The following is a 178,503-nucleotide window of genomic DNA, read 5'->3' on the forward strand; positions in this document are numbered from 1 at the left end:
CTCGACGAAGGACCGCGCGGGCTGTATTCGGGTGCGGTCGTGATGATTTCGGCCGACGGCGGCCTGGATGCAGCGCTGACGCTGCGCGCGGCCTACGAGCGCGACGGTCGGACGTGGTTGCGGGCCGGCGCCGGCATCATCGAAGAGTCCACTCCCGAGCGCGAATTCGAAGAGACATGCGAGAAGCTGTCCACGCTCGCGCCGTATCTCATCGCGCGTCAATAGCCGGCTGATCGCTGGCCGGCGCCCATAGCCGGCCGCGTTTTGTTCGTCACATCACGATTCGGCCGTAGGGACTTTCGGCCCTATTTGCCCACGTCTGCTGAGTGTCATCTTTATGTAACCGCATGACACAGATACATTGCGCGGTACTGACCGCAACAGATAACTGGGAGGGTTTCGTGTCCAACGACCTGACTAACCTGCAGCTACTCCACGAACTCGAGCCGGTGGTCGAGCGCCTGCTCAACCGGCACCTCTCGATGTTCAAGGAATGGCATCCGCACGACTACGTTCCCTGGTCGGACGGCAAGAATTTCTACGCATTGGACGGTCAGGATTGGGAGCCGGGCCAGACCCAGCTGCCCGATGTGGCGCAGGTGGCAATGGTCCAAAATCTGTTGACCGAGGACAATTTGCCGTCCTATCACCGCGAGATCGCGATGAATTTCAGCATGGATGGCCCATGGGGCCAGTGGGTGAATCGGTGGACAGCCGAGGAGGCCAGACACAGCATCGCGCTGCGCGATTACCTGGTCGTCACCCGCACCGTCGACCCGGTGGAGTTGGAGAAGTTGCGGCTCGAGCAAATGACCAGAGGCTTCAGCCCGGGCCAGAATAACCAGGGCGATATGTTCGCTGAGGGCCTGTTCGACTCGGTCATGTACGTCTCGTTCCAGGAATTGGCCACCCGCGTCTCGCATCGCAACACCGGCAGAGTCAGTAACGACGCCATCGCCGAGCAGTTGATGGCCAGGGTGTCTCATGACGAGAACCTGCACATGATCTTTTACCGGGATGTCAGTGCCGCGGGCCTGGACATTGCACCCAATCAGGCCATGAAGTCGGTGCACCGGATCCTGCGCAATTTCAGGATGCCCGGATTCACGGTGCCCGAGTTTCGGCGTAAGGCGGTCGTCATCGCCGTTGGCGGTGTTTATGACCCGCGCATTCATCTCGACGAAGTCGTCATGCCCGTGCTGAGGAAGTGGCGCATCTTTGAACGCGGAGACATCACCGGCGAGGCCGCCCGGATGCGCGACGACCTCGCCCTCCTGGTCAAGGAGCTGCAGGATGCCTCCGAAAAGTTCGACGAGTCCAAGCAGCGCTACCTCGAGCGCGAGGCGCGCAGGACCGAGAAGATCACCGCCAGCAAAGTGCTACAAACAAAAGGGACGCTGACACTGAGCGGCCACTGAGAATAGTTATGCACAGCTCAGGGCGGTGACGAGCGCATATGGCGAGCAAATTCTCAATGGCCAGTAAAGGGTTGACAGCGAATATCCATCATTCTCATGTTTTTTCGCGGTGCGGCGCTTACATTTGTCCCAACTTCAACGGGATGGAGTATTCATGTCTGCTCTCAAGCCGAAAGTCATTCTTGCCGTGGTCCTAACCTTCGCCGCTTTCACTATGTCGGGATGCTTGGCGACGGTTGAATGCACGACTCCGATCACCTGCGTGCCGTCGTAGCATTCCCCTGCTCTAGCTTGCGCACTGACGGCACGGGGCGGCCGAGGACAATCCCGAAAGCCACAGCCGCTCAGGCCGATGAGCTCGATTCGACGAGATAGTCCGCCAAAATACGGCCCACCAGCGACTCGATATTGGATTCGATCGATGACGCGAGCGTGGCGGTGACCGTCGCCACCGCTTGAGTGCGGAAGCGCACCAGCATGGTGATCAGCTCGGCGATTTCGGCGTCGGCCGGAAGCGGTGCACCGGGCTTGATGCGGTCGAGTACGTGTTCGGCTCCCGCGCGCACCAGCATGTCGCTGATCTTGTCGATCTCGGGGACGATCTGCTCGTGCAGGTCGATGAGCTTGTCCAATTCGACGCCGTAGCCGCGGATCTCGTTGAACGCTTCGATCAGCTTCGGGCGGGTGATGGTGGCGCCGGGCCCGTCAATCCGGATCACCGCAAGCGCCACCAGGCGCTCGAACGCTTGCGGGTCGCCGACGAGTCGCTGGGCGTCGGCCAGCGGCATGGTTTCCGGCTTTTCGGTGGTCCACGGGCCAGCGATGGCGGTTTCGAGGCCCAGGACGTCGCCGAGGTTTTTGCCCTCCTCCCACGCGCTGAGCATTTCTCGTACGTGCGCAATCGTGTAGCCGCGGTCGAGCATCGAGGTGATCAGCCGCAATCGGGTCAGGTGGGTGTCGTTGAACAGCGCGATCCGCCCGACGCGCAGGGGCGGAGGCAGCAGCCCGCGGTCGCGGTAGACGCGGATGTTGCGGGTGGTGGTGCCCGCCAGCCGGGCCAGGTCGTCAATCCGGTACTCACCGGAGTTCGTGGCGCCGTGCGGGTGACGGACCGCCGCGTCGAAAAGCTGTGACACCGCGCCCTCGATGAGTTGGCGATATTCCCGCGATTGGCGCCGGACGCGTTTGGGTGCGCGCCGCACGTTGTACAGCACGCTGGCGATCGTGCCGGGTTCGGGCCGCGACGCACGCTCGGTTGCCATGTCAGTGCGCCATCTCAGGCGGATCGGGTGGCATGCGCCCGGGCGCGCGCCACCGCCTGATAGTCCTCATACCGGAAATCCCTCATCTGGCGAAGATACTGCGTGGCGAAGCCGGGATACATCGACCCGTTGAATCCGTCCTTGGTGAGGTACCAACTGCGGCACCCCGACATCCAGGTCGTCTTGGTCAGCCGGCGCTGCAGGGCCTCGTTGTGGCGACGTTGGACCTGTTCGCGCACATCGAGATAGCGCAGGTCTTGGTCGAGGATGGTTTTGATGCCGCGTACCACGTAGTCCAACTGGCCCTCGATGTAGACCAGTAGCGAGTTATGCCCCGGCCCGGAGTTCGGTCCGGTCATGACGAACAAGTTTGGATAGCCGTGCACGTTGATGCTCTTGTAAGCCTGTGCGCCATCGGCCCATTCGGCGGCCAGCGAGCGCCCACCGAGCCCGGTGACTCCGAAGGGCGGACCGGTCAGATGCACGTCGTAACCGGTCGCGAACACGATGCAATCGACATGGTGCTCGATGCCGTCGCTGGTGCGGATACCCACCGGGCTCAACGTGGCGATCGGCCAGTCGATGAGCTTGCAGTTGTCGCGTTGCAGCGCGGGGTAATATTCGCTGGAGACCAGCATGCGCTTGCACCCCGGCCTGAAGTCGGGCGTCAACTGGCGCCGCAGCCACGCATCCTTCACCTGAGCGCGCAGGTGCGCCCGCCCGAGCCGGGCGACCAACGATGTCAACGGCGTATCCCACACCAGCGCCATGGCGCTGGCCTCGTGGCCCCAGTAGAGGGCCTGACGCGCAAGCTGTTGGGTGGCAGGGATTTTCGCGAACAAGCCCTGCACGGCCGGTGGGGTGGCGGCATCCAAGCGCGGCAGCACCCAGCACGGCGTGCGCTGGAAAACCTTGACGAACTCGGCCCGCTTGACCAACTCGGGGATGATCTGGATGGCGCTGGCCCCGGTACCGATGACCGCGACGCGCTTGCCCGCGAAGTCGTAGTCGTGATCCCAGCGGGCGCTGTGGATCTTGTGCCCGCGGTAGCTGTCCAGGCCTCGGATATCGGGGAAGCTGACGTCGGAGAGCGGACCGGATGCCAGCACCACGCTGCGGGCGCGGAATTTCTTGCGGTTCTTGGTGGTCGCGGTCCAGACACCGGCGTCCTCGTCGAAGGCCAAGTCCTTGACCTCGTGGCCGAACTTGATGCGGCCGCGGATGCCGAACCGGTCGGCCATGTCCTCGAGGTGGCGATAGATCTCCGGGGCGGGGGAGTAGGTTCGCGACCAGGTCGGGTTCTTCACGAACGAGTACGAGTACAGCAGCGACGGGACGTCACAGCTGGCACCGGGATACGTTGTGTCGCGCCAGGTTCCGCCGACCCGGTCGGCGCGCTCCAGCATCACGATGTCGTCGACTCCGGCTTCGGCCAATCGGGTCGCCGCACCCAATCCGGTGAAGCCGGCTCCGACGATGAGCGCCGCGTGGACGCGGTTGTTGTTCGCCATTTTCACGCCGCAGGCTCGTGGGTGAGTTCCCCAACCCATGTCGGTACCGACGGAAGCAGGGGCCGCGGATATCGGTCGGAAAGCCACACCATCGAATTCGCCAGCAGGTGGTACGGATGGCGTGGATTCGTGACCACTCCGGCGTAGCGCCTCAGGAAACGATACGTCGGTACCCGCCTGGTACGTTCGCCGCGATCACCAAGCTCTTTGAATCGTTTCACCGCCCGGTAAAGCCGCTCGGGCTCCATGCCCATGGCGGTGATCTCGTTGCGGATCCTGTTGATCAGCGGTGCACCCATGATCGCACCGATGATGAGACCCGGAGTGGCATTGTGGCCGACGAAGTCGATTAGCAACCGGCGGATCTTCGCATGTCCGATCATGTCGAGAACTTCGAAATCGACGACCAGATGGCGTGATTCGTCATTGTTGATCTTCTCGAAAACCTGGTGGCAAACGGGGTCGTGCACCTCGTCGAGGAGAAATTTCAACAGCGCACCGTCCAGCGCGACTTCGAGCATCGGAATGACGGTGCCGAGCAGAGACAGCGGCATGTCGTCGGCCCAGCGGTCCAGCCAGTCGATCGCCAATCGGATGTTCACGTTCGGCTCGGGAATCTCACCGTCTTCGAGCATGCCCCAGCGCTTCATCAGCGCCAGTTCGGCATTGGCGTGGCGCTGCTCCTCGGCGTGGAAGTAGCGGTAGATCTCGGCGATGGTCGGTGTGGGTGCCTTCTTCGCCAGCGCCGCGAAGCCCCTGGCACCGATGTTCTCGATCCAGCACAGGTCGGCCATGAACGCCTTGAGCTGTGGCCGCTGTTCATCACTGATTGTTTCGGCACCGGGTGCGTCCCAGTCGATATCGGCGAGTGCCCACTGCCGGTCTTTGATCTTGGCGAGCATGGCTTCCATGTCGATGGCCACCGGGAGCTCCTTTGCGTTGGGTTTGTTCAGGGCAGGTTGATGCGGGAGATCAGGCCGGCCGCGCGCGTATAGGTTTGCGGGGCCAGGCGTTTGACGTTCCAGCCGATCTTGGCGTCGAACTGCGGCATGCAGTACAGTTCGCCGCGGTCGTGTGTGTCCAAACAGATTCGCGCGACTTTGTCGGGCGAGAGTCCGGTCCAGCGCATCAATTTGGCGGCAAGCTCGTTGGATTGCTCGCTGATGCGGCCGGACTCGAGAATGTTGGTCTTGACGAAGGTCGGACACAGCACGGTGACCCGCACCGCCGTGCCGGCGAGTTCGGCGGCCAGGGTCTCCGACAGCGACAGCACACCGGCCTTGCTGACGTTGTAGGCGGCCATTCCCGGAGCGGCACCGAATGCCGCCGCGGAGGCCACGTTGATGATGCCCCGGGGCGTGCGGGGCGGCTCGGCGTCGCGCAGGATCGGGGTGAACACGTGGCAGCCGTGGATGGGACCCCACAGGTTGATGCCCAGGGTCCAGGACCAATCGTCCAGGGGCGCATCGCCGATGGCGGCACCGCCGGCACCGACGCCGGCGTTGTTGATCACCAAGGTGGGTGCCGTGGCGAACCAGGACTGTGACTGTTCGGCCAGTGCCTGCACCTCGTCGAATCGTGATACGTCGCAACGCATTGCCACCGCCTTGGCGCCGTGCTCCGCGATCGTGTCGGCCGTCCGCTGCGCTGCCGCCTCGTCGATGTCGCTGCACACCACCGCGCCGCCGCGACGGCCGAGTTCGACGGCAAAGGCGGCGCCGATACCGCTTCCGGCGCCGGTGACCACCGCCGAGGCGCCCCGGCTGATTTTGGGCTTGTTGAGTCCGAACATTGTCAGCGGGCCTCCTCGGCCGGGATGCGGGCGTCCTGCAGGGCGTGGGCGATGAAGCGCGCGACGTAGGCCATGGCCTTGGCGGCCTCGGGTGTCATGCGTGGCAACGCCTGGAAGACGTGCACCTGGTGGGGCCAGATTTGGAGTTCGCATCGGCCCCCGGCGGTTTGGATGTCGTCGGCGAGTTGGCGCGCGTCCCCTTGCAGCATCTCGGCGCCGCCGGCCTGGATCAGGGTGGGCGGAAGCGCGGGGCCACCGGCGACGTCGAGCGTCAGCCGCTGGTGGGTGAGGTCGACGCCGCTGTGGTAGAGGCCGACCAACCGGACCGCGTTGGCCGTCCGGGTGGCCGGGTCGGGGCGTATCCGTTCACGCGCGAGCGACAGCGCGAAGGTGAGGTCGTACAGGGGAGAGAACAACACTTGTGCGGCAGGGTGATTGGCGGCGATTTCGGGTTGCAGCAGCAGGTCGACGGACAAATGACCGCCCGCCGAATCGCCGGCGATCACGATCTGGTTCGGCGGTACGCCGCAGGTGTTCACCAGCCAGTCCCAACCCGCGCGAACATCGTCGGCCGCGGTGGGGAAGCGGTGACGCGGGGCCAGTCGGTAGTCCACGGAGAACACCGGCAGGCCGGTCAAGGACGACAGCCAGGATGTCAACCGCCGGTGCGTCTTTGGCGAACACACGGCGTAGCCGCTGCCGTGCACGTAATAGATGGCTCCCACGGTGGTCGACGAGCGCTCGGCTTCGCTGGTGGGCGTTCGCGGCCCGTAGACCCATTCGCCCTTGACTCGGCGGCCGTCGGGCAACTTGGCGTCCACCGGATCGACGCGGGCGCCCGCGAGCGAGGGGCCGAACGTCCCCATGATCCTGGCGATGATCTGGCGCGACAGCCACAGCCCCCAGGCCCGTTCTGGCGGAATCACGCTGGTGATCGGCCGCAGGGTGTACGCACTTACCGCCGCCGCGCCGCGGGATCGCAATGACCCGCGAGCCGGAACGCCGTCCGTCATGCAATGCAGTCAATCGCAAATGGTGACATTAGTCAATGGCAGCTTTGGGGCGGGTGTTGGGGGCTCACGGCCACTAGCAGCTCTGCGCCTGTCATCTCGCCGGTAAGTTCACTCCGCTTTCGAAGGGGCGATCGGCGCGACAATGCATGGCAGTGAACCAGAACAGATTCCGGCGCGCGCAACTCAGGCGTTGGGTCGGTGTGCCGAGGCCTCCGAGGGGACGGAGGTGGCCCGGTACGCTCGCGGCGGGGTGCCGGTCCAGCGCCGGAAGGCGCGTCGGAACGCGCTCGTTTCTGAGAAGCCAAGGCGGGCGGCAAGGTCGGTAATCGTCTCTTCGCCGTGCACCAAGGCTTCGATCGCCCGGTCCCGGAGCACCTCGTCGCGGATCCGCCGCTGCGAGGTGTTGTCCGCGCGGAGGAGCCCGCGCAGGTGGGGGTGCACTCATCGACAACCGGTCGGCCAGCTCGTCGGCGGTCATCCACGGCCCGTTCGGGCTCCTCTCCATGATGATCCGGACCTGTCCGGCGGTCGTGGTGGTGTGCTCATGCGAATAGAACAGGATCCCGGGTGCCTCGCGGAGGAAGTCTTTGAGATCGGCTTCGGCCCGGACCACGGGTCTCGTGAGCGCCTCAGCGTCAAACGACATGCGTATTTCGTGCCGCCCACGCCGTCGCCGAATGAATGTACACAGTCGGGTACGGGTCGACTCTGCGGACTGTGCAGGTGAGCCGGTTGCGCACGATTTGTATCCCGGCAGCGGCAGCTACGTGCTCACTTCTGTGAGTACGGCCCGTATTTTGCAACGCCGCCCCTGGACCAGCGACCGCCGGTTGCCTAACTTGGCCAGACTTGATGCGTGGGTCCAGCCTTGATCGGCAGGCAACGACAGCTCACGGCACAGCTGAAGTTTTGCCATCGACAGATCGCGGTGAGGACGCCGCCTGCGGACTGGAATTTAATATATTCGGACATGTGTCGATAGACGATGTGACGCAGCCGGATTGGGACATTCCCCGACCGGTGGCAACCTGCCGGCATCTGCTGGAGGCTGCGCGGTTGCATCGGATTGATGCGTCGCAGTGCCTTGCCGGTACCGGTGTCACGCCGGCCGATATCGAAGACACAACGACCGAGGTCCAAGCAGGCCAGGAACTGGCGATTCTGCGTAACATCCTGGCCCGCGTGACAGATCCCCACGAGTTCGCGCGCGACGTCGGTTTGCAATACAACTTCGCCAACACCGGTGTGTTCGGCTATGCGCTGCTGGCGAGTCCGACCCTGGGCGACGCGGTCAACATCGCCTGCCGGTACGCAACACTGTCGTCGACGTTTCTGCGGCTGACCCGCCACGACGCTCTCGACGGCGTCGTACTTGAGTTCGATGACAGTGCCGTGCCGGCCGACGTTCGGAGCTTCATGTTGGAGCGGGACCTGTTCGCGATCACCAGCATGGTGCCGCTGCTGATCGGCCAGCTTCACTCCGATGCGCCGATCAAGGTCGAGCTGCCCGGTCTCGAATTCCCTATCGAACGGCTCGAGTTCCCCGGGGTGACAATCGAACTCGACCCATTCGCGGCACGCAGCGCTGTCACCATCCCGTTCGTGTTGCTCGCACTTCCCATGCCGGCGGCCGATCCCGTCGCGGCCCAGGCATGTGCCCAACAGTGCGAAGAGCTCTTGCAGACGCGTCGTCGGCGTCGCGGAATCGCCGCGCAGGTGCGATCTCGGCTGATCCGTGATCCTGGCGTGCTGCCGTCGATGGCGGTGACCGCCGAGGAACTGTGCATCACCGAGCGCACGCTGCGCCGCCGTCTCGCGACCGAACACACCAGCTACCGTGCATTGGTCGACGAGGTGCGGGTGACCCTTGCCTTGGCCATGCTCGAATCAGGCCTCACCGTGGAGGAGACAGCACGCCAACTCGGCTATTCGGAGACGGCCGCATTCAGTCGCGCGTTCACCCGGTGGGTGGGTACGCCGCCCAGCAAACACCGGGTCCGCGGACCCTGACAGGGTGTCCGAAAATATCAAATCCTTGTCCGATCCGCACATTCCGCTCGCCCGGGCGGCGGACCTAGCATCGTCGACATGACGAACGTGACGACATTCCCGGCCGTCCGACGACTAAACTTCGGGTTCGATGCGCAGGACGCGCAGACCAGAACCGACAAGTACTTCGCCGACGGCAACATGGTGTTCAGCCACCTGGTCGCGATACTGTCGGCGATCTTCCCGCCCGGGGAGGACATCTTCGTCCGGTCCGTGCGCCGCTACAAGGATCAGCTCGCTGACCCAGACCTGCGCAATCGTGTGGCCGGCTTCATCGGGCAGGAGAAGACTCACGGCCTGCACCACCGCGAGCTCAATGAGCAACTCACGGCGATGGGGTACCCGACCGCATGGTTCGAGTACCTGCTGCAGAGCACCGAGCGGATGGAGAAGTTCCTGGACAAGCAGTACCCCAGCCCGGACCGGCTGCCCCGACTTCGCCACTTCTTCCTCGGATTCACCGTGGCCGCAGAACATTTCACGGCGGTTTGGGCGGAGAACATACTCAAACGCCCGGAGGTGCAGGTGATGATGCATAGCTCAGAGATCCGCAATCTACTGAACTGGCACGCGCTGGAAGAGCTTGAGCACAAGTCGGTCGCCTTCGACGTCTACCGGGCCGTGGGTGTTCCGGAATCGACGCGCATCCGTTGGATGCGCTTCGCGCAGAACTGGGGAATCGTGCTCCTGGTGCTGGCCTCCTGGATCTCGATCGCCACCACCGACGTGGAGGGCCGCCGTCAGCCGTTGCGGATCCTCAAGGAGACGGTGCAGATGCTCCGTAACCCGATGTGGCGGGGGTTCTACTCCGCAATGCGACCGTTCAAGAAGCGGGATTTTCACCCCGCTCAGATCGACACGACCGAACTCGTCGCATACTGGCAGCGAGAACTCTTCGGATCCGAAGGTCAGCTCGCCGGCCACCTGAGGTGAGGAAGCTGCCCAGGCCGCCCAGATAGACCGGGCGGCAGGGCTTCCCGGATCGATAGTCGGCCCCTCGCCATCGGTAGGTCGACGCCGCTGTCCAGCCATGACACGGGGTGAGCCGATTATTCATGATCATCATGGATGAAGGCGATTATCCATTGGCTAGGGCGCCAAATCGTTTCTCGAGCAGGGTGATTCAGTTACCTTGCCTGAAGAAATGACTCGAAGTTGAGACAAGAAGCGGATGACATGACGTGAGACAAATTCGCATCGGCGCAAGTCAAGTGGGTGTCATAGGACATCAGAAATGAGAACCTACAACTACTACTAGCAGTCCTAGTAGCTGGAGCGCGGTCCACGTTGGGAGACGACGATCACCGAGACGCTTTGCGGCTCACCGAGATGTCTTCTCGGTGCGACCGATTTCGCCGCTGACCGTCAAGTCGTCTTGTCGAGTCCCAGGGATGGCTGGATGGCGGTAGGCGCATTGCGCTGGACGGTGAGTTGCCGCCGAACACGCATGGCGGCCCAGTTGTCGGAGGGACGCCTGCACGGATTCGGGTTCCTCTACGAGGCGGTGCTCCAATTGCGCCATCAGGCGATAGCCGTCAGGGCAACGGTGCGCGGAGCGCCGTCGTCAGTACGGGTGGAGGGGTCCCGCCCGGGGTCATGCTGTTGGACGTGCGACGTAGCGTCGCGGCGCTATTCGAAGGCGATGACGCCGCGGATGTTCTTGCCGGCGCGAAGGTCTTTCATGGCCTCGTTGATGTCATCGAGCTTGTATTTCTGCGTGACCAGCTCGTCGAGCTTGATCTGGCCCGCCTCGTACATCGCCAGGAGTTTCGGCATTGCCTCGCGCGGGTTCATCTCTCCGTAGAGCACACCCTTGAACGTCTTGCACGAGCTGACCATGTCAGTGAGGACGATCGGCACCATCAGGTCGGTGATCTTCGGCATCCCGGTCAGCACACAGGTTCCGCCCTTGCGCAACAACATCATCGCCATCATTATCATGTCCGCGGGCACGATCCCCGGTGTGAGCACGACCCGGTCGGCCATCACGCCCCAGGTGATCTCCCTGACCAGTTCCAGCGCCGCACCGACGTCGGTCGCAGTATGGGTGGCGCCGAACGTCGGTGCGATCTCACGTTTGAACTCGTTGGGGTCGACGGCGATGATCTGCTTGGCGCCAGCGACTTTCGCGCCCTGCACGGCATTCATGCCGATTCCCCCGACGCCGACCACGACGACGGTATCGCCCGCTTGGGTACCTGCAGCCACCGATCCTGACCCGAACCCCGTCGTCACGCCGCAAGACACCAGTGAGGCGGCCTCTAGGGAGATCCAGTCGTGGACTTTGATGAGCGAGCGCTCAGAGGCCACCACGTACTCGGAGAAGGTGCCGACCTGCATCATGGCCATGAGGTCTTCGTCGCCGAGGTGGCGACGGCGTGTGCCGTCGGTAGTCATGGCTTTGCTGTAGATGTCGGCGCCCACGTCGCACAGGTAGGTATAACCGCTGGCACACCATCGGCAGTTGCCGCAGGCGGGTAGGAACGAGACGGCCACGTGGTCACCGGGCTTGAGTGTCTTCACTTCGGGGCCAACCGCTTCGACGACCCCGGAGCCCTCGTGCCCGCCGAGCATCGGAAACCATTCAGGCACCGCAAGGCCGGATGCCCGCATCATCTCTTCCATCTCCGCGGTCGGCACACTGTCGCCGGTATAGAAGTGCTCGTCGGAGTGACAGATCCCCGCATAGGCCATCTTGACCAGCACTTCGCCCGCGTGCGGCGGATCGAGCTCAACTTCGGCGACTTCCCAGTCTTCACCGACACCGCGCAGGACTGCTGCCTTGGATTTCATCGCGCATCTTTCGCTAGAGGGCCGGTCAGGAAGCCGGCCAGCCGACAGTTTTTGTCTCGGTGAAGATCTCGAGTCCCTCGATGCCGCATTGCCGGCCGACGCCCGACTTCTTGTAGCCCAGGCCGAACGCGTCCTTGTCGGGAAGCGTTCGCTTCCAACCGAATTCGCCGATCATATCGGCGGGCCAGGTCAATGCCTCGTTGAGGGGCACGTCGAGCTGCGGCCCGTAGGTGGACAACACGGGACAGCCCACTTCGGCGACGAGTTCGCTGCGCAGCTCCTCACGTTCCTCCTCGAGCGCCGCATGGAGTTGCCGCAGTGCGGCGGCGCGCGCATCGCCGCTGTGTGACCACTCGGTGGTGTCGAACGCATGCCGCGCCGCGGCGATGGCGCGTTCCATGTCGGCGCGGGTTCCGTCGCTGGTGGCGCCGAGGATCTCTTCCGTCGCCGGGTTGATGTTGTCGAACTGCCGTCCGGTTTCGGGCTCGACGAGCTTGCCGTCGATGAGCATTCGGGATTCGTGGTTCACCATTGCCGAAGTTCCTTCACTGCGTCGGAGGCGCGCGGGGCCAGTGTGAGAGAGGGAATGAAACTGCTGCTGCCGCAACGGATGACGGAATGGACGACTTCGGTCAGATGCTCGACGTCGACGAGACCGCCCAGCATGTACTTGTTCTCCATCCAGTACTTGATGGCCGATTCCAGTGCGTCGGGGTCCCAGCTCTTGTTGAACTCGGTCTGCGCGTCGCCGGTGCCGCCGAGGCTGTCGCCCACGGCGAGACGGGTGAAGCCGATCTCCGGGTGTTCGATGCGCCACGCCTCGACGAGCTTGTCCAGCGCGCCCTTGGTGACCGCGTAGGCCCCGAGCAACGGCCACGGGGTGGTGTAGGAGGCACTGAGCGACGACAGGTACACGGCCGATCCCGCGGCCGCGGCCAGATATGGCGCCGCCGCCGCGGTGACCAGCGAGGCGCCGGTGACATTGGTCGCGAACAGCTGCGCCCATTGTTCCGCGGTCACCTCACGCAGTGGAGCCAGCACGCCCATGCCGGTCGTGTACACCAGGGCGTCGAGGCCGCCGAGCGCGCCGGCCACCTCGGACATGGCCTTGTGGCAATCGTCGGTCACGGTGACGTCACAAGCAACGGCCACCGCGCCGTTGCCGGCGTCCTTGGCGGCGTCGACCAGCCTGTCGTATCGGCGCGCCAGCAGCGCAACGCGCGCGCCCCGGTGAGCCAGTCCGGTGCCGATGCATCGCCCAAGGCCGGCGGAGGCGCCGACAACGGCGACCCGTAACGGTGGCTGTCCCTGCTCAGACATTGTCAGACATCGAGTTTGGCGCTGACGGAGCTGAGGGTCGCGCCCGCGGTGTGTTCGAACGGTGCGAACGAATACCATCCGCAGGCATCCTCATAGCTGATCTTGTTGACCTCGTCGTCGTACTTGCCGGCAATCCTGCCCTCGAACTGGTCCGGGCGTTCCACCCGATGATCGTCGGCGCTGACCAGGATCATGTCTTCGGGCTGCATGGGTCTCCTTGTGCAGAGGTTGAGAGCGAGGTTATCAGTTATGCGGAAGAACTATAGTTAGAATGTGGAAATACACATTTCCACAACCGCAGCGCTGGTTCATGTGCATTGACTAGAATGATCACCGCCGCAATGTTTTTCGGGGTTCGACGGCAAACGAGAGCAATAGTCGGTCGAGGATCTTGGCGGCCCGCCGGCGCGCCTTGGTGGGGTTTGGCGCATGCGCAACCAACAGTGCGGCTTCCTCGAGCGCTGCGACCAACATGTGGGTCAGCTCCCCGACGGGTTGGTCGTCGATGATGCCCGCCGCGATCGCCTCGCGGACAACGTCGTTGATGAGGGCGATGCTGTTGCCCTCCTGGATCTCGCGCAGAGTCTGCCAGCCCAACACCACCGGGCCGTCGATCAGCATGACCCGCTGCACTGCGGGTTCGGTCGCCGCCTCGAGAAATCCGTGCAGACCGCTCGTGAGCCGCTCCCATGGGTCCGCGCCGGGCGGGGGAGCGGCGATGGACCGCAGTGTGAGGTCGTTCTCGACATCTTCGAAGACGGCGCGAAACAGCTCAGCCTTGTCCTTGAAGTGGTGATAGAAGGCGCCGCGCGTGCCGACGCCCGACTTCGTCACCAGGTCGCCGATGCTCGTATTGAAGAAGCCGTGTTCCACGAACAGTTCCCGGCCCGCCTCGATCAGGTCGCGACGCGTCTGCTCGCCACGCGCACGCCGATCGTCGTCCGCCCCACCGCGCTGCGCCATGCCGATGATCGTAGCAACATTCAAGCTGTATGTTGAGTGCCGGGCCGGGACCGCTTCAACGCACGATCCCACGGACGGTCATGAGTCCGAGGTCGGCGTGGGACTTGAAACCCGGCGGCGCGTCGCAGATCGCTGGAATGGAGTTCACGGGTTCCATCGCGGTCCAGGCGTAGCCGATGTGGCCGGGCTTCGCGTGATCTCGTGCAGCCTCGCTACCTCGCAGGATCAGCTCGGTCCCCGGCTCGCCGTCGATCACCACCCGGTAGTGGTAATACGGCTCCCATTCAGGCTTCGGGTCGATGGCGTCGTGTTCGATGAAGGAGTAGAGCTCGTGCAAGGTGATGAATGGCCTACCGTCCACCCACGCCGTCCAGAGGTGATGCTGCGATGCGACGGTGCCCTGCTTGATCACACCTTTCAGGCCCGGCATGTCCATATCCGGAGTTCCTTCATAGGGAATGTCGCGGGTAGCCGTGCCCAACTCCACGTCCGTCGTGAACTTCTCCACCGTTTTGCCCAGCCCTTCGACAACCATCGTCAGCGACTGCGCGAACAACGACCACGCATCTTGGAAGAGATTGCCCTTCGCGAACTCAGTTGGGGTTTTTCCGAATCCCATCTCGTCCAAATACTTCAACGTGTCCTTGTTGAAGTTCACCGCCTCGTAGATGTGGATGTGGTCGGTCTTGCCGACGATCCGGGCCAGCGTCAGAACGAGCAGATCCGCCGCATAGCCCGGGTGGATGCCGCCTCCGTGGAACGAAGTGCCGCCGGCTTGGCACGCCGCTTCGATCTTGTCGATGTCCGCGCTGTTGGTTTCGGTCCGATGCCACCACGCGCCACCCGAGGCGACGACGCTCTTCCCCCCGCGGAGCAGGCGGCAGATCTCGTCGATGTCCGACCATAGCGGCGCGTAGAACACGCAATCGGCGTCGAGCGCCTCCAGGGCGGACTTATCGGTGGTTGCCAGCACGCCGATCGGCGCCAGCCCGACGAGTTCGCCTGCGTCTTTGCCTACCTTCTCCGGGCGATTGCACAGCACCCCGACCACGTCGTAGAGGGGGTTGTGCGCAAAGTGGCGTAGCGCCAGCGTGCCGACATTGCCCATGCCCCACTGAATCACGCGATATCTTTTGTCGACAGGCGGCACGCGCGATTCCAGCGGCGATGCGAGCGTCATTGCGTCTCCTTAGCACGGCGACCCCCTGCTCAGAAAAGCTAACACGGCCGAAACTACGATATTCGATTTTCGTAAACGCATGTTTCCGACACGTAGGAGCGCGGCATGCCCGTCGATCTTGACAACCTTCATCCGGTATGTTCCCGCTATGGCAGACGATGAGGTTCGCGCGTACGGGTCGGTCGCTCCTCTGAAAGTCGGCTTGCTCAACGACTATCCGACCACAGGCGACACCGACAACGACAGCCTCGACGCGCTGCGGCTGGTGATGGACGAAGCCCTTTCCTCCGGGCTGCTCGACCGGCCGATCGAACTCGTCACCCGCAACGCGGTGGGCTTGCCCAACGGTACCTATCTTGCGGTCGAACGGGCCTTTGACGAGCTCGTGGCGGAGGGGTGTCTGGCCATTTTCGGCCCCTGGGTGTCGGACAACGTGGTGCCGCTTCGATCCCACGTCGAGGCCACCGCACGGGTTCCGATCGTCACCCTGTCGGGTTCGGAGGGGGCTCTCGGCGACTGGTGTTTCGCACTGAACAACGGCTCGATGCCCGAGGAGCCGGTGATGTTGGCCGCTGTGATGATCGGCGATGCTCGGTCGCGCGTCGCCATTGCCTACGAGTCGTCGCTCATCGGCAAGGAGTATCTCGCCTTCGCCCAAAAAGCTTATGATGCAGCGGGGTTGAAGGTGGTTGCGACCGTGGCGATTCCCCAGGTCGAGGCTGACAAGTCTGAAACGGTGACGGCGTTGCGCGAGTCGAAACCCGACGCCCTGGTGCACGTCGGATTCGGGCATGGCCTGTGGGGTTTCACAGATGCGCTGCTGGCCGCGGGCTGGGATCCGCCGCGATACACGACAACGGCGTTCGAAATGGCGCATATCAACGCCGAGTGGATGCGGCACCTGGCCGGCTGGATCGGCCTGGACAGCTACGACGAGCGCAATACTGTCGGACAGGCCTTCCTCGACCGCTTCGAGGCGCGGTACGGTCGCCGGCCGGGGCACTCGATGCCTTGCCTGTCGCACGACGCGGCCACCGTGATCGTGCGTGGGCTCGCCGCGGCGCGCCCGCTGACCGGCGAAGGTGTGAAAAACGGAATGGAGCAGGTGAAGCTCGTCCCGTCGGCCAGCGGCGCACCGGGAACGTTTTTGCGGTTTGGCCGGTACATCCGACAGGGCTGGATGGGGTCGGACTATCTCGTGGCCCGGCGGGTGTTGCCCGACGGCAGCGCGCACGCTTTCCACGCGGCGCCCAGCGACCACATCGCACGCGCGGTCGCCTGCGGTTCAGCCTAGTTGGATCGCGCCGAACACCGGTGCTGTCACGATGCCGGGTGGTTGGGCCAGTACGTAGGGAATGGCGCGGACCGCGCCCATGGCGATCATCAGGTGACCGGGCATGGCGTGCTGGCCCGATGGTGCCGCGCCGTCGAACGCCACGTCGAGTTGGAGTTCAAAGCTCGGCACACCTTTGATGACCGCGCGGATCAGCGGCGCCTTTTCGCCGGGTGTCAGTGGCGTCATGCCCCACTGGGGAAGGTCGCGGGTAAGAACCCACTCCTCGTGAATGGCCAGCAACGGACGTCCCGACCAGTGACCGACCCACGAGAAACGCTGCCCGACAACCGTTCCCGCCTCGATCGTGCCGGCCAGGACGTCGATGTCGTGGGGCAGTGTTGTGGCGTCGACCTCCACATCGATGTGGGACAGGGTGATCCCGAGGACGTCAGCCGTGGCATTGAGGGCCTGGCGGTAGGCCATGTCGAGCTTCTTGATGATCGGGGAGTCAATGCTGACATCTTCTGGTGGCCTGCCCATGCCCATGAGGTCCACGAGCATCGGCCGACTGTCCACGGCTGATACGTCGGTGGCCTCGTAGAGGTCGATGCGGTCGATGGTCTTACTCAACCCCGTCACGGTTGCGACGAGCCGCTCAAACATAAAGCCGGGGTTCTCGCCCGCCGCGTGGAAGCGTGAGCCGCCCTGTCGGCACGCCCTCGCGAACGCCGATTCGGTCTCCGCGCCGTAGGTGGGTAGGTGGTTGTACGACGTCGTGGTGATGACGGTGCTGCCCGCCGCGAGGAGGCGGCAGATGTCCTCGGCGTTCGTCTCGATGGCGTGGGCCTTGCTGGCCGCGTGCATAACGACATCGGCGCCCAGGGCGATGATCTCGTCCTTGTCCGCGGTCGCGATCACACCCGTCGTCGGCGGCAGCCCGCAGAGCGCGCCCGCGTCGAGACCGGCCTTCGCCGGGTCGTACACCAGCACGCCCGTCAACTGATAATGCGGATTCTCAATGATCTCCTGCAGTGCGGCCCGACCGACGGCGCCGGTCGCCCATTGCACGACTCGAATGACCAATCGAATGCTCCGTGTTGCGCTTTCGGATTTCCCCGAGGTTCTGGTTCGTTCAACCTACATCATGTAGGTTTGCAACCGACAAGATGTATGTTGAACCGCCGTACGGGAGGTGGCACGTGGCGGAGCCTACGGTGACCGACGACATCGAGCAACGCATCCGCGAGGCGCAGGAGAAGTTCAACGCCGGAATGGGCGCCGACGGCGACGCGACGACCCCATACCCGCTGCTGCGCGAACTGCGCCAGAAGGCGGCCGTTCACCCGGGCTGGCCGGAGATGGGCGTTCCCGCCGACGGATCCGACGGCACGAAGACATTCACGGCGTACTCGTTCGACGCGGTCAAAGCCGTCTTCACCGACAACATCACGTTCAGCACCCGAATCTACGAGGACATGGTGCGACCGCTGCAAGGCCCAACAATCCTGGAAATGCAGGAACCCGAGCACGCGACGTACCGCAGGCTGCACGAATTCGCTTTCGCCAGGTCCTCGATGAAACGCTGGGATACCGAACTCGTTGGGCCCCTCGTGGATCGCACGATCGCGAAGTTCCGTGACGACAAGCGCGCCGACTTGGTCAGTGCGGTGTTCATGCCGATCCCGGTCCGGATCATCGCCGCCCTTCTCGGGTTGCCCGAATCCGAGATCGGTGAGTTCCACCGGCTGGCCATCGACCTGCTGGGCTTTCGTGCCGACATGGAAACGGCGATGAAAGCTTCGGCGGAGATGAAGGAGTACTTCACCGGGGTTCTTGCCGACCGCCGCAAGTCGCCCAAGGACGACATGGTGACGATTCTGTCGCAGGCCGAGATCGACGGCATCAAAATGTCGGATGAGCAAATCTATGGATTCATGCGCAATCTTCTGCCCGCAGGGGCAGAGACCACGTCGCGATCGACGGCTAGCCTTGCGTTGGGTCTGTTGACCCACACCGACCAGCTCGATGCGGTGCGCGCCGACCGCAGCCTATTGCCGCAGGCGATCGAGGAGGGCATCCGGTGGGAGACACCGCTGCTCAACTTCATCCGGGAGGTCACGGTCGACACCGAGTTCTTCGGGCTGCGTATCCCCAAGGGCTCGACGATGATGGTCAACCTCGGCAGCGCCAACCACGACGAGACGCGCTGGGAGGACGCCGAGTCCTTCGACATCTTCCGCGAGCGCAAGCCGCACATCGGTTTTGGCCACGGTGCGCACGTGTGCCTGGGAATGCACCTGGCGCGGTTGGAGAGCACCAAGATCTTCAACGCCCTGCTCGACGAACTCCCAGGGGTGCGACTCGACCCCGACGCCCCGGCGCCCTACGTGACCGGCACGATGTTTCGTTCCCCACCGCGCCTCGACGTCGTGTGGGATTAGAGGAGATCGCCTGACATGACTCGCGTAATCCAATGGGCTACCGGGGTGACCGGAACGATGTCGTTGCGGCACGTCTTGAGCCGGCCGGACCTGGAACTCGTCGGCGTGCGGGTCTACGACGCGGGAAAAACCGGGATCGATGCGGGCACCCTGTGCGGGGTGCCCAAAGCAGGAGTGCTGACCTGTGCCGATCGCGATACCATCATCGGTACCGATGCGGACGTGGTGCTCTACATGGGCAAAGTGGAGATCGACACGCCGGGCTGCTTCGCCGATGTCTGTGATTTGTTGGCCTCGGGTAAGAACGTGGTGGCCACCGGCAGTCGGTTTATTCATCCCCGCTCACTGCACGAGTCGCTGGCAGACGCAATCGAAAAAGCTTGCCGCGCCGGCAGTTCGTCGTTTCTCGGGCTAGGCCTATACCCGGGCTTCGTCGGTGAGTCGCTCGCGCCGATCCTGTCCCGACTGACGGAGCGTACCAACCGGATCAGTGTGCGGGAGGTGCTGAACTATTCGACCTATGCAAGCCACGACCTGATCTTCAATGCGATGGGCTTCGGTCATGCGCCCGATGATCCCACCCCGTTGCTGGCCAACACCGACTACGCCGCGAGCGCATGGATCGGCAGCGCCACAGTCCTTGCGCAGGAGCTCGGACTCAGTATCCAGTCCGTCGAGGGGTTCCGCGAGGTCGTGACGACACCGAAGGCGCTGACGGTGGCCGCCGGGGAGATTCCGGCAGGAACCGTGGGCGCCATGCGCTTCGGCGTCGTGGCCGACTGCGGCGAAACCACGCTCGCCGTCGAACACCTCACCAGGATGGCCGACGATCTGGCTCCCGACTGGCCGGCGGAGGTCGGTTATGCGGTGACCTTCGAGGGCAAGCCCAACATGACCTTTCAGCTCGTGATCGGGTCCCACGACCAGGATCACGCCGAGCAGGGCTGTCTGGCCACCGCCATGCACGCCATCAACGCCATTCCCGCCGTGATTGCGGCCGAACCGGGACTTTACGACCTGTCGACGATTGCCCCGTTCGTCGCGCACTGGACTGAGCGCGGCGTCGTGCCCACGACGTAGGCGCCTATCGCTACATCCACCGCGCCGCTGCGAGGAGAGTTGAGTGCTCAAATCAGTTGATTTCCAAGTCCTTCGCGACATGCCGACCCGGGCCCATTACCGGCGCGGATGGGTCCCGAGTCCCGGGATGGGATTGTCGGGCATCTGGTTCGGCGCAGTCGTCGCCGACGCATCCGGTCAGAACTATTGGGGGGTGCGGGGATGTGACGACTTTCTCACCGGAATGACCCATGTGGTGTCTCCGGTGTGCGGATTTCGGTCACTGCCAAAAGACCTCGGCGCCGACGCGCCACACCTTTATCTCGAGTACTCGACGATCGACTGGTTTGAACCGCTGCAATACGTTGATGATGGCGATACGGTGCAGCTGTCGTTTCCGAGTGGGCGAATCGAACGCGATGCCAACGGGTTCCACTGGTATGACGCCAGCAACCGATGGGAGATACACGGACGGACGGTCAGCGACATCGTCCTCACGCACGTACCCGCGCAGGACGGCATCGACGACGACGTTTACTACCGCCATGAGCTGATGTACGCCACCGGCAGGGTTGACGGTATCGAGGTATCGGGCTACGCGCACCAGGATTTCGCGTACGGACCACCGACAAAGGTGTACACCGAACTTCCCATTGCCCGGCACCTGCAAGGTATGTGGGTGTCCTGGCTGCATGAGTTCGACGATGGGCAGTTGGGCGGCGGCAGCTTCTGGCAGGGCCGCGAAGGTGTGGATTTCGGTCCGGGCTATCAGCTCAAAGACGGTGTCACCACGGTGCACGACGATGTCACCGCGGAGCCGACGTTCAACAAAGCCGGACGGATGACGGCGCTGGACGCGACCATCGGCACCGATTCGTACAGCTTCGCGTTCGAATCCAGCGGCAGCCCGCTGCACGTCTTCGGTTCCGTGACAAGCACATCGTCGGGCGTGCGGCCGGCGCGAAGCTGGTGCTGGGTCGAGTACACCGGAAATATGCTGACACCGGAGCTGCTCGATGCGGCTACCGCGGTGTTCGCGCTGGCGCGTGGGCTCGACCGATGACGTTGGCCGGCAACGCGACCTCTGGTGCGCTGACGAGTTCGCCCGCATTCGAGACGGGCTGATCCGACGGTCAGACGAAGTCGGAGCCACCGTCGACGTTGACCGTGGCGCCTGTCACGTAGCCGTTTTGCCGTGACGCCAGATAGGCGGTGGCGGATGCGATCTCTTCGGGCAACCCGGCGCGGCCGACATCGCAGGGATGGCCGTAGGTCGTCTCGACCCAGGTCATCACGTGCTTCGGATCCGATGAGTCGAGCCCATCGGCGGCAAGCACATCCCGCAAGATTTCGGTGAAGCTCGCCGTCACGATGGTACCGGGACAGACGCAATTGACCAGGATACCCTCGGCGCCAAGGCTTTTAGACAGATTCTTGGTGAAGCTCGACAGAGCCGATTTAGCGGCCGTGTAGGCGACCAGGCGTGAGCTCTGGCGCTGGATCGAGTGCGCCGAGAGTGTGACGATGCGAGCCCAATGCGCCGATCGCAACAGTGGCAGCGCGGCCCGCACCGAGCGCACAGCGGAGAGCGTGCCGAGATCGAATGCGGCGTACCAGTCGTCGTCGTCGAGGTCTTCAAACGCACCTGCGTTCGGACCGACGGTGTGCACCAGGACATTCAGGCTATTCCAGGCATGACCAACGGACGCGAACGCCGATGTGATGGACTCGGGATCGGACATATCCACGCTGATCGTCAGCACTTCGGGAGCACCGGCGCTGCGGATCTTTCTAGCAGCCGAGTCCAATGCAGTCTGGCCGCGTGCCATGATTGCCACCGAAGCGCCCTCGGCGCCAAGACTCTCAGCTATCGCCAGCCCCATCCCCTTGCTGCCTCCGGTGACGACCGCCGTTGCGCCGTCGAAACCCATGTCAATCGGATAGTCCTTCCCTTACCGGCCGCCGCTGAATGTGGGCTGGCCCTTGATGATCCGGGGAGCCAGGTGAACGATCTCGCTGACCACGGTGGGGTTGGCGTGCGACATGGCGATGAGGGAAAGCATTGCGTTGGCCACGTCCTCGACGGTGGACATATCGTCCGGAATCTGACCACCGCGCGCCCAGGCACGGTATAGATCGGCCAACAAGTCGCGATCGGCCCCACGCAGAATTTCGGTGTCACAAGTGGGGCCGACGCTGACGCGGATCACGGCGAGCTCGGGATGTTCGGCCCGCCAGGAGCGCAGGATCTCGTCGAGCGCGGCCTTGCTCGCATGGTAGGCGGCCACACCCGCGCGGGGGTGGCCTACATCGTGGCTCGACGCAATGACGACCGTTGCGTTGTCGGCCAGGTAGGGGAGGGCCGTTCGCAATACGTGGGAGGCGCCCACGGCGTTGACGGCGTACGCGTGCAGCCAGGTCTCCACGTCGGTCTCTTCGATCAGCGCGAACGGCACCACGGCACTGGTGAATACGACGGCGTCGAGCTTCCCGAAATTGGCAACAACGCCACTGATGACCGATTCGATGGCGCGCGGATCGGACACGTCGAGCTCGTGTGCCGATCCTCCGAGCCGATCGGCCAGTTCTGACAGGCGGTCTATCCGTCGTGCGGCGAGTGCCACCGCAGCGCCCCTGGAGTGAGCGGCGAGGGCCAACGCCTGTCCAATGCCGGAAGATGCCCCGACGATCAACATCCGCGTCCCCGCGATGCTGGAGTGCCGGTCGCTCATAATGTGCTTCCTTCGGGTGATTTCATGGTGGATGACTGCGCCGACGTTACCCCGATTCTCGCATGAGAGAATAAGCATTCTCATCCGGGGTATTGGCTGAAGCTCGACTCAGGGACGACAGTCGATTTAACGGCAAGGTGCCGCCGGTCGCCAATTGGCTCTCCAGGCAAGGGCCATGCGACAGTCAGCGCCAACATGACGCCCTCAACGGCATCGCCGACATGCCCGCGAAACACCGGACCAAATTCGGCTGAGCTCAGCAGAAAGCTTGTTTGCGATCATTGGAAACACATATTCTCAACGGGTTGAGGCTCTGAGAGGCTGACTATTGACAACGCGAAGCGCTCGCACTACGAGTGTTCGAGGCTGGACGCTGCCGGCGAGGCCGTCATGACGAACACCGTTGACGCGGGCAGTGAATCAGGTGCCGTCAAACCCATGGATGCAGGCATCAGCGGCTTGTCATGGCCGTCTAGGGCCGGGTGGGGGTTGTTCGTTGTCGCCTACCTGGCCTTTGCGGTCGTAACCGTCGCGACTGTGCAATCGGGCACTCACGGGGATGCCCGCACGACCAACCCCACTCCTGGCCCGGCGCCCAATCCGCCGTTCCTCGGCTTCGATAACTGGCCGCTGGTAGTCGCGCTGAGTTCCATCCCGCTGGCGATCGGTCTGATCGGAACGTTGGTGTGGCTCTCGGTACGACAACGCAAGGTGCATTGGGCAGTGGTGATCGCGTTCGCCGGCCTGATCACCGGCGCGCTGGATCCATTGGCCAACTGGGCCACATTCGCCATCTTCGACCCGCGCATGCTGCACTTCCCGTCGTCATGGCCGTATATGAACATTGCGCCGAATCTCGAGCCCGCGTTGTCGTTCCTCGGGGGCTATGCGGCCTATTACCTGCTCAATGGGCTGGGAATCCTCTACCTGCACGATCACTTCTTGGATCCGATGGTTCGCCGCATCGGTTGGCTTGCGCGCCACCGGCTTGCCGCGGTCTTCCTCGGTACATTCCTCATCGCGATACCGGTAAACACGCTCGTTCAGTTGACGTGGTTGAGGTTCGGCATCTTTTACTACTCCGAGGCGGTCGGCCCCACCCTGCACATCCGCCACATCCATTTCCCGCTCATCATGGCGGTGTATGACTCGTTCATCTTTGCGATGGTCGCCGTCATGTGCGTCCGCGACGATGGCGGCGAACTGGTGCTGATCAACCGGATCGTGCGCCGGCTTCCGGCGCGACCGGGCCGCAAAAAGGCCACACTGACGCGCCAGCTCCTCGTTTCGGTTTCGGTAGGTCTCGTATCGTTCGCGATACCACTGGCGATACTGTCCGCGCTACGTGCCGTGGGATTGTCGTCACCTGCGTATGAGCAGAACCCGTATCCGAATGTCAAGGAATACGACCCTTACGGGCATCTCGAGGAATCGGGCAAGCCGGGGCCATTCTACAAATGAGTCGGATCCGATGTGGCCTCCACCGGTTTGTTCGAACCATTCTGGGACAGCACATATTCGGCGTGTTGACGCCCGCCCGACCGAGAATTGCGGATTTGCCGACCGAAGGGAATGGTGATGACTGACGAGGACCTCGCCCGCTATCGTGTCGTCCACATCGGGACGGGGCTCACCGGAAGAGAAGCGTTGCGGGCAACGATTCTCGACCCGGCACTGGATCTCGTCGGCGTAAAGGTTTCGACACCGAGCAAGGTCGGAACTGATGCGGGCCTGCTGTGTGGCGTCGAGGGCGTCGGAGTGACGGCAACAGCAGACATGGCGGAAATCATTGCGCTAAAGCCTGATTGCGTGTCCTACTGCGCAACCGCCGTGCGCCGGGAGGAAGACGCGATTGCTGATATTGCCGCGCTGCTGGAGTCGGGGATCAATGTCGTTACGATCTCCACGATCCCGATGGTGTACCCAGACGCCGCGCCGCATCACTGGCGTGCAGTGCTCGATTCGGCCACCAAAAAGGGCCATTCGACGTTCTACGCGACCGGTAGCGAGCCCGGCTTCATCAGCCTCAATCTTCCGACCGCCCTTCTCTCCGGCGCGGGTAGGGTCACCTCGTACCGGATGGATGAATACGCGGTCGACTTGGACATGGCTTATCCCATTTGGGATGTGCTGCATGAGTCGATGGGTTTCGGCAAGCCGGACGGCCACGTCCCGGTCCGCATAGCCTCGGGCAAGGTAAATCATGACTGGGAGACGGTCGTGCGCTATATCGCGGACCTGCTCGGCATCGAACTCGACAGCGTAGAACTCGACTGGGAGACACTGCTGTCCCCGGTCGATCTACCAACGGCCCTCGGCGTAGTGCCGGCGGGGACGATTTGTGGGCACCGCTGGCAGTTGGCCGGAGTGGTCGACGACCGAAAAGTGGTGGCCGTGCAATACTTCGCGACCGTGAGTTCCACCCCGTGGCCCGAACATTGGCCCAAGCCTTCGCGCGACGGACAGGGCGGCATGGTTTTTCGTGTTGAAGGCGATCCCAGTATGAGCCTGGAACTGTACTTGGAACAGTCGAGTGATCCCCGGATCAATCCGGGGATCACGGCCACCGCGATGGCCGCGGTGAACGCCATTCCTTGCGTGGTGGCCGCGCCGCCTGGCCTCATCGGATCACCGCTGGCCGGAGCTGGAATCGTTAGTCGACTTTCCCGCACCCGACGGTGACCGTATTCGCGCTGCTGCACGGCGGGCTGCATTACGGCTCCTGCTGGGATGCGGTGCGTACGGAGTTGTGGCGGCGAGACCATCGCGCGGTCGCACCGGATCTCCCGGTCGATGATGACTCGGCGGGAGCGCTGGAGTGGGCGCAGGTGGCGATCGATGCGATCGAGCGAGAAGCTGACGGCGCTTCCGAGGATGTCGTCGTCGTCGCACACTCGATCTCGGGGCTGTGCGCACCCGTCATTGCCACCTTGTACCCGGTGCGCCACATGGTGTTCGTCGGTGGGCTCCTGCCCGTCCCGGGCCAGTCGTTCGTCGAACACCTGGGCGCCAACCCCGACGCGATCACGTTTCCCGAGCCGCAAGAGCATGGTGACGGCCCGTTCGGCCTCGGCTGGGAGTCGGTGCGGGAAGGCTTCTACCACGACTGCCCGGAGGCGTTGGCGCGTCATGCATTCGACGAACTGAGGTACCAATCGTTCACCGTATTCACCCAGCGGTGTCCGATCAACCGCTGGCCCGATACGGCGTCGACTTACGTGCTGATGCGGGACGACCGCGCGGTGGGGGAGTCGTGGGCCCGGCGCAATGCGGTCGCCAGGATCGGGGCGCAGGTCGTCGAATTGGACGGCGGGCACTCACCCTTCTTTTCCCGCCCGGCCGAACTGAGTGGGGTGCTGCTAAGCCTGGGCGACTCCGACATCGACGGAAATTGCGGCCGCGGTGACGAATTTTGACTCATCCGAGGCCAGCCATGCGATGGCTTCGAAAGCCGGTCACCCGTCACAGGAGCGCGCCATGAGTCCGCTGAGCCGCTGCGCCAGTTCCGACTTCTTGACCTTTCCCGTCGCGGTGAACGGCAGGTCCTGTTTTGCGGTGACCCAGATGAACTTCGGCACCTTGTACGCCGACAGCCGCGCACGCAACTGCGCGCGTAAGGATTCGCCGTCGAGCGTCGATTCGCCGCGCGGCACCACCGCCGCGGCGACCACCGTTCCGCCATCGGTCTCGGCGCCGACCACGTACGCCTCGAGAACGCCGTCGCAATCGGCCAGCGCCGATTCCACTTCGCTGGGTGTGACGTTGGTGCCGCCTCCCGTCTTGATCAGGTCGCCCAACCGCCCGGTGAATTTGATCCAACCGTCGTCGTACTCGACGCCGCAGTCGCCCGTGCGGAAGTAGCCGTCAGCCGTGAACACCTCCTCACGCTCACGCTTGTGCAGGCGTTGCATCAACGAATACCCGCGAACCCAGATTTCGCCGGGCGTGCCCACGGGTACCGGCTGTCCTGTACCGGGGTCGACCAGCAGGTGGTGTAGCCCTTCGATTGGCAGACCGCCGGTTTCGGACCGATCGGGCGGCTGCGGCAGATACGGGTCGACCCCGATGTGATTGCCACACAGCTCCGTCATTCCCAGTCCACTAGAGCCCTTGGGCTGACGCTGGGGTGGCACCATCGCGGGCATGCTGGTGCGTTGCACCGAGCTCAGGTCGCGTGCGGGAAAATCGGGATGCTCGGCCAGCGTCTTGCCCTGCTGCGGCCAGCCCAGCGTGATCGTCGCGCGGTGGCGCTCCATGAGTTCTAGTGCCTCGGCAGCGTCGAAAGCGGGCTGGGTGACCAGTGTCGCGCCGTGGTGGATCACCGCGAGTAGCCCTGTGATCAGTCCTCCCACCCAGAAGAAGGGCATGGCGGTGAACATCACGTCATCGTGGGTGACGCCGTACATGAACGTGAGATTGTAGGTGTGCCGTACGAGTGTGCCCTGGCTGTGCACGGGCCCCTTTGGGTCGCCGGTACTGCCCGAGGTGTAAATGATGGTCACGTCATCGGCTGGTGTCACACACAATTCCACGTCGACCAGGAATTCGGCGTCGGCGGCCGACATCTCGCGATCACCGTCGATCGCTGTCATCCACGGCTGATCGGATGCTCCCCACACCGCAACGGTCCGCAGGAACGGCGCTTTTCGTACCGCGATGCGGCCGGGCTCGCGCTGATCGGCCAGCCCTGGCAGCGCTTCCTGCAGTCGGTCCACAAATTCGTGGTTGCGAAACCGCGACAACGCCAGGATCGCGCGCAGGTCAGCATGGCGTGCGGTCCAGGCGAGTTCGGACGCCTTGTAGAACGTGTTGAGCGGCACCGCGACTGCGCCGATGCGTGTGGCGGCAAACCAGGTCAAGGCCCAGTCGACGCTATTGGGCATCAAGATTCCGACGTGGTCCCCCTTGCCTATCCCCTCGGACAACAGGGCGACCGCCAGCGCAGCTGAACGGCGGTCAAGGTCGCGATAGGTCAATTCCTGCCCGCCCACGATGAGGAACGGCTTGTCCCCGAAGCGTGCCGCGCAGGACCTCACCAGAGCAGGGATCGTGGGCAAGATGTTCGGGAAGGGCATGACCGCAGGATAGTAGGGTTTGCGCTAAACGAGAACATAGGTTCTCATTTGCTATCAGCTTACAATTCCGCCATGGCTACCGAATCGCAGCGTTGGGCCGGTCACGATCGGTTGGACCGGCTGGAGTCGAGCCTCGCAATCGGTCAGCTGCCCAGCCGGTACGCCATGGCCCTCGACGCGCGCGATCTCGGCGAACTGGTGGCGCTGTTCGTCGACGATGTCGATGCGGGCGCCGAGGGCCGCGGCAGGGATGCGTTAAGGCGTTGGTACGACCGGGTGCTGCGGCGCTTTTACCGCAGCATCCACCTGATCTGCGGCCATCAATTCGACTTCGTCGACGCTGACCACGCCATCGGCTCTGTGTATTGCCGAGCCGAACACGAGGACGGCGACGGGTGGTTCGTGATCACGATGCGCTATGACGACGTGTACGAGCGTCGCGACGGCCAGTGGTGTTTCGTCAGACGGCGGGAGCATCCTTGGTACTCAGTCGATGTGACCGAGCGCCCCGGTCCGGAGTTCATGCGTTGGCCGACCGACATCACGTTGCGTGCGGCCATGCCCCATCGCATGCCGACCTGGCGGTCCTTCTGGGCCGATGGAGACCCTGCGCTTCCGGGGCGTCTGTCAGCGCGCCCTTAGCATCGGGCAGGGGCTGCCGCGCACGTCGACGCGGTTTACAAATCTCGTCGAAACTGACATTCTCACTCGATGTAAGCAGGCGTTTCCGCCGTTGCTAGTTTGTCGGTGCGCTCGCACCCGTACCACTGCGATCAATGGAGGCCACCATTTCCGTCGACAAAGTGCTCAATGGTGTCCGCGTGCTGGAGGTCGCCGCATGGACCTTCGTACCGTCGGCCGGCGCCGTGCTGGCGGAGTGGGGTGCCGAGGTAATCAAGGTCGAGCCGCGCGAGGGCGGTGACCCTCAGCGCGGCCTCGTCACGATGGGCATCGTGGACGAGGGCGGTGGCACGGTCAACTACATGATCGAGATTCCGAATCGGGGGAAGAAGTCGATTGGCGTCGATCTGAGCACTCCAGACGGCCAGGATGTCATCCGTAAGCTCGCGGCTACGTGCGACGTCTTCCTCACCAGTTATTTGCCGAGTCGCCGCAAGAAGATGGGCATCGACGTCGACGACATCAGAGCCGCGAATCCCGGCATCGTGTACGTGCGCGGGTCAGGCCACGGCCCGAAGGGTCCCGACTCGGACAAACCGGGCTATGACGGCGTCTCCTATTGGGCACGCGGCGGCATCGCCACCATGCTCACCGAAGGCGCCGAGGAGTTGGTGCGGTCGCGGCCGGCATTCGGAGATCTGCTCGGGGGCATGGCAATCGCGGGCGGGATCGCGGCCGCGCTGTACAAGAAGGCGACCACCGGTCAAGGGTCGGTCGTCGATGTCTCCTTGCTCGGGCTCGCGGCGTGGAACCTCAGTCCCGATGTCGCAGTGAGCCAGATACACGGAGGTAGCTCGATCCCGAAATACAGCCACGCCGACTCGCCCAATCCATTGGTGGGGACCTACCGCACCAAGGACAACCGCTACGTCCAGCTGATGATGTTGCAACTCGACAAGTTCTACGCGGAAGCGATGCGCGCCATCGGCCTCCCCGAATTGATCGGTGACGAGCGATTCGCCGATCCGGCATCGCGATTCGCCAATCGGACGGAACTCATCGCACTCATGGACGAGGTCTTTGCGAGACGCACACTCGCCGAATGGCGCGAACAGCTTGCCGGCATTTCCGGCGCCTGGGGGGTGGTGCAGACACCGGACGAGCTCTGCCATGACCCAGCGGTAACCGCCAACGGCTATGTCGCGAGCACCACGACGATGAACGGTTCGCCGTACTCGCTGCCCACCAACCCCGTCCAGTTCGACGAACAGGCCGTTGTCCCGCCGGGCGCACCCGAACACGGCCAGCACACCGAAGAAGTTCTGATGGAAGCAGGCTTGGACTGGGACACCATCGCGAGTTACAAGGAATCCGGAGCGATCCTATGAGCGCAACGCCGGCACAGATTGCGTCGGATAGCCCTGTTGAATTTGACCCGTTTTCGGACGACTTCTTCAATGGAGCGTTCGACACCTACCGGCGCCTGCGCGACTCGGCCCCCGTCTATTACAACGCGGAGTGGGACTTCTGGGCCCTGACCCGCTATGACGACGTGGCGTCCGCCAGCAAGGATCACGAAACCTACTCGTCTGCCAAAGGTGCCACCCTGGACATGGTCAAGGCGCACGACGACGCGCTGCCGGTGCCCAAAGTGATCATCTCGATGGACCCCCCCGAACACCAGAAGATGCGCAGGCTGGTGAGCAACGTCTTCACCCCGCGTGCCATCGCAGCGCTGGAAGACATGGTGCGAGAGAAGGTTTACGAGCGGATCCATGTGCTCGACTCGACATCCTTCGACGTGGTGGCCGCCTTCTCGGCCTTGTTCCCGAACGAGGTCATCACCACCATGTTGGGAGTGCCGAAGCAGGACCGCGACCAGATTCGGCTCTGGCTTGATCTGCTACTCGAACGTCGTCCGGGTGAGATCGCTACCACCGCAGAAGGTTTCGAAGCATCGACGAAGACCGGCATCTATTACTACAACCTGGTGCAGCAGCGCCGAGCAGAACCCCGTGACGACATGATCAGCCGGCTCATCGAAACCGAGATCGAGCGAGACGGCCAGGTGGAGAAGCTCACCGATGTCGATATCACCGGATTTGCGACGATGCTCGGGGGAGCGGGCGCAGAGACCGTCACCAAGCTCATCGGCAATGCCATGGTCGCCTTCGCCGACTTCCCGGACCAGTGGCGAAAGTTGAGGGAGGATCGCCGCAAGATTCCCGCGGCGATCGAGGAATTGTTGCGCTATGAGGCACCGTCGCAGTACCAGGTCCGCACCGCTACCCGCGATGTGATGTTGCACGGCACAGTAATTCCCGAAGGAAGCGCAGTCTTGCTGGTCACTGGCTCGGCAACGCGTGATGAGCGGATGTTCCCCGATCCCGACCGGCTGGATATCGACAGGGACCGCAAGATGGGCTTCAATCTCGCGTTCGGGTACGGCGTGCACAGCTGCTTGGGGGCGGCGCTCGCAAGGATGGAGAGCCGTATCGCGCTGGAGGCGCTGCTCGATCTCCTCCCCGAATACGACGTCGATCGCAGCGGGTTGCGGCGGGTAGCGATGTCCAACGTGTGTGGATGGTCCAATGTGCCGGTGCGCAAAACGGGCTGAATTTTTGTTCGGCGCGGTGAAGCACCTCGCGCGGCAACCCTTCAGAAGGGAAAGAGAATGACGTCTGACCGAACGGCTCGGCACCGCAGAATCGCCCACGCAAAATGGGAGACCTATGCGAAGGCACCGGAGATCGGAAAGATCACCTACGGCGACGAGTGGATCTACTCACCAGACGCCGTGATGATGTGCCCCCTGTTCAACAACGGTGCCGCAATGCCCATGGCCGACCTCGCGTCCGAGAAAGTGCTGGCGGCCATCCGGAAATTTGCGCCAGACGGCGACATGCTCACGTGCGAATTTCGCATGTGGTGGAAGCACATGTCCGACTTTCGGATCGTCACGCCGTTCGACTGTACGGCGGCCGACTGGGGGTTCGCAGTCCGCGACACCTATGCGGGAACGCTGCCTGACGGGACGGTGCTCAGGCTCCACGAATGGGACTACGTGTGGACCAACGAAGAGGGCCATATAACGCGGTGGGACTGGTTCGTCGATTCGCGGGAGTGGTACCCATTCCTCGACCTGATAGGCCTCGAGCCCCACGGCCTGACGTACGAGGACTACACCGTCAACTTCCTGCGCGAAGGTAGCATCAGCCGGTTGACGCCCGCTGACACTAAGTCGAGTCTCCCGCGGCGGTCAGGTTGACCCGCACTGTGCTCCGGCGCCCGGCATTCAGGAAACCCCGCACTACGTAGGCCCGGACAAAGTCCGCGACCACGCTGTCGTCGCCCATGTCGAGGTAGGGCGACGGAGTGGTGAACAGCGAGAACAACATCCGCGCAAACCACTCCGTAGCAGAGCGGACATCGAGGTCACTGCGGACCTCGCCCGTCAGTCGTGCGGCCGACACATACGGTGCGAGGAACTCGCTGCATTCCCGTAGCAGGGTCGACGCATTCTTGGTCAACATCAGGCTGACTTCGTCTTGGTCGAAATATGACTCGGGCTCCACCACCCGGCGGGCTTGGGTGACGAAAACGCCTGCCCGGACCAGCTTCTCCTCCAAGGTGCTACCGCCGTGGCGGTCGATCGCCTTGGCCAGCCTGCGATAGAAGCCCTGGGACGCCGCCTCCGCACAGGCCTCGACGATCGTCTCTTTGTCCCGGAAGTACTCGTAGAAGGTGCTCCTGGACACATCTGCGACACGCGCGATGTCGACGATCGTCGTCTTGCGCAACCCTTGCGTTCGGAAGCAGGCGAATGCGGCCGAGATGAGCACCTCGCGTGTGTCGATCGCCGTCGCGTGTGTCATCTGGAATCCTGGCCTTCTGCGCTCAGTGGTCGGGCGCGAGGATCAGCCCGCTCGTTGGAACGCCGGTACCCGACGTGACAAGCACGTGTTCGACGTTGTCCACCTGATTATGGGACGTGCCCCGTACCTGGCGGACACCCTCGGTGATGCCGTTCATGCCGTGGATGTAGGCCTCGCCCAGCAGTCCGCCGTTGGTGTTGATCGGCATCCTGCCGCCCAGCGACAACTCCTCGACCGAGACGAAATCCTTGGCTTCCCCGCGACCACAGAATCCGAGCTCCTCGAGTTGAGTGAAGACGAAAGGCGTGAAATGGTCGTAGAGGAACGCCGTCGAAATGTCTTGCGGTTTAAGGCCAGAATCCCGCCACAGCTTGTCGCCGACGACACCCATTTCGGGCAGGCCCGTGATCTCCTCGCGGTAGTAGCTGGTCATCACCTCACCGTCGTGGGCGGCGCCTTGCGCGGCGGCCGCGATGACCGCGGGCGGCTTGGCCAGGTCGCGCGCTCGCTCGACGCTCGTCACCACCATGGCGACGCCCCCGTCGCTTTCTTGACAGCAGTCGAGCAATCTCAGCACGGGTTCGATGATCCACCGCGATTCTTGGTGCTGCTCAATCGTTATGGGCTTCTGGTAGAACCAGGCGTCGGGATTGTTCGCGGCATGCTTGCGGTCGATGACCGAGATCTTGCCGAAATCGGCGTTCGTGACACCGTATGTGGTCATGTAGCGCTGAGCGTGCAACGCGACCCAGGCGGCCGGCGTCATAAATCCGAACGGCGCATAGGGCGCCATCCATAGTGGCGTCACGCCCGCTTGACGGCCGGCGCCGCCGAAACGGAATCCGGATCGCTCGTTGAACGCGCGATAGCACACCACCGCTTCTGCCACGCCCGTCGCGACCGCCATCGCGGCCTGCATCACCGTTCCCGCGGCCGCGCCACCGCCGTGTGGGACCCGGGTGAAGAAGGTCAGATCCCGGATCCCGACATTGCGCGCGACCTCGATCTCCTCGTTGTCATCGACGCTGAAGGTGACCATGCCGTCGATGTCGGCCGGACGAAGGCCGGCGTCGTTGATGGCGGCTTTGACTGCCTCGCAGGCCAGTTGCATCTCACTGCGGCCCGATTCCTTGGAGAATTCGGTTTGGCCGATTCCGGCAACCGCGGCCCTGCCGCCAATACCGCGCGAGCCGTCGCTCATGCACCCACACCTTCGAGCAGGCTCAGCACCGCGGTCCCGGAGACGTGGTCGCCGAGGCTGTTGGTGCCCTTGAAGGTGACCTCGATGAAGCCTTCGCCGTCGGCCGACGACTTGTCCGTGACGGATCCCGTGAATCGCATCGGGTCGTTCGGGTATGCCGGCACACCGAGACGAATGGATAATTTCTTGATCATCGCCTCGGGGCCCGCCCAGTCATGGAGGAACTTCACGCAAAGTCCGTTGGTCGTCAGGATATTCAAGAAAATGTCCTTGGATCCTTGGGAATTCGCAAAATCGCGATCATGGTGTACGGGCATGTAGTCACGGGATGCGATGGCACCGGCGACGATCAGTGTGGTGGTCACTGGAACGTCCATCGGGGTGACTGCGTCGCCCACGTTGATGGATTTCCACCCGAGCGTGGTGGTGCGGTCGACGGTGGAGGTCATTTGTTTCCTTCCGAGTATGCTGCGCCGAGCCGGGCGAGTTGTTGGGGGGCCGATCCCAGTGACAGCTCGATCTGCTTGGCCCACAGGAAATAGCGGTGCACCGGGTAGGTGACGTCGATGCCCATACCGCCGTGGACCTGTTGGGCTGACGCGACGACCCGCGCTCCGGCTTCAGCGGCCCAGAATTTGGCGATGGCGGCCTCGCGGGCCGCGGGTCGGGCCTCCGCGATCAGCCACGCCGCGTGCCAGGTGGTCCACCGTATCGCCTCGACGTCGATGAACGCATCGGCCAGTCGCTGCTGCACGGCCTGAAATGAGCCGATCGGTCTGCCGAACTGCTCGCGCTGACTGGTGTAGGTGGCGGCGATCTTCAACGCCCGCTCGGTCACGCCGACCTGCATGGCGCACAGTCCGACAAGTGCCCGGGTGTACAGCGAGCTGACGGCATCCGGCCCGTCGGTTCCGGTGAGCCGGCGTCCGATAGCGCCGGCGAGTTCGACGTCGGCAAAGGGTTCGCCGTTGGTGGTGCTTGTCGGCGAGACGACGACGCCACTGTGGTCTCCACTTGCCGTCTCGACGACGTAGAGGCCTGGGCCGTCATCCGCCTGTGCCGACACCACGATGGCTTCGGCAAGCTGCGCCGCCGGCACGAGTTCCTTCGTGCCGGTCAACGTCCAGGCGTCGCCATCAGCGCGTGCGATGGTGCGCGGCGCGGTCGGATCGGAATTCCCCGGTTCGGCGAGTGCGGCGGTCAGGATCGCGTCGCCGGCCACCACCTTCGGAAGGTAGCGCTGCTGAATACTCGAGTCACCGTGGCGCGCAATCGTATCCGCACCAAGCACCAGGGTCGCGTAGGCCGGGACAGGCGCGACGCTCCAGCCGACTTCGGCGAGTAGCACGCCGAGGTCGAGGAAGCTACCACCGCTGCCGCCGACAGACTCGGGCAGCGCGATCCCCAGCAGGTCCGAGGACGCCAGCTCACGCCACAGCGCGTGGTCGTAGCGGACGCCACCTGTTTCAACGCCCGATTCCAGGTCGGTCAGGTGTTCGGCGGTGGCACGGTGATCGAAGAGTTGACGGGCCACCTTGCCGACGGTCTCTTGTTCTTCGGTGAAGGAAAAGTCCATGTTCGTCTGATGCCTCGCGTGTCAGCGCGTGGGCCGGAACTGGTGCAGCACCAGATCGTCCCCGCTCGGGATTGCTTCGAACTTCTCGTAGAAGACCTCGACGGGCAGACCGACCTCGATGGCCGCGGGCTCGATGTCGCACAGGTTCGACACGATGCGCACGCCTTCGTCAAGCTCGACCAGCGCCACCACATAGGGGTACTGGAGGAAAGGCAGCGGCGGGTACTGCGGCATCACGAAGCTGTAAACCGTTCCGCACCCGGTCGATTCGATGGAATCCCAGTTGAGGGATTGGCAATTCCCGCACATCGGGCGGGGTGGCACCCGCAACGTCTTGCAGTCGGTGCATCGTTGAATCAGCAGCTTGTGATCCTTGAGACCCGACCAGAAGAATTCGGTGTCCGGACTGATCGACGGGGCAAGTCTGGCGGCCATCAGCTTCCTGTCTTGAATCGCAGCGTGCGGAACCGCTGGCGGCCGATCACCTCACCGTGCTGGTCGCGGTAGGTCGTGATCCAGGTGACGAAGTAGCCATTGCCCATCGCGGTCTTCTTCTCGTCGGAGATCGTCTCGAACACCGTCTCCGCGGTGATCTCGTCGCCGACCCGCGGGTAGCGCTCGAGCTCGAACTCGGAGTTCGTGGCGATGATGCCCGTGTAGCCCGCGTCGGAGAGGAATTGCAGCGGGTTCGTCTTGATTTCGATCGGTACGCCGCCGCGTTCATGGATGCCGGCGAGCTTGGGCGGAGGCATCGTCCAGCTCTGGAGCATCACCGGCGGGGAAACCAGGGCACCGTAGCGGGAGTTCTCCGCGAACTCGGCATCGAGGTAGGCGGGATTCATGTCGTCCAGCGCGTACGCCCAGTGCCGGATCATCGCGGCATTCACCGGATCAGGGGCGCGGGAGGGCCTGCCGACTCCGTCGGTGGGCGTCCCGATGAGCGCATCGAGGCGCTCGCGCAGGTCGTCTTTCGTTGTCTCGGTCACGGCTTGGAGCTTCCTTTCTCCGATGCGGCCCGCATATCCCGGGGCGCGCGCGGCATCCCGAGACCGGCCATGGCAATGATGTCGCGTTGAAGCTCGTTGGCTCCGCCGCCGAACGTGTTGATGACCGCCAGGCGGTATGCGCTCTCCAGCTCGCCTTTGAGCGGGGCCGCCGAACCCTTGCGCACGCCGGCCTGTCCCACCACTTCGAGCAGTTCGCGGGCGACCTGTTGGGTGAGCTCGGTGCCGAATACCTTTGCCGCGGAGGCCTCGCCCATCCCGAGGACACCAGAGCTCATGGTCGCGTTGACGCGCAGGTTCAGCAGTCGGTAGGCCGCGACTTGCGCTTCGACTCGGGCCAGGGCCTGCTGCACCCAGGGCTGGTCGATGACTACGCCGTCGTCGAGCGGTGTCGTCGATGCCCATTTGAGCGTCTTGCTGAACAGTGGTTCCAGCGCACCGAGATTGCCGAGGGCGGCGCGTTCCAGGTTGAGCTGGTTCGTCACGAGCGTCCAGCCCTGGTTTTCGCCGAGCACGATGGCGCTCTCTGGTACGCGGACGTCATCGTAGAACGTGTAGTACGTGGAAACCCCCGGCATGGTGTGCAGCGGCTTCCAGGAGAATCCGGGTGAGTCGGTCGGGACGATGAACAGGGTGATGCCCTTGTGTTTCTTGACGGTTGGATCGGTGCGCGCCGCAAGCCAGATATAGTCGGCGAACTCCGCGCCGCTGGTGAACATCTTGGAACCGTTGATGACGAACTCGTCGCCGTCGCGTACCGCGGTGGTACGCAGCGATGCGAGGTCGCTGCCGGCACCCGGCTCCGAGTAGCCGATCGCGAAATCAACGGCGCCCTTGAGAATCGCTGGGAGGAACTTGGCCTTCTGTTCGTCGGTGCCGTATTGAATGAGGGTGGGTCCGACGGTGTTCAGGGTGACAAACGGCAGCGGTGCGTTGACCCTTCGCGCTTCCTCCGAGAAGATGTACTGCTCCAGCGCGGTCAGCCCGCCGCCACCGTATTCAACCGGCCAGGCAACCCCGAGCAGCCCGGCTTCGCCAAGAGCGCGCCTGCACTCGGTCATCGCGGCGCCGCCCTCGGTGAGGTTGGCAACGGCGGCGCGGCGCTCCGGGGTCATCACCGCCTCGAGGCGGGTCCGGTAGTCCTTTCGGAGCTGCTCCTGTTCAGGCGTGTAGTCGAAGTCCATCAGTTGTCCGCTCCCAGCCGGACCGGCATGCGTTTCACCCCGGGCACCATGGTGGCGCGAAGGCGTGACACGTCGCCGGTGAGCTCGATCGTGGGATAAGCGCCCAGCAGCACCTCGAACATCACCCTGGCTTCCAGGCGGGCGAGTTGCGCACCAAGGCAAGCGTGCTCACCGGCCCCGAATGCTATGTGAGGGTTGGGATTACGGGTGATGTCGAACTCTTCGCAGGTGGGCCCGAAGATCTCCTCGTCGCGATTGGCGGCGCCGTAGAGCATGACCACGGTGTCGCCGGCCTTGATCTGCTGGCCGCGGATCTCGATGTCCTCGGTGGCGCGGCGGGCCATGTGGGTGACCGGGCTGGTGTATCGCAACATTTCCTCAACCGCGCTCGGAAGCAGCAACGGGTTCGATTGCAGCAGTGCGAACTGGTCGGGGTGGTCGATCAGGGCTAACGTGCCCAATGCGATCAGGTTGCGGGTGGTTTCGTTGCCGGCGACCAACAGCAAGAACGAGAAGTTGAGCAGATCCGCATCGGACAGTCGCTCGCCATCGACCTCGGCTGCGGCCAGGATGCTCAGTAGATCATCCTGCCCGCTGACCTCGCCCGAGCGCCGGGCGGCAATGAGCTTGGTGAAGTATTCGTACAGCTCACCGAGCGCGACCATCGAATCGAGTTCGATGTCCGGGTCGGCGGTGCCGACCGCTGCGTCCGACCACGCGCGGAACTGCTCCCAGTCTTCGGGCGGGGCGCCCAGCATCTCTGCGATCATCCGGGTTGGTAGTGGTGCGGCGATTTCCTCGGCGAATTCGTACTCCCGCGATGGGTCGACACTGTCGACGATGTCCTTCACGATCTGGCGCACTTTGGGCTCGAGCAACTGCACCTGGCGCCGGCTGAAGCCGGAGTTGATGAGCTTGCGAAGCTGCCGGTGACGGGGGGGATCGGTGAAAATCAGGTTTCCCTCTTGAACGGGTTCAGGCTGGGTGGGATCCGGGATCGTGATGCCCTTCGTCGACGAGAAGATGTGTGGGTGGCCCGAGACGTAGCGGACGTCCTCGTACTTCAATAACGCCCAGAAGTTGGTGACGTCGTTCCACACAACCGGCGTCGTGTTGCGGAGTTCTCGGTAGATCGGGTATGGGTCGCCGGCGTAAAAGTCCGGTGAGTGCAAGGGGACAGTAGTAGTGGGCACAGCATGCCTTCCTGACACTGAGCTTGTCAGACACATTAATTAAGAATGTCCGTTCTCAACGGTGTCTACAGTAAAGCCGGATCATCTGTCAATCACGGTATATCTAGCCTAAATTAGCGTGCATTAGCCGTTGACGGCGTTGCGACCGGCGTGTACACACAGGTTGAGTATGTAAGTTCTCTTGGTGGCGTCGCTTACGCCGCTCCACGATCATGCGGTCAGGAAGGCAGACAGATGGCTGGGTCGCGTTCCCTTCTCGACAGCTACGCGCACTACATCGGGGGCCAATGGGTCGCCCCGGACAGTGGGCGCTACGACGTCGTCAACCCCGCCACTGAGGCCGTGATTGAAACGGCGCCCGATGCGAGTGTGGCTCAGGTCCAGCAAGCCATCGCAGCCGCCAGGTCCGCGTTCGACACGGGCCCGTGGCCCGCGGCCGAGCCTGCGGAACGGGGCCGATGCCTGCAACAGCTCAGCGATGCGTTGCTGGCCAGGGGCGAGGAGATCTACGCCCTGGCTCAGGCCGAATGGGGTTGTACAGCAAATGAGCGGCTGATTCACGTCGATGGTCCTGCCTTCATGGTTGGTCATGCCGCCGAGCTCGCCACGGAGCCGGCCGAGGCGCCGATGGATGCGTGGGGCGCGGCGGGCACGACGCTGTTGCGCTACGAACCACTCGGTGTGGTGGCGGCGATGACGCCGTGGAACTTTCCGCACACTCTCAACGTCATGAAGCTGGGCGCAGCGCTCGCGGCGGGAAATACGCTCGTACTCAAGCCTTCGCCGCTAACGCCGCTGGCGGGGCTCGCCCTCGCGCGGATCATCGACGAGGACACGGATATTCCGGCCGGCGTCGTCAACGTGGTCACACCGACCGGCGTCGAGGCCAGCAGAAGCCTGACCCTGGATCCCAGGGTCGACATGGTGAGTTTCACCGGCAGCTCTGCCGTCGGCCGCGATGTGATGGCGGGCGCGGCTACCACCATGAAGCGCGTTTTGCTGGAGTGCGGAGGCAAGTCGGCGACCATCCTGCTACCCGACGTCGACGTCAACGACGATCTGTTGGAGCGGCTGCTGTTCGAGGGATGCACGATGCATGCGGGTCAAGCCTGCATTCTCAACAGCAGGTTGCTGCTGCCCGATACGCTCCACGATGAGGTGGTAGGCCGGCTTGCCGAGCTGTCCCGCGCGGTCGTGATCGGGGATCCCGTCGATCCGGCGGTCACCATGGGACCGTTGATCAGCCGCGAGCACCTCGACCGTGTCGAGGGATTCGTCAAACGCGCTGAAGCCGACGGTGCACTCGTGGTGGCCGGAGGGGCCCGCCCAAAGGATTTGAGCAGCGGTTTCTACTTCGAGCCAACGATACTCACCGACTCATCGGCCGATTCGTACATCGCGCAGGAGGAGGTGTTCGGCCCCGTGCTGACCGTGTTGCGGTACCGCGACGACGACGATGCCGTGGCCATCGCCAACAATTCGTCCTACGGGCTCGGCGGTGCCGTGTGGGGAAGCGACGTCGATCGCGCGGTGGCGATCGCCCGCCGGATCAGGACCGGACAGGTTTTGATCAACGGCACGATCCCCGGAGATGCGCCATTCGGCGGTTTCAAGCAGAGCGGAATCGGCCGGGAGGGCGGTGTGATGGGGCTGCGGGCTTACATGGAGCCCAAGGCCATCGGGATACCCACGTGAACCGGCCGCTGACGGGCTTGCGAGTCGTCGAGCTGGCCTCGGAGATCGCGGGTCCGTATTGCACGAAGCTACTCGTCGACCTCGGCGCCGATGTGTGCAAAATCGAGCCCCCGTCAGGCGACCCGCTCCGTCGCTGGGGTCCGTTCCCCTCGGGGCAGCCTCATCCGGACCGAAGCGGTCTGTTTGAGTACCTGAACGCCGGAAAGCGTGGCACCACACTTGATTTCGCAGACCAAGGCGACATCGCAGTGTTGCGCGACACTATCTCCCAGGCCGATGTGCTCGTCGAGGACCTGCCCGCGGGCGCGCCTGAGCGCCTCCAGTGGGGGTTGGACGCGGGCACCCTTGACCACATCAACCCGAACCTTGTCGTGGTACGCGTCTCGAGCTTCGGTCAGGAGGGGCCGCTGCGCGACCGGGTGACGACTCCGCTGACCCTGCAGGCGGCGGCGGGGTGGATCAATGTGCGTGAGCCCGGCAGGGCGCCGGTCCAGGCCGGTGCGCGTATCCCGGAATACATCGCGGGCGGGTACGCCGCCCTCGGCGCACTCACCGCGCTCCGCATCGCGGCGGCCGAAACGAACCGGCCGGTCGAGGTGGACGTGTCGATGTTCGAGTCGCTGTTATCGACACTGCCTTACCCCATGCTGATTGCCGCGCGCCTGAAAAGCCTCGGCCTGCCAACTAATTCCAAAGCTGCGCCGATGCTGGGTATCGTGCACGCCGCCGACGGTTGGATCGGAATCAACTGCCTGACCGGCCAGCACTGGCTGGACGTGTGCGCAATGGTCGGACTGCCCGAGTTCGGCGACCATCAGCTCGCCATCATGCTCGGCGGCCCCGAGCGCGACGAGTTCTTCGCCAAGGCCCAGCCCTTCCTTGAATCGATGTCCGTTGCTGAACTGGTCGAATTGAGTCAGGCCATGCGGATACCCGCGGCGCCGATCACCGAGGGTGACACCATCCCGGACTGTCCGCAGTATGCCGAGCGCGGGTTTTTCATCGAGTCAGCCTCCGATGCATGGCGATTCACCCGGCCGGGCGCACCGTTCCGGCTTTCGAAGACTCCGGTCCCGCCGCCATTGCCCGCTCCCGCCGTCGGGACAGATGCGAAGCCCGCGTGGAGCGAGGGCGGCGAACGCCGCCGGCCGGCCGTCGGCTGCCTCGACGTCTCGCTGCCGTTCGCGGAATTGAAAGTGTTCGACCTGAGCACTTTCTGGGCGGGTGCGTATCTGACGTGCTACCTCGGCGCGTTCGGGGCCGACGTGATCAAGGTCGAGTCCATCCAGCGACCCGATGGACATCGCTACTCGGGCTCGCTGCTGCGTGAGGGCGACGACTGGTACGAGCGGGGCCCGCTGTGGCAGGGAACCAATCTCAACAAGCGCGACATCACGCTTGACCTCACCTCTGCCGCCGGTCGCGAGCTGGCGTTGCGGCTGGCCGCTGAAGCCGATGTGGTGGTGGAGAACTTCTCGCCGCGCGTGGTCGAACAATTCGGGCTGGACTACGACTCCATCGCGCGCCTCAATCCCGGCGTGATCATGGTGCGGATGCCCGGATTCGGGCTGCACGGCCCCTGGCGTGACTACGTGGGGTGGGCGCTGAATATCGAACAGGTATCCGGCATGTCGGCCGCGACCGGTTATGCGGAAGGCCCGCCGTGCAATCTGCAGGGACCCGCCGACCCGATCGCCGGCGTACACGCGTGCGTCGCGCTGCTGGCCGCGCTCGAGCACAGGCGATCCACCGGGGAGGGGCAGCTGATCGAGGCCGCGCAAATCGAGGTCGGCGCGGCGGTGACCGCCGAACCCGTCATCGAATATTCGTTGACGGGTTCGGTGCGGCCGCGCGAGGGAAATCGCCACCGTCGATACGCCCAGGGCGTCTACACGACGAGCAACGCCGACGAGTGGGTCGCGCTCTCGGTGCGTGATGACGCGGACTGGCTTGCGGTGCTGGACGCCATTGACCGCTCTGACTTGTGCGACGATCCGAGATTTGCCACCGCAGCAGCGCGGCGGGACAACCATGACGAATTCGACGAGGTACTGACGAATTGGACGTGCGGGCGAACCGCGGAGGAGATCGTGGCTACCTTCGGCCGGCATGGCGTGCCCGCCGAACGACTCCTGACGGCCGGTCAGATGTATGACGTCGAGCAGCTCGCCGCGCGGGGCTTCTATCAGGATCTGGACCACCCGATCACGGGCCGACATCGGTTTCCCGGCTGGCCGTTTCGCATCTCGCCGGGACCCGCGCACCATCACCGGACCGCGGCGCCGACCCTCGGGCAGCACAACTCCGAGGTGCTTGAAGCGCTTGGCCTTTCCGGGCGGGAAATTGATGCGCTGGCGGAACAACTCGTCATCGGACAGCGCGTGCTGAACGCCTAGTCGACGATCTCGGGGTTTCGTAGTGGCACCGCCCTCGCCATGAAATCAGGCGCCGACCATCGCGGCGATCGTGTCGACAACGCACGCCGGGCGATCGCTGCCCTCGACTTCGACGGTGACGCGAACCGTGGCGCGCCCGCCCTTGTCGTTGCGCTCCACCTTGAGCAGTTCGGCACCCGCCCTGATGCGGGTGTCGACCGGTACCGGCGCGGGGAAGCGCAACTTGTCGCTGCCGTAGTTGACCTGCATCGCCAATCCGGTGACTCGGTAGATCTGTTGCACGAGAATGGGTACCAGCGACAATGTCAAATAGCCGTGCGCGATGGTCTTGCCGTAGGGGCCGGCGGCCGCCCTCTCCGGATCGACATGAATCCATTGATGATCACCGGTCGCCTCGGCGAACAAGTCGATTTCCTTCTGAGTGACCTGCCGCCAGTCGCTGAAACCGAGGTGCTCGCCGACGTGAGCCTCGAAGTCGGCGATTCCGTCGTAGACGGTCGGGGACGGGGGCGCCTGGGTCACGCCGGTACCTTGAGCCCTAATTGCTCAATAGCGTTGCCGCCCATGATCTTCGCCTTTGCGGGCTCCGCGACGCCGTCAAGTCGGTCGACGAAGCTCAGCGGATCACCTATACCCTCGGGGTGCGGGAAATCGGAGCCGAACATCACGTGATCCTCGCCCATGATGTCGATAATCCCCGTGAGGTCGTCCTCGAGGAACGGGTGGATGTAGATGTTTCGCTTGAACACCTCGACGGGGTGCTCGTCGAACTCCTTGGGCATGATCTTGTAAGCGGTGTTCAGCTGTTCGAGCAGATTGCGCACCCATCCGCTGCCGTTCTCGACGCAGAAGATCTTCAGATCGGGGAAGCGGGACAGGGCGCCGTGGCAAATCATCGCGGCCAGGGTGTCCTCGATGGCGCGGTGGCCCATCACGACCTCGCGTAACGCGCTCGGCTTGAAGGACAGGTACTCGTCACCGCCTTCCCAGTCCATGAGGTGTTTCTGGTAGCCGCTGTCCGAAGCATGCATGGTGACAGGCATGCCGGCGTTCACGACTTCTTCCCAGAACGGATCGAACTCGGGGAGGCCCATGGACCGCGAACCGCCGAAGCGGCTGGGCACGGGTGCGGGCCGCACCAGAAATGTCTTCATGCCATGCTCGAGGCCCCAGTGGAATTCCTTGATGGCTTCGTCCACCAGGGGCAGGCAGATGACGGGGGTCGCGAAGATCCGGTCGTGGTAGTTGAATGTCCAGTGCTCGTGCATCCACTCGTTGAGCGCGTGGATGATCGCGTGGGTAAGGATGACGTCGTCGGTGGTGCGTTCCTCGATGAGGCTGGCCAGGGTCGGGTACATCACACATTGGTCGATGCCGAGCTCGTCCATCAGCTCGAGGCGGGGCCCGGGATCCTGATATGCGGGAATGACATCCATTGCCTCGCCGACGAATTCGCGGAAATTGAGGCCTTCGGGGTTGTTGCCGAGGAAGTAATCCTCGGCGCTACCCGGCTTAGCAACGCGCGCGAAAGTCGGGTTGGGAATCATATGGCTGATGTGGTCCTTGACGACGAGTTTGGGACGGCCATTGACCTCGACGTAACCGACCTTCCCGCGATGCTGCTTCGGCAGGTACTTCGTGAGCGCGTCCGTCGTCTCGTACATGTGGTTGTCGATGTCGAAAACCGGGTACGGCAAGGAACGGGAAGACATTGAACTTTCCTCCTGAGCAGCGAATATGACCATTTACGCTATATGAGAACGACGTTATCATCATCGCCCCGCGACATCCAGATCGGGTCAGGGTGTGCGGGATTCTTGCCATGCGTTGACCACGGCGTCGGTGGTGGTGACCGTGGTAAGCAGCGCCAACGTGTTGTCGATGATGGACTCGGCGTACTCGCGCGGATAGCCACTCACCGCGTCGCGAGGCAACACAAACTGGTAGCTGCGATTCACGGCGTCCATCACAAAGTTCTGAATAGCAATGTTCACCGAAACACCGACTCCCACAATTGTCTTGATGTTCATATTCCGCAGTACGGAGTCGAGATCCGTACCGGTCATGGGCCCGACGCCATGGGTTCGAGTGAGCACGAGGTCACTGGGTACCAAACCGAGCTCGGGCAGAACCGACGCACCGGGACCGCCGGGAGTCAAGTCGGCGGCGAACGACTTCCCGGACATGAACAGCCTGGCGTTGGTGTTCGACCCGCGGTTGTCAGGGCGCTTCTCGATGAGGCAGTGCACGACCGCGACCCCGGCCGCCCTAGCGGCGGAGAGCAGCTTGGCGATGTTGGGAACGGCCTCGCGGTGCGCCTCTTCTGCGAGCAACGGGAGTCCGGCCTGCGGGCCTATCACACCGCCCTGACACTCCTGGGTCACGAGTGCGGTGGTTGCGGGATCGAGCAGTTCTCGGAGGCTGGGTTGCGGCATGAGAATAGACGTTATCGTGTGCTGGAACGCAAATTCCACGAGGAGGGTCGATGGAGATGTGGGAGCTCGAGGTGAGGGAGTCGGTACGGCAGACGTTGGCCGACTACACTGCCGCCACCGATCGATTCGATCTCCGGGCCCTGGCGGCATGCTTCTGCGACCAAGGCGTGTTGGAATTCACCGGCGGCGCCGGGCCACTGACCGGGCCCGCACAAATCGAGGCGGGCCTCGGTGCGGCGATGACGCGGCCTGTGCAATCGGGGCCGCCGGCACGGCAGCCACCGACTCACGTCCGCCACCACGTGTCCAGCATCAAATTCGGATCGGTGGCCCACGACAGGGTCGAGGTCAGCAGTTACTTTGCCGTCCACACTGACATCGGGCTCGACCATTGGGGCCGCTACCGTGATGTCCTCATCCCCGCGAACGGCCGGTGGCTGTTCGCTCATCGCAGGATCGGTGTGGACGCGTTCGCGGCGAACAGCCTGATGGCCTGAGGAAGCGTCATCGCCTGATGAACTCTTTGGCGAAGGCGCGCGAACGGTCGATGAGTTCGGTCCGGTCGGGGCCCGATGGCGCGATGGTGAGCCAGGTGACCCCGGCCGTAGCAAGATTTTCGATGGTGGCGTGACGTTCGTCGGCTGATCTGCTGTCGTCCAACAGATTTCCCGCGGAAAAGCAGATGTCCAACGGTGCGGTACGGCCGATTTCGGCCGCGTATCGTTTGGCCCAGTGGATGGCCAGCTGCAACTCGTCGATCGTCGAAATCTCCGCGGTGCGCGACGCCGCAGCGTAGCCGAACGTGTTGAACGGTGCCCATCCCTGCGCCCGCGACACCGCCCGGCGAACGGCGCGCTTGCTGTTGCCCCCGACCCACACCGGCGGGGGGCTCGTCGGCAGCGGGCGCAGTCGAACACCACGCGCGGCGAAGGAGCTTCCTTCGTAGGCGATGTCCTCACCCGTGAGCACCTTGTCCAGCACGTCGAGCGCCTCGTCGAGCAGAGCGCCGCGGTTGTCGAAATCGATTCCGAGGGCTTTGAATTCGGGCTTGAGGTAACCCGCAGCGGTCCCCAGGATGAGCCGCCCCTTCGAGAGCGTCGCGAGGCTTTGAATCGACTTGGCGCCGAGAAACGGGTTGCGGTAGGCGGCGATGTAGACATTGGTCAGCAGCTTGACGTCGGTGGTTGCGGCGGCGGCGAACGCCAACGCGACGAACGGGTCGAGGGCGTGGTGGCCACCGTGGTCGAGCCACTTCGCGTCGGGTGCGGGGTGGTCGGTGACGTGGACAGCCGCGAATCCGCTTGCTTCGGCCACTCGTGCGACGTCGGCGATGGCTTCGGCAGTCACGAACTCGTCGACTGCCTCGACACGATGCGTAGGCAGTTCGAGGGAGAAGGAGACGGTCACAGGGGTCCTTTCGGTTCGGAGACGAGCGCGGCCAAACGCTGGGCGTGGTAGTCGGGTGCGCCGAAAATCAACTGGGTGGCCTTGGCGCGTCGGACGAACAAGTGAGCGTCGTGCTCCCAGGTGAAGCCGATGCCGCCGTGGATGCGCATGTTGTCGAGCGCAACCTGCAGGAAGGCCTCCGAACACACCATTTTCGCGACCGACGCGGCGGTTGGCAGGTCATCGGTTCCCGCCACGTCGGCCGCATGCGACGCGGCCGAACGCCCACCCTCCACCTGAACCAGCATGTCCGCGCACCGGTGTTTGACGGCTTGGAAGCTGCCGATGGGCCGACCGAACTGGATTCGATTCTTGGCGTAGTCGACGGCCATGTCGAGGCAGCGTTGCGCTGCGCCGACCTGTTCGGCGCTGAGCGCGATGAGGGCGAGGTCCGATGTCCGCGCAAGGAAACTCGCGGCGCCCCCGTCCGGTCCGATCAGCTGTGCCTGTGCACCGTCAAACTGCACGCGGGCCACCTTGCGGGTGCGGTCGAGCCCGGCCAACGGTGTGCGACGAAGACCCTCTGTTCCGGCGCGTACCGCGAACAATGAGATGCCTGCGGTCGTTCTCGCTGCTGCCAGGACGATGTCCGCGGTGTGGCCGTCAATCACGAGCGGTGCCGCACCGTGGATCCGATGACCGTTTGGGTCGCGGTCAGCCCTCAACGTCACGGCGCCGGGTTCCCATGCGCCGAGTTGGCCGTTGAGGATCAGCGTCGCGGTGCTGGAGCCGTCGATGAACCCAGGAATCAACTGCTCCGCCGCCGCGTCGTCGTCGCTGGCGAGAATGGCTTGTGTTGCCAGGCCGACCGTGGCGAAAAAGGGGGAACATGACAGCACGCGTCCCATTTCCTCGAAGACCACCGCAAGTTCGACCACACCGGCGCCGGCCCCACCCCAGCGCTCGGGCACGGCGATGCCGTGCAGGCCCAATTCGCCGGCCATCTGGCGCCACGAGACCTCGTCGTAGCCGGTATCCGTCTCCATCAGGCTGCGAACGGTCTCGCTGGGCGAGGTCGCGGCCAGGTAGTCGCGGATGACGCCGCGCAGGTCATCGACCTCACTGGTCGGCACGCACGTACTCCAACTTAGGCCCCAGTACGTTCATGACCGCTGGACAGCCGCCGATGACCCCGGATTTTCCGGTCGCAGATATTGGGCCCAAGCGCATGTCAGCTCGTGCGGGAATTGCTCTGTCCAGCTGGATAATTCGAAGCGCTGTGGATGCCCGGCCGATCGCGTTGTCCGTCAGCGGATTTGATGGGCTCATGTCTTCCTCGGTGCGGTGGCGGCCGGGTCGGCGCCGCTCATGCGGGCGCGCGGTTATCCCGACCGGGATAGCCATTGCCGGACCAGGATAGTATGTTTTGTGAAAATAGAGAATAAGCATTCTCGCCCGAAGGAGCGAAGCGGTGACGACGAAACTCGGCTACGGCATCTTTGACTGCGACACCCACTGCTACGAGACACGGGATGCGTTCACCCGTTATCTGCCGGAGGAGTTTCAGGACCGGGCGATCACCACCGTGCGCGGGGCGGACGGCGTCGAGGTGATCCTGGCGGGGCGGCGGGTCGCCACGTTCAACAGCGAAGGGGGACTGGGTCTCGATGTCGCTTATCGGCCCGGCTCGCTCAAGGAGATGCTCAGGCAAATGGGATCGGGCAACCCCGAGGAGTCCTACGAGCCGCAACCGATGCAACCGGAATTCATCGAGCGTACCGCGCGCCTTGCCGTCATGGCGGAGCAAAACATCGAACGTATGGTCATCTATCCCAGTGGTATGGCCCTGGCGGCCGAACACTACGTCGATGACACGGCGGCGCTGTATGCCAATCTGCGCTCGTTCAACCGATGGTTTGACGAAGAGTGGGGTTTCAACTACGAAGGCAAGATCTTCGCCACGGCGCTGATGTCGTTGCGCGACTTGGATTCTGCGATCGCTGAGACAGAGGCGATCATCGCCCAGGGTGCAAAGTTCGTGCTCCTGCCGACTGGGCCGGCTTACGGTCGATCTCCCGGCGACCCGTACTTCGACCCCATCTACGCGCGCTTGCAGGAGGCCGGCTGCATCCTGGTGTTCCATATCATGCCGTTCTGGTACTTCAATGCGATCTCGCCGGCCTGGGGACAGAACTCCGACCCTGCTTCCTGGCACATGTCGGCGTGGCAGTGGATGAACGTGTACGGTCAGCGGCCCATCGAGGAGACGTTGTCCGCACTTATTTTCGACAACCTCTTCGGTCGCTTCCCGGGTCTGAACGTTCTTGTGGCCGAGCATGGAGCGGAATGGGTGCCGTTCTTCGTCAAGCATATGGACAAGAGCCGCGGTATGGGCCGCAACGGTCCGTGGATCGGTGGGAAGCTGACGGAACGGCCATCGGCGATCTTCCGCCGTCATGTCCGTGTCGTGCCGTACCCCGAGGACGACATTCCGGCGATTGTCGCCGGCCTGGGATACGACGACTGCTTGGTAATGGGCTCGGATTATCCGCACGCCGAAGGCCTGGCTGTGCCGGCCGAGTTTGCCAAGCTGCTCGATCCGCTCGACGACGCCGTCAAGCGGCGGATCATGCGCGACAACGCCGACCAGTTGCTCTCCCGGAGTTAGCAGGGGCATGGCAGACCAGGATTCGGCCGACGTCGACCTCGACCTGCTGAGGGCATCGGCGCGGCAGTTCCTGGCCGAACGCGGCGAGCAGGAATCCGTCAAGGGCCTCGCGGCGATGGACTGGACCGGCCTGCTCGTCGACGAGAAAATGGGTGGTGTCGGCCCGCGTCCGGTCGAAACGTGCGTCGTCGCCGAGGAACTGGGGCGAGCAAACGACAGGTCCGCGTGGCTGGGAACCGCACTGTCGGCTGCGGCGCTCGCCTGCGCGCCCGAGAGCGTGCGGGACGAATTGCTGCCGGGTCTGCTCTCTGGCGCAACCGCCGCGGGCTGCGCCGTCGCCGACCACGGCGCGCGGATTGTTCGCGGCGATGCGATCGACCTCGCCGTTGTACTGGGACACAACGGAATTCACCTGCTGCGCGACGTGGATCCTGTGCGGCTGGCACTGGACGTTGATCTGCTGGACGTCACACGAACTGTATGGCGTATCGACCTCACGGACGCGCCCAGCACACTGATCGGACCGCCCGAACGCGCCAAGGAGCTGATGGCGGTGGCCCGGCTGCTCGTTTCGGCCGACTCCATCGGTGCCGTGTCGATGACTCTGGAGCGCCTGACGGCGTACCTGAGGGAACGGGTGGCGTTCGGGGTGCCGATCGCGAGCTTCCAAGCGATTCAGCACCGCCTCGTCGAGCTGTTGGTCTTCGAGGTCAAAGCACGCGCGGTCGTCATGAGGGCGGCGCGCGCCATTGCCTCTGCCGACGCACGGGCGCCTGTACTGACGGCCGCGGCGCACGCCTTCGTGACGGCGAAAGCCGCGGCCGCCGTGGACGAATGCATGCAGCTATCGGGCGGCATCGGATTCACCTGGGAGTACCCGCTACACCACGAACTGCGCCGTGTCTTCACCAACGGTCAGCTGATGGGCACGGCGCGCGCGAGCCGGCAGCTGCTGGCGGAGGTATCCGGCTGGTGAGCATGTTTCCGGACCGGCCCTCCGAGGCGGAGCTGACCGAATTCAGGGATCGGGTCAGGGCACACATCGCCGAACACGCACCGGCGATCGAAGCTCGCGAAGGCCATCGAGCCCCTGAGACCGCCGAACAGGAAGCGTTGCTGCGCGCCTGGTTCGCCGGCTTGTTCGAAGCGGGATTCGTCGGCGCGGACTGGCCGGTCGAACACGGCGGTCGCGGCGATTATCATCCGCTGCACGATCGCATCGTGAGTGAGGAGATTCTGCGCGCCCGCGCACCACGCCCGGTGGACCAGGTGAACCTGGCTGCCCATGTGCTCCTGCACTTCGGATCTGACGAACAGAAACGCGCACTGCTGCCACCGATTCGGCGCAGCGAACATGTCTGGTGCCAGCTACTCAGCGAGCCCGATGCCGGCAGTGACATCGCCGCAGTGCGCAGCCGCGGCGCGCGGCAAGACGATGGAAGCTGGGTGATCGACGGGCAAAAAACCTGGATCACCGACGGACACTGGGCCGACATGGGCCTCGCGCTGATTCGCACCGACCCGGCCTCGTCGCGCCACCACGGCCTGTCGGTGTTCACCGTCCCGCTCTCGGCAGACGGCGTCGAGGTTCGCCCGATTCGCACGATCGGTGACGCGATCGAGGTCAACGAGGTCTTCCTCACCGAAGTCAGACTTGATGCCGAGAGCCTGATCGGCGAGGTGGGCAACGGCTGGTCGATCATCATGGCGGGCCTGGATTTTGAACGATTCGGCATCGGCGGGAACGTCGTCCTGCTGGAATTGCTGATCGACGATCTCGTCGTGGTGGCCCGGCACGCACATGTCGACGGCGCGCCGGCGTTGGAGAGCGGCGACGTCCGCCAGGCGGTCGCCGAGTTGGCCGTGGAGGTCGAAGTGGCCAAGGCGTTCATCGACGATCACGTGGAGCGCCTGACATCGGGCGACGAACAACCGGGGGACGGCTCCATAGCCAAGTTGAGTTTCGCGGAGACATACCACCGCGTCGCGGCCTATGGCGCCGAGTTGGCAGCGTCTGCGACCGTCGCCGGTGGTGCGGACCAGGAATTGCAGAAGGCCCAACAGAGGTTGCGTGAATGCTGGTTGTGGTCGCGCGCCTACACGATATCGGGTGGCAGTTCGGAGATGATGCGCAATATTCTTGCCAAGCGCCGACTGCGGTTGCCGAGCCGGTGACCACACATCGCGCCGCGCGGACGTACTGGTCCCTGGTGGAGACCGCGGCGCGGGCGCACCCTGACTGGGTAGTCCTCGCGGATGACTATGGGCGTCGCCTATCCTGCGCCCAGCTGCGGGACTCCGCATTGACATGTGCGGCGGCGCTTGCGCAGCGGGGGATCGGCGCGGGCACGGTGGTGTCGTGGCAATTGCCGACCACGCTGGAAGCGATGGTCGTCATGACGGCGTTGACGCGCCTTGGCGCCGTCCAGAACCCGGTGCTGCCCATTTGGCGAGAGAGCGAACTCCGCTTTACGACAACAGAACTCGCGACCGAAGTCATGATCGTGCCGGGTTTGTGGCGCAACTTCGATCACACCGCGCTCGCGCATCAGCTCGCCCGTGAAAGCGTCGGTGCGCGGCCCATGTCCGTCGTCGTCATCGACCACGACGCGCCTGTCACCGACGAGCTCCGGCTGCCTGTCGGCGATCCGGGGACGTTACCTTCGCCGCCACGTGGCGACGAGGATCCGCGCTGGATCTACTACTCGTCGGGCACGACGGCGGCACCGAAAGGCGCGCGCCACTGCGACCGCTCGGTCATCGCCGGCTCGGCCGGGGTTATCGGGATCGTCGGAGCGTCCAGCAGCGACGTCAACCCGATCGCCTTCCCGGTGTCGCACATCGGCGGCGCCGCCATGCTCGCCGCCGGCCTGCTAACCGGCATGAGGTTGGTGCTGTTCGACGCCTTCGACCCGGTCGAGACCCCCTTTGCCATTGCGGCGCACCGCCCGACCCTGTTGGGCAGCGCGACCCCCTTCTTCGTCGCCTTCATGGCGGCACAGGCGAAACATGGTGACGAACCGCTCTACCCGGACCTGCGTGGCTGCGTCGGTGGCGGTGCGCCGATCACCCCTGAGCTTGGTCGCCAAGTGCGGCGGACACTTTCAGTGGACGGCGTGGCCAACGCGTGGGGCCTGACCGAATTCCCGGTCGCCACGTCTCAGGCGCCGAATGGGCCTGCGGAACTGCTGGATCACACCGTTGGAAAACCGGTGCCGGGCGTTGCGGTCCGGGTCGTCGACGGAACGGAACAGCAGGTCCCGCAAGGAGACGAGGGGGAGTTGCGGCTCAAGGGGCCGCAATGCTTCCTCGGCTACGTCGACGCATCTTTGGATGCCCACGCGTTCGATACCCAAGGATGGTTTCGCACAGGGGATCTGGGCCGCATCGACGACGACGGTAACGTCGTCGTCACCGGCCGAATCAAGGATGCGATCATCCGCAATGCGGAGAACATTTCGGCGCTCGAGGTCGAGGGCGTGCTGGCCAGCCACCCGGCAGTGGCCGACGTCGCGGTCATCGGCGTGCCCGATGAGCGGACCGGGGAGCGCGTCTGTGCCGTCGTCGTCCCGCGCCCAGGCGCGGCGGTGACGCTCTCGTCGATGTTCGAACACTGTCAAGCGCGAGGTCTGAGCAAGCACAAGACTCCCGAACGACTCGAAACCGTTGATGCGCTACCTCGTAACCTCACCGGCAAGGTGCTCAAAACCGAATTACGTTCCCGATTCGGGAGTCGGTCCCCCTGATCCATGATCAGTTCAGAAGGGATGTGAGATTTGTGGAACCCCGACGACACGGTGTCGGCCAACATCACGCCCGCCAAGACAGGCGACGAGCTGTCCCGCCCGATATCGCGTGGCGGCACCTGACGCGGTTTGTCGAACTCGGCTAGAGGCCGATGAGCTCCTTGAGGTTGCCGCCCATCACCCGCGCCCTGGTGTCGTCCGGAAGATGCTCGAGCTCCTTGACGAAATCCACGGGGTCGGCCAGCCCCTCGGGGTGCGGGTAGTCCGACCCGAACATCACGCGATCCGCACCCAGGATGTCGATGAGGTGCGACATGTCTTCCTCGTGAAAAGGATTGATCCACACGTGTCTACGGAAGACATCGCAGGGATGCTCGCTGAAGTCGTATGGCCTCTTGCGGTACACGCGGTCGAACACGTCCAACAGGCGGTGTGCCCACGAGCCGCCGTTCTCGACCACGCCGACGCGTACCCCGGGGAAGCGCTCGAAGACCCCGTGCGCGATGAACGCCCCAAGAGTGTCGAAGATGTTTCGGCTCTCCTCGTAGATGAAACCCCGCAGCTTGCTCAGCGCGAATCCGTTGAACTCCGTAGCCTCCTCCCAGTCGTCGACGTAGCGCTCATAGCCGGAGTCCGAGTTGTGCATTTGCACCGAGATACCCGAATTCTCGACCAGTCGCCAGAAGTCGTCGAACTCCGGCAGCGCCGGCGACCGCGACGTGCCGTCTTCGCGCGGAACGGGTGCCGGCCGGATCAGTACCGTCCGGGCGCCATTGTCCAGGCACCATTCGAGTTCCTGAACGCCCAGCGCGGGATCGTTCAGCGAGATCGCGGGAACAGGGAAGATTCGGTCCTTGTAATTGAACGTCCAGTCGTCGAGTAGCCACCGATTGAATGCATGCGTGACCGCGTGGGTGAGCTCGGTGTCGGATTTCGTCCTTTCCTCGAGCATGCCCGCCGTCGTCGGGAACATAACGGCACCGTCGACGCCCTGCCTTTCCATCAACGCCAGGCGTAGGTCGGGCCGCCGGAACTCATCGGGGCAGCGGATCGGTTCGGCGAGTTCCCGCAGTGTCTTGCCCTCTGGATTTATGCCCCGGAAGTAGTCGGACCAAGCGCCCGGTGTGGGGATTACCTCGTATGTCGGGTTGGGGATGCACTCGGTGACGACGCCGAGGATCTGCAGCTTTTTGCGGCCATTGACGTCGATGAACTTCAGCGCTTCGGAGTACTTCTCCGGGAGATACCGCGTGTAGGCGTCGATGGTCTCGTACATGTGGTTGTCGGCGTCCCACACTTCCAAGGGTTTGTCGTCGTCCACCTGCGCCTCCAACACGTGAGAGAATGATGATTCTCAAGATAGCAAACGTTTGTATCTGTCGGTGACCGGGCTTAGAGGTTCATGAAATGGCCACCGTCGACGGCAAGGGTCTGTCCGGTGACGTACCGGGCCGCCGGGCCGACCAGGAACGCCACGGCGGACCCGATATCGCGCTCGGGGTCGCCGATTCGTCCCAGTGGCACCCGCCGTGACAGGCGTTCCTCCATTGCCGGTTCGGCCTCGATCGCCGCGGTCATCGCGGGCGAATAGGCCAGCGGCGAAACCACATTGACGGTGATGCCGTGGGGCGCCCAGTCGCGGGCCAGGCTCTTGGCGAATCCACGAAGAGCGCCTTTCATCGTTGCGTAGAGGGGGAGTGTCGCGCTGCCCTCGATACCCGCAGGCGACGTCATGACCAGGAAGGTGCCGCCGTGCCGTTTCAGTGCGGCGAATGCCGCGGCGGCGCAGTGCCGAGCACCGCGCACCGACACGGAGACGTGCTCCTCCCACAGTGCGCGGTCGACCTCCTCGAGCCGATGCGGCTGACTGGATCTGTTGCTCGTGGCGTTGTGCACGATGGCGTCGAGTCGTCCCGTTGCGGCGACGGCGACAGCGACAGCGTCGACGACCTCGTCCGGCGCCGTGACATCGCAGCGCGCCCAGAGCGCAGCCTGACCTCGCGCGGAGATTTCGTCGGCGACACCGGTGTCGGAGCGGGATGCGACGACGACATGCGCACCGTCTGCGGCCAATGCCATCGCGATGCCGCGGCCCACGCCGGCTCCCGCGCCGGTCACCAGGACCGTATGCCCGTCGAGACTCATGGCAACATTACCGATCCACCGTCGACGACGATTGTTTCGCCGGTCACGTGCTCGATGTCGGGACGAAGCAGAAACATTGCGGTCTCGACGATCGACTGAATCAACCTTTCGTCGCCCTGCACCGCGGCGACGGTCAGATGCGACGCGTCGACCTGGGTCGCGAACAGACGTGCGGGCGCCGCGATGATGTTGACTCCGATCGCTGCTGAGCCCCATTGCCGCGCAGCGGATTTGGCCATCGCTCGGATACCTTCGATAGCGGTCGTGTAGGGCACCGCGCCAGCCGCGCCCGCCATGCCGACCGTGGACAGGACCAGCACGATCCGTCCGCCCCGCAGCCGCATCGACCGCCATGCGGTCTGCAGCGCAACCAGTGCCCGCCACATCGTCTCGTCGGCCTCGACCGCCGTTATGACGACGGCGTCCCCGATCTCATCCAGCGCCATCGAGAGCGCCGGCGCCGGGTCGAGGACGATGATGGTCATGCGCCCGCCAGCGCAGCCAGCTCGCGCTTCACCACCTTGCCGACGTCGTTACGCGGCAGCTGTTCGATGAACACGATGCGCACCGGAACGCGGTAGGGCGTCAGGCGCTCTCGGCACCACGACACGAGACCGTCCTCGGAGACCGAGTCATCGCCTTTGACCACGAACGCCCACGGCACCTCGCCAAGCCGCTCGTCGGGAACACCCACCACAGCGGCTTCGCGCACCCCCTCGGCCGCGACCAGCACATCCTCCACAGTGCCGGGAAACACCTTGAGACCACCCCGATTGATCATGTCCGATACTCGGCCGTCGAGCCAGAGGAAGCCGTCGTCGTCGAGCCAGCCCAGATCGCCCGTGTGGAACCAGCCGTCGTCGGTGAGCCGGTCCAAAAAGGCTGGATCGATTTTGCGCGCGGAAGTCGTCGGCGTGCGGACCATCACCTCGTCGTCGGCAATCGTGACGTCGATGCCGGGCAGCGGCCTGCCGACTGAACCCAGTTTGGTCTCACCCCATTCGCGGGCGTCGGCCGCCGACCAGCCCACCACCTCGCCCCCGAGTTCGGTCTGGCCATAGGAGTTCAGCACGATCACTCCGAACTTCTCCCGGAACCGGCCCGCCTGAACGGGTGAGAGGGGAGCGGTGATCGACCGTACGATCTTCAACGGCGAGAGGTCCGTAACCGAATCGTCGTGCAGGACCATGGTGAGCGCGGCGGGTGGCAGCACAGTGGAGCGAAGCTGGTGGCGCTTGACCAGCGCGGCGAAATCCGACGGCGAGAACCGGTCCATCAGTACGACGCCAGAGCCGGCCCGGAACGCGAACAGCACCTGGTAGATACCGGCCCACAGTGACAACGACAACGGCACAAGGTTGGGCATCGGCGGGCGCTTCGGCTTATCTGTGGCAGCTTTCGTGCCGCGGAGTTTGACCAGCAGCCGGTCGATCAGGTCGAGCACCGTGGTGTGACGAAGCGGCACCGGCTTTGGCGCACCCGTAGTGCCCGACGTGAACTGCAGTAGGGCCACGTCGGCGTCGTACTGGCGCGGGTCGGCGGGTTTGCGCGTGCCGGCGGTTATCGCCCACGTCAGGTCCTTGCCCCGAAGCACGGGCAACCCGAATATCGTGAAGCGTTCGGCCAGTTCGGGAGTCGTGATGATGGCGACGGGACGCAGGGTCTCGAGCTGGCTGACGATTTCGGCATCGGCCGCCCTGGGGTTCAGCGGTGTGTACACGCCACCGGCGCGCCACGTGCCGAACAGTGCGGCGACGGTGGTCGCGTCGTTGGGCAGCATCGCCGCGACCACCTGACCGGTCGCCAGCCCGTTATCGGCGAGCAGCGTGCCGAGTAGCTCGGCACTGGCCGCCAGGTCGTGGCGCGACACTTGGCTGTCCGAGGCTCCGACCACGTTCACCGCGACCTCGGGCAGGCCGTCCAGCAGCTCCACGAGACTCACGAATCAGCCTCGAGCGGTGCCCAATTGGGAGTTCGCTTGTCCGCGAAGGCAAGGGGGCCCTCGTTTTGGTCCGGGTGTCCCCACATCGACGTCAGCTGCTTCGCACCCTCGCGGCACGCATCGGTAAGGCCGTATTCGAGTGCGCCCCATAGCGCCCGCTTGGTGGCGCGCATCGCCGCGGGCGAGTTCTTCGCGATCTTCTCGGCGAGCTCCTGGGCGACCTCACGCAGCCTGTCCGGTGGGTCGACGACCTGACTGATCATGCCGAGCTCGTAGGCACGCTGGGCGCTGATACGTTCGTGGCTGCCCACCAACGCCATCCGCAGCACAGCCTCGGCGGGCATCTTGCGCATCAGCGCGATGGTCTCCAAAGCACTGACCTGGCCGATGGATACGTGGGGATCGACGAAACTTGCATCCGATGACGCGATGACGATATCGGCGTCGGCCACCCAGTGCAATCCGCCGCCGGCACAAATACCATTGACGGCAGTGATGACCGGCTTCTCGACGTTGCAGTGCCAGGCGCTCAACTTCAGATCCAATGTGCGCATGGTCTCCTGGAATTGCAGCACCGCCTCGCCGTCGAGCTCCTCGACATCGGCTCCGACCTGAAACGCCCGACCGTTGCCGGTGTGCACGATGACGCGGACGTCGGGATCGGCGTTCAATTCCGCCCAGGCCCTGGGGAATTCCCCACGCATCACGACGTCGTAGGCGTTGAGACGGTCCGGCCGGTCGTTGATGATCCAACCGACGGGACCGCGCCGTTCGACGATGAGTCTCTGGTATGTCATGACACCTCCGCTGCGCCCGCCAGCGGTTGCCACCGCGGGACGCGCTTCTCGCGCCACGCTCGGGCCCCTTCTGCGTGGTCGGGGTGGTTGCGCAGCCGCCAGATCTCGCCGGCGGCGTCATTGCGCGCCTGCGTCATGCCAACCTCTAACGAATGCCACAACGCCTTCTTGGTGGCTCGCATCGCGGTTGGCGAATTCGTGGTGATCGCGGTTGCGAGCCGCCCCGCAGCTGCGCGCAGCTGGTCGGCGGGTACCACCTCGGACAGAATCCCCAACTCGTAGGCACGCTGCGCCGACAGGCGTTCACCCTTGCCGCTCAGCGTCATTCGAAGGACCGCCTCCATCGGCGACTTGCGCAGCAGCGTGATGGCCTCGTAGGCGACTGCCTGACCGATCGACACGTGGGGATCAACGAACGACGCGCCGTCGGCCGCGATCACGATGTCGGCGTCGGCCACCAGATGCAGACCGCCACCCGCGCACACCCCGTTGACCGCGGCGATCACCGGCTTCCAGACGTCGCAGTGCCAGGACGAGATCTTCAGTTCAGCGTCTCTGGTTCGGCGGGAGTGTCGTCGCATGGCCTCCTTGTCCCGCGCGACTTGGACTACATCCATTCCGGTGCAGAATGCCTTGCCGTTGGCGGCGTTGACGATCACCCGGACGTCGGGATCGGCATCGAGTTCGGCCCATGCGGATTCGAGTTCGTCGAGCATCTTGGCGTCGAAGGCGTTGCCCGCGTCGGGCCTGTTGAGGATCAGCCAGCCGATCCCGCCGGACCTGGACACGTTCAAGCGCTCGTAGACCCTCATGAGCGGGGAATATCCTTCCAGGGCTTGCCTTTCCAGGGGTCAGGCTCCTTGGGCAGACCGAGGACACGCTCGCCGAGGATGTTCTTGTTGATGTCGGTGGTGCCACCCTCGGTCCCGTTGGCGAGGCTGCGCATCATCCCCTGGACATCCCGGGGCAGCACGTCCGGATCGTCGGTGACGGGCCACGCGATCGCTTCCGTTCCCAGTAGATCGACCATGAGGTCCTGGATCTGCTGGTTTAGCGTGGCCTGGTGCACCTTTCCGATCGAGGAGGCCGCTCCCGGCGACTGACCGGCGGACAAAGCCGCGCGTACCCGGGCGTTCGTCCATCCCCGGATCTGCTCCTGTGCCCAAAGATGCATAACCTTGTTCCGGATGACGGGATCGGCCCACCGCCCGGTTTCCTTCGCCAGAGTGATCAGGCGTTCGGAACTGGAGCCTCCCAGGCGACCCATGCCTCCCGAGCCGGATCCCGAAACCATCTGCCGCTCACTGGACAACGTCGATGCGCTGACGCGCCACCCGTCATTGACCTCGCCGACGCGATGGGCGTCGGGCACCCGCGCTCCGTCGAGGAAGACCTCATTGAATTCGGCCTCACCGGTGATCTGGCGCAGCGGGCGCACCTCGACGCCCGGCTGGTGCATGTCAAGGAGGAAGTACGTGATGCCTTTGTGTTTGGGCTGTTGGGGATCCGTTCGCGCCAGCAGGATCGCGAAATCGGCCTCATCGGCCCACGTGGTCCAGACTTTCTGGCCGGAGATCACCCAGTCTGCGTCTTCTCCTGAGCCTTCTCGTACGGCCCTGGTGGCGAGTGATGCGAGATCCGAGCCCGCGCCCGGCTCGCTGAACAACTGGCACCACTTCTCCTCGTTTCGCACGATCGGCGGGAGAAAACGTCGACGTTGCTCCTCTGTCCCGTGACTGAACAGCGCGGCGGCGGCGTTGTTGAGCCCCAATGGGTTGAGCCGCGAAAGGCGCAGCGGCGACAGTACGCCCTCGATGGCGCGCGCAACGTCGTTGCGGACGCCGAGGCCACCGTGGTCGGGGAGCCAGGTAGGCGCCACCAGACCCGTCCGAGCGAACTTCGGGTACCACCGTCGGTAGTCGGCCGGGGTGCGCACCGCCCGTAGCGCCGCGGGCCCCTCGGCCGCGGCGGAGCGCCATGCGGCAGGAACCTCGGCGTCAATCCATTGCCGCACTATCGCGATTGCATCGTCGACCGGCGTGTCCTGGGTGATCGGTAGTTGTGTCATGATCTTGTTCAACGTCTTCAGAAATTTCTCAACGGCCCGTGAATTCTGCGTGGCGTTTGTCGCGGAAGGCCGCCAGGCCCTCCTTGAAATCCTCACTCCGGCTGGATAGTTCGAGCGCCAGCGCCTCGTTCTGAAGATGGCGGTCAAGGTCGAGTCCGTTGCCGCTGTGCAACAGCCACTTGGCGAGACCGAGTGAAACCGTGGGCGCTTCGCCGAGCTGTATGACGAGTTGCTCTGCGACCGAGGTCAATTCATCGGTAACGCAGGCGCCATGGATGATGCCCCAGTCAGCCGCGGTGGCTCCGGTGATCTCGTGACCCAGCATCAGCAGCTGTCTGGTGCGTACCAATCCGATGAGCCTTGGCAGTAACCAGGCCGCGCCGCTGTCGGGGGTGAAGCCGCGCGCCATGAAGGGTTCCCAGAACCGGGCGTCGTCGGCGGCGACGCAGAAGTCTGATGCCAGCGCAATGTGGAAGCCCAGTCCGATCGCCCAACCACGGACCACGGCGACGATGGGCACCTGCGTCTCCAACATCAACGGGATCAGCCGATTGGCCTTGTTCGGCAGGCGTCGCTGTGTGCTGCCCACGCGCGGTTTTCGTTCGGATTTTGCGTTATTAGCGATCAGGTCCGCGCCCGCGCAGAAGTTCGGACCGTTGGCGTCGATCCGGATGACCCGTACCGATTCGTCGATACCGGCGTCGGCCAGATGGCCGATCATCGCGTCGAGCATGACGTCATTGACGGCATTACGGTGGTCGGCGCGGTCGAGAGTCAGCCGCAGGATCGGGCCCTGCTGTTCGGCCAGAAGGCCAGGAACGCTGCGGTAACTCATGTGCTCAGCGCTCGGCGAACTGTTCCGTGACGGCGGTCAGCAGATCGCTCAGGTTGGCCGCACCGCCCGGCGGATCGGGCAGGCGCACGGGTCCTCGGTCGCGGCTGGGCAACAAGATGGTGGCGTGTCCCGGCGCGGTGACCTGGCCGCGGTGGTTGGTCGCCGCGAGCTCGAGATCGACAGCGGGCCGTGCGCCGTCAGCGAGGTACTTGCGGACCACGGTGCCGGTGACGGTATGGACGTCGCCGACGTAGTTGAACAGACGAAACTCGCAATCGAGCTTCCACAGCCAGGCGTCGTCACCCATCCAGTCCGTGCACAAGTGGATCAGCCACGTCTCGCGCATGCGGCCATAGTCGAACGTCGTGGGATTTCCCGCGTTGCGCGCGGCGTCGGGCTCCCAGTGCACCCGCTGCTGGGCATCGGGGACTCCGTATTCGTTTGGTGTATAGAAACGGGGAATGCGCTGCCGGTTGCGCCACGCCAATCTCAGCGGCCGCACGCCGTACATGCCGGTGCCCATGCCGACGTGCCAGCACACCATGTCGGTAACCGTCAGCGGACCCTTCGTCAGCGACCCGATCTGGTCGCCCTCGCTGACGTCCTCCCACCACCGCGGGTCGGCGCCGCGCGGACTTTCGCGCGCATAGCGTTCGTCGAGCGCGGCGATCTCGTCGGCGGTCCAGGTCTTGAGCTCAACTGTGTCGTATTTCTTTCGCCCGCGCGCCTTGCTGCGCTCGGTGCGAATCATGTTGCGGTACTGGCCGCCCAGCATCGTGCCCTCGTCGTCGCGAAATACTTGGGCGGACCACTCGTGGATGGCGCGGTCGGCAAACTCGCTGCTCTTGTCGAGCGCGGCCACCAGGGCGTTGCGTCTGAACACGCGGTGGTTTGCGCGCAGCGGAGCCCACCATTCCCGAGCCGATGAGGCGTAGAAGGCGTGTACCCCGCGCAGGGGGTCGCCCTTGGTCAGCGCGCGGTCCTCGTCCGAGAGGGTTGTGACCTCGTCCTCTCCGATCAGCGTGTCGCCGCCGACGAGGGCGGGTGGGGCTACAGACTCTCCCCATACAGACTTCGCGGCGTATTCCGGGTCCACCCATAACGGGTTGGCGTCACCGTAGCTTTCGGCGACGTGACGAAACGTGTCTTCGTTGGGACGGTAGTAGTGCGGCGGTTGGGCGTGCGGGACGGCGATGCCGATGGTAGCCCGCAACCTGGCCAATCCCTCATCGGTGATCAGGCCGGTCTGCCCCATCGGATTGCCTCCTCGTTGTGGCCCGCGTCGTAGCCCGGACAAGGTGGAAATTAAGATACCCGAAAAACGGAAACGCCGTTAACGCAGGGGTGAACGAGATGTCAGACGAAGCATCCGGAATCGTGTATGCGATCGGCGCTGACGGCGTCGCGCGGGTGACAATAGATCGCCAGGAAGCGGGAAACTCGTTGTCGCCGTTAGCGCGTGACGCGCTCACCGAGGCCTTCGCGCAAGCCAATGACGACGCCGCCGTCCGCTCGGTGCTCTTGAGCGCCAGCGGAAATCGGCACTTCTGCGCCGGGGCCGGACTGGCACCGCAGCCGGCGGACACGAGGGGCGTGGTCGGGCCCGTGCAGAAGCGCCCAGGCGACATCGCGCGGATGCTTCAGCAGGGCTGGCAGCGGCTGGTCGCATCCATTCTCGACTGTGACAAGCCGGTGGTCGCGGCGGTCAAGGGCACCGCCGCCGGGGCCGGCGCGAGTCTGGTTCTGGCGTGCGATCTGGTCGTCATGTCAACGGAGGCAAGGCTTATCGAGGCGTTTGTGCAACGCGGGATCCTGCCGGATTCCGGTGCGATCCACCTTTTGACGAGGATCGTGGGCCTGCGCAAGGCGACCGAACTGTTGATGCTCGGTGAGCCGGTCGATGCGGCCGCGTGTGAAAGGCTCGGCCTGGTCAACCGCGTGACCGCTCCGGACGACACCGACGCGGTCGCCGAGGAACTCGCGGGACGCTTGGCGGCGGGGCCGACGGTGATGCTGACGCTGACCAAGCGGCTGCTCTCGGTGTCGTCGGAATCGGATCGGCACCGCGCGTTCGAGCAGGAGGCCTGGGCGCAGGAGGTGGTGTCGCGCACGGCGGACCTGCAAGAAGGCCTTGCGTCCTTCGCGGAACGGCGAAAGCCCAAGTTTCTTGGTCGTTGACCTCGCGCGTCAGCCTGCGGTCGGTCCGCCGCGAATGGTGAACGTGGCGCTGTCATCGATCTCGTCGATCGACGATGCCACCGACTCCGCGGTCAGCGCCGTGTCCTCGACTCCCTTGGTGACACCGATGAACACCCGTGACACTTTCCCCGCGCCGACAGAGTAGATGTGTGCGGTGCGGTCGCAGGACCGATGAGACAAATAGATCACCACGGGGGTGACGAGTTCGGGATGCATGGCCTTACCGGCATCGCCCATGATGTTCTCAGTCATTCGGGTCCGCGCGATGGGGGCGATGGCATTGACGGCGATGCCGTTGCGGGCGCCTTCGATAGCGAGAACATGCATCATGCCGACCAGGCCCATCTTCGCGGCGCCGTAGTTGGCCTGACCAAAATTTCCGAAAAGTCCCGTGCCCGACGTTGTTTGAACGATTCTGCCGTAATTTCGTTCCCGCATGATCGGCCACACCGCCCGAGTGACGTTGAACGCGCCGGACAGGTGCACGGCAATGACGGCGTCGACCTGCTCGGCGGTCATGTTCTTGAACGCGGCGTCGCGCAGAATCCCCGCGTTGTTCACCAGCACATCGACCTGGCCGAAGGCGTCCATCGCGGCCGCCACGATCGCCGCGCCGCCCTCCTCGGTGGCCACCGAGTCGCCGTTGGCGATCGCGGTGCCTCCGGCCGCGGTGATCTCGTCGACCACGGCTTGGGCCGCCGACGTCGACGCACCGCTGCCGTCCACCGAACTGCCCAGGTCGTTGACCACGACCCGGGCGCCGCGCCGGGCGAGCTCGAGCGCATGGCAGCGACCGAGTCCGCCGCCGGCCCCCGTGACGATGGCTACCTGGTTGTCGAAAGTCATTGCATGCATGGGGAGAGGTTACATTTACCTAATCGAGAACAGTCATTTGCATCGAAGGAGACCCATGACTGGCCCGACCGAGTTGTTACGGCGTGCGCGCCGGCGAGCCGAAAAAATGCGGCCCCGCTACCGCGCGGCCGGTTTCTGGACGGCGGAGCCGATCGACGTCGTGCGATCCACCGCGGAGCGGCATGCGACTCGGCTCGCCGTAGCGGATCGAGGCACCAAACTGACCTACGGAGAACTGGACCGGCGCATCGATTCGGCCGCTCAGGCGATGGTCGACGCCGGTGTTGCTCCGGGCGCGGCGGTCGTCCTGGTAGTCGGTAACGACGCGGACTCGGTGGTGGCGGTCCACGCGGCGCTACGAGTCGATGCGGTGGTGCTGCTCGTGCCCCGCAGTGCCGGGGTCACGCAGCTCGCCGACATCCTCACCCGCACGGGTGCACGATTCGGTGCAGCGCCGAAGTGGGCGAAGGTCACCGAGCCGGAACTGTCCGGGCGTTGCCGTTGGATCGAACTCGGTGAGGACGACCGAGGGGGCGCCGCCATGCCCGCGCGGTCGGTGCGGTCAGCCGATGAGCCGTGCTTTGTGCTCTACACCTCGGGGACGACCTCTCGGCCCAAGGGCGTGATCCACTCGCTGAGCACGTTGACGAAGGCGTCGGCGAATTACATCGCGGCCGCGGGCCTCGATTCGGGCGACCGGATCTTGTTGATCAGTCCGCTCGCGTCGGTCACCGGGGTCCTGCAAGCCCTGTTCATAGGCCCGATGCTGGCAATACCGGTGATTCTCGAAGATCGCTGGGACCCTGGGGCAACGTGCGACCTCCTGGTCACGTCGGGCGCAACCTGGTACGGCGGCCCGGACCGGCTGTTGGACCGGATGCTCGACGAGGCCGTGGCGCGCGACGCCGTGGTCCCGCTACGCGCGGTGTATCTGGGCGGCACGATGCTGGATCGGCGGATCGTCGAACGCATCGAAGACGATTTCGGCATCGTCGTCATGCGCGCCTACGGGTCCTCCGAGATCCCGGTCAGCACGTCCGGGTTGCGGACCGAATCCCGAGACATACGCCATGCCGACGACGGGGTGGCGCTCGGCGAGGTGGACGTGCGGGTCGGGTCCGCGACCGAACCCACCGAATGCTGCATCAAGGGCCCACACGCTTTTCTCGGTTACACCGATGCCGAGGATGACGACCTCGCGTTCGAGGGCGAGTGGTTCCGCACCGGCGATGTGGCAGACGTCGTCGACGGCCGGGTACGGATCATCGGGCGGATCAAGGACATCGTGATTCGCAACGGGCTGAAGATCCCGGCCGCCGAAGTGGAGGACGCCGTCGCGAGGATGGGTGGGATCCGCGAGTGTGCCGCCTACTCCGTCCCCGACGCCACCACCGGTGAGCGACTGGCCATGGCAGTCGTGCTCGAACCCGGCATCCAGATCTCGCTCGCGGACGTCGCCCGGGCTCTGGTCTCGGAAGGACTGCCGAAATACAAGCTGCCCGAAGAGCTTGTGTTCTGGGACGAGCCGCTTCCCGTCAACGCCAACGGCAAGGTCGACCGCACCAAACTCGATGCGCGCTCGGTTGGGCGCCAGCGGATGCTCGCCGACCGTCTCGCCACTACCGGCTAAGAGGTTCTTCCGCCCGGAGCCTAGCCGCTAGCAGGCTGGGAAACCGGCACGACGAATCCGTCCTCGTCGTCGCGAAAGGCGATCACCAACTCCATGTCGGCGCACAAATCTTCGACGCGGCAATTCTCCACGACCGTCATCAGCCGCGGTCCCTCCTCGAGGTCCACCATCGCCAGCACGTACGGCGTGCGCGCGTCAAAAGGGGCGGTATTCTGGTGGACGACGCTCCACGTGTAGAGCCGCGCGCGACCCGCGGCCTGTGTCAGAACGACGTCCTCACCCCAACAATGCGGACAGAACGGCCGGGGGTACAACGACATCTGTCCGCAGGATCGGCAGGCGTTCACCATCAGCCGGCGGTCCTGCGTGGCCGACCACCACGCTTGGCCGTCGGCGTCGATCGTGGGCCGATCAGGAGCCGTCATTACTGCCTCCCGAGAATCATTGTGGCGCTGTGGGTGAAGAAACCACCCATCGCGTGGACGCATGCCAGCCCAGCCTCCCTGACCTGGCGCTGTCCGCATTCGCCGCGCAGCTGCCTCACCGCCTCCACCATGAGGAACATTCCTCGCATACCGGGGTGACACGAGGCCAGGCCGCCCCCATCGGTGTTGGTCGGAAGCGCCCCGCCTGGGCGAAGCGCTCCGGACTCTATGAAGGGCCCCCCTTCGCCCTTGGCGCAGAAACCGAGGTCCTCCACGGTCAGCAGGACGGTGGACGTAAAGGAGTCGTAGAGCTGGCACACGTCGATGTCGGCCGGGCTGACGCCCGCCCGCGCGAACGCCGGTGGCCCCGAGCGTGCCGCCGCCGATGTCGTGAAATCGGGCCATTGGCTCATGCTTACGTGCGATGTTGCGTCCGACGTGCCGAGAATCCAAACCGGTTCCTTCGCGCAACCCCTGGCCACGCGCTCGCTGGCAAGCACGACGGCACCGCCACCATCGGTGCGCAGGCATACGTGCTTGGAGGTGAACGGGTCGGCCAACATCGGCGCGGCCGCGACGTCCGCCACGCTGATGCGTTCTCGCTCAAAGGCGTTGTCGTTCATGGCCGCCCATTCGTGGGCCGCGACGGCGACTTCGGCCAGTTGATCGACGGTGGTGCCGAATTCGATCATGTGGCGCCTCGCCGCCATGGCGTACTTGGCAATCAACGTGGCGCCGTAGGGCGCCTCGTACTGGAGTGCGCCGCCGGTCCCCATCGCGGCAGCTGACGCGCGCGCCCGTCGCTTGACATCGGAGCGTGCGGTCGATGCGTAGGTCAACAGAGCGACCTCGATTTCCCCGGCCGCGATTGCGGCGGCGGCATGCCCGGCCATTACTTCCCACGAGGATCCGCCGACATTGGTTGCATCCACCCAGGTAGGTCGTAGACCGAGGTACTCGCTGACTTCGACGGGGGGAAGCAACGTTCCGTGCCCGCCGAAACCGTCGATGTCCTCCTTCGTGAGCCCGGCATCCGCGACCGCCCGCCGCGACGACTGGGCCATCAACGCCATGGCGGTCTTGTCGGGGACCCGGCCGCAGTCGGACAGGGCTACCCCCACGATGGCGACGCGGTTCGATGGCATAGCTAATGGTTATCACATCGACGTCGCGGCTGATAATGGCCGTTGACGATATTATGGAAACGTGATTCTCGGTCCGCTACCGTGAGCGTATGACGACAGCGCTGCGGGACGCGTTGCGGGGAGAGGCGCTGGTGCTGTGTCTGGCGCTGCTCAACTCCCGCACCCCTGACATTCCCGCGGTTGCGGCCGCATGCGGGTACGACGCCGTGTACGTCGATCTCGAGCACACATCTACGTCTTTGGATACTGCGCAGATGCTTTGCATGAGCGCGCTCGGCGCGGGAATTTCCGGCCTGGTGCGGGTGCCGTCTCACGATCCCAGTGTCATCGCAAGGGTGTTGGATGGTGGTGCAGTGGGAATCATTGTGCCGCACATTAATTCGAAGGAAGAGGCCGAACGGATCGTTCAGGCTGCCCGGTTTCCGCCGATCGGCAATCGGTCCATCTCGGGTCCCAATGCGGTCAGTGGATACGCGCCCCGAGGGGCGGCGGAATTGGTGGGGCTGCTCGAACGCCGCACGGTCGTGGCCGTGATGATCGAGACTCCGGAGGCGGTCGAAGTATCCGACTCCATCGCCTCGGTCGACGGCATCGACATGATCCTCATCGGACCGAGCGATCTGACCGCCGAAATGGGCATCCACGGACAGTATGAGAATGAGCATTTCCACCGTGCAGTAGAATCAGTCGCGGCGGCTTGTCGTAGTCACGGTGTGGCGCTCGGCATCGCCGGAATAAAGTCAGTTGACCTGCTGAATCGATTCGTGGAACTGGGATTGCGATTCATCTCGGCGGGCACTGACATCGGGATGATGACCGAGGCGGCCACAATGCGTGCACAGGCGCTTCGCGGACTGCAGGCCCGCCGCGATGACCAGTGAAGAACACACCGAGTAGCCGAAGCGACGCCAACACAACAGGAGGACCGGATGCCGACAGCCATCTACACCGAACGTGTCACCGACCCAATGGCGTGGACCGGCGCGGACTTCGCGAGTAAGGAAGACTTCGCCTTCGATCTGTCCGCTCGCAATGTGGCTGCGCTGGAATCGATCCTGACCAAGACCGCGAATAAAGGCCGGGACGACATCACGCCAGAGGACGCTCGGCACCCAGACCTCGATGGCGATCTGGCACGGCTCTATCAGGATCTGATGTTCGGTAAGGGACTCGCTTGCGTGCGCGGCTTTCCGGTCGAGCAGCATTCGATTGAGGACCTCGAACGCATCTACTGGGCGTTCTGCACGCATCTCGGCTATCTGGTGTCGAACAACTCCTTTGGCCACCGCATGGTGCGCGTTCAGGAAGAGATCCTGCCCGGCGGAGTGCAACCCGCCCGCGGCACGAAGTCTCGCGCCGAACTGGCGATGCACAATGACGCCGCCGACATTCTGTCCCTGCTGTGCGTCTATCCGGCGGCCCAGGGCGGCGAAAGCCAGTTCGCCAGCGGCCCCGCCGCGCACAACCGAATCCTGGCCGAACGCCCCGACCTACTCGACGTGCTCTATCAAGGCTTTCCGCACCACCGACGCAGCGAACAGCCTGATGACCAGCCCGACGTCACCCCCTACGACGTCCCGGTCTTTTCCCAGATCAACGGGCGAATCTGCATCAATTTCACCTATAGCAGCATCTTGCCGGCCATGAAGACCCTCGGCCGCGAATTCACCCCGAAGCAAGAAGAGGCCATCGAGTTGCTCCGCAACATCCTCGTCGAGCAGCAGGTCGAATTCCGTTTGGAATCCGGGGAAGCGGCCGTGGCCAACAACTTCGCGATGTGCCACTCCCGGTCGGACTTCGTCAGCAGCAATGACCCCAAGAAGGCCCGCTGCTTCCTACGCGCATGGATGGAGGTCCCGCGCCAAGATCGTCGGCTGCCGATCGGTCGTGAGTACTTCCACATGGAAAACAAGGATCTGCGGCTCGGATACGACGTGGTACCCGGCCGCGACGGTACGATCGCGCGCAACGACTACCGCAACGTCGACACCGCGCTGGCCGACATGTTCAAGGCGGCACAGGCCAAACCCAAGGCTCGGCCGTGACGACGGGTGTGAAAGGCGCACAAGGGAGATGACCGATGCGCCACGACCACGGTTGGTCGTCGAGCGGTGGACCGACCCCGCGGCGGGCGCCGTCCTGGAACTGTCCGACATCGACATCGTCAAACTCGATCTGACTGCACCTGCCGAATCAGGTTGGACGGCGCTCGAGTCCGCGCATGGGTATCAGGTCGCCACGCGAACCGATGTTGCTTCCGTCCCCGACGGTGCACAGTGGCTGGCCGGGGAGGCATTGATCGCGCGCTGCCCGTCGCTGCTCGCCGTCTGTTCGGCCGGAGCCGGATATGACGTCATCGATGTCGAAGCGTGCACCCGCGCAGGGGTGGCGGTCTGCAACAACTCCGGGCCAGGAGCCGAGGCGGTGGCCGAGCACGCCCTGGGATTCATGCTCGACCTCGCCAAGAAGATCACCGTCTCCGACCGGGTATTGCGGAGCGGCCCACTCGGCGATCGGCTCGCCTTGCGGGGAAGTCAGCTGCTTGGCAAGACGCTCGGCGTCGTTGGGCTCGGTGCCATCGGAGGTCGCCTCGTTGAGTTGTGCGCGCCGTTCGGCATGGAGGTGCTGGTCTTCGATCCGTATCTCGACGAGGCGACCGCGCAGTCCCGCGGGGTGCGGCTGGTCACGCTCGGCGAGCTGGCTGAGCGTTCAGATTTCGTGCAAGTGACCTGCCCTCTCACCAGGGAGACGCAGGGGCTCATCGGCAGAGCCCAGTTCGCCGCGATGAAACCGACCGCCTTCTTCATCACCACCGCGCGGGGGCCCGTCCATGACGAGGAGGCACTGCTCGACGCGCTGGTCAGCGGTGGAATCGCTGGTGCGGGCCTCGATGTGTTCCACGAGGAGCCGCCCCGGCGGGACAACCCGCTGTTAGAGCTCGACAACGTCGTTGCAACGCCGCACACCGCCGGCATCACGGTGGAGGCCGCGCGGGACATCGCGGTCGCGACCGCCACTCAGTGGCGGACGATCTTCGAAGGCCACATGCCGCCTCGTTTGCTGAACCCGGATGTCTGGCCTCGCTACTGCGACAGATTCCACGACATCCTTGGCATTCACCCGACCGCCGGCGCCACCGCAGCAGCCCAGTGAAAACGACTACTCCACAACGAGTTTAAGAGAAGGGCCCACAATAGGTGACTCAATACCACACCATCGATGTCGAGGTCAGGGGTCATACCGCCTGTGTGACCCTCAACCGTCCCGAGGTGCTCAACGCGATCAACGACGAGATGATCGCCGAGCTGGCCGTCGCCTATGCGGAAATCGAACGCTCACAAGATATCTGGACAGTGATCATCACGGGTGCCGGCCGTGCGCTGTGCGTCGGAGCGGATGTCAACAAGGCTGCCGACCACGACATGGAGAACGCGGCGGGGATCGACAACCAGGGCGAGCCCATCCTCAGCTCGATGCGGCAATGGGATGCACCGCAGGAGGCGACGCCGCCGTGGCTTCAGATGACTAAGCCGATTATCTGCGCGGTGAACGGCATCGCCTGCGGGGCGGGAATGGACCTCGTGACCACCGCGGACATCACCATCGCATCCGAGCGCGCGACGTTGATGGACCCGCACGTCAGCATCGGCGTGACGTCCGGGCGTGAAGGGGTCAGGCTCGCCCGCATACTTCCGCTGCCCGTGGCGATGCGGCTGATCTTGATGGGTAAACACGAAAAGCTTGACGCGCAGCGCGCTTATGACTTGGGCGTCTTCACCGAGGTGGTCGCGCACGATGCGCTCATGGCACGCGCCTGGGAGATCGCCGACGTGGTGAATTCGAATGCGCCGCTGGCGGTACGCGGTTCACGAATGGCCGTGCGCAAGGGGCTGACGATGCCCATCTACGAGGCAGAGTTGCTCGCCGAGAATTACCGGATGAAGGTGGCCCTGACGAAGGACGCCATCGAGGGGCCGCGCGCCTTCCTCGAGAAGCGCAAACCGGACTGGAAAGCCCGGTAGGCACTGTAGCCCTTGGGCCGGCGCGCTACCCCATCCCGAAGAAGTTCTTCGCGTTGGTGGACAGCACCTTTCGCTTGGTTTCCTCGTCCAGACCCTCCGTCGCCTTGTTGGCGACCTCGAGACTCCGCGGCCAGTTTGTGTCGTTGTGTGGGTAGTCGGTCTCGAACATGAGCTGATCCGGCCCGACCAGATCCAGGATGCGGAACGCGACCGGATCGCCGAAGGTGGAGAACCAGACCCGGCCGGGAACCTGGCTGCTCGGCGGCTCGGTCAGCAGCGGGTGAATGCCGCCCCACGCGCGCCGGTCTTCCCAGACCTCGTCGACGCGCTGCAGGTAGTAGGGGATCCAACCCGCTTGCGCCTCGGCGAACGCGAGCTTGAGGTCGGGGAACTGCATGAGCTTGCCGGAGAACAGCCAGTCGACCAGGGCGATAGTGCAATTGACCGCCATCAGCGCGCTCGTCACGACATGCGGAGAGTCGGGCGAGGACTTGGTGAGCGAAGAACTCGACCCGATGTGCAGCATGATCCCCACCTGGTTTCGCTCGCATGCGGCGAAGAACGGGTCCCAATAGCCGCTGTGAATGGACGGCAGATCCAGACGAGCCGGCAGCTCGGAGAAGCACACGGCGTGCATGCCACGGGCGGCCACCCGTTCGACCTCCTTGACGGCGAGTTCGACGTCCCAGAGCGGAATGATGCCCAGCGGGATCAGCCGACCGTTCGAGCTCCCACCCCACTCGTCGATCTGGAAGTCGTTATAGGCCTCGACGCAGAGCTGCGCGAGCTCTTTGTCCTTGCCGTAGAGGAAGCGTTGACCGCAGAAACGGACGAGGGTATTGGGGAAACACGCCGAGGCCTCGATGCCGGCAACGTCCATGTCCGCGAGCCGATCCGCCGGACGGAAGCAGCCGGGGCGCATCTCGTCGTAGGTGATTGGGTCGGTGGTGAGTTCGTCGATTTCGTAGCCGGCGGCCGCGCTGATGAGGGGGATCGGGATGACGGCGTCCTCGTAGTGCCAGATGTCCGCGTCACGGCCGTCGTCGTCCTCGACAAACGCGACGTCGGAGGTGACGGACGGATCCATGCGCCCGCGAGTGCGAACGATCCGCGGTCCGATGTCTCGATAGCGCTCGGGCAGCCGGCTGGTCCACAGATCGGCCGGCTCCACCAGATGGTCGTCCGGCGAGACGATAAGGATATCTGCGCTCAACGCTGCACTCCTTCGGGAACGGCCCGTGGCTTCAATCCGCGGCACACTGATACGGAAATGAGAACGACCGTTTCCACGGTACCGCATGACATCCTATCGACGCGCCACGGGCAAGCGTTAACAAGCGACGACAAGGCGAGGGAATCAGTCCTTACGCGTAGTGATAATCAACATACACGTGTAGGTAGATCGCACATTTTCCGCGCCGAACGCGTATTCTTGCCGCATTATGCCTACGAAGAAGCCCGCCGGTCCCGACTTCGAACCCGGCTTGGAATTGGTCGATACGGACGTCGAACTGCCCGGCACGTGGCAGCAACGCACGATCGAGCGGCGGCTGAGCACCGCCAGAGCGCGTGCCCTCGCGCGTAGTTCGCGGTTTCTGGCCACCGCGCTCGAATTGGTAGAAGAGTCAGGTAAAGCCGACTTCACGATCCAGACGCTCATCGACAGATCGAATCTGAGCCTCCGGGCGTTCTACCAACACTTTGCCGGCAAAGAAGAATTGATGTTGGCGCTCTATGAGAACGTCACGAGTCAGTTCACCGAGAACATCCGTCAGGAGGTCGCTGCGGCCGACGGTCCGATGGAGCAACTCGAGGCCTTCTGCCGGGGCGTGCTGTCGCGCGCGGAGTCGTCGGAAGCCGTCGGCGGCCGGGTCATGACGATCTACAACCTGAGCTTGGAGATCGAGCGACCGGACGACTTCGCCAAGGTGTGGGAGCCTCACTTGAAGCTCTTGACGAAGATCATCACCTCGTGTGCTCGGGCCGGCCTGGTGCGCACCGACCTGACCCCCGCGCAGCTGACCACGTTGCTGAACACGACGCTCACCGCGCTCGCCCAGATCGGTGTTTTTCATCTGGGCGGCAAAAGTTCCAAGCTGACCGAGGACCAACTGTGGGCGTGGTGTAAGCAAGCGGTCACGCCGCTTGCCCCGGATGCCAAGGCCAAGCGTGCGCGCAAGGCGTCTCCGCCTGCGGCATCCGCCAGCCGGGCCGGACGGCCAAAGAAACTAACGGGGTAGGCCGAGCCCGCGCTGGGCAATGATGGTGCGCTGAACCTCGCTGGTACCCGCATAGATCGTGGTGCCCAACGAGAACCGTAGTGAGTGGTCGAACCGACCGCGCTCGGGAGCGGTCGGTTCGAGGTAGCTGCGTAAGCCGTCGGCGCCGACGAGTTCGACCACGTCCTGGCTGGCACGTTCGAGTGCCTCGGTGCTGAATACCTTGGACATCGGTCCCTCGGCCACCGGTATGTCGCCCTGTTCGAGCATCCACACACATCGTCGCTGCAACAGCATCGACACCTCGATCTCCATTGCGACGCGGGCCAACCGGCGCCGGACATCGGTTTTCGCGATGGGTGGCGAGCCGTCGTCGGCTTGACCGGTGGTGGCCCAGTGCTCCGCATGGTCCAGCAACCGGATCAGGTGCGGGCCCCAACCGGATGCGTGCTCGTCCTGCAACGACAGGCCGAGCACCTGCCATCCGCCATCGACTTCGCCAATTCGCCATTCGTCGCCGATGCGGACATCGCTGTAGAAGGTGATGTTGGTGCGTTCTCCCGAAAGGGTCCACACGGCTTGTGCCGCAAAGCCATCGGAGTCACACGGCACCAGAAACATGGTCAGTCCCTGGTGTTTGGGTTTGTCCGGATTGGTGCGCGCGAGTAGGAACACAAAGTCGGCGATGTGACCGTTGGTGGTGAACATCTTGGAGCCGTTGATCACCCAGTCGTCACCGTCGCGCACGGCTTTGGTGGCGGCAGCCGCGACGTCCGACCCACACTCGGGTTCGGTGAAGCCGAGGGCGATGGTGATCTCGCCGTTGATCGCACCGGCCAGGATGCGCTCCTTCAACGCCGGGGTGCCGATTTCGCGGATGATCGACGCCACCATCCTGGTCGTTTCGGAGAGGTACACCGGCGCGTCAAAACGCATCAGTTCCTCTTTGACGACCTGGTCCTCCCATGCGTTGCGGTTTTGTCCGCCTAACTCGACGGGCCAGGCCGGGGCAAAATAGCCCTTGTCAACTAGGCTTTTGGCGAATTCGTCGTCGTGTGCGACGCCGCTACGGTAAATGCGTTCCTCGAATTCGGGAGTCAACACGTCCTGAAGGTGGGCGCGGATCGCGTCCCGGTAGGTCGCCGTATCCGCATCGAGCTGAAAATGCATGTATGCACGCCAATCTGTTCGTCGCACACGGCCCCGGGCGGTGGGGCCGGTAATGCTAATCTCGTTTTTGAGAGTAACCATATCCGCACGTGATAGGGACGATATTTGTGGACCTGAGCCTAACGGGCGAACAGAGACAGTTGGTGGATTCGTTCGCCGCGCTGTTTGCGCGTGAGTCGACCTCCGAGCGAGTCCGGGCAGCTGAGCCTTCGGGCTTCGATCCCAAGCTATGGAACGCACTGCAGGAGACCGGGGCAGTGCAGATGGCGGTCGGTGAGGCGGCCGGCGGATGGGGCGCCGCCGAACTGGAACTCGCGCTGATTGCCGAACAGTTCGGCCGCGCAGTTGCGTCCGCGCCGATCATCGAAGCACAGGTGGCCGCGCGATTGCTGGCCGAGTCCGGCGAGGCGGGCGCCGGGCTGCTAAGCGCGGTCCTCGCGGGTGACCAACTGGTCACCTTCGCGCCGCGCGCCGCACGCGGTAGCCAGCTGGAGTTGGTGCCCGGCGGGGCCGTGGCAGACCATGTTATTGCCCTGGCTGAGGGACGACTGGTGGTGGTGCCGATCGGGAAGAACCGCACGGCGGTGGGAAATCTTGCGTCAATGCCGCTGGCGGACATCACAATTGAAAATGAGCACATTGTGCTCGCCGACGGTGAACAGGCACGCGACCGGTTCAACGGCGCTCTCGATTTATGGCTCGCGCTGACGGCAGTCGCGTTGGCGGGTGCGGCCAAGAAGGCCGTGGAAATCGGCGTCGACTACGCCAAGCAACGTCACGCCTTCGGAAGCGCGATCGGTACCTTCCAAGCGGTCTCTCACCCGCTGGCCGACAGTGCCACCGCCGCCGATGGGGCGCGGCTGCTCGGGCTGGAGGCGGCGTGCGCATTTACCGACGAGCCCGATCGTGTTCGAGAATTGGCTGCGATGGCTTTCGCATTCGCTTACGAGACGGCGCGCGACGCCACGCGGCGAAGCCTGCACATCCACGGCGGATACGGCTTCGGGATGGAAGGCGACATCCAGCTGTACTACCGCCGGGTGCGGGGCTGGGCAATGGTTTTCGGCGATCCCGCGGCCGCATTGGATCGCGTAGCGGATGCCCGCTACGGTGCCGCCGGCTGAGCGGGATCACGTGGCGCAAGGATCGCGAAGCTCAGTGTCGCTCGCGCCGCGAGACGGTCGCGACCGACATCGAACACGTCCACCGCGACAACGATCATCCGCTTTCCCGCGCGCACCAGTGTGGCCTTCGCGCGCGCGGGGCCCTCGACGATCGGTGCCAGGAAATGAATGGACATGTCCGCGGTGCCAGCGCCGGCGCCCTCACCCGCGTACTTGACCGCCAGCCGGCCCCCGGCCACATCGATGAGCGTGGCAACCAACCCACCCTGCAGCGCGCCGCGATTGTTGGTCAGGTCTTCTCTGTTCTGCAGATTCACGACCACGGTGTCATCGGTGTCGACCACGTCGTGAAACGGCAACTGGCCGAACAGGTGGCCGGGGATGGTGACCTGCATGGGTTTGGGAGTGCCAGGAGTGACTGTCACGCGTCGGCTCGCACCTGGTCTTTCACCGACGTGACGATCGGCGGAGCACTCCGCCAATTCGGAACTCCTTGCTCCTCACCGGCGGTCGCACGCTTGTCGTCACGCACCCCGACCCAATGCGAGTGGTTCAGCTGGTGCAACGTGAAGCAGGACTGCAGGGCGTTGTAGAAGCCCATGTTGTCGACGGACTGGTTGACCGATTCCTTGATGAGCAGGGCCGCCATCGTCGGTACGGTGGCGATGCGTCGGGCCAGTTCGAGCGTGCGCTCGGCGAGTTCGTCGCGCTTGAAGACCTTGCTGACCATCCCGATCCGGTAGGCCTCCTCGATCTCGATCGCGTCGCCGGTGAGCATGAGTTCCTTCGTGCGTCGCGGTCCGAACTCCCAGGGATGGCCGAAGTACTCCATGCCGCACATCCCGAGTCGGGTGCCGACCACGTCGGCGAAGCGCACCTCCTCACTGCCCACGATCAGGTCGCACGCCCAGATCAGCATCAGGCCCGCCGAGAACACGTCACCATGTACCTGAGCGATGGTGATCTTGCGAAGGTTGCGCCAGCGCAGGTTGTTCTGGAAGAAGTAGTGCCATTCCTGCAGCATGATCTTCTCGGCTCCCTCGCGGGTCCCGCCGTTGATCGCGGCGGTCGGGTGTTGGCCGGGTCCGGGCGTGAACTCGGCGCGAGCCTGCTTGGAGCCGATGTCATGGCCGGAGGAGAACATCGGGCCCTCGCCGGCGAGGATGACGACGCGGACGGTGTCATCGGCCTCGGCCCTGGCGAACGCATCATCGAGTTCGACCAGCATGCCGCGATTCTGTGCGTTGCGTTGTTCTGGACGGTTCAGGGAGATCCGCACGATCTGGCCGTCGTCAAACGACTCCCATTTCAGGAACTCGTAATCGCTCATCGCTTCCTCCACGGTTCTCTCGTTGCGGCAATGGTGTTATCAATTATCGAGAAGGTATGTTCTCACAATTGGACCGGACGATCTGGGAAAGGGCCACATGACAGTCTGCCAAGGCAAACCCCGTGTCATTCTCTGGGGCCCCGGTCAGGTCGGGGTCGGCGCGCTGCGAGCGCTGATCACGCACCCGGGCCTGGAGCTTGCCGGCGTGGTGGTGCACTCCGAAAGTAAGGACGGCAAGGACGCCGGCGAACTTTGTGGAATGCCGACGACCGGGGTCACCGCCACGCGCGATATCGGTGCCGCGCTGTCGGCGGACGCCGACGTGGTGGCCTATTTCGCGTCGGGTGACTATCGCTACCGCGAAGCTGCACAGGACATCGCGCGCTGCCTGCGCGCCGGCAAGGATGTGGTGTGTACCTCGCTGGTGCCCATGTGTTACCCGCCCGCGGCGGACAGGGAAACCGTCGAACTGCTCGAGGCGGCGTGCGCCGACGGCGGCACCAGCTTCTTCAACAGCGGCGTCGACCCCGGCTGGGCGAACGACGTGATCGCGCTGACGATGACCGGCTTCAGCAGTCGTGTCGACACCATCACCATGCTCGAAATACTCGACTACAGCCCGATCGATCAGCCCGACATCATGTTCGACTTCATGGGCTTTGGACACCCTCCCGACCATCCGATGCCGCTATTCGACCCCGAACGACTGGCCGCGCTGTGGGCACCCACCGTCCACCTGGTTGCCGACGGCGTCGGCCTTTCGCTCGACCGCGTCGAGGTATCCATCGAAAAATGGTTGGCCACCGAGCGATACGAGGTTGCGTCGGGCTGGATCGAGCCGGGGACCATGGGAGGTATGCGCTTCAAGCTAGCTGGCATCGTGGGCGGCGAGGAGCGCGTGGTGCTCGAACACGTCACTCGCATGGGCGCCGGTTCCGCACCGGATTGGCCGCGGCATCCATCACCGCACGGTGGCTACCGGGTCATCGTCGATGGCCTGCCCACCTATACCGTCGATATCGAGATGCATGGCCGCGGAAACAACATGCGCGGCCTGACCTACGCCACCGTCATGCGCGAACTCAACGCCATCCCCGCGGTGATGGCCGCGCGGACTGGCTTGCTCTCGACGCTCGACTTACCACTGGTCACCGGTCCGGTGCGTGGCGGATCCTGGCTAGGCATGCTGCCCGCGGCGGTGAAGGCGTGACCGACCGACCTGTCCCGCAGGCATCGGCGGACCTGTGGGAGGTCATGCGCACCGCGTCAACCGTGCGGCGCTATCGCGATGAACCCGTCTCCGAGGAGGCCATCGACACCTGTCTGCGCGCGGCGAGTTGGGCCCCGTCCGGCGGCAATCAGCAGCCGTGGAAGTTCGTCGTACTCAAATCGAGTAGTTTGCGCGACGTAGTCACCGCCGCGGCCCACCAGACATGGGACGTGATGACCGAGTTTTATCGGATTTCGATGCCCGAGAACGGGGCGGATGACCCCAAATCACGCGTTTTGCGAACGATGGCTGAGCACATGAGCGTTGGTGGCGCGGCGCCTGTGCTGGTGCTGTTCTGCGTGCAACCGCAGCGAGGAACAACCGAACTACAGCAGGGCGGCTCGATCTTTCCTGCGGTGCAGAACTTTCTGCTGGCTGCCCGCGCGCAAGGACTTGGCGCGGCGATCACGCTGTGGCACGGGTCCTGTGAGGACCAGCTGCGTTCCATGGTCGGAATTCCTGGCGACTGGAAGATCGCGACCTTGCTTACGGTGGGCTGGCCCAACGGCGGGCACCATCCGGTGCGGCGCAAACCGCTCAATGAGGTGGCGGCGATCGATAGTTGGGACCGCTCTTGGAATGCGACAGGGAAGTGACAGTGCGCAACCGGGTCAATCACCGGGGGTGCGTTGAAACTCGGGAACGCTTGGGTCCCATTCACGTTCTGCCAGAAGGTGTGCCGGCGATCAACCCGTCCGAATAAAGTCGGCGGTCTCTTCGCGCACGGCCAAAACGATGCGCCTCGGCAAGACAGAAGACCGGGCCGGGATCGCCGCGTTCCTGCTCTCCGACGAGGCCGAGTGGATCAACCAGCAGATGTGGTACATCGGCGGCGCCGCCCAGATGCGCCAGTGAATGACGTCACGTCTTCGCGCGGGGGCGTCCTTTTCGGGGGGATGCCGACCGCGGCTTAGTCGGCGGAATGGCGACCGCCTCGTAGCCCTGGGTGATCCAGAAGATGGCTCGCTCCAGGCTCGGCATCACGGCGGTGATCGGGATCTCGCCCGCGACGAATCGGCCGAGAAGTCCGTAAACGAGGCTGGAGATGATCGCGTCGAGGTCACCGACGAACGGCTCGTCGACGTCGGCGAGTGTCTCCATGGCCGCGGGGACCACGGCATCCAGACCCTGACGAAGCAGCTTCTGGCCGCCGGCCGACGACCGCGCCCTGAAGAAGGCTGCGAGCATCGCCGGATGTTTTTCCCACGGCTCGAACAGCACTCGGTACAGGCGCATCAGCGCGTCGTACAGGGACTCGCCGGGCTGGCGTGCTGGTCGCGTGACGCGTGAGTAGCGGTTCTCGTCCATCCACCGCTGCAAGGCCGCGAGGATCATGTCGTCTCTGTTGGGATAGTGCTTGTAGATCGTCGAGAGCGACATGCGGGCGCGCCGCGCGACCTCGCGCAGTTGCACCGCCTCATAGCCCTCTGCCTCGAGGATCTCGACGACGATGCTCAGGATTCTGTCCTCGCCCTGGCGGAACTCTGCCCGCGAGGCGTCGACGGCAGCCACGCAATCAACCCCCTTGCGATCGTAGGAGAAACCTGGTTACTGTACCGCGATAACCAGGTTACCGAGCCGCGGCCGCGGCCAGTCGAATCGAGGACTGATGAGTTCGTTGGAGGGGAAGGTCGCGTTCATCACTGGCGTGGCCCGTGGGCAGGGCCGAAGCCACGCGGTGCGCCTGGCCCGGGAAGGCGCCAGCATCATCGGTATCGACATCTGCGACGACATCCCTGCTAATCACTATCCAATGGCCTCGCGCGTGGAACTCGACGAGACCATCGCGATGGTCGAAAGCGCGGGCGGCAAGATGCTCGGTACCGTTGCCGACGTGCGTGACTTCTACCAGGTCAAGGGCGCCGTCGATGCGGGTGTGGAACAATTCGGGCGGCTTGACATCGTGTTGGCCAATGCCGGCATATCGCCAGTGGGGTTTCGGCAATTGAGCATCGAAGAAGAACTCGCGCAGTGGCGCGCGGTCACGGACGTCAATCTCGATGGCGCTTATCACGCTGCGTCGGCGGCGATCCCGCACATGATTGCCGGAAAACGAGGGGGAGCAATCGTTTTCACCAGTTCGACGGCGGGTTTGCGGGGCTTCGGTGGTTTGCAGGGCGGCGGTCTCGGTTACGCGGCGTCCAAGCACGCGATCGTCGGGCTCATGCGGACCCTCGCGAACGCGCTTGCGCCGATGAGCATCCGGGTCAACACAGTGCATCCCACCGCCGTCAACACGATGATGGCGGTCAATCCGGAGATGACCGCATTCCTCGAAAACTATCCGGGCGGCGGTCCGCACCTTCAGAATCCGATGCCGGTGGAGATGCTGGAGCCCGAAGACATCAGTAACGCCATCGCCTACCTGGTGTCCGACCAAGCCAAATACGTGACCGGGGTGACGTTCCCGGTCGACGCCGGATTCTGCAACAAGCTATGACGTCAACGACGCGACCCGGCCGCGCCGCCGGAAAACGAGTCCTGATCACCGGTGCCGGGCGCGGGATGGGCCGCAGCCATGCGATGCGCCTCGCGCAGGAGGGCGCCGACCTGGTCCTGGTCGACATCTGCGCGCCCATCGACGGGCTCGACTACGCCTTGTCAAGCGAAACCGACCTGAATGAGACGGCGCGTCTGGTCGGCGAGTACGGCGGCCGCGTCGTCACCAAGGTCGTCGACGTCCGCGACGAAGACACCATGAAATCGGCTGTGGACGAGGCGGTTCGGGAGCTGGGTGGATTAGACGCCGCGGTGGCCAACGCGGGAGTCTTGACGGTCGGGACGTGGGACACCACGACCGCCGACCAGTGGCGCCTGGTGCTCGACGTCAATCTGATCGGCGCATGGAATACCTGTCTCGCGGCGATCCCTCATTTGTTGGAACAAGGCGGGGGCAGCCTCGTCAACATCAGTTCGGCCGCGGGGATCAAGGGCACCCCGATGCACATCCCTTACACCGCCTCCAAGCACGGCATCGTGGGCATGACGTTGGCGCTCGCCAACGAGCTTGCCGCACAGAGCATCCGTGTGAACACGGTTCATCCGACCGGTGTCGCCACGGGGATGGCTCCGAGCAGCTTGCACGAGCACATCGCCAAGCGCGAAGACCTCATACCGCTCTTCCTCAATGCCCTGCCCGTTCCGCTCATCGAGGCGACCGATGTCAGCAACGCGGTCCTGTTCCTCGTCTCCGACGAATCCCGGTACGTCACCGGACTCGAGTTCAAAGTCGACGCCGGCGTAACGATCAGATAGCCGAATGCAGAAAGGTCTCGCATGACCGAATGGACCACTCGCGAAGAACGGCGGACGGTCGCACGAGCCGAATACGAGCACATCATGAGGACCGGAAGTCCTGACTCCGTCAGCGCCTACATCGAGTCCGGGGTCATCGGCTATGTGTTCGCCGAGATGTGGCGCCGCGGCGTTCTCACCCCCCGGGACCGCCGCTGGATCACCCTCACCTGTGTCGCCGAGGCAGGGGCGATCACCCCGATCGAAACCCATGTCTACGCCGCCCTACAGAGCGGGGACATCACCTACTCCGAGTACGACGAGTTCGTATTGCACTACGGCACGCAGGCGGGCTGGCCGAAGGCATCGGTCATGCAGATGTACGGCATGCTGGCGATGTTCAAAATCGCCGAGGGGCGCGGCGACGAACCGCAACCGCACGATTTTGAGCTGTGGACAGAGCCCACCGGAGGCGCAGCGCGTCGGGAACGTGGTCTCGCGGCATACGAAGAAGTGCACGGCACTCCAGCACCGGAACCCGTGACCCCGTTTCAGGGCCGGGCCCGCCTCGACTACCTTTACGGCGAAATCTGGAACAGGCAAAAATATCTCACTCGCCGTGACCGCCGCATCGTCAGCATCTGCAGCGCTGCGTCGTCGACGATCGACGAGGAAGTCACCGAGCACCTCCGCGCCGCACTCACCCTCGGGGACATGACCCGTGACGAACTCGAAGAACTGGTGGTTCACTTCGCCGTCTATCTCGGGTGGAACCTCGGGCGACGCCTAGATGACCTGCTTATCGACGTCGCCGCACATGCGGGCGCTTAGTCGCTCATAGTGATGACCGGAGCTGAGCGCCTGTCACGTCCTAATTGAGCTGTCATGCGGGTGTCAAATATGAGATGGTTTGAGGGCCAAATTGTCGCGCTCTTAGCCGCCCAACACCTGTGGCAAATAACCCGTTGCGTCGGACGGGCCAGCGGACCACCGTCGAAAGCTGTTGGAGGAGCACATTATCCATTTTCGGATCGACGCTGCGGCTGGTCGCCGAACTCAATACACGGCGTGGAGCCGCCGATCACTCACAGTGGGCCAGCGAGCCGGCTGGCGTTACATTTCAGTGTGATAGTGTAACCGCGTTGTCGCAACAGGCCGACGGGAAAATGATGACCGCTGAGGAAGTCGCGCGTGCCGAGATCGCCGCATGGAGCCGCAACGATGTCGAAGAAATCATGAGTCACTTCGCCCCAGACGCCACATTCGACATCGGCCCTTCCTGGCCACGACTATCCGGTCGCGACGCGATCCACGAGATGATGAAGGCGTTCTTCGCCGGTGGGACGTGCGTCGATCTCGAAATCCTGCATCTCGCCGTCGACGGCGACGTGGTGATGATGGAGCGCCGCGATCATTGGATCGTCGAGGGAAAGCAGATGAGCTGGCCGGTCATGGGCGCGTATCAGGTGCAAGACGAAAAGATCAAAGCCTGGCGCGAGTACTTCTACCCTCCGAACGAGTCCTAGATGCGTCACTCGCTCAAGGACACTTCCGTCCTGCCCGTTCAGCCCAACAATTCCGCAGCCCCGATGGAGTTCTGATGACCGCCCCGACCGCCCCCGCCGCATCTGATCTGTACTACGACCCGTACAACGTCGACCTCAATATGAATCCCTATCCGGTGTTCGCCCGGATTCGGGAAGAGGCGCCGCTGTACTACAACGAACAGCACGACTTCTACGCGCTGAGCCGCTACGACGACGTCAATAAGGGCGTCATCGACCACGAGACGTTCATCTCCGGGCGCGGAGCCCTGCTCGAGATCATCAAGTCCGGCATGGAAATACCGCCGGGCACACTGATTTTCGAGGATCCGCCGATCCACAACATTCACCGCAACCTGCTGTCGCGGGTGTTCACACCGCGCAAAGTGCTCGCCCTCGAGCCGCAGATTCGCGAATTCACCGCGCGGTGTCTGGATCCGCTGGTCGGGGCGGATCGGTTCGACTTCGTCAACGATCTCGGCGAGCAGATGCCGATGCGCGTCATCGGCATGCTGCTGGGTCTCCCCGAGGATCGGCAGCGGCAGATCACCGACCACGGCGAGGAGACCCTGCAAGGGAAAACGGTCGACGCAATGGCCACCGGTGAGGTGTTCGCGGAGTTCGTCGACTGGCGCGCCGAACACCCGTCCGACGACATCATGACCGACCTGCTCAACGCCGAGTTCGAGGACGAGAACGGCACCGTGCGCAAGCTGCGCCGCGACGAGCTATTGATGTATCTGACGGTCATCGCCACGGCCGGGTCGGAGACCACCACTCGCCTGATCGGCTGGGCCGGTAAGACACTGGCCGACTATCCGGATCAGCGCCGCGATCTGGTGGAGAACCCGGGATTGATTCCCCAGGCGATCGAGGAGATCCTGCGCTGGGAGCCGCCCGCGCTACAGATGGCCCGCTACGTCACCCGCGATGTCGAGTACTACGGCCAGACCGTGCCAGAGGGCTCGGCGATGTTGATGCTCGTCGGCGCCGCCAATCGCGACCACCGCCGGTTCGCGCCCGACGGCGACGTGTTCGACATCCACCGGGAACAACGCTCGCACATGACATTTGGCGCGGGTACGCATTTCTGCATGGGCAATGCGCTGGCCCGGTTGGAGGGCCGGATCGCGCTCGAGGAGATCCTCAAGCGCTTCCCGGCGTGGGAGGTCGACTGGGCCAACGCGGTGCCGTCGGAGACCGCCGCGGTCCGCGGCTGGGCAGCCATGCCCACGTTTGTTTCCCGTTCCTAGAGACGAGGCGACCACTGCACGACATCGGCGAGCGCGCGCCGCGGCGTCGCCGGCAACGGGGCCGCGCCCTCCGGTGCCCAACCCAGGCGCAGCAGCATCTGCGGATACCCCTGGGCGCGCCACACGTTATCGCGAAGGGCCGCACGCGTTTCCGGGATTTCCAAAGGTTCGGTGACCGGACAGGTGGCCAGTCCCATCGCCGTCGCCGTCAGCAGCAGTGCGCTGGTCGCCTCGCCGGCTCGCAGCTGAGCCAGGCGGTCGTCGGTTCGGCTGCCGAGCATCAGGATAACGGCATTGTCCTCGGTGGGTGAGGTGCCCGGCGGCTGCGCCAGGCCCGGCCCGGCGAAGATGCGGCCGGGTACTGGTGCGCCACAATCGTGTTCGGGGATGTTGCGGGCGGGCACGCCGGCCCGGGACCCGTACCGGCCGCTCCACCTTGCGAGTTCGACCAGGTAGTCGCGGTTGGTCGCGTGGGCCATTGCGGCTCGCTTGACGATCTCATGCAGCTTTTCCGTGGCGTCGACCTTGCGCAGCGCCACCCCCATGCGAGCGGCCGCAGCGGCCATCGAGGCGATGTCCCGCGCCGCGACCGGGCGTGCGCTGTAGTTCCGCCGATCGGTTCGCCGCTGCGGGATTGCCGTCGCCAGGAGGATGTCGGTGCGATCGGGGGTGTATGGGGACACCTCGATGGCGGCGAGGTGGCTGGGGTTGGCCGGATCGGGTAGGCGGCGCACGTGGGCGCGCCAGCCCATTGCCGCCAGAGCGACGACGCAATGATGAAGTGCTGCACCGCAACTCAGGAGCATGTCGCGGCCGTCCGGGTCGGTACTCGGTAACCGCATGCCCGGATCGGTGTAGAGGTGCAGGCTGGTGCGATCCACGCGCCACCGCCACGGCTGCGTGTTGTCGATTGAGGGTGCCCGGGTTGCCAACGTGAGGACGGCGTCGACGACCTGCGCATCGGGGAAGGGCCGGGCGTTCTCGGCAGTGGCCTTCGCTTTCACTGTGTCCAACACGACTGCCTCCGATCTCCGGTGACCGAGCCCCTACTTGCGCAAAAGTCTATATAAATGAATACTATCCTCTAAATAGGCACACCTGCAACCGCGAAAGGCGCTTGGGGCGGATGGCCACCAGGGCGGCAAGACTCGCTGAGACTCGCGGCACTGGGGGTTATCGGCGGCGCCGACACGCCTTTGGGTCGGCGATAGCGCCGCTGCCGTCGTCCATTTGGGTGCATGAGCGCCTGGGCTTGGGGACTTTTGGCCCTGCTGTCGACGGTTCCGCACGACGGATAATGGTGTTACGAACAGTTGCATATAAGTTGGGAGGTGGCGGCCATGGACCAATTGACCACCCTTGATGCCGGTTTTCTCAAGGCGGAAGACGCCGATCGGCACGTGAGTTTGGCGATCGGCGGTCTGGCCGTCATCGAGGGTCCGATCCCGGACCGGGACGAGTTGATGACGACCCTCGCGCTGCGGATCCGCGCATGCCCCCGATTCGGGCAGCGCCTGCGCACGCGCCCGTTCGACCTCGGTGCGCCCGAATGGGTGGACGATCCAAACTTTGATCTCGGTCGTCATGTACGGCACATCGCGCTGCCGCGGCCCGGGGACGACCGAGAGCTGTTCCAGCTTGCGGCCGACGTGATCTCCCGGCGCCTGGACCGGGATCGCCCGCTGTGGGAAATCTGGATCATCGAAGGGCTCAGCGACAACCGGTGGGCGATGCTCACCAAGATCCACCACTGCATGGCCGACGGAATTGCCGCCACCCACATGCTCGCCGGCCTGTGCGATGATGGCATCGGCGAGAGCTTCGCAAGTCATATCCGTGCCACCAAAGAACCTGAAGCGCAAGGAGTCTCACGCAGCCGACCGGGACTCAATCCATTGAACATGCTGGGCGGCCTGTGGACTGCGTCGACGGCCATCACGGCGACCGCTGCCCGCACAGCGCTGGGCGCCGCGGAAATCGCCGTCGGCTTGCTGCGGCCCACGACGACGTCGCTCAACGGGCCGATCACCACGTTGCGCCGGTACGGCGTCGCGCGCGTGCCACTCGCCGACATCGCGCAGGTATGCCAGACCTTCGATGTCACCATCAATGACGTTGCGCTGGCAGCGATCACGGAGAGCTACCGCAACATCCTCGTTCAGCGGGGGGAAGCACCGCTACCGGATGCGCTTCGCGCGCTGGTGCCGGTGTCGATGCGGTCCGTCGACGCGTTGGACAAAACCGACAACCGGGTGTCGGTGATGCTGCCGTACCTACCGGTCGACGAGGAGCACCCGATCGAGCGGCTGCGGACAGTCCACTCCCGCTTGGACCGCACGAAGTCTCACGGTCAGCGCCAGGCGGGCCACGCCTTCGTGTCGTTGGCCAATCGCATTCCATTTCCCCTGACCGCGTGGGCGGTCCGGTTGTTGACCCAGTTGCCGCAGCGCGGCGTCACCACGCTGGCAACGAATGTTCCGGGGCCTCGTCAGCCGTTGCAGCTCATGGGGCAGCGGGTGCTCAGCGTGTTCCCGGTCCCGCCGATTGCGATGCAATTGCGAACCGGAGTGGCCATGTTGAGCTATGCCGAGGACCTGTTCTTCGGCGTCCTCGCCGACTACGAGGCCGTGGCCGACATCGATGCACTGGGCCGCGGAATCGAGCTGGCGGTGGCCCACCTGGTGGCGATCAGCAAGCAGCGCAAACGAATACATGGTCGCCGAGGGCTGACGCTCGTTGCCAACAGTTAACAAGACGCGCGTTGACTGGTTGGTCGCCGCCGGTGCGCTGTGGCCGTGTGCCTATGCTGTGTGACGAGAAAGGAGCCTGACCGATGGACAAGATCTCGCTCACAGCTCTCGCGCGCGAGCAGCTGGCGGCCGCGCACCGGGCCGCCAGCGGCCGCAGCGCGCATACGGTGTACGGCGGTCATCAACACACTTTGCGGCAAACCATGGTCGCCCTGACCGCCGGATCGGCACTTTCCGACCACGACAGCCCCGGCGAAGCCACGTTGCAGGTATTGCACGGGCGCGTCCGCCTGACGTCACCCGAGACCAGCTGGGACGGGGCCCCGGGCGATCACCTGGTGATCCCACCGACCCGCCACGGGCTACAGGCCGTCGAAGACTCCGTCGTCCTGCTCACCGTCGCCAAACACGTTTAGAGGTCGCCGATTACCGCCCGGCGACCTCGATGATGCCGTGAGCGCCGCGTTCGGCGTCGACCATCGCGTGTGACACGAACGGGTATCGGCCCGGCTCGCCGAAGGTCAATTCGACGAATCCGCCTTGTGCCGCAAACAATCCGAGTGTCTGCGCGCCGCCGGTGCCCGGGCCTCGCCTTCCGCCCAGCCGGTAGTCGCCCTCGGACCACGCGGTGTCGAACTGCCCCCCGACGACGTGGAACGACGTGCCTCGGTTCGGTCCCGCGGCGAGCACCCAGATGCGAACACGCTCGCCCACCCGGGCGGTCAGTGGCGCATGGTCGTATTGGCGCGCGTAGCCGTTGAACACCACCAAATCCGGCTTGTCGGTGGCGACCTTGTCGGCGTCGGCCTCGCCGCCGGGTGCGCCGAGGTACATCTCCGACTGCACGATCACGTATTCACGGTCGACGCGCGGCAGGTCCGGCGGGTCGATGATCACCGCGCCGAACATGCCGTTGGCGATGTGCAGTGACATCGGCATTGTCGAGCAGTGGTACAGCCAGATTCCCGCCCGGGTCGCGGTGAACCGATACACCAGGCGCTGGCCGGGTTGGATGGTCCGCATCGGTTCGTCGGGCGCGAGCGCCCCGGCGTGAAAGTCGATCGAATGACCAGAGTTGCCGTCGTTGACGAGGGTGACCTCGAAGACGTCGCCGACCTTGCCGCGCAACGTGGGGCCGGGCGCGCTGCCACCGAATGTCCAGAGCCGCTGGGTGATTCCGGGCGAGACCTCCCGCTGGATCTCGGTCACGGGCAGCGTCACGCGATGCTGAGCCGTGGCCGGGAGCAGCGCGGCGTCGCGCGGGGCAAATCCCGGGCCCGGGTCGGCGCCTAGGCTGCGGGCGATGTCGCCGGGAGGGATCGCCGCGTCGGCCGCCGGCCCGTGGTGACCCGGATGCACCGAATGCGTTGTGGGCATTGGCGCGCCGGTCACCCGGACGGAAAAAGTCATGCCCATTTGCCGGTGTCCGGCAACGGCGCACCAGCCGTCGAGGCTGGAGCCGATCACCCCGGCATCGAGGACCGTCGATTCGCCCGGCGCGATCCGTCCGGTACGGGTGCCGTTGGACAGCACCAGATCGTGTTGGTCGGTACCGGTATTGGCAAGGGTGATCTGCAGCCGGTCCCCGGCGGGAACGTCGATCGTGTCCGGCAAGAAGCGCATGCCCTCGATGCGCACAGACGCCACGGTGGTGTGCCCGGTGGCGGCCACAGCCACCCGAGGCGAGGTGCCCATCCCGAGCGACGCGGGGTCGGCCGCCACGCCGGCCGCGGTCGCCAGCACGACGACCCCGAGCCCGGCGGCGGCGACGCCCAGGCGGTGTCGGGGCGGTGGCCCTTGCGGTTGGACTGGGGCCGTGGACTTTTCGCGATCCCGGTGTGCCCGCCACACCGCCCGAACCAGCAGCGGCAGGAAGGCGGCGTATGACACCAGCACCAGAATCGATGCCGCGACCCGCACCAGGCTCGGAGCCGGAAGAACGCAGAGCAACAACCCGGCGTTGGCGACGGTGAGCCGCCACGGAGCCCCCCGCTCCAGCTCGGCTCCGGCCGCCAGCGTCGCCGCCCGTCCGCCCATCACGACGGGTGCCAGGTAGGTCAGTGACCCGAGCAGCACCTGAACCAGGAAGCCGGCCAGCACCGGCGCGGTGAGTTCGCCGGCCGCCGCGACATCCGCGGGCCACGTCGGCGAGGCTGCCAGCGTGACGGCGGCGAAGGCCAGCGACCCGATCAGCCAGGCCACGCCCGCCAATACCGACAGGGTCGCAAAGTCGTTGGGCCGCTTGCGGCGGATCTCGTCGAGGTGCGGCCGCAGCACGATCCCGGCGGCACCGAGGTACCCGAGCGCGCCCAGCCCGGTGATCGGCGGTGACCCGACCACCGCACCGACGGCGATCACGGCCAGGGCGATTAACAGCGCCGGCAGGCCGCGGCGGGCGGCCACCTCGACCCCGTTGGCCATCCGGGTGCGCAGCATCGTCGGCCACAGCGTGACCAGCGTGCCTAGGACCGTGAGCCCGACCCAGCCGAAGAGATTCACCGCCGCGTGCGCGATGACGAACCGCTCGTGGAGGCGGCCCGGCAGAGCCGAATTCGCCATCGCCACACCAAGTCCCGCGCCAACCGCCAGGCACCCCGTCGCGGCTACGTAGTAGCGCACGGTGACGCCGAAGCGGGCGGGCAGTGCGGTACGCATCTGCTGCAGGAGCGTCGCCCCATGCGCCAGGGCGACGACGGCGACCACGACTCCGCCCGCCAGAACCACCGGCCACCAGCGTCCCAACATGCCGGCGACCACCGCGACGGCACCGGCGTTAAAGCCCGCGATGCGCAACACTTCTGCCGTCCGCGCGGGATCCGGCGGCCGGCGCAGCAACGCGTCGGCGAAATGCCGGCTCCAGATCAGGATCGCGTTGCCGGCCGCGCCGAGCGCCAGCAGATGGACCAACAGCCAATCGGACAGCGGAATGAACCGATGCGCGACCGCCACCACGACGAGCGCGGCCAGCCAGGCGAATACGACCGCCCCGACGCGCAGGTGCCATCCCGAGCGATTCATGCCGGCACCCGTCTGGCTGCGCGCAGGGCCGAACTGAGCGCGACGGCAATGAATCCGAGGACGGCCACGATGTTGAGGACGCCGCCCGCTTGCAACGCCCAGTGGAAACCGCGTGCGTCACCGACTCCCAGCCGCAGCAGCAGCGACACATGCAACACCGCGGCCGGGCCATACATCAGCGGGGTATAGGGCAGCGGGCGACGCAGCACGGCCGGCAGAATCACGGGCGCGTGCGCCATGATCATCGACAGCACAAAGCCCAGCATCACCGCGTGCACTACCGCGTCATAGCCTGCGCCGGAAGGGATCTGGCCGACCAGCAACCATGTCGAGGCCGGCACCAGCAGCCATCCGTAGCCGGCGAGCAGGCATACCGCCATGTATCTGGGCAGCCCCGTCGCCCGCACCGTGCTGCGGGCGACGTCGAACCGGCTCAGCCACGCCACCGCCGCCAGCAGCGCCGCGCCGAGCAGCGGATAGCCGAACGCCGGCCATAACAGCGCGGCGACGGTGGCCGCGACGATCGCCGCCGCGATCGCGGTGAGCAGCACCTCTGCCCGGGTGCCGAGCATCGGGTCGACGCGGGCGAGTTCGAGGCGTTCCCCGACGATCGTGAGGATCAAAAATCCCGACAGCCAGGGCAAAAGATCGGGAACCGGTACGCCGCCCAGCCACAACAGTGCCGCGCCGGTCGCCAGAACCGCGCCGCCGACCTGCACCAGAACCGACACGTCGGCGGCCCGCCGCCAAAGCGGCACGTACACCGCAATCAAGAGCGCCGATCCGGCGAGCAACAACACGCCGCCGAGGTTTCGGGGCGCCCGGGTGACCAGCAGCACCGCGCCGGCGCCGAGGAACATCGGGCTCAGGTAGGCCCACCAGTGCTGCGCTGCCACGGCCCGCTCCAGCGCGATCACCGTTCCGACGAACCCGAGCACCAGCAGGATGCCGTGCACCTCGGTCAGCCGGGTGGTTTCGATCGGTGCGGGCAGGCCGAGCAGCATCAGCGCCGCGTCAAGTCCGGCCAACAGCGCGAACCCGCCGGGCACCAACAGCAGCGCCCGGGGCGGGATGGCCCGGTCAGTCATCATGCCGCACAACGGGATCGGGCAGAAATAGCCGACAGGCGCCGGGTTCGGCGAACGGGATCAGACCGAGGCCCGGTACGCCGGCGGCACCGAGCCGCTCGAGCATTCCCTCGACGATGCCGAGGTGGACCTGACACACGATGGTCGGATAGCGACGGGCCGCATTCAGCAGGGGGCAGCGGCGCAGCGCGATGCCGCCGGTACCTCCGTGCGCGCCCGGCGCATTGGGGTCCTCATCCGGCGCAAAGCCGAGGCGGGCCAGCGCGTCGAGCACGGACTGTCGCGGATCATCGCCGGACTGGCTGCACTCGTCGATGAGTTCGCGTCCCCACTCGACGCCTGCGGCGCGCGCGTCGCGCTCCGGGTGGGCGCTGGTGCGAGCCAGCTGTCCGGCCAGCGCGGTCGCCAAACCCGCGTAGTCACGCATCGCTACCGCGGGGTCGGCGGCTGAGGCCCGATACGACGTGGCGGGACGCCCGCGTCCGGGTGTCCGGGCGAGGGAACGCTCGACGAGCCCAAGCTCGACGACCGCGTCGAGATGTTCGCGAACGGTGTTCGCGTGCAAGTCAAGAGCCGCGGCGGCGTCCGCGACCCGGACGGGGGAGTGCGCGCGCACGTACTCGAGCACCCGCAGTCGCTGCCCGGACAGCGCCACCGGCGCCTCCAGCACTGGCGTCGGTCGGGGGCCGAGAACTATTGACTCTTTTTTCACGGAATTTACTGTAGTAAATTATTGGGCGATGCACATAGGGCAGTGAGTCACATTCGCTCAGCGGAGCGATCGGGCTCAACGGAAAGGAACCAAACATGCCAGCCAACGATGTGATCGTGGCGTCCACAGCGGCCGATGCCGCGGCGGTCGAAGCCATCACCAGCCACAACGCGCAGCTCGCGGGGCAGCTCGCGGTGCTGACCGATGCGATGGTGTCGGCGCTCGAGCGCGGTGCGGACTTCGAGCCGGCGCGATCCACGGCCCTGGCATTCCTGGCCGGTCAGGTGCTGCCCATCGCCGCCGCCAAAGAGGAGCGACTGTACTCGGCCGCCACCCGCACCCAACGCGCGCGGCCCCTGATCGAATCGATGATCGCGGCGCACCGCATCATCGGCTCCCTCGTCGACGGCATCCGTACGGAACCGCCGGTGCGCGCGGCCGGTTCCGCCCACGCCCTGCGGGTGCTGTTCGACGGACACCTGGTCGACGAGAACGAGCGGATCCTGCCGATCGTCGCCGCCGACCCGGATGTCTCCCTGATGGAGGTGACCGAGGGCATCAACGAACTCCTCGGTCATGCCCCCTCCGCCAACGGCGACGAGCATTCACACAGCTGCGGTTGCGGCGAGACCGATGTCGACGATCCAGTGCTCGACGTCCGCGAGGTGCCGCACTCGATCCGGCACGCCACCGTGTTCGGTGCGTTCGATGCCGTTCCGCCCGGCGGCGCCCTGGTGCTGGTGGCGCCCCACGACCCGATCCCATTGCTGCACCAACTCAACGACCGCGCCTCGGGGCGGCTTGAGGTCTACTACGAGCAGCGCGGGCCGGAGGCGTGGCGGTTACGGCTGATCAAGGGGTGAGTGGCGACACGTTCGAAGGGCAGCCCGAATCCCTGTGGCTACCAAGGTAATTCGTAAGACTGCAGGCTTGACGAGTCAGGCCACGCCTCGTGGCTTCTAGTCTTCGCGCGATAGCGCTGCGCGAGGGCACGCGGCGATGGCCTGCTCGGCGAGTGCTTCCTGGTCGGCGGGGATAGGGTCGGTTTTGACCACGGCGTACTCGTCGTCGTCGAGCTCGAACACCTCGGGTGCGATGTTCACACAGAAGGCATTGCCCTCACAGCGATCACGGTCCACTACCACGCGCATTGAGAATCCTCCTTCGGTACTTCAGCGGGCTGAAAGCCTCACGCATTGGCCTGCTGGCACACCCATCCCTCGGGAGTGCGTCCGGTCTCGATGAACCGGTTCAGCTCCGCGCTCGTGTGCGGCGGCAGGTCGGTGTCGGCGTTCGGATAGATGACCGGCTCTTCTTTGGAGTTGTGCTGGTGAAGCTGGTCGAGCAGCTGCGTGCACGTATCCCTCAGCCGCTGACTGTCGTTCCCGTCAGCGAGCAGCTCGGCCAACTCGCCCATGGTGTGCCACAGCTGGCCGTGCTCACGCATCATCACGAAGATCGGCATCACGATCCCGGCCTCGCGCAGCGGCGGGAACAGGAAGACCTCTTCGAGGTAGATGTGCCGGCGCAGCGCCTCCAGCGTGTCGGTCATTAGTTCGCGCTGCACGCTGCCACAGTCGAGCTTTTCGATGAAAGCCTCTATCGCATCATCGATTTCGCGGTGTTCTCGCGTCAGCTCGGCAGATAATGTCAAGCTGGTCATTCGTGCCTCCTCTGCGTCAGCCCGCGGGACTGGCGGGTTAGGTCTCGTCGAGCTTGGCGTCGACACTGATCGTGGCGCCGGCGAACAATCGCGATACCGGGCACAGCGCGGCGGCCTGATCGACCACGGCGGCAAAGGATTCGGCGTCCAGCCCCGCAACGCTTGCCGTGACTTTCAACTGCGATGTGGTGATGGTCGGCACGCCATCGACCGCGTCCAGGGTCACGGCGGCCGTGACGTCGAGTCGCTGTGGCGGCGTGTTGTTCTCACCCAGCTTCAAGGCCAACGCCATCGAGAAGCACGACGAGTGCGCCGCCGCGGCCAGTTCTTCCGGGCTGGTCTTGCCGCCGGGCTGCTCGGTGCGCGAGACCCAGGTCAGCGGCAGGCCATCCAGGGCTCCACTGCTGCCCTGCGACAGCGTGCCTTCGCCGGATGCCAGCGGGCCTTCCCATGTGGTCCGCGCGGCCCGTTCTGCGATGCTCATATTGTCGACCTCTTTCTCCTGTTGCCTGGTATTTATACAAGTCCAACTTGTGTAAACTCTAGACCGTTCCCTCGTGTGTTGGCCAGAGCGTCGTCATGGCGTTGTGTGCCGACGGTAAGCGCTGATGACGTCGGGATCCGGGTCCATTCCCAGGCCCGGTCCCTGCGGAACCGAAATCCAGCCGACTTTCGGGCTCAGGGCATCGCCGTAGACGGACGCTTCCAGCTCGAACCAGCGGCACTCGATCATGGAGTCGACGTTGCCCAGCGCAGCGGTCGCATGCAGCGCCGCGAGCAACCCGGGACCGTCGTAGAAGGAGTGCGTCATCACCGGGATGTTGTGGACGGCCGCAAGGGGAAAGACTTTGCACAACTCGGTGATCCCGCCCATCTTGGCGGGGCTTGGCTGAACAAAGTCCACCGCGCCCGCGGCGAGCATTCGCTCGAATTCCAGCAGGGTGGAAGCGTTCTCGCCGGATGAGATCGGGATGCCGGTGGTCCGTCGCAGTTCGGCGAGTCCGTCGAAATTCTCCGGCGGCCACAGTGGCTCCTCGAGAAATTTGAGCCGAAGCGCCCCGAGTTCTTCAGCGACTGCGCCGGCTTCGGTCAAGGTCCAGGGACAGCCGGCGTCCACGATGAGCTCGACGTCGGGGCCGGCTTCCTCGCGGGCCGCGCGTATTGCCGACATGCCCGCCTCGTGCAGCTTGATCACGTGAAAGCCGGCGTCGATTGCGTTGCGAACCGCGATGCGGACCAGCGTGGGATCGGAATAGCAGGCCAGGCTCGCGTAGCACGGCATGGTGGCCACGCCGCCACCGAGGAGCTGACAGACGGGAGCGTCGGCGAGCTTGCCGGCGATGTCCCACAGGGCGATGTCGACCGCCGAGAGCCCGTAGGTCAACGGACCGCCGCGCCCGAATACGTGCAGCTTCTTTTGCACCTCCAGCATCAGGGGACCGATCCGGGTGGCGTCCTGGCCGATGCACAGCGGGGTGATCAGTTGGTCGACAGCGAGTTTGGCCGAATCGACGGCGCGAAAACCGAAGGCCTCCCCCCAGCCGTCCACTCCGTCGCGGGTCGTCACTTTGACGAGCAGCGAGTCTGCCGCGGTCAGCGGGTCGCCCCACAGGGAGGCCCCGGGCGTGCTGTCCCCCTTGAGCGGGATACGCAGTGGAATCGTCTCGACCTTGGCGACGACTGCGGGGCGGTCAGGCATATGGCTATTTGGCGAGTGCCTCGAGGGCCAGGGTGGAGTGGGCGTAGGCGCCGCCGGCGCGCATTTCGGCGGCCACCCAGATGGCCTCCATGATCTCCTCGTCACTGGCGCCTTTGCGGTGGGCGAGCTTGGTGTGGCCCTGAATGCAGTAGGGGCACTGGGTGGTGTGTGCCACCGCGACGGCAATGAGTTGCTTGGTCTTCTCCGGGAGCGCGCCCTCGGCGAACACCGCGCGGGAAAACGCCTCGAACGCCTCGTGGGTGTGCGGAGCGAGTTCTTTGCGACGGTTGTAGATGTCCTGGGTGGCCTGCGGGTACATGGCGTCTGCCATGAGCGTCTCCTTATCGAATTATGTTGTCCGGCACGCGGTTTGGGTTACGTTTTGCCGAGCAGGTTTCGCAGCACATACTGCATGATGCCGCCGTGCCGGTAGTAGTCGGCTTCGCCGGGGGTGTCGATGCGTACCTTGGCGTCGAACTCGATGTCGCCGGCCTTGACGTGAACGCTGTCGGGTAGTTCGTCGTTGAATGCGCTCACCCCGGTGATGTCGAAGGCTTCCTCACCGGTGAGGCCCAATGAGTCGGCATCTTGTCCGTCCGGGAACTGCAGCGGCAACACGCCCATACCGATCAGGTTGGAGCGGTGGATGCGCTCATAGGACACCGCCAGCACCGCGCGCACCCCCAGCAGCAGGGTGCCCTTGGCCGCCCAGTCCCGCGAGGAGCCCGAGCCGTATTCCTTGCCGGCCAGGATGACCAGGGGAGTGCCGGCGGCGATGTAGTTCACCGAGGCGTCGTAGATGGTGGCCACCGGGCCGTCGGATTGGGTGAAGTCGCGGGTGAAACCACCTTCGGTGCCCGGTGCGAGCTCGTTGCGCAACCTGATGTTGGCGAAAGTGCCCCGGATCATCACCTCGTGATTGCCGCGCCGTGATCCGTAGGAGTTGAAGTCCTTGCGCTCAATTCCGTGCTCGGACAGGTATTTTCCGGCCGGTGAGTCGAACCGGATCGATCCGGCTGGACTGATGTGGTCGGTCGTGACCGAGTCGCCCAGCTTGGCCAGTACCCGCGCTCCGGTGATGTCGCCGACCGGCTGGGGGTCCGGGGTCATACCGTCGAAATAGGGTGGCTGACGCACGTAGGTGGAGTCGGCGTCCCATTGGAAGGTGTCGCTGTCGGGGACCGGCAGGGATCGCCAGTTCTCGTCGCCGGTGAACACATCCGCGTAGCTCTCCGCGAACATCTCGGCCTGCACGTTGTCGTTGACGACGGCGTCGACCTCTTCGGCCGAGGGCCAGAGGTCACGCAGATACACCGGTTCGCCGTCGCTGCCGTTGCCGATCGGATCGAGCAGCAGGTTGGTGTGCAGGGTGCCGGCCAGTGCGTAGGCCACCACCAGGGGCGGGGACGCCAGGAAGTTCATCCGGGTCTCCGGGTGGATGCGGCCCTCGAAGTTGCGGTTGCCCGACAGCACCGAGCAGACCGTCAGGTCGTTGTCGACGACGGCCGTGCTCACTTCGGGGATCAGCGGCCCGGAGTTGCCGATGCAGGTGGTGCAGCCATAGCCGACCAGGTTGAAACCGAGCTTGTCCAGATACGGTGTCAGGCCGGCCCGGTCGTAGTAGTCGGTGACCACCCGCGAGCCCGGCGCCAGCGAGGTCTTCACCCACGGTTTGCGGGTGAGCCCCTTTTCCACCGCCTTCTTGGCCAGCAGCGCCGCGCCCACCATCACCGAGGGGTTGGAGGTGTTGGTGCACGACGTGATCGCCGCGATCACCACGTGCCCGTTGTCGACTTCGGTGCGGGTACCGTCCGCGAGCTCGACGTCCACATGTGTCGACGGCCATTCGCCAACGACGCAGTCGTCGTTCGGCGTGCGCGGTTTGCCTTCAGGGCTGCTGGTGCTGCCGAACGCGATCGGGTCACTGGCGGGGAACGAGTCCGCCGACGCCTCATCGAGAGCCGACAGCGCCTCTTCGGTCGTCTCCGCGCCCCCCAGCAGCGCACAGACGGCGTGGGGCGCCAGCCGCAGCGGGATGCGGTCCTGCGGGCGTTTCGGCCCGGCGATTGACGGCTCGACGCTGCCCAGGGCCAGCTCGAGGGTCTGGGAGTACGTCGGCTCGTGGTCGGGGTCGTGCCACATGCCCTGTTCTTTGGTGTAGGCCTCCACCAGCTTGATCTGATGTTCGGAGCGGCCGGTGAGCCGCAGGTAGTCCAGCGTGACGTCGTCGACGGGGAAGATCGCGCAGGTCGCGCCGTACTCCGGGCTCATGTTGCCGATCGTCGCCCGATTGGCCAGCGGCACGTTGGCCACCCCGGGACCGAAGAACTCGACGAACTTGCCCACCACACCGGTGCGGCGCAGCAGCTCGGCCACGGTCAACACCAGGTCGGTGGCCGTGGTACCGGCCGGCAGTTCGCCGCTGAGCTTGAGGCCGACGACCGGCGGAACCAGCATGCTCATCGGCTGGCCGAGCATGGCCGCCTCAGCCTCGATACCGCCCACGCCCCAGCCCAATACCCCCAGCCCATTGACCATCGGGGTGTGCGAGTCGGTGCCGACCAGCGTGTCGGGGTAGGCCAGCGGCCCGTCCGGACTGTCGCGGGTGAACACCACGCGGGCGAGATACTCCAGGTTGACCTGGTGACAGATGCCGGTATCCGGGGGCACCACGGAGAAATCATCGAACGCCTGCTGCGCCCAGCGCAGCAACTGGTAGCGCTCGGCGTTGCGCTCGAACTCCAGCTCCGCGTTGATCTTGAACGCGTCCGCGCGCCCGAAGACATCGGCGATCACCGAGTGGTCGATCACCAACTCGGTCGGGCACAGCGGGTTGATCCTCTTGGTGTCACCGCCCAACGCGGTGATGGCGTCGCGCATCGCGACCAGGTCGACCACACACGGCACCCCGGTGAAGTCCTGCATCAAGACACGGGCGGGGGTGTAGGCGATCTCCCGGCCGTGTTCGGCGGCCGGGTCCCAGTCCGCCATCGCCTGGACCTGCTCGGCGGTCACCAGGTGGCCGTCTTCGTTGCGCAGCAGATCTTCCAGCAGAACCTTTAGGCTGTACGGCAGCCGGGCCGAACCGTCGATTCGATCAAGGCGGTGGATGAGGTACGTCTGCTCGTCGACCGTGAGCCGGTCCAGGGTTCCAAAGCTGTTCGATGCCATCGCATTCACCTCACCGGTTGTAGGCGACCCTTCCACCACCGTAGTCATAGAAGCGGATCGAAGGGCAGTGGTCGCTGGGGCGAGACTCAGCCCGTCAGTCGCAGCACTTCGGCGAGCGCGCGCCGCGGCGTGGGCGGCGGCGCCGCGTCGAGCGCCGGCGCGACGCCCACCCGGATCAGGACCTGGGGCAGGTCGGTGTGATCCGTGAGCGCCGCGAGCAGTTCACGGCTGACCGACAGTTCGGTCAGTTGCGACACCGGGCAGGTGGCCAAGCCGGCCATCGTGCATTCCAGGAGGACGGCCGACAGCGCCTCGCCGCACGCGACCGCGTTGGCGTGGCTGTCATCTTCGGTGGACAGCATCAGGATCTTCGAGAAATCCCGGGTAATCCCGGCGCGCCTGTCCGGGTTGCGGGTGAAGGGGAAGTGGCGATTGACGCCCACCCGATCCGACTCGGCGGCCGACACCAGGGAGCTGTAAGGGATACCTTCTGACACTTCGAACGGCGCAGTCCACCAATCGAGTTCGACATGATACGAGGAGTCATACAGGCGCAGCGATTCGGTGAATTCGGCCGCTTGGGCCAGGCGCGGACGCATCTCCTCCGGTAAGACGTCCAATCGCACCGCGTCAGCATCGATCCTGCCGCGCAGCAAGGCTTCGAACGATTCCCAGTCGACCGGCGCGAGGAACGGGAGCCGATCGGTGCGGCGTTTCAGGATCGCGTCGGCGCGGCGACGCTGGTCGTCGGTCACGCCGTCCGCGGGGGCGAACGTCACCCTGGCCAGGTGCGCCGGATTGTCCGGATGGGGAAATCGTTCGACCTCGGCGATCCAGCCCGCGGCGGCCATCGCCACCCGAAGGTGTTCGAGCGCACCGCCGCAGCCGATGTGGGCCTCGCGCATCGATCGATCCGCGAGTACGACACGGGTCACATCCAAAAACAGGTCCAGCCCAGCGCCGTCCGCCACCCACCGCCACGGTTGGGTGTTGTACAGCGACGGGGCGCGGCAGGCCAACTTGACCGCATTCTTGATGACCTTGGCATCGACCTTGGTATCCACCATGGTGTCCAACATGGCGCGCCTCCGGTTCTCTGCTGCCCCAACGTCATTCGCTACCGGAGACATCTCGGGCTTGCAGTGCTATTATTAATGAATAATATCCTCTAAATAGCTAAAAGGCAACCGGACGAGAGGACGGATGGGGTGGGCGAGCAGGACAAGGACGAGGCCGGACGACCGCACCGCGCGGGGCACAACCGGCAGCGCCAACGGGTACTTGAGCTGGTGCGTGAGCACCACGAACCGGTCGACGCGGCCGAACTCGCCGCCCGGCTTGGGCTGCATACGACGACGGTGCGCTTTCATCTTGACGCGTTGTGCGCCGACGGACTGGTCGAGCGCACCCGGATCACGCGCGCCAGGGTGGGCCGTCCCCGCACCGGCTACCGTGCGGTGCGCGAGCGGCTGGACTATCGAATCCTGGCCGAGATTCTGGCGCTGGAACTCGGCGATACCGCCGAAAAGCGCCGCCGCCGCGCCGAAGCCGCCGGCCGGCGATGGGCTGAGCGGATCTCAGAGAACGCCCCGAATCAGGATGAGGCGCCGCAACCAGTTCCAGGTGCTGCAGCCGGCAAAACGGTTGACGAGCGATCAGCGATGATCACGACGGTGTTCGACCGCATGGGATTTGGCCCCGAGTTGGTTCCGGTGGAGAAGTCGAGGCCCGGCAACCGGCGGACCATTCGCCTACACAGCTGCCCGGTCCGTGATCTGGCCCGTGATCATCCCGAGGTGGCGTGCGCCTTGCACCGGGGGCTGCTGCAGGGACTGGCCGGCTCGACGGAGCCGGTTGGTGCGGCGCCGCGGATGCAGGCCGCGCTGGAACCGTTCGTCGAACCCGAATTGTGTCTTGCCAGGGTGATCGCGCATGACTGAGTCGTCGGCCCCGGTTGGGGCTGCAGATCTGGCCACCCGTTCCGACGTCGAGGCACTCCTGCGCCGGTTTTACGGACGTGTGATGGTTGACGACGTGCTCGCCGAGCCATTCGCGGAGGTGCGGAGCAAAGGCCTGGAGGCGCACATCCCGGTGATGGCCGACTTCTGGGAGACCGCGCTGTTCCGCGCCGGGCTCTACCGCGGCAGCGCCTTGCACGTCCACCGGCGCGTCCATCAACGAATCCCGTTGAACGGCAGTCACTTTGTCCGCTGGCTGACGATGTGGAACGACACCGTCGATGAGATGTTCCGGGGACCCATCGCCGAACGCGCGAAGATCCAGGGCACCAGGATCGCCTGGGCCATGCACCGACGGCTGACGGGTGCGGACACGCCGGAACTCGACACCCTGGTGGCGCGATGACCGCCGAGGGGCGCACTACCGGCGAAAGAGCTTGCGCCCCAGCCAGATCGCATGGTCGTATCTGCGGCCGGTGACGAGTGCCGAGCAGGATTAACATTTGCCCGCTTTGCAGTTCCAGCGCACCGCGAGATCGGGGACTTGCGTGGCTTGCAGCCGGTGGATGACGTCAAGCACGACCTCGCCCTCGTTGACCTCGACGGAGAACTCGCGGAGTTCGCCGCCCTGCTCGTCACCGCGCCACACGCGGATATCCCGTTGTAAGTCATCACATTCCTTCGTCAGAGCCTTTCACGTTCGGCGCCGGCATCGCCGCCCACATCGTGCCCGACGTGTCGCTCGCTGCGCATGCGTTCGATCATGTGCGGATAGTGCAGCTCGAAGGCGGGTCGCTCGGAGCGGATGCGGGGCAGCTCGATGAAGTTGTGCCGCGGCGGTGGGCAACTGGTGGCCCACTCCAGCGAATTACCATGTCCCCACGGGTCATCCACCGTGACCGGTTCCCCGTAGCGCCAACTCCTGAACACATTCCAGACGAAGGGCAGTATCGACGCGCCCAGGATCAACGCGCCGATGGTGGAGACGACGTTCAACGCGGTGAAGCCGTCGGTGGGCAAGTAGTCCGCATAGCGGCGGGGCATCCCCATGTTGCCCAGCCAGTGCTGCACCCTAAAGGTGGCGTGAAAGCCGATCAGGGTCAGCCAGAAGTGCAGCTTGCCCAGCCGTTCGTCGAGCAACCGACCGGTCATCTTGGGGAACCAGAAGTAGACGCCGGCGAAGGTGGTCCTCCACTATGGGGGCAGGCTCACCACTTTTGGTTCACGGTCAGGTAGCGAAGTCCGTCGGGGCCCGCGGTGAATTGCGGCCGCGACCGGCGTGGCAGCCATAACAACGCACCGGGGGCCAGCTTGATCGTGCCCTTTTCGGTAGTGAGCCGACCGCTCCCGGACAGCACGTGGATCAAGACGTCGACGTCGAGTTCGGCTGCGGTGGCGGTGTCGATTTCGCCGTTGGGCGGCATCGTGATGACATTCCAGTCGAGCTCGCGTTTGCCGACACCGGATCTCCTGTCCACCCCGGCGTTATCCGACGATTCCGCCACCCACGGGTTGGCGTAGGTGGCCAATCCTGTGGGTCGGTTGCCGGACCTGGGGAGCCGCCGGACGTCGAGTTCGTTGTCGGCCATAGGTCCGCCCTTTTCGTAATTATTACAAGTGCGATTGTATAAACACTACGACATGGGCGCGCATTACGGAAGAGTGATCAGATGGTTTGGTGACGCCCGAAGTACTCGTGGTCTTCGTTGTATCCGCCGTACCCGCCGCCCAGCTCGGAGTAGTGTGCGATGAACTCAATGCCCTTGAGCCACTTCACATGCCGGAAACCATGTTGGAGTTCATTGCGCAACCGCAGCGGCGCCCCGTGGCCGTAGCTCAGAGGCTCGCCGTTCATGTCGTAGGCCAGCATGGTCAGGTGGTGGCTCATCTGGTCGATCGGGTGTGCGACGTAGTAGACACCGCCGTCGGCGCCGGCCCCGAGCGAGTAGAACACCACCCATTTGGCTTCGGGCAAGGGTTTGACGATGTCCATGATCGTCTGCATCGACACGCCACCCCATTTGGCGACACCCGACCAGCCCTGGATGCAGAAGTGTTGGGTGATTTGCTCGTGGTATGGCAGGTGATGCAAATCGGCCAGCGCCAACTCGGCCGGATGCTCGACGAGGCCGTAGATGCGCAGCCGCCAATCCACGAAGTCGTTTCTCTCTAACTCTTTGTATTCCACGGTTTCCGGGTAGGTGCCGTTGTGCCACAGGTACGGTGAGATGTCCTTGTCGGTGAACGCGCCGGGCTTGGGGTTGCTGCGCTCGAACAGCCGCTGCAGCGGCCCGACAAGTGCGTAGCCCACCCGCTGCACTACGCGGGGGTGGCGATAGGTGAGCGGGGTGGCGGCCACCCAGCCGACAGCGACGACCGTCATGGCCACGGTAAACACCGCGAACCCGATCCAGCCGTCGTCGTCGCGGGCGGCGAACATGTGGTTGAGGTTGCGCAAAGCGTCGGTGGTGAAGACGAACGTGACGTGGACGACGATGAACGACACAAAGTACGCCAGCACCAGGAAATGTAGCGAGCGGGCGGCCTGGATGCTCAAACGCTTGCTGATCACGGTGAAACGCATCGAGAGGGCGGGCGACATCCCGAGACCGGTGATCACGGCCAGTGGTGCGGCGATGAAGACCGTGGTGAAGTACGCCAACAGCTGTAAAGCGTTGTAGGCCACCCAGGTGTTGTCGTGCGGCCAGCTCAGCGAAAGATATTGGATCGCAACCGATGCCGCGTCCGGGAACACGTCCCAGCTGGTCGGGACGATGTGTCGCCATTGGCCGGTGGCGAATAGCAGCACGTAGAAGACTGCACCGTTGAATAACCACAAGACGTCTATGCCAAGGTGCCACCATCGCGCCAGCCCGATCGAGTGACGAATACCCGGCAGCCCCAGCTGGCCTGGCAGCGCGACCGAATCGTCCTTGGCTGTCCACAGCGGGTCATCCGGTACCGGCTTCGCCACGCGCAGCCACTCGTCCTTGCCCGGGGTGGAGTTGCGCCTGAAGTAGAGCCGCGGATGGTCGCACAGGATTTGAATTCCGGACCGGATGATGAACGTCATCATGAACAGGTTGAAGAAGTGCGTCCAGCCCACCCAGGCGGGGATGCCCGGGCCGACCCCGGAAGACGCCCGGGTGCCCGGATGTCGCTGAATGAATGTCTGCACCGCCGGCATGTTGTACAGGCCTTTGCCCACCGCCACCGCCGCGAGCAGCAAGACAAACCCAATGGGAATGAGCCACAAAAGATTTAGCCACCTGTCGCGACCGATACGTAGCCGCGGCGCGATCGCGCGCTTGTCTTCCAGCCCGCCCGCCCAGGTATACGGGTCGACGATGTCCCCGGCCGGCAGCAACTCCGTGCGGTAGCCCACGCCCGGACCCTGCTCGTCGACGTCGTCGTAGGGGGCGAGCCGGTGACCGTTGCGCTGGGTAGTCGCGGCGGCGCTCCCCGACGACTCGAGCCTTCCATCGGCGTCGTGAGCACCCTGCGAGCGCCGAGAAGAAGTTACTTTGTCGAACATGGGAGACCACTCCATCTAGTTTATACAACCCACCTTGTGTAAACTCTACGGCATGGCATATGTGATCGGAAAGCCATGCGTGGACGTGATGGACCGGGCGTGCGTCGAGGAGTGTCCGGTCGACTGCATCTACGAGGGTGGCCGGGCGCTCTACATTCATCCCGACGAGTGCGTGGATTGCGGGGCATGCGAGCCTGTTTGCCCCGTCGAGGCGATCTACTACGAGGACGATCTCCCCGAGGAGTTGCAGCCCTATCAAGCGGACAACGCCGCATTCTTCACCGAAACGCTCGAAGGCCGTGACGAGCCGTTGGGGTCACCGGGTGGCGCCGCCAAACTCGGCCCGTTGGGCGTCGACACACCGCTGGTGGCCAACTTGCCCAAGCAAGAACCTGAGTGAGCGTGATCGCCAGGTCGCCAGAGGAGCCCTTCGGCCGCCGTCGTGATGCGCTGCGGATCCCCACGGATAAGCGGCAACGGACCTAAGCTGCAAGGACTCTCGATGATGAACGCCCAACGGCGTCGAGGTCATCTTCGCCATCGTGCTGGCGGCGGTGATGCTGGCGAAGCCTCCCGCGGCAGGGGTCGTTACGGCATTGCTGGCCGCCTTTGCGATGCTCGCAGGGCAGTTGATGGTGGTGCGCCCGTTTTTGAACCGGCGCTCCGCCAAGGTTCTTGCCGGCCTGAATGCGGCGCGCTCGCGCGGTCACTACGCCTACGTGGGTCTAGAGGCCATCAAGGTGATCGCGCTGATGGTCACGGGTGTGCTGGTGCTCGTCTCCGTGTGACGTGAAACCTAGTCTCTGCGAGCGGTTTTGAAGCCCGTAGCGCCCGAGCGAGCCCTGGGCCCCATGGGACATCACCTTCGCCCATACGCGACGGCCATCAGCAGGAAAATCGCCGCGATCAAAAGAAACATCGCCGAAAACGGGTCGATCAGATCGAACATCATGGGATCGCCATCAGCTGAGGCCGGCCAGGTGAACGCCGTAGGGAACGGCCTTCAGGAGTGTGACGGTGAGCGCGACACCGCTGGGCAGGGTGTAGGTGCGCTGCTCACCGGGACGTGCACCCGCGATGGCGGCGCCCAGCGGCGATCGGATCGAATAGACCTCCATGCCACCGTATTCGGCACCGCGCACGCTGAACAGGAATGTTTCGACTTCACCGGTGTCGTCGTAGCGGATGGTCAAAACCATGCCCGGTTCGGCGATCCCGTCATCAGGCGGGTCCTCACCGACGACCGCATCGACCAGCAACTCATGAATCCGTCGAATGCGGATCTGCCACGCACGCTGGACAGCGATCGAGTTTTCGTCGGTGGCGACACCAACAGCGTTGGTGTCACACAGTTCCCGCAGAGTGGCGAGTTCCCGCTGGAGCCGCCCGTAGGCTTGCGGCGAAATCCATGCGGGTTGTGTGCTAGTCATATCGGTTCCCTTTCTTCTGACAGCGTTCGGGTGCACTCGAGAACTGCGGTGTCGCAGAGCCATTACGGGGAGGCTGTTCCCGACGACGCGAAGCCCTCGGGGGACTTCACCGTTTCGGGGTTATCGGATGGCGTTGTCGAGGGTCCGGTGCCGCGGATCGAACTCGGTCAGAGCCTGGGGCTGCGTGCCGACGGTGATCTGTTCGGCCAACAGCCGGCCGGTGACCGGGCCGTGCACCAAGCCCCACATGCCGTGCCCGCCGGCCACGTAGACGCCCTGCGTCAGCTCACCGATCAAGGGGCGGCCATCGGGGGTGACCGCACAGCCACCCATCCAGAGGTTGCTGCGCGCGGCCCAATCCACCCCGTCCAGCAGGGGACCGGCCGCAGCGGCGATGGCCTCCACGCGTTTGCGCGGGTGTGGTTCGTCGCAGCGGCGGGCCGCAAGGGCGCCCGAAATACGCAGCGCGCCCTTGTACGGCGTGCACGCCACCCGAATGTCCGGCAGGTAGATCGGCCCCAACATCGGGCGTTGCACCGGCACCGTGAACGAGTAGCCGTGTTGGGCCTGGACCGGGACGCGCAGCCAGCGGCCGGCCAAGCGGGACAACCGGTCGCCGGTGGCGATCACCGCGGCGTCGGCGGTCAGCGGGTTGCCGCGGCGCGGGTGCACCTCGACGCCGCCGCCCGAGCCGCGAACATCGTCGATTTCCAGCCTGAGCATTGCCGCCCCGCGGGCCGTCACCGAGCGGCCCAGGGCTTCGACGAATCGGCCAGGGTCGATGAAGCGCTGGCCGTTGATGTTCAGCCCGGCGGTGACGTCCGGCGCGGCCAGGGGCACCTGCTCGCGCAACGCCTCGCCGGATAATGCCGTGACATACATTGGCTGGCCGGCGTTTTCGAGCTCCCGCAGCATTTCCAGCATGCGCTCCGCTTCGCTGGTGCCACGGAACAACGCGGTGATCGGCGCGTCGGTTACGGGTGCATCGACCCCGTGGGCGAGGAGCACATCGAAGGCTTCGATGCAGTCCTCGTTGAGCGCCACGGCGGCCCTCAGGGACGACGGCATGTACGCCGGCGCGGCCGGATCGTTAAATGCCTGCAGGTCGTCGCGCAGCACACCGGAAGAGTGGAACGGAAGGGTCAGTCCCGGAGCGATCCATCCTGCGTTGCCCCATGACGCACCCGCCGCAACGCCCGTGCGGTCGACCACCGTGACGTCGACTCCGCGTTCCTGTAGGAACCATGCCGTGGACAATCCGACGATGCCGGCGCCCACCACAATCACCGATCTGGGCCCGCCGTCAATAGGTTCGACGCCACCCATCGCGCACCTCCGCAGTTGATCTTTCTGATTGGTGATCTCCATGGTGGTGTGTCCGGGTGCCGCCGTGTTTGCCGGAAACCGACAACGCGGGTGTGGGCCGTTGTTCCGAACCGACAATGCCTTTGCTGCGGCGGTCTGACCGAAGGCCGCTTCGGGACCGGTGAGAGCGTCCGCGCCGGAAAAGGCAGACCCCCGCAGGACTCGCCTACGGGGGTCTGTGAAACAAGTTGGGGCTGTAGCCGTTATCTCACCGATGCCCGACGAGGTTGTCGAAGTCCCGTTGCCATCTGGCGTAGCGGGACCGGTCGAGGGCGACACGGGCGGCGCCGAATAAGCCTGCGGCCAACAAACTCATGACCGACCAGGTCGCCACCGCGAACGCCACGCCCGCGTCGACGGCGGTCCGCACCGGCGGGCGCACCGGTGCACCCTTGTCGTCGACCCAAATTTCAATGTCGTCACCGGTCTTCACGTTCAGCGGGGCGACGACGTCGCCGGTGTGATGGGTCCCGTCGACCGACCATCGGGCAGGCACGGTCACCGTTGGGCTTTCGAGATCCCTGCGCGGGTGGCTGTCCCCGATGGAGGTTGCGGTCACCTGCCGGCGAGCCTGCGCCTGCTCGGCGTGAACGCGACTGCTGGATTCGTGGACGGCGGTGCCCACGGCAGCCCCGATAGGAACCGCCACCAGCGCGACCGCGACGGCCAACACCAACAGCAGCGCCTCCACCCGGTCGCTGGTGCGTATCAGCGGGTTGCGGCCGAACAGCCGCGAGGACAGCTTCCGCGGCAGTGGCAGGGTGAAGCTTTCCATGGCGGCGTCGTCGTCCGGGTCGCCTGCGGGTCGCAGATGCTCGGGACGTTGGGTGCTCATCGGATGCTTCCTATCGACGGGTTGGCCCCGATTCGAGGCACACGGCGGCCCGAAACACGCCGCCATTCGAACCTGGCCATAGCTGGACAACCTCATGATGGCGCTGTTGGTCGCCGCGAGGTTTGCCGCAGCAAGACAACGACGGCACGGCGCTTTGTTGGATTCCGACAGCGCCGGCGGTCAGTCGGTGTCGGTGGCCGCGAGTTCGATCATCATCGCCAACCGCTTTCTGGCGTCGTCCAGCGACAGGGTGGTGATCTCGGCCATTTTGCGCAGCCGGTAACGCACGGTGTTCTCGTGCACGCCCAGACGTTCGCCGGCCTCGGTCGGGTCGCCCTGAGCCTCCAGCCACGCCCGCAGCGTCAGCACGTAGTCGGTGCCGTGGGCGCAGTCATGACGGCGCAGTTCGGCCACCGGCCCGCGGGTCGGTGTGCGCCCTGAGCGTGCCGCGGCACGCAGCCGCTGCAGCAGGATGTCGTCCCATGACTCGTCGTAGGCCGGCGGCGCGGCGGTGGGCGCCATCTCGTGCAGCGCCAGGCATTCGTCGGCCTCCTGGCGTGCGGCGGCGAGATCTGCCACCTCGGCCACGCCACTGACTCCGGCGATCACCGTCACCTGCTCGGGCAGGGCCGCTTGCAAAGCGGCCACCCAGCGCCGCGCCGTCGGCGCGTCCTCGCCGGGAAGCACGGTGTAAACGATATTGCCCGCCAATGCGCTGCGCCCGGGCCGTGACCAGCCGAACCCGGTGGTCGCGCGCTCGAATGCCAAGAGCAACGCGGCATCGCGGTCGGCTCCGACGAACGCCTGCACCGCGATCACGCGCAAACCGTTGTGCGCCAGGCCCAGCCTGCTCGCCACCGTCGAAGCATCGGCGGCGCTTTCCAGCAACCGGATCACCAGCTCGGATTCGACCTGGCGCTCCAGGTCCGCGCTGGCGCGTGACCGCAGCAGGTGCAGGGCCACCGTGTGCGCGCCGTCGGCCAGGGCACTGCGCGACGCGTCGTCCAGCGGTGCCGGGCACGCCACCCACACCGACCCGACCAGTTCTGCGCCGGATCGCACCGCGACCACCATGCGGCCGGTGAAGCCCTGTTCAGGGGCCTTTGCGACAAACAGCGGCTCGTCGGAGACGGCCAGGTGTGCGAGTACTCCCCGCGCCTCGAACAGCGCGCGCAGCGGTTCCGGCGTCTGCCGCCCGAGGATGGTCTCGACCCGGGCCGGATCGGCATGCTGCTGCAGCCTCGAGTACGCGAGCACCCGCAGAAGCCGATCGTGGATGACGACTGCGCTGCCGATCCCGTCTGCCAAACTGTCGGCCAGCGCGAACAGATCGGTTGGGCCGCGCCCAGATTCAGTTTCGCGGCCCTCCAGGACCAGGCCGTAGACCACCGCTGCGACCGCGCTCCAGGACATCGTCTCATCGATGACCATCACCGCGCCGACGCCGGTGTTGCTGTCGAACGTCACCGGTGTCTCACCGTCGCGCAGCACCACCACGACCGCGCGCGCCGACGCGGCCCAGCGCACCGCTTCGTCGAGCGAGCCGGCGCCTATGGCCAGCAATACGTCACCCACCACCGCGCGTTCGGTGGGCGGCTCGTGGACGACCACGCTGCGCAGCTCCGTCGACCGTGGCACCGACGACCAACGCAGTCGGACGCCGTAGCCACCCAGGACGTTCACCAGGCGGTCCAATGTGATCATGCGCCGGCTCCAACGATGGTCAGAAACGAGAGGTAGATGTTCTTCCTATCCTGCCCCCGGGCCACGAGCAACTACCTGAGCGCGGCCGCAGAGCGGAAATGCCGCCCGCGGCGGTCGTCGGCCACGGGCGCAAGCCATTACGTCGCGTCTGGTGTGGCTGTCGACCCGTTCTGGTCAACGCGCGCGACGACGTCTAGACTTTTCACAATATCGATTGTAGAAACGTAGGGCGGGCATGGACCGCGCGGGCCGCTCTCAGCCACCGGCCGGCGATGGACCTCCGCGAAGAAAGGGCAGCAACGCAATGAGTTTTCGCGACGACGGCAAGGTGTACCTCGAAGTCGGGGTCAACGAAGACGCCAGTAAGGACGAAAACCCGAATGTGCCCTACGGCGCCGAAGAGACCGCCCGCAACGTGGTCGAGTGCATTGCGCAGGGGGCCACAGCCGTCCAATTTCATGCCCGCGATGACGACGGTCGGCAGACCTTTGCCGACGACGAGGTCTGCCGCACCGTCTTGGCTACCGCGGCGCGCGACGTCGACCCACTGGCCTACCCGGGCTACGCCGGTAGCCTCGACCACATCTGGGCGCTGGCCGAGCGCCCTCCGGCCGGTGCCGGGTTGCTGCTCGCGCCGTTCACCCCTTCTCAACACATCAAGAGCGTCCTGTGGCTGGAGGACGAGAACCAATTCAAGGCAACCGATTCCGACGAACCGAACGGCTCACATCCGTCATACCCACCCGAACTCGATCGGTTCACCAAGCTGGGCCTGGTGCCCAGCATCGCGGTGTTCAACGCCGTCGACTTACGCTGGGTGATACTGGCCGCCCGCATCGGGATCTTGCGGCAGCCGCTGAAGATCAACTTGTTCTTTTCCGACCGTTGGGTGTCGCATAACGATCCCGACCCCGACGTCCTCGACTTCCTGGTCTCGCGCATCCCGAAGTGGATCGATCACGAGGTCGTCGTCGTGCCGTACGCGATGAGCTCCGCCGAACGGCGCCAAGAGCTTTGGGAGCATGCACTCAATCGTGGGCTCGGTGTCCGGGTGGGCATCGGGGATTGCCCATCGATATCGCGGACCGCCACCAATGCCCAGCTGGTGGACCGCGCGGTCAACCTCATTACCAAGCAGGGACTCACCCCGGCCACACAGGATGACGTGCGCGTCCGCTTCGCCGCGCCCGAGGTGGACGAAAGCGAGTTGGTAAGGGTGGTCGTCAACCGGAATCGCTGTATGGGATGGGGTGTCTGCTACTCGCATGCGCCGGAGATCTACCAGCCCGATGCCGATGGCTACTGTGTCGTCGTCAAGCCCCACGTCGACGCCAGCCTGCTGGAGAAGGCCATCGAGGGCGCGGCGAGCTGTCCGGAACGGGCGATCCGCGTCGAGATATGACAACCGCTGGGCGATGCCCGGTGTGGTTTATGACGGTGGTTCGGGCACAGGCGGATTGGGTTCCGGTGACCGGGGCATGAGCGAGCCCTGCAGGAATGGTGTGAGGATGTCGACGGGCAGGGGGAACACCACGGTCGAGTTTTGGTCGGCGCCCAACTCCAAAAGGGTTTGCAGATACCGCAGTTGAAGCGATGCGGGGTTCTTCGACAGGGTCTCGGCGGCCTGGCGCAGCTCGTCGGATGCCTGTAATTCCCCGCGGGCGTTGATGACTTTGGCGCGGCGTTCGCGTTCGGCTTCGGCCTCGCGTGCCATCGCCCGCTGCATGGATTCGGGGATCTCGACATCCTTGATTTCCACCACCCGGACCTCGATACCCCAGGTCCGGGTCTGCGCCTCGATGATGGTCCGAAGATCGCTGTTGAGATCCTCACGATGGGCCAGCAAGGTATCCAGGTCGGCGCGGCCCAGCAGCGAACGCAATGTGGTCTGGGCGATCTGAGAAGTGGCCACGGCGTAGTTCTCCACGGCGAGGATCGCTTTGAGCGGATCGACCACCTGGAACATCACCACCGCGTTGACCCGGGCCGGCACGTTGTCGCGGGTGATCACTTCCTGGGGTGGGATGGTCAACGTCACCACCCGCTGGTCGACCCGAATCATCTTGTCTATCAGCGGAATCAAGCACCGCAGCCCCGGCTGGTACAGCGGGCGGGCATGGCCCATCCGGAACACCACACCGCGCTCGTACTCGCGCACCACAGCCAGCGAGGCGAGTGCCAGCACAACCAGCAGCACCGCTACCGTCCCCCCGACGACAAGCAGCAGCGTGATCACGGTGCGGTGTCCTTCTCCGATCGGTTTGCGCCCCATCGGGTCGAGTAGCGGTCGACCGCGATTGCCACCTGGTCTTCCATGCCGGTGCGGTGCGGCAGGTGTTCGGGAGGGTTGGACGGGGTTCGCCGCAAATGACCGGCCAGCGGCAGCCCCGCGGCCAGCACGACGGCTATGACGCCGATCAGTACCAGCAGGTCGGCGGGCGAGTGCAGCCGGGCGAGCATGACGAGCGGCATCACCACCCCCAAAGTGGCCACGCAGCAGGCGATACCGCGGTGGAAACGCCCGGCTTCGGAATGCGGCCAGGGGTCGATCTCGCGGCTGATCTCGCGACCGTGCTCTGAGGTCGTACAGGTCGATTTGACCGGGCAGCTGTTGCACACGCTCGGCTTTGCCCGATAACGCATCACCCGGTGCTTCGGATCGAAAGAACTCGGCCACAGCCAGTGATCCTCGGGGCACACCCACGCGTCATGGTCGGCGTGGTAACGGAATTGGCCGCTACGCCACTGCGCAGCGCGCCGCGACACGCCCCGCGCCATCATGTCGACACCCCAGGCGGCGGCCACCAGTGCCAGTGCATACCCGGCAACCAGCCATGCCGCGGCGGTAGGGGATGCCATTGTCAACCTTTCTGCGACGCAGCGGGAACCGGGTGGAGTTCGGTGTAGAGCGGGTGTTCGAGCAGTTCGTCGCTGGCCGGCGCGCGCCGGACGTTGCGTATCGCTGTCCACGCGATCCAGACGAACGGGACGACACCGCCGAGGATGAAGACGAAATCACCGGGCAGCCGCAGCCATTCGATCAGCGAGTTGCCGGGTCGGGTGAGGTAGCCCAGCGAACGCGCCTCGAAGTATCCCGTGCTCACGGAGTGGTACAGCTGCAACACCCCCAGCGGCAGCAGGGTGGCGAACACCATCCATGCCAGCCCGATGTTCATGCACCAGAAGGACAATCGTGCCCACTTTTCCGGCCACTTGGCGGAGGGGATCGCGTACCGGAAGGCGAACATCGCCAGCCCGACGGCGAGCATGCCGTAAACGCCCATCATCGCTCCGTGGGCATGATTGGCGGTCAGCGCGGTGCCGATCTGGTAGTAGGACACGATGGGCAGGTTGATCAGGAACCCGAAGATGCCTGCTCCCAAGAAGTTCCAGAACCCGACCGCCACCAGGAACATGACCGCCCAGCGGTGCGGGAACGGTGTTTCGTGGCTTTGTTGGCGAGACCCGAGCTGAAGGAAAGCCCACGCCTCGACGGTCAGGAAGGTCAGCGGGATCACTTCGGCGGCCGAGAAGAACGCGCCCAGCGCCATGTGTTCGACGGGGGTGCCGGAGAAATACAAGTGGTGCATCGTGCCGATGACGCCGCCGGCGGAGTACAGGATGATGTCGAGGAAGATCACTCCTAGTGCGATGCGCTCGCGTACCACTCCGAGCAGGACGAAGATGTAGGCGACCATCACGGTGGTGAACAACTCGAGGAAGTCCTCCACCCACAGGTGGACCACCCAGAACCGCCAGAAGTCGGCGACTGAGTAGTGGGTGTCGTGGCCGGCCAACAGGCCCACGGCGTAGAAGGCGGGGATCGCCAGCCCGGTGAAGAAAAACATCCATGGCAGGTTCATCTTCGACGTGCCTTTGAGCTTGCCGCGGATGCCGCGCCAGATGATCGCAATCCACAGGAACAGGCCGGCGGTCAGCAGGATCTGCCACAGCCGCGGCAGGTCGAGAAATTCCCATTGCTGGGAGAACAGACCACCCGCGGGGATCACCCCATAGATCGAGAGGGCCTCGCAAATCAGGGAGCCGCCCACCACCACGACCAGCGCGCCGAGCAGGGCGTACACCAGCCAACTCTGCCGCCGCGGTTCCCGTCGGCTGATGAAGGGCACCAGGAAGATCCCGCCTGCCAAAAACGCGGCCGCGGTCCAAAACAAGGACAACTGCACATGCCAGGTGCGGGCGAGGTTGAAGGGCAACAGCTTGGCCAGGTCCAGCCCGTAAAACGCCGACAGGTCGGCGCGGTAGTGCTCGACGGCGCCACCCATCAGGGTTTGCGCCAAAAACAGCACCGAGACCACCGCGAAGATCCAGATCGCGGCGCGCTGCGAGGCGGTCAGTCCCACCTCGCCGGGTTGACGGAACGACAATGTGGGCGCCTCGGCGCTGTGCCACCCGATCTTTTGGCTCCACCGGCCGTACACGGCGAACATGATTCCGGTCCCGCCCAGCAGGGTGACCAAAGACAGCACCGACCACACCACGATCGATGCGGTGGGCCCATTGTCGACCCGCGGTTCAGCCGGCCAGTTGTTGGTGTAACTGTAGCTGTGGCCGGGCCGCTCGGCTGCGGACGCCCACGCTGTCCACGCGAAAAACGCTGTGAGATCACGGATGTCGGCCTTGCTGGTGATCATCCGCGGCAGTAATCCGTACTTGGTGGAGTTCTCGCCAAAATATTCCGCGTAATGCTGCTGGATGTGATCGAACGCGACCGCCTGCTTATCGGTGAACACCAACGTCTTGCTGTCGGCCTTGTAACGGTTGGTGCGAAACTCGGCCACCACCCGCTCCTTTGCGTCGGCCGCTCCCTGCGCCCGCCATTGCGCGGCCACATCGTTGGTGGACATGCGCAGATATTCCGCGGTGTAATCGGGTCCGAGGTAGGCGCCGTGCCCGAGCACCGAGCCGTACTGCATCAGGCCGCGCGCCTGATAAAGCTCTTGGCCGCGGGTGATCTGAGCGCCGGTGAACAGAACCTCGCCCGACTCACTAACCACGTTGGCCGGCAACGGCATTGAGGCGGTGTAGGTCCGGTACACGAGGATTCCCATCACCAAGAACCCGAAGATCATCACGAGGGCCACACCCTGAGCCCAGCCCTTGCCGATCAACGACGTAGCGGGTGCTCGCGTTGCGGTTTGTGACGGTGCTGATCGGATTGCCATGTGCCGGTGCGCTCCTCGGGCTGGATGAAGGCGGGATACGTGTCCGGGTAATTACACAATGGCGATTGTAGAAATTCACTATGAGCTCCATCACGCCATTGGCCCGGGGACCGGATGACCCGTTGTGGTCAGTCCCGATCGGCGGGATGGAAGGTCCGAGATGATCAGGGCGTGCCGAAGGGGGCGGGCAACCTCAGATAGCTGATCACCGCGCGCGTTTGGTGCCGGCCTGCTGGCAAACCCACCCATCGGGTATGCGGCCCGTCACGACGAACCGGGTCAGCTGGGCACTCGTTGGCGCCGGCAAATCGTAATCGGCGTGCAGATAAACGACCGGCTCCTCACTGAAGTCGTGCTCGTGAAGCTGGCTGAGCAGGTGGTTGCATGTGTTCTCGAGGCGCGGACCGCCCGTTCGGTCGGCAAGCAGCCGCGTCAACGTCTCCATCGTCCGCCACAGCTGACCGTGTTCCCGCATCTTCACGAAGACAGGCATCATGATCCCGGCCTTCCGAATCGGCGGGAACAAGAAAATCTCCTCCAGGTAGATGTGCCGACGCAGCGCATCCATTGTCGCCCTCAGCAGCTCGGGTTGCCGGTCGCCGCCATCGAGCTTTTCGATGAAACATCCGATCGCAGCGCCTATTTCGCGGTGCTGCCGCATGAGTTCGGCGGATAACACCCGGTCGGACATCACATGCTCCTCTACGTCGGTTTGCAGATCGGGGAGGTCGGCCTGATAGGAGGCAGTGGTCAAGTCGGTGGCTTTGCCGGCGACGAAGCGAGGTTTGGCTCCCGTTGCCCGACGGCAAGGCCCCGCTGTATTCCTCCGATGAGCTGCCTCCTCTGGCCAGGGCTGCCGGCCGGAGCGGTCTGCGCGCAGGTGCAGCTGAGGCTGCCGAAGGGACCGGGGTTGCCGTCGCCCGGATTCGGATCGGCGCCGGCCGGCGCCGGCGTGGATGCCAACAAGGCCACGATGGCGGTAGCGCATGTCAAAGCTTTTGTCATGAACGCCAGCGACTTTCGGCTCGGCAGCCTGTGCGTAGACCGGTGCGGTTCGGGTGTGGCCATTGCGGTTTTATTCGGAGTCGAGGGGCTTGCGCCTCCTCCCATACGGCCTGCGGTCGGAGTCGGCGCATCACCCGGCCACCGGCGAATGCGGAATGAGCGAGACGCGCAGGCCGACGCGCTGAACCGCGCCCTCGGATTCGCGCCCGACCATGCCGCCCAAGGGCAGCTTGGACACGGTCGGGCCGGGGGTCGGCGCCGCGGCCCATCCGCCCGGCATGGTGCTGGAATGCAGGGCCTGCAGCGGCGTGACCGACGAAACGGTGGCGGCCCAACTCGGCGGCACGGACAAGGTGCTGAGTGAGCTGGCTTGGCCGACGCCCGCCGCAATTCCATGGCCCAGTCCTGCGACCGGCGGTAGGTTTCCCAAACCCGCTGCGGCACCCAAGCCGCTGATGCCCCCCACGCCGCCGGCGCCCTCGGCCCCCAAAATGGAGTCGGCGCCCGCGTAGTCCAGCGCCAATCCCTGGTAGTCCAGGCCGAGCCCCTGGTAATCAAGATCGAGGCCGTAGAGGTCGATGCCGATGCCGCCGGTGTCGGCGATCAGGCCGGCGCCGTCGGCGCCGAACCCGGCCGCCTCTCCGGCCAGCGCGCCCGTCCCACCGTCCAGTGCAGGTGCGGCGGCGAGCGTCGAGGCCAGTCCCGTCGCGGCGCCCGCACCCGTGCTCGCGCTCTTTGTCGCACCCTTGCCGGACGCATTGGTCAGACCCGACAGCGCGCTGAGCGGGGCGGTGGCCCCCGAAGACCCCAGCGAGGCCCCTGTGCCCATTGCCGCCTGTGACAGCCCGGGGCTCGAGGGCGAACCGGGTGTCGAAAGGCCTTGCAGGGTCTGCGGCACCGAGGAGGCCCACTGCGTCGCCGTTGCGTGTGCGGTGCTGCCGGACTGGAGCGCCGCGTGGGTGACGGCGCCGAGGTGGCCGGCGACGGCGGTCGGGGTGGCTGTTTGCGGCGGCGGCGCCGCCACGGGCGAAAGCGCCGAGGCCGACGCCGAACTGGCGGCGTAGCCGTACATCGCGGTTGCGTCTTGCGCCCACATCTCGCTGTACTCGGCCTCGGTGGCCATGATCGCCGGCGTGTTCTGCCCGAAGATGTTGGTCTGGATCAACGCCAGGAGCCGAACGCGGTTGGCCGCGACCAGCGGAGGGGGAACCGTCATCGCGAACGCGGTCTCGAAGGCTGCCGCGGCGGCCGTGGCCTGCGTGGCAGCCTGCTGGCATTGCTCGGCGGTCGCCGTCATCCACGCGATGTAGGGCATGATCGCGGCCGCCATCGACATCGACGCCGGCCCCGACCAGGACTCGTCGGTGAGGCTGGCGATCACGCTTTGGTAGCTGCCGGCGGCGTCAGTCAGCTCGGCGGCCAGCGTCTCCCATCCCGCCGCGGCGCCCAGCAAGGTCGCGGGGCCGGGCCCCAAGTACATCCGACCAGAGTTGATCTCTGGTGGTAACGCGCCAAAATCCATGCCTATCCCTGTCCCTTGTTGAGTTCTGGCGGACCATGCCGCGGCGGGTCGCACCCGACATCTGGTCTGCGGTCGAATGGTGATGAAAAGCTCAGGTCCCCAACGGATCACGCGAAGCGGCTCGGTGAACCTGCACGCCCGGCGGACCTAGGTTTGACCTCGTAATTTCCGTGGAATTGGCACACCGGTTTCCCGGCAGCGCCGGGTGCGATAGCCAAAATGCATCGCTGAAACAGCCGAGACAAGCCGATCAGCGGATGCTGAGGGCGCCGGAGCTAATAGCGGCTAGCGTCTGCCCGGGCGCGCAATGGTGTAGTACGCCGATGAGCTGACGTGCCCGATCAGCAACGAGCGACGCAGAATTGAATCAAGAGATTTTGCCCCATAGGGCTGGACGCCAGCGCGCGCACCGGCGTATCGACGCGCTGCTGCGACCAGATTATCCCGAGGGTGGGCGGTGTCGACGAGCCGGACTGCCGCGGCGTGGAAAGGGCGAAAGTGCTTCCACGATTCCGCTTTAACGCGGCGCTCTTGAACGCGTTGTCATCGTTGACGGTGGAGCCGACGCCGAGGCGACGTACCGGAACCGATTCGTGGTCCGGGTGCATCGGGTTGGAAAGCGGGTTGGCTGAGGCGGCCGCCACCTCCGGTGGCGAGGCGTTGGCGGCCGTTTCGGCTCGCAAAGCCCCGCAGCCAAGTACAGCTGCGACAAGGGCCAGCGCAGCAACGATGGCCAACAGAGATTGTGGTCGCGACCACCGTGAAAACATTCCAACTCCGAAATTCACAGTGCCACGCACTTTACCAGCCGCGATACGTCACCAGCCAACGCGTCGGGTCAGCAAAGCCAAGGTCGGAATGGTTGATGCGAGGCCGTCTGCCACCTCGAAAACAGGCGAATGTCGTTCAGATCATCCGCGGTCCGCCGAAACCCGGAACGGCGCCGACCGGGATCAGCGCGAGCGCGATGACGAGAAGAATGAACAACCGCACCGTTTTTCGTGAGGGCTGCTGGTCGATCTCTGGCCGGTGCGCCGCGAAAAGGAGGAAAACGATGGCAACGTCGAACGCCACGATCGTCAGCCAGCGGGTCCAGTCGAAGCCGGTCAGAAAGACCGGGATCACCAGCAGCAGGCCGGTGGTTACCCAGGCCAGTCGGCCGCGCAGCGCGTCGACGAACGCGCGTAGCGGCACACCCGAAAGTGCGCTGAGGCCCCACACCGTCACCGCGGCGGCGCCGGCACCGAAGATCAACGAAACGGTGAGGCCGAGCGCGCCGATGTGGCCGACGGTTCGGATGGCGTCCGCGATTCCGTTGTCGTAGTTCGGCATCACGTTGCGGCACACCCAGTCGTGGTAATCGGTTTGACTTGGCTGTCCCTCGATCACGTAATGCATCAGCGTCCCCGGCGACGTGATCGTGGCAAACGGGTTGGGCACCAAGCGATGCGGTACCGCCGCGCACAATTGAGACGCGATATCGTGGCGACCGAACGCCGCCACGGCGGCCGTGGTGAGGACACCCGGCAACACGGCCAGGAGCATGCCACGGCGCTGGGCGGTTTCCAGCGCACCGCCGAGGACGACGATTGCCAGCACGGCCCCCACCGCGAACTGCAGCCCGATCGCCTCGTGCACCAGCGTCAACGCCGCGATGAGGGCGCCGTAGGTGGCGCACCATCGGATCGCGACGGTACGGGAACGTGTGAGCACCAACGCCGAGCTGAACACCGCCAGGGCCGCACCGCCGAACAGGTCCGGCCGAGCCGAGAACGCCGCAAACGGGATGCCGAACGGCAACAACGGGATCACCATCGCGGCCATCAGCCTGCGTTCAGACGGACGGCGAGTGAAGACCACCACGCCGGCCACGGTGGCCAGACCGCACAAATAGACCGCCGTGGACAGCCACCGCAGGCTGAGCGTGGCCGGGAAGTAGTGGCGTGGGGCCAACCGAACCAGCTCACCGGCGAGCCCGCGGCGGACGAAGCCGTGCGTGTAGTCGGCGGTGTAATACGACATCCAGTACACGTCGAGGGGAACGACCTTGATCGCGAACCACAGCACGGCCGTCGCCCAGGCCGCGATTGCGACCGCGATACCGGCGTAGAGGTGCCGTGCGCGTTGATCGGCCTCGAGGCCCAGGTCCACCATCAAATGCGGCCCGAATAGACGGTGGTGGCGGACAGATTCAGGTCGGCCAGCGCGCCGCACACGAGCTCACGTGTGGCCGGCGTGGCGTCGCCGATGCCGCTCTGGTAGGCGACGACGGTGAGAAATCGGCTGCCGTTGACCGTTCCTGTGCCGCAGAACAATTGGCCGTGAGCTTGTTCGATGCGCGCCTGGGTGATCCCCTGCTCGGCCAGCCGCATCGAAAACTCGGCCGCCTGGGCACCATCGATGCGGCCGACGGCGGCATCGAGGCCGCCAAGGTTGGAGCAACCCACCGGCAGTTGACCGGATGACATCGCGATGCCTTCGGCGCGCCGGACCAGCCACCGCGGCGTGAACGGAATGAGAGGCAATCCGGCGAGCATCTCGTTGGGTTGTTGTGCCAGGGACGTCAGCAATCTCTTGACATCTGCACGCACGCCGCCGAGGTCGTCAGCCACCGCGCGGCCATCGACGGTGAGCGTGATCGAGGTCAGCGCGTTGGCGCGGTCGTCATCGATGCTGCGATCGCTGACCGGAAGCACCACCGTCACGGCGTTTCCGTCGTCGAGCACCCTGCCCATCCGGTGCGCCAGGCGAGCGGCGAACGCGACGAATAGCGCGTTGCTGCTTCCGCTGAGGCTGCGCGCACGCGCATCCCACGCCGCAGCGTCGGTTTGTATCGTCACAGATCGGGATGCGTTCTGGCCCTGGCCCGTTGGGGCGTGCACCCGAGGTGGCCGCGCCGGCGGCCGAACGTGTCGATCCGACGACACCTTGACCAATATCGCCAGAGTCGCGATCAGCGCGCGGATCGCCGCCGGCAGGGCGAGAACGGCGCCGGCCAGGTCTTCACGTATCGCGCGCCACCGGCCACGTGAATGTGACTGTGGGTAGCCACGATTGTGTCGTTCTCCCTTGACGGCTTCGGTGATGGCCGTCGCCATGGCGAGTCCGTCGACAACGCAGTGTGACGCCACCACGGTGACCGCCGCCCCACCGTCGTCCAACGGCAGCACGCCGAGGTGAAACGTCGGGCCGTGCTCGGGGTCGACGCGCACCCGCGCGCGTCTTTCGATCCAGGGGCCGATCTCCCGCCGCGGCTGCCGCGGTTCGCACACGATCTCCGGTGAGCGGGCATCGACTACCCAGCGATGACGCCCGAACCGCAGCGGCGAGCGCTCGATCCTTCGTCCCAGCAGGCCGGCACCGAGATTGTCTCTGAAGGACCGCAATTCGTCGATGTTCACGTCGCGGTCATAGATCCACGTGCACTGCACCGTGCTGCCTTGACCGGTGGCGCGCAGCCGCAGGAAAGCGGCCTGGTCCAACAGCGCCAGCCTCGTCACTAGCATCCCGCCTCGGCTGCGGCGCGATATCCCCGCATCGCCGCCGGCGCGAACACCGCGACCAGGACGGCGGCCCACAGGCCCGCCTGCGACAGCGGCGACAGAACCGGCCCGCCCTCCGCGAGCGCGCGCATCGCCTCGATCGTCGGTGATATGGGGGAAAATCGCACCACCGGCTGCAGCCACCCCGGAAACACCTCGGCCGGCGCGACACCGGTGTTGAGGAACAACAGCAGCACACAGCCCGCACCCAGCCATGTCACCATCGCTTTGCCATCCGCGCGGGCGGCGATCGCGATGACCAACGTCGCCATCCCGGCCGAAATCGCCACGGGCACCAGCACAAAGGCCGGCGCCGCGATCCAGCCGTAGTTGAATCGCAGGCCCAGAGCGATCCCGAAGATGGTGAGCACAATGGCCGACGTGGTGGTTCGGGCGGCCTCGGCGATCAACCGGCCCGCCACAGTGCTGGCCCGATGAACCGGCTGCACCCACAACCTCGTCAGCACTCCCGACTCCCGCTCGGCCGGCAAAGCCAAACCGGCGCCGAGGGTTCCGAACACGGCGCCGACCACCGCGCACATGGGGACCAGTCCGTACAGGCTGTCGTGACCCGTGACGGCCAGAACGGCTTTGCCGATCAGCAACTTGTAGACAATGAGCAGAAAGGTCGGGAACAACAGCGCTTGCACCGCGACGATCGGGTCGCGCCGCCAGCGGCGCAGGAGGCGGCCCGCCTCCGACGCGCTATGGCTGAGGAAGGACGTCAGCGACGGCGCGCACGGAATCCCTTGCATTGCAATGGCAGTCACCGCCTGGAGGGGCGGTTCGGCAGACGTAACGCGGGTCTGCCCGGCGTCCTGAGCCGGAATGCGGACGATTCGCGGTGTGCGGAAACCTCCTCTGCCGACGCGTCGCTGCATCCGCACCGCCAGAACGCCGAACAGCGCCAGCAGCCCGAGGCACCACGCCGACGCCACCGCCAACTCCCTGCCCGTTGCGTGGCCGGAGGCGAGTCCGCGCAACGTGTCGGTGACCCGTGAGACCGGTTGGTGGCGGACGAACGGGCCGAGCCACGTCGGAAACGATTCCACGGGAGCGATGCCGGTGGACAACAGGACCAGGACCAGTTGGGGGAGGAGCAGCAATTGGCTCGACGATTCGACGGAGCCGACCCGCGAGCCGAGGGCGTCGGCGCCAAGGCACACCGCCATCGCGAACGTCACGACGATGATCACGAACAGACCCGTGTCGGCCAGGCCGCCGGCCATCCGGAAGCCGAACGACCGCCCGACGGCGATGGCGGCGGCCAGCGCGATGACCGAGCGGATCAAGCAATAAAGCATCCGCGCGGCCAGCGGAACCGCCGCAGGAACCGGCAGGGTCCGAAGCCGAGATCCGAAGCCGGACAACCGGTCTCGTGCGGCACGGTCGGCGGTGGTCATCGCCCCGAACAGCATCGCCTGCACGATCACCACCGGAAGGACATATTGCGGGTAGGTCATCGGACCGGTATGGATCAGGCTGCCCAACACCAGGGTGAACCCCAAAAAGCAGCCCACCGGTGCCAGCGCCGCGAACAGCAGGTCGGCATCGCGCCGGGAGCCGGCCATGGTGCGCCAGGTGAGTGCGACCAGGGCACTCATGCCGAGACCTCTGCCGGCGGGACGGAAGCCGCATCACGCATCGCTGTTCAGCCCGGCGTCGGACACCCGGGTGAACTCGGCACGCATCGTCTCGACGTAGCGCGAGACGGACCTGCGGGCGATGTCGGTGCCCGGGTACGCGACCACCAGCTGCGTCTTGTCGTGCATGCGATTGACCCACATGCACACCGTCTCCGAGAGCCGGTTATCACCCCACACGCCGGCACGCAGGCCGTCGAAGTAGTCGCCGAACGGCAACTTGCGAATGTCGATGTAGGACAGCATCGGGACCGGACGGTCCGGAACCTCGATGGGGCCTGACGATCCGTCCGCCGACTCGAGCAGGTGGTAGTAGGGCACGGCGCCGAGGGCCGTGTTCGCGTCAAACGAGGACTGGGCGGCAGCGACGACCGCGTCGAACGAGGTGTCGGCGGTCGGAATTGCCAACGGGACGAAACTGGCCAACCATCCGACCGCGGTGGCGTGGGCGGGATCGCGACGGTTGTCGAAGGGCGTGAGCCCGAAATACGTTGCGGTGCCGGTCAACCGATGCTCAGTCAGGGCGGCGCAGGCGAACACGCCGCCGCTGAAGCGCGCCCCCGCGGCGCGGCACGCCGCTTCGAACCGTCGGCCCTGGTCATCATCGATCAGGTCGAATACGTCGATGGCCCCCGGCGTATCCGCGGCCGCCTCGCCCAGTTCCAATGGAAATCGCGGCAATGCCCCGTTGTTCGCCGTGAGAAAGGCTCGCCACGACCGGATCTCGTGCGACTCTTCGCTCAGGCTCCGGGTATAGGCATGTTGTTTGGCGCTGTATTCACGATGGCTGGCGACGGGTGCCAGCGGACTCTGCGCCTGCTGCAGCGCGCTGAAGTACATCGTCTGGATGTCGAGGAAGATCACCCCGGCCGACATACCGTCGGCGCGCAGGTGGTCTACGGCGATATAGACCGTGAACCGGTCATCGCCCTGGATGACGCCGAAGGTGAAGCAGTCCCATTGCAGCGGATCGGGCGTATCGAGAAGCAGTTTGCGGATCTGCGGCGGACCCATCCTTCCGAGATCCGTTGGTGCCAAGGTGATGACCTCCGGGTCGGCAATGACGTAGCGCAGGACCTCGTCGTCGTCGCCGAAGGCGAACCGGTCGTGGTAGGTGTCGTGTCGGCGCAGATGTGAATTCACGGCGTGCGTCATCGCATCTATATCGCAGACACCGCTGATTTCCCAGGCCCCGATACACAACCGTGGGATATCGCGACCACGGCTGACCTGGCGACGGTAATACCGAAGATGCTGCGATTGCTGATAACTCACCGGCGCAGGATGGTATTGCGCTTCGGCGGCGCGCCGATACGTGGTCGCGGTGGGGTACCAGGATACGACGGTGCCCTCGGCCGTCCAGTCCTCAACCGTGCCCAAGAACATGCGCTACCTTTCGTCCGTCAGCCGGCGACGTCAGTTCGGATGACCTTAACGGCACCGCGCACGAGTTGCTGAACGAGTTGAGGGCCCAAGGAGCCCCGCTACGCGGGCCCGGCAAGCGTCGCACCAGCTGGTGCGTCGACCAATGCGCGCGAGAAAATAAGTGCACCGTGATGTGAGTTGGCGACCCGCATGTTGTCAAGCGGCGCAAAGTGATGACTCGCCGGCGCGCCCGCGGCGCAATCATAGAATTCCCCTCTCGGGCCTGAGCAATCTCCCAGGAACTTCTGACAACCCATCGTGCGCCTGTGCGAGGTAGCCGTCGACAGCGAGTGATTTAAATCGCGCGCGATTAACACGGAACTGCGGCACGAACAAGCATTTATCTCGACGCGATGACCCAATCTGTCGATTCCCACCCACAGAGCGGCGCTATTCTGGCGAGGCCACCCGAGACGATGCTGGGCCTGCCGAAACGGCGCCTCGGTTACCATATCGTGATGTATGGCCGTATTGGAATAGTGTCAGCCGAACCTTTCTTGCGCCGATGATTCGGGCAAACAATCAAACTGTCCCCAAATCCGCCGCAGCACTGCATCACACGCTCCTGCCGATACGAAGCCGCGCGTGGGATTCGGCCAGATCGCCGGCACTGGCAGCAAACTGCGGCAACTCTGTATGCAGCCAATAAGGGGCGCCGAGGGTGCATCACGTGCGAGAGCGCACCGTTGCCCTTTGGCCCTCAATAGATTCGATGTACCAGGCCCGACGAACGTGTCGCCCCGGCGCTGGGCGTGAAACCCAAGGGGGACGCGAAAGTCGTTTTTGGCAGCCCACTGACAGTTTGACAGCGGTGACACCGGGTTACGCACAGACAAACTGCCCCAGACCATCGATGATGATCTGGACACCCGGTCGCTTCCCCTCGCCGCGCGATTGGTACCGAAGGGACGTTGACGATGCCTGATGAGCTCCACGGGCCGGCCCGGCTGTTCGATGCCTTGACCACCAAGGGCACCGCCTTCACCGAGGACGAGCGCCGGCGATTGGGCCTGATGGGTCTGTTGCCGACGACGGTGAAGACCCTCGAACAACAAGCCGAGCATTGCTGGCACGAATTCTCCACCCGCCGCGACGATCTCGACAAGCACATCTATCTGCGGGCGTTGCAGGACCGCAACGAGACGTTGTTCTACCGGGTGTTGCTCGACCACATCCCCGAGGCTCTGCCGATCGTCTACACGCCCACCGTGGGGGAGGCCTGCCAGCGTTTCAGCGAGATATACCGGCGGCCGCGGGGGCTCTTCGTCTCCTACGCCGAGCGCGACTGCCTCGACGAGGTGCTGAACAACCGGCCGCAGCGCGAGGTCGACGTGATCGTGGTGACCGACGGGCAACGCATCCTCGGCCTGGGTGATCAGGGCATCGGCGGCATGGGCATCCCGATCGGAAAGCTGTCGCTTTACACCCTCATTGGTGGGATAGACCCCGCCCGCACTCTTCCGATCGTGCTCGATGTGGGAACCGACAACAGCGAACTGCTCGACGACCCTCGGTATCTGGGCTGGCGGCACCGGCGTATCGACGACGACGATTACCATGCGTTCATCGACAAGTTCGTCGCCGCGGTACGCAAGCACCTACCCAATGTGCTGCTGCAGTGGGAGGACTTCGCCACCACACACGCGCTGCCGATCCTCGCCCGCTACCGCGACAAACTCCTTACCTTCAACGACGACATCCAGGGGACCGCCGCCGTCACCGTCGGGGCGTTGCACGGCGCCGCCAAGGTCGCGGGCCGCCCGCTGTCCCAGCAACAGGTCGTCATGCTCGGCGCCGGCTCGGCCGGCATCGGAGTGCTCGACATGATCCGCCGCCAAATGGTGAACGAGGGATTGTCCGAACAGGCTGCCTCCGAGCGCATCTGGGTTGTCGACCTGCAAGGGCTGCTCACCGATGACCGCACCGACCTATCCGACGCGCAGCGCGGATTCGCCCAGCCCGCCGGCCGGGTTGCCGGCTGGGGCCTGTCCGGCCGCGCCCGGCTCGCCGACGTGGTCCACCATGTCGACGTCGGCGTGCTGCTCGGCCTGTCCACCGCCGCGGGTGCCTTCACCGAGCCCATCGTGCGTGAACTCGCCGCCAAGACCGACCGGCCGATCATCTTCCCGCTGTCCAACCCGACGAGCCGCGCCGAGGCTCACCCCGCGGAGCTGGATCAGTGGACCCACGGGCGCGCCCTGATCGCCACCGGTTCGCCGTTCGCCCCGCTGCACCGAAATGGCGTGGAACACGCCGTCGCCCAATGCAATAACGTCTACATCTTTCCCGCGATGGGGTTGGCCGTGACCGCGGCCCAGTCGACCCGGATCACCGACGAGATGATGCGCGTCGCCGCAGAGACCTTGGGCGAGGCGTCGCCCGCCCTCACCGACCCCGACCGGCCGTTGCTGCCCGCGTGGTCGGATGTGCCCGATGTCGCGGTTCGGATCGCGCATGCCGTCGCGGTGCAGGCCGTCGCGGACGGCGTCGCCCCGGCGCGCAGCGACGCTGAACTCACCGAACGCATCGCGCAGGTGCGTTGGATGCCCGAATATCCTGTGGACACCACCGCTTAGTGGACGTCGCGCACGTAGCGGTGATCTTGATGAGCTCGTTGGACATACGAGTGAGCGGCATGCCGCCGCGGGCCACCAGCGCACTGGTCCACGAAATCAGCGCACGGATCCTGCCGTTGGGGCTGCGCGATGCGTTGTGCGCCAACACTTCCGGCTAGTCCGTCGCAACGTGCGGAGGGTCGTAGACGACCAGGAAGACAAGGTCTTCAGCACCAGTGTTTGTGAGACCCAGATCGGTCTCGTGCCAGACGATCTCCTCCGGTGCGATGACATTCGCCTAACACGGCGTGACTCATGTGACTTCTCCTTCCCGGTTAGAGCCTCGGTGCGGGGACTTGTCATGCGGCGATGCTGCCGCCGCCGTCGGCCCGAATGATCTGACCGGTGATGTAGCCGGCATCCTCGTCCAGCAGGGTGCAGATGGCGTGTGCGATCTCGCGCGGTGTGCCAAGCCGGCGCAGCGGAATGGTTTGCAGCAGACGCGCTTCTCGCTCGGATCCGGAGGGACTGAGCTCGCGGTACATCTCGGTTTCGATGGGCCCGGGCGCTACCGCGTTGACCGTGATGCCGGACTGCGCGAGCTCGCCCGCCCAGATCCGCGTGCACGCTTCCAGCGCCGCCTTGGTCGCGGCGTACGGCGTGCGCTCCGCGGTGCCCAGCGTCGTCATGCTGGTGACGTTGACGATGCGGCCCCACCCGGCGGCCACCATCCCGGGCAGCGCCGCTTGGACCACCTGCACGGCGGTGCGCACGTTCAGGTCGTACGTGGCGAATAGATCGTCCAAATCGATCGACCCGATCCGGCCGAACCGCGCGATGGCGACGTTGTTGACGACTGCATCGATGCGCCCGTTCGCAAGGACGCGCTTGAGCACGGCGTCGGTGTCGGCCCGGTCGGACAGGTCCGCCTCGTAGAACTCGCCCGGGAAGTCGTCGGGGCGACTGCGTGCGATGCCGATTGGAATGTCGCCGGACGCGGCAACCCGGTCGGCGACTGCTCGGCCGATTCCCTTCGATGCCCCGGTGATGAGTACTCGGCGTGCGGTCATGGTGTCCTCCTTTGCAGGCCTTCGTATGATTACTTAAACGTTTTGGAAAGCCAATGCATCATAACGTTGTTGATATGGACGATCACACTGAACTCATGGAGGATCGATGACGACGTTGTCGCAGCTCAAAACGTTTATTGCGGTGGTCGATCAGGGCGGCTTCACGGCAGCGGGCAGACGACTCGGGTTATCCCAGCCGGCCGTGAGCCGCACAGTCGCCACGCTGGAAAAAGAGCTGGGCCTGCCGCTGTTCTCCCGGCGGCGTGACGGGCTGGCTCTGACCGAGGCGGGTGTCACCGCGCTGACGCACGCGCGAGAAGCGGTGCGCCAGCTGACGTTGATGCGGACTGAGGTCGCCGGTTTGGCCGGCGACGTCACCGGGACACTGAGCCTGGCGAGCGTGCCGTCGGCCACCGCAACGCTCGTCGCTCCGCAACTACGGGCGTTCGCCCAGCGGCATCCGGCCGTCACCATCCGGCTGCTGGAGGGAAGCGAGAACGAGATCGTGGATTGGCTCGACCGAGGGGCCGCCGAGGCCGGTGTGGTCAGCCTGCCGGTCAAGGGACTCGACGTGGCGGTCCTCGGCGAACAGGAAATGGTTGCCGTGGTGCCTGCCGACAGCTGGTTGGCATCCAAGGACACCATCACCTACGCCGACTTGGCCAAGGAGCCCTTCGTCCGTGGCACCGGTGGCTGCGCGGACGTGTTCATGCCGATCGCGCGGCGCGCCGGGATCGAATTCGACCTGGCCTTCGAAGCGCGCGAGATTGCGGCGACTCTCGAGATCGTGCGCGCCGGGCTCGGTGTAAGCATCCTGCCCAGCGCCGGGCTGCCCGAATTGCCAGGCGTCGCAGTGCGTCCACTGGTGCCGCAGACCGTGCGGCGCCTCGGCATCGCGATATCCGCGAGCGCATCGGCACCCGCGCGCGCGTTCCTCGATCAGGTCGCCGCGCTCGATCCGCACTGATTCGGTTCGGCGACCACGGTTTTGAATCCCTGATCAGCTTCGCGCCCGGCCGTGATCCATCGCGTGCCAGGACGCGTTTCAGCGGTTCCGCCCCGGCGTGGTATCTTCGCCGACGTGAACATCGGCGTGCGCGCGTATTGGCGCTTTATCGTGGCTCCGGGTGGAGCCAGCGATGCAGCGTCTGGTTGACGCAACCGCACGACTGATACCCGGGGCCCAGCAGTGACCAGAAGGTCGCTGCTTTTCGTTTTTCAGGGCAACGGGAACCAGCGGGCGTGCCCTGAGAGCCAGTAGAGAAAGGCACACACCCCCATGTCGATAATCAATTGCGAGACGGCGACGATCGGTACGTCCGATCATCGGATCGTTTCGTTCCGCGAGCTGTCGGCTCCCGCCGTCATCCGCACCGAACTGCCGTTGACGGCTCGGCGTGCCCAGGCCGTCCAGCGCGATCGCGACGAGATCTCGGCGATCCTGGCCGGTGGCGACGACCGGCTGCTATTGGTGGTCGGCCCCTGCTCGGTGCACGATCCCGTGGCCGCGCTCGACTACGCACGCCGGCTCGCGCCGATCGCCGCCGAGTACGCGGATCGCCTGAAGATCGTGATGCGGGTCTACTTCGAAAAGCCGCGCACCACCGTCGGCTGGAAGGGACTCATCAACGATCCCAACATGGATGGCAGCTTCGACGTCGAACGCGGGATCCGCATTGCGCGTAGTTTGTTGCTCGACATCATCGACGTCGGCCTCCCGGTGGGATGTGAGTTCTTGGAGCCCACCAGTCCGCAGTACATCGCCGACGCCGTCGCCTGGGGCGCGATCGGCGCCCGGACCACCGAGTCGCAGGTGCACCGCCAGTTGGCGTCCGGGTTGTCGATGCCGGTCGGATTCAAGAACGGCACCGACGGCAACATCCAGGTCGCCATCGACGGCGTCAAAGCCGCTGCGGCACCGCACCATTTCTTCGGTACCGACAACGTCGGTCGCGCGGCCGTCGTCGAGACCAAGGGCAATCCCGACTGTCACATGATCCTTCGGGGTGGCACCACCGGACCCAATTACGACACCGCCTCGGTGACCACTGCCATCGAACGGCTGGGCAAGGCGGGGCTTTCCGGGCAGGTCATGATCGACTGCTCGCACGCCAACTCCGCCAAAGACCATGTGCGGCAAGCCGAAGTCACGGCCGAGGTGGCCGCGCGCATCGCCGGCGGCGAGCGTGGCATCGCCGGTCTGATGCTGGAGAGCTTCCTGGTGGCCGGCGCCCAATCGCTCGGCGGCGAGCTGACCTACGGCCAATCCGTGACCGATCAGTGCATGGACTTCCGGACCACGGCGCGCCTGCTGGCCGACCTTCACGCGGCGATGGGCTGATCGCGGGCGGCACGCGCGCCTGGTGTCGCGCCTATCGTGCCGAAACCTGGCCCGCGATCGCCTTTTTGTCGATCTTGCCGATCGGTGTGGTCGGCAGTGATGTCATCGGCACTAAGACGTCGGGCCGGGCGTGCGCGGCCACACCGCGTTCGTCGAGATAGCCGTTCAACTCCGCAAGCGACAGTCCCTGGCCCTTGAAAACGACTGCCGCACAGATTTTCTCACCCAGGTAGGGGTCGGGCAGTGCTACCGCGGCGGCCGAGAAGATCGCCGGGTGGCTGTGCATCTGCTCCTCGAGGTCTGCCGCGGAGATGGTTTCGCCGCCACGGCAGATGACGTCCTTGACGCGGCCGGTGACCACCACGTAGCCGTCGTCCCCGATCCGAACCAGGTCACCGCTACGGAAGAAGCCGTCGGTGTCAAAGCAGCGTTCATTGTCGCGCTCGGCGCGGAAGTAGCCGTTGAACGTGTACGGTCCGCGCACCAGCAATTCACCCTCCTCACCGGGGGGCGCCGGCTCACCGGCCGCATCGACGACCCGCAACTCGTCGGCGGGGGACAACGGACGCCCCTGCGTGTGCTCGGTGAGTTCGGGTGGATCGCCGAGGCGGGTGTAGTTCAGCAGCCCCTCGGCCATCCCGAACACCTGCTGCAGGCCCGGGGTCAGGGCGGTGCGCACCAAGCGGGCGTCCTCGGGCTCGAGCTTGGCGCCGCCGACTTGCAAGAGCCGCAAGGTCTTTGGGGTCACCGGCTCCCACTCGCAGGCCTGCGCCCACAGTTTGGCCAGGGCCGGCACCAGGGCGGTGACCGTGACGCCGTGCCGGTCGACGGCGGCGAAGGCCGCCTCGGGGCTGGGGTCGGTGCCGAACACGGTGGTGGCGCCCACCGTCATCGCGCCGAGCAGGCCGGGACAGGCGAGCGGGAAATTGTGGCCGGCCGACAGCACCGCCAGATAGACGTCGTCGGAGCTGAGCCCGCAGAGTTCGGCGCTGGCGGTCGCGTTGAACACGTAATCGTCGTGGGTGCGGGGGATGAGCTTGGGTGTGCCGGTGGTTCCCCCCGAAACCAGAAGCAGTGCAGGCGATCCCGGGTCACCCGGCGACGGCGGCGGGCCGGCGGGCGCGTGCTCGCACAGGCGCGCCCATGAGGTGAACGGCCCCGGGTCGCCGTCGACGATGACGTGGTGGAGCGTTTCGTGTTCCTCGGCGAGTCCTCGCGCCATCGTTCGATAGTCGAAACCCGCTGCCGTATCGGCGATCACCAGCCCGGTGGCCCCGCTGACCGAGGCGAAATGCCCGAGTTCGGCGGCCCGATGGCCCGGCAGGCACATGACCGGGATCGCCCCCGCCCGTAGCAGGCCGAAGAGCGCCACCGCGAACTGGCAGCGGTTCGGCAACTGCAGCAGCACCCGGTCGCCCGGCGCGATACCCAGTGCCCGCAACCCACCGGCGGCGCGGTTAGCCTGGTCGTCGAGGTCCGCATAACTGAAGCCGGTACCGCCCACGGCGTCGAGGACGGCCATTCGGTCGGGCCACTGCCGGGCCGCGTTGGTCAGGATCGTGTCCAGGGTCCGTCCCGTCCAGTAGCCGGCTGCCCGGTAGGCGGCGGCGCGATCAGCGGGGAATGGCACAAACCCGTCGAGGACTCCGGCCGGTGACTGTGGTGTGTGCGGGCTCATGGCTCCTACTGGCGGGGGCTTCGAACGGGGCTAGTAGCGGGGATGCAGGCAGTAAGGATAGGGTAACCAAAAAATTAGGGCAGCCTGTGCTAATTCAGGGAGGGTCTGTGGTGCACGCCCCGGCACGCTCGGAGGACATCCGCGCGGAGGTGGCTGAACTGCTCGGCGTCGACGTCGATGCAGTTCAGCCGGGTAGTAACCTCATCGGCCAGGGCCTGGACTCGATCCGGATCATGACCCTGGCCGGCCGCTGGCGCCGCCAGGGCATTGCCGTCGACTTCGCCACGCTGGCCGAAGCGCCCACGATCGAGGCCTGGGCACAGCTGGTCACTACCGGTGGGCATAGCGCTGATCAGCCGCCCCTGCCGGCCGATGCACCCGGCCACGCCGAGCGATCCGGGGAGGACGAGCCCTTTTCCCTGGCCCCGATGCAGCACGCGATGTGGGTCGGCCGCCAAGACAACCAGCAACTGGGCGGCGTCGCCGGGCATCTCTACGTCGAATTCGACGGCGGCCCGATCGATCCCGAACGCCTGCGCACGGCGGCCACCGCGCTGGCACGGCGCCATCCGATGCTCCGGGTGCGGTTCCTGCCCGACGGCACCCAGCGCATCACGCCGTCCGACGAATCCGGCGCCTTCCCGGTCGACGTCGAGGACCTGCGCGAGCTGGGCACCGACGAGGTCGATCAGCGACTCGCCGCCATCCGCGACGCCAAATCACACCAGCAGCTCGACGGCGCGGTGTTCGAGTTGGCGGTGACCCTGCTGCCGGACCAACGGTCCCGGCTCCACGTCGACCTGGACATGCAGGCCGCCGACGCGATGAGCTATCGCACCCTGATGGCCGACCTGGCGGCGCTCTACCTCGGCCGCGCCCTGCCCGAACTGAGCTACACCTACCGGCAATACCGCCAAGCCATCGAAGCCGAAGACGCCCAGCCGCAACCGGCCCGCGACGCGGACCGCGCCTGGTGGGCGCAGCGCCTCCCGGAGCTGCCGGACCCACCGGCGCTGCCGACCACCGGCGGCCGCGCCGGCAACCAGAGCACCCGGCGCTGGCACTGGCTGGACCCGCAGACCCGCGATGCGCTGTTCGCCCGCGCCCAGGCGCGCGGTTTCACCCCGGCGATGGCGCTGGCCGCGGGGTTCGCCAACACCCTGGCGCGCTGGTCGACCACCTCGCGGTTTCTGCTGAACGTTCCGCTGTTCGGGCGCCAGGCCCTGCACCCGGACGTCGACTCGCTGGTCGGTGACTTCACCTCCTCGCTGCTGCTCGACGTCGATCTCGTCGGCGCGAGCACCGCGGCGGTACGGGCGCAGGTGGTGCAGGACGCGATGCGCACGGCGGCCGCCCACTCCGCCTATCCCGGGCTGTCGGTGCTGCGCGACCTCAGCCGTCATCGCGGCACCCAGGTGCTCGCGCCCGTCGTCTTCACCAGCGCGCTCGGACTCGGCGAGCTGTTCGGCTCCGAAGTGACCGGCCAGTTCGGCACACCGGGATGGATCATCTCCCAGGGACCTCAAGTGCTGCTCGACGCACAGGTCACCGAATTCGACGGGGGCGTCCTGGTGAATTGGGATGTGCGCGAAGGCATCTTCCCGCCGGGGGTCATCGACGCGATGTTCGCCTACCACATCGACGAGCTGCTGCGCCTGGCTGCCGCCGACGACGCCTGGGACGCGCCGGGCCCCTCGGCGCTGCCCGAGGCTCAGCGGGCGGTGCGCGCGGCGGCCAACGGTCGCACCGCCGAACCCAGCGGAGAAGCCTTGCACGACGGGTTCTTCCGGCAAGCCGAGCAGCAGCCCGATGCGCCCGCGGTCTTCGCGAGTTCCGGTGACCTGAGCTACGCGCGGCTGCGCGACCAGGCGCTGGCGGTGGCGGCCGCGCTGCGTGCGGCCGGCGTCGCCGCCGGCGACACCATCGCGGTGATGGGCCCCAAGACCGCCGAGCAGATTCCGGGGTTGCTGGGCATCCTGTCGGTCGGTGCCGTCTACCTGCCGATCGGCGCCGACCAGCCGCGCGACCGCGCCGAACGCATCCTCGAGACCGGCGGGGTGAGCCTGGCGCTGGTGTGCGGCGGCCAACGGCTGTCCGTGCCGGTGCCCGAGGTGGTGCTTGCCGACGTCCTTCGCGACGCACCCGCGATCGGCGAGATACGCTCCGCGAGAATCGATCCCGGCGAGCTCGCCTATGTGTTGTTCACCTCCGGCTCCACCGGAGAGCCCAAGGGCGTCGAGGTCACCCACGACGCGGCGATGAACACCGTGGAATTCATCGCCCGCCACTTCGAGATCGGTCCCGCGGATCGATGCCTGGCGCTGTCGACCCTGGAGGGCGACATCTCGGTGATGGACGTGTTCGTCACCCTGCGCACCGGCGGGGCGATCGTGGTGGTCGACGAGGCGCAGCGCCGTGATCCCGACGCCTGGGCCCGGCTGATCGACACCCACCAGGTCACGGTCCTGCATTTCATGCCCGGCTGGCTGGAGATGCTGATCGAGGTCGGCCGCGGGCGACTGTCCTCGGTGCGGGTGGTACCCACCGGCGGCGACTGGGTGCGGCCCGAGGTGGCGCGCCGGTTGCGGGCCGAAGCGCCCAACCTGCGCTTCGCCGGCCTCGGGGGGGCGACCGAAACCCCGGTGCACAACACCATTTTCGAGGTGACCGAGGCGATATCGGAAGACTGGACCGCCCTGCCCTTCGGCGTCCCACTGCCCAACAACGCCTGCCGCGTCGTCGACGACACCGGCGCTGACTGCCCCGACTGGGTTCCCGGCGAGTATTGGGTGTCCGGGCGCGGCATCGCGCGCGGCTACCGCGGACGACCCGATCTCACCGCAGAACGCTTCGTCGAGTACGACGGCCGAATCTGGTACCGCACCGGCGATTTGGTCCGCTACTGGCCCGACGGCACCGTCGAATTCGTCGGCCGCGCCGACCACCGCGTCAAGATCAGCGGGTACCGCGTCGAGCTGGGTGAGATCGAGACCGCGTTGCGGCGCGTGCCCGGCGTGCGGACGGCGGTGGCCGCGTTGATCGCGGTGTCGGGGGAATCCGACGTGCTGGCCGCGCAGGTGTGCACCGACGACTCCGCCGTGACCGCCGAGGGGATCCGGCGGTCCCTCGCCGACCTCGTTCCCGCGCACATGATTCCGCGCCACATCACGGTGGTGGAACGGATCGGCTTCACCGATGCCGGAAAACTCGACCGCCGGGCCGCGGCGCGCGAATTGGAAATCGCCGTTTCGCAATCGCAGCGGCCGGGCCACCGCGCGCCGTCGACACCGCTCGAATCCGCGCTGGCGATGATCGTGGGCGACCTGCTCGGCCGGCAGAACGTCGGCGTCGACGACGACTTCTTCGCACTCGGTGGTGATTCGGTGCTGGCCACGCAGGCGGTGGCGCGAATTCGGGCCTGGCTGGACGCACCGGACATCATGGTCGCCGACATCTTCGCCAACCGAACCGTGTCGGCGCTGGCCGCGGTGCTCCGGGCCGGCGAGCACGACCCCGGCCGGCTCGACCAGGTTGCCGAGCTCTACCTGGAGGTGATCGGCATGGACGCCGAATCGGTTCTGGCGGCCTCTCAACAGCCCGCGAAATCGTAAACAACACAATGACATTGAACAACGTGATCACCGTGTCTTCCACGTTCCCATCCTGGGTCAAGCTGACCCGGGGACGCAACGGCGGATCAGCGGACCGCTCGGCAGGCGCCACCGTGGTATTCCCGCACGCCGGTGCGGCCGCCGCGGGCTATCGGGTGCTGGCGGCGGCGCTGGCCGCCGGCGGCGATACCTACGTGGTGCAGTACCCACAGCGGGCCGACCGGCTCAGCGAGCCCGCCCACGAAAGCGTGCACGACCTCGCCGTCAGCCTGTTCCAGGCCGCACCATGGCCCAGCGTCGCACCGCTGACGTTGTTCGGCCACAGCATGGGCGCCGTCGTCGCCTTCGAATTCGCCCGTGTCGCCGAGACGTACGGCGCGCCCGTGCGCAAGCTCTGGGTGTCGGCGGGCCCGCCGCCATGCGTGGTGGGCGACATGCCCGAATTGCCGACAAGTGACGACGGGCTGCTGGCGGACATCGCCGATTTGGGCGGCACCGACCCGGAACTGCTTGCCGACGAAGAGTTCTCGGAGCTGCTGACCACCGCGGTGCGCGCCGATTACCAGGCCTTCAACCGCTATGACCCCAGCCCCGACGTCCGCATCGCCGCGGACATCCACGTGCTGGGCGGTCATGACGATCACCGCATCGGAACCGGTGTGCTCCGCCAGTGGGAACAGCACACCGCCGGATCCTTTGCCCTGTCGCTGTATGACGGCGGGCACTTCTACCTCTACGACCACGTCGACGCGGTCGCCGCGCAGGTGCATGCCGGGTGAGGCCGATGTTTGAGAACGGGTTCGACGCCGAGCGCGCCGACCCTGTCGTGATCGTGGGGATGGGTGTCGAGGCCCCCGGCGGCATCGAAAACGCCGAAGGCTACTGGGATCTGCTGGCGCACGGCCGTGATGCGCTGGGACCGTTTCCCACCGACCGCGGTTGGGCAGTGCCCGAACTGCTCGCCGGCTCGCGCCGCGGCGGTTTCAAAGAAATTCATGATCGCGGTGGATTCCTCAGCGGGGCAACCACCTTCGATCCGGAGTTCTTCGGCATCTCACCCCGCGAAGCCGTGGTGATGGACCCGCAGCAGCGGGTGGCGCTTCGGGTGGCCTGGCGTGCGTGCGAGAACAGCGGCATCAATCCCGACGACCTGGCCGGGCACGACGTGGGCTGCTTCGTGGGCGCCTCCGCCACCGGCTACGGGCCCGAGATGGCCAGGTTTTCCGAGCACAGCGGCCATCTGCTCGCCGGGACCGCGCTCAGCGTGATCTCGGGCCGCATCGCCTACACGCTGGGATTGGCCGGTCCGGCACTGACCCTGGATTCCTCGTGCGCGTCCGCGCTGGTGGCCTTCCACGTCGCGGTGCGTTCCCTGCAGAACGACGACTGCGACATGGCCATCGCGGGCGGGGTCAACGTGCTGGGCTCACCTGGCTTCTTCGTCGAGTTTTCCAAACAACACGCGCTCTCCGATGACGGATACTGCCGCCCCTACAGCGCGCAGGCCAGCGGAACCGTGTGGGCCGAGGGAGCGGCGATGTTTGTGCTGCAACGTAAGTCGGCCGCGCTGCGCGCGGGCCGGCAGATCATGGCCGAGGTGCGCGCCACCGCCATCAACCAGGACGGGCGCAGCGCCGGGCTCAGCGCGCCCAGCGGCGACGCACAGGTCCGCCTGTTTCAACGGGCCATCACCCAGGCCGGGATCAAGCCCGCCGAGGTGGGGATGATCGAGGGTCATGGCACCGGCACCCGGCTCGGCGACCGCACCGAATTGCGCTCGCTGGCACAGACCTACGGCGACACCGAAGCCGGCGCCGGGGCCCTGCTGGGCTCGGTGAAGTCCAACGTGGGGCACTCGTTGGCCGCCGCCGGAGCGCTGGGTCTGGCCAAGGTGCTGGTCTCGGCCGAACACGGCGCCGTGCCGCGGACCCTGCACGCCGGCAACGCCAGCCCCGAAATCGACTGGGATAAACAGGGTTTACGATTGGCTCAGACCCTGACGCCGTGGCCGGCCATCGACGGGCAGCGCATTGCCGCGGCGTCCGCGTTCGGGATCGCCGGCACCAACGCGCATCTGATCGTCTCCGTCCCCGAGGTCGCGTGATGCTCACCCATCGTCTACCGGACGGGCGCATCCCGGTGCTGCTGAGCTCCCACGACCCGGAGCTGATCCGCCGGGATGCGGCGGCGATCCTCGATTATCTGGGCCGCATCGATTCGTCGAACGTGACCGCCGCCGTTGCATCCACCCTGCTGCGGCTGCGGCGCGCGCGGCGTCACCGCGCGGTGTTGCGTGCAGCCGACAGCGCCGAGCTCGTCGCCGGGCTGTCGGCGATCGCTCGCGGCGACGAGCACGAGCTGGTCACGCAATCCGCGAAGACGACGCCGCCACGCATTGCGTTCGTGTTCCCGGGCCAGGGCAACCAATGGCAGGCGATGGGCGCCGACGCCTACCGGCAACTGCCCGCCTACCGCGAGGCGGCCGACCGGTGCGCGGAAGCGTTCACCGTTGCCGGATTCGCTTCTCCGCTCCCGTATCTGGTGGGCGAGGAGGAGCGCAACTGGTCACGCCCCGAGATCCAGGGGGCGCAGTTCACCCACGCGGTCAGCCTGGCCGAGGCATGGCGATCCTGCGGGGTGCTGCCCGATATCACCATCGGCCACAGCCTCGGCGAGGTGGCGGCCGCATACGTGGCGGAGGCGCTCTCGCTGCCCGACGCCGTCGCACTGGTGGTTGCGCGCGCCACCGTGGTCAGCCAGCTGACGGGCCGCTACGCGATGGCGGTGCTCGGCACCGGCCTCGACATCGCCGAGGCCCTGCTGGCCGAGGCGCCCGGCTGGCTGGAGGTTTCGGCGGTCAACGGGCCGTCGTCGACCGTGGTCGCCGGCGATCACGACGCGGTGGCCGCCACGGTGCGGCTGGCGCAGCAGCGCGACATTTTCACCCATCAGCTGTCCGTCGACTATCCCGGCCACACCAGTGCGCTGCGCCCGTTGCGTGCCGCCCTGGCCGAGCTGACGCCGCGGTCCGCGTTCCGGGACGGGCCGGTGAGGTTCGTGGGCTCCACCCTCGGCACCGAGCTGCGCGCCGCGACCGAGTTCTCCGGATACTGGTATGAAAACCTTTGCGGCACAGTGCGATTCGATCTCGCCGTGCAGTACGCCCGCGGCTGCGGAGCCGATACGTTCGTAGAGCTTTCGGCGCACCCGTCATTGCTCTATCCGCTGGGTGACATCGTCGACGACGAGTCGGTCGTCGTCGGCTCGGGGCACCGCGACCGGCCGATCACCGAAACGCTCTCGGCGAGCATCGCCGCCGTCGCGACCACCGACCCCGGCCGCCGGTGGGCCGACGCCGTCCCGGTGGGTGACCCGGTTCCGCTGCGCGGGTTCCCGAACACGCCGATGCGCGCAGTGCACCTGTGGGCGGCGCCGGAACGAGCGACCGAACCTTCGCCGGTCCGGGCGCTTACCGTGGCCGTCGAGGACTGGCAACACACGACCTCGCCGATCACACCGATCGCGACACAGCCCGACATCGGGTTCTTCGGTGCGGACGCACTGACACGACGGCTGGCCGAAGCCGTTGCGGCCCACGGCGGCTGCCGGGTGGTGCCGCCGAACGACGCGGAAATCCTGGTGGTGGCCGCGCCCGCGCTCGACCAGCTCGACGCCGCGGCCGCGATCGAGCAGATCGCCGCCCGACCCGATGCCGGCCTACCCGATTACCCCGCGCTCATCGGCCCACGATGCCGGGCTGTCTGGCTGCTCACCGCAGGCGCCGAACACATCGACCGGGACGACACCCACGTCTCGCCCGCGCAGGCGGCCCTGGCGGCGATGCATCGCAGCGTCGGATTCGAATTCCCGGACCAGGCTTTCGGCCACCTCGACCTCGAACACCGCGATGTGGACGCGGCGACTGCACGGGCCGTCGTCGACGTGCTGTCGGGCGAGCCGGCCGAGGTCGCGTTGCGGGGCGGCGCATCACCGCCGAGGCATGTTCGACGCCATGTCCGAACATTCCGCGCGTGCCGCGAATCGGCAACCGGCCGGCCACTCGATGCCCCCGCCCTGGACGACGTGGTGATCACCGGCGGCAGCGGGGCCATCGGCCTGCAGTATGCGCGGTATTGCCTCGAACGCGGGGCGCGGACCGTCACCCTGTTGAGTCGCAACGGTGTGGACCCCGCCGCGCTGCGCGAGCTCGCCGACGGGCATGACGCCGAAGTGCGTGCCCCGCAATGCGATATCACCGACCGCACCGCACTGGCCTCCGTGGCCGCCACGTACGCGGGTTCGGGGGCGTCGTTGCTGATCCACACCGCGGGCATCGCGCAGGCGCGCTCCCGCGCCGACCTCACCGGTGCCGATGTGGCGGCCGTCTGCGCCGCCAAGGTCCGCGGGTTGGTGTTGATGGCCGACCTCTGGCCGCTGCGACCGGACTGCCGAATCCTCGCCTGCTCGTCGGTGTTCGGGACCTGGGGCGGCTACAGTCACGCCGCCTACGCGGCGTCCAACCGGATGCTCGATGTGTTGGCCGCCCAGTTGCGGGCCGAAGGCCGCGACTGCACGGCCCTCCGGTGGGGACTGTGGCAGGGCGCCGGGGTGGTGGTCGGCAACGAGATCGCCCGCACCGAACGCTCGGGTCTGGTGGCGATGGAGCCGCAGGCGGCGATCGAGGCCAGTCTCTACCGCTACGAAGGTGATCCGCTGATTTTCGATGCGGACTTTGACCGGCTGCAGGTGTTCTTCGAAAGCCAGGGAATGCCAATGCCGTTCACCGCATCGCACGCCGTCGATGACGGCGCAGCGGCGAACATCTCCGTGGCGAAGCCACTCGCCGACGTGGTGCGGGCCGAATTGGCCGCGACGCTGCACCTAGGTGATTCGCTGTCGATCGACCCGGGCACGTCGCTCATCGACCTCGGGATGGACTCGTTGCTCGCCCTCGATTTGCGTAAGCGGCTGCGCCGGACGGTGGGGAACTCCGTTCCGGTGGCCCGCATGCTCGGCGGCATCACGGTCAACGAGCTGATCGACGCGCTACGCGCGGACTCACCCGGCGGCCCCACGGCCCCGCCGGCATTCGACCGCACCGGCACCGCCAGCGGTGCGCACCACTCAACGCTCGCGATGCTCGAAAGGTTGGACTCCTAGCGTGACAGACACCACCGGCGTCGGCACCCATCTCGACGATGAGCGCTTGGAACTATTGCGCCGCAAGCTCGCTGAACGCGGCCTGGCCAGGTCGACGGGCGCCGCCCCCGTGGCCACCTGCGACGAGCCGCGCATGACCGTCGGCCAGCACCGGATGTGGTTCGTGCAGTCGGTCGATCGCGACAGCGCGTTGCTCAACATCTGCGTTTCCTATCGGCTCACCGGCGCTGTCGACATCGCGCAGTTACATCGCGCCGTCGATGCCGTCGCCGCGCGACACCCCGTACTCCATACGACGTATGACACCAACAGCGAGGGCGACCCACGTCCGGTCATCCGCGACGAGCTGCGCCCGGAGTGGACCGAACACGACCTGTCCGGACTGACCGATCAGGCGCGCCGGCTGCGGCTGGATGTGCTGGCACAGCGGGACTTTCGCCGGCCCTTCGACCTCAGCCAGGATTCCCCCCTGCGGGTCACGGTGGCGCACTTGGCCGCCGATGACCTGATACTGCTGATCACCGCGCATCACATCGCCTGGGACGACGGCTCGTGGGCACCGTTTTTCGCCGACCTGACCCGCGCGTACACCGACCCGCACGATTTCGCCGCCGCGCCGGGGCTGCCGGATCTTTCCGACGACCCCACCGCAATCCGTCAGGCGGATCTGGACTACTGGCGGCCGCTGATGGCCGATCTCCCGGAGCCACTGGAACTTCCCGGGCCCAACGGCTCGGTGGTGCCCAGTACCTGGCGCGCGCAGCGCGCGACCGCACCGTTGTCGGCGGACACCGTCGACCGCGCGGCCGCGCTGGCCCGCGAGACGGGCGCCACCCCGTACATGGTGCTGATGGCCGCGTTCGGCGCGCTGGTGCATCGCTACACCCAGTCGACCGACTTTCTGTTCGCGGCCCCGGTGCTGAACCGCGGCGTGGGAACCGAGGATGCCATCGGGTACTACGGCAACACCGTGGTGATTCGGCTGCGCCCCCGGCCGCACCAGACCTTCCGCGAACTGCTGGTCCAAACCCGTGACGGCGCGGTGGGTGCCTTCGCTCATTCGCGCGCCGACCTGGATTGGCTGGTGCGGGAATCGAATCCCGACCGCCGGCACGGGGCCGACCGGATGACCCGGGTCAGCTTCGGACAGCGGGAGGCCGACGGTGCCGGCTTCTGCCCGCCCGGCGTGCACTGCGAGCGCGCCGAGTTGCGCGGTCATTTCAACCAGCTGCCGCTGAGCCTGATGGTCGAGCTGAACCGTACGCCGGGTGGCCTGGACGGCGGTGTGATCGAGGCCGAGTACCTGGTCGAGGTGCTGGATCAGCAGTTGGTGAAGCAATTGCTGCGACACTATGCCGCCCTGCTGGACAACGTGCTGTCCGACCCGGACGCGACGTTGTCGGCGTGCGCGCTGATGAACGACGAAGACGCCGAGTGGCTGCGGGCCGTGTCGACCGGTGAAGAATTCGTCACCCCGGCCAGCACCCTGTCGGCGCTGGTCAGCCGGCGGGCGGCGCGGACGCCCGACGCCGTCGCGGTCGTCTACGAAGGGCGGGCCTACACCTACCGCGAAATCGATGAAGAGTCGAACCGGGTGGCGCACTGGCTCATCGAGCAGGGAATCGGCACGGAGGATCGCGTCGCGGTGCTGCTGGACAAATCACCCGAACTGGTCATCACCGCGTTGGGCGTGCTCAAAGCGGGCGGGGTCTACCTGCCGGTGGATCCCACCTACCCCGAGGACCGGCTGAGTTTCATCCTGGGGGACGCGGACGCCAAACTCGTGCTGCGCGAACCAGTTTCCGGTGTGGGGGATTATCCGGCCGGCGCGCCCGCCGCGTTGCTCCGGCCGCTGAGTCCGCAGAACACCGCGTACCTGATCTACACCTCGGGTTCGACGGGGCTGCCCAAGGGCGTTCCCGTGCCCCATGCGCCCATCGCCGAGTACTTCGTCTGGTTCGGCGACGAGTACCGGATCGACGAAACCGACCGGCTGCTGCAGGTTGCGTCGCCCAGTTTCGACGTGTCGATGGGCGAGATCTTCGGCACCCTGATCATGGGTGCCCGGCTGGTGATTCCGCGCCCCGACGGGCTGCGCGACATCGGCTACCTGACCGATCTGCTTGCCCGTGAGGGCATTACCTCGATGCACTTCGTACCGTCGTTACTGGGACTTTTTCTGTCGCTGCCCGGCGTCAGCCAGTGGCGCACACTGCGGCGCGTGCCCATCGGCGGGGAGGCCCTGCCCGGCGAGATCGCCGACAAGTTCCACGCCACCTTCGATGCGTCGCTGCACAACTTCTACGGACCGACCGAGACGGTGGTGAACTGCACCAGCTACCCGGTGGAAGGCACCCAGGGCACGCGGGTGGTGCCCATCGGGCGGCCCAAGATCAACACGCAGGTGTACCTGCTCGACAACGCCCTGCAGCCGGTTCCCGTCGGGGTGATCGGTGAAATCTACATCGCCGGAACTCATGTCGCGCACGGATACCACCGCAGGCCGCAGCTGACGGCCGAGCGCTTTGTCGCCGACCCGTTCACCCCCGGCGGCCGGATGTACCGCTCCGGCGACCTCGCCCGGCGCAACGCCAACGGGGACATCGAGTTCGTCGGCCGCGCCGACGAGCAGGTGAAGATCCGCGGTTTCCGCATCGAGCTGGGCGAAATCGCCGCCGCCATCTCGGTCGACCCCAGCGTCGGACAAGCCGTCGTGCTGGCCATGGACCTGCCCCAGTTGGGTAAGAGCCTGGTGGGATACGTGACGCCGGCCGAGGGCGCCGGCCCGGAAACGGTTGACGTCGAACGCATCCGGTCCCGGGTGGCCGCCGCACTGCCGGACTACATGACTCCGGCCGCCTATGTGGTGCTCGACGAGATCCCGATCACCGCCCATCAAAAGATCGACCGCGCCGCGCTGCCGCAACCGCAGCTCGCGGCCGGTACCGAGTACCGCGACCCGACGAGCCCCACCGAAATCCGGATCGCCCAACTGTTTTCCGGGTTGCTGGGCCACGAGCGGGTGGGTCTCGACGACTCGTTCTTCGACCTGGGCGGCCATTCGCTGGTCGCCACCAAGCTGGTCACCGCGATCCGCACGGAGTGCGGCGTGGAACTCGGCATCCGCGACGTGTTCGAGCTCGCCACGGTGGGCCTGTTGGCGGAGCGGGTCGACCAGCTGAGTTCGGGCCAACTGACGCAGTCGCGCCCCAGGCTGATCGCGACCGCGCACGACGAGCCCCTGCCGCTGTCGGCGTCGCAGCTGCGCAGCTGGTTCGCCTATCGGCTGGACGGGCCCAGCCGGGTCAACAACATTCCCTTTGCGGCCAAGCTGACCGGACCGTGGGACATCGATGCGCTGATCGCCGCCGTCGGCGATGTCGTTGCCCGCCACGAGATCCTGCGCACCAGCTACGTCGAGCTGGACGGCGTGCCCTATCAGGTCGTGGGCCCGGCCAGCGTCGAGGTCCCGGTGCGCCGCGCGCAGGGCGCCGGTGACGCCTGGCTACAGCAACAGCTCGACGTCGAGCGGCACCACTGCTTCGAGCTGGACTCGGAATTACCGATCCGGGTCGCGGTGCTGCGCACCGAGAACGCAGCCGAACACGTGCTGTCGCTGGTTGTGCACCACATCGCCGCTGACCATTGGTCGGCGGGCGTGCTGTTCGCCGACGTGATGACCGCCTACCGCGCCCGGCGCGGCGGGGAAGCGCCGTCCTGGGCCCCGCTGCGGGTGCAGTACGCCGACTACGCGGCGTGGCAGCGCACGTTTTTGGGTGACGCCGGTGGCCAGGAGTCCGCCATTGCCTCCGAGCAACGGGAGTACTGGACCCGGAAGCTGGCGGGGCTGTCGGAGGACACCGGGCTGCGGCCGGACTTCCCGCGCCAGCCGGTGCCCAGCGGGGAGGGCGAATCCGTCGACTTCCACATCGACTCGGCCACCCGCGCCAAGCTGGCCGAGCTGTGCCGCGAGCTGGGCATCACCGAATTCATGCTGCTGCAAACCGCTGTCGCCGTGGTGCTACACAAGGCGGGTGGCGGCGTGGACATTCCGTTGGGCACCCCGGTCGCCGGGCGCACCGAAGCCGAATTGGACCAGCTGATCGGCTTTTTCGTCAACATCCTGGTGCTGCGCAACGACCTGGACGGCAATCCGACGCTGCGGGAACTGCTGAAGCGGGCGCGGGAGACGGCGCTGGCCGCCTACGCCCACCAGGACCTGCCGTTCGACCGGGTGGTCGACAGCGTCAGCCCGGTGCGTTCGCTGTCGCGCAACCCGCTGTTCCAGGTCGTCGTGCACGTGCGTGATCACCTGTCCGCCACGCGAGTCATCGAGCCCGCGCCCGCGGGCGGCGACGGGCGCGACACCGTGTGCACCTCACTGGATCCCATCTTCGACATGGCGCACGCCGACCTGAGCGTCAACTTCTTCGGCACGGACGGTACCGACGGCATCGGCTACAACGGCAACGTCATCTTCCGCACCGAGCTCTACGCCAGAAGCACCATCGAGCGGCTGGCCGATTGGCTGGCCCGGGCGGTCACCGCGTTCGCCGAGGACCTCGATCAGAGTCTGCGAGACGTTCAGCTGATCGACGCAGGAGAACAGCGCCGCATTCTGCAGGACTGGAGCCGCGGCGCCCACCCGCCGCACGACCGGCCGCGCACCATACCGGAGCTGCTGGAACCGAGTCGGACGTGGGGAGCGGATCGGATCGCGGTGCGCTGCGGCGATCAACAGATCGATTACCCTGCGCTGCATCGCTGTTCGGACAACCTGGCCGCGCTGCTCGCCAGGAATGGGATAGGCCCGGGCGCGTTGGTCGGGCTGTCGACCCGACGCAGCATCGAACTGGTGGTGGCGCTGGTGGCCATCATGAAGGCCGGCGCCGGTTACTTCCCCATCGATCCCGGCTATCCGTCGGCGCGAAAGCAATTCATGCTCGACGACGTCCAGCCGCCGGTGGTGGTCGCAACGGCCGAGGCGGTGGACACCATGCCGCACGTGCCGGGAGTCGAGTTGATTTCCCTGGACGATCCACGCGTGGGCGCCCTGGTGGACAGCGATGACGTGGATCCGCAATCGAGGGACTTGCGGTTGCCGCACCCCGATGACCCGATGTACCTGGTGTTCACCTCAGGATCGACCGGTAAGCCGAAAGGCGCGGTGGGAACCCATCGTTCGATGGCGGCCCGGCTGGATTGGCAGCTGCGAAACTATCCGCCGAGGACCGAGGACGTGCGGTTGGCGCAGGCCTCGATCACCTTCCTCGAAGGCGGGATGGAGATGCTGGCCGGCCTGGCCGCCGGCGCGACCATGATCCTCGCCGACGACACCGAGCACCGCGACCCCGAGGCCCTCGGGGAGTTGATGGACCGGTATTCGGTCGCCCAGGTGACCGCGGTGCCCAGCCTGGTCTCGGCGTTGGTGGACAGCCGGCCCGGTGCCGTGTGCGCGCTGTCGCGGCTGGTGTGCGGCGGCGAGCCGGTGAGTGCGTCGTTGCTGCAACGGCTGGTGTCGGTGTGCGCCGACGACGGCACCGAGCTGTTGAACAACATCGGTTCCACCGAGACCTCGGGCGCGGTGTCCCGCGGACGCCTAGGGTTGCCGAATCCGCTTGTCGGAAAGCCGGTCCCGGGTGCGGAGGCCTACCTTCTCGACGACGGGCTGCGCCCCGTTCCGGCCGGGGTGGTGGGCGAGCTGTACTACGCGGGTGACCAACTGGCCCGTGGGTATTGGAAGCGCCCCGGCCTGACCGCGACACGGTTTGTCGCCAATCCTTATGGTGTCGAGCCCGGTTCGCGCTTGTACCGCAGCGGCGACCTGGCCCGGTGGACCGACGACGGACAACTGGAATTCGTCGGACGTGCCGACCACCAGGTGCAGGTCCGCGGTTTCCGGGTCGAGTTGGCCGAGGTCGAGGCGGCCCTGGCGGCAGCCGACGGCGTCGCCGCCTCAGCGGCCCGCACCTGGGATGTGCACGGCGGCACGTCGCTGGCCGGATATGTTGTGCCGCAACGGCAGATCGTCGATGACGCCGCGAAGGCGGAGTTCGCGGGCCAGGTGCGCGCCGCGATCGCCACGACGCTGCCGGGCTACATGATGCCGTCGTCGCTGACCGTCCTCGACGTCCTCCCCAAGACCGAATCGGGCAAGCTGAACCGGCCCGGGCTGCCGCGTCCGGCGGTCAGCACCCGCGGCCTGACCGAACCGACCCGCACCGACACCGAACGGGCGCTGGCCAAGGTGTTCGCCGAACTGCTGTCGACCCCCGACGTCGGCCGCTTCGACGACTTCTTCGCCCTCGGCGGCGACAGCATCCTGTCGGTGCAGCTGGCCTCTCGCGCGCGGGCAGCCGGCCTGGCCGTGAGTCCGCGCATGATCTTCGAGAATCCGACGGTGCAGCAGCTGGCCGCCGCCCTGGATGCGCTGGGAGACGCGGAGATCGATGCCGCGCAGGACGATCAGGCGGCCGACGTCCGTTTCGAGCCGATGAGCACCTCCGGTCTGTCATCCTCGGATCTGGCTGCGGTCACACAACTTTGGTCGTCCTCGCGTGAAGGCACGACATGACGGCCGCCGGAACCGACGTCGCGCCCGACATCGAGGACGTGATGGCGCTGAGCCCGCTGCAGGAGGGCTTGTACTCGCTGACCACGCTCGCCGAATTCTCCGACGGCGAAGCCGCGGACGACCCGTACGTGATCGGCATGGCCGCCGACATCTCCGGCGCACTCGACGTCGCGCTGCTGCGCGAGTGCGCGGAGAAGATGTTGGTTCGCCACCCGAACCTGCGGGCCAGCTTCTTCAGCCGGGGCATCCCGCGGCCGGTGCAGATCGTGCCGTCCCGCGTCGAGTTGCCGTGGCGATTCGTCATGGCCGCACCCGAGGACGTGCCGGCGCTGCAAACGGGTGAGCGCCGGCGACCATTCGATCTGGAACACGGCCCGGCCATCCGCTTCCTGCTGATCGAATTGCCCGGCGCGCAATGGCGTCTGGTGCTCACCGCCCATCACATCGTGATCGACGGCTGGTCGATGCCGGTGTTCATCAACGAGATGATGATCCTGTACCAGGCCGGCGGTGATCTGTCGGCGCTGCCCGTCGCGCCGCGGCCATACCGCGATTACATTGGCTGGTTGGCCGCCCGCGACCCGGAGACCAGCCGGCAGGTCTGGCGCCGTCACCTCGCCGGCCTGCCGGGGCCCACCCTGCTGGCCGCCGCCCTGGGCTCGATCGACACCACCGACCGACAGCAGACGGCATTGCCGCGCACCACCGAACTGCGGCTGCCGGCCCAGGCCACCGCGCGGTTGGTCGAGGAGGCCCGTTCGCGCGGCATCACCGTCAACACCCTGATGCAAATGGCGTGGGCGCTGGTGTTGTCCCGGCTGACCGACACCCTCGATGTGGTTTTCGGGGTCACGGTGTCGGGCAGGCCGCCCGAACTGACCGGCGTCGAGACCATGGTCGGTTTGTTCATCAACACCGTGCCGCTGCGGGTGCGGCTGGACCCGGCCGCGGGTGCCGGCGAACAATGCCGCGCCGTGCAGCGCGATGCCGCGCTGCTGCGTGAGCACAGCTATCTCGGGCACGCCCAGTTGCGGGCCCTCGGCGGGGTCGGGGAGATGTTCGACACCCTGTTGGTCTACGAGAACTTCCCGATGAACGGCCTGTCCTCCGGTGGCGAATTGACCTCCGGCGGTGCGACATTCCGGCCGTCCGCCCTGCAAACCTTGTCGCATTTCCCGATCGCCGTCGCCGCCCACATGGACGCCGGTGAACTGGTGGTGCTGATCGAAGTGATCGACGGCGCGCTGGGCGCCATTCCCGCCGAAACCTTCGGACAGCGGGTGCTGACCACCGCCGAGCGGCTGCTGCAGGAGTGGGAGCGTCCGCTGCGCGACGTCAGCGTCCTCTTCGAGGACGAGACGGCCCCGTTGCGGGCCGCCGGCGCGCCCGCCCCGAAAACGCCCCGGTGCATTCACACGCGGTTCGCCGACGTCGTGGCCAGGACACCGGACAGTCCGGCGGTCAGCTGGGCGGGTGGGACACTGAGCTACCGCGAGCTGGACGACCGGACCACCCGGCTGGCCGCCGAGCTCGCTCGCAGGGGGGTCACGCTCGAAACTCCGGTCGGGACAAGGCTTTCCCGGGGCCCGCAGTACGTCGTCGCGATGCTCGCGGTGCTCAAGGCCGGCGGCATGTGCGTGCCCATGGAGCCGGGGATGCCCCCGGAACGGGTGACCTCGATTCTGCGCCAATCCGGCGCCACGATCGTCTTGGACGAAGAGTTGACCAAGGAGCTGCTCGAAGCACGCCGGCCGCAGGGCGACTTCACCCCGGTTGACGTCCCGCTCGAGCAGGCCGCGTATGTCGTGTTCACCTCGGGTACGACGGGAGAACCCAAGGGCGTCATCGGAACTCACGGCGCGGTGGGCGCGTACGCCGACGACCATCTGGATGGTGTGCTGCGGCCCGCGGCCGCCACGCTGGGCCGGCCGCTTCGCATCGCCCACGCGTGGTCGTTCGCCTTTGACGCCGCCTGGCAGCCGTTGGTCGCCTTGCTCGACGGCCACGGCGTGCACGTGGTCGACGAGCAAACCCAGACCGATGCCGAGGCGCTGGTCGCGCTGATCGCCGAGCACGGCATCGACATGATCGACACCACCCCATCGATGTTCGCCCAGCTGCAGGCATTCGGCCTGCTGACCGACGCGCCGTTGACGGTGCTGGCGCTGGGGGGCGAGGCGGTCGGCAGCGCGGCCTGGGCTCGAATCCGCAAGGTGTGCAGCACCGCATCGATGGCGGCGTTCAACTGCTATGGGCCGACCGAGACGACGGTCGAGGCAGTGGTGGCCGCCATCGCCGAGCACGAGGAGCCCTGCATCGGACGGCCGACCCGGCACACCCGCGGATACGTGCTGGATTCCGGGCTGCGGCCGGTCCCCTGCGGCGCGACGGGCGAACTCTACCTGGGCGGGGCCCAGCTGGCCCGTGGCTATGTGGGCCGCGCGGGCGAGACCGCGGCGCGCTTTGTCGCCGACCCGTTTGCACCCGCTGAGCGGATGTATCGAACCGGCGACCTGGTGCGCCGGATGCGCGACGGCACACTGCAATACGTCGGTCGCGCGGACGCCCAGGTGAAGATCCGTGGCCACCGCGTCGAGCCCGGAGAAATCGCCGCCGCCCTCGAATCGCATCCCGCCGTCCGGCACGCAGGCGTGCTGGTGCATCAGCGCAATGGCGCACCGCGGCTCACCGCGTACGTGGCGACCACCGACGCCGCGGGCACCAAGCCGACGGTCACCGACCTGCGTGCCATGCTCAGCACCAAACTGCCGCGCTACATGGTGCCGCAGCGCATCGTCATGGTCGACGAAATCCCGTTGACTCCCAACGGCAAGCTGGACGAATCCGCGCTGGCCGCCGTCGACGCCGCCGAATCCGTCGGAGGCGCGGCGACACCCGAGACCGCCACCGAATCCACCCTGGCCGAACTGCTCGCCGAACTGCTCGGGCACCCGCGAATCGACGTCACCGCGGACTTCCTGCAGCTGGGACTGGACAGCATCATGGCGCTGTCGGTGGTACAGGCCGCCCGGGCGCGCGGAATCGCGCTGCGCGCCAGACTCATCCTCGACTGCACCAACGTCCGCGAACTGGGCGAAGCGATTGACTCGGAAACCGCGGCCACCGCCCAGCAGGTGGACGACGGGACCGGACCGATGCCGTTGCTGCCCAACGGCCGATGGCTCTACGAACACGGCGACCCGCGCCGGCTCGCCCAGACCGAAGCCATCCGGTTGCCCGAGACGCTGCGCCGCGAACAACTCGATGCCGCGCTCGCCAGCATCATCAACGGCCACGAAGTGCTGCGCACCCGGGTGGACCGCCCCACCATGACGCTGGTTCCGGTACCGGCCCGGGACGCCCTGGGCGAACTCAAAGAGGTTGAGGTGGCCGGCGATCTGGGCGCAGCGGTGCCGGATCACGTCGCCCAGGCCGTTGACCGGTTGGACCCCAAACGCGGAACGCTGCTGGCCGCGGTGTGGCTCCGACCCCCGGCCGGCGAGAGCGTTCTATTGCTGGCCGCGCACGTGGTGGCGCTGGACCCGGCGTCGTGGCGGGTGATCCTCGGTGAACTCGGTGCCGCCCTGACGGCCTCGGCCACCGGCCACTCACCGGCACCCATTCGGGAACACACCAGCTATCGGCGCTGGGCCGACGCGCTCACCACGCGTGCGCACGGGTTGGGCACGGTGCGGTACTGGGCGTCGGAGTTGGACGGCGACGATCCCGACCTCGGGGCCCGGCGGCTCGATCCGGGCCGCGATCGCGCCCGCGATCTGATCGTCCGCAACGTGGCCACCGACGCCGATCTCACACGGCGGCTGCTGAATTCGGATCTGCCGTTGCCCACGCTGTTGGTTGCCGCCACCGCGGCGACCGTGACGAGCTGGCGGCGGCTGCGCGGCCAGCCCACGCCGCCGCCGCTGTTGGCGCTCGAAACCCACGGCCGCGCGGACGGTTTGGTCGACGGGCCGGGTGCACACACCATCGACACCGGCGACACGGTGGGCCTGCTCAGCTCCATCTACCCGGTGCGGCTGGACTCGACCGACCCGCACAGCGTGGCGGAGAAGCTGGCCGCGATCCCGGGCGACGGACTCGACTTCGGGTTGCTGCGCTACCTACGCGACGACACCGCCGAGCGGCTCGCGGGCCTGCCGCCCCCGCAGCTCCTGCTGAATTACCTCGGCGCCGCCCACACCGGCGGCGGCACCGGGCTGACGCTCGAGCGCGAGCTGCTCGCCGGGGTGTCGCCGGTGCCGGAGCCCGAGCTGGCGGTGCGCCACGAGCTCACCATCGCGGCGATGGTGCTCACGTACGGCGGAGAGCGGGTGTTGGCGGCGCAGTGGCGCGCCCTACCCGACATTCTCACTGACGCGGACATGACCGCGCTGCAAGGACTTTGGATCGATTCGCTGCGGGAGATGGTGAAATGAGCACACTTGCGATCGTGGGCGCCGGGGCCAAGGCGGTGGCTGTGGCCGCCAAGGCTTCGGTTCTGCGCGACATGGGCGTCGAGGTTCCGGACGTGGTCGCCGTGGAACGGATCGGCGTCGCGGCGAACTGGCAGGCCAGCGGCGGCTGGACGGACGGTGCGCACCGGCTGGGTACCAGCCCCGAAAAGGATGTCGGGTTTCCCTACCGCTCGGCGCTGGTGCCGCGCCGCAATGCCGAGTTGGACGAGCGGATGACCCGCTACAGCTGGCAGTCCTATCTGATCGCCACCGCGTCGTTCGCCGAGTGGATCGACCGTGGCAGGCCGGCACCGGCGCATCGCCGATGGAGCCAGTATCTGAGTTGGGTCGCCGACCACGTGGGCATGAATGTGGTGCACGGCGAGGTCGAACGACTGGCCGTCACCGGGGATCGTTGGGCGCTGCACACCCACGAGACCACGGTGCACGCCGACGCGTTGATGATCACCGGCCCCGGCCAGGCCGAAAAGTCTTTGCTTCCCGGCAATCCGCGCGTGCTGTCGATTGCCCAGTTCTGGGACCGCGCCGCCAATCACGACCGGATCAGCGCGGAGCGGGTCGCGGTGATCGGTGGCGGAGAGACAGCCGCGGCGATGCTCAATGAGCTGTTCCGGCACCGGGTCTCGAGTATCACCGTCATCTCCCCGCAGGCGACGCTGTTCACCCGCGGCGAGGGATTTTTCGAGAACTCGCTGTTCTCCGATCCCACCAACTGGCCGGCCCTCACCTTGGCCGAACGCCGTGATGCGTTGGCGCGCACCGACCGCGGCGTGTTTTCGTCGAACGTTCAGGAGGCGTTGCTGGCCGATGACCGCATCCACCACCTGCGGGGCCGCGTCGCCCACGCGGTCGGCAGGCAGGGTCAGATCCGGCTGACGTTGTCCACCAACCGCGGCAGCGAGAACCTCGAGACGGTCCACGGGTTCGATCTCGTCATCGACGGCTCCGGTGCCGACTCGCTTTGGTTCGCACCGTTGTTCAGCCAGGACGCGCTTGATCTGCTCGAACTCGGCCTGGGCGGCCCCCTGACGTCGGAGCGGCTGCAGGAGGCGATAGGTTATGACTTGGCCGTCACAGACGTCACACCCAAGTTGTTCCTGCCGAACCTGTCAGGACTTACCCAAGGGCCCGGGTTCCCCAACCTGAGCTGCCTTGGACTGCTATCCGATCGGGTGTTGGGTTCCACCGTCAGCCCGTCCAAGTATCCCCTGCAAAGGAGACATGATGAGCGCCAACCCCTTTGATGACGAGAACGCGACCTTCGTGGTGCTGGCCAACGACGAGGATCAGCACAGCCTCTGGCCGACCTTCGCTGACACGCCCGCGGGGTGGCGCGTGGTCTTCGGTGAAGCAAGCCGCGCGGACTGCCTGCAGTACGTCGAACAGAACTGGTCAGATATCCGGCCCAAGAGCCTGATTGAGACGCTCGCGGGGGAGTAAGGGCCAAGCGCGAGTCGCTACACACCTGCGGCACAGGATATTCAGAGTGTTGTCCCGCGCCGGCGCCGTAGCGTCGTCGTAACGTGACCAACTTGAGACACAAATGCCGGTGTCACCATGCACACTTACACCATCTTCAAACATGAAGACGTGTGACCGCGTGCGGCGCATCCGCGAAATCCCGCAACGGTTCATGTGCATCGAAGGGGGATCTGTGAAAACCGTGAAGTCCATTGCCACGGGCGTGGTGGCGCTGGCCGCCATTGGCGGCCCTGCCGCCGGTGTGGCTTCTCTTGCAGCGCCGATTGGTCTGCATGATGTGCAGCTGGCGGCATTCGGAGCGCCACTGCCGCAAGACCCGCCGCCGCCTCCGCCCCCGCCGCCCGCGGCGCCGGGGCAATTGCCGACGGCGGATCAATTGGCCAACCTGTGTAACCAAGTAACCGATCCCGGCGTCAACTACAGGGAGAAGGCCAACTTCATTGAAAACGGCGTCAGTCAGAACGAGGGCATGGTGGCCGACCACGACCTGCGAAAGGCCTACCGCAACGGGAACTTTCCCGAGCAGTTCAACGTGACGAACATCGCGCCGGCCGGTCCGAACATGGCCCAGGCCGACGTCGCCATCTCGAGCCCGAAGTTCGCCGGCCCGGTCACCAAACACCTCGCGTTCGTCGACCAGGGCGGGAACTGGGTCTTGCAGCATGACGCGGCGATCGCTCTGATACAGGCCGCGACCGCCACCAACTGATCACCCCGCGGCGTCGACCGCGTAAACCCGATGCCAGTCTGGCGGATTCGCCAGATGTTCCGACACTCAAGGACACCCCATGCGTCGCCTTCCGGAGGCGCATGGGGTTTGGCAGCTACGGCCACCGCCGGACCGCGCCCGCACAGCCGGCGCACAGGTTGCTCATGTTGTTTCCACAACGGCTGGCCGTAACGTATCGGTGCCGAGACACGAAATAAGAGACGCAACGGGCACGCTGACACCACCCGCGCGTCGATATTCGTGCCCACCAATAGGGGGAACCATGAAAACCGTTAAAACGCTTGCCACCAGCGTGGCAGCTCTGGCCATCGTCGGGGGCGCGGCCGCCGGCCTCACCTCGATGTCGGCGCCCAGCACCCAGGTCGGGGTGCAGCTCGCCACGATCGGTGCGCCGCTTCCGCAGGATCCGCCGCCGGCGCAGCCGGTCGCGGGCGCCAACGTCCCGACTCCCGATCAGCTGACCGGCGTGCTCAACAGCCTGGCCGACCCGAGCGTGCCGTTCAGCAACAAGAGCTACCTGGTGCAGGGCGGCATCAGCGGCATCGAAGCCCACGTCGCCGACAAGAAGCTGCAGAAGGCCGCGAAAAACGGCGACCTGCCGCTGTCGTTCGACGTGACGAACATCCAACCGACCGCGGCCGGTTCGGCGACCGCCGACGTGTCGGTCTCCGGTCCCAAGCTGACGTCACCGGTCACCCAGAACGTCACGTTCGTCAATCAGGGCGGCTGGGTGCTGTCGCGGGCATCGGCGATGGAGTTGCTGCAGGCCGCCGGTCAGTGATCGGCGCCGGGAGCGCGCAGGTCTAATCTCGCGATGCGTGCCGGATCCGCCAGCACATCGATCGCCCGGATCCGGCCGTCGCGTACCACGAATCCCATGACGGACGCCGCGCGTCCGGCGACGAAGATGACGGCGCCGGCGGCGCCGTTGACGGTCGCGGTGCGCACCTCGCGGTCGGGCCCGGCGTAGCTTCGGGCCAGCTTGGCCACCGTGGCCGCGCCGTCGGCCCGGAGCCCCGTCCCGGCCGGGCCGAAGTCACCGCGCAACACCACCTCGGGGTGCAGCACCGACACCAGGCGCTCGAAGTCACCGCTGCGCCCCGCCGCGAAGAAGGCGTCGACGACCTCACGCTGGGCGGCGAGGTTGCCGTCGGGAACCGGGTCGGCCCGCTCGATCCGTCGGCGCGCCCGGCTGGCCAGCTTGCGGGCCGACTCCGGCGTCCGGTCGACGATGCCGGCGATCTGACCGAACGGGACGCTGAAGACGTCGTGCAGCACGAAGGCCAGCCGCTCGGCCGGCGGCAGCGTGTCCAGCACCACGAACAAGGCCAGCCCCACGGCGTCGGCCAGCATCGCGCGGTGTTCGGGGTCGAATTCACCCTCGGTTTCCACGATCGGATCGGGCAGGTGAACGGTCAGCTCGTCGCCGCCGTGGGTTCGGCGGTCGCGCAACATGTTCAGGCAGATGCGGGCCACCACCGTTGTCAGCCAGGCGTCGGGGTTCGCGATCGCTTCCCCGGAGCTGCGGCTCAACCGCAGCCAGGCCTCCTGCACGGCGTCCTGGGCGTCGTCGATCGAGCCCAGCATGCGGTAGGCGAGGGCACCCAACCGTGGCCGGGCCGCCTCGAAGCGGGCCGTCAGTGCCGCCAGTGACGCATCGGGCCGTGTCACGGCCGATCGGTCTCCGCCACGGCACACACCCGGTTGCCGGAAAAGCCCGACGACCCGATGTCGAGCGCGATGTTGAAGCGCGCACGAAGGTTGCCCAGCGTGATGACGTGGGTCAGGCCGACGAGTTGAGCGGTGTCGAAGTGCGCACGCAGCGCGTCGAAAAGTCGATCGCTCACCTCGACCGGGGTGCGGCTGATCGCGGTCGCGTACTCGAGGATCAGCTTGTCGACATCTGAAAAGCACGGCGCATCACGGTAATTGGCCATCCCCAGCAGTTCTTCGTCGGTGATGCCCCATTGCCGGGCGATCTGTGAGCCGAGGTCGATGCAGTACTCGCAGCGCACCGTCGTCGCCGACTTCAGCTCCGCGAGTGCGCGGTGGCGCGGGCTGAGAACGTCCAGCTTCGACTCCGCCTGCTCCAATTTGCCGTAGGCGTTGAGCAATCTCGGGATGTGGGCGTACATCCGCAGCGGCTCCAGCATGCCCGCGGTCTCGAGGCCGGTCATCTGCGCGAGCTTGCGGCGGGTGAAGAAGAAGGCGATCTTGGCGCCCAGTCCGGCGTCGCGGTCGGAGACTCCCTGGAGCCGTGGCATGGCGTCCTCCTGGCAAGTTGTGGTCGTGAACCAACGTCCTCACTAGGTCGACACGCGGGAAAGCCCGAACGTGACCGCTCGAGTCATCCCGGCTGGCCCAGCGGCATATCCATGTCGAACACGCGGGCGTGCAGCACGGTGCGGTTGCGCAGCGCGGCGCGCACCGCGCGGTGCAGACCGTCTTCGAGATAGATGACGCCCTTCCACCGCACCGCATGCGGAAAGAGATCGCCGTAGAAGGTGGAGTCCTCCGAGAGCAGGCGGTCCAACGCGAGCACCGTTGTGGTAGTGACCAATTCGTCGAGCCGGATCTGCTGCGGCGGTATCTGGGACCAATCCCGATAGGACAGGTTGTGCTCGGGATACGGTTTGCCGTCGCGCACGCCCTTGAAAATCATCGGCCGATCTTTCCCGACGCGTTGCCCTGCCCCGATCGGTTCATCCTGGAAAGGCTAGTCGGACACCGGACGTCCCGGCGAGCAGGCGCACAAGCAACCCAACAGGCCGATGAAGAGGGAGCCCTTGCGCCGGCTCGCGCTCCACTGGTGACGTCGGATGAGCGCGAGACCGTAAAATGAACTCGGTCAATACGGTCTCGAAGGAGGTGACGACCAGTGGGAAGTGCCGATGACCGTCGGTTCGAGGTGCTGCGGGCGATTGTCGCCGATTTCGTCGCCACCAAAGAGCCGATCGGTTCCAAGACGTTGGTGGAGCGCCATAACCTCGGCGTCTCGTCGGCGACCGTCCGCAACGACATGGCGGTGCTCGAGGCCGAGGGCTACATCGCCCAGCCGCATACCAGCTCCGGGCGAGTGCCCACCGAGAAGGGCTACCGCGAATTCGTCGACCGGCTCGACGACGTCAAGCCGATGTCCTCGGCCGAACGGCGCGCGATCCAAGGCTTCCTCGAGTCCGGTGTCGACCTCGACGACGTCTTGCGTCGCGCGGTGCGTCTGCTGGCGCAACTGACCCGGCAGGTGGCCGTCGTGCAGTACCCGACGCTGTCGTCGTCGACGGTGCGCCACCTCGAAGTGATCGCCCTGACACCGGCGCGGCTGCTGATGGTCGTCATCACCGACTCCGGCCGCGTGGACCAGCGCGTCGTCGAACTCGGCAACGTCATCGACGACCACGAGCTTTCGCAGCTGCGGGAGCTGCTCGGCCAGGCGCTGGTGGGCAAGAAACTGCCGGCCGCCTCGGTCGCGGTGGCCGACCTCGCCGGACAGCTGAGCAGCCCGGACGGACTGGGTGACGCCGTGGGCCGATCGGCGACGGTGTTGCTGGAGTCACTGGTCGAGCACACCGAGGAACGCTTGCTGATGGGCGGTACCGCCAACCTGACCCGCAACGCCGCCGATTTCGGTGGCTCGCTGCGCTCCATCCTGGAAGCGCTCGAGGAGCAGGTCGTGGTGCTGCGGTTGCTGGCGGCCCAGCAGGAAGCCGGTAAGGTGACGGTGCGCATCGGCCATGAGACGGCCGCCGAGCAGATATTGGGTACCTCCGTGGTGACCACCGCCTACGGCACCTCCGACACCGTTTACGGGGGAATGGGTGTGCTGGGGCCCACCCGGATGGACTATCCGGGAACTATCGCCAGCGTTGCTGCGGTTGCCCTATATATCGGCGAAGTCCTGGGTGCTCGATGAACGCGCACCCGCAGTGTGGGTAGGCGCGGAGAAAGACCAGGTATAGGAGAGTCAGGCGTGGCACGCGATTATTACGGGCTGCTCGGCGTGAGCAGAAACGCCGACGACGGGGAGATCAAGCGCGCGTACCGCAAGTTGGCGCGCGAACTGCATCCCGACGTCAACCCCGATGAGGCCGCGCAGGCGAAGTTCAAGGAAATCAGCGTCGCGTACGAGGTGCTGAGCGATCCCGAGAAGCGGCGGGTCGTCGACCTGGGCGGAGATCCGATGGAGAGCGCGGCCGCGGCGGGCGGCGGCTTCGGCGGCGGCTTCGGTGGCCTGGGCGATGTGTTCGAGGCCTTTTTCGGTGGCGGCTTCAGCGGCGGCGCGACCTCCCGCGGCCCCATCGGGCGGGTGCGGCCGGGCTCGGATTCGCTGCTGCGGATGCGGCTCGATCTCGAAGAGTGCGCGACCGGCGTGACCAAGCAGGTCACCGTCGACACCGCGGTGTTGTGCGACCGCTGCCAGGGCAAGGGCACCAACGGCGATTCGGCGCCGGTGCCGTGCGACACCTGCGGTGGTCGCGGCGAGGTCCAGACCGTGCAGCGTTCCCTGCTGGGGCAGGTGATGACGTCGCGGCCGTGCCCGACCTGCCGCGGCGTCGGCGTCGTCATCCCCGACCCGTGCCACCAGTGCATGGGCGACGGCCGGGTGCGCGCCCGCCGGGAGATCAGCGTCAAGATCCCCGCCGGCGTCGGCGACGGCATGCGCGTGCGCCTGGCCTCCCAGGGCGAGGTGGGCCCCGGCGGGGGCCCGGCCGGTGATCTGTACGTCGAGGTTCACGAACAGAGCCATGACGTCTTCGTCCGCGAGGGCGACGACCTGCACTGCACCGTTTCGGTGCCGATGGTCGACGCGGCGCTGGGCGCCACGGTCACCGTCGACGCCATCCTGGACGGCGTCAGCGAAATCACCATTCCGCCTGGCACGCAACCGGCTTCGGTCATCACGCTGCGCGGCCACGGGATGCCGCACCTGCGGACCGGTACCCGCGGCGATCTGCATGTCCATGTCGAGGTGGTGGTTCCCGCCCGTCTGGACAGCCGCGACAGCGAACTGCTGCGCGAACTGAAGGCTCGCCGCAGCCGCGACGTCCCCGAGGTGCGCTCGACCCACGCCGGCGGCGGATTGTTCAGCCGGCTCCGCGAAACCTTCACCGGCCGCTAACCGGAGCGCGAACGCGCGCCCATGGTCGCGACCCTGTTTTACACCGACGATCTGCCCGAGACCGGCGCGCTGGCCGTCCTGGGCGGCGACGAGGGGTTTCATGCCGCCACCGTGCGGCGGATTCGGCCCGGTGAGCAGCTGGTGCTCGGCGACGGCGCCGGAGCCCTGGCGCACTGCGAGGTGGAGCACGCCGGGCGTGACGGGTTGCGCGCGCGGGTGCTGAAGCGCTGGACCGTCGCGCCTGGGTGTCCACCCGTGACGGTGGTGCAGGCGCTGCCGAAGTCGGAGCGAGCGGAGTTGGCCATCGAGTTGGCCACCGAAGCCGGCGCCGACGGGTTCCTGGCCTGGCAGGCGGCGCGTTGCGTGGCCAACTGGCACGGCGCCCGGGTCGACAAAGGTTTGCGCCGCTGGCGTGCCGTCGCCCGTTCGGCGGCCCGGCAGTCCCGCCGGGCGCACATCCCGTCGGTCGACGGTGTGCTGTCTACCGCGGAACTGACGTCGCGGATCCGCGACGAGGTGGCCGGCGGCGCGACGGTGCTGGCCTTACACGAGTCGACCACCGCCCGGCTCGCCGACTTCGACCTCACGGGAGCGACATCGGTGTTCCTGGTGGTCGGCCCCGAGGGCGGCATCGCCGACGACGAGATTGCGGAGTTGTCCGGCGCGGGCGCCGCGCCGGTGCGGCTGGGTCCGCAGGTGCTGCGGACGTCGACCGCCGCGGCCGTGGCGCTGGGTGCGCTCGGGGTGCTGACGCCGCGATGGGATCACCCGTCAGGGCTGTGAATGCGAGTGGCTTTTCCCTGTACGGCCGCCCGCCACCGGTGTGACGCAGGCCCACAAGGTGCAGGACAAGGACCCGCCGGCGAACACCCTGTTGCGGCGCTGAGCATTCACGGCGTGCTGCGCATTGGGGTCAGCGTCACCCGGCGGTAGGATAAAAGCGCTAGAAAACGCCGGGATCGGCGAGTACTTCACACAAGGCAGGCATCGAAAACCACGTGACGCCCCGCGAGACCAGCGCTGCTGACGCAGCCGGAGCCCTCCAGGCCGACGCTCAAGTTCGCAGCAGCATCAACGTTCCGCCCGATACCGTCATGGGCCTGCTGGGTTCGGCAGACGAGAACCTGCGCTCCCTGGAACGCACTCTGGACGCCGATCTGCACGTGCGCGGCAATAACCTCACCATCTCCGGTGAGCCCGCCGACGTCGCGCTCGCCGAGCGGGTGATATCCGAGCTGATCGCGATCGTCGCCAGTGGGCAGCCGTTGACCCCGGAGGTGGTCCGGCACAGCGTCGCCATGCTGGCCGGTACCGACAATGAGTCACCGGCCGAAGTGCTGACGCTGGACATCTTGTCGCGGCGCGGCAAGACGATCCGGCCCAAGACGCTCAACCAGAAGCGCTACGTCGACGCCATCGACGCCAACACCATCGTCTTCGGAGTCGGCCCGGCCGGTACCGGCAAGACGTATCTGGCGATGGCCAAGGCGGTCAACGCATTACAGACCAAACAGGTCAGCCGCATCATCTTGACCCGGCCCGCCGTGGAAGCCGGTGAGCGCCTTGGCTTTTTGCCGGGCACGCTCAGCGAGAAGATCGACCCGTATCTGCGGCCGCTGTACGACGCGCTCTACGACATGATGGACGCCGAGCTGATCCCCAAGCTGATGTCGGCGGGCGTCATCGAGGTGGCGCCGCTGGCGTACATGCGGGGCAGGAGCCTTAATTCCGCGTTCATCGTTCTCGACGAGGCGCAGAACACCACCGGCGAGCAGATGAAGATGTTCCTCACCCGCTTGGGTTTCGGATCCAAGATCGTCGTCACCGGCGACATCACCCAGGTCGACCTTCCGGGCGGTGCCAAGTCGGGCCTGCGCTCGGCGATGGAGATCCTCGACAGCGTCGAGGACATCCACGTGGCCGAGCTGACCAGCGTGGATGTGGTGCGCCACCGGCTGGTTTCGGAAATCGTCGACGCCTATGCCAAGTTCGAAGAGCCCGACCTGACGATGAACCGGGCGACGCGGCGGGCGTCGGGCTCGCGCGGTCGCCGATGATGGTGCGGCGAGCGGGTTCTATGAGCATTGAGGTATCCAACGAGTCGGGCATCGATGTCTCCGAAGCCGAGTTGATCAGCGTCGCGCGGCATGTCATCGCCAAGATGGACGTCAATCCGGCGGCCGAGCTGTCGATGGTGCTGCTGGACACCGCCGCGATGGCCGACCTGCACATGCGCTGGATGGACCTGCCCGGCCCCACCGACGTGATGAGCTTCCCGATGGACGAGCTCGAGCCGGGCGGGCGCCCGGACGCCCCCGAGCCCGGCCCCTCGATGCTGGGCGACATCGTGCTGTGCCCGGAATTCGCCGCCGGTCAGGCTGCCACTGCGGGGCACAGCCTGGGCCACGAGCTGGCGTTGCTGACCATCCACGGTGTGCTGCACCTGATCGGTTACGACCACGGCGAGCCCGATGAGGAAAAGGAGATGTTCGCCCTGCAGGACCGGTTGCTCGAAGAGTGGGTCGCCGACCAGGTCGAGGCCTACCGCCAGGACCGCCAGGAGGAGCGCGACCGCCGGTTGCTGGACAAGTCAAGGTATTTCGACAATTGAGCCGACTCTGGATTCTGGTGGCGGCAGCCATCGCGTTCGCGCCGATCTCGATGATCGTCGCCATCCCCGGCACGGTGGCGCAGGCGGCCCCTTGCGCCGGCGCGGGATCGAATCCCGTCTCCTGCCAGCGCTGCATGTTCTACGTGAACGCGTACCACACGGCCAACGTGTGCAACGAGGACAAGCGCGGTGTCCAGGGGCCCCCGAGCAACGCGCCGACACCGGTTCCAGAAGTGCCCATCCCGGTGTACGAGCCACCCCCGCCTCCACCGCCGGTGCAGAACCCGCTGGTCCTTCCGCCGCCGAATTCGGGTCAGAACAGCGTCCCGGTGCTGGAGATCAATCCGCCGGGCCCCGATGCGCCGCGCAACGCCCCGGTGGTCGCGCCGCCGAGAGGGCTGGATGCGCCGTCGCTGGCGATCGCGGCGGCCAAGGCGGCACCGGTGAGCCGCGCCGACCCCGCCAACCCGCCGAAGCCGCCGACCGAGGTGGACTTCAACCAGCAGGTGCAAAACGTCGTGAATTCCCACCGGCAAAACGTCGACATCTTGAAGATCGACGATCACCGGTTCGTCCGGCCGCGCCACTGGGACTACGTCGACTACGACGACGCCTATCGCCGCCCGACCCTCTACAACCCGCTCAATCAGGCGATGACGTTCCGCTACTTCTACAACGGCGCCTACCAGCAGCTGTACCTGCCGCACGGCGCCCGGATGGTGCTCGACGCGGCGACCGTCGGCCTGGTCCCCTTCACCGCGGTCGGCGACAGCTACGTGGCGTCGGGCAGCTTCTACGGCGGGGGCTCGATACCGCTGAACGGCTACAACGGGCCGCCGCCGCCGGACTACCGGCCGCCGGCGCCCCCGAAGCTGTACGAGAACGTCGTCGTGTCCGTTCCCGCCAAAGGCGAGACCGTGGAAGTGGGCCACGTCGCGGTGGTGGGTCACGACGGTAGCCAGCCCCAGGGCAGCCAGGACACGTTCCTGCTCGACGACTCCACCTTGGCCTGGGGACAGATCGACAACTCCAGCAGCGCCCCCGCCCAGATCCGGGTGCTCAAGACCCAGCCGACGCCGGGTGTCGGCCTCACCGACGACGGCGGCTTTTTGGTGCTGCTCGCCGTTCACCACCAGGAGCCCGGCCAGCCCCACCAGTCCGCGTGGACCATGGCGCTGCGCTTCGGTGGGTTTGCGGTGGTGGTGGGCCTGATCGCCTGGCTGCTCAATCGCCGGAATCGCAGCGAGGACGACGCCGCTGAGTCCTAGCGAAGCCGTAGGGGAGTCAGTGACAACGTCGAGGTGCGAGCATTGACCGGCTGGTCTGAGCTGCTCGGCGCGGTCGCGTTGATCGCGCTGGGCGGACTTTTCGCCGCGATCGATGCGGCCATCAGCACGGTGTCGCTGGCCCGGGTTCAGGAGATGGTGCGCGACGAGCGGCCCGGGGCGGTGGCGCTGTCCAAGGTGATGTCGGAGCGGCCCCGCTATATCAACCTCGTTGTGCTGCTGCGGATCACCTGCGAGATCACCGCGACCGTGCTGCTGGTGGTGTTCCTCTACGACAACTTCGGACTGAGGTGGGGGCTGTTCGGCGCCGCGGCGATCATGGTGGTGACCAGCTTCGTCGTCATGGGGGTGGGCCCACGCACCCTCGGCCGCCAACACGCCTATTCCATCGCATTGACGACAGTGCTTCCGCTGCAAGCGATTTCGTGGTTGTTGATGCCGATCACCCGGCTGCTGGTGGTGCTGGGTAACGCGGTCACCCCGGGGCGGGGGCTCAGAAACGGGCCGTTCGCTTCCGAGATCGAGTTGCGCGAGGTCGTCGACCTGGCCCAGCAGCGCGGTGTGGTCGCGGCCGAGGAGCGCCGGATGATCCAGTCGGTGTTCGAACTCGGCGACACCCCGGCCCGCGAGGTCATGGTGCCGCGCACCGAGATGATCTGGATCGAAAGCGACAAATTCGCCAGCCAGGCGATCAACCTGGCGGTGCGCAGCGGGCATTCACGCATCCCGGTGATCGGCGAGAATGTCGACGACATCGTCGGCGTCGTGTACTTGAAAGACCTTGTCCAGCAGACTTTTTTGTCGGGTGGTGGCGGCCGGACCACGCCGGTGACGCGGGTGATGCGGCCGGCGGTCTTCGTGCCGGACTCCAAGCCCCTGGATGCGCTGCTGCGTGAAATGCAGCGCGACCGTAACCACATGGCGCTGCTCGTCGACGAATACGGCGCGATCGCCGGCCTGGTCAGCATCGAAGACGTGCTGGAAGAAATCGTCGGCGAGATCGCCGACGAGTACGACCAGGCGGAGACGGCGCCGATAGAAGACTTGGGCGACAAACGTTTCCGGGTGTCGGCGCGCCTACCGATCGAAGACCTCGGCGAGCTCTACGGCGTGGAGTTCGACGACGACCTCGACGTCGACACCGTGGGCGGCCTGCTCGCCCTGGAATTGGGCCGGGTGCCGCTGCCGGGCGCCGAGGTGATCTCACACGGTTTGCGGCTGCATGCCGAAGGCGGCACCGATCACCGCGGGCGAGTGCGCATCGGCACCGTCCTGCTCAGCCCCGTCGAATCCGACGGCTCACCCGACGGCGAGGAATCCACGCAGCATGACTGAATTCCGTTCCGGCTTTGTATGTTTGGTCGGCCGACCCAACACCGGGAAGTCCACGCTGACGAACGCGCTCGTCGGGACCAAGGTCGCCATCACCTCGAAGCGGCCGCAGACCACCCGGCACACCATCCGCGGGATCGTGCACCGCGACGACTTCCAGATCATTCTCGTCGACACGCCGGGTCTGCACCGTCCGCGCACCCTGCTGGGCAAGCGCCTCAACGACTTGGTGCGCGACACCTACGCCGAGGTCGACGTGATCGGGCTGTGCATCCCGGCCGACGAGGCGATCGGACCGGGAGACCGGTGGATCGTGGAGCAGATCCGGGCGACCGCGCCCGGGGCGACACTGGCCGCCATCGTCACCAAGATCGACAAGGTGCCCAAAGATCGGGTCGCCGCGCAGTTGGTCGCGGTCAGCGAGCTGGTCGGTAACTCGGCCGAGATCATCCCGGTGTCGGCGGTGGCCGGGACGCAGGTGGACGTCTTGATCGAGGTGCTGGCCGCGGCGCTGCCGCCCGGGCCCGCCTACTACCCCGATGGGGAGCTGACCGACGAACCCGAAGAGGTCTTGATGGCCGAGCTCATCCGGGAGGCGGCCCTGGACGGGATTCGCGACGAGCTTCCGCATTCGTTGGCGGTGGTCATCGACGAAGTCAGCCCACGGGAGGATCGCGACGACCTGATCGACGTGCACGCGCTGCTCTACGTCGAACGCGACAGCCAGAAGGGCATCATCATCGGCAAAGGTGGCGCCCGGCTGCGGGATGTCGGCACCGCCGCGCGCGCCCAGATCGAGAAGCTGCTGGGCACCAAGGTGTACCTCGACCTGCGCGTCAAGGTCGCCAAAAACTGGCAGAGCGACCCCAAACAGCTTGGCCGGCTGGGTTTTTAGCTGCTACGACGCGCGGCCGCCGCGTCAGCCGCTGGATGGGGGCGCCGGGGGAGCGTCCGCGCTCTGATTCCACCACGGCTGGGGTTGCTCGCTCGCCCATCCGCACACGGCTTCCAACTCGGCGGCCAGCGAAATCAACATGCCCTCGCTGTTCGCCGGGCCCATCAGCTGCACCCCGATCGGCAAGCCATCGGAGGTGAAACCCGCCGGAACGTTGATGGACGGCCATCCCAAAACGTTCCACGGGAAAGTCAGCGGGCACGCCGCGATCATGGCGCGGTCGGTGCCGAAGCCGCTCAACCGGTCGAAGGCCCGCGCCAACGGCGGGGGCTGGGCGGTGGTCGGCGCCAGAACCACGTCGACGATGTCGAAGATCGAGCCCACTCGGCGCTGGTCGGCCGCCTCGTGGCGGCGCGCGCTGCGCAGGATCGCCTGCCCCAGCGCGGCGCCCATCCGCAGGTTGGACAGGGTGCGGGGGTCCAGGACGACGCCGTCGCCCAGCCGCTCCTCCCAATCCCGCAGACCCGCGGTGGACCGGGCGAGAAAGTCCCAGGACAACCGCATGCCGTAGTCCGGATTGCCGGGCACCACGGTGTGGCCCAGCAGTTCGAGTTGGCCACCCACGGCGCGCGTCGCCGCCAGGATCTCCGGGTGCAGCTTGGGCCGGAAACCGGTGTAGGGGAACCGGGTTGACAGCGCGATGTTCAGCGGGCCGGGCGCCTTCCCCACATAGTCGGAGGCGGTGATCGCGGGCGGTTTGTGTCGATCGCCCTCGACGTTGCCCGAAGCGGCGTCGAGCACCAGCGCCGCATCGGCCACCGTGCGGGCCAGCACGCCGTTGACCGTGATGCCGTTGAACGCCTCCGGCAGCGGCCAGGTCGAGATGCGTCCGCGCTGTGGCTTGATGCCCACCAGGTGCGTCCACGCCGCGGGAATGCGGATGCTGCCGGCGCCGTCGGACCCGATGGCGGCCGTCACCAGGCCCGCCGCCACCGCCGCGGCGCTGCCGCCCGACGATCCGCCGGGGGTGTGCCGTCGCGACCACGGATTGCGGGTATGCCCGAAACCGGGCCCGCTGGTGAACGGCCATTGGCCGAGCTCGCAGGTGTTCGTCTTGCCCACGATCACCGCGCCGGCCGCCTTGAGGCGGCGCACCACCTCGGCGTCGTGCGTCGCCGGTGCGACCGACCCCTCGGTACCGAACGCGGTGGGCACGCCAGCAACGTCGACGTCGTCCTTGACGGCGATCGGAATCCCCAGCAGCGGGGCGGTGTCCCCGGCCGCGCGGCGCCGGTCGGCCTCGGCCGCGTCGGCCAGCGCCGACTCGGTGAGCACCACCCGGAAGGCGTTCAGCGTGGGTTGGCTGGCGTGGATGGCGTGCAGCGAACGACCCACCAGTGTGGTGGAGGTCACCGAGCGGCTGGCCAGCTGATAGAGCAGGTCAGTGAGGGTGGGCAGGCGCCGGCGGCCGGATCCGGGACCCGAGCCGGAGAGGGCCCCGAAACCCGACCCAGAAGCGCCAATCACGGGGTACGAGACTAACGGCGCGGATACCCGCAATGTCGCGGCGGGGTGCAAAACTATGGGGATGCGGCTATACCGAGACCGAGCTGTTGTGTTGCGCCAGCACAAGCTCGGCGAAGCCGACCGGATCGTCACCCTGCTGACCCGTGATCACGGGCTGGTCCGCGCGGTGGCCAAGGGCGTGCGTCGCACCCGCAGCAAATTCGGTGCGCGGCTGGAGCCGTTCGCGCACATCGACGCGCAATTGCATCCCGGCCGCAACCTCGACATCGTCACCCAGGTCGTCTCGATCGACGCGTTCGCCACCGATATCGTCAGCGACTACGGCCGCTACACCTGCGGGTGCGCCATGCTGGAAACCGCCGAACGCCTCGCCGGTGAGGAGCGGGCGCCCGCCCCGGCCCTGCACGGGCTCACGGTGAGCGCCCTGCGGGCGGTGGCCGACGGCCGCCGGTCCCGGGACCTTCTGCTGGACGCCTACCTGCTGCGGGCGATGGGCATCGCCGGATGGGCGCCGGCGCTGAACGAGTGTGCCCGTTGCGCCACGCCCGGTCCCCATCGTGCGTTCCATGTCGGCGCCGGCGGCAGCGTCTGCACGCACTGCCGCCCGGCCGGTTCGACGACGCCGCCTCCCGGAGTGCTGGATCTAATGTCGGCACTGCACGACGGCGATTGGGACTTCGCCGAAAAGACCCAGCAATCGCACCGTAATTACGTCAGCGGTCTGGTGGCGGCGCACCTGCAATGGCATTTGGAGCGGCAGCTCAAGACGTTGCCGCTCGTAGAACGGACGTATCACGTCGACCGCACCGTCGCCGACCAGCGCGCCACGCTGATCGGGCAGGATATGGACTGTGGCTAACGGGACGGCTGACGCGCGGTGATCACATCCGTCACACCCGCATCTGCGCCAGTCGGCATGTGTTGTGCCCACCTTCGAGCGACAAACGCAGGACAGCCAAACTTGTCGCTCGGAGGCGGGCAAAAGACACATACCCTCCAACCGAGGCCGGCGGGGCGCAAGTGACAAACCGCGGTTTCCCGCAGCTGCCCCCCGCGCCGCAGGACTATCCGGTCTTTCCCGACAAGTCGACCTGGCCTGTCGCCTTTCCGGAGCTGCCGCCGTCCGCCGACGGTGGCCCGTGCCGGCCGCCGCAGCACATCTCCAAGGCGGCCGCGCCCCGGATCGAGTCCGACCGGGTGCCCAATCATGTGGCCATCGTCATGGACGGCAACGGCCGCTGGGCCACCCAACAGGGGCTGACCCGCACCGACGGCCATCGTGCCGGTGAGGCCGTCGTCATCGACATCGTCTGTGGCGCAATCGAAATCGGGATCAAATGGCTGAGCCTCTACGCCTTCTCGACCGAGAACTGGAAGCGTTCGCCCGAAGAGGTCCGCTTTCTGATGGGCTTCAACCGTGACGTGGTGCGCATGCGCCGGGTGAACCTGAACACGATAGGGGTCAAGATCCGGTGGGTCGGGTCGCGGCCCCGCCTGTGGCGCAGCGTGATCAATGAGCTGGCGATCGCGGAAGACATGACCAAGGACAACGACGTCATCACCGTCAACTACTGCGTGAACTACGGCGGTCGCGCCGAAATCGCCGAGGCCACAAAGGAAATCGCACGTTTGGCCGCGGCCGGCCGGCTGAACCCGGAGCGCATCACCGAGTCGACGGTGGCGCATCACCTGCAGCGGCCCGACATTCCCGACGTGGACCTGTTCCTGCGGACCTCGGGGGAGCATCGGTCCAGCAATTTCATGCTGTGGCAGGCCGCGTACGCCGAGTACGTCTTTCAGGACAAGCTGTGGCCCGACTATGACCGTCGCGACTTGTGGGCCGCCTGCGAGGAATACGCCTCGCGCAATCGCAGATTCGGGAGCGCATAGTGCCATCACTGCAGGAACGTCTGGCATCGATCCTCGGCGATGTCCTTGCGCTGCAGGAGGAGACCGACGGCGCGCTGACCGTCCACCATGAAGGCACCATCGCATCGCTGCGGGTGGTGAACATCGCCGAGGACCTCGACCTGGTGTCGCTCACCCAGATAGTGGCGTGGGATCTGCCGCTGACCAAGAAGATCAGCGACCTCGCCGCCAAGCAGGCGCGCGACAGCAACTTCGGCAGCGTGAGCCTGATCGAAAAGGTCAACGACAAAGCCGTGCAGCGTAATTCGGGAAAGGCCGCGTCAAAAAGCGCGGACGTGATGCTGCGCTACAACTTTCCCGGCGCCGGCCTGACCGACGATGCGCTACGGACCTTCGTCCTGTTGGTGTTGGACACCGGCGCCGAGATACGCCGCACACTGACACGGTGAACCGGCCCGCATCGCCCAGTGTGCGGCGAGCCGCACCGTGGGCGCCGAGTATGCGGCCGGCCGCACATTCGCTGGGGGCATCGCGGGTCAGCCCCGGCACTCCGAACAGGTGCCGAAGATTTCGATGGTGTGGCTGACGTCGGAGAAGCCGTGCTTGGCGGCCACGGCCGTCGCCCACTCCTCCACCTCGTGATCGCCCACCTCGATCGTGGAACCGCAACTGCGGCAAACCAAGTGGTGGTGATGATGCTCCGAACACCTGCGGTAGACCGATTCGCCGGTGTCGGTGCGCAGCGTGTCGATCATTCCCGTCGCGGCCATCGACTGCAGCGTCCGATAGACGGTGGTCAGACCGATGTTCTCGCCGCGGCGGCGCAACTCGTCGTGCAGATCCTGCGCCGAGCGGAATTCGTCGAGCGTCTCCAACAACGTCGAGATCGCCGCGCGCTGACGGGTGGAGCGGACGCTCGCTCCTGTCATGTGCGCCACTCCTCCTCAGCGCCTCGCGCTGCATCGTCGCCGGCGCACGTCACGGTGTGTCCTCGCTCGCGTGCGCGACCGCGTCCACCACGATGTGCGCGAGGTGATGATCAGCGAGCCGGTACAGCACTTCGCGCCCCGATCGCTCGCCGGCAACCACGCCGGCCGCCTTCAGGATCTTGAGATGCTGGCTGACCAACGGCTGCGGCACGCCGAGCGCGTCCACCAACTCGTGCACGCAGCGATGGGACGCCCGCAATTGCAGCACGATGGCGATGCGCACCGGCGCGGCCAGCGCGCGCAACAACTCGCCCGCGGCATCGAGGATCTCCCGCGGCGGCGGGACGGGGTAATCGACCAGACCGGCGTGCCCACCGGCGCCGAGTTCGCCGTGGTCGTGAGCGACCGCGTCCAGGTCCGTTCCGGTGTCGCCACCGGCGGCGGCCGGCATCGAGGGAGACGGTGAGGGGGACATCATGGAGCGGCATCACCTCGAGAAGTGCCAGGTAGTGGGAGAGTATCCGCCGTATCGGCTGCCTTCCACTGTCACATGCATGATGACGCATGTCAAAGACCGCGGCGCCGATCGCTACCATGACTGATGCTCTGCGCACGGCGGTCAACCGCCACGCGCGTCCACCCAACCCCGGAAAGGGAGTGCACCAGCCCGTGGCGTCCGTCATCGACACCGTAGTGAACCTGGCCAAGCGGCGCGGCTTCGTCTTTCCCTCGGGGGAGATCTACGGCGGAACCCGGTCGGCGTGGGACTACGGCCCGTTGGGTGTGGAGTTCAAAGAGAACATCAAACGGCAGTGGTGGCGCGCGGTGGTCAGCGGACGCGACGACGTCGTCGGCCTGGATTCGTCGATCATCTTGCCGCGGCAGGTGTGGGTGGCCTCCGGCCACGTCGAGGTCTTCCACGACCCGCTGGTCGAGTCGTTGATCACCCATAAGCGCTACCGCGCCGACCATCTCATCGAGGCCTACGAGGCCAAGCACGGCCACCCGCCGCCCAACGGGCTGGCCGACATCCGCGACCCGGACACCGGCGAGCCCGGGCAGTGGACCGAGCCCCGCGAATTCAACATGATGCTCAAGACCCACCTGGGACCCATCGAGACCGAGGAAGGCCTGCACTATCTGCGGCCGGAGACCGCGCAGGGCATCTTCGTCAACTTCGCCAACGTGGTGACGACCGCCCGCAGGAAGCCGCCCTTCGGAATCGGCCAGATCGGCAAGAGTTTTCGCAACGAGATCACCCCGGGCAACTTCATTTTTCGGACGCGCGAGTTCGAGCAAATGGAAATGGAATTCTTCGTCGAGCCCTCGACCGCGAAGGAATGGCATCAGTATTGGATCGACACCCGGCTGCAATGGTATGTCGGGCTGGGTATCGATCCGGAGAATCTGCGGTTGTTCGAACACCCCGCCGACAAACTGTCCCACTACTCCGATCGCACCGTCGACATCGAGTACAAGTTCGGCTTCGCCGGCAACCCGTGGGGTGAGCTGGAGGGCGTCGCCAACCGCACCGATTTCGACTTGTCGACGCATTCCAAGCATTCCGGCGTCGACCTGTCGTTCTACGACCAGGCCACCGACACGCGGTACATCCCGTATGTCATCGAACCGGCGGCCGGTTTGACGCGGTCGTTCATGGCCTTCTTGATCGACGCCTACGTCGAGGACGAAGCCCCGAACGCCAAGGGCGCGATGGAAAAGCGCACCGTTTTGCGACTGGACCCGCGGCTGGCTCCGGTCAAGGCGGCCGTGCTCCCGCTGTCCCGGCACGCCGACCTGAGTCCCAAGGCCCGTGACCTGGCCGCCGAGCTGCGCAAGTTTTGGAATATCGATTTCGACGACGCCGGCGCGATCGGGCGGCGTTATCGGCGTCAGGACGAGATCGGCACGCCGTTCTGCGTGACGGTGGATTTCGACTCACTCGAGGACGACGCGGTGACCGTGCGCCGGCGCGACGACATGTCCCAGGAGCGCGTCGCGATGAACACGGTGGCCGATTATCTGGCGGCACGGCTCAAAGGCTGCTGACCGCCGGGGCCGTATTGCGGTGGCCCATCTTGGGTCCCGTTGCGTCGGTGCGCCTCTGGCCGACTCGCGCGCGGGTGAATCGTGTGCCGTCCCCGGGCCGGATTTGCGAATTAAGGTTTGCTTAAAAGTCCGGCCTTTGCGGTGGGGGTGCCTTAGGATCTGCCCTGGGGCATAAGTAGATAGTTGCGCCGCGGGCGGATGTCGGGCCGTCTGGAGCAGAGCCGTTGACTCGGTCGGTTGGGGTGTGAATGATTCCCGCGTTTTTGTTCTTCCCTCCGGAGATCAACTCGGCATTGATATTCGGCGGCCCCGGATCCGGACCTTTATTCGAGGCGGCGTCAGCCTGGGACGGGCTGTCGGTGGAGCTGTCGTCCTCGGCGTCGTCCTTCAACACCGTGGTGACGGACCTGGCAGCGGGCGCCTGGACGGGACCGGCGTCGGTATCGATGACCGCGGCCGCGGCGCCCTACGTGCAATGGCTGCTCATCGCCGCGGCCGAGGCGGAGGTGGCCGCGATACGGGCCCGGCTGGCGGCGCTGGCGTACGAGGGGGCGCTGGTGGCGACGGTGCCGCTGCCGGCGGTGCTGGCGAATCGGGCCCGATTGCTCGTCCTGATTGCCACGAACTTCTTGGGCCTGAACACGGCGGCGATCGCGGAGACCGAGCTCGAATACATCGAGATGTGGGAACAGGATGTGGCCGCGATGGTGGGCTACCACGCGGGGGCTCAGTCGCTGGTGGAGACGTTGCCCGCGTTCAGCCCGCCGCCCGCGGGCCTCGGCGGCGGCGCGGCGTCCGCAGGTCTGGCGGGCCTCGCCGACCTGGTGACGGCGCCCCTGACTTTTGCGTCGCAGTTCTTGCAGGGCTTGTCCTCATTGGGGACTGCCTTCGCTTCGCAGCTGCAGTCGGTGTTCATGGCGCTCTCCCCGGCGGTTTCGTCGCTGACGTCGTTGATGACCTCGACGCCGGTCGCGACATTGACGACGGTGGCGCAGGCCGGGATGTACCCCGCCAGCGCGCTGATGCCCCCCATGGTCGCGCTGGCCCAAACCACCGGTCCGGCGGCGGTCGCGCCGGCGGCGGCGGCGCCGGCACCGGTATTGCTCACTGCCACCAACGTGGCCGCCGAGGCTCCGCACAGCGCCACCGGCGTGCTATCCGACCTGCAACCGTTGACCGGTGGAGGGCTGGGTGCCCTGGGCGTCGCGTCGGCGGGCCTGGGTACTGCGCGGTTCGTCGGCGCGATGTCGGTCCCCGCGACATGGCAGGGGTCGATGCCGGCATACGTACCCACACCGGCGATGTCGGGTGTGGCCAACGCAGCGCCGACCGCGGCCGCGACGGTGGGCGCGTCCGGGCCGGGCAGCGGCGTGCCGATGGCGGCCATGCCGGTGGGCGAGAAAGGCCCCGAGGGTGAGGACCGCGGCACCAAGGCGGAGGTGGTCCGGTCCCGGCCAAAGGTGGTGCCGCGGACCCGATGATCGGCGTGCCGCTGTTGCGGATGTGCAGGGAGTGCACGGCGGTGCGAAAACGGAATTCCCCGTTATGTGGGCCCATGCGGCAACCGCACCGTGCATCGCGATGGCTGAATTCATCTGATGCGGCCCGTAAGAACCCGACCGGCCCACCTGCGCGCGGGTGCTGCCCGGGTGTAAGCGATGGCGTAGCAGCGGGTTGGGCCGCAAGCACCCAGGGCCGAGCGATCGACCCGGCCATCGCGGCCTGTCGTAAAGTGCTGCACGGCAAGGCGTTTGTGGTTGCTAGTCAGTTGCAGGTGGTCCCCGGCGGGACATGAGATACCGGCTTTTGTCGGCGCGACTCGCCCGCGCGGCGGCCATCCTCCCGCTACGGTGAGGGGCCCGCATCGTTCGACACACACTCAAATTAAGGAAAATTGGCAATTCCCGCATATTTTCTTCAGTTTGTCTTACGATGTGAATCGGTTGGTGTAAATAAGTTCGCCACAGCGCCCGAACGCTCAGATCGGCTGTGGAAGGGGGCAGGGGTGCTTTTGCCTCTCGGTTCGCCGCTACCGGATGACACGGTGTCGGCAGTACGCGGTGAGTCCGGCGTGCTCGGCAGTTTGTCGGTGCCACTCAAGTGGGGTTTGGTCGTTCCACCGGACGACTACGACCACTGGGCGCCGAAGACGGACGCGAGCGTCGAATCCACCGAAGAGACGTTCGACACGCCCCGCCCGACAGCGGTGGCCGACGGCGTCTGGAGCGGGTGGGAAGGCGAAGCCGCGGCACGGCCCGTGGGCGTGATACCGCATTCCCCGGCGGCCGGCTAAGCCCGCTAAGACACCGAAACTCGCTGCGGTAGCCCGCCATGCGGCGGCTCAGAATCGGCCGCCGCCTCCCATGAAACCGCCATCGGATGAGCCCGGGGCGCCACCGAACGACGTCGGGCTCCAGCCGCCGAACCCACCCCGCATGCCCCCGCTGAGTAGGTCGCCGATGATGATGCCGCCGAGCATCGCGCCCATGTCACTGCCGCCGCGACGGGTGTAGGCGCGCTGCATCGTTTGCACATCGGCGTTGGCCAGCGACTGGGCATGAGCGGCCAGCGTCGACGCCGCATTGGCGTGGGCGATCGCTTCGGTCGGGTTCGTCGCAGCCGTGTCCTGCGCGGCCTGCAGGTAGCGTTTGGCTTCGCCCAGCCGGGTGCGGGCTTCCGGGCCGATGCTGCCCCGGCGCGTGTCGATGTAGTCGGATACGGCGCGCACCCGCGATTGCGCGGTGAACATCGCCTGCTCCAGCGATCGTTGGAGTTGCTCGGCGCCGGCCTGCTCTTCAGCCATGGTGGCCAGCAGCGCGTTGAGGGCGGCGTCGGCCTTGGTCAGCTGTCCGAAGGCGCCCAGCGGATCGTCGGAACCGCCGGCGCGGGCGCTCTCGACCGCCCTGGTGGCCGCGTCGCGGGCCGCCGCCAGCTCGGTGCTGTGCGCGGATTTCTTCTGCAGCAGCTCGTCGGCGCGTCTGATGTCATTGCGGATGTTGGCCATGGCCGACGGCAGCCCATCGATGGCGTGCTGAATGTCGCCCGCCGCGTTGTCGACCGCGTCGAGCAACGCTCGCGACTGCCCGAGGGCTGACTCGGCGGCTCGAACGGCGTCGACCAGACCGGCCTGCCGACCGGTCACGGCGTGGGCGGCCAGCTCACGGGCGCGGCCGATGTTGCGGTCGGCGAACGCCAGCCGCTCCTTGGCCGTCGCGACATTGCCCGACACCGAAGTCAGTGCGGCAGCGCTGAAGTCGTTGTGCAGCGCCGCCAGCCGTTGCTCCGCCGGGGTGAGGCGGGTGGTGAGTTCCACGTACTGCTGCGTCAGCGCATCCAGCCGCGACGCAGCGTTGATCACCAGATCGCGCAACTTCTCGAACGCCTCGGTTTGTGACTCCAGCTCGCGGTCGGCCCGCGCCGCCGAGACGATCACCTCCGTGAGCAGCTCCCGTCGCTGCGCGGCTGTTTCCGGGATGCTGTCGTCCAGTTGCTGACGGATCGTGAACGCTTGGGACAGAGCCTCTTTGGCGTTCGTCACCGCCTGGGTGAATGGTCGGGTTCGCTCGTCACTGAATTCTCCGACCGCCAGGTCCAGTTCGTTGGCGCTGGTGCGTAGCGCGTTGTCGACTTCCACGACCAGTGCGCGGGACAGGTCATCGAGCGCCTGCAACGGCAGCGCGGCCAGCGCGTCGACGTCGGTGGGGTCGATCCGGCGTGCGGCGGCCAATGCCTCGGCCCGCCGGCGCCGGCCGCGGTAACGCATCACCAGCAGCAGGCCCGCCAGCGCGATGAGAATGCCGGCCAGTGTGGCCAGCAGGATCACCCGACCGGACGAACCGGGCGACGCGTCGAGTCCGTTGGCGGCCGCCACCGCGGCACCGCTCCAGTCACCGCTGTGCAGGGCGGGTTCGATCTTGTTGCGCCGCAAGTCGTCGACCTGACTGGCGTTGACACTTTTGATGGTGGACGGCACCAAGAAGGCGTACGCGCGGCTGGTGGTCGCGACGGCCAGCAGCGCGTCGTAGCCGCCCAAGTCGCTGGCGCGCAGGGTGCGCTGTGCCCACCCGGTCGGGGTCTGCTCGGAGAAGTCGTCGACGTAGACCACCCAGAGCCGGATGTGGCGGTCGGTGTAGAGCTTGTTAACGGCGGCAGTGACGGTGGTGCGACCGGAATCCGACAGGGCGCCCGCGTTGTCGGTGATGTAGTCGGCCAACCGGAAGGGCGGTTGCGCGCCGGCGGACGGCGCCAACAGCAGCCCCCCGCTGAGGCCGACCGTGAGCAGCGTCGCGAGCACGGCGAGCAGGCGAGCGGTGCGCATAGGGCCAATCTAGCCTCGTGACGACACAGGCCAGTAGGCACGAGTCGAGCCGGACTCGGGCGGGCATTCCCTGGCAGACTGTGCGTCGGTGACCAGGAATGAGCACGACCCCTACGACGACTTCGACCGTCAGCGACGGGTGGCCGAAGCGGCGAAGACTGCGGGTCTGCCGGGCACCGAAGGCCAGCACCGCACCGACTTCGCCCGCGATCGGGCTCGGGTCCTGCACAGCGCCGCGCTGCGCCGGCTGGCCGACAAGACCCAGGTTGTCGGGCCGCGGGAGGGTGACACGCCGCGCACCCGGCTGACGCACTCCCTCGAGGTGGCCCAGATCGGGCGGGGAATGGCCGTCGGGCTGGGCTGCGACCTCGACCTGGTCGAGCTGGCGGGCCTGGCCCACGACATCGGTCACCCGCCCTACGGCCACAACGGCGAACACGCGCTCGACGAAGTCGCGGCGAGCTACGGCGGCTTCGAGGGCAACGCCCAGAATTTCCGAATCCTGACCAGCCTCGAGCCCAAAGTGCTTGACGCACAGGGGAATAGCGCGGGGTTGAACTTGACTCGCGCGTCGCTGGACGCGGTGACCAAGTATCCGTGGCCGCGCGGCGAGAACGGGGCGCGCAAGTTCGGGTTCTACGACGTCGACCGTGAGCCGGCGGCATGGGTGCGGGCGGGTGCACCGCAGGGCCGGATGTGCCTGGAGGCTCAGGTGATGGACTGGGCCGACGACGTGGCCTACTCGGTGCACGACGTGGAGGACGGCGTCGTTTCCCAGCGCATCGATCTGCGGGTGCTCGCCGACGACGACGAGGCCGCGGCGCTGGCCAAACTGGGCGAGACCGAGTTCTCCCGCGTGCGCGCCGACGATTTCATGGCGGCCGCGCGGCGGCTGTCGGCGCTGCCCGTGGTCGCCGCCGTGGGCAAGTACGATGCCACGCTCGCGGCGTCGGTCGCGCTCAAGCGGCTGACCAGTGAGCTGGTCGGCAGGTTTGCCTCGGCCGCGGTCGCCACCACCCGCGCGACGGCCGGACCCGGCCCATTGGTGCGTTACCGGGCCGAACTGCAGGTTCCCGATCTGGTGCGCGCCGAGGTTGCCTTGCTGAAAATCCTGGCGCTGCAATTCATCATGTCCGATCCGCGGCATCAGGAAACCCAGGCCCGACAGCGTGAGCGCATCCATCGGGTGGCGCACTGGTTGTATGCGGGAGCGCCCCGAACCCTCGATCCGATCTTTGCTGCGGCCTTCAACGTCGCGGCCGACGACGGCGCCCGGTGGCGGATCGTCGTCGATCAGATCGCCTCTTTCACCGAGGGTCGGCTGGAACGGATCGACGCCCGCCAGCCCGCTCCGTAGTGAGCCGGTGGCCGCACATCGTCCGGTCCGCGAAGCGGTGTGGTCGCCGCGAGTTAGGCTGCCCGACATGAAGAAATTCAGCGGCTCGCCTTTGATGGCCTCTCTCGTGATGGGGCTTCCCGTCGTCGCCATGACTGCCTGCAGTTCACCGCAGCACGCGAGCAGCCAGCAAGGCACCACCCCGCCGGTGAAGAGCGCCCCACCCGCGTCCTCCGGTGAGACGACGACCCCGGCGCCCGCCGGCGGCTCGCTCAGCGCCGAGTTGAAGGCGCCCGACGGTCGGACGGCGGCCACCGCGACCTTCGACTTCACCGGCAACTATGTGACCGTCACCGTCAAGACGGTGGCGACCGGCATCCTGACCGCCGGCCTGCACGGCCTGCACGTCCACGAGATCGGCAAGTGCGAGCCGAACTCGGTGGCCCCCACCGGCGGTGCGCCCGGCAACTTCTTGTCCGCCGGCGGCCACTACCAGGCCCCCGGACACACCGGCAAGCCCGAGAGCGGCGATTTGTCGACGCTCGAGGTGCGGCAGGACGGCGCGGCCTACCTGGTCACCACCACCGACTCGTTCACCCGGGATGACCTGCTGGCCGGTAACAAGACCGCGCTGATGCTGCACGGCGCCCAGGACACCGAGAACGCGATGGATCGCGTCGCGTGCGGTGTCATCGGAACGGGCTAGCCTTGCCCGCCGCCGCCTTAGACTGAGCCGATGTCCAGCCCGGCAGGTTCATGGAGCGAGCGCGATGGGCGTGCCCGGGGCCGCGGTCGGATCCCCGATCGCGACATCGCCGCCATCCGCGAACGGGTGCGCATCGACGAAGTGGTCGGCGATTACGTGCAGTTGCGGCGCGCCGGGGCGGATTCGCTCAAGGGGCTGTGTCCGTTTCATGACGAGAAGTCGCCGTCGTTTCATGTCCGCCCCAACCATGGCCACTTTCACTGCTTCGGCTGCGGCGAGGGTGGCGACGTGTACGCGTTCATCCAGAAGATCGAACACGTCAGCTTTGTCGAGGCGGTCGAGCTGCTCGCCGACCGGATCGGTCACACCATCACCTACTCCGGCCCGGCGACTAGTGTGCAGCGCGACCGCGGTAGTCGCAGCCGGCTGGTCGCGGCCAACGCGGCCGCGGCGGAGTTTTACGCGGCGGCGCTGGAATCTGACGAGGCGGCACCGGCCCGCCAATATCTGACCGAGCGGAACTTCGACGCCGAGGCCGCCCGTCGCTTCGGGTGCGGCTTCGCACCGTCCGGCTGGGACTCACTGACAAAGAACTTGGTGCGCAAGGGTTTTGAGTTCAAGGAGCTGGAAGCTGCCGGCCTGTCGCGGCAGGGCCGCCGCGGACCGATGGACCGCTTCCATCGCCGGCTGTTGTGGCCCATCCGTACCGCGGCCGGCGAGGTGATCGGTTTCGGGGCCCGCCGGTTGTTCGACGACGACCCGATGGAAGCCAAGTACATCAATACGCCCGAGACGCTGCTGTACAAGAAGTCGAACGTGATGTTCGGCATCGACTTGGCCAAACGCGACATCGCCAAGGGGCACCAGGCCGTCGTCGTCGAGGGCTACACCGACGTGATGGCGATGCACCTGGCCGGGGTCACCACCGCCGTGGCGTCGTGCGGCACCGCTTTCGGTGACGAGCATCTGGCGATGCTGCGCCGACTGATGATGGACGACAGCTTCTTTCGCGGAGAGCTGATCTACGTTTTCGACGGCGACGCGGCCGGGCGTGCCGCCGCCCTCAAGGCGTTCGGCGGCGAGCAGAATCTGGCGGGGCAGTCGTTCGTGGCCGTCGCGCCGGACGGCATGGACCCCTGCGATTTGCGGTTGAAGTCCGGCGACGGGGCCCTGCGCGATCTGGTGGCCCGGCGAACACCCTTGTTCGAGTTCGCGATACGGTCCGCGCTCGCCGAGATGGACCTCGACAGCGCCGAGGGCCGGGTGGCCGCGCTACGCCGCTGCGTACCCATGGTGGGCGAGATCAAGGACCCGACGCTGCGCGACGAGTACGCCCGCCAGCTCGCCGGGTGGGTCGGCTGGGACGACGTGGCGCAGCTCATCGACCGGGTGCGCAGCCAGTCCAAAAAGTCCAAGACCCCGCCCCGCGGCGGGCCCGGACCCAAGGTGTTCCGCCGCCCGCGCAGCTTTTCGCCGTGTTCGACGACCAGGTCGAGGAAGGCGTCGCCCGGATGCAGCCCGCCGCGCACCA

General features: G+C 65.9%; 158 protein-coding genes and 4 pseudogenes (1 of these 162 cut by a window edge). 78 read left to right on the top strand and 84 right to left on the bottom strand.

Annotated elements, in window-relative coordinates:
- Positions 1-225: the end of a salicylate synthase gene (locus tag A5775_RS00845; RefSeq protein WP_067245858.1), read on the top strand. The gene continues 1,128 nt to the left of window position 1, outside the view; only the last 225 of its 1,353 coding nucleotides appear in the window; its start codon lies off the left edge, out of view; its stop codon occupies positions 223-225.
- A gap of 176 nt (positions 226-401) precedes the next feature.
- Positions 402-1,418 (top strand): acyl-ACP desaturase, encoded by a 1,017-nt coding sequence (locus tag A5775_RS00850; RefSeq protein ID WP_067245861.1) that lies wholly within the window; start codon positions 402-404, stop codon positions 1,416-1,418.
- 344 nt (positions 1,419-1,762) lie between these two features.
- Here A5775_RS00850 and A5775_RS00855 read toward each other — a convergent pair whose 3' ends face one another.
- The 6 genes from A5775_RS00855 to A5775_RS26150 form a co-directional block, all read right to left on the bottom strand.
- Positions 1,763-2,680, bottom strand: a complete 918-nt coding sequence (locus tag A5775_RS00855) for a MerR family transcriptional regulator (protein WP_067245864.1) — start codon at positions 2,678-2,680, stop codon at positions 1,763-1,765.
- A gap of 14 nt (positions 2,681-2,694) precedes the next feature.
- Complete coding sequence (locus tag A5775_RS00860) at positions 2,695-4,191, bottom strand: flavin-containing monooxygenase (RefSeq protein ID WP_369827753.1); 1,497 nt, start codon at positions 4,189-4,191, stop codon at positions 2,695-2,697.
- Between the two features lie 2 nt (positions 4,192-4,193).
- Positions 4,194-5,114, bottom strand: a complete 921-nt coding sequence (locus A5775_RS00865; RefSeq protein WP_067245870.1) for a reductase — start codon at positions 5,112-5,114, stop codon at positions 4,194-4,196.
- 26 nt (positions 5,115-5,140) lie between these two features.
- A complete protein-coding gene (locus tag A5775_RS00870; protein ID WP_067245873.1) occupies positions 5,141-5,983 on the bottom strand; it encodes an SDR family NAD(P)-dependent oxidoreductase in 843 nt (280 codons plus the stop codon).
- A gap of 2 nt (positions 5,984-5,985) precedes the next feature.
- Entirely contained in the window at positions 5,986-6,996 is a 1,011-nt protein-coding gene (locus A5775_RS00875) for an alpha/beta hydrolase (protein WP_082952828.1), read from the bottom strand.
- A gap of 183 nt (positions 6,997-7,179) precedes the next feature.
- Positions 7,180-7,437: a helix-turn-helix domain-containing protein gene (locus tag A5775_RS26150; protein WP_067245876.1), complete on the bottom strand. Its 258-nt coding sequence runs from the start codon at positions 7,435-7,437 to the stop codon at positions 7,180-7,182.
- A 531-nt stretch (positions 7,438-7,968) separates the two neighbouring features.
- Between A5775_RS26150 and A5775_RS00885 the strand changes: the two genes are divergently transcribed.
- The 3 genes and pseudogenes from A5775_RS00885 to A5775_RS25775 all read left to right on the top strand — a co-directional run.
- Positions 7,969-9,006, top strand: coding sequence for an AraC family transcriptional regulator (locus A5775_RS00885; protein ID WP_197512284.1), 1,038 nt, complete (start codon positions 7,969-7,971; stop codon positions 9,004-9,006).
- A gap of 78 nt (positions 9,007-9,084) precedes the next feature.
- Complete coding sequence (locus tag A5775_RS00890; RefSeq protein ID WP_067245879.1) at positions 9,085-9,978, top strand: metal-dependent hydrolase; 894 nt, start codon at positions 9,085-9,087, stop codon at positions 9,976-9,978.
- Positions 9,979-10,425: 447 nt separating this feature from the next.
- Positions 10,426-10,650 (top strand): annotated as a pseudogene (locus A5775_RS25775) (3-ketoacyl-CoA thiolase); the annotation flags it as partial.
- 24 nt (positions 10,651-10,674) lie between these two features.
- Here A5775_RS25775 and A5775_RS00895 read toward each other — a convergent pair.
- The 6 genes from A5775_RS00895 to A5775_RS00920 all read right to left on the bottom strand — a co-directional run bounded on the left by A5775_RS00895 (position 10,675) and on the right by A5775_RS00920 (position 15,301).
- Positions 10,675-11,838: an NDMA-dependent alcohol dehydrogenase gene (locus A5775_RS00895; RefSeq protein WP_067245882.1), complete on the bottom strand. Its 1,164-nt coding sequence runs from the start codon at positions 11,836-11,838 to the stop codon at positions 10,675-10,677.
- 25 nt (positions 11,839-11,863) lie between these two features.
- The gene (locus A5775_RS00900) at positions 11,864-12,370 is read right to left on the bottom strand and encodes an aldehyde dehydrogenase family protein (protein ID WP_067245885.1); all 507 of its coding nucleotides are present in this window, start codon (positions 12,368-12,370) and stop codon (positions 11,864-11,866) included.
- Positions 12,364-13,158: an SDR family oxidoreductase gene (locus tag A5775_RS00905; protein WP_067245888.1), complete on the bottom strand. Its 795-nt coding sequence runs from the start codon at positions 13,156-13,158 to the stop codon at positions 12,364-12,366. The genes A5775_RS00900 and A5775_RS00905 overlap by 7 nt, the downstream gene beginning before the upstream one ends.
- Positions 13,159-13,160: 2 nt before the next feature.
- Positions 13,161-13,367, bottom strand: a complete 207-nt coding sequence (locus A5775_RS25780) for a hypothetical protein (protein ID WP_067245892.1) — start codon at positions 13,365-13,367, stop codon at positions 13,161-13,163.
- A gap of 121 nt (positions 13,368-13,488) precedes the next feature.
- A complete protein-coding gene (locus tag A5775_RS00915; RefSeq protein WP_067245895.1) occupies positions 13,489-14,121 on the bottom strand; it encodes a TetR/AcrR family transcriptional regulator in 633 nt (210 codons plus the stop codon).
- A gap of 55 nt (positions 14,122-14,176) precedes the next feature.
- On the bottom strand, positions 14,177-15,301 hold the full coding sequence (locus tag A5775_RS00920; protein ID WP_067245898.1) for a dihydrodipicolinate reductase: 1,125 nt from the start codon (positions 15,299-15,301) through the stop codon (positions 14,177-14,179).
- Positions 15,302-15,449: 148 nt separating this feature from the next.
- On the opposite strand from A5775_RS00920, the gene A5775_RS00925 reads away from it, so the two are divergent.
- The gene (locus A5775_RS00925; protein WP_067245901.1) at positions 15,450-16,595 is read left to right on the top strand and encodes an ABC transporter substrate-binding protein; all 1,146 of its coding nucleotides are present in this window, start codon (positions 15,450-15,452) and stop codon (positions 16,593-16,595) included.
- Here the strand turns inward: A5775_RS00925 and A5775_RS00930 are convergent.
- Entirely contained in the window at positions 16,587-17,645 is a 1,059-nt protein-coding gene (locus tag A5775_RS00930) for a dihydrodipicolinate synthase (protein WP_067245905.1), read from the bottom strand. The genes A5775_RS00925 and A5775_RS00930 overlap by 9 nt on opposite strands.
- Before the next feature lie 131 nt (positions 17,646-17,776).
- Between A5775_RS00930 and A5775_RS00935 the strand changes: the two genes are divergently transcribed.
- The 3 genes from A5775_RS00935 to A5775_RS00945 are packed head-to-tail and all read left to right on the top strand — an operon-like array spanning position 17,777 to position 21,140.
- Positions 17,777-19,018: a cytochrome P450 gene (locus tag A5775_RS00935; RefSeq protein ID WP_067245908.1), complete on the top strand. Its 1,242-nt coding sequence runs from the start codon at positions 17,777-17,779 to the stop codon at positions 19,016-19,018.
- Between the two features lie 15 nt (positions 19,019-19,033).
- Positions 19,034-20,098: a dihydrodipicolinate reductase gene (locus A5775_RS00940; protein ID WP_067245911.1), complete on the top strand. Its 1,065-nt coding sequence runs from the start codon at positions 19,034-19,036 to the stop codon at positions 20,096-20,098.
- A gap of 43 nt (positions 20,099-20,141) precedes the next feature.
- Positions 20,142-21,140 carry a hypothetical protein gene (locus A5775_RS00945; RefSeq protein ID WP_067245913.1) on the top strand — a complete coding sequence of 333 codons (999 nt, stop codon included), beginning with the start codon at positions 20,142-20,144 and terminating at the stop codon, positions 21,138-21,140.
- Between the two features lie 70 nt (positions 21,141-21,210).
- On the opposite strand, the gene A5775_RS00950 is transcribed toward A5775_RS00945, so the two are convergent.
- On the bottom strand, positions 21,211-22,014 hold the full coding sequence (locus A5775_RS00950; protein ID WP_067245916.1) for an SDR family NAD(P)-dependent oxidoreductase: 804 nt from the start codon (positions 22,012-22,014) through the stop codon (positions 21,211-21,213).
- Between the two features lie 15 nt (positions 22,015-22,029).
- Positions 22,030-22,809, bottom strand: a complete 780-nt coding sequence (locus A5775_RS00955) for an SDR family oxidoreductase (RefSeq protein WP_067245919.1) — start codon at positions 22,807-22,809, stop codon at positions 22,030-22,032.
- Positions 22,810-23,199: 390 nt separating this feature from the next.
- Here A5775_RS00955 and A5775_RS00960 point away from each other — a divergent pair, with 390 nt between their 5' ends.
- From A5775_RS00960 to A5775_RS00970, 3 genes are all read left to right on the top strand, one after another.
- Positions 23,200-24,270 (top strand): spirocyclase AveC family protein, encoded by a 1,071-nt coding sequence (locus A5775_RS00960; protein WP_067245922.1) that lies wholly within the window; start codon positions 23,200-23,202, stop codon positions 24,268-24,270.
- Between the two features lie 117 nt (positions 24,271-24,387).
- The gene (locus A5775_RS00965; RefSeq protein ID WP_231995085.1) at positions 24,388-25,491 is read left to right on the top strand and encodes a dihydrodipicolinate reductase; all 1,104 of its coding nucleotides are present in this window, start codon (positions 24,388-24,390) and stop codon (positions 25,489-25,491) included.
- Positions 25,488-26,225, top strand: coding sequence for an alpha/beta fold hydrolase (locus A5775_RS00970; RefSeq protein WP_067245926.1), 738 nt, complete (start codon positions 25,488-25,490; stop codon positions 26,223-26,225). Before A5775_RS00965 ends, A5775_RS00970 begins: the two co-directional genes overlap by 4 nt.
- Positions 26,226-26,264: 39 nt before the next feature.
- On the opposite strand, the gene A5775_RS00975 is transcribed toward A5775_RS00970, so the two are convergent.
- Positions 26,265-27,884 carry a class I adenylate-forming enzyme family protein gene (locus tag A5775_RS00975; RefSeq protein WP_067245930.1) on the bottom strand — a complete coding sequence of 540 codons (1,620 nt, stop codon included), beginning with the start codon at positions 27,882-27,884 and terminating at the stop codon, positions 26,265-26,267.
- A gap of 111 nt (positions 27,885-27,995) precedes the next feature.
- On the opposite strand from A5775_RS00975, the gene A5775_RS00980 reads away from it, so the two are divergent.
- The 4 genes from A5775_RS00980 (at position 27,996) to A5775_RS00995 (ending at position 31,773) form a co-directional block, all read left to right on the top strand.
- Positions 27,996-28,526 (top strand): nuclear transport factor 2 family protein, encoded by a 531-nt coding sequence (locus tag A5775_RS00980; protein WP_082952837.1) that lies wholly within the window; start codon positions 27,996-27,998, stop codon positions 28,524-28,526.
- Positions 28,527-28,660: 134 nt separating this feature from the next.
- Complete coding sequence (locus A5775_RS00985) at positions 28,661-29,893, top strand: CaiB/BaiF CoA-transferase family protein (protein ID WP_067245936.1); 1,233 nt, start codon at positions 28,661-28,663, stop codon at positions 29,891-29,893.
- Positions 29,890-31,122 carry a cytochrome P450 gene (locus tag A5775_RS00990; RefSeq protein ID WP_067245939.1) on the top strand — a complete coding sequence of 411 codons (1,233 nt, stop codon included), beginning with the start codon at positions 29,890-29,892 and terminating at the stop codon, positions 31,120-31,122. Before A5775_RS00985 ends, A5775_RS00990 begins: the two co-directional genes overlap by 4 nt.
- A gap of 57 nt (positions 31,123-31,179) precedes the next feature.
- Positions 31,180-31,773, top strand: coding sequence for a hypothetical protein (locus tag A5775_RS00995; protein WP_067245942.1), 594 nt, complete (start codon positions 31,180-31,182; stop codon positions 31,771-31,773).
- Here A5775_RS00995 and A5775_RS01000 read toward each other — a convergent pair.
- Genes A5775_RS01000 through A5775_RS01035 form a run of 8 tightly spaced genes read right to left on the bottom strand, consistent with a single transcriptional unit; the run spans position 31,742 to position 38,574 of the window.
- On the bottom strand, positions 31,742-32,380 hold the full coding sequence (locus tag A5775_RS01000; protein ID WP_067245945.1) for a TetR/AcrR family transcriptional regulator: 639 nt from the start codon (positions 32,378-32,380) through the stop codon (positions 31,742-31,744). The genes A5775_RS00995 and A5775_RS01000 overlap by 32 nt on opposite strands.
- Positions 32,381-32,402: 22 nt before the next feature.
- Positions 32,403-33,581 (bottom strand): lipid-transfer protein, encoded by a 1,179-nt coding sequence (locus A5775_RS01005; RefSeq protein ID WP_067245949.1) that lies wholly within the window; start codon positions 33,579-33,581, stop codon positions 32,403-32,405.
- Positions 33,578-34,030 carry a MaoC family dehydratase gene (locus A5775_RS01010; RefSeq protein WP_067245952.1) on the bottom strand — a complete coding sequence of 151 codons (453 nt, stop codon included), beginning with the start codon at positions 34,028-34,030 and terminating at the stop codon, positions 33,578-33,580. Before A5775_RS01010 ends, A5775_RS01005 begins: the two co-directional genes overlap by 4 nt.
- Complete coding sequence (locus A5775_RS01015) at positions 34,027-35,157, bottom strand: acyl-CoA dehydrogenase family protein (protein ID WP_067245955.1); 1,131 nt, start codon at positions 35,155-35,157, stop codon at positions 34,027-34,029. Before A5775_RS01015 ends, A5775_RS01010 begins: the two co-directional genes overlap by 4 nt.
- Positions 35,158-35,178: 21 nt before the next feature.
- Positions 35,179-35,592, bottom strand: a complete 414-nt coding sequence (locus tag A5775_RS01020) for a Zn-ribbon domain-containing OB-fold protein (protein WP_067245958.1) — start codon at positions 35,590-35,592, stop codon at positions 35,179-35,181.
- Positions 35,592-36,143, bottom strand: a complete 552-nt coding sequence (locus A5775_RS01025) for a MaoC family dehydratase N-terminal domain-containing protein (protein ID WP_067245962.1) — start codon at positions 36,141-36,143, stop codon at positions 35,592-35,594. The genes A5775_RS01020 and A5775_RS01025 overlap by 1 nt, the downstream gene beginning before the upstream one ends.
- A complete protein-coding gene (locus tag A5775_RS01030; protein WP_067245965.1) occupies positions 36,140-37,345 on the bottom strand; it encodes an acyl-CoA dehydrogenase family protein in 1,206 nt (401 codons plus the stop codon). The genes A5775_RS01025 and A5775_RS01030 overlap by 4 nt, the downstream gene beginning before the upstream one ends.
- A complete protein-coding gene (locus tag A5775_RS01035) occupies positions 37,345-38,574 on the bottom strand; it encodes a cytochrome P450 (protein WP_067245968.1) in 1,230 nt (409 codons plus the stop codon). The genes A5775_RS01030 and A5775_RS01035 overlap by 1 nt, the downstream gene beginning before the upstream one ends.
- 198 nt (positions 38,575-38,772) lie before the next feature.
- On the opposite strand from A5775_RS01035, the gene A5775_RS01040 reads away from it, so the two are divergent.
- Together A5775_RS01040 and A5775_RS01045 are read left to right on the top strand one after the other, a co-directional pair.
- Positions 38,773-40,233 (top strand): aldehyde dehydrogenase family protein, encoded by a 1,461-nt coding sequence (locus A5775_RS01040; protein WP_067245971.1) that lies wholly within the window; start codon positions 38,773-38,775, stop codon positions 40,231-40,233.
- The gene (locus A5775_RS01045) at positions 40,230-42,629 is read left to right on the top strand and encodes a CaiB/BaiF CoA-transferase family protein (protein WP_067245974.1); all 2,400 of its coding nucleotides are present in this window, start codon (positions 40,230-40,232) and stop codon (positions 42,627-42,629) included. Before A5775_RS01040 ends, A5775_RS01045 begins: the two co-directional genes overlap by 4 nt.
- A gap of 45 nt (positions 42,630-42,674) precedes the next feature.
- Here A5775_RS01045 and A5775_RS01050 read toward each other — a convergent pair whose 3' ends face one another.
- From A5775_RS01050 to A5775_RS01060, 3 genes are all read right to left on the bottom strand, one after another.
- Complete coding sequence (locus A5775_RS01050; protein WP_067245977.1) at positions 42,675-43,151, bottom strand: MaoC family dehydratase; 477 nt, start codon at positions 43,149-43,151, stop codon at positions 42,675-42,677.
- Positions 43,148-44,341, bottom strand: a complete 1,194-nt coding sequence (locus A5775_RS01055; RefSeq protein ID WP_067245981.1) for an amidohydrolase family protein — start codon at positions 44,339-44,341, stop codon at positions 43,148-43,150. The genes A5775_RS01050 and A5775_RS01055 overlap by 4 nt, the downstream gene beginning before the upstream one ends.
- An 87-nt stretch (positions 44,342-44,428) precedes the next feature.
- Complete coding sequence (locus A5775_RS01060) at positions 44,429-45,064, bottom strand: isochorismatase family protein (protein WP_067245984.1); 636 nt, start codon at positions 45,062-45,064, stop codon at positions 44,429-44,431.
- Between the two features lie 50 nt (positions 45,065-45,114).
- On the opposite strand from A5775_RS01060, the gene A5775_RS01065 reads away from it, so the two are divergent.
- Positions 45,115-45,561, top strand: a complete 447-nt coding sequence (locus tag A5775_RS01065) for a nuclear transport factor 2 family protein (RefSeq protein WP_067245988.1) — start codon at positions 45,115-45,117, stop codon at positions 45,559-45,561.
- 7 nt (positions 45,562-45,568) lie between these two features.
- Here A5775_RS01065 and A5775_RS01070 read toward each other — a convergent pair whose 3' ends face one another.
- Complete coding sequence (locus A5775_RS01070) at positions 45,569-46,471, bottom strand: TIGR03619 family F420-dependent LLM class oxidoreductase (RefSeq protein WP_067245991.1); 903 nt, start codon at positions 46,469-46,471, stop codon at positions 45,569-45,571.
- Positions 46,468-47,583: an acyl-CoA dehydrogenase family protein gene (locus tag A5775_RS01075; RefSeq protein ID WP_067245995.1), complete on the bottom strand. Its 1,116-nt coding sequence runs from the start codon at positions 47,581-47,583 to the stop codon at positions 46,468-46,470. The genes A5775_RS01070 and A5775_RS01075 overlap by 4 nt, the downstream gene beginning before the upstream one ends.
- Before the next feature lie 338 nt (positions 47,584-47,921).
- Between A5775_RS01075 and A5775_RS01080 the strand changes: the two genes are divergently transcribed.
- Genes A5775_RS01080 through A5775_RS01095 form a run of 4 tightly spaced genes read left to right on the top strand, consistent with a single transcriptional unit; the run spans position 47,922 to position 52,864 of the window.
- Complete coding sequence (locus tag A5775_RS01080) at positions 47,922-49,118, top strand: amidohydrolase family protein (RefSeq protein WP_067245998.1); 1,197 nt, start codon at positions 47,922-47,924, stop codon at positions 49,116-49,118.
- A 7-nt stretch (positions 49,119-49,125) separates the two neighbouring features.
- Positions 49,126-50,094: an acyl-CoA dehydrogenase family protein gene (locus A5775_RS01085; RefSeq protein WP_067246003.1), complete on the top strand. Its 969-nt coding sequence runs from the start codon at positions 49,126-49,128 to the stop codon at positions 50,092-50,094.
- Complete coding sequence (locus A5775_RS01090; RefSeq protein ID WP_067246006.1) at positions 50,091-51,293, top strand: acyl-CoA dehydrogenase family protein; 1,203 nt, start codon at positions 50,091-50,093, stop codon at positions 51,291-51,293. The genes A5775_RS01085 and A5775_RS01090 overlap by 4 nt, the downstream gene beginning before the upstream one ends.
- Positions 51,290-52,864 carry a class I adenylate-forming enzyme family protein gene (locus A5775_RS01095; RefSeq protein WP_067246009.1) on the top strand — a complete coding sequence of 525 codons (1,575 nt, stop codon included), beginning with the start codon at positions 51,290-51,292 and terminating at the stop codon, positions 52,862-52,864. Before A5775_RS01090 ends, A5775_RS01095 begins: the two co-directional genes overlap by 4 nt.
- A 142-nt stretch (positions 52,865-53,006) precedes the next feature.
- Here A5775_RS01095 and A5775_RS01100 read toward each other — a convergent pair whose 3' ends face one another.
- From A5775_RS01100 to A5775_RS01140, 9 genes are all read right to left on the bottom strand, one after another.
- Positions 53,007-54,140 carry an amidohydrolase family protein gene (locus tag A5775_RS01100; RefSeq protein ID WP_067246330.1) on the bottom strand — a complete coding sequence of 378 codons (1,134 nt, stop codon included), beginning with the start codon at positions 54,138-54,140 and terminating at the stop codon, positions 53,007-53,009.
- Positions 54,141-54,256: 116 nt separating this feature from the next.
- Positions 54,257-55,009 (bottom strand): SDR family NAD(P)-dependent oxidoreductase, encoded by a 753-nt coding sequence (locus tag A5775_RS01105; RefSeq protein ID WP_067246012.1) that lies wholly within the window; start codon positions 55,007-55,009, stop codon positions 54,257-54,259.
- The gene (locus A5775_RS01110) at positions 55,006-55,494 is read right to left on the bottom strand and encodes an SDR family oxidoreductase (protein ID WP_067246015.1); all 489 of its coding nucleotides are present in this window, start codon (positions 55,492-55,494) and stop codon (positions 55,006-55,008) included. Before A5775_RS01110 ends, A5775_RS01105 begins: the two co-directional genes overlap by 4 nt.
- Positions 55,491-56,951 (bottom strand): class I adenylate-forming enzyme family protein, encoded by a 1,461-nt coding sequence (locus A5775_RS01115; RefSeq protein WP_067246018.1) that lies wholly within the window; start codon positions 56,949-56,951, stop codon positions 55,491-55,493. The genes A5775_RS01110 and A5775_RS01115 overlap by 4 nt, the downstream gene beginning before the upstream one ends.
- Positions 56,948-57,748 carry an enoyl-CoA hydratase/isomerase family protein gene (locus A5775_RS01120; protein ID WP_067246021.1) on the bottom strand — a complete coding sequence of 267 codons (801 nt, stop codon included), beginning with the start codon at positions 57,746-57,748 and terminating at the stop codon, positions 56,948-56,950. The genes A5775_RS01115 and A5775_RS01120 overlap by 4 nt, the downstream gene beginning before the upstream one ends.
- Positions 57,745-58,560, bottom strand: a complete 816-nt coding sequence (locus A5775_RS01125) for an enoyl-CoA hydratase/isomerase family protein (RefSeq protein ID WP_067246024.1) — start codon at positions 58,558-58,560, stop codon at positions 57,745-57,747. Before A5775_RS01125 ends, A5775_RS01120 begins: the two co-directional genes overlap by 4 nt.
- Positions 58,557-59,816, bottom strand: a complete 1,260-nt coding sequence (locus tag A5775_RS01130; RefSeq protein ID WP_067246334.1) for an acyl-CoA dehydrogenase family protein — start codon at positions 59,814-59,816, stop codon at positions 58,557-58,559. The genes A5775_RS01125 and A5775_RS01130 overlap by 4 nt, the downstream gene beginning before the upstream one ends.
- A gap of 28 nt (positions 59,817-59,844) precedes the next feature.
- Entirely contained in the window at positions 59,845-60,651 is an 807-nt protein-coding gene (locus A5775_RS01135; RefSeq protein ID WP_067246028.1) for an enoyl-CoA hydratase/isomerase family protein, read from the bottom strand.
- A gap of 4 nt (positions 60,652-60,655) precedes the next feature.
- Positions 60,656-61,906 (bottom strand): hypothetical protein, encoded by a 1,251-nt coding sequence (locus A5775_RS01140; protein ID WP_067246031.1) that lies wholly within the window; start codon positions 61,904-61,906, stop codon positions 60,656-60,658.
- An 89-nt stretch (positions 61,907-61,995) separates the two neighbouring features.
- Between A5775_RS01140 and A5775_RS01145 the strand changes: the two genes are divergently transcribed.
- Positions 61,996-62,829 (top strand): enoyl-CoA hydratase/isomerase family protein, encoded by an 834-nt coding sequence (locus A5775_RS01145; protein ID WP_067246034.1) that lies wholly within the window; start codon positions 61,996-61,998, stop codon positions 62,827-62,829.
- 9 nt (positions 62,830-62,838) lie between these two features.
- Here the strand turns inward: A5775_RS01145 and A5775_RS01150 are convergent, their stop codons facing one another.
- Positions 62,839-63,705, bottom strand: a complete 867-nt coding sequence (locus A5775_RS01150) for an SDR family NAD(P)-dependent oxidoreductase (RefSeq protein WP_067246037.1) — start codon at positions 63,703-63,705, stop codon at positions 62,839-62,841.
- A 106-nt stretch (positions 63,706-63,811) separates the two neighbouring features.
- Here A5775_RS01150 and A5775_RS01155 point away from each other — a divergent pair, with 106 nt between their 5' ends.
- A complete protein-coding gene (locus A5775_RS01155) occupies positions 63,812-65,335 on the top strand; it encodes a class I adenylate-forming enzyme family protein (RefSeq protein WP_082952831.1) in 1,524 nt (507 codons plus the stop codon).
- A gap of 20 nt (positions 65,336-65,355) precedes the next feature.
- Here A5775_RS01155 and A5775_RS01160 read toward each other — a convergent pair whose 3' ends face one another.
- Together A5775_RS01160 and A5775_RS01165 are read right to left on the bottom strand one after the other, a co-directional pair.
- Complete coding sequence (locus A5775_RS01160) at positions 65,356-65,760, bottom strand: Zn-ribbon domain-containing OB-fold protein (protein WP_067246043.1); 405 nt, start codon at positions 65,758-65,760, stop codon at positions 65,356-65,358.
- Complete coding sequence (locus A5775_RS01165) at positions 65,760-66,905, bottom strand: acetyl-CoA acetyltransferase (protein WP_067246046.1); 1,146 nt, start codon at positions 66,903-66,905, stop codon at positions 65,760-65,762. Before A5775_RS01165 ends, A5775_RS01160 begins: the two co-directional genes overlap by 1 nt.
- An 89-nt stretch (positions 66,906-66,994) precedes the next feature.
- Between A5775_RS01165 and A5775_RS01170 the strand changes: the two genes are divergently transcribed.
- The 4 genes from A5775_RS01170 to A5775_RS01185 are packed head-to-tail and all read left to right on the top strand — an operon-like array spanning position 66,995 to position 70,927.
- Complete coding sequence (locus tag A5775_RS01170; protein ID WP_067246050.1) at positions 66,995-67,786, top strand: HpcH/HpaI aldolase/citrate lyase family protein; 792 nt, start codon at positions 66,995-66,997, stop codon at positions 67,784-67,786.
- A gap of 48 nt (positions 67,787-67,834) precedes the next feature.
- Positions 67,835-68,950: a TauD/TfdA family dioxygenase gene (locus A5775_RS01175; protein ID WP_067246054.1), complete on the top strand. Its 1,116-nt coding sequence runs from the start codon at positions 67,835-67,837 to the stop codon at positions 68,948-68,950.
- A gap of 28 nt (positions 68,951-68,978) precedes the next feature.
- On the top strand, positions 68,979-70,058 hold the full coding sequence (locus tag A5775_RS01180; protein ID WP_067246057.1) for a hydroxyacid dehydrogenase: 1,080 nt from the start codon (positions 68,979-68,981) through the stop codon (positions 70,056-70,058).
- Between the two features lie 44 nt (positions 70,059-70,102).
- A complete protein-coding gene (locus A5775_RS01185; protein ID WP_067246060.1) occupies positions 70,103-70,927 on the top strand; it encodes an enoyl-CoA hydratase/isomerase family protein in 825 nt (274 codons plus the stop codon).
- 25 nt (positions 70,928-70,952) lie between these two features.
- On the opposite strand, the gene A5775_RS01190 is transcribed toward A5775_RS01185, so the two are convergent.
- Positions 70,953-72,140 carry an amidohydrolase family protein gene (locus A5775_RS01190; RefSeq protein WP_067246063.1) on the bottom strand — a complete coding sequence of 396 codons (1,188 nt, stop codon included), beginning with the start codon at positions 72,138-72,140 and terminating at the stop codon, positions 70,953-70,955.
- 229 nt (positions 72,141-72,369) lie between these two features.
- Between A5775_RS01190 and A5775_RS01195 the strand changes: the two genes are divergently transcribed.
- Positions 72,370-73,167 carry a TetR/AcrR family transcriptional regulator gene (locus tag A5775_RS01195; RefSeq protein ID WP_067246068.1) on the top strand — a complete coding sequence of 266 codons (798 nt, stop codon included), beginning with the start codon at positions 72,370-72,372 and terminating at the stop codon, positions 73,165-73,167.
- On the opposite strand, the gene A5775_RS01200 is transcribed toward A5775_RS01195, so the two are convergent.
- The gene (locus A5775_RS01200) at positions 73,156-74,316 is read right to left on the bottom strand and encodes an acyl-CoA dehydrogenase family protein (RefSeq protein ID WP_067246071.1); all 1,161 of its coding nucleotides are present in this window, start codon (positions 74,314-74,316) and stop codon (positions 73,156-73,158) included. The genes A5775_RS01195 and A5775_RS01200 overlap by 12 nt on opposite strands.
- A 107-nt stretch (positions 74,317-74,423) precedes the next feature.
- On the opposite strand from A5775_RS01200, the gene A5775_RS01205 reads away from it, so the two are divergent.
- On the top strand, positions 74,424-75,440 hold the full coding sequence (locus tag A5775_RS01205) for an acyl-CoA dehydrogenase family protein (protein WP_067246074.1): 1,017 nt from the start codon (positions 74,424-74,426) through the stop codon (positions 75,438-75,440).
- Here A5775_RS01205 and A5775_RS01210 read toward each other — a convergent pair.
- Both A5775_RS01210 and A5775_RS01215 read right to left on the bottom strand, forming a co-directional pair.
- Positions 75,422-75,835 (bottom strand): PaaI family thioesterase, encoded by a 414-nt coding sequence (locus A5775_RS01210; protein WP_067246079.1) that lies wholly within the window; start codon positions 75,833-75,835, stop codon positions 75,422-75,424. The two genes, A5775_RS01205 and A5775_RS01210, sit on opposite strands and share 19 nt — an antisense overlap.
- A gap of 26 nt (positions 75,836-75,861) precedes the next feature.
- Positions 75,862-76,770, bottom strand: a complete 909-nt coding sequence (locus A5775_RS01215; protein WP_067246339.1) for an enoyl-CoA hydratase — start codon at positions 76,768-76,770, stop codon at positions 75,862-75,864.
- Positions 76,771-76,867: 97 nt separating this feature from the next.
- Between A5775_RS01215 and A5775_RS01220 the strand changes: the two genes are divergently transcribed.
- The 3 genes and pseudogenes from A5775_RS01220 to A5775_RS26155 form a co-directional block, all read left to right on the top strand.
- On the top strand, positions 76,868-77,980 hold the full coding sequence (locus tag A5775_RS01220; RefSeq protein ID WP_067246082.1) for a dihydrodipicolinate reductase: 1,113 nt from the start codon (positions 76,868-76,870) through the stop codon (positions 77,978-77,980).
- A gap of 44 nt (positions 77,981-78,024) precedes the next feature.
- Positions 78,025-78,636, top strand: a complete 612-nt coding sequence (locus tag A5775_RS01225) for a nitroreductase family protein (RefSeq protein WP_067246086.1) — start codon at positions 78,025-78,027, stop codon at positions 78,634-78,636.
- 124 nt (positions 78,637-78,760) lie between these two features.
- A pseudogene (locus tag A5775_RS26155) lies at positions 78,761-78,895 on the top strand (oxidoreductase); the annotation flags it as partial.
- Between the two features lie 6 nt (positions 78,896-78,901).
- Here the strand turns inward: A5775_RS26155 and A5775_RS01230 are convergent.
- The gene (locus tag A5775_RS01230) at positions 78,902-79,552 is read right to left on the bottom strand and encodes a TetR family transcriptional regulator (protein WP_067246089.1); all 651 of its coding nucleotides are present in this window, start codon (positions 79,550-79,552) and stop codon (positions 78,902-78,904) included.
- A gap of 97 nt (positions 79,553-79,649) precedes the next feature.
- Here A5775_RS01230 and A5775_RS01235 point away from each other — a divergent pair, with 97 nt between their 5' ends.
- From A5775_RS01235 to A5775_RS01255, 5 genes are all read left to right on the top strand, one after another.
- Entirely contained in the window at positions 79,650-80,480 is an 831-nt protein-coding gene (locus A5775_RS01235) for a mycofactocin-coupled SDR family oxidoreductase (protein ID WP_067246093.1), read from the top strand.
- Positions 80,477-81,295: a mycofactocin-coupled SDR family oxidoreductase gene (locus A5775_RS01240; RefSeq protein WP_067246097.1), complete on the top strand. Its 819-nt coding sequence runs from the start codon at positions 80,477-80,479 to the stop codon at positions 81,293-81,295. Before A5775_RS01235 ends, A5775_RS01240 begins: the two co-directional genes overlap by 4 nt.
- A 21-nt stretch (positions 81,296-81,316) precedes the next feature.
- A complete protein-coding gene (locus A5775_RS01245; RefSeq protein WP_067246101.1) occupies positions 81,317-82,105 on the top strand; it encodes a carboxymuconolactone decarboxylase family protein in 789 nt (262 codons plus the stop codon).
- A 338-nt stretch (positions 82,106-82,443) separates the two neighbouring features.
- Complete coding sequence (locus tag A5775_RS01250) at positions 82,444-82,800, top strand: SgcJ/EcaC family oxidoreductase (RefSeq protein ID WP_197512286.1); 357 nt, start codon at positions 82,444-82,446, stop codon at positions 82,798-82,800.
- Positions 82,801-82,874: 74 nt separating this feature from the next.
- Positions 82,875-84,071, top strand: coding sequence for a cytochrome P450 (locus A5775_RS01255; RefSeq protein ID WP_067246106.1), 1,197 nt, complete (start codon positions 82,875-82,877; stop codon positions 84,069-84,071).
- Here A5775_RS01255 and A5775_RS01260 read toward each other — a convergent pair.
- Positions 84,068-85,087, bottom strand: a complete 1,020-nt coding sequence (locus A5775_RS01260; protein WP_067246109.1) for an NAD(P)H nitroreductase — start codon at positions 85,085-85,087, stop codon at positions 84,068-84,070. The two genes, A5775_RS01255 and A5775_RS01260, sit on opposite strands and share 4 nt — an antisense overlap.
- Positions 85,088-85,411: 324 nt before the next feature.
- Between A5775_RS01260 and A5775_RS01265 the strand changes: the two genes are divergently transcribed.
- Both A5775_RS01265 and A5775_RS01270 read left to right on the top strand, forming a co-directional pair.
- A complete protein-coding gene (locus A5775_RS01265) occupies positions 85,412-86,821 on the top strand; it encodes a wax ester/triacylglycerol synthase family O-acyltransferase (protein ID WP_067246112.1) in 1,410 nt (469 codons plus the stop codon).
- 83 nt (positions 86,822-86,904) lie between these two features.
- On the top strand, positions 86,905-87,237 hold the full coding sequence (locus A5775_RS01270; protein ID WP_014384340.1) for a cupin domain-containing protein: 333 nt from the start codon (positions 86,905-86,907) through the stop codon (positions 87,235-87,237).
- A 10-nt stretch (positions 87,238-87,247) separates the two neighbouring features.
- Here A5775_RS01270 and A5775_RS01275 read toward each other — a convergent pair whose 3' ends face one another.
- Genes A5775_RS01275 through A5775_RS01285 form a run of 3 tightly spaced genes read right to left on the bottom strand, consistent with a single transcriptional unit; the run spans position 87,248 to position 91,639 of the window.
- Positions 87,248-89,839 (bottom strand): multicopper oxidase domain-containing protein, encoded by a 2,592-nt coding sequence (locus A5775_RS01275; protein WP_067246116.1) that lies wholly within the window; start codon positions 89,837-89,839, stop codon positions 87,248-87,250.
- Positions 89,836-90,930, bottom strand: a complete 1,095-nt coding sequence (locus A5775_RS01280; protein ID WP_231995087.1) for a hypothetical protein — start codon at positions 90,928-90,930, stop codon at positions 89,836-89,838. Before A5775_RS01280 ends, A5775_RS01275 begins: the two co-directional genes overlap by 4 nt.
- On the bottom strand, positions 90,920-91,639 hold the full coding sequence (locus A5775_RS01285) for a metalloregulator ArsR/SmtB family transcription factor (RefSeq protein ID WP_067246123.1): 720 nt from the start codon (positions 91,637-91,639) through the stop codon (positions 90,920-90,922). Before A5775_RS01285 ends, A5775_RS01280 begins: the two co-directional genes overlap by 11 nt.
- A 95-nt stretch (positions 91,640-91,734) precedes the next feature.
- Between A5775_RS01285 and A5775_RS01290 the strand changes: the two genes are divergently transcribed.
- On the top strand, positions 91,735-92,502 hold the full coding sequence (locus A5775_RS01290; RefSeq protein ID WP_067246126.1) for a DUF2249 domain-containing protein: 768 nt from the start codon (positions 91,735-91,737) through the stop codon (positions 92,500-92,502).
- Positions 92,503-92,598: 96 nt separating this feature from the next.
- Here A5775_RS01290 and A5775_RS01295 read toward each other — a convergent pair whose 3' ends face one another.
- From A5775_RS01295 to A5775_RS01325, 7 genes are all read right to left on the bottom strand, one after another.
- The gene (locus tag A5775_RS01295; RefSeq protein ID WP_067246129.1) at positions 92,599-92,790 is read right to left on the bottom strand and encodes a ferredoxin; all 192 of its coding nucleotides are present in this window, start codon (positions 92,788-92,790) and stop codon (positions 92,599-92,601) included.
- A gap of 38 nt (positions 92,791-92,828) precedes the next feature.
- The gene (locus tag A5775_RS01300) at positions 92,829-93,302 is read right to left on the bottom strand and encodes a hemerythrin domain-containing protein (RefSeq protein WP_067246134.1); all 474 of its coding nucleotides are present in this window, start codon (positions 93,300-93,302) and stop codon (positions 92,829-92,831) included.
- 37 nt (positions 93,303-93,339) lie between these two features.
- On the bottom strand, positions 93,340-93,786 hold the full coding sequence (locus A5775_RS01305; protein WP_067246138.1) for an OsmC family peroxiredoxin: 447 nt from the start codon (positions 93,784-93,786) through the stop codon (positions 93,340-93,342).
- A 93-nt stretch (positions 93,787-93,879) separates the two neighbouring features.
- Complete coding sequence (locus A5775_RS01310; protein WP_067246141.1) at positions 93,880-95,001, bottom strand: mandelate racemase/muconate lactonizing enzyme family protein; 1,122 nt, start codon at positions 94,999-95,001, stop codon at positions 93,880-93,882.
- 4 nt (positions 95,002-95,005) lie between these two features.
- Complete coding sequence (locus tag A5775_RS01315; RefSeq protein ID WP_067246144.1) at positions 95,006-95,332, bottom strand: carboxymuconolactone decarboxylase family protein; 327 nt, start codon at positions 95,330-95,332, stop codon at positions 95,006-95,008.
- Positions 95,333-95,376: 44 nt separating this feature from the next.
- On the bottom strand, positions 95,377-98,172 hold the full coding sequence (locus A5775_RS01320) for an aconitate hydratase (RefSeq protein WP_067246148.1): 2,796 nt from the start codon (positions 98,170-98,172) through the stop codon (positions 95,377-95,379).
- 86 nt (positions 98,173-98,258) lie between these two features.
- Positions 98,259-99,239: a nitroreductase family protein gene (locus A5775_RS01325; RefSeq protein WP_067246342.1), complete on the bottom strand. Its 981-nt coding sequence runs from the start codon at positions 99,237-99,239 to the stop codon at positions 98,259-98,261.
- Between the two features lie 141 nt (positions 99,240-99,380).
- Here A5775_RS01325 and A5775_RS01330 point away from each other — a divergent pair, with 141 nt between their 5' ends.
- Together A5775_RS01330 and A5775_RS01335 are read left to right on the top strand one after the other, a co-directional pair.
- Positions 99,381-100,112, top strand: a complete 732-nt coding sequence (locus A5775_RS01330; RefSeq protein ID WP_067246151.1) for a metalloregulator ArsR/SmtB family transcription factor — start codon at positions 99,381-99,383, stop codon at positions 100,110-100,112.
- Positions 100,105-100,536, top strand: a complete 432-nt coding sequence (locus A5775_RS01335; RefSeq protein WP_067246154.1) for a group III truncated hemoglobin — start codon at positions 100,105-100,107, stop codon at positions 100,534-100,536. Before A5775_RS01330 ends, A5775_RS01335 begins: the two co-directional genes overlap by 8 nt.
- Before the next feature lie 93 nt (positions 100,537-100,629).
- Here A5775_RS01335 and A5775_RS24520 read toward each other — a convergent pair.
- From A5775_RS24520 to A5775_RS01350, 4 genes and pseudogenes are all read right to left on the bottom strand, one after another.
- Positions 100,630-100,785, bottom strand: a pseudogene (locus A5775_RS24520) (succinate dehydrogenase/fumarate reductase iron-sulfur subunit); the annotation flags it as partial.
- A gap of 29 nt (positions 100,786-100,814) precedes the next feature.
- Positions 100,815-101,315 (bottom strand): annotated as a pseudogene (locus tag A5775_RS01340) (cbb3-type cytochrome c oxidase subunit I); the annotation flags it as partial.
- A 23-nt stretch (positions 101,316-101,338) separates the two neighbouring features.
- Positions 101,339-101,719: a cupin domain-containing protein gene (locus A5775_RS01345; protein WP_067246161.1), complete on the bottom strand. Its 381-nt coding sequence runs from the start codon at positions 101,717-101,719 to the stop codon at positions 101,339-101,341.
- A gap of 77 nt (positions 101,720-101,796) precedes the next feature.
- Positions 101,797-103,680 (bottom strand): molybdopterin-dependent oxidoreductase, encoded by a 1,884-nt coding sequence (locus A5775_RS01350; protein WP_369827754.1) that lies wholly within the window; start codon positions 103,678-103,680, stop codon positions 101,797-101,799.
- Positions 103,681-103,717: 37 nt separating this feature from the next.
- Here A5775_RS01350 and fdxA point away from each other — a divergent pair, with 37 nt between their 5' ends.
- Both fdxA and A5775_RS01360 read left to right on the top strand, forming a co-directional pair.
- Positions 103,718-104,065, top strand: coding sequence for a ferredoxin (fdxA, locus tag A5775_RS01355; protein WP_067246165.1), 348 nt, complete (start codon positions 103,718-103,720; stop codon positions 104,063-104,065).
- Positions 104,066-104,207: 142 nt separating this feature from the next.
- Positions 104,208-104,453, top strand: coding sequence for a hypothetical protein (locus tag A5775_RS01360; RefSeq protein ID WP_231995088.1), 246 nt, complete (start codon positions 104,208-104,210; stop codon positions 104,451-104,453).
- A 174-nt stretch (positions 104,454-104,627) separates the two neighbouring features.
- On the opposite strand, the gene A5775_RS01365 is transcribed toward A5775_RS01360, so the two are convergent.
- The 4 genes from A5775_RS01365 to A5775_RS01380 all read right to left on the bottom strand — a co-directional run bounded on the left by A5775_RS01365 (position 104,628) and on the right by A5775_RS01380 (position 108,999).
- Positions 104,628-105,095, bottom strand: coding sequence for a GreA/GreB family elongation factor (locus tag A5775_RS01365; RefSeq protein WP_067246168.1), 468 nt, complete (start codon positions 105,093-105,095; stop codon positions 104,628-104,630).
- Between the two features lie 120 nt (positions 105,096-105,215).
- Positions 105,216-106,421, bottom strand: a complete 1,206-nt coding sequence (locus A5775_RS01370) for an FAD-binding oxidoreductase (protein ID WP_067246349.1) — start codon at positions 106,419-106,421, stop codon at positions 105,216-105,218.
- 247 nt (positions 106,422-106,668) lie between these two features.
- Positions 106,669-107,295, bottom strand: a complete 627-nt coding sequence (locus A5775_RS01375; RefSeq protein ID WP_082952833.1) for a hypothetical protein — start codon at positions 107,293-107,295, stop codon at positions 106,669-106,671.
- A gap of 180 nt (positions 107,296-107,475) precedes the next feature.
- Positions 107,476-108,999, bottom strand: a complete 1,524-nt coding sequence (locus A5775_RS01380) for a CdaR family transcriptional regulator (protein ID WP_067246172.1) — start codon at positions 108,997-108,999, stop codon at positions 107,476-107,478.
- A 304-nt stretch (positions 109,000-109,303) separates the two neighbouring features.
- Here A5775_RS01380 and A5775_RS01385 point away from each other — a divergent pair, with 304 nt between their 5' ends.
- Positions 109,304-110,401: a 3-keto-5-aminohexanoate cleavage protein gene (locus tag A5775_RS01385; protein ID WP_067246175.1), complete on the top strand. Its 1,098-nt coding sequence runs from the start codon at positions 109,304-109,306 to the stop codon at positions 110,399-110,401.
- Positions 110,402-110,428: 27 nt separating this feature from the next.
- Here A5775_RS01385 and A5775_RS01390 read toward each other — a convergent pair whose 3' ends face one another.
- The 10 genes from A5775_RS01390 to A5775_RS01430 all read right to left on the bottom strand — a co-directional run bounded on the left by A5775_RS01390 (position 110,429) and on the right by A5775_RS01430 (position 123,283).
- Positions 110,429-111,235, bottom strand: coding sequence for a slipin family protein (locus A5775_RS01390; RefSeq protein WP_067246355.1), 807 nt, complete (start codon positions 111,233-111,235; stop codon positions 110,429-110,431).
- Positions 111,232-111,858: a hypothetical protein gene (locus A5775_RS01395; protein WP_067246179.1), complete on the bottom strand. Its 627-nt coding sequence runs from the start codon at positions 111,856-111,858 to the stop codon at positions 111,232-111,234. The genes A5775_RS01390 and A5775_RS01395 overlap by 4 nt, the downstream gene beginning before the upstream one ends.
- Before the next feature lie 2 nt (positions 111,859-111,860).
- Positions 111,861-114,185 carry a nitric-oxide reductase large subunit gene (locus A5775_RS01400; RefSeq protein ID WP_067246182.1) on the bottom strand — a complete coding sequence of 775 codons (2,325 nt, stop codon included), beginning with the start codon at positions 114,183-114,185 and terminating at the stop codon, positions 111,861-111,863.
- A 205-nt stretch (positions 114,186-114,390) separates the two neighbouring features.
- Positions 114,391-114,876, bottom strand: a complete 486-nt coding sequence (locus A5775_RS01405; protein WP_067246357.1) for a hemerythrin domain-containing protein — start codon at positions 114,874-114,876, stop codon at positions 114,391-114,393.
- 444 nt (positions 114,877-115,320) lie between these two features.
- Positions 115,321-116,712 carry a PPE family protein gene (locus tag A5775_RS01410; protein ID WP_067246185.1) on the bottom strand — a complete coding sequence of 464 codons (1,392 nt, stop codon included), beginning with the start codon at positions 116,710-116,712 and terminating at the stop codon, positions 115,321-115,323.
- A gap of 341 nt (positions 116,713-117,053) precedes the next feature.
- Positions 117,054-117,449, bottom strand: a complete 396-nt coding sequence (locus A5775_RS24530; protein ID WP_231995090.1) for a hypothetical protein — start codon at positions 117,447-117,449, stop codon at positions 117,054-117,056.
- A gap of 169 nt (positions 117,450-117,618) precedes the next feature.
- Positions 117,619-118,866 (bottom strand): hypothetical protein, encoded by a 1,248-nt coding sequence (locus A5775_RS01415; protein WP_067246189.1) that lies wholly within the window; start codon positions 118,864-118,866, stop codon positions 117,619-117,621.
- Positions 118,866-120,212: a hypothetical protein gene (locus A5775_RS01420; RefSeq protein ID WP_067246192.1), complete on the bottom strand. Its 1,347-nt coding sequence runs from the start codon at positions 120,210-120,212 to the stop codon at positions 118,866-118,868. Before A5775_RS01420 ends, A5775_RS01415 begins: the two co-directional genes overlap by 1 nt.
- Positions 120,212-121,858, bottom strand: coding sequence for an ABC transporter permease (locus tag A5775_RS01425; protein WP_067246196.1), 1,647 nt, complete (start codon positions 121,856-121,858; stop codon positions 120,212-120,214). Before A5775_RS01425 ends, A5775_RS01420 begins: the two co-directional genes overlap by 1 nt.
- 33 nt (positions 121,859-121,891) lie before the next feature.
- Positions 121,892-123,283, bottom strand: a complete 1,392-nt coding sequence (locus A5775_RS01430; protein ID WP_067246199.1) for a condensation domain-containing protein — start codon at positions 123,281-123,283, stop codon at positions 121,892-121,894.
- A 956-nt stretch (positions 123,284-124,239) separates the two neighbouring features.
- Here A5775_RS01430 and A5775_RS01435 point away from each other — a divergent pair.
- Entirely contained in the window at positions 124,240-125,898 is a 1,659-nt protein-coding gene (locus A5775_RS01435) for an NAD-dependent malic enzyme (protein WP_067246204.1), read from the top strand.
- A 29-nt stretch (positions 125,899-125,927) separates the two neighbouring features.
- Positions 125,928-126,056 carry a hypothetical protein gene (locus A5775_RS26000; RefSeq protein WP_255362089.1) on the top strand — a complete coding sequence of 43 codons (129 nt, stop codon included), beginning with the start codon at positions 125,928-125,930 and terminating at the stop codon, positions 126,054-126,056.
- 180 nt (positions 126,057-126,236) lie between these two features.
- Here the strand turns inward: A5775_RS26000 and A5775_RS01440 are convergent, their stop codons facing one another.
- Entirely contained in the window at positions 126,237-126,947 is a 711-nt protein-coding gene (locus A5775_RS01440) for an SDR family oxidoreductase (protein WP_067246207.1), read from the bottom strand.
- 106 nt (positions 126,948-127,053) lie between these two features.
- Between A5775_RS01440 and A5775_RS01445 the strand changes: the two genes are divergently transcribed.
- Together A5775_RS01445 and A5775_RS01450 are read left to right on the top strand one after the other, a co-directional pair.
- The gene (locus A5775_RS01445) at positions 127,054-127,914 is read left to right on the top strand and encodes a LysR family transcriptional regulator (RefSeq protein WP_067246210.1); all 861 of its coding nucleotides are present in this window, start codon (positions 127,054-127,056) and stop codon (positions 127,912-127,914) included.
- Between the two features lie 312 nt (positions 127,915-128,226).
- The gene (locus A5775_RS01450) at positions 128,227-129,288 is read left to right on the top strand and encodes a 3-deoxy-7-phosphoheptulonate synthase (RefSeq protein WP_067246213.1); all 1,062 of its coding nucleotides are present in this window, start codon (positions 128,227-128,229) and stop codon (positions 129,286-129,288) included.
- 31 nt (positions 129,289-129,319) lie between these two features.
- On the opposite strand, the gene A5775_RS01455 is transcribed toward A5775_RS01450, so the two are convergent.
- Entirely contained in the window at positions 129,320-130,966 is a 1,647-nt protein-coding gene (locus A5775_RS01455) for a (2,3-dihydroxybenzoyl)adenylate synthase (RefSeq protein WP_067246215.1), read from the bottom strand.
- Between the two features lie 107 nt (positions 130,967-131,073).
- Here A5775_RS01455 and A5775_RS01460 point away from each other — a divergent pair, with 107 nt between their 5' ends.
- The 10 genes from A5775_RS01460 to A5775_RS01505 all read left to right on the top strand — a co-directional run bounded on the left by A5775_RS01460 (position 131,074) and on the right by A5775_RS01505 (position 153,779).
- Positions 131,074-134,577 carry a non-ribosomal peptide synthetase gene (locus A5775_RS01460; RefSeq protein ID WP_067246218.1) on the top strand — a complete coding sequence of 1,168 codons (3,504 nt, stop codon included), beginning with the start codon at positions 131,074-131,076 and terminating at the stop codon, positions 134,575-134,577.
- Between the two features lie 8 nt (positions 134,578-134,585).
- Positions 134,586-135,356: a thioesterase II family protein gene (locus A5775_RS01465; RefSeq protein WP_067246221.1), complete on the top strand. Its 771-nt coding sequence runs from the start codon at positions 134,586-134,588 to the stop codon at positions 135,354-135,356.
- Positions 135,357-135,361: 5 nt separating this feature from the next.
- Complete coding sequence (locus A5775_RS01470; RefSeq protein WP_067246224.1) at positions 135,362-136,681, top strand: polyketide synthase; 1,320 nt, start codon at positions 135,362-135,364, stop codon at positions 136,679-136,681.
- On the top strand, positions 136,681-139,737 hold the full coding sequence (gene mbtD, locus A5775_RS01475; RefSeq protein ID WP_067246228.1) for a mycobactin polyketide synthase MbtD: 3,057 nt from the start codon (positions 136,681-136,683) through the stop codon (positions 139,735-139,737). The genes A5775_RS01470 and mbtD overlap by 1 nt, the downstream gene beginning before the upstream one ends.
- Position 139,738: 1 nt before the next feature.
- A complete protein-coding gene (locus tag A5775_RS01480; RefSeq protein WP_067246231.1) occupies positions 139,739-146,311 on the top strand; it encodes a non-ribosomal peptide synthetase in 6,573 nt (2,190 codons plus the stop codon).
- Positions 146,308-150,747, top strand: a complete 4,440-nt coding sequence (locus A5775_RS01485) for a non-ribosomal peptide synthetase (RefSeq protein ID WP_067246236.1) — start codon at positions 146,308-146,310, stop codon at positions 150,745-150,747. Before A5775_RS01480 ends, A5775_RS01485 begins: the two co-directional genes overlap by 4 nt.
- A complete protein-coding gene (mbtG, locus tag A5775_RS01490; RefSeq protein ID WP_067246239.1) occupies positions 150,744-152,030 on the top strand; it encodes an NADPH-dependent L-lysine N(6)-monooxygenase MbtG in 1,287 nt (428 codons plus the stop codon). Before A5775_RS01485 ends, mbtG begins: the two co-directional genes overlap by 4 nt.
- Positions 152,011-152,226: an MbtH family protein gene (locus A5775_RS01495; RefSeq protein ID WP_067246361.1), complete on the top strand. Its 216-nt coding sequence runs from the start codon at positions 152,011-152,013 to the stop codon at positions 152,224-152,226. Before mbtG ends, A5775_RS01495 begins: the two co-directional genes overlap by 20 nt.
- 214 nt (positions 152,227-152,440) lie before the next feature.
- Positions 152,441-152,977 (top strand): hypothetical protein, encoded by a 537-nt coding sequence (locus A5775_RS01500; RefSeq protein ID WP_067246364.1) that lies wholly within the window; start codon positions 152,441-152,443, stop codon positions 152,975-152,977.
- A gap of 283 nt (positions 152,978-153,260) precedes the next feature.
- On the top strand, positions 153,261-153,779 hold the full coding sequence (locus A5775_RS01505) for a hypothetical protein (RefSeq protein WP_067246242.1): 519 nt from the start codon (positions 153,261-153,263) through the stop codon (positions 153,777-153,779).
- Here the strand turns inward: A5775_RS01505 and A5775_RS01510 are convergent.
- The 3 genes from A5775_RS01510 to A5775_RS01520 all read right to left on the bottom strand — a co-directional run bounded on the left by A5775_RS01510 (position 153,773) and on the right by A5775_RS01520 (position 155,660).
- Positions 153,773-154,669 (bottom strand): sigma-70 family RNA polymerase sigma factor, encoded by an 897-nt coding sequence (locus A5775_RS01510; protein ID WP_067246245.1) that lies wholly within the window; start codon positions 154,667-154,669, stop codon positions 153,773-153,775. The genes A5775_RS01505 and A5775_RS01510 overlap by 7 nt on opposite strands.
- Entirely contained in the window at positions 154,666-155,262 is a 597-nt protein-coding gene (locus tag A5775_RS01515) for a carboxymuconolactone decarboxylase family protein (protein WP_067246248.1), read from the bottom strand. The genes A5775_RS01510 and A5775_RS01515 overlap by 4 nt, the downstream gene beginning before the upstream one ends.
- An 83-nt stretch (positions 155,263-155,345) precedes the next feature.
- Positions 155,346-155,660, bottom strand: coding sequence for a type II toxin-antitoxin system VapB family antitoxin (locus A5775_RS01520; protein WP_067246251.1), 315 nt, complete (start codon positions 155,658-155,660; stop codon positions 155,346-155,348).
- A gap of 216 nt (positions 155,661-155,876) precedes the next feature.
- On the opposite strand from A5775_RS01520, the gene hrcA reads away from it, so the two are divergent.
- The 8 genes from hrcA (at position 155,877) to era (ending at position 164,238) form a co-directional block, all read left to right on the top strand.
- Positions 155,877-156,908 (top strand): heat-inducible transcriptional repressor HrcA, encoded by a 1,032-nt coding sequence (gene hrcA / locus A5775_RS01525; protein WP_067246254.1) that lies wholly within the window; start codon positions 155,877-155,879, stop codon positions 156,906-156,908.
- A 57-nt stretch (positions 156,909-156,965) separates the two neighbouring features.
- On the top strand, positions 156,966-158,114 hold the full coding sequence (gene dnaJ, locus A5775_RS01530; protein WP_067246257.1) for a molecular chaperone DnaJ: 1,149 nt from the start codon (positions 156,966-156,968) through the stop codon (positions 158,112-158,114).
- A 21-nt stretch (positions 158,115-158,135) separates the two neighbouring features.
- Positions 158,136-158,897 carry a 16S rRNA (uracil(1498)-N(3))-methyltransferase gene (locus A5775_RS01535; protein ID WP_067246260.1) on the top strand — a complete coding sequence of 254 codons (762 nt, stop codon included), beginning with the start codon at positions 158,136-158,138 and terminating at the stop codon, positions 158,895-158,897.
- Positions 158,898-159,112: 215 nt separating this feature from the next.
- Positions 159,113-160,171 carry a PhoH family protein gene (locus A5775_RS01540; protein ID WP_067246263.1) on the top strand — a complete coding sequence of 353 codons (1,059 nt, stop codon included), beginning with the start codon at positions 159,113-159,115 and terminating at the stop codon, positions 160,169-160,171.
- Positions 160,172-160,191: 20 nt separating this feature from the next.
- The gene (ybeY, locus tag A5775_RS01545; protein WP_067246266.1) at positions 160,192-160,725 is read left to right on the top strand and encodes an rRNA maturation RNase YbeY; all 534 of its coding nucleotides are present in this window, start codon (positions 160,192-160,194) and stop codon (positions 160,723-160,725) included.
- 50 nt (positions 160,726-160,775) lie between these two features.
- Positions 160,776-161,993, top strand: coding sequence for a hypothetical protein (locus A5775_RS01550; RefSeq protein WP_369827756.1), 1,218 nt, complete (start codon positions 160,776-160,778; stop codon positions 161,991-161,993).
- 42 nt (positions 161,994-162,035) lie between these two features.
- Positions 162,036-163,346: a hemolysin family protein gene (locus A5775_RS01555; RefSeq protein ID WP_067246273.1), complete on the top strand. Its 1,311-nt coding sequence runs from the start codon at positions 162,036-162,038 to the stop codon at positions 163,344-163,346.
- Positions 163,339-164,238: a GTPase Era gene (gene era, locus A5775_RS01560; RefSeq protein ID WP_067246276.1), complete on the top strand. Its 900-nt coding sequence runs from the start codon at positions 163,339-163,341 to the stop codon at positions 164,236-164,238. Before A5775_RS01555 ends, era begins: the two co-directional genes overlap by 8 nt.
- Positions 164,239-164,262: 24 nt before the next feature.
- Here the strand turns inward: era and A5775_RS01565 are convergent, their stop codons facing one another.
- Positions 164,263-165,765: an amidase gene (locus A5775_RS01565; protein ID WP_067246280.1), complete on the bottom strand. Its 1,503-nt coding sequence runs from the start codon at positions 165,763-165,765 to the stop codon at positions 164,263-164,265.
- Between the two features lie 61 nt (positions 165,766-165,826).
- Between A5775_RS01565 and recO the strand changes: the two genes are divergently transcribed.
- The 3 genes from recO to A5775_RS01580 all read left to right on the top strand — a co-directional run bounded on the left by recO (position 165,827) and on the right by A5775_RS01580 (position 168,083).
- The gene (gene recO / locus A5775_RS01570; RefSeq protein ID WP_067246283.1) at positions 165,827-166,624 is read left to right on the top strand and encodes a DNA repair protein RecO; all 798 of its coding nucleotides are present in this window, start codon (positions 165,827-165,829) and stop codon (positions 166,622-166,624) included.
- Positions 166,625-166,785: 161 nt separating this feature from the next.
- On the top strand, positions 166,786-167,655 hold the full coding sequence (locus tag A5775_RS01575) for a decaprenyl diphosphate synthase (RefSeq protein WP_067246287.1): 870 nt from the start codon (positions 166,786-166,788) through the stop codon (positions 167,653-167,655).
- The gene (locus A5775_RS01580; RefSeq protein ID WP_067246290.1) at positions 167,655-168,083 is read left to right on the top strand and encodes a hypothetical protein; all 429 of its coding nucleotides are present in this window, start codon (positions 167,655-167,657) and stop codon (positions 168,081-168,083) included. Before A5775_RS01575 ends, A5775_RS01580 begins: the two co-directional genes overlap by 1 nt.
- 87 nt (positions 168,084-168,170) lie before the next feature.
- On the opposite strand, the gene A5775_RS01585 is transcribed toward A5775_RS01580, so the two are convergent.
- Complete coding sequence (locus A5775_RS01585; RefSeq protein ID WP_067246294.1) at positions 168,171-168,563, bottom strand: Fur family transcriptional regulator; 393 nt, start codon at positions 168,561-168,563, stop codon at positions 168,171-168,173.
- A gap of 49 nt (positions 168,564-168,612) precedes the next feature.
- Positions 168,613-169,014, bottom strand: a complete 402-nt coding sequence (locus A5775_RS01590) for a metalloregulator ArsR/SmtB family transcription factor (protein WP_067246297.1) — start codon at positions 169,012-169,014, stop codon at positions 168,613-168,615.
- 206 nt (positions 169,015-169,220) lie between these two features.
- On the opposite strand from A5775_RS01590, the gene A5775_RS01595 reads away from it, so the two are divergent.
- The 3 genes from A5775_RS01595 (at position 169,221) to A5775_RS26160 (ending at position 172,905) form a co-directional block, all read left to right on the top strand.
- Complete coding sequence (locus A5775_RS01595; RefSeq protein ID WP_067246367.1) at positions 169,221-170,612, top strand: glycine--tRNA ligase; 1,392 nt, start codon at positions 169,221-169,223, stop codon at positions 170,610-170,612.
- 248 nt (positions 170,613-170,860) lie between these two features.
- Complete coding sequence (locus A5775_RS01600) at positions 170,861-172,093, top strand: PPE family protein (protein WP_067246300.1); 1,233 nt, start codon at positions 170,861-170,863, stop codon at positions 172,091-172,093.
- 590 nt (positions 172,094-172,683) lie between these two features.
- A complete protein-coding gene (locus A5775_RS26160) occupies positions 172,684-172,905 on the top strand; it encodes a hypothetical protein (RefSeq protein WP_067246303.1) in 222 nt (73 codons plus the stop codon).
- Positions 172,906-172,953: 48 nt separating this feature from the next.
- On the opposite strand, the gene A5775_RS01610 is transcribed toward A5775_RS26160, so the two are convergent.
- Positions 172,954-174,930 carry a TPM domain-containing protein gene (locus tag A5775_RS01610; RefSeq protein WP_067246306.1) on the bottom strand — a complete coding sequence of 659 codons (1,977 nt, stop codon included), beginning with the start codon at positions 174,928-174,930 and terminating at the stop codon, positions 172,954-172,956.
- Positions 174,931-175,018: 88 nt separating this feature from the next.
- Between A5775_RS01610 and A5775_RS01615 the strand changes: the two genes are divergently transcribed.
- The 3 genes from A5775_RS01615 to dnaG form a co-directional block, all read left to right on the top strand.
- On the top strand, positions 175,019-176,287 hold the full coding sequence (locus A5775_RS01615) for a deoxyguanosinetriphosphate triphosphohydrolase (RefSeq protein ID WP_067246309.1): 1,269 nt from the start codon (positions 175,019-175,021) through the stop codon (positions 176,285-176,287).
- Positions 176,288-176,354: 67 nt separating this feature from the next.
- Positions 176,355-176,972, top strand: a complete 618-nt coding sequence (locus tag A5775_RS01620; RefSeq protein ID WP_067246312.1) for a superoxide dismutase family protein — start codon at positions 176,355-176,357, stop codon at positions 176,970-176,972.
- 30 nt (positions 176,973-177,002) lie between these two features.
- Positions 177,003-178,503 (top strand): DNA primase (dnaG, locus tag A5775_RS01625; RefSeq protein ID WP_067246315.1); only part of this gene is annotated, 1,501 nt, incomplete at its 3' end.

The sequence above is a fragment of the Mycobacterium sp. 852002-10029_SCH5224772 genome (assembly GCF_001667315.1).
Lineage (GTDB): Bacteria > Actinomycetota > Actinomycetes > Mycobacteriales > Mycobacteriaceae > Mycobacterium.

What these genes read in the sequence shown, in the direction of transcription:
- A5775_RS00855 (WP_067245864.1), bottom strand. Translation starts at nt 2,680, where the DNA reads ATGGCAACCGAGCGTGCGTCGCGGCCCGAACCCGGCACGATCGCCAGC.
- A5775_RS00860 (WP_369827753.1), bottom strand. Translation starts at nt 4,191, where the DNA reads ATGGCGAACAACAACCGCGTCCACGCGGCGCTCATCGTCGGAGCCGGC.
- A5775_RS00870 (WP_067245873.1), bottom strand. Translation starts at nt 5,983, where the DNA reads ATGTTCGGACTCAACAAGCCCAAAATCAGCCGGGGCGCCTCGGCGGTG.
- A5775_RS00875 (WP_082952828.1), bottom strand. Translation starts at nt 6,996, where the DNA reads ATGACGGACGGCGTTCCGGCTCGCGGGTCATTGCGATCCCGCGGCGCG.
- A5775_RS00890 (WP_067245879.1), top strand. Translation starts at nt 9,085, where the DNA reads ATGACGAACGTGACGACATTCCCGGCCGTCCGACGACTAAACTTCGGG.
- A5775_RS00895 (WP_067245882.1), bottom strand. Translation starts at nt 11,838, where the DNA reads ATGAAATCCAAGGCAGCAGTCCTGCGCGGTGTCGGTGAAGACTGGGAA.
- A5775_RS00900 (WP_067245885.1), bottom strand. Translation starts at nt 12,370, where the DNA reads ATGGTGAACCACGAATCCCGAATGCTCATCGACGGCAAGCTCGTCGAG.
- A5775_RS00905 (WP_067245888.1), bottom strand. Translation starts at nt 13,158, where the DNA reads ATGTCTGAGCAGGGACAGCCACCGTTACGGGTCGCCGTTGTCGGCGCC.
- A5775_RS25780 (WP_067245892.1), bottom strand. Translation starts at nt 13,367, where the DNA reads ATGCAGCCCGAAGACATGATCCTGGTCAGCGCCGACGATCATCGGGTG.
- A5775_RS00915 (WP_067245895.1), bottom strand. Translation starts at nt 14,121, where the DNA reads ATGGCGCAGCGCGGTGGGGCGGACGACGATCGGCGTGCGCGTGGCGAG.
- A5775_RS00920 (WP_067245898.1), bottom strand. Translation starts at nt 15,301, where the DNA reads ATGACGCTCGCATCGCCGCTGGAATCGCGCGTGCCGCCTGTCGACAAA.
- A5775_RS00925 (WP_067245901.1), top strand. Translation starts at nt 15,450, where the DNA reads ATGGCAGACGATGAGGTTCGCGCGTACGGGTCGGTCGCTCCTCTGAAA.
- A5775_RS00940 (WP_067245911.1), top strand. Translation starts at nt 19,034, where the DNA reads ATGACTCGCGTAATCCAATGGGCTACCGGGGTGACCGGAACGATGTCG.
- A5775_RS00955 (WP_067245919.1), bottom strand. Translation starts at nt 22,809, where the DNA reads ATGAGCGACCGGCACTCCAGCATCGCGGGGACGCGGATGTTGATCGTC.
- A5775_RS00960 (WP_067245922.1), top strand. Translation starts at nt 23,200, where the DNA reads ATGACGAACACCGTTGACGCGGGCAGTGAATCAGGTGCCGTCAAACCC.
- A5775_RS00965 (WP_231995085.1), top strand. Translation starts at nt 24,388, where the DNA reads ATGACTGACGAGGACCTCGCCCGCTATCGTGTCGTCCACATCGGGACG.
- A5775_RS00975 (WP_067245930.1), bottom strand. Translation starts at nt 27,884, where the DNA reads ATGCCCTTCCCGAACATCTTGCCCACGATCCCTGCTCTGGTGAGGTCC.
- A5775_RS00985 (WP_067245936.1), top strand. Translation starts at nt 28,661, where the DNA reads ATGGAGGCCACCATTTCCGTCGACAAAGTGCTCAATGGTGTCCGCGTG.
- A5775_RS00990 (WP_067245939.1), top strand. Translation starts at nt 29,890, where the DNA reads ATGAGCGCAACGCCGGCACAGATTGCGTCGGATAGCCCTGTTGAATTT.
- A5775_RS00995 (WP_067245942.1), top strand. Translation starts at nt 31,180, where the DNA reads ATGACGTCTGACCGAACGGCTCGGCACCGCAGAATCGCCCACGCAAAA.
- A5775_RS01000 (WP_067245945.1), bottom strand. Translation starts at nt 32,380, where the DNA reads ATGACACACGCGACGGCGATCGACACACGCGAGGTGCTCATCTCGGCC.
- A5775_RS01005 (WP_067245949.1), bottom strand. Translation starts at nt 33,581, where the DNA reads ATGAGCGACGGCTCGCGCGGTATTGGCGGCAGGGCCGCGGTTGCCGGA.
- A5775_RS01010 (WP_067245952.1), bottom strand. Translation starts at nt 34,030, where the DNA reads ATGACCTCCACCGTCGACCGCACCACCACGCTCGGGTGGAAATCCATC.
- A5775_RS01015 (WP_067245955.1), bottom strand. Translation starts at nt 35,157, where the DNA reads ATGGACTTTTCCTTCACCGAAGAACAAGAGACCGTCGGCAAGGTGGCC.
- A5775_RS01020 (WP_067245958.1), bottom strand. Translation starts at nt 35,592, where the DNA reads ATGGCCGCCAGACTTGCCCCGTCGATCAGTCCGGACACCGAATTCTTC.
- A5775_RS01030 (WP_067245965.1), bottom strand. Translation starts at nt 37,345, where the DNA reads ATGGACTTCGACTACACGCCTGAACAGGAGCAGCTCCGAAAGGACTAC.
- A5775_RS01035 (WP_067245968.1), bottom strand. Translation starts at nt 38,574, where the DNA reads ATGTGTCTGACAAGCTCAGTGTCAGGAAGGCATGCTGTGCCCACTACT.
- A5775_RS01040 (WP_067245971.1), top strand. Translation starts at nt 38,773, where the DNA reads ATGGCTGGGTCGCGTTCCCTTCTCGACAGCTACGCGCACTACATCGGG.
- A5775_RS01055 (WP_067245981.1), bottom strand. Translation starts at nt 44,341, where the DNA reads ATGTCTTCCCGTTCCTTGCCGTACCCGGTTTTCGACATCGACAACCAC.
- A5775_RS01060 (WP_067245984.1), bottom strand. Translation starts at nt 45,064, where the DNA reads ATGCCGCAACCCAGCCTCCGAGAACTGCTCGATCCCGCAACCACCGCA.
- A5775_RS01065 (WP_067245988.1), top strand. Translation starts at nt 45,115, where the DNA reads ATGGAGATGTGGGAGCTCGAGGTGAGGGAGTCGGTACGGCAGACGTTG.
- A5775_RS01085 (WP_067246003.1), top strand. Translation starts at nt 49,126, where the DNA reads ATGGCAGACCAGGATTCGGCCGACGTCGACCTCGACCTGCTGAGGGCA.
- A5775_RS01100 (WP_067246330.1), bottom strand. Translation starts at nt 54,140, where the DNA reads ATGTACGAGACCATCGACGCCTACACGCGGTATCTCCCGGAGAAGTAC.
- A5775_RS01105 (WP_067246012.1), bottom strand. Translation starts at nt 55,009, where the DNA reads ATGAGTCTCGACGGGCATACGGTCCTGGTGACCGGCGCGGGAGCCGGC.
- A5775_RS01110 (WP_067246015.1), bottom strand. Translation starts at nt 55,494, where the DNA reads ATGACCATCATCGTCCTCGACCCGGCGCCGGCGCTCTCGATGGCGCTG.
- A5775_RS01120 (WP_067246021.1), bottom strand. Translation starts at nt 57,748, where the DNA reads ATGACATACCAGAGACTCATCGTCGAACGGCGCGGTCCCGTCGGTTGG.
- A5775_RS01125 (WP_067246024.1), bottom strand. Translation starts at nt 58,560, where the DNA reads ATGAGGGTCTACGAGCGCTTGAACGTGTCCAGGTCCGGCGGGATCGGC.
- A5775_RS01130 (WP_067246334.1), bottom strand. Translation starts at nt 59,816, where the DNA reads ATGACACAACTACCGATCACCCAGGACACGCCGGTCGACGATGCAATC.
- A5775_RS01135 (WP_067246028.1), bottom strand. Translation starts at nt 60,651, where the DNA reads ATGAGTTACCGCAGCGTTCCTGGCCTTCTGGCCGAACAGCAGGGCCCG.
- A5775_RS01140 (WP_067246031.1), bottom strand. Translation starts at nt 61,906, where the DNA reads ATGGGGCAGACCGGCCTGATCACCGATGAGGGATTGGCCAGGTTGCGG.
- A5775_RS01150 (WP_067246037.1), bottom strand. Translation starts at nt 63,705, where the DNA reads ATGCATGCAATGACTTTCGACAACCAGGTAGCCATCGTCACGGGGGCC.
- A5775_RS01155 (WP_082952831.1), top strand. Translation starts at nt 63,812, where the DNA reads ATGCGGCCCCGCTACCGCGCGGCCGGTTTCTGGACGGCGGAGCCGATC.
- A5775_RS01160 (WP_067246043.1), bottom strand. Translation starts at nt 65,760, where the DNA reads ATGACGGCTCCTGATCGGCCCACGATCGACGCCGACGGCCAAGCGTGG.
- A5775_RS01165 (WP_067246046.1), bottom strand. Translation starts at nt 66,905, where the DNA reads ATGCCATCGAACCGCGTCGCCATCGTGGGGGTAGCCCTGTCCGACTGC.
- A5775_RS01170 (WP_067246050.1), top strand. Translation starts at nt 66,995, where the DNA reads ATGACGACAGCGCTGCGGGACGCGTTGCGGGGAGAGGCGCTGGTGCTG.
- A5775_RS01175 (WP_067246054.1), top strand. Translation starts at nt 67,835, where the DNA reads ATGCCGACAGCCATCTACACCGAACGTGTCACCGACCCAATGGCGTGG.
- A5775_RS01180 (WP_067246057.1), top strand. Translation starts at nt 68,979, where the DNA reads ATGACCGATGCGCCACGACCACGGTTGGTCGTCGAGCGGTGGACCGAC.
- A5775_RS01195 (WP_067246068.1), top strand. Translation starts at nt 72,370, where the DNA reads ATGCCTACGAAGAAGCCCGCCGGTCCCGACTTCGAACCCGGCTTGGAA.
- A5775_RS01200 (WP_067246071.1), bottom strand. Translation starts at nt 74,316, where the DNA reads ATGCATTTTCAGCTCGATGCGGATACGGCGACCTACCGGGACGCGATC.
- A5775_RS01210 (WP_067246079.1), bottom strand. Translation starts at nt 75,835, where the DNA reads ATGCAGGTCACCATCCCCGGCCACCTGTTCGGCCAGTTGCCGTTTCAC.
- A5775_RS01215 (WP_067246339.1), bottom strand. Translation starts at nt 76,770, where the DNA reads ATGAGCGATTACGAGTTCCTGAAATGGGAGTCGTTTGACGACGGCCAG.
- A5775_RS01220 (WP_067246082.1), top strand. Translation starts at nt 76,868, where the DNA reads ATGACAGTCTGCCAAGGCAAACCCCGTGTCATTCTCTGGGGCCCCGGT.
- A5775_RS01225 (WP_067246086.1), top strand. Translation starts at nt 78,025, where the DNA reads ATGCGCACCGCGTCAACCGTGCGGCGCTATCGCGATGAACCCGTCTCC.
- A5775_RS01235 (WP_067246093.1), top strand. Translation starts at nt 79,650, where the DNA reads ATGAGTTCGTTGGAGGGGAAGGTCGCGTTCATCACTGGCGTGGCCCGT.
- A5775_RS01240 (WP_067246097.1), top strand. Translation starts at nt 80,477, where the DNA reads ATGACGTCAACGACGCGACCCGGCCGCGCCGCCGGAAAACGAGTCCTG.
- A5775_RS01245 (WP_067246101.1), top strand. Translation starts at nt 81,317, where the DNA reads ATGACCGAATGGACCACTCGCGAAGAACGGCGGACGGTCGCACGAGCC.
- A5775_RS01250 (WP_197512286.1), top strand. Translation starts at nt 82,444, where the DNA reads ATGACCGCTGAGGAAGTCGCGCGTGCCGAGATCGCCGCATGGAGCCGC.
- A5775_RS01255 (WP_067246106.1), top strand. Translation starts at nt 82,875, where the DNA reads ATGACCGCCCCGACCGCCCCCGCCGCATCTGATCTGTACTACGACCCG.
- A5775_RS01265 (WP_067246112.1), top strand. Translation starts at nt 85,412, where the DNA reads ATGGACCAATTGACCACCCTTGATGCCGGTTTTCTCAAGGCGGAAGAC.
- A5775_RS01270 (WP_014384340.1), top strand. Translation starts at nt 86,905, where the DNA reads ATGGACAAGATCTCGCTCACAGCTCTCGCGCGCGAGCAGCTGGCGGCC.
- A5775_RS01275 (WP_067246116.1), bottom strand. Translation starts at nt 89,839, where the DNA reads ATGAATCGCTCGGGATGGCACCTGCGCGTCGGGGCGGTCGTATTCGCC.
- A5775_RS01280 (WP_231995087.1), bottom strand. Translation starts at nt 90,930, where the DNA reads ATGATGACTGACCGGGCCATCCCGCCCCGGGCGCTGCTGTTGGTGCCC.
- A5775_RS01290 (WP_067246126.1), top strand. Translation starts at nt 91,735, where the DNA reads ATGCCAGCCAACGATGTGATCGTGGCGTCCACAGCGGCCGATGCCGCG.
- A5775_RS01295 (WP_067246129.1), bottom strand. Translation starts at nt 92,790, where the DNA reads ATGCGCGTGGTAGTGGACCGTGATCGCTGTGAGGGCAATGCCTTCTGT.
- A5775_RS01300 (WP_067246134.1), bottom strand. Translation starts at nt 93,302, where the DNA reads ATGACCAGCTTGACATTATCTGCCGAGCTGACGCGAGAACACCGCGAA.
- A5775_RS01305 (WP_067246138.1), bottom strand. Translation starts at nt 93,786, where the DNA reads ATGAGCATCGCAGAACGGGCCGCGCGGACCACATGGGAAGGCCCGCTG.
- A5775_RS01310 (WP_067246141.1), bottom strand. Translation starts at nt 95,001, where the DNA reads ATGCCTGACCGCCCCGCAGTCGTCGCCAAGGTCGAGACGATTCCACTG.
- A5775_RS01315 (WP_067246144.1), bottom strand. Translation starts at nt 95,332, where the DNA reads ATGGCAGACGCCATGTACCCGCAGGCCACCCAGGACATCTACAACCGT.
- A5775_RS01320 (WP_067246148.1), bottom strand. Translation starts at nt 98,172, where the DNA reads ATGGCATCGAACAGCTTTGGAACCCTGGACCGGCTCACGGTCGACGAG.
- A5775_RS01325 (WP_067246342.1), bottom strand. Translation starts at nt 99,239, where the DNA reads ATGGTGGATACCAAGGTCGATGCCAAGGTCATCAAGAATGCGGTCAAG.
- A5775_RS01335 (WP_067246154.1), top strand. Translation starts at nt 100,105, where the DNA reads ATGACTGAGTCGTCGGCCCCGGTTGGGGCTGCAGATCTGGCCACCCGT.
- A5775_RS01345 (WP_067246161.1), bottom strand. Translation starts at nt 101,719, where the DNA reads ATGGCCGACAACGAACTCGACGTCCGGCGGCTCCCCAGGTCCGGCAAC.
- A5775_RS01350 (WP_369827754.1), bottom strand. Translation starts at nt 103,680, where the DNA reads ATGGAGTGGTCTCCCATGTTCGACAAAGTAACTTCTTCTCGGCGCTCG.
- fdxA (WP_067246165.1), top strand. Translation starts at nt 103,718, where the DNA reads ATGGCATATGTGATCGGAAAGCCATGCGTGGACGTGATGGACCGGGCG.
- A5775_RS01365 (WP_067246168.1), bottom strand. Translation starts at nt 105,095, where the DNA reads ATGACTAGCACACAACCCGCATGGATTTCGCCGCAAGCCTACGGGCGG.
- A5775_RS01370 (WP_067246349.1), bottom strand. Translation starts at nt 106,421, where the DNA reads ATGGGTGGCGTCGAACCTATTGACGGCGGGCCCAGATCGGTGATTGTG.
- A5775_RS01375 (WP_082952833.1), bottom strand. Translation starts at nt 107,295, where the DNA reads ATGAGCACCCAACGTCCCGAGCATCTGCGACCCGCAGGCGACCCGGAC.
- A5775_RS01380 (WP_067246172.1), bottom strand. Translation starts at nt 108,999, where the DNA reads ATGATCACATTGGACCGCCTGGTGAACGTCCTGGGTGGCTACGGCGTC.
- A5775_RS01385 (WP_067246175.1), top strand. Translation starts at nt 109,304, where the DNA reads ATGAGTTTTCGCGACGACGGCAAGGTGTACCTCGAAGTCGGGGTCAAC.
- A5775_RS01395 (WP_067246179.1), bottom strand. Translation starts at nt 111,858, where the DNA reads ATGGCATCCCCTACCGCCGCGGCATGGCTGGTTGCCGGGTATGCACTG.
- A5775_RS01400 (WP_067246182.1), bottom strand. Translation starts at nt 114,185, where the DNA reads ATGGCAATCCGATCAGCACCGTCACAAACCGCAACGCGAGCACCCGCT.
- A5775_RS01405 (WP_067246357.1), bottom strand. Translation starts at nt 114,876, where the DNA reads ATGTCCGACCGGGTGTTATCCGCCGAACTCATGCGGCAGCACCGCGAA.
- A5775_RS01410 (WP_067246185.1), bottom strand. Translation starts at nt 116,712, where the DNA reads ATGGATTTTGGCGCGTTACCACCAGAGATCAACTCTGGTCGGATGTAC.
- A5775_RS01415 (WP_067246189.1), bottom strand. Translation starts at nt 118,866, where the DNA reads ATGGTGGACCTGGGCCTCGAGGCCGATCAACGCGCACGGCACCTCTAC.
- A5775_RS01425 (WP_067246196.1), bottom strand. Translation starts at nt 121,858, where the DNA reads ATGAGTGCCCTGGTCGCACTCACCTGGCGCACCATGGCCGGCTCCCGG.
- A5775_RS01430 (WP_067246199.1), bottom strand. Translation starts at nt 123,283, where the DNA reads ATGTTCTTGGGCACGGTTGAGGACTGGACGGCCGAGGGCACCGTCGTA.
- A5775_RS01435 (WP_067246204.1), top strand. Translation starts at nt 124,240, where the DNA reads ATGCCTGATGAGCTCCACGGGCCGGCCCGGCTGTTCGATGCCTTGACC.
- A5775_RS26000 (WP_255362089.1), top strand. Translation starts at nt 125,928, where the DNA reads ATGAGCTCGTTGGACATACGAGTGAGCGGCATGCCGCCGCGGGCCACC.
- A5775_RS01440 (WP_067246207.1), bottom strand. Translation starts at nt 126,947, where the DNA reads ATGACCGCACGCCGAGTACTCATCACCGGGGCATCGAAGGGAATCGGC.
- A5775_RS01445 (WP_067246210.1), top strand. Translation starts at nt 127,054, where the DNA reads ATGACGACGTTGTCGCAGCTCAAAACGTTTATTGCGGTGGTCGATCAG.
- A5775_RS01450 (WP_067246213.1), top strand. Translation starts at nt 128,227, where the DNA reads ATGTCGATAATCAATTGCGAGACGGCGACGATCGGTACGTCCGATCAT.
- A5775_RS01455 (WP_067246215.1), bottom strand. Translation starts at nt 130,966, where the DNA reads ATGAGCCCGCACACACCACAGTCACCGGCCGGAGTCCTCGACGGGTTT.
- A5775_RS01465 (WP_067246221.1), top strand. Translation starts at nt 134,586, where the DNA reads ATGACATTGAACAACGTGATCACCGTGTCTTCCACGTTCCCATCCTGG.
- A5775_RS01470 (WP_067246224.1), top strand. Translation starts at nt 135,362, where the DNA reads ATGTTTGAGAACGGGTTCGACGCCGAGCGCGCCGACCCTGTCGTGATC.
- mbtD (WP_067246228.1), top strand. Translation starts at nt 136,681, where the DNA reads ATGCTCACCCATCGTCTACCGGACGGGCGCATCCCGGTGCTGCTGAGC.
- A5775_RS01485 (WP_067246236.1), top strand. Translation starts at nt 146,308, where the DNA reads ATGACGGCCGCCGGAACCGACGTCGCGCCCGACATCGAGGACGTGATG.
- mbtG (WP_067246239.1), top strand. Translation starts at nt 150,744, where the DNA reads ATGAGCACACTTGCGATCGTGGGCGCCGGGGCCAAGGCGGTGGCTGTG.
- A5775_RS01495 (WP_067246361.1), top strand. Translation starts at nt 152,011, where the DNA reads ATGAGCGCCAACCCCTTTGATGACGAGAACGCGACCTTCGTGGTGCTG.
- A5775_RS01505 (WP_067246242.1), top strand. Translation starts at nt 153,261, where the DNA reads ATGAAAACCGTTAAAACGCTTGCCACCAGCGTGGCAGCTCTGGCCATC.
- A5775_RS01515 (WP_067246248.1), bottom strand. Translation starts at nt 155,262, where the DNA reads ATGCCACGGCTCCAGGGAGTCTCCGACCGCGACGCCGGACTGGGCGCC.
- A5775_RS01520 (WP_067246251.1), bottom strand. Translation starts at nt 155,660, where the DNA reads ATGATTTTCAAGGGCGTGCGCGACGGCAAACCGTATCCCGAGCACAAC.
- A5775_RS01535 (WP_067246260.1), top strand. Translation starts at nt 158,136, where the DNA reads ATGGTCGCGACCCTGTTTTACACCGACGATCTGCCCGAGACCGGCGCG.
- ybeY (WP_067246266.1), top strand. Translation starts at nt 160,192, where the DNA reads ATGAGCATTGAGGTATCCAACGAGTCGGGCATCGATGTCTCCGAAGCC.
- A5775_RS01550 (WP_369827756.1), top strand. Translation starts at nt 160,776, where the DNA reads ATGATCGTCGCCATCCCCGGCACGGTGGCGCAGGCGGCCCCTTGCGCC.
- era (WP_067246276.1), top strand. Translation starts at nt 163,339, where the DNA reads ATGACTGAATTCCGTTCCGGCTTTGTATGTTTGGTCGGCCGACCCAAC.
- recO (WP_067246283.1), top strand. Translation starts at nt 165,827, where the DNA reads ATGCGGCTATACCGAGACCGAGCTGTTGTGTTGCGCCAGCACAAGCTC.
- A5775_RS01585 (WP_067246294.1), bottom strand. Translation starts at nt 168,563, where the DNA reads ATGACAGGAGCGAGCGTCCGCTCCACCCGTCAGCGCGCGGCGATCTCG.
- A5775_RS01590 (WP_067246297.1), bottom strand. Translation starts at nt 169,014, where the DNA reads ATGCCGGCCGCCGCCGGTGGCGACACCGGAACGGACCTGGACGCGGTC.
- A5775_RS01600 (WP_067246300.1), top strand. Translation starts at nt 170,861, where the DNA reads ATGATTCCCGCGTTTTTGTTCTTCCCTCCGGAGATCAACTCGGCATTG.
- A5775_RS01610 (WP_067246306.1), bottom strand. Translation starts at nt 174,930, where the DNA reads ATGCGCACCGCTCGCCTGCTCGCCGTGCTCGCGACGCTGCTCACGGTC.
- A5775_RS01620 (WP_067246312.1), top strand. Translation starts at nt 176,355, where the DNA reads ATGAAGAAATTCAGCGGCTCGCCTTTGATGGCCTCTCTCGTGATGGGG.